Below are 191,849 nucleotides of genomic sequence, written 5' to 3' on the forward strand. Positions count from 1 at the left end.
TTTTAATTTTTTTATATTTTTATTTTTTTTTTTTTTAAATTTTTTATTTTTTTTTTTAAAAAAATATTTTTTTATTTTTTTTTTTTTTTTTTTTTTTTTTTTTTTTTTAATCAATTGACTAATCAAGTGATAAAGAGGAGGAATTTTTATGTATACAATTCCAGGACATCACCACATTTCTATGGTGACTAAAAATGCGAAAATGAATAATAATTTTTATCGAGATGTTTTAGGATTACGCCGAGTGAAAAAGACGGTCAATCAAGATAATCCATTTATGTATCATTTGTTTTATGGCGATTTAACAGGAAGTGCCGGAACTGAATTATCATTTTTTGAAATGCCGAATGTAGGAAGAACAATCCGTGGTACAAATGCAATAACGCAAATAGGTTTGCTCGTACCTTCAATAGAAAGCCTTACATTTTGGAAGAGACGTTTTGAGTCGCTTCAGGTGGCGCATGGGGAAATTACAACTTACGCCGGCCGAGACGCACTGCACTTTGAAGATCCAGATGGCCTACGGTTAGTACTATTAAATAATAACGGTGAAGAGGTGCCTGAATATTGGACTGCATGGGATGAATCTTCTGTAGAGCAGAAGCATCGTATTTTAGGCATGGGAACAGTTGAAATGACAGTGCGCAGTTTAAATAAATTATCAAAAACATTAACAGGCTTGTTTAGTTATAAAGAAGTATCTCGTTCAGACGATGAGGGGATTTATCAATCTATTGCTGGTCAATCTTTTGGGGAAATTTTGGTGAAACAGCAAGAGGGAGAGAGTGAAAGACCTGGAAAAGGAAGTATTCATCATTTAGCTATTCGTGTAAAAAATGATGAAGAACTGATTTATTGGAATGAAGCTGTGAAAAATAAAGGGTTCCAATCAACAGGGATTATCGATCGTTTTTATTTTAAAAGTTTATATTTCCGTGAGTCAAATGGAATTTTATTTGAGATTGCGACGGATGGACCAGGATTTACTGTAGATTCAGCAGTTGCTGATTTAGGAAAAGAGCTGGATTTACCACCATTTTTAGAAGAGAGAAGAAAAGAGATTGAAGAGAAATTAATACCACTTGATTAAAAGGGAGAGGACAACTATGGAACAATACCGTATTGATGTAAGTAAAGGAATTGAATTTGGATTATATTCAATTGGAGATCACATTTTAAATCCGCATAATGGTTCGAAAATAAGTGCAGAAAAAAGAATTCAGGAACTAATTGAAACAGCTAAGTTAGCAGATGAAGCTGGACTTGATGTGTTTGCTGTCGGTGAAAGTCATCAAGCGCATTTTACAACGCAAGCTCATACAGTTATTTTAGGAGCTATTGCACAAGCTACGAAAAATATTAAAATAGCGAGTTCTGCAACAGTATTAAGCACGTCAGATCCGGTTCGTGTATATGAGGATTTTGCTACAATCGATTTAATTTCTAATGGTCGTGCGGAAATCGTTGCTGGTCGTGGATCTCGTATTGGGGGATATAGTTTACTGGGTTACGATGTAAATTATTATGAAGAACTATTTGAAGAGAAGATGGATCTTTTATTAAAAATAAATAAAGAAGAAAGTGTAACATGGAAAGGGCAGTTTAGAACGCCGCTTGAACATGCGACAATTATACCGAGAGCTAAAAATAACAATATGCCAATTTGGCGTGCTGTTGGAGGGCCACCTGCTAGTGCAATTAAGGCAGGACACGCAGGTGTACCAATGATGCTTACGACACTTGGTGGCCCAGCTATTAATTTTAAAGTTTCGGTGGATGCATATCGTGAAGCTGCTCAGCAAAGTGGCTTTGATCCAGCAACATTACCAATTGCAACAACAAGTTTATTTTATACAGCAAAAAATTCACAAGATGCACTTAGTGAATATTATCCCCATATTCATGCTGGTATGCTTGCACTACGTGGTGGTGGGTATCCAAAACAACAATTTACTAATGCAGTAGATTATCGTGACGCGTTAATGATTGGTAGCCCGCAACAAATTATTGAAAAAATGCTGTATCAACATGAGTTATTTGGGCAACAACGTTTTATGGCGCAGATTGATTTTGGCGGTGTACCATTTGATAAGATTGAAAAAAACATCGAATTAATTGCAACTGAAATTATGCCGGCTGTTAGAAAGCACATAGCAAAATAATTGAAAAATACCGGGAGTCTAGCTGACTCTCGGTATTTTTTATGTTAATTCAGTTTGAAAAAATGACGAAAAAATGAATTTTTAGTCTAAAAAAGGAAAGGATTTTTCTATTTGTGAATAACAATATTCTTAATTTGAATTTTAGAAATACATTTTTCTCTTGACAAAAATGTAGCGTATTTCCAGGTTTGATTTGAGGACATTTTTTAAGAGGAAAGTCAAGCGTATGAAGAGAAAAACGTAATATTATTGATATAAGAGTATGTTGTATGTTTGAAAAACACGTTTTTTAAATGTGAGAAATCTAATTCGAAAAAATTACAAAAGACATATTTCAGACAAAATCCTGTCAATAATACGTCAAAAATCACCTGAATTTATTATGTAAGTATATTATACAATTCGATTAACGAATAAAACACTACTGAAATAGTGAAAAGGTAAATCGGATGAAGAAAGTTCTTTTGTAATTATCTAAAAAACTGACAATCTATATTTTCAGAAAGTACATAAACGAATTTATCTTTTTGTATTTCCAAATGATTGAATTGTTCGTTATGAAGTGAATTCAATCAATATTACGATATAAAAAATTATGAAGGAAGTGAATTTAGCATGGAAACGCTCGAATTGGCACGAATACAATTTGCATCTACAACGATTTTTCATTACTTTTTCGTTCCGCTATCTATTGGTTTAGCTTTTATCATTGCGTTAATGCAAACGTTGTATGTGGTAAAGGGACAAGAAGTTTATAAGAAGATGACAAAGTTTTGGACACAAATATTCCTTGTTAACTTTGCAGTAGGTGTTGTAACAGGTATTTTACAAGAATTTCAGTTTGGTATGAACTGGTCAACATATTCACGTTTTGTTGGTGATGTTTTCGGACCGTCACTGGCAATTGAAGGTTTATTAGCATTTTTCATTGAGTCTACATTCCTAGGTTTATGGGTATTCGGTGAGGATAAACTTCCGAAGCGAGTTCACCTTTTATGTATTTGGCTCCTCTCAATAGGAACAATGTTATCAGCATTTTGGATTTTAACTGCAAATGCATTTATGCAAGCTCCAGTAGGATATGAAATGGCAGCAGATGGGCGTGCACAAATGAATGATTTCTTGGCGATTATTCAAAATCCACAATTATGGGTGCAATTCCCGCATACAATTACAGCGGCACTTGCAACAGGCGCATTCTTTATTGCTGGTGTCAGTGCATGGAAAATTGCAAAACAACAAGAGACGGAAGTGTTTAAGAAGTCTTTCCGAGTTTCTATCGTTGTTGGAACAATTTCAACAGCATTGGTATTATTTTTCGGTCATGCACAAGCGCAAAATTTAATTAAGACACATCCGATGAAAATGGCCGCAGCTGAAGCGTTATGGAATACGAGTGAGGACCCAGCGCCATTTACAGTATTTGCGAAAATTGATACAGAGAAGAAAGAAAATTCGTTTGAAATTCAAATTCCTTACATGCTAAGTCTATTGTCATACGATAAATTTAGTGGTCAAGTAGAAGGGATGAATCAAATTCAAAAACAATATGAAGAAAAATATGGACCTGGAGATTATATTCCGCCAGTACATACTATGTTCTGGAGTTTTAGAGCGATGGTAATGAGTGGAACATTTATGCTTCTTCTAGGAGCGTACGGCTGGTTCTTATCAAGAAAAGATCGCTTAACTGAAAAACCTTGGTATTTAAAAATAATGGTATATGCAATTGCACTACCGTTTATCGGTAATACAGTAGGATGGGTTATGACCGAAATGGGACGTCAGCCGTGGGTTGTCTTCGGTGTTATGAAAACAGAAGATGCTGTATCTCCAAACGTTACTTTTGGAGAAGTATTATTCTCTCTTATTTCATTCACATCACTATATTTAATTATCGGAGGAATTTCTATTTACTTATTCGTTCGTATCATTAAAGGTCATGCGAATAAGAAAGCGAAAAAGGATTATCAAAGCCATGATCCATTTGATAAGGAGGAAGAGTATGTTATCTCTTAATGAGTTATGGTTTCTAATTATTTCAACTTTATTCGTTGGATTCTTTGTACTTGAAGGTTTCGATTTTGGTGTAGGAATAGTTTCAAGGTTTTTAGGAAAGAACGATTTAGAAAAGCGTATATATTTAAATACAATTGGACCGTTTTGGCACGCAAATGAAGTATGGCTTGTTTGTGCTGGTGGTGCTATGTTTGCGGCATTTCCGCACTGGTATGCAACTTTATTTAGTGGGTTCTATATTCCGTTTGTGTTTATGCTTCTTGCTTTAATTATAAGAGGCGTTTCCTTTAAGTTCCGTGCGAAAATAGAAAATCATAAGTGGAAAAGTTTCTGGGATTGGGGCATGTTTCTTGGAAGTATGCTCCCTCCTATACTTTGGGGAGTTGCAATTGCAAACTTCATGGTAGGTGTACCAATTGATGAAAGTAAAAATATGGTAGGCGGATTCGTGAAATTACTTCACCCATTTGCGTTACTTGGAGGAGTTATGTTTCTTCTTCTATGTATTGTTCATGGTTTGCAATTTCTTACTATACGTACAACAGGTACATTACGAGAACGCGCACGTATTGCCGCAACAAAGATTGCACCTTTTGCATTAATAACACTTCTTATTTTTGCAGGTGTAGGGTTATGGAAAACAGATATTTTCACAGCACATGGTTCAGAGTGGCTAATGGTGCCGATTGGAGCTTTTGTAGCGCTATTTGTTTCTACTTTATTAAATAAAAGAAGAAGAGATGGTTGGGCTTTCTTTATGACGAGTTTAACAATCATTTTGCTAAGTGCAAGTGTGTTTATCGGTATGTTCCCGCGTGTCATGATTAGCTCATTAGGAGCGGCGAATGATTTGACAATTTATAATGCGGCATCAGGACCTTATGCATTAAAACTGATGAGCTATTTTTCTCTTGCTATTTTACCGTTTGTTATCGGTAGTCAAATATGGAGTTTCTATGTATTTAGACAACCTGTTAAGTCAGACAAAGATTTGGAGTACTAATGAAAAGAAAAAGAGGACTTCCGTCGTATCCTGGTAGCCGAGTTTTATATGTAACTTTAACCTTTATTAGCATTTTAGAGGCGTGTAGTATTATTGCACAGACAGTGTTTTTAGCACGAGCAATCACATTTTTATTTCATGGAGAAACAGTGCAAGCTGTGCTAAATGAAACTGTGTATTTTGGGATTACGTTTGCAGTACGCCAAATGTTGGTGCGAACATCGCAAATATTGGTTGAGCGTTTCGCTGAAAAAACAGGATTGGCATTACGTAAACAACTAATAGAAGCGTATTTTACATTAGGGCCGAGATTTGTCCAAACGAATGGAACTGGTCATTTGGTTACTTTATCGATTGAAGGTATAGAGAAATTCAAAACATATATTGAATTGACAATTCCTAAAATGATTAGAAGTAGTATCGTACCAGGACTAATTGTTCTATATGTTTTTACACTGGACATTAAGTCAGGAATCATTTTAGTTGTAACGATTCCTATTGTGATTATATTTATGATCCTTTTAGGATTAGCAGCGCAGAAAATGGCGGATAGCCAATATGAAACATATCGTGTACTTTCTAATCATTTTGTAGATACATTAAAAGGGTTAGAAACATTAAAGTATTTAGGGAAAAGTAAACAGCACGAAGGAAAGATTGAAAAAGTAAGTAAACGATATAGAAAAGCAACGATGCGTACTTTGCGAGTTGCTTTTCTTTCTTCTTTTGCATTAGATTTCTTTACGAGTTTATCAATTGCATTTGTAGCAGTCGGGTTAGGAATACGGTTAATAGATGGGACGATTATACTGTTACCAGCTCTTACAATTTTAATTTTAGCGCCGGAATATTTTCTGCCGATTAAGCAAGTTGGAGCGAATTATCATGCTACATTAGATGGACAACTTGCGATCGAGCAAATAGAAGAGATTTTACAGAAGCAAAAAGGAATAGAAATGAAAGATTCAAATGTAGATATAGTATGGAACTCCTCTAGTAGCTTGAAATTAAAAGATGTAAAAGTAAATAATGATGAATCTGAAAAGGCTATGTTGGAGGGAATCGATTTTACTTGGCAAGGTAACGGTGCTATAGGCGTTATTGGTGAAAGTGGGGCAGGGAAATCAACGTTAATCGATGTATTAGCAGGATTTTTATCTCCTTCGGCTGGGAAGATGTTAGTAAATGGTGTTGAAATTGACGGATCTACTCGTGAAGATTGGCAAAAGAATATTGCTTATATTCCGCAGCAACCATATATTTTTCCGCTTTCATTAAAAGATAATATTTGTTTCTATGAAACAAATACAACTGATGAAGAAGTTGAGAGAGTTATTAATGAAGTAGGTCTTCGTTCGCTCGTTGCATCATTACCCAATGGGATGTATGAAATAATTGGAGAAGGTGGGCGTATGCTTAGCGGCGGACAAGAACAACGTGTCGCTATGGCACGTGCACTTTTAAGTAAAAAGCCAATCATTTTATTAGATGAACCTACAGCACATCTTGATATTGAAACTGAATTTGAAATAAAGCAATCGATGTTACATCTGTTTGAAGGAAAGTTAGTATTTCTTGCAACACATCGTCTACATTGGATGAAGCAAATGGATCATATTCTTATTTTAAATAAAGGGAAAATTATAGAAAGCGGAACATATGAAGAACTTTTAACGAATGAGACATTACATTTTCATAGCGAAGAGAGGGGAGAGCGATGAGTAACTGGATTAAGCCTTATATACAGCAAAATAAAGGTAGAATGACTTTGACTATTTTCCTTGGACTTCTTGGAGTTAGTTCGAGTGCGATGTTGCTTTTTATTTCAGGTTATTTAATATCTAAATCTGCTCTCAGACCAGAAAATGTAATGGCTGTATATGTTCCTATTGTTGCAACGCGTGCATTTAGTATAGGGCAAGCGGTCTTTCATTATTTAGAGCGTTTAGTTGGGCATGATGTTGTACTACGTATATTAGAAAAAATGAGAACGAAACTATATAGAATTGTAGAACCACAGGCGTTATTCTTCCGCTCACGCTTTCAAACTGGTGATGTACTAGGTGTATTGTCTGAGGATATTGAACATTTACAGAATCTATATTTACGAACAATATTTCCTAGTATATTAGCGCTAGTTGTATATAGCATCTTCGTACTTGTTATCGGTGCATTTGATTTAGTATTCGCACTCATTGCAGGCTGTATGTTAGCTATTATCGTTTTTCTTCTTCCCTTTGTATCACTGCTTTTAATGAAACAAAATCATATCGCTTTGAAGCAAGGAAGAAATCGTTTGTATCAACAATTGACAGATGCAGTATTTGGGTTATCTGATTGGCAGGCGAGTGGTAGAAAAAATGAATTTATTAATGCGTATGTAGAGCAAAATGATCAATTGTTAAAAACAGAGAAGAGAGTGAAACGCTGGTATCATATTCGAGACAGTCTCATTCATTTAGTAGTAGGTATTGTAGTTATTTCAATGATTATATGGACTGGGAATGAAGCGGCAAGGGAACAAATTGCTCCTACAGTTATCGCGGCCTTCGTATTAATGACTTTATCGGTAACGAATGCGCTTATTCCTATTTCAGATGCCATCGATCGAATCCCATTGTATGTAGAATCTGCTCATCGTCTTAATGGTGTAGAAAGTGATAGTGTTTTACATGATGAAATGGATTTGCATGGAGATAAAGATTACGTTGCACCAAAACATGTAGATATTGAACTGAATCATATATCGTATAGTTACCCAGATAGTAACGAGACTGTATTAAAAGACATATCGTTACAAATAAAAGCAGGAAAGAAAATTGCTATTTTAGGTAGAAGTGGGACAGGGAAATCTACTTTACTAAAATTGTTAACAGGGGCGTTAAGTCCGGTAAATGGCCAAGTTTTATTGAATGGTGAACAAGCGCATACGAATCTTTTATCCGAATATATTTCTGTATTAAATCAAAAACCGCATTTGTTCGATACGTCAATTGGAAATAATGTGCGAATCGGTAAACCAGAGGCTAATGATGAAGAGATATGGAAAGCTTTAGAGAAAGCACAGCTAGCTTCACATATTGCATCTCTTCCTGATGGATTACAAACAAAAATGCATGAAATGGGAAAGAGGTTTTCTGGCGGAGAAAGGCAAAGGGTAGCATTTGCAAGAACCCTTATGCAAGAAACACCAATTATTGTACTTGATGAACCGACTATCGGTTTAGATCCTAAAACGGAATTAGCCTTAATAGAAACAATGTTTTCTGCAACAGAAGAAAAGACTGTTCTCTGGATTACACATCACCTTGTAGGAATTGAACATGTAGATGAAGTTATTTTCCTTGATAGTGGTCAAATCGCTATGCAAGGTAGCCATGAACAGTTACTGAAAGAAAATGAGAAATATCGTAGCCTATATGAGCTCGATAAAGTGAAATTATAAAAGGAAGAAAAACACAAATTCTTGACAGTTCAAGGTTTGTGTTTTTTTTATTTGTGGTCAAATCATATAGGGCGTATAAGCTAGTTGAACATTGAATGGTTATATATTGTTAGAAAGGGTGTTTAAAACCTAGTCTTTCAAGGCAATACTGAGCCATAGTGAAAGGAATGTTGGAAGGCGTGATTATATGTTTGAAGAGGATGGCATTGTGTTAATTATGGAGCCTGCTGATGAACGGAATATGAGGAAATTTATTTTTACTGTACCGAAGTCAGTTTATGAAAAAAAGGGGATTATATTACATTATGGAACACCTTTAGGCCAAGGATATACGGACATTATAGAAGATATTATTAGTGTACATATAGAAATAGATATTGTAACGATCATAGGACATGTAAGTGGATAAAGAGAAACTTTAATTAGTGAGAGTTATACGTACCTCGAAAACAGATGTACTTAAAATAAGTATGTCTGTTTTTATATTTAAATGAAGATAGTTTCGAGGTGAAAATGAAAAAATGTATGATAAATTGTTCGAAGTACATGTTGAACAGGATAATAATGATTTTTCTAGAATGTATAAGAGAAAGATTAAAAAATAAGATATGATGCGATAAGGTGTATAAGAAGAAAATAAAGTGTTTATAAATGAATAAAAGTATGATAATTATTTAGGAGGTCAAAATGAAGTTTACAAAAACAATGCTACTTTCAATTGTAGTTTCAATTGGGTTGATGGGATGTTCGCTAGTAGAGGGAGGGAAGAACTCTATAGATTATGCTCAAAAAGCGACAGACTATGTAAATGAAATAAGTGCATTTGCAAATGAAGCACCAGCATTAGCTGAAAAGGCTGTTAATGATGGAGAAGCTCGAAAAGAACTAGAAACGAAACTTACTGAAATTAAACAAGATATACCAGCTTTTAATGAATTAACACCACCGGATGTAGCGAAGGATCTTCACCAGCAAATCGTCGGATATAATGAAAAGTTAAATACATTAATTGATACATCTATGCAAAAGATAGAGGAAGGAAAAATGAATGTAGAGCAGTTTAAAGACTCCGAGCTTATGCAGACGATAGAACAAGTTCGTGATTTGAAAGATAAGGTTCAAAACTTAGGGCAATAGCAAAAGGATCCGTTTATCATAAACGGATCCTTTTGCTATTGTATACAATAGACGATTACACCAATGACAATAATAATATTGCCAATGACTTTTCGTTTCGTTATTTTCTCCCCTAGGAAGTACCAACCGAAAATTAATATAATGATATAACTTAATGATTCTAATGCAGATGCTTGCTTTAATGCCAAGCCTTTTAGAGCGATCACATTCAATCCGGCGTTAATTACAAATAAAAAGTAGCCGATGATAACATAAGGATTCACATATTCTTTTATTCTAGAATCGTATTGTTGTAAAGTAGCCTTTTTTAATAATATTTGTGAGTAATTGGCTAAAATTATCCCGAAAATAAATAATAACATATAACTATTCATCTTTTGTCACCACCACAATCCCGACGATAATAATAGCTGCACCAAGTATGTGATTCCAATGTATCTTATCTCCGAATAGGAATACTGACCATAGCATAGACCACAGTATTATAATTCCGCGGTGTGAATATGCTTTAGAAATTTCAAAATTCTTAATGACTTGTTGCCATAGAATTGCATATCCGAATAAAAGTACAACAAGTCCAAAGTAAGCAATAAAAAATGAAATTGATGCAATAGGGAATTGAGCTGCCCATTTCATGTAAACCATAATGATAGAATATATCAAGAAGGCCACATGTAAAAATACATAGTTTTTAATAGTTGGTTTCATATATTCACTCTCTTTTACATTTATATACACATATGTAAACTCGATGTATATAATCAATAGCTTCTTATTATATATAGAAGGCATATTGAAATGATTTTTGTTTATTCCTTCACATTCCAAAATATATAGTATCATGTCTTTTAATGTAAAACAATAGAAGGTCATACGTAGCTATAGAGTTGAAATAGAGGTAGTAGTGTTAGATTTTCCACTGTTCTATAATTTGTATCGTTTTATTTGTTGCATCCATCTCTACTTGAATACCTATTGGTAAAGTAATCATTGGATGAGTATGACAACAATCAAAATCGGCTAAAAAAGGGATTTTTTGATCTTGTAATACTTCTAATAGTATTTCGTAAGGTTTTCGATTTGTACCACAATCATCGAATTGCTCATGTTTTCCAAGGATGATACCTGAAACTTTATCAAAAACGCCGTTAATTTTAAGTAATGAAAAACTTCTTTCGATAGTAGATGCAAATTTTGAGCTATCTTCAATAAAGAGAATGTCACCTTCTTGAATATGTGGCATATAGGGGCTACCAAAAATACCTTGTATAGTGTTTAAATTCCCACCAATAATACGTCCAGTAGCTTTTCCACCGATCACTGAAATCCAATTGTTAGGTCGAAGTTCTTTTTCTTTCGTTTTTTCTTCCCAATTAATAAATTCATCTGACCAAAATAATGGCTGGTTTATGTTGTAAGGAAGGTGTTGATCAGTTAATACAGTATCCGCAAAATATTTGTACGTGCAATCTACGAAAGGCTCAAATTCACCAAAAGAAGGAACGAGTGCTGGACCGTAAAATGTAGGAATTCCTGTTTTTGCATAAATTCCTAGTAATAGCGCTGTTGCATCTGAATAGCCAATCATTATTTTTGGTTTTTTTTTAAAAGAATCATAATCAATATAAGGTAATAATGAATTTGAATTCATTCCCCCAATTGTTGACATGATACAAGAAACGTTTGGGTTTCTAATCAATTCATTTAGTTCCTCAGTACGATCTTTAATGCTTCCTGAACGATAATAATCATATTGACCTGTTAGTGAGCCTTCTAAAATACGAAATCCTTTCTTTTGTAAGTATAATTTTGCTCGTTCAAATCTTTTTGGAGAAGTATAGGTTACTGGTGAAGAGGGAGAGTAGATGCCGATTGTATCGCCATATTTTAATGCTTTTGGAAGTATCATTTGTATAAATCCTTTCTATTATATAGTGTTTTCGAACTTTTTGTTATTGAATATTCTTATATTTCGTTATTTTTAGTGTAACACATATGAAAAAGAGAAAGGGGTTGAAATAATAATCGCTGTAGATGAATAAATATACTTTTTACCTTGACGATATAAAGTAATTGTTGTTATGGTTAAACATGAGTGTATAAAAGGTTTGCTAAAGGAGTTTTAGAATGAAGTGGTTAAAATGGGGAAGATTAACAATCCTATTAGTAGTAATTCTGGGTATATGTTGGTTCTTTTTCCAGGGAGTTCAAAAGAGTGAAACAAATGTAGATACTCAGCCTTTACAAGTGGCAGAGCTACCTAAAACAGGGCTATCTGAAAAAGTAGTTCCACCAAAATATATACCACCAGAAATTGATGCAAAAGCAGCTATTATTATCGATGCGAGTAATGGAGAAGTTATTTATCAAAATAATGAAAATGAAGCTGTTGCCCCTGCTAGTATGTCGAAAATGATGACGGCATATCTCGTTTTAGAGAGTATACATAATGGGAAAGTCCGCTGGGAAGATCCAGTGAAAATAAGTGAAAAATCGGCACAAACAGAGGGTGCAAAAATCCCAATGCAAGTAAATGATACATTAACTGTTAAGGACTTATATCATGCGTTAATGATTGAATCGGCTAATAATTCGGCTGTCGCTTTAGTAGAACATGTAGCTAAGACAGAAAAAAACTTTGTTCAACTTATGAACGAAAAAGCAAAGCAGTTAGAAATGTCAGATAAAGCTAAATTCGCGAATGCTTCCGGGTTGCAGGAGCCCGACGGAAGTGAAACAAAAATGACAGCAGCTGACGTAGCGAAATTAGCGTATCATCTTATAAAAGACTACCCGGAGATATTAGAAGTGACTCACTTACGTCAAAGTCAGTTAGCATTTAATAATATTAATGTTACAAACACAAATGAGATGTTAAACAAAAATAATAAAGCTTTATATATAGAAGGAATAGACGGTTTAAAAACAGGGTTTACAGATAGCGCAGGGTATTGTTTTACAGGTACTGCAAAGCAAGGCGATAATCGCATTATTACAGTTGTTATGGGGACAAAAAGTAAAACAAAACGTTTTACAGAAACAAATAAATTAATGTCCTATGCATTTCAATTGCTTAATTAGGTGAAGAAAGAAGTAAATTAGATTGTTATAAAATAAAGTAGACAGTTTATCGAACCTTGATGTTGGTGACAATAGACTGTTTTTTTTATTCTTTGACGAATTGGGAGTAAAAACTTAAGTGATATCATTTGAGTTTGTTTTTGTTTGTTGATATTATTAAGTTAAGAACTTATTATTAATAAGTTTAGGGGTATTATATGCTTCATACATATGATATTGCCTCAAATAAAAATTGGAGGGAATTGTGATGGCAAAAGATTTTTACTCAGCAATTGAAGACAGAAGATCTATTTACGCGATTAGTAAAGAGCAAGTAGTTTCTGATGAAAGAATTCAAGAAGTGATTTATCATGCTGTGAAACATACACCTTCGGCTTTTAATTCTCAAAGTGCAAGAGTTGTTGTATTACTAGGTGAACAACACGACAAATTATGGGATGCTACGAAAGAAACGTTACGAAAAATTGTACCTGAAAATAATTTTGCACCTACGGAAGAGAAAATGAATGCATTTAGAAGTGGCTATGGGACAGTTTTGTATTTTGAAGATAGTAAAGTAGTAGAAAGTTTGCAAGAGAACTTTGCACTATACAAAGATAATTTTCCTACATGGTCTCAGCAATCTTCTGGAATGTTGCAATTTGCGATTTGGACAGCGTTAGAGATTGAAGGTTTTGGTGCTACATTGCAGCATTATAATCCGTTGATTGATGAAGAAGTAAGAAAAGAATGGGATGTACCTGAAAACTGGAAGTTAACTGCGCAAATACCGTTTGGTAAACCGGTAGTTTCGGCAGGAGATAAAGAATATCAGCCATTAGAAACTCGTGTGAAAATTTACAAATAGAATAAAAAATAGAAGGTGAACAGAGATATAATCTGTTCACCTTTTTATACATGGTAGGAGTTTGTATGCTGTATTGTTTTTATCTGTTCTTTTAATTCGTTTTTCTTTGTTTCAATAGCGTGTACCTTTTTAAATGTTGCAAAAGATAATAAGTGAGTAAGTGTATAGTAAAGCTCGATATTATTAGTTATGTGATCGTCTATTATTTTTTCCACAAATGCAACTCCTCTTTTTATGTGACTATACATATTCTATCAACAAAACCCTAATAATTCCATATTTAGCAGAGAAACAAAATAATCAATTGTGTTTTTGGAATGGGAGTGCTCTCAAGTCGGATGAAATTTCATGTTTGAAATCTTACAAATCATCACTTTGTTTAAAATCATACATAGTATTGAGAATTCATTTTCTTAAAATATTATACTATTGATAAATAAGAGGTTTTTTGTCATGATAAGAGTGTGCCTCATGAAAAAGACCTTTCTAGAAAAATATATTGTGTTTATGTATTAGATTAATGGAATTTCCATAGTAGATAGAAAGTGTAAAAACTATATCGAAATAACATAAAAAATTTAAAACTTGATGTAATACATAATAAATTTGAAAAAATCGTTGCAAAAACACACTGTTTAATGGTAAAGTTCACATGAAGTTCACACGGAATTCACTTCAATCGTTTAAAATGAACGACGTGTGAAAAATAAAACTCTTGCTAAAAAATGGAACTGGATGAATATTTTACTTTGATAATATTGTAAAGTACTAAGTTTATAGTTTTTCTCAAGAGGATAGTAGGGAAAGGAAGTAAAGACAACTTATGAAAAAAGTAATCGCAGGTTTAGCAGCAGCATCTGTAGTAGGTGTAGCAGTTCCTGGAATGGATTCTGCTCATGCACAAGTTTCAAATGATGCGCTAAAAGAAATTAATGGACAAACTCAAACTCAAACTCAAACGACTGTAACTGAAACAAAAACGGTAGAAACAACTTCTGAATTAAAATACACAGTAACAGCTGATGTATTAAATGTACGTTCAGGTGCTGGTACAGGACATAACGTTATTTCTAAAGTAAAAGCAGGTCAAGTACTTCAAGTAATTGGACAAGAAAACGGTTGGTTCAAAGTTAGTGTAAATGGTCAAACAGGTTATGTAAGTGGGGACTTCGTAACAACTGGTGGCAATAAAGGAACTACTACTACTGTTCAGCAAGGAACAGGTACTTACACAGTAAACGTTTCTTCACTAAACGTACGTACAGGCCCAAGTGCATCTCATACTGTTTTAGGTTCTGTAAATAAAGGAAAAACAGTTCAAGTTGTAGGTGAAGTTCAAGATTGGTTTAAAATTAACTTCAATGGTGGAACTGGATACGTAAGTAAAGACTTCGTAACAAAAGGTGGTTCAGCTGTATCTAACCAAACTCAGCAACCAACTACAAACAACAACAATACTACTACAGTTCAAACTGGTGGATCATATGTTGTTAACACAGGTGCTTTAAAAGTACGTACAGGTCCAGCTACATATAACCCTGTAATTGGTGGGGTAACAAATGGTACAGTATTAAACGTTACTGGTGCTGAAAATGGTTGGTATAAAATTAACCATAACGGCCGCACTGGTTACGTAAGTGCAGACTTTGTTAAGTTTGTAAAAGGCGGAGTGAACAATGTAGTTACTGGTGGTAACCAAGGTACGAACCAAGGACAAAACCAAGTACAAAAACCAACAGCGCCAACAGGTGGAGATACATCTTCAATCGCTGGATTCGCTAGATCTTTAAATGGTTCAAAATATGTATTTGGTGGTCAAACTACTGCTGGTTTCGACTGCAGTGGATTCATTCACTACGTATTAAATCAAACTGGTCATAAAGGCGCTCGTCAAACAGTTGCTGGATACTGGAGCTCTAAAACAAAAACTAGCAATCCACAACCAGGTGATTTAGTATACTTCTCTAACACATATAAATCAGGTCTTTCTCACATGGGTGTTTACTTAGGAAACGGTCAGTTCATTAGTGCAGAGAATGAAAGTGTGGGTGTAAGAATTAGTTCAATTAATAACTCTTACTGGGCTAAACACCTAACAGGTTACACAAAAGCATACTAAGAAAAAGTAGTTTATATACTACTTTTCGTATAAAGAAAAGGCTTTCCGGGGAAACTTGGGAAGCCTTTTTATAGTTAAATAAATTGGAAGTGTAGTAGTTTTTACTTTAACTTCCCATTTAAAAATCGATCGTATAAGTCATGGAAATAGTTAGGACGAAATAAGTTTGCTGCATGTCCTGCTAAAGGTATTTCCTTATATAGAACGTTTGGAAGAATAGATTTTAAATCGAATAGACAAGATTTATAGAGGTGATCATGTTCTCCCATTACCCATAATATAGGATGGGTAAGTGCTTTTAATTTAGATTTCAAGTCGAATTCTAAGCGATGTCGTAATGACTCAGCAATAATGGACGAGTGTAATTGTAATCCGAAACGGTAATAAATATTTCGTGAAATAACAGCGAACGGATTTGCCCTTAGTATTCCACTTGGAAAAATAGTACTAGCATACTGAGAAAGCCAAGATGAATATTCATCACCACGTTTTTCCCAAAAATTCTGAAAAACATTATATAAACGAGAAGGGTTATTATAATGTCCACCAATATGACAAATGCTCAATACTTTTTCTGGATGCATTTGTGCAAATGTCGTAGAGATATAACAGCCATAGCTTAGAGCACAAATATGAGCCTTTTTAATTCCCTCTTTTTCATACAAATTCAATAATTGATCTACGAGGCGCTGTATTGAAAAGTCGATAGCTTCTCCCTTATCATCTCCGTGGCCTAATAAGTCATAAGTTATAATGTTGTAGGATGCAGAAAATCGTTTATGCTCTTTTTTGAAGGCACGGCGATTTCCAACTAATCCATGAATAAAAATGATTGTTTCCTTTTCAGAATGTTTATTTGTTTGCAAAAAGGATACTCCTTTCAGTAACTGGAGATTTATTTAGTATTATAAATTGGCTAATTAAGAAAAACCGTTATATATATTTTATGCGTAGCCTAGCATTTGCATAGAATAATATTAAGTACCAGGTAATAATATCAGATATTTATATCTGTTGTAAAGATGAGTTTATATGTATATTTTGTAAAAATAGAAAAGTGTGTTTACATTCAGTTTACATTTATATCGTATTCTATTTTTAGAAAGCATAGTTTTGTTGAAAACGAGGAGATGAACGACAATGGAAGTTGGGAATACAGAAAAGAAAAAAGGAAATTGGAGGCAGTTTTTACGTCTTATTCAAGATACAAATCCACCGAAAGGCATTCTTATTTTTGCATTATTAATGAGTTTACTTTCTACTGGAGCGAGTTTGTTTATTCCGATGCTAACAAAAGGATTAGTTGATAATTTTTCGCTTTCTTCAATTAGTACAGGACAAATTGTTGGGTTAGTCGCATTCTTTATTATGCAAACAATTGCTGCAGGATTGTCAATTTATTTATTGAATTATATTGGACAAAAAATTGTAGCTGGACTTAGAGAACGATTGTGGAAAAAGGTACTTATTTTACCAGTATCTTATTATGATCAAAATAGAACAGGCGATACGATTAGCCGTATGACAAATGATACAGGTGTTGTGAAAACATTAATTTCTGAGCATTTGTCAAACTTATTAACAGGCGGTATCTCAATTATTGGATCGTTAATTGTATTATTTGTTTTAGATTGGAAAATGACAGCATTACTTTTAACGGTTATTCCATTATCTGTACTAATTTTAGTGCCACTTGGACGAAAAATGTATAAGATTTCAAAAGCACTTCAAGATGAAACAGCTTCTTTTACAAGTGTGTTAACACAGGTGCTATCAGAAATTCGTTTAGTGAAATCTTCAAATACGGAAAAAAGAGAATATGAAACAGGTAATACAGGTATCCAAAAGTTATTGCAATTTGGTTTGAAAGAAGGAAAAGTGCAAGCGTTAATTTCACCAGTTATGTCGTTTGTTTTAATGGCGTTGCTTGTTATTATCGTAGGGTATGGTGGAATGCGAGTTTCTAGTGGCGCATTAACAACAGGGGAACTTGTAGCGTTTATTTTATATTTAGTTCAAATTATAATGCCAATGAGTCAATTATCTATGTTTTTCACACAATTCCAAAAGGCAATTGGTGCAACTGAAAGAATTAATACGATTTTAGAATATGAAGTAGAAGACCATGAAACTGGTGTGGAAGTTACAAATGCAAAGCAGTCAATCGTTATTGAAAATGTGAATTTTGAGTATAACGAAGATGAGAAAGTATTGAAAAATATCGATTTCACGATTGAATCTGGAAAAGTAACAGCGATTGTAGGACCAAGTGGTAGTGGGAAAACAACTTTATTCTCGCTATTAGAACGTTTTTATGAGCCGACTAATGGTGTAATAAAATTAGGAGAAGAACCAATTACGGCCTATTCATTACAGTCATGGCGACGTCAAATTGGTTATGTTTCACAAGATAGTCCGTTAATTGATGGAACGATTCGCGATAATATTTGCTACGGTGTTGAGAATGATGTGACGGATGAAGAAATTGAAAAAGTGGCAGCGATGGCGTATGTTGATGCGTTTATTCATGATTTACCAAGCGGATATGCAACAGAAGTTGGAGAGCGTGGTGTGAAGCTTTCTGGAGGGCAAAGACAACGAATTGCGATCGCTCGAGCGTTACTACGAAATCCGCAAATCCTTATGTTAGATGAAGCGACTTCAAGTCTTGATAGTAAATCCGAATCGGTTGTTCAGAAGGCGTTAAATAACTTAATGAAAGGTAGAACAACTTTAGTTATTGCGCATAGACTTTCTACTGTTGTAGATGCAGATAAAATTATCTTTATTGAAAAAGGGAATCTTACAGGAAGTGGCTCACATGATGAGTTATTACGGACACATGACATGTACCGTGAATTTGCAATGCAACAATTGAAAATTAAAGAAGGAGCATTATAGAATGAAAACAATCAGTGAGGGGGCACTTCACTGATTGTTAATTTTAGAGTGCTAAAAAGTATGTTAAGCAGAAAGGAGATGATTCCTTGATACCCAAAATATTAATTGTAGATGATGATCCGCACATTAGAGAACTTGTTTCTGTATTTTTGGAAAGAGAAGGTTTTCAAACATATGAGGCCGTTGATGGATTAGATGCTCTTCGAAGAATAGAAGAAGTGAAAGTTGATATGGCGATTCTTGATATTATGATGCCAAATATGGATGGATTTGATTTATGTTATGAATTAAGAAAATACTATGATATACCGATTCTTATGTTAACTGCTAAAGGTGAAACATCTCAAAAGATAAAAGGGTTTCACCTCGGAACAGATGATTATCTTGTAAAACCATTTGATCCTTTAGAATTAGTTGTGAGAGTGAAGGCATTGTTGAAACGTTATCAAATTACAGTATCGCAATCTATTCAAGTTGGGAATGTACTGTTAAATCGTAAAACATTTGAAGTTAACGCCGGAGAACAAATGGTGACGTTGCCGTTAAAAGAATTTGAATTGCTCTTTACATTAGGATCTAAAGCGGGAAGAACTTGTTCAAGAGAGCAATTAATAGAAGACGTATGGGGATATGATTTTGAAGGGAATGAACGCACGCTAGACGTTCATATTAATCGGTTGCGTGAAAAGTTTCAAGAAGAGTTATCGAAGTTTAGTATAAGGACGATAAGGGGCTTAGGGTATCGCTTAGAGGTAAGTAAATGAGAAAAAGAGAAAGAATGAGTAAGATGAAGATGTTAAAAGTAGTGGGGGCGATAGTAGCGCTCTTTACTTTTCTTACTATAATTTGGTCTATAGCCTTTTTTGTATCGTCTAGTGTAATGAAAGCTCTGGAAATAAACGTATCGCCTTTTATTACTTTTCTAATTAGTGATATGGTTGGCTTTGTTTTTATTGTTCTTATTTGGACATTAATCGGAATTTTAATGAGACCCAAGCGAGAGGCGATGATTTGGACTATTATTGAACCGATACAAAAAATTGCAAAAGGAGATTTCTCTGTAAAAATACGAAATGAAGAAAAGTATGATGGAGAAATTGGTGTACTCGTAAAGAGTATAAATGATATGACAGATGAACTGAACGCGATGGAGAAAATGCGCCAGGAATTTGTATCGAATGTTTCTCATGAAATACAGTCACCATTAACTTCTATAAAAGGGTTTGCTAGAGCGCTGCAAGATAATAATCTTTCTGAGGAAAAAAGAAAGCATTATCTTACCATTATTGAAACTGAAACAACGAGATTATCTAAACTGAGTCAAAATCTATTAAAGCTAACACTTTTAGAATCAGAAGAGTATACACCAGAAAGAGTGAGTTATCGATTAGATCAACAGTTAAAGCAAGTTGTATTAAATAGTGAACCGCTATGGGCTGAAAAAGAAATTGAGTTAGACCTTGATTTAGAAAAAGTGAAAATTGCTGCGGACCAAGAAAGTATGAGTCAAGTGTGGATTAATTTAATTCATAATAGTATTAAATTTACTCCAAGTGGTGGTACGATTACGATTCAGTTAAAAGAACATAAGGAGTTCGTAGAAATAAGTATTCATGATACGGGAATTGGTATATCAGAAGAACAGAAGCAACATGTTTTTGAGCGTTTTTATAAAGCCGATTCTTCACGAAACCGTGCTTATGGAGGAAGTGGCTTAGGTTTAGCGATTGTAAAAAAAGTACTCGACCTTCATAATGGGGAAATAAAAGTCGAGAGTGAGGAAGGAAATGGTACAAAATTTATTGTGCGTATTCCGAATCATGAAGAAAAATAGTGTTAGGAGGAGAGCCTTCTAACACTATTTTTCTTTAAAAATGTTATGCATAACTACTATAGTTACCTATAGGTAACCTACGCACATGAAAGTGCATCATTGCCTTTTTACATAAACACAGATAAAATTTTAATATAATAAACAACAGAGATGATTAAGGAGTGTTATACTTGGCAGAATTATTACAAGGCAAAAATGCTTTAATTACAGGAGCAGGTAGAGGGATTGGTCGCGCTGTAGCAATCGCATTAGCGAAAGAGGGCGTAAATGTAGGTCTTTTAGCTCGTTCAGAAGAAAACTTAAAAGCAGTTGCGAAAGAAGTGGAAGCAGAAGGCGTAAAAGCTGTTATTGCCACTGCTGACGTATCTTCATATGAAGAAGTAACGACTGCAATTGAAACTTTAAAAAATGGTTTAGGATCTATCGATATTTTAATTAATAACGCTGGTATTTCTAAGTTCGGTAAGTTTTTAGAACTAGAAGTTGCAGATTGGGAAAAAATCATTCAAGTAAACTTAATGGGTGTATACTATGCAACTCGCGCCACTTTACCAAGCATGATTGAACAACAATCTGGTGATATTATTAACATTTCATCTACAGCAGGACAAAAAGGTGCGCCTGTAACAAGTGCATATAGTGCTTCTAAATTTGGGGTTCTTGGTTTAACAGAATCGTTAGCGATGGAAGTTCGTAAACATAATATTCGTGTAACAGCTTTAACTCCAAGCACAGTAGCAACTGATATGGCTGTAGATTTAGGGTTAACTGATGGAAATCCTGATAAAGTAATGCAAGCAGAAGATATTGCAGAGTTTATCGTAGCACAGCTGAAATTAAATAAACGTACATTTATTAAATCAGCAGGACTTTGGTCTACTAATCCGTAAGGTCTAAATTTATCAACAAAGAAGGGACATCTATTCTGTAATGGAGTGGGTGTTCCTTCTTATTTTTTGTATATAAAACGGAATTTTCGGTATAATCAAGTGTGAATGGTAGAAAAGCATTAAAAACTTTAAGGGGATGGTATATACATGAGTACGATTGAGAAATGGACGGCTGTTGATCAATATATGAGTGATGTATTAATACCGAAAGATTCTACATTAGAAGAAGTCCTTCAAGTAAACGCTGCAGCTAATTTGCCAACACATGATGTATCGCCAACGCAAGGGAAGTTTTTGCAACTATTAGTACAAATTCAAGGAGCTCGTAACATTTTAGAGATTGGTACTTTAGGTGGATATAGCACGATATGGCTTGCAAGAGCATTGCCATCTGGAGGGCGAATTGTTACATTAGAAGCAAGTGAAAAGCATGCCGAAATTGCACGTAGCAATATTGAACGTGCCAATTTGAATGATAAAATTGAAATACGAACAGGATTAGCACTACATTCTTTACAGCAAATAGAAAATGAGAAGTATGAACCATTTGATTTTATTTTCATAGATGCAGATAAACAAAATAACCCTGCTTATTTTGAATGGGCACTGAAACTATCACGCCCTGGTACCGTAATTATTGGGGATAACGTAGTACGTGAAGGAGAAGTTATTGACGATACTAGCAGCGATCCTCGTGTACGAGGGATACGTCGTTTCTATGAATTGATAGCTGCAGAGCCACGTGTAAGTGCTACAGCGCTTCAAACTGTCGGAAGTAAAGGGTATGATGGATTTATAATGGCAGTCGTAAAAGAGTGATGTGAGGAGGTAAAAGGGATGAAAAAGAAATCTCAAAAATTATAACATGTATCGTGTGTAACACAGCTAGCTCGTGGACCTCCAACATACATAAAAATATAAGTTTATATAAAAATTGGAGGTTAGGAATAGATGAGAACTGAAAAAGAAATGTTAGACTTAATTATTAATACAGCAAATGAGGATGAAAGAATTCGAGCAGTCATCATGAATGGATCACGTGTAAATCCAAATGTGAAAAGAGATTGTTTTCAAGATTATGATATTATATATGTTGTAAAAGATATCCAATCTTTTACGTCTAATCATAATTGGATTCAAAGATTTGGAGAGATAATGATTGTACAAATGCCGGAAGAAATGTCATTACTTCCAGCAGATGAAGACGGGAAGTTTCCGTATTTAATGCAGTTTATGGATGGGAACCGAATTGATTTAGCGCTAGTTTCGGTTGATTTGATAGATATATTCGTTGGGCAAGATAGTTTAAGTAAGCTGCTTCTAGATAAAGATAATTGTATGGGAGAATTTCCACCAGCAAGCGATAAAGATTACTTAATAAAAAAGCCAACAGAAAAAGAATTTTTAGATTGCTGTAATGAATTTTGGTGGTGCAGTACAAACGTAGGAAAAGGGTTGTGGCGCGAGGAACTTTCTTATGCGAAAGGGGTGCTTGAAGGGCCAGTACGAGATATGTTAATCGTAATGCTAGAATGGCATATTGGTATGAAAACAGACTTTACAGTTAATGCAGGGAAGTCTGGTAAGCATTTCGAGCAATATTTTGAAAAAGATATATGGCAACAATTTAAGAGGACCTTTTCTAATGCTGAATATGAAAACATATGGGAGTCATTCTTTGTAATGGGAGATTTATTTAGGGAAGCTGCGAATGAAATTGCTAGCACTTATGGTTATCAATATCCGCAAGATGATGATGACAAAGTGACGAGCTATTTAAAACATGTGAAAGCTTTGCCGAAAGATAGTACAACGATATATTAATTTTATAAAGTAGTAAGACTGTCCTAATTATGGACAGTCTTATTTTTGTTCATGAATAAGAATTTCTCTAACAAAGTGCAGCTGAATCACATATGAAATTTTAGGGAGGTTTTTATCATGTATTATTTTTATTCACCAGAGATGTTCGTTCCATTTCAATGGGGATTAGAGCGAAATGTTTCGTATGCTTATATGCCATATAACTCATTTTATTATGGAGACTATATAAGCTCATTGCCATACGCTTTACACGTTCCTCAAAATTATGAAGTCCAAATGAAAGAAAAGGATCGTGGGTCATGGACACCGTTTTCGTGGGCTGAAAAATATGCGTATGCATTTTCAGGTCCATATAATAAAGCGGAAGTAGCTCTTACATTTGATGATGGACCAGATTTAGTATTTACGCCGAAAATTTTAGATAAGTTAAAACAACATAATGTAAAAGCTACTTTTTTTCTGCTTGGTGAAAATGCAGAAAGGTATCCGAATGTAGTAAAGCGTATCGCTAATGAAGGGCATGTAATTGGTAATCATACGTATAACCATCCGAATTTAGCGAAAGTAAATGAGGATGAGTACCGTAATCAAATTATAAAAACGGAAGAAATATTAAATCGTTTAGCTGGTTATGCACCTAAATTTATACGTCCGCCGTATGGTGAAATACTTGAAAATCAATTGAAATGGGCAACTGAGAAAAATTTTATGATTGTACAGTGGAGTGTTGATACGGTTGATTGGAAAGGTGTAAGTGCTGATACGATTACAAATAATGTGTTAGGGAATTCATTTCCAGGTAGTGTCATACTTCAGCATTCAACTCCAGGCGGACATTTGCAAGGATCTGTAGATGCACTAGACAAAATCATTCCGCAGTTAAAAATGAAAGGGGCTCGGTTTGTAACACTTCCAAGTATGTTTCAGACATCGAAAGAAAGAAAGTGAATGTGTTATCAATTGGGAAATTTAGGGTTATGTCGTATAATGAAAGTGTAGGTTAGGAGGGGATATAATTGATTGATGCACTAGTAAACATAGGAATGAGCATATTGATTGGTGTTATATTTATACTTGCTGCACTTATACTTCAAAAAAATCCACCGACAGATATTAACGCGGCATATGGTTATCGTACGAAGCGATCTATGAAAAATAAGGAACTATGGGATGCGGGTAATAGGTATAGTGCAGAAGTGATGAAACAAAATGGTTTCATCATGATGTTAATCGGAAGTGTTATTAGTATACTGTTTAGATATCCGCATACAATGATAGCTGTTATGATTGTTATGCTGTTGTTAATTATTCGCTTATTTATACAAGTAGAGAAAAGGTTGAAGCTCCTTGAACAATGATGATAAATAAAATAGGACTCCCCGGATATTATAAGCTAGGGGTCCTATTTTATTTATAAACTATTATTTTTTAGTAATTCTTTTCCTTGTTCTACAACAAATTCATAGTATTCAAGATTATAAGGATAAATATCTTCAAATGTTATTGTTATCGGAGTACTGTTTAAAACAGAATTAGTCGTTAAAGATGAAATATCTCTTTTTAATAGTTGTAGAAAAGAAGTTGCATGTACTTTCATCACATCGTCTACTTCTTCACCTGGTGCAAATGGAAGTGGTTTTATTACATTGTGGAAATACATATGACAAAACTCACGATCAGTAAGGTTTGAAATTTCATAATCTATTTTATAGATTCCTTTGTATGTTAAATCAGTCGTTTGGAAGGAAAGACCCAATTCTTCCTCAATTTCACGTAGACCGCCAATTTGCACATCTTCATCATGCATAATATGTCCGGCGGATGTAATATCCCATATACCTGGAGCTTCTTTTTTATTTTTAGAGCGTAATTGGAAATATAAAAACATATCTTCATCATCTTTTTCTACAAACCAGCAATGGAATGTTTCGTGCCAATCACCGTCACGATGCACTTCATCACGTAATTTCTTTCCAAGTGTATTTTTTTCAGAATCAAATATCGTTAACCACTCTGTCATTTTAATTCCCCTTTCTGCAAATTTTATTATACAATATTTGTATTGAATTTTGGGAAAATAAAGAAAAAGGAGTGGTTATTAGTGAAGGTAGAGAGTAAGGAAATAAAATCAATAATTTCAACTGAGGAAGAATTACGACAAATATTGGGGCCACCAAGTGAACGGGCTTTGAAAAAAGTTATTTCATCACTTGATCATCATTGTGTAGATTTTCTGTCTAAATCTCCTTTTCTAGTATTATCTACTGCAAATAAATTCGGAGAGTGTGATGCTTCGCCGAGGGGAGACGCACCTGGATTTGTATATGTATTAAATGAAAATAAAATTATTATCCCAGAAAGGCCGGGGAATCGTCGTATAGACTCTATTTTAAATATTATTTCGAATCCGCACGTAGGATTAATCTTTTTCATGCCTGGTCTCGGTGAGTCACTCCGAATAAATGGCCGAGCACTAATTACAAACGATGAAGAAATTTTGAAAGAAATGCAGGCAAATGGAAAAAACCCTTTACTTGGAATTGTTGTTGAAATTGAAGAATGCTATATTCATTGTGCAAAAGCTTTTCTTCGTTCAAAAATGTGGAATCCAGAGTCATGGCTAAATAAAAAAGAGCTACCTTCAGCGGCGAAAATGTTACTGGAGCATGCAAAAGTGAATGCTTCAGAAGAGGAAGTTGCACGTTCTTTAGAAGAAAGTTATACAAAAAGATTGTATTGAAAATTATTTTATTAATATAGTTTCAATGAGAACGGGATCTTCTCGTTTTAGAATGAGCTTTTCATATGTGAATTGCAGGCTTGTAAGTTGTTAAGTTATAAGATACGTAATAAGAGGAGTCTTTATGAAATGTTATTGTGAAATATAATGAAAAATTATCTTTAAAATAGTGAGTAAAAATAGGCTTGCTTTTTAAAATTTTCATAACTATAATAAGTTAACAAATAGACATGAACGAAAAAGTAACGATAAGGACATGAGATGATTTTTACGGTTTACAGAGAGGGAAGACAAGGCTGTGAGCTTCCTAACACGAAAAATGGTCTTACCACCTTTGAACTTCAATAGTGAAAGAGTAATCTAGTAATTATTGACGGTATCAGCCGTTATCTGAACTTGAGCAACCTGGAAAGAAATAATCCTGGGTTGGAACAAGGGTGGAACCACGAAAACACATTCGTCCCTTTCCTAGGGATGAGTGTGTTTTTTTTATAGTTTTTAAGATTGAAAATTTAAAATAATTAAAAAATAGTATTGATTTTGTTTTTTATGCGAGTATAATGAGTTAACAAATAAACATGAGCGAAAAAGTAACGATAAGGACATGAGAACATTTTTACGGTTTACAGAGAGGGAGGCCAAAGGCTGCGAGCTTCCTAACACGAGAAATGATCTTACCGCCTTTGAACTTCAATAGTGAACGAGCAATTTAGTAATTATTGACGGTATCAGCCGTTATCTGAACTTGAGCAATCTAGAAGAAAGTAAGTAAGTCTAGGTTGGAACAAGGGTGGAACCACGAAAACACATTCGTCCCTTTCCTAGGGATGAGTGTGGTTTTTTTTTATCACTTTGAAAGGAGGTGCGGTAACATGAAGCGTTTAGTACGTACGGAAATAACCACCACCTGCATGATTAAAAAGCAGAGTAAGGTGATTCATAGGTGTAACAATTAAACTATTTAGGAGGAGATTAGAAGATGAATAACGTTATTAATGTTGGGGTATTAGGATTAGGTACTGTCGGAAGTGGTGTTGTCCATATTTTGAAAGAACATTATAAAAAAATTACTCTTGATACAGGATATGAAGTAAAGGTAAAGACAGTCGTTGTACGTGATTTGGAAAAAGAACGTGATGTTTGTATCGATGGAATCGTAGTAACAAGTAATGTCGATGAAGTTCTAAATGATTCAAATATTGATATTGTAGTAGAGGTAATGGGCGGAATTGAAGAAGCGAAAGAGCATATTGTGAAGGCATTGCAAAGTAAGAAACATGTCGTAACAGCAAATAAAGATTTAATGGCCGTATACGGTGCGGAGCTTTTGCAATTAGCGAATAAAAATGAATGTGACTTATGTTACGAAGCGAGTGTAGCGGGTGGGATTCCGATATTAAGAGGATTATCAGACGGGCTAGCTTCAGATCAAATTGAAAAAATAATGGGAATTGTAAATGGAACAACAAATTACATGTTAACAAAGATGAGTCAAAATGGATGGTCTTACGAAGAGGCTTTACATGAAGCGCAAAAATTAGGGTTTGCAGAATCAGATCCGACAGCGGATGTAGATGGACTAGATGCTGCAAGAAAGGTAGCAATTCTTGCAAACTTAGGTTTTTCGATGAATGTTTCTTTAGATGATGTGCAAGTTAGAGGTATTCGAAAGGTTGAAAAAGAAGATTTAGAGATGGCCGAAAAATTAGGATTTACTATGAAACTAATTGGTAAAGCCGAAAAACAAGGATCATCCATTCACTTAAGTGTAGAACCGACTTTATTACCAAGGCATCATCCGCTATCGAATGTGAATAATGAATTCAATGCGGTATATGTTCACGGTCAAGCAGTAGGAGAAGTGATGTTTTACGGACCGGGAGCTGGGAAGTTACCAACTGGTTCTGCTGTAGTAAGTGACATCATTTCAATCGTTAAAAATATGAATCAAGTTCCGAAAAATAAAAGTGCGTTAAAAGAACCAGAACCGTATGAACTACAAGGAGATGAAGAAGTAGTTTCGAAATATTTCTTACGTATTTCATTACGAGATGAACCTGGAATGTTGCGTAAAATAACGGAATGTTTCGTTAATTATTCTGTGAGTTTAAAAGAGGTAATCCAATTACCATTAAATCATGAGCATGCAGAAGTCGTTGTTGTGACGCATCAAACTTCAAAATATCAATTCGAACAAGTTTTAGGAGCGATAGAAGATGTCGCAAGTGAAATAAACAGTTACTACATTATTGAGGAGGAAAAACAATATGTATAAAGGACTATTAAAACAGTACGCTTCTTATTTACCAGTGAATGAAAACACACCTGATGTCAGCTTAATGGAAGGGAATACACCCCTGATTCCATTATTAAATATATCAAAACAATTAGGGATTCAGTTATACGGAAAATATGAAGGAGCGAACCCAACAGGTTCTTTTAAAGACCGTGGCATGGTAATGGCAGTTGCAAAGGCGAAAGAAGAAGGTTCAGAGGCCATCATTTGTGCATCTACAGGTAATACATCGGCATCAGCTGCCGCATATGCGGCACGCCTCGGAATGAAATGTATTATCGTAATACCAGAAGGAAAGATTGCGCATGGGAAATTAGCGCAAGCAGTTGCTTATGGAGCGGAGATCATTTCAATAGAAGGGAATTTCGATGATGCACTTAAGGCTGTAAGAAATATTGCTGCAGAAGAGCCGATTACATTAGTAAACTCAGTAAATCCTTACCGAATTGAAGGGCAAAAAACAGCAGCATTTGAAATTTGTGACCAGTTGGAAAATGCACCAGATGTTCTAGCTATTCCTGTTGGGAACGCAGGGAACATAACAGCATACTGGAAAGGATTCTGTGAATATGAAAAAGAAAAGGGTTATAAAAAACCAAGAATTCACGGCTTTGAAGCCGAAGGAGCAGCTGCCATTGTAAAAGGACATGTAATTGAAGAACCTGAAACGATTGCAACAGCGATACGTATCGGTAACCCAGCGAGTTGGTCGTATGCAGTAGAGGCTGCTGAGCAGTCTCATGGTGAAATAGATATGGTATCAGATGAAGAAATTTTAAACGCGTATAGATTATTAGCAAAAACTGAAGGGGTTTTCGCTGAGCCAGGATCAAATGCTTCATTAGCAGGCGTAATCAAACATGTTCAATCTGGAAAAATTAAAAAGGGAGAAACAGTTGTTGCGGTATTAACTGGAAATGGTTTGAAAGATCCTGATATCGCAATTTCTTCTAATAAATTAGATATTGCAAGTGTGTCAAATGATATAGAGCAAATTAAAGATCATATTAAAGGGGTGATTATGTCGTGATACCATTGAGAGTACGTGTCCCTGCTAGTACAGCGAATGTCGGACCTGGATTTGATTCAGTAGGAATAGCGTTGTCATTATATTTAGATGTGGTGGTAAAGGCGGAAGCAGATAAATGGCAAGTAATCCATTCCTTTGAAGATTCAATTCCAACGGATGATAAAAATTTAATTGTTAGCACGGCATGTAAAGTGTGTCCTTCTTTATCGCCCTATATAATAGAAGTTACTAGTAATATTCCGCTGACAAGAGGTTTAGGAAGTAGTGCATCAGCAATTGTAGCAGGAATAGAGCTTGCGAATCAGCTTGGAAATTTGAACTTAACAAGTGATCAGAAAGTTCAAATTGCAACAAATTTTGAAGGACATCCAGATAATGTTGCTGCTTCTATATTAGGTGGAACTGTAATCGGAGCACTGGATGGAAAGAATGTTTCCGTTGTAAGGATCGAAAGTAAGGAATTAGGCGTAATTTCTCTTATTCCGAATGAAGAGCTAAATACGGACGAGAGTCGATCTGTATTACCAGAGATGTTTCCATTTCATGAAGCCGTTAAGGCTAGTGCGATAAGTAACGTATTAGTAGCTGCGTTTTGTCAAAAGAAGTGGGAAGTTGTAGGTGAAATGATGGAGAGAGATCATTTTCACGAGCCGTATCGTTTAGAACTTGTACCGTTATTACCGTCAATTCGTAAATGTGCAAAAGAATTCGGAGCATATGGCACAGCGCTTAGCGGTGCGGGACCGTCCATTTTTATATTAACTCCATATGAGAAGCGACAAGAAATTGCGGCGCAATTAGCGAGAGTATTTACAGCTATGAAAGTATGTGAGCTTGAAATCGACCATAAAGGGATTACTGTAAATAAGGAAGAACATATTGGATTATAAAGAAAGCTAGCATCGCTAGCTTTCTTTTTGTTGTAAATATCTGTTAAATTGGCATATAAAAGAAAGATAATAATGTATAATTTAGTAAAGAGTGTATTAATTTTGGAGGTGCTTATATGGATAAAGAGTCACCAGAAGAAAAAAGAGAACGTATGAGACAAAGTGAATTAAAAAGTAATCCGACTGGTTCTTTAAATGACGGACTCAATAGAGTGGAATCAGGTAGTCCTGTTGATATGACAGGGGGGATGAATTGGAAAGGTACAGGGATAATCATCTTAGTACTGCTTTTAGGATACTTTGTATACACTTACTTTTTCAGTTAAAGAATGTTTGTTAAAATTTTGATTTGTTTAGTTTCATAATTAGTGAAAAAGAAAAAAGCAGTTATCGTATTACATATCTTCTAAGCGAGTTAAAGTTGTTCATATCACCTTTTTTAATACTCCAAATAGAGCTAGCAATATGCTAGCTCTATTATTTTTTGCCACATTCCTGTAACAAAGCACCTGTATATTCATTGGTGGAGGTGCAGAGGATGAAAAAAATGATAGCGATATGTCTTCTTACAACTATGTCATTTTCGACTTTAGTCGGTTGTGATGTAAAAGGTAATAATACTGTACAAGAGTCTAAAATAAAGAAAGCGACGTATAAAGATTTTACTTACGATGTAAATCCAGAAACATTCACAATAACTGTAGAACATGAGGGTGTAAAGGAACAGGCATCACAACCCCTACCGAAAATGAAGGTATCGAATGTAAAAAAAGAAAAGGATCGTACATCGTGGGAATATCCAGATGAAAAAGTAAAAGTAAACTTAGAAAAGAAAAAAGACCACTTAAACATTGAAGTGGAATCGACTGGTGCGGAAAGCTTTACGTGGCCGAAAGTAGAGGCTGAAAATTATACACTTCCGTTATGGGAAGGTAAGCAAATTCCGAGCAATGATGAGAATTGGAAGAAGTTTTTAAAGGATGATGCATATTCATTTGCTGAATCATTTTCTATGAAGTTTTTTGCGTTAAATGGTTCGAAGTATTCCATTGTATATATTGCGAACAATATGTTTAATAATGAATTGAAATTTCATTCGGATCCGAAAATAGGATTTGATTTTACACATGAATTCCCGAGCATAAATAAAAATAAAACATATGGATTTCAATTATATGTGACAAATAATGATGCGGTCAGTATTGCTAAACTGTATAAGGATTATATTATTGAAAAAGGTGAATTTAGAACATTACAAGAAAAGGCTAGAAAAAATAAAGAAATCGAAAAGTTATATGGAGCGGCGCATTTTTATTTTTGGAATCAAAATGGTTTATCAGAAAGTAATATAAATTGGCCAAAACTAAGGGGGCAAATAAATAGCCCGCTGTTTAGCCATATAAAAGAACTTATTCAAAAGAATAGTTCAGAGCCTGGGGAACTGAATGTATTAGATCAAGTAAGTAAACAAGATTTCATTGATAAATATCAAAAAAATGTTATTTTACGTTATATAAACGAAGTATTATCCATGAAGGAATTTTATAAAGAGGATATTTTTCCTAAAGTCGATCAGGAAGCTAATGCACTATTAAAGAAAGGCATAGATCACTTATCGAAGATGGAGTTATATAACTTAAATAAGCATTTGTTAAAGTCGATACTTGGTGATGCGGTTGAAGAAGTAAGCAAATGGGGTAACGCAGATGGGACAGATATTATAAAGGAGATGAAAGAAGCAGGAATAGATAAAGCGTGGATTGGTCTACCGAACTGGGAACAAGGATATATGCAGCCTAATTTCGTTACAGAAGCTAAGAAAATGGGGTATTTAGTTGGTCCGTATGATTCTTATCACTCAATTCATGAGAAAGGTGATAAGAATTGGAATACAGCATCTTTTAATGATCCATCGTTATATGAAGAGGCAACTGTAACGAAGAAAAGTGGAGAAAAGGTGCAAGGATTTTTAGGTAGAGGACGAAAACTAAATCCGACATTATCACTTCCTAGTGTAAAAGAAAGAATGAACGATATATTACAAAATGGACCTAAATATAATTCATGGTTTATTGATTGTGATGCAACGGGTGAAATTTACGATGACTATTCAGCGAAACATATAACGACACAAGAGCAAGATTTAAAAGCAAGATTACAACGAATGGACTACATTGCGCAAGAAAAGGGTATGGTCGTTGGTTCTGAAGGTGGAAATGATTTTGCTAGTAATACGATTGCATTTGCACACGGAATTGAAACACCCGTTATTAAATGGGACGATGAAGATATGAGGAAAAATAAAACAAGTCCGTATTATGTCGGCGGATATTGGTCACCAAATCAAAATGTTCCTGAAAAATATGTAAAACAAGTGCCATTGAAAGAAGAATATAAACAAGTATATTTAAATCCAGTATATTCGGTACCATTATATAAATTAGTATACAACGATTCCGTTATTACAACGCATCATTGGGAATGGGGAAGTTTAAAAGTAAAAGATGAAGTTGGAAATCGAATGCTATCCGAATTATTGTATAATGTTCCTCCGTTGTACCATTTAGATGAAGTAGAGTGGAATAAGCATAAAAAAGAAATTACAGAGCATCTAAAAGTTTGGAATGAAGTTCATGAAAAAGCAGTAAAAGAAGAGATGACGAATTTTGCGTATTTGTCAGAAGATAAGCTAGTACAATCTGTTTCTTATGGAAAAGATATTAAAATCATTGTGAACTTCTCAAATGAAGATAGGGAAGTAGAAAAAACGAAAATAAAAGCAAAGTCGGCTTTCATTTATAATCAAGGGAAGAAAAGCATGTATACGCCGTTTGAGAAATAATAATGTGAAATATACTGTATCCATAGAGATTTCATAACTAGCTGGACTCTTTATTTTTATCGTTTGTTAGGGAAAAAACATCCTAATTTAAAATGAATGAGTCAATAAATTTGTAAATTCACATGTTGCGAAGTGTTAAATTTTTGAAATTGGTAAATAGTGACTTGCCAAAAATAAGTACGGGAGTATAATGTGAAATGGAATGCATATCGGGTTTAAGTAGTAACCTTACAAAATTGTAAGGTTACTGAAAGGAAATTCAATATGAAGATAAATAGACTTACATTATACTTGGTAAAGAGAAAGAGAGGCGAATGGGTATGAGCTCTGAATTAGAACAAAATACGAGAAGTAATAAAAAGCGTTCTAAAAGAAAGTCAATGAAATGGTTCATATTAATTCCATTTTTCCTACTTATTTTTGGAGGAGTAGGATATGGTTCGTTTATATATAACAAAGCAAAAGCTGTTGTAAGTGATGCGTATGCAAAAATTGATAAGTCATCAAAGCGTGATAAAGAAGTTGAACCTTTAAAGGATAATATTTCAATATTAATTATGGGTGTAGATGGAAGTGAAATGAGAAAAAGCCAATATGGCGAAGCGGTTCGAACAGATGCACTTTTATTAGCAACAATTAATAAAGATGATAAGTCTGTTAAGCTAGTAAGTATTCCACGTGATTCACGTGTTTATATTCCAACTAGAAAAAAACTAGATAAAATTACTCATGCTCACGTATTTGGTGGCGTGGAAAGTACACGAGATACGGTGGAAAGATTTTTAAATGTTCCTGTTGATTATTATGTGAAGTTTAACTTTGAATCATTTGTACAAATTGTCGATTCAATTGGTGGTATTGATATTGATGTACCAGTTACTTTCACTGAACAAGATAGTAAAGACCAAGCTGGTATGATCCATTTAGAAAAAGGTTACCAACATTTAAATGGTGAACAAGCCCTTGCGCTTGCTAGAACGCGTAAAATTGATAGTGATGCAATGCGTGGTCAAAGACAACAACTTGTAATTGAAGCAATTGCGAAAAAAGCTATGTCTGTTCAATCAATTAGCAAAATGGGCTCGTTACTTGATGCAGTGGATAAAAATATGAAAACAAACTTAACGTTTGATGACATGCTTGCTATTACGAAAAATATGGCTGGATCTGACTTGCAAATGGAAAAAATGCAAATTGAAGGTACTGATAAACGTATTGGTGGTATTTATTATTACATCCCAAACGAAAAAAATGTGAAAGATATTTCGAATAAGTTAAATGAGCATTTAGGTGTAACTCCAAAGCCAGCTCGAAATGAATAATAAAAAAAGATTGGCCTTCGCCAATCTTTTTTTATGGGAATACAATTGTAACTTTTCTGTAACGATTTTTTATTTTAGAAAAATTATACTCATATGTATGAGAATATTGGAGAAGCAAAAAGTATAAAAAAATATTAAAATCTGTAGTAAGGAAAGATATCATATGCCGAAATGGATAAGCATTATGGGAATCGTCTTTATATTGACTGGATGTAAAATATCTGAAGCTCCGACGAGTTTAATGGAAGCTCCTGCAAATGAAAAGTGGATTAATGAATTAAGAGAGCAAATAGATAAAGATTTGCCTGTTAATTATCGGTTGCTTACTCCAATGTCTAATAAAGATAAACAGAAGATTTGGTCAATGGATTTTAAACAAGATAATAAAAAAGAAGCAATTGTATTTTATAAATTACCGAATGAAGATCGGAGTATATATTTAGCTATTTATGCGGAAAGCAGCAAGGGCTGGAAACTAAAGTCCACTCATACATTTGATGGTGAGGATATAGATATCGTTAAGGTCGGTGATTTTACAGGGAACGGGAAGCGGGAGTTATTAATTGGAATCTCTGTAAGTCGTGAATCTTTAGAACATGTAATGTATGCTTTTTCGGAAGAAAATGATGATATGAAGGAGATTTATAATCGGCAATATACGAAGTTATTTATAGAGGATTTAAATAAAAATGGCCTTAATGATATAAGTCTTGTTACTTATAACAAAGATGAGCAATTGAAAGTTGAGTTCATTGAGCAGTTTAATACAATGTCAGAAGTTACATTTGAGCCTTATATAAATAGTATTCAAAGAATACAAATGGGACGTATTTCTAACACGTCAAAGGCAGTTGTAATTGATGCAGGAGTGGGGGCTCATTCAGGTATAACATATGTAGCGAAATTTGATAAGGATCATTATGAGGGACTACCTATAGACGGGAAAGAAGATTTATTTAATGATTATGTTGTGGAAAGTAAAGACGTTAATGAAGACGGCATTATTGAATTTGTTCGTACTGTGCGTCCAAAAGGTTGGGAAGAGGTATCGTATGGAGAGAGCACAATGTTTGAACGTTATATACAGTGGAGTGAAGAGGGAATTAAACCAATAGAAGAAAGATATGTCAATATAGATAAAGGTTATTTTGTCAAAATCCCTCAAGAGCTAATTGGAAAAATAACTGTCCCAGTTCAGCAAGAAGCATTGGATGTTCAAAAATTTATGGATGTAACTACAAATGAAATATGGCTTGAAGTCCATATTTTTAAGCGGAAAGAATGGTTTAAAATAAAAGGATACGAGGCAGCAGTTAAAACGGCTTCTCACGTATATGCAGTACCGAAGCAATCTAAATTTGAAAAAGTAAAAGCATATATAAAGCCGCTAGCGGATTATCAACAACAGTAGGGAGGTGGGAATTATGTCAGCAATTTTAGTTTTAGAAGATGAAATACCAATCCGTAGCTTTATTGTCTTAAATTTGAAACGTGCTGGATTTTATGTATTAGAAGCTAGTACTGGAGAAGAAGCGTTACAAATTTTAAGTGAACAAACTATTAATGTAGCGTTACTTGATGTTATGTTACCGGGGATTGATGGTTTTCAAGTTTGTAAAGCTATCCGGGAAGAAAATAAAAAAATGGGTATTATTATGCTAACCGCACGTGTACAAGATGAAGATAAAGTACAAGGGTTAGGAATTGGTGCAGATGATTATATCGCAAAGCCGTTTAGTCCAGTAGAATTAATTGCACGTATACAATCTTTATTAAGAAGAATAGAAGTACATGAAGAAAAAACGAATACAATCACGTCTGGTCCGTTTTCGTTAAATATCATAGAAGAAAGATTATATAAAGGTGGACAATTAGTTGATTTAACCCCTACAGAGTACATGATACTACAGTATTTAATGAATCAGGCTTCGAAGCCGGTTTCGCGTGATGAAATATTAAATATGATTTGGGGAACTAATTACGTAGGCGAGACGAAGGTAGTCGATGTAAATATGAGACGGTTACGTCAAAAGATAGAATGTAATCCGTCAGAACCAGAGTTTATCCATACTGTGTGGGGAAAAGGATATGTGTGGAAGGAAACTATAAGATGAGACGGAAAGTGACTTTATATTTTATGACGGTCATTACACTAATGCTAGTATTATTTGAAGTAGCATTTTCAGTTTCAATTTATCGATATTATTATAATGGTATTGTGCAATATGTTGAATCTCATGCAAAGACAAGTACACGTTTTTTCTCGGAATACAATTCACTATATTTTATTCGTTTGCAAGAATATAGCGGAGAAATAATTGAGAGTTTCCAATTAGAAGGAACGGAATTACAATTGATTGATCGTCACGGTACGATTATACAGTCGTCAAGTGGACAAAAGGTAGAAGGTAAAGTGGTTATTCCGAATTCTTTACTAGAAGGGGAAATGTATCATCAAGTTACTACTACGAAAGATAACGTGAAACAGTTAGAAGTATTTAGTCCACTTATTCATCAAGGACAAACTATCGGTGTTTTGAAATATATGACTGTTTTAACGGGTGTAAATGCAAAGATTATTGAAATTATTATTTTTACTATTTCAGTTGGACTTGTCATCTCAGGTATCGTATTTTTAATAAGTAGACGATTGGCGAATTCGTTTGTGAAACCTATCGAATCTATTATTCATGCTTCTTCGCAAATTGCAGAAGGTACATTAAAGGAGCAAATTAAAGAAGATTATCCTGGTGAATTAGGTGAGTTAGCACATAGTTTAAATTATATGGCCGATAAAATAGAAAAAGCTGAGCAAATGAAAAATGAATTTATTGCCTCTATTTCGCATGAAATACGAACACCTTTAACAGGAATTAAAGGGTGGAGTGAGACGTTAAAAACAGTAGATCATTTAACAGATGAAGAAATAAAGCAAGGTATGGGAATTATTTCAGGTGAAACAGACAGATTGATACATTTAGTAGAAGAGTTACTAGATTTTTCAAGATTGCAGTCAAATCATTTTAATTTATATAAACAAAAGGTGCAATTGTACGATATACTAGAAGAGACGATTTGGCAATTAACTCCCAAATCAGAAGAGAAACAGATTCAACTAGTTGCTAATTTAGAACGAGTAGAACTAGTAGGAGATCGAAATAGACTAAAACAAGTTTTTCTAAATATTATTCATAATGCTATAAAATATTCAAATGAAAAAGGTACAATTTACATTGAAGCGGCCAAAAGTGAAGGACAAGCCGTGATTAAGGTGACAGATCAAGGTATTGGAATTGCTAAAGAGCATCTACCATTTATAGAGCAGTCATATTATCAGATTAATAACCATATTGAAGGCGCAGGTATTGGATTAGCTATCGTAAAAAAAATGGTGGAGCTTCATGGTGGTACGCTTAGTATTACAAGTAGAGAAAGAGTAGGAACAACAATTTTGATAAAACTCCCACTATAATTTTATATAAAGTATGTTTATATAGTGTAATAAAAATAAATAGATGTATAATTATATTGGGTGATTTACATATGAGATTAATAGGGAGAGGAATTCGATAGAATGGAAAAGGCTTTTAAAATTAAACAAGTAGTAGTCGTTTTAATAGCGATTGCAGCAGTAGCTATTGGGTATTTCATGTTTCAATCTATTACTTCACCAGCAAAAGCTGTAGCGAAACAAGAAAATGTAGTGCAGCTTGCAAGTGAACAATCGAAAGTTGAAATGAATAAAACGGCACCAAGTCGTTTTAACGGAGTGGAAAGAAAAGTTGCTTATCTTACATTTGATGATGGGCCAGGAAAATATACGGCTGAATTATTAAATATGTTAAAACAGCATGATGCGAAGGCGACATTCTTTTTAATCGGAGCGAATGTAAAAGCGTTTCCTGATTTAGTAAAACGTGAAAATGCAGAGGGTCATTATGTTGGAATGCATAGTATGACACACAATTTTGCGAAGTTATATAAAAATGGCGAGTATGTTAATGAAATGAAAGAAGATCAAGGCTTAATCGCAAATATTATTGGGAAAGCCCCTAAATTAACACGTCCTCCATACGGATCGATGCCTGGTTTAAATGAAGGTCTCCGAAATAAAGTAGTTGAGGATGGTTTAAAAGTGTGGGACTGGACAATTGACTCTTTAGACTGGAAATACAATAAAGTACCAGTTGATGCAGCGGCAGCGCAAATCGCTCAAAATGTATTAGCTGGTGCAACAAAACCGCAAGAGGTCATTTTAATGCATGACATTCACCCGCAGTCAGTTGCTGCTGTACCAGCAATTTTAAAGGGTCTAAAAGAAAAAGGTTATGAATTTGAAGCATACCATGAAGAGAATCACTTCCCAGTGAATTTCTGGCACGATAACCGTATGTAATTGGAGGAATTGAAGTTGAAGTATGGAAAAGTAGCAGTAGTTGGAGCATTATCAGTAGGATTATTATCAGGTTGTTTCGGTGAAAAACCAGAAGAAAATTTATATACGGCTTTTGAAACAGCAGCGACACAAGAAAAATCGTTAGCTGATGATACGAAAAAGTTAGAGCAATTAGAAAAGCAAGGGCAAGAACTATATTCTCAAATTTTACAAGAGGGTAAAGAACATAATGAAGCAGTCACGAAGAAGATAGAGGAAGCTACTGCAAATGTCGACGAGCGTGAAAAAGTATTGAAAAACGAGAAGGAACAGTTAGAAAAAGCGCAGAAAGAAACGAAATCCGTTCAAAGCAATATTGAAAAACTCGAAGATAAGAAATTACAAAAACAAGCAAAAACAGTTGAAGAATCGTATGAAAATCGTTATGATGCATTCCAAAAGATGAATGAAAATTATACGAAGGCATTAGCGACTGAAAAAGAACTGTATGAAAAGTTAAAGGTTAAAGAAACAAAATTAAAAGAAATTGGTGAAAAAGTTAAAGCTGTTAATGAATTAAATGTGGAAGCACAAAAGTCGAAAGAGCAATTTAATAAGTATACAAAAGAGTATAATGACAGTAAATTAGTATTTTACAAAGATGCAGAGATTAAGATTAAAGATCAGAAATAACGAAACATCTTAAGCGTAATAACAAGCCGGAGAAACATCGTCACAGGTGTTTTTTCGGTTTTTTGCGTTAAATGAATAGAAAAGACTGGAATTGATATCATAAAAGAGTTATAGTGAATTATTCCAAGGGAAACATTGTAAAGTAAGGAGATTGAAATATGTCATATGAATTTTTATTCAAATTAGGTTTAGCACTCTTTTTAGGATTATTCATCGGAATAGATAGGCAGCTAAAGAATAAACCGCTTGGTGTGAAAACAAGTATGGTTATTTCCGTAGCGAGTTGTTTAATTACAATGGTTTCAATTGAATCAGTGAATGTTTATTCTGTACCGGGTCATACAAATATGGATCCAATGCGTCTAGCTGCTCAAATTGTTAGTGGGATTGGTTTTCTTGGTGCAGGTGTCATTTTACGAAGAAGTAATGACGTTATTTCGGGATTAACGACAGCTTCTATGGTGTGGGCTGCTTCAGCTTTAGGTATTGCAATTGGAGCAGGATTTTATATACAAGCGACGGTTGCTATGGTTTTAATTATTTTAGCGATTAATGTACTTCCTCAAATTGTGAAAATTGCAGGCCCGTATTCATTAAGACAAAAGGACTTATCTATAAAAATTACTGTAAAAGAGCATCAAGAATTAGATGGTATATTTAAGCAAATTAAAAATTTAGGTATGCATGTGAAACGAGTGAAAATTAAAGATATAGATAGTGGAGCGTTTCAGCAATTGGAGATGGTTATTTTAGTTCCAGAAGATTTATATACAACTGAGTTATACAGTTCTCTAAAAGAGATTGATCGTGTTGTCTCAGTTGAAGTTGAAAGTAGATAAAAAAGAGTGAAGTGAATTCACTCTTTTTTATTTGGATTTTTAAGGAAAAAAATTGATATAATGAGGAGTAAACAAGGGGGAGAAAATGATGGAGGTACATATTAGAAGAGCGATAAAAGATGATATATCAGGTATAGCAAAGGTACACGCTGATAGTTGGAAAACAACGTATAAAGGGATATTCGCTAATGAAATTTTAGATAATATAACATATGAACAACGAGAAAAACAGTGGGAAAGCATTTTTCAAAAAGAAGGTAATCATCAATTTAGATTTGTAGCAGAGACATTAAATGGAACTATAATCGGATTCATTGATGGGGGAGTTGAAAGGAGCGGTACATATAATTGTGATGGGGAATTATATGCAATTTACCTTTTACAACAGTATCAAGGACTGAAAATAGGCCAAAAGTTATTTCAAGCATTGCTATCAGAATGTATAAAAAATGATATGCAATCTCTTTTAGTTTGGGTCGTTACTAATAATTCTTGTAAAACGTTTTATGAAAAATTTAACCCTGAAAAAATTGATAAGAAATTTTTAGAGAGAGTACAGGTAGAAGAAACAGCGTATTGCTGGAGAGATTTGAATATTTTATATAAAAAATTACAGGATTCAATATAAAATAATAATATTATGTAAACAAGCAAGCAGGTATACGTTTAGTATACCTGCTTGCTTGTTTTGGATCGATAATAATGAAAAATGCAGAAAATATTAAGTAATTAGTTTGAAAGGAAGATATTTTTAATCATGTTTTTAATGAGATTAAAGATATGTTGAAAAATAATAAAAATTTGGTCAGATGAAAAAATTCTGAAATATACCCTTGAATTGATAATGATATTCAATTAGAATCATAATTGAATATCATTATCAATTATTGTTTATTAAATGAAATTTCGATAGCTTTAATATAAAGAGGAGGACCAGTATGCAGCATGCGAAACAAATCGCAGAACATGCAACAATACAAAGCTTTTTAAACTGTTATTTAAGAGAAACAGGGAGTGGAGAATGGATTACAGAGGATGAAAGAATGGAAAGTATCTTCAGTAATACGTTAAATAGAGATACAGTCCCCACATATTTATGTTGTCGCCTATCAGCACAGAACGTTACTTTGTATGGAGAAGTTTTATATAAATCATCAACAGATCGCCATTTGTTTGGAGGACAGTTTTATTATCAAATTGGAGAGTGCAAAACTGTTATAAAAGCAGATTATGTTACAGTTATTACGTTTTTAATAAAAGAGATGTCTATCAACTATGGAGAAGGTACGAATCCTGCTGAACTTATGCTTCGAGTCATTCGTAGTTGCCAAAATATTGAGGAATTTACAAAAGGTAGAACAGAAGATACATCTGCATTATATGGTTTCCATACAACTTTTATAGAAGCGGAGCAGTCTTTATTATTTGGGCATTTAACTCATCCTACCCCAAAGAGTAGACAGGGTATATTGGATTGGAAAAGTGCAATGTATTCTCCAGAATTAAAAGGAGAATGTCAGCTTCATTATTTTCGGGCACATAAAAGTATAGTAAATGAAAAATCGTTATTATCAGATTCTACAACAACAATTATAAAAGAAGAATTAAGTAATGATGAGATAGTTAGTAAGGAATTTATAGAGAAGTACTGTAAGGAAGATGAGTATTCATTAATTCCTATTCATCCGCTTCAAGCAGAATGGCTATTACACCAACTTTACGTACAGGATTGGATAGATCAAGAATTGCTTGCGTATGTTGGTCCTATAGGCAAGTATTATATGGCAACATCATCACTGAGAACGCTATATCATCCTGATTCGAAGTATATGCTTAAGTTTTCATTTCCAGTGAAAGTAACGAATTCAATGCGTATTAATAAATTGAAAGAACTTGAGAGTGGTCTTGAAGGGAAGGAAATGTTAAATACGGCAATTGGTGAAGTACGAGAAAGGTTTCCAGGTTTTGATTTTATTTGTGACCCAGCCTTTATTACATTAAATTATGGGACACAAGAATCTGGATTTGAAGTGATTATTCGAGAGAATCCTTTTTATAGTGAACATGCAAATGACGCTACATTAATTGCTGGGCTAGTTCAAGACGCTATACCTGGAGAACGTAATCGTTTATCGAATATCATCCATCGCCTAGCAGATTTAGAAAGTAGAAGCTGTGAAGAGGTAAGTTTAGAGTGGTTTAGACGGTATATGAATATTTCTTTAAAGCCGATGGTATGGATGTATTTACAGTATGGAGTTGGATTAGAGGCACATCAGCAAAATAGCGTTGTTCAGCTAAAGGATGGTTATCCAGTAAAATATTATTTCCGTGATAATCAAGGGTTTTATTTCTGTAATTCAATGAAAGAGATACTTAATAATGAGCTAGCTGGTATTGGAGAACGTACTGGAAATTTATATGACGATTATATTGTAGATGAAAGGTTTCGTTACTATTTAATTTTTAATCATATGTTTGGACTTATTAACGGTTTTGGTACAGCAGGGTTAATTAAGGAGGAAATTCTACTTTCTGAATTAAGGTCTGTACTCGAATCATTCCTTCCATATAACCGGGAACCTTCTACATTTTTAAGAGAATTGTTGGACGAGGATAAGTTGGCATGCAAAGCGAATTTGCTAACGAGATTTTTCGATGTCGATGAGTTAAGTAATCCGTTAGAGCAAGCTATTTATGTACAAGTACATAATCCGCTCGTTAGAGAAGTGGCTGTTCGTTCCTAAATAGCGTTAAAATTTCACGTAATACAAATAATGGGATTTCGTAATAAAGTGGAGGGATTTATGAGAGTGGACATGTATCACACGAAAATATTGAGGGCACTCGAATCAGAAGATTACATTTCAGTGCGAAGAAGGGTGTTACGTCAATTAGTAGAATCGTTAATTTATGAGGGGATTATAACGCCAGTTCGTGTTGAGAAGGAAGGACAAATTCTGTTTATTATACAAGGACTTGATGAAGAAGACAAAAGTGTTTCGTACCAATGTTATGGAAGAGAGCGGATGACATTCGGTCGTATTTCTTTAGACTCATTAATAGTAAGAGTCCAAGATGAACAACAAGAAATACAATCTGTGTCGCAATTTTTGGAAGAAATTTTTCGAGTTGTTAACGTGGAACAAGCCAGATTAGATTCTTTTATTCACGAATTAGAACAAACGATATTTAAAGACACGATTGCACAATATGAAAGAAATAATAAGGAAGAATACACTCAAAAATCTTATGATGAGTTTGAAAGTCATTTAATAGATGGTCATCCCTATCATCCTAGTTATAAAGCACGTATTGGTTTTCAATATCGTGACAATTTTCAATACGGATATGAGTTTATGCAGCCAATGAAACTCATATGGATTGCAGCTCATAAAAAATACTCAAGTTTAGGTTATAAAAATGAAGTGACTTATGACAACATTTTAATAGAGGAGATTGGAGAGCGTAAATTAGAAGAGTATTTGGAACGAATTCATAATGTGGGATGTAATCCAAAACAGTACGTGTTTATACCTGTTCATCCATGGCAGTGGGAGAATTTCATTATCCCGAATTATGCTGATCATATACAGGATAAATTTATTATTTATTTAGGAAAATCAGAGGATGAATATTGTGCGCAACAATCTATGAGGACGTTAAGAAATGTTACGAATCCAAAGAAACCATATGTAAAGTTATCGCTGAATATACTCAACACTTCAACGCTCCGTACGTTGAAACCATATTCTGTTGTGAGTGCACCAGCTATATCGAATTGGTTACATGATGTCGTAAGCAATGATTCGTATTTACGAGATGAATCGCGCATAATTTTGTTACATGAGTTTTCGAGTGTAACGTATGATGCGAATAAGAAATCTGTATATGGTTCATTAGGATGTATTTGGCGTGAAAGCGTTCGTAAGTATTTGGATACTCAAGAGGATGCAATTCCCTTTAATGGCTTATATGCAAAAGAGAAAGATGGGACACCAATTATTGATCCATGGTTAAACAAATATGGAATAGAAAATTGGCTGCAATTACTCATTCGAAAAGCGATAATACCTGTTTTACATCTTGTTATAGAGCATGGAATTGCATTAGAATCCCACGGTCAAAATATGATTTTCGTCCATAGAGAAGGGATCCCTGTCCGTATTGCATTAAAGGACTTTCATGAAGGGATTGAGTTTTATCGTCCATTCTTAAAAGAAGTTGAAAAATGTCCTGATTTTATTAAAATGCATAAAACGTATGCGAATGGAAAAATGAATGATTTCTTTGAAATGGATCGTATGGAATGTTTGCAAGAAATGGTATTAGATGCCCTTTTCTTATTTAATTTAGGAGAATTAGCTTTCGTACTTGCGGATGAATATGAATGGAAAGAAGAAAGTTTTTGGATGATGGTTGTTGAAGAAATTGAAAATCATTTAAGCAAATATCCACATTTAAAAGATAGATTTGAAAACATTCAATTATACACTCCTACATTTTATGCCGAGCAATTAACGAAGCGTCGATTATATTTGGATGTGGAATCACTTGTTCATGAAGTTCCAAATCCATTGTATAAAGCAAAGCAACTTACAATACAAAAATCAGTTGTTACAGGGGGAAATTATGCTAATCGTTAATAAACAGGAGTATAGCAAAAATGATTTTGAATCGAGATTACAAGTTTACGAGGAGATGGAACAATTTCAAGAGGAAAAGGGAACTAGATTTGCACTTTGTTTGAAAGACCCATTTGATATTATTACGATTGTATTTTTCTTAAAAGAAAAGAAATCATCTGTACTTCTTATACATGAAGATACGCCAAAAGATACGGCTATTGAAATGGCAAGACGTGCAAAGTGTACGGGACTGTTATATGGGGAATGTAGCGACTTTACAAAATTAGAAGTAGTGAATTCATTACTAGAAGAGCCTTCTTTATTGCAATATAGCTCAGGAACCACGGGAGAACCGAAACTGATTCGTAGAGCATGGGCGGAAGTTGATACAGAAATTACTGCGTATAATGAAGCTTTAAACTGTGAAGTAGATGAAGTGCCGATCGTTATGGCCCCTGTTTCACATTCATACGGTTTAATATGTGGTACGTTATCTGCAATTATGAGGGGAAGTAAACCGATAATCATTACGAATAAAAACCCTAAATTCGCATTAAATATAGTTCGCAATACAGAAAAACATATCATATATGCAGTACCACTTATGTTACATATTATGGGGAGTTTTCCGTTAGGAACGTTTCAGTTTCATAAAATTATGACATCCGGATCCCCTTTGCCAGAAGCATTGTTTTATAAACTAAAAGAAATGACAACGTATATGATGCAGCAATATGGTTGTTCTGAAGCTGGTTGTATTAGTATATGCCATGATATGGAAAGCCATTTGGATTTAGGAAAGCCACTACCTCATGCGAGTATAAGCATAGGTTCAGATGAAAACATGCCTGAAGAAATCGTAGTAAAGATTAACGATAAAGAAATTTTTACGAAAGATTTGGGGTATAAATCCGAGCGTGGCCTTCATTTTATGGGGCGCATGGATGATGTAATTAACGTTTCAGGATTAAAAGTCTTTCCTATAGAGGTAGAAGAAATGATGCTTCGATTAGAAGGTGTTCAAGAGGCGATTGTATATCGAGGAAAACATCCTGTGATGGGCGAAATTGTTAAAGCGAAAGTAATCTCTCATATTGATCCAGTGCAAATAAGGGAATGGTGCATTCAGCACTTACCGTCTTATAAAGTCCCACATGAAATTGAAAGTGTAACTGAAATTCCGAAAAATAAAACTGGAAAAGTAAGTAGAAAGTTACTAGAGATGGGGGAGGTTACAGTATGAGACGTGAAACGTTAAAGGATGCAGTATTGAAAATTATGACAGGAAAAATGGAACTGAAAAATGTAACGCATTTAGAAGAAACGATGCGATTAAATCAAGATTTATATATAGATTCGGTAATGATGTTACAGCTTATCGTATACATAGAGATGGATTTGAAGTTATGTGTCCCAGAGGATGAGGTAGATCCCAAGGCGTTTCTTACTGTAGGATCTTTACTTGATTTTATGGAGGAGTTACAGCCATTACAAGAAGTAAATATGAATAACTAACATTGGAGAAAGTGGGTGAGAGTATGACTTCAATTAAAGTGCACTGTTTAGTGAGTTGTTTTTGTGAAATTATAAAAAGGCGTAGTGATATAGATTTTCGTCCATTTTATTTTGGACTATGGGATGGAGATTTTGATATAACAGAAGGCGGAATTATTTCATATCATTCCGAAAATATTAACCATGATAATTACTTACTTTGGTATGAAAAATTGTACGGTATTAAAGTGAACGAATGGTATGATCATGCAAAAGATAAAAGTAGTAATGTAGAAACATTTTTAGAATTAGTAGAAAATAAGCCTGAACATCGTTTTGTAATTGTAATGGTTGATATGTCCCTATTACCAGAGAGGGAAAATAAATTTCATCAAAAACCGTTTCCGCATTATTTAATGATATCGAAAACAGAGATAGAAGAAGAATGGTTCATGCTAGATCCTGATTTTCGCTGGGAAGGGAATATGGAAAGAGAAAAAGTACTTCACTCTGTTCAAGACAACCCATTTGGTGGAGGATATTTCATTGATGTAGAAGGAATTGGGGAGCCAACACAAGAAATGGTAGCTAGTTATTTCACTGAAACATTTAAAAAGAACGACAATGAACTGACTATGGAGCTGAAAAATTTAATTATAAAAATGGCAAATGAGGAAGATGGGTATGAGCTTTCTAGGCTTGCAGAAGCAGTAAAGCAAATTCCAGTACTTGCGATTCGTAAATATAGTTATGAGCATGCCTTTGCATACTTCCGTGAAACGTTACAATATGCAGAGCAAGAATTTGATTATTGGTGTGATCGAGTGGAAGATATTGTACAAGGATTTACAAATGTACAGTATCGTGCAATTAAAATGGCAATGACGAATAATAAAGGTATGTTAGTATCAATTGTTGAAAAACTGGATGAAATGAATGCAATTGAACTGCAAATTAAGGCTGAATTAGAGAGACAGCTTTTGTTATGGAAAGAAATGAAAACAAACCAGTCTGTCTTAGCGTATTAAAAAGCCAGCTGAATTTAAAATAAGGGAGTTCAAACCTATGAGATATTCGTTATGTACTATTTCCTTTCGTCATCAATTAATTTCATTTACTGATATTGTTCAATTTGCATATGAAAACGGTTTTGAAGGAATTGAATTGTGGGGGACTCATGCACAAAATTTGTATATGCAAGAGTATGAAACGACAGAACGAGAATTGAATTGTTTAAAGGATAAAAACTTGGAAATTACGATGATCAGTGATTATTTAGACATATCATTATCGGCAGATTTTGAAAAAACGATAGAGAAATGTGAACAACTTTCAATACTAGCTAACTGGTTTAAAACGAATAAAATTCGTACGTTTGCTGGACAAAAAGGAAGCGAAGATTTCTCGGAACAGGAAAGGAAAGAGTACGTAAAGCGAATTCGCAACATTTGTGATTTGTTTGCTAAGCATAATATGTATGTACTTTTAGAAACACATCCAAATACATTAACGGATACGTTGCCTTCTACTTTGGAATTATTAGAGGAAGTAAATCATCCGAATTTGAAAATAAACCTTGATTTTCTTCATATATGGGAGTCTGGTGCAGATCCAATAGACAGTTTTCATCGACTAAGGCCGTGGATACAACATTACCATTTTAAGAATATATCGTCAGCGGATTATTTACATGTATTTGAACCTAATAATGTATATGCCGCAGCGGGAAGTCGTATTGGTATGGTTCCATTATTTGAAGGTATTGTAAATTATGATGATATCATCCGGGAAGTGAGAGGTACTGATTATTTTGCTTCGCTAGAATGGTTTGGACACAATGCGAAAGATATATTAAAAGAAGAAATGAAAGTATTAACAGGTAGAACATTAGAGGTAGTAACTTCGTAATATAAAATGATAAAAGAGTCTCTATTTAGAGTCTCTTTTTTTATAGTTGAAAATAACCAAAAATTACCATGTATTTAATTTCGAATTTAACACAATTTATATATAAATAAGGAGGTGATCGGTAATGGCTAGAAATCGTAACGCTAATCAATTGGCATCACATGGAGCACAAGCAGCTCTAGATCAAATGAAATATGAAATTGCACAAGAGTTCGGTGTACAACTTGGAGCTGATACTTCTTCACGTGCAAACGGTTCTGTAGGCGGTGAAATTACAAAGCGCCTTGTAGCGATGGCAGAACAACAGCTTGGTGGCGGATATACTCGCTAAATGTAGAAGGTTATAGGAGAAAGGAAGGATTCTTCCTTTCTTTTTTATTTATTTTCAATTAATTGGTATGGATATATTGTGAACAGGATTCAAAGAATAGGAGTAAAGCTATATTTTATCCAATTTCTTTTGTTGTAAATGGAATGTAGTAAAGATGAAATAGCCCTGGTGGAATGTGAACATAATTTCCAGCAGGGCTATTATATGGTAAGAAATATATGATGAAAGGTTCCGAAATCAGCATGTTAAAAAAAGAAAACTGTTGTTTAATTGCACTTGCATCAGTTCCACTTGTTATGACGTTAGGTAATTCAATGCTTATTCCAATCCTGCCAACCATTGAAAAGAAATTACATATTTCATCTTTCCAAGTATCCATGATTATTACAATTTATTCTATCATTGCAATTATCCTAATACCGATTGCTGGTTATTTATCAGATAGATGGGGTAGAAAGATGGTAATGGTTCCAAGTTTATTAATTGCAGCGATTGGAGGAGCGATAACGGGATGGGTATCATGGAAAGTTGATAACCCTTACGTTTGGATTCTTATCGGAAGAGCAATTCAAGGGATAGGTGCTGCTGGTGCTATGCCAGTCGTCATACCGTGTGTAGGTGATTTATACAAAGATGAAAAACAGGTTAGTGCAGGCTTAGGAATCATTGAGACGTCAAATACATTTGGGAAAGTATTAAGTCCCATATTAGGATCAGCTCTTGCGGCGATTGTATGGTTCTTACCATTTTGGGCAATTCCAGTTTTATGTGTAATATCGATTGTTTTATTATTGGTGCTAGTAAAGGCGAAGAAACAAGAAGAAGCAGTCCCGCCATTGAAAGAATTTATTCAATCTATCATCTCAACGTTTCGAGAAAAGGGGAGATGGTTAATTGCCATTTTTATATTAGGTGCAATTATTATGCTTATTTTATTCGGAATTCTTTTTTATCTGTCAACTATACTGGAGTCGAAGTACGACATTCATGGTATATGGAAAGGGTGTGTACTCGCTATTCCTTTGCTTGTACTATCACTTAGCTCATATATGGCTGGTAAAAAAATTGGAGATAAACAAGATATTATGAAAAAGTGTATTTATATTGGATTTTTACTGGCTGCTATATCTGTCATTTTACCTTTATTTCTAAAAGGAATCTATTTGTTACTTCTTTGCCTCGTTATTATGGGGATAGGGATTGGTATCGCGTTACCATGTTTAGATGCTCTGATTACACAAGGAATTGAAAAAGAGCAGAGAGGGACAGTTACGTCATTTTATAGCTCGATGCGATTTATCGGTGTAGCAGCTGGACCACCCCTTTATTCTTTTTTTATGAAAGGGGCGGATCATGAAATATTTTATTTAACAAGCATCTTCGCCATTATTGGTGCCGTCATAGCGATCATTTGGATTAAACCAGCAAAAGATACAATGATGGTAAAACAGAAATCGGAACCGAATTCATAATTAGAAAGAGAATTGCGTGTTATATGATTAACATGCGGTTCTCTTTGTCTGCTATTGGTGGGCTAATAATCAGTGGGGAAACCCCACTGATTAAAGTTTTATGCTATTTAGTTAGGGGAAATAACTTGTATTAACATATAAAGCCCGACTCCCCATATGATTAGTCCTGAAAATTTATTTAATACCGTAATTGTTTTTCCTGTTGAATCTAATTCTTTTAGGGATTTTCCAGCTAAAGCTAAGCTAATAAACCAAATCCAAGAAACTATAATTGTTGCAAAAGTGAAAGCCCATTTTTCACTTCCTATGTATTGGATAGAGTTTGTTCCAATTACACCAATTGTGTCTAAAATTGCGTGTGGATTTAGTAATGAAACCGATGCTGCGAAAATAATTTGATTCTTTAAAGGCATACTTTTTTCTTGTTTTACATCATTTGCAGGGTCGCTTCTCCAAATAACCCAGCCCATATACATAAGAAAGAAAAATCCAATCAAGTACAAGGTGGTTGTTAACCAAGAAAAAGTTAGGAGCACAAGGGAGACACCCTGTATAGCAATTAAAATTAGCAACGTATCACATACAGATGCAGTTAATACTACAGGGGCTACTCTCCAAATATTTGGTTGGCTAGCACCTTGGTTAAAGACAAAAACATTTTGGACACCTAATGGAATAATAAGACCAAATGCAAGGATGATACCGTGAATAATTGCTTCATTCATCATATTACCTCCTACTTAATGTGATTAATTATGATAGTGTATATTGTATAAAAGAAAAGAAAGTTTGTATCCATCCATATGGTTGGATAGGTTACCAACCAAAAAAATGTGAGGTGATATGATGGAAAGGTTAGTTTGGAAACCTAATATGTTTTCGTCTATTCCATTATATAAACAAATAGAATCTTATATAAAAGAAAGAATTGTTAATGGGGAATGGACAGTTGGAACTAAATTACCTTCACAAAGAGATTTGGCGCATACGTTTGAAGTAAATCGAAGTACAATTGTAATGGCTTTCGATGAATTAGTAGCAAAAGGGTATATTGAGGGGAATGGCCGGAAGGGAACAATTGTTATAAATAATAGTGAGAGTACTGCCACATATGCACCCCCTCCTAACTGGCGGTCTTATGTGGAAACAGGGCTTCATTATCCAAATCTTCCTGCTGTACAAGAGATTAATCAAGCTGAATTTACTCCCAATGTAATTCGATTAGGAACAGGTGAGCTCGCGCCGAGTCTCTTACCTGAGAAAAAGATGAAGGAAATTATTAATAAAATTTTACAATCAAATGTTACACTTGGGTATGAGGAACCGAAAGGAAATCTTTATTTAAGAGAAAAAATTGCGGAATACTTAAAAGGGCATGGGGTATATGTATCTCCTGACTCTATTTTAATTGTTTCAGGGGCAATTCAAGCACTGCAACTTATTTCTATGGGGCTTCTTCCGAAAGGAGCGTCAATTTTATTAGAAAAACCATCATATTTATATTCGCTTAATGTATTTCAATCAGTAGGAATGCGTTTAATTGGAATACCAATGGATGAGAATGGTTTAAATGCATCGTATATTACGAAATATAAGAAGCAATTTAATGCATCTATTTTATATACAATCCCGTCTTTTCATAATCCGACGAACTTTAGTATGAATGCGAAGAAACGCATAGAAGTGATGGAAATCTGTAATGAAATTGGATTGCCTATTATAGAGGACGCAGTGTACCAAGACTTATGGTTTGATGAGCCTGTTTCAAAGCCTTTAAAAGCATATGATAAAAACGGAATTGTACTACATATAGGAAGTATGTCTAAAGTAATTAGTCCAGGATTAAGAATTGGATGGATTGTTGGATCTGAGCCAGTCATTCAAAGATTGGCAGACATAAAAATGCAAACAGATTATGGTTCAAGTTCTATATCCCAGCAAATTGCAGCGGAATGGTTTACAAATGGATTGTATGATGAACATTTACAGTTTGTAAGAATTAAATTGAAAAAGCGCAGAGATTTTATGTTACAAATGTTAGAGAAATATTGTCATGATATAGCAACATGGTATGAACCGACAGGTGGTTTTTATATTTGGTTACATATGAATGTACCCGTTTCAAACCGTAGCTTATTTGACAAAGCTTTGCAAGAAAAGATTTTATTAAATCCAGGTACTTTGTATGATAGAAGTGCAAACCAATTTTTGCGCCTATCATATTCATACGCAACGTTAGAAGAAATTGAAATAGGTATAAAAAAACTTGCACAACTAATGAAAATGTAAGAGGAGAAAATAATGAAACAATATGTAATTTGCCAAATTATCGATGGGGATAAATATTTAGCCGCTTATGCGGAGACGAAGCAGGATGCAATTGAAAAAGCAGAATTGTTAGGATTACGAACGGGAAATCGATACACAGTTATTACTGCTGAGGAAGCTGAAGGGTTAACTTACCCTTAAGCAACGTATAATAATTATACAAGAAGTAAATAAGCCTAGTAATATATGATATTACTAGGCTTATTTTTTGAAAGCGTTAAGTGTTCTCATATGAAAAATAATAGTATTATGAGTCAAGTTGCCGGAAATACCGATTTGTTTTTCGGTCCTGATTTCCGTTTCTATATTCATCAATATATTGTCTGAAGTTCCAAGATTGTACAAACTTATTTGCAGCGTTATAGCCAGAATTGTAAAGCCACTCTTTTTCTTCCTTTGTTAACTCAAAGTTTGTACTTGTAATGGATCCCGTTGGAATTGTAATCGTTCTTGCTTTAGATTCCTTGTCTAAATGACGTAAATCATGGGCTTGCATCATAGTTTTAAATAGTCCTTTGAACATGGAGATAGGTTCGTTATAGTGGGCAGGATCAGCTTGGATCGCATCTTTTACAAAATGAAACCCAAAAGTCGGCCAGCGAGGAGAGGTAGGTGAGTCGAAAATCCAAATTGGGTAATTGCTTAAAATCCCTCCATCAACCATATAACAAGGTTGCTTCCATTTTGGGGTTCTCCATTTCACGGGTTCAAAGAAGAAGGGGATTGTACTACTCATTCTTACAGCTTTAGCAATAGAGAAGCGATAATTTAAAAATCCATAGTTCGGCAAATCATCGGGGAAGACAACCATTTTACCATTACTTATATCAGAAGCGATAATTTTAAGCTTATTTAAATCAGGTAAATCTGTAAATAAGTGAACTCCTTTTTTTCGAAGTAATTCTTCAATCCATTCTTCTATAAAAATATTAGAGTAAATACCAAGAGTAGTCCATGCGCTTAATCCTTTACCGATAAACGGGAGTCTGTCAATAAAGGTTTTCTTCGTAAATTTATTATAATCAATATCAGTTATTATCGTTTTTAACTCTGAACAAGAGTATCCTGCTGCTAGGAGCGCTGCGATAATTGAACCAGCTGATGTTCCAGCTACACGCTCCCATTCATAGCCTTTTTCAGCTAACGCGCAAATTGCCCCTACATGCGCAATTCCGCGTACACCGCCTCCTTCAAAAACACCATCAATCTTCATCAATCATACTTCCTTTCGAATAAAAGATTTGAAAATGGCAAAAAAGCACGTATTGTACGTGCTTTTTTACAATAGTTTTTAAGTTTACTAGCAGCCGAATCCGCCGCCCCAACAGCTAGCTCCGATGATGATTAGAAGGATAAATAAAACGATTAATAAAGCGAAACCTCCATAACCACAACCACCGCAACTACCGCCGTAACCGTAACCACCGCCGTAGCCACCGCAACTATATCCGTAACCCATGTGGAATTCCTCCTTAAATTAAAAATAAAAATGAACGAGGGGAAAATGTACTGGAAGAAATAATGAACTATCGTGTTTGTAGGAACAATGTATACTATGCTTTTTAAAACTTGTTCGCGTATGAAGGATGAGCCCGTTTTTTTGAAGGCTTGTTGATTTTACGATAAATGGAGTATAATCTTTGTGCTATGATACAAATAAGTATGTAAATGTAAGGAGAATTTATGGATAAAAAAATTGAAGTATTAATTGATAAATATGGACTGTCACATTTAAAAGAGGAACTTATTAATACTGTATTTCCTTGTGTAAAAGTTGTGCCAAAGCAACAAGAAATGATTGCGATAGGTAGTTCGAAAATGGGGGGAGTTCCTGATTTACCGGATTCATTTGAATATCCAACATATAAAGGAAATCCGTTACAGTTTATCGCTCAATTTAATTTAAATGATTTACAAAATGTTGGTATGGAGCACAATCTTCCTAAGACAGGAATGTTATATTTCTTTAGTATTGAAAATTATTTTGAAGAAGATGTAAATCCAAACAAGGCCGGGCGTGTACTTTATTATGATATCCCTGTAGAGCATTTACGAAGAGTAGATGAAGTTCAGGGGGAATTTAACCAATGTGCAATTTCATTTGAATTAACGTATAAATTGCCAGAGCTTTTCATTGAAGATGAGGCTGATTCAGATCGTTTCTTGCAATTACTTGAAGAGCTAATTCCAGACAACTACGATAACCATCAAATGTTTGGTGAGCCATTCTCTGTACAAGATGAGGTATTGTACGAGACTGGACAATATATGAACATAGATCCGCAGCAAATGACGCTTTTATTCCAAATTGATTCAGATACTAAAAATTGTAATATGATGTGGGGAGATTTAGGGATGCTTTATTTCTGTATTGGAAATGAAGACTTAAAAAATCGACGTTTTGAAAATGCATGCTGCGTATTGCAAACTTGTTAATGAAAAAGGTTGTTCTTGTAAAAAGAACAACCTTTTTACAATGTTAAATATGCATAATCTCATATGACCTATACGAAAAAGTATTGTATACTCTGAAACTATACGATACTTTTTCGTATAGTTATAGAATGTAAGGAGTGACGAAATGGGAAAGACAAGTAAGTATATGACAGCTGCGCTGCTTTGTTCTACTATAGTAGTGGGAGGCTTACAAGCGTCATCTGTATCATATGCAGCTACGAATTCAACTGTAGCGACAGCACAATCAGATGCAAAGTTGTTAAATGATTTCAGAAAAGAATTAAAAAAACAGATTGATAATCGAGAAGAAAATATTACAATCACATATAAAACAAAAGATAGAAATGCTAGAAATATTATGGATCAATTGTATGGCGAGTTTAATAAAATTGTAGATGCTGATGAGTATGTAAAATATAATGTAGCGTCTACTAAGTATTCTATTAAAGGACTGCCCGGGAACTATACATTTACTCTGCAAGTGAAATACCGTGAATCAAAAGAACAAACACAATATGTAAAATCCCAGGTGAAATCGATTATAAGCTCAATTGTAAAACCGGGGATGGATGCACATGAAAAAGTAAAAGCTATTCATGATTACGTTGTAAAACATGTATCTTATGATACGTCGTATCAAGCGTATACAGCATATGAAGCGTTAGCGAATCGTTCTGCCGTTTGCCAAGGGTATACATTGTTAACATATGAGTTACTAAAAGAAGCTGGTATTCAAAATCATATTGTAACAGGTACAGGGAATGGACAAGCTCACGCATGGAATTTAGTGAACATTGATAACAAGTGGTACCACCTCGATACTACATTCGATGATCCAGTTCCGGATAAAGCTGGGCGTGTGACATATTCATATTTTAATATGTCAGACGAGCAGTTAAGTAAAGATCACGAATGGGATCGTAGCAAATATCCAGCAGCAACTACAAGTTACTTTGGTGAATTAACAAACAAAATAAAAGCTGGTAGTTCAAAAACTGCTGCATATGAACAAATGTTAAAAGAAACAAATTTAAAGTACTTGTCTGCACAATACGGAGCGGAAAATTACAATGAGTTTAAGAAAAAATTACAGCAACAATTTGCTTCCAAGCCAGAAAAAGTAGAAGTACGATATAAGCAGTCAATGGATGGAACAATGCAAGATATAAAGAAAGTACTAGATGAAATAACTTGGCCAAAAGGTGCAAAGCGTGTATCTTATCAAGTTGCGCCATATAGTGCAATGACAGGTTATTCGTTAGCGACAATTACATTTACGTATTAATGAAAAAGAGCATCTTTAAAAGGTGCTCTTTTTGCGTTTTATAATCATTATATTGACTGTTTTGAATTGTGTGATAAAATAATTGGAAATAGAGGATGTGAAAGCTGAATGAATTTGTTCGAAAATAATATATTTACATTGATATATAATTGTTTAGTAATCGGGCTTATCGTTTTGTTTTTCATATCATTTACTTTGTTTATTAGAATATCATTGCAAAACAGCGATAGAAGATGTATGAAAAGGGGAAGAGCATGGCTAATTATATAAAAGAATTACGTGAAAAGGTAGGGCACGACTGCGTTTTCTTAAACTTTGCAGGTGGTTGTGTGTTGAATGAACATGGAGAAGTATTACTGCAAAAAAGAGGTGATTTTAACGCTTGGGGATTTCCGGGCGGTGCAATGGAAATCGGAGAATCTGCCGCAGAAACTGCGATTCGAGAAATAAAAGAAGAAACAGGTTATGATGTAGAAATAAATGAGCTTATCGGGGTGTATACAAAATATTTTCAAACATATCCAAATGGAGACAGAGCCCAGTCAATTGTGATAGTTTTTTCATGCTCAATTACCGGAGGAGAGAAAAAAGTAGACGGTGATGAAACGTTGGATTTGAAGTTTTTCCCGTTAGATAAAATGCCTCCGTTATTTTGTAAACAACATGAAGATTGCTTGCAAGATTTATTGGAGAAAAGAGTAGGAGTATATCGCTAACATAAAAAAAGAAGCTAAAAGAGATTAGCTTCTTTTTTATGTTCTATTTCCACCAATCATCAAACATTGATGCTGGAACTTGTCTCTTATGTTCACTTACTGTGTAACGCTTCTCAATCTTTTCAGCAACGTCAGCTGGAACTGCTTTACCTTCTAAATAGTCATCTAGTTGATCATACGTAATACCTAACTCTGTTTCATCAGCTTGACCTGGTTTTTCATCTAATAAATCAGCTGTTGGCATTTTTAAGTAAAGTCGCTCGTCCGCATTTAGCTCTTGTAATAGAGCGCGTCCTTGGCGTTTCGTTAATCCCGTTAATGGTAATAGGTCTGCACCACCATCTCCGAATTTTGTAAAGAATCCTGTTACAGCTTCTGCAGCGTGATCTGTTCCGATAACAAGTAGTCCTTGTTGTCCGCCGATTGCGTATTGTGTAACCATGCGAATGCGTGCTTTTACGTTTCCTTTATTGAAATCTGTTAATGATTCACCTAATAAGTTTTCATATTGATTTGAGAAGGAATCAACAGTTGAAGCGATATCAAATGCAACAGATTGATCGGCTTGAATAAATTGTAATGCTAATTGTGCATCATCTTCATCTTTTTGCACTTTATAAGGAAGGCGTACAGCGATAAACGTTGCGTTCCCACCTTCATTACGAATTTCCTCAACTGCAAGCTGAGCTAAACGTCCAGCTAATGTAGAGTCTTGTCCACCACTAATTCCAAGTACAAATCCTTTCGCACCTGTTTTTTTCACATAATCTTTTAAGAAATCAACACGTTTACGGATTTCTGCTTTCGGATCAATTACAGGCTGAACATGTAATGCTTTCATAATCTGTTCTTGTAATGTCATTATGTTTCCTCCTATTCGTATTAAAGCGGTAAATAAATTTATATGTATATTGGTACATACTTCTATCCTTTATTATTTCGCAAAACTAACGAATATACAATAGGATGCGTGTATGAATATGAATGAAGTTATTATAAATAAACTGTTTTGTATAAGCAATTTTTTTAAACCTTTCAAAACTGTAAGGTTTTTGTCATTTGAATCGATGGAAGGTATTTCCGAATTTTACTAATATAAAAAAGCAAAGTTAGTAGAAGGGCGGAGAAGTAGTATGAACATTAGAGAACTTGCATTTCGAAATGTAACGCGAAATAGACGAACATATTCAGCATATTTTTTGAGTAGTGCATTTGCTATTATGGCCTTTTTTGTGTATTCATTTTTTGCGTTTCATCCGGCATTAAGTGCTGGACAATTAGGACGGTACGTATTCGTAAGTATGTCTTTTGCACAGTCTATTATTTACTTGTTTACATTTTTCTTCATTTTATATTCTATGGGAATGTTTTTAAAAACGAGAAAACGTGAGCTAGGGATATTAATGATGCTTGGAATGACGAAATATCAATTAAAGCGTCTTATCTTCTTTGAAAATATCATGATTGGAATAGGGGCAATTATTTTCGGGATTCTTTCAGGTATGCTGTTTTCAGGAGTACTAATTTTTGTAGCCCCAATAATATTAAAACTAGATATTTCCTTATCCTATTACATACCGATGAAAGCGATAGTTGTAACGAGTATTATATTTTTCATATTATTTATTATCATTTCCTTATTTAGTGCCGGTATGGTTCGTAAAAATAAAATTATGAAGTTGTTTAGAGGATCAGCAGAGGCGAAGCCAGAACCGAAAGCATCAATTATTTCTTCTATATTAGCAGTAGTATTGCTTAGTGTTGGGTATGTAGGCGCTCTTATGTCACATGGTGCAATGGTATTTATTATGATGATTCCTGTTACAACGGTAGTCACTATCGGTACGTATTTGCTGTACAAGCAGTTGAGCGTCTTTATTATTCGATTATGTAAAAAAAGTAAACGTTTCTATTGGACACAAACAAATATTATTACTTTGTCAGATTTAGCGTACCGTATGAGAGATAACGCAAGAATGTTCTTTATTGTAACGATTATTTCAACAGTAGCATTTTCAGCAATAGGTACATTGGTTGGATTTGCATCAATGACGAAAGAAATTATGGACAGACCAATTGCGTTTCATTACCACTCTAAGAAAGAAAATACTAGCGAAATACAGCATATACAAATGATTGACAAAGGATTAAAGAAATATAATATAGAAGCTTCAAAAATAAATGTTTCTACGAAAAAAACGGAGGAGCAGTCGTTAAGAAGCGCTACTTTTATAAAAGAATCGGATTATAAGGAATATGCAAAATTAATAGGAGAACCATTTAATACTGTATCAAATAAAGAGGCTTTATTTTTGTCAGTTGAAATACCTGGACCACCGATGAAAGAAAGAAAAGAAATCGCTTTACCTAATGTGAATGAACAGTTAAAAGTGAAAAAAGTTACTTCGTCTTCATTGAGTAAAATATTAAGAGGTAATGTTTATGTAATCTCTAATAATCAATATGATTCATTACAAGATGGATTTAAAGAAGAAAAAGATTATATGTATAAAACAAAAGGAACGAAAGATGAAATTGAGGTTGGTAAAGAGCTTACACATCAGATTAAGTCTTATCAAGAACATGCAACGTTTAGTGCAGAAGAGTACGATCAAAATCAAAGTTTACAAATTGCAGGACCCATTTTATTTGTAGGTTTCTTTATAGGTATTGTATTTTTTGTTTGTGCAGGAAGCTTCCTTTACTTCCGCTTATTTTCTGATTTGGAGGACGATACTCGTTTATTTGAAATGATTCGAAAAGTTGGATTGACGAGAGGCGAATTATCGAAAGTAGTCACAATCCGCTTAGCGCTTTTATTCTTCGTTCCAGTTGGAGTTGCAACATTACATGGGGCAGTAGCATTAACTGCGTTAGGACAAATGTTTGAGTACTCACTGTTTAAAGAGAATACGATTGTATTAAGTATTTTTGTAAGTATTCAAGTTTTGTATTTCGTCATTATACGAGCTCGTTATTTAAAACAATTGAAAGAAAGATTGAATATTCGTTAAATGTGTTTTTTTAACTTTTGTACTATATTTTCTAAAAAGAGTAAGGCATTACCAAATATATAGTGATAAAATGAAAATAGCGAGGTGAAAAAAATAATAGAGAGTAAGGGGGGGAGTAACATGAAAGCAACAGGAATTATTCGAAAAGTAGATGAATTGGGACGGATAGTTATTCCTAAAGAATTACGAGATGTATTAGGAATACAAATCAAATCACCACTTGAAATTTTTGTAGAAGAGGACAAAGTTATTTTACAAAAATATCAACCTTACAATGCTTGTCAAATAACAGGTGATGTTTCAGATCAAAATATTTCATTAGCAAATGGAAACATTACTGTTAGTATAGAAGGCGCAAAACATGTAATAAAAGAAATTGAGCAGTTTTTGAAAAAGAGTGAGATTTAGTCTTAATTTATCCCGCTATTTGTGGGCAATAAAACTCCCACCTCAAAACTCGGCTGAAGCAAAGAAGTTAGGTGGAAGCCCTGCTGCCTGTAAACGCCCGATTGGTGAGGGCTAATAATCAGTGGGGGATGAACCCCCCCACTGATTATAGTTTCACTTTATATTATTCTATTGAAAAACTGAAAAAGAAAAGGACCATTTAATGGGTCCTTTTCTTTTGTTTATTGAGAAATATTTGAGAGGAAGGGAAATGGGACGAATAAAACGAATATTAAATTTAAACGTATTCAATGGTGGTCTGAAATGAAAATAATACATTTTCAGGAGGGATTACGATGAATAGTAGTACAGCGAATAAACAAAAAGGTATACAATTAATTCCGTTTACTGTCAATAAGGTGGTTGAACAAGTAAATGAAATTCCACCAGGTGTACAACTGATTCATGCTCCGCAAGTATGGGAAAAGAGCGCGAAAGGGAAAGACATTGTCGTTGCCGTTTTAGATACAGGTTGTGATATAAATCATGTGGATTTAAAAGATCGTATTATTGGTGGTAGAAATTTCACGAAAGATTATGAAGGAGATCCTAAAGTTTATCTTGATAATAATGGGCATGGTACTCATGTAGCGGGGACGATTGTAGCGACTGAAAATGGTGTCGGTGTTTTAGGAGTCGCACCACTTGCTAAAATGTTAGTGTTAAAAGTATTAGCAGGAGACGGTTCTGGAAGTTATGAGCAAATTATTGAGGCCATTCATTATGCTGTAAATTGGAGAGGACCGAATAAAGAGAAAGTGAGAATTATTTCAATGTCACTTGGGGGTCCACAAGATGTACCAGAGTTACATGAAGCTATTCAAAATGCGGTAAAACAAGACGTACTTGTCGTATGTGCTGCTGGAAATGATGGGGATTGTAACGATGATACGGAAGAATTAGATTTTCCAGGTGCTTATTCTGAAGTAATCGAAGTAGGTGCTGTTAATTTAGAGCGGAAAATTTCATGCTTTAGTAATTCAAATCAAGAAATTGATTTAGTAGCGCCGGGTGATGAAATACTGTCTACGTATCCAGAGGGGAAATATGCAGTATTAAGTGGTACTTCAATGGCGACGCCGCATGTTGCTGGGGCGTTAGCACTTCTCATTAAGCAGTGTGAGAGAGAGTACGGTAGAAAATTATCAGAGCCGGAAATATACGCGCAACTTATAAAAAGGACTGTACCTTTAGGATATGAACGTACATCTGAAGGGAATGGATTAATAGATTTATTAAAAGAATAGTAATTACTAAAAAACATCTCATATTTATATGAGATGTTTTTTTAGTATGGTTCTGTCGCATGTATTACAACATCTAATAAACCAGGGAATCTAGTATTTAAATCTTCTTCACGAATTGAAATGAAACGTTGTGTTCCTTCAAGGCGTGTGTACATAACACCTGATTCACGTAAAACCTTGAAATGATGAGATAAAGTTGATTTCGCGATAGGGATGTTTAATGAACCACAAGATTGCTCATTTTTCTCAAGTAACATATTTACAATTTGTAAACGGATTTGATCGCTAAGTGCATATAAGACTGAAGAGAATTGAATTTCCTCTCGGTTCGGATGATAGAGTGTACGCATTTTTTCACCTGCTTGTATAAGTTAAGATATTTGCACTATAACATACAAAGTGGTATATTTCTATCGTTCGATTATATTCGAACAATAGAAATATAGGGGGATAAAAAATGAAGTATACAAAATTGCAAAAGGCAGGAATAAATATTTCTAAGTTGGGGTTAGGAACGAATGCAGTAGGGGGACACAATTTATACGCTGATGTGAATGAGGAAGAAGGAAAGCGATTAATAGAAGAAGCTATTCAGCAAGGTATTACATTTTTTGATACAGCGGATTCATACGGTTTCGGTAGATCAGAGGAATTGGTAGGAGAAGTAATAAAAGAGAAACGCCACGAATTTGTACTTGCTACAAAAGGTGGAATACAGTCGCTATTAAATGGAGAGGTTCATATTAATAATGAACCAAGCTATTTAAGAAATGCTGTGGAAAATAGTTTAAGAAGATTACAGACAGATTATATTGATTTATATTATTTACATTTTACAAACCCTGAAACAAGTTACATAGATTCAATTGGAGGGCTTACCCGTTTAAAAGAAGAAGGGAAAATTCGTTCAATTGGGATTTCAAATGTAAGTGTAGAACAATTAAAAAAAGCAAATCGATATGGAGATATAGATGTTGTACAAGCGCCTTACAATATGTTAGATCGCACTGCTGGGGAAGAATTATTGCCGTATTGTATTGAAGCAGGTATTTCATTTATTCCGTATGGACCACTTGCTTTCGGAATATTAGGTGGTAAATATACAGAAGATTCGAAATTGAATGAAGGCGATTGGCGCCAAAGTGTAAATCTATTTGAAGAAAATACATATAAGAGTAACTTTAAGAAAGTGGAAAAGTTAAAAGACTTAGCTAAAGAAAATAATATTGAAGTATCTCACTTAGCGTTAGCATGGTTATTAAATAAAGAAGGAATTGATACTGTTATTCCTGGCGGGAAGCGAGCAGCGCAAATAAGAGAAAGTGTTAGAGCAGTGGACGTTTTATTGAATGAACAGGATATGAAACAAATTGAATCTATATTAGAAGATTAGTTGAAAAGAGGGATAGTACCCTCTTTTTATATAAAGGAGAAGGTTTAAATGAAAAGAGTGCTAGCTGTATTCTTTACGATAATGTTTATGATCGGTACAGGTACTTTCTTAATTTCACCACTTTTGCCGACATTACAACAGGTGTATCATGTTTCAACTGAGTTGTCAGGGTGGATGGTAAGCTCATATGCTTTAGGATACGCTGGATTTGTACTTATCGCTGGTCCTATATCAGATGGATTAAACAGAAAAAAAGTAATGATACTAGGTATGATTTTTTTCGCAATTAGTACGTTTTTGTGCGGAATTGCACCTAGTTTTTTATGGATGCTGATTTTTCGATTTTTAGCAGGTGTAAGTGCAGCGTTTGTATCTCCGCAAGTGTGGGCATCTATTCCACTACTTATAGAGAAGAAGCAAATTGTGAAAGCAATTGGGATTGCAACAGCGGGATTATCAGTCGCTCAAATTCTTGGACTGCCAATTGGGGCCTATTTAGCAACGATACATTATACAACGCCATTCTTTGTCATTGGCATCCTGTCAGCATTACTTGTTATTTCTATTGGTGTTTTTATACCAGAAATAAAGCCTGTTCAAACAGAGGATAATAAACAATCAATCTTACGGCGTTATAAACAATTACTTAGAGATTCAAAGGTTCCACTCTCTTATTTTGCATATTTTATTTTTCAAACTGGTAATTTCGCAGCATTCTCATTCTTTGGTGTATGGCTTGCAGTTCAATTCGGTTTACAGGTTAATGAAGTAGGAACAGCTATGATTATATTGGGATTAGGAAATTTGACCGGTAATATTTTTGGTCCTAGAATTGTAAACAAAATCGGTTATAACATTTCTTTTTATGGTGGAATTATATTTACAGCAGTGCTATATGTAATACTTCCTCATTTAAATAACATTATATTTGTTGAATTATTCTTCTTTATTTTATTTTTTGTGACAGGAATTTTGTTTGTATTGATGATGGGACGCTTACAAAACATGTCTAGTGTAGCAAGAGGAACAGGAGCTGCTCTTGCTAATGCTTCTATGTACATTGGCCAAATGATTGGAGCGGCAGTAGCTGGAGTATTATTTGCTACGTCTCATAGTTTTGTTTTAGTAGGATGTTTTACAGCGCTACTGTATATTATTGCGTTATTCTTTTTTAGAAAAAGTGAAAAGCTTGCTGAAGAAAATAAAAAAGGACTTGCATCATAAAAGTGTTGCAAACGAAAAGCACTGTTTTAGGGATAAGTCTAAAACAGTGCTTTTCGTTTTGATTGAATAGTTGCTGCATTTTCATCATGTATGCCTGCATCTTTAATAATTCGCTTTTTTACTTTATTTAATAGATGGTCTACTGCTTCACCAAAATGGTTAGCTTCGCTTTTTGTGCGGGCTTCTCGTAAACATTTATAGTTTTCTAGCAGTTCCTCTTTTTCGGAGTTTGTTAAGAAATCTTCTATTTTCTTTTTTGTCATACGAAACACCCTTTCTTCTGACAAACGACGCAATAGAAAATATTTATTTTTCATTATAACAATAATTTTTAAAGAAAGTATAGATTAACGTCGTAATAGTTTGTCAATTTCTTGAATTTTCTCATCAGCTTTCCCAATTTGCGTGTTTTTAGCCTGTTCACCACCTAAGGCTTGATGAAGTAAAAATGTTTGACCTGAAATGGCAGTTACAATAGATACTTTTATAATTTCTTTTATTGTGGTGACATCGAATAAAACGAGTCCAAGAAGTGCAGCTAGGCAACCGGTCAATATATCGGTTAAAAACCCAAAGTGGAAAAACGTTTTTAAACGGCGTGGAAGCAATAACTTGCCTTGGTTATTGATCAGATGGGAAACGAAGCCAGTAATGCCACCAACTAGAACAGCAGTTAGCCATTGATACATTTCCATCGAATCCACTCCTTTTAGTGAATAAGATTCGATTTTTTCATATTGATTCCTTTTAATATTTCATATAAGCATATTGAGAAAGTTTGTTTAGGTATATTCCTTATTCAATTTAATTATAACAGAAAATTTCGATATATTTCAGTCTATTATATGAACAACTTTTACAATAATATGAATGCAGAAAGGGGTGCGTGATATGAATATAGATTATCGAGTAAGAAGTGTAGATGGTTATACAAAAAATATAGGTGAATTAGTAAGTATGCTGGAGCATACGAGGGCGGTAACATTACAGGAAATAGAAAATCTATCAGTTGAGCAATTAGATTTAATTATGCCAAGTGGTGGAAATTCAATTGGAGCTTTATTAAAGCATATAGCAGCTATAGAAAAAGTCCATCAGCTTATTTCATTTCAAAATCGTGACTTCACAAAAGAAGAATTAGAAGTATGGGAAGATGCACTGTATTTAGGAGAAGCGGGGAGAACGATTCGTGGTCATGAAATACAGTATTATGTACAACTTTTGCAAAAAGTGCGAGAAGAAACACTGAAGTGTTTGAGTGAACAGGATGACGAATGGCTAATGTCAGAAAGAAAGTGGCCTAATGGCGTAGCGTATAATCAGCACTACCTTTGGTTTCATGTGCTAGAAGATGAAATTAGTCATCGCGGCCAAATTAAAATGCTAAAAAACAAGTTGTTTGAAAATTACGTTAAATAAGGTAGCTTTTTAATAAGATATTCCATATAATGAGAGTAATTAAAATTAGAACGGGGTGATGTATTATGGCGAAATTAATTTATATGAATAATAAACCAAATACAAAGGTGGACGGAAAGGGCGATACTCTATAAGTGAGCGCACAATCCTTCCACTAAGTTCAAACTAGGGAGGATATCAATTTGGATCAAAATATTTTAGAATCGTTCGGATGGGATTCTTTTTTTGAGGAACAAGCTGTAGAGAACTATGAAGTAGGACGTATTTTACTTGAGCATAAGCATATATATCGGATTATTTGTACTGATGGTGAATATGTAGCGGAACTGTCTGGAAAGTTTCGTCATGAAGCGTTAACGAAAGGGGATTATCCGGCAGTTGGTGATTGGGTGTATATAAAGAAAATAGAAGGAGAGCGAAAGGCAATTATTCATCGTATTTTTCCAAGGAGAAGCTCTTTTTCTAGACAAGAGGCTGGCTACCGAACAGAGGAACAGATTATAGCTACGAATGTGGATTATCTTTTTTTAGTAAATGCTCTTAACCATGATTTCAACGTAAGAAGGATGGAACGTTATTTGCTATTGGCTTATGAGAGTGGTGCAATGCCTATTATTGTTTTAACGAAGAGTAGTTTATGTGAAGATGTGGAACAAAAAATTGCAGAAACTGAAGCAGTAGCAATCGGTGTTCCTGTATTTGTTGTTGATAGCTTAGCGTACGTCGGAATAGAATCATTGCAACAATTTGTTTCACCAGGAAAAACCATTGCCTTAGTTGGATCTTCAGGTGCAGGGAAATCTACTTTGTTAAATGCATTAACAGGAACAGTTGTAGCAAAAACCGGAGATATACGTGAAGAAGATAGTAAAGGGAGACATACGACAACTCACCGTGAATTATTCCAATTACCAAGTGGTGGTTTAGTAATTGATACTCCTGGTATGAGAGAACTTCAGCTTTGGGAAGGAAGCGGGGCAATCCAAACTACATTTTCTGATATTGAAGATCTTGCACATACTTGCCGCTTTCGAGATTGTAAACATGACGGTGAACCAGGATGTGCAGTGCGAAGTGCTATAGATAACGGAAGTATACCTGTAGAGCGCTTGCTAAGCTATAAAAAGCTGCAAAGAGAATTGGCATATGTTATGAGAAAACAAAACATTACTCTGGCAAGAGCGGAACGAGATAGATGGAAAAAGATTTCTAAACAACATAAAAAAATATAAAAAACCAAAAGGCTTGTTCCTTTGGTTTTTTGTATTTGTAAATTTTATATTAATATTATTCATATATATAGACGAATGGAATTAATTTGTTTAAACTTTACAAAGTGTTCATCAAAACAAGTTATAAAAATAGTAACTAAGGAATGGGATATATTCAAAATTAGCTCATTTAATCTTTAGAGCTTAATATTGAAATGCAGGAGGTTTATAATGCGTAAACTAGTAAGTTGGTTTAGAGATATGAAAGTAGCAAAAAAGCTATTAATTTCATTTTTTGTTATATTAATTGCGGCAGTCTCTATTATTGGGGGCATGTCGTATCAAACAGCTAAAAAGAATTTTGAATCACAAATTATGAGTAGTGCTCAGGATAATATAAAAATATTGGATAATTTAATCAATCAAATGATTGAAGCGAAATTCAACGATGTAAATAATTTTGCACGAGTGATTCATACTGATATGTATCAAGGGGATAAACAGGATGAACTAAGAAAAACATTATCTCAATATATTAGCTTGAACAAAGATGTAGAACAAGTGTATGTTGCCGGAAACGATAAAAAATTTGTACAAGAACCAAAAATACAAATGGAAACAGATTATGATCCAACAGCGCGTTCTTGGTATAAAGATGCAGTGAATAAGCAAGGTGGAATTGTTGTCACTGAACCATATAAGGCACAAGGAAATGGGCATACTGTCGTAACAATCGCAAAACAAACTGAAGATAAAAATGGTGTTGTTGCAGTAGATTTAAATTTAGATAATTTATTAAAAACAACAAAGTTAATCAATATTGGTAAAAAAGGCTATGCTTTCATTTTAGATGGGAACAAAAAAATAATTGCTCACCCTCAAGAAAAACCAGGTGACAAGGCAGATGATTCTTGGGCAAAGAAAATATACGAAGATAACCATGGCACTTTTTCATACACTTATAGTGGTAGTGACAAGAAAATGGTATTTGCCACAAACTTAAAAACAGGCTGGAAAATTTCTGGGACGATGTACTCAAATGAAGTAGTTGAGGCTGCTCAACCTGTATTTTATAATATGTTAATTGTAATGTTTATTTCATTAGTTGTAGGTGGAGTGCTTATTTATTTCGTGACACTTTCTATTACCAAACCTTTAAAACAATTAGTTGTCACTTCTAAAGAAATAAGCGAAGGGGACTTAACTCAAATGATTCAAATACATTCAAATGATGAAATTGGACAACTTGCGAAAGGTTTTAATGAGATGACTCATTCACTACGTACATTAATCGGAAGAATTAATACTTCAGCAGGGCATGTTGCAGCTGCATCTGAAGAGTTAACAGCAAGTGTGAGACAAGCGAGTGAAGCGACTGAACAAATTACATCAGCAATGGATGAAATATCAAGTGGTGCAACGACGCAAACAGCAAGCGTAGAAAATGGTGCTATGTTACTGTTTGGTGTAACAGAAGGGATTCAGCATGTAGCAAATAGTTCATCATCTATTAATACTGCTTCTGCTCATGCACGTGAAAAAGCAGAAGATGGCGGAAAACTAGTAGGAAAAACAGTAAATCAAATGCAGTCTATTGCGGCGTCTGTTTCGCAATCAGATGCAGTTATTCAGTTATTAAATAATAAATCAAAGCAAATTGGTGATATTTTAGAAGTAATTCAAAATATTGCAGATCAAACCAACCTGCTAGCATTAAATGCAGCAATTGAGGCTGCAAGAGCTGGCGAGCATGGAAGAGGCTTTGCAATTGTTGCTGATGAAGTACGAAAATTAGCAGAACAATCTAGCGTATCATCGAGTGAAATTAGTAAATTAATTTGTGAAATACAAGATGATATGAGTAAAACAGTAAAATCTATGAATAATGTAAATGAAGAAGTTCAATCTGGACTTGTTATTGCAAATGAAACAAAACAAAATTTCACTGAGATTTTACAATCTACAAATGAAATTGCTGATCAAATTAAAACGATGGTTGAAACGGCTAATGGAATGTCAAAAGGTGCAAATGAAGTATCTATTTCAGTTGGCCAAATTGCAATGACAGCACAAAATAACGCGACGAGTACACAAGGTGTTGCGGCGTCAGCTGAGGAGCAGTTAGCTTCTATGGAAGAAATTAGTTCTGCGGCGGGTACACTATCTCAAATGGCTGAAGAGTTACAAGTATTAATTGAAAGATTTAAAGTGTAAATAGAAAGGGCTGCTTCAAATAGTATTACTGCTATTAGAGGCAGTCCTTTTAGTTAATAGCCTGTGGGGAACGGGGGGATTCAATAATTAAAGCTTTATTTTAATTAATATTTGTCGAAAAATAGAGGGATTTGTTAAGTTTGTGTATAATGAATATTGTATAGATTACATATAAAGGAGATTATTATGGGAGTGTATTGGGGAACGAAAAGGCATTCTTGGCTTAGTTATGTCTCGTTTTGGTTAAGTATTTTATTCTTTGCTGTTTTTGTAATTGAAGTGTTTGTATTTAAAACACTTTCAAATAGTTCATTACAAATCGTTAAATATTTTTATTTTATATTTGTCCCATTAAATATCATTCTTAGTTTGAGATTATTATCAAAGAAGAATGAAAAGAAAATATTACCGATTTTTAGTTTAATTGTCTCGCTATTATTTGCCAGTTTAATTATAGTATTAGCATTAGTAGCCGCAGGAAAAGTCTTTTGAGGAGAGTGATAAAAATCACTCTTCTTTTGTGTGGAATTTTTAGATTTATAAGTAGTGTGAAGGAAATATGGAGAGTGATAAGTTATAAGTAAAGGGACGTACTAGTGAGTAGAAAATGAATCAAAAATACTATATGTTTTGTATGTGTTTATAAAGCAAATGAATGCGGTAAGATTCGTGAAATATGGTACAATATACATGGATAGTGATAGAGATAAAGGGTATATAAAATACTCATCGTTTTTTAGTAAGAGAGGGGTTATCTTATGCTATACGAGGATTTGATGACATTATTCCAAGCTGCTCCGATAGAATTGGATAGAGGCGGCTGGAAATATATAATCCAGGAACAAAATGATAATTATGAAATTGTTGATGAAATGTTAAAAAAGCAAATGAATGTTGAATTGTATTTTAATGAATATGATGAGGTGAAAATCACTTTATATAAAGATGGAAGCCCCATTACTACAATGCAAAGAATTGCTATTTCAAAAGTTGAGTTAGATGAAGAGGAAGAAGGCATTCAATTTGTATTAGAACGTATGCCAAGTCGAATGATTCGTTTGCAATTAAAGCCATATCTTGCAGTAGAAATGGGACCGTATTGGGAAGTATGTGAAGAGTGTGAATGAACATGAAAAAGCATCCGTATAAACGGATGCTTTTTCATGTTTTTTGAAGTTGTTTAAAAGCGATAATCGGTAGTAAAATGATGCTTACCCAACCGATAATTGGATATAGAATATGAAGTAATTGGCTATATCCGATGTAACTAAAGCAATAACTAATTAGTAATATGAAGTAAATAATGTTATGACTTTTCCATCCTGTAATGGATTGCATTTGTTTTGTCATTCCGAAAATATTCCCAACTAATGTTGTGAACACTTCACCAAAAATAATAAGAACAAAGAAAAAGTGGAAAGTGGCATTAAATCTTCTTACAACTTCAGCCATCGGGATGTTGTATTGATAAAATTGTTCAACTGATAATATTGCTAAATGGCTACATAATAAAATGAAGCAAAGCCCTGCGCCTCCTAAAATCCCCCCCCACAAAATAGCTTTTCGGTCTTTTACTTCACTGGCTAATGGGACGAGAACACTTTGGGCGAGTGAAAGATTTAATGCAACATATGTAATCGGGCTAGTAATCCATTTCATATTCCAACTTTCTGTAGGAATGGTGTTAATAAGAGGAGTTGTACCATGAATAAAGGTTGTGATAGCAAGACCGATAATAAAAATCATCATTATAGGTACGACAAGTGTATTTACTTCAAAAACACCTTGTAATCCCCGACTCCCAATAATGAGACAGGCGATGACTGTGATGAAAATACCAAGTTGTCTCGGGAGGCGGAGTTGTTCTTCAAATACTGCCCCGGCCCCTGATAACATAACGCTTGTTACACCAAATAATACGAGTAATAGTAATGTGTTTACGACATTTCCAAATACATCCCCAAATAAATATTTGTTAAATTCTTGAGCTGAAAATGCCCCTATTTGTGATGAAAGCAACATCATCTTTGTGCCGAGCCAAATAAAAAAAAATCCACTTATACATATGCCAATGGTTCCGTAAAATCCGTTCACTGTAAAAAATTCAACAATTTCTCGTCCAGTAGCAAATCCAGCTCCAACGACAGTTCCGATATAAGTAGCAGCGACTTTCTTTGCTACTTGCCATTGTTGATTGTCCATGTTATCCCTCTTTCTTCTATGATGAGCTTGACTTACTATTATGCATATGTGTGAGCTTGGACAATTAGACATATGAAGTAGCTGAAAGAATACATGAATTATATGATATTAGGGAAATATTAAGGTTGTTAAAACTTTGTTACATATAAGCTGTTCATTCAAAAGAGTAGGAAATGTATGGTAAAATGTAATTAGGTTATTAAAAGATAATAATTATAAAAATGCTAAGAGGAGTGGATTGTATGAGTACGAAAACAAATGTTGTTGAAGTATTAAACAAGCAGGTAGCAAACTGGAATGTGTTATATGTGAAATTGCATAATTATCACTGGTATGTGACAGGACCACACTTCTTTACATTACATGAGAAATTTGAAGAGTTTTATAATGAAGCAGGGACTTACATTGATGAGTTAGCGGAACGTATTTTAGCGCTAGAAGGAAAACCGTTAGCGACAATGAAAGAATATCTAGCAACTTCTACTGTGAGTGAAGGGACAAGCAAAGAGTCTGCAGAAGAAATGGTACAAACTTTAGTAAATGATTTTTCTGCACTCATTCAAGAATTGAAAGAAGGTATGGAAGTAGCGGGTGAAGCTGGTGATGAAACATCTGCTGATATGCTATTAGCAATTCATACGACATTAGAACAACATGTGTGGATGTTAAGTGCATTCTTAAAATAAACATAAATGGATTAAAGAAAAACTCTATTGAAAAATTCTTTCAATAGAGTTTTTTATGATTTTTCAGTTTCCTTTTATGCTATAATATAGTAAAAAGGAGGCGATGCGATGTTTCGCTTTTTCAGAACTGGAAAAGAAGAGCGGGAAATTACGAAAGACGAATTAGAACAAGCGATGGCTAAGTTTCTAGAAACGAATGCTAATATCGTTTATACAGTATTAGTAAATGATGATTACACAGTAAATTATGATTTATTAAAGCCCTATTTACCTGCATTTCCAACCAATTTTTTTCTTATTACGAAGGAAACGCTTGAGGTATTTGAGCATACAGAAGAAAATTTAAACCTAGTTAAAGAAATTGATATCGTACAAAAAGCCGTCGATCAATATGTAACAGAAAAAGAAATGTTCCCAATTATTGAAGATAGCGAAGATCGCCTCATATGTGGAATAAAGCTAGGACCATATTTAAATCGTATATTAAAAAGAAATTTATATATTTCAGAAAAGCATTATTTAGTTTCAAGTAAACCAGATAAGAAAAAAAAGAATACCGGGTAGATGTTATGAGAACAACAATAATATATTGTTGTCTTTTTTTTGTTTTAAAATATTGATTTTTCAGTCTATTTAATTTTATACTATAACTAGTGGATAGGAAGGAGTGGTGTATTGTGCGTATACATACATTAGTTATTAAATATCATTCTGAAAATCAGGTATTGTTAAGTTGAATTGTAGAATTTTACTACTTATACCGTGACCCTAGAATGATAGGAAGATTGGAGAAAAAATTTTTATAAAAGGTTACGGGGGATTTCTATATGAAAAATAGTATGACTTATATTCAATTATTAAATGAAACGCTAGATTGTTATGCAAAAAAAGGAAGTTTTGAAGCATATTCTTATATAATGGAGCATGCTAAAGGTGTAGTGGGTAATGAAGCACAAATATATAACTTTAAATATGCGCTAGCAAGTGCAGCAGGACTTGAAGAAGAAGCGTTGCATTTAATGAAGAAAGCAATTATAGAAAATGAGTTTTGGTACGGACGTGAGTATTTAATTTCCGATGATGATTTAAAACCATTACATAAATTTGAAGAGTTTCATAGAATGGTTCAATTATGTAAAGAAAGAGAAGAATTAGCAAAGAAATCGGAACAAGCAGACCTGAAATATAAATACAGCAAACAAAATGAAAATCTACTAATCACACTGCATGGGGATCAAGAAAATATACAAATAATAGAACCATATTGGAACTCTGTAATGGAACAAGGTTTTATGCTGGCATTGCCTCAATCTTCCCAAATTCAATTTTCAGATGGATATGTTTGGGATAGTATCGAAAGAGGAAGAGAAGAGTTAAAAGAACATTACAATAAGATTAAAGCGAATAAAACATTTGGAAATATTATTATTGGTGGCTTTTCTGCTGGGGCAAGAGTAGCGTTACATTCCATGTTACAAGGTGAAATAGAAGTGAACGGTTTTATTTTTGTGGCACCGTGGCTCCCGGAAATGGAAGAATGGGAAGAAATGATTGGAATATTACATGATAAAAGCATAAAAGGATATATAATATGTGGGGATCAAGATGAAGATTGTTTCGAATGTACACAGCAATTTGTAAAGTTATTAAAGGATAAAAATATAGAACATAAGTATAAAGTTGTGCCTAACTTAAATCATGATTATCCTGAGAATTTTGAGGAGTTATTAAAAGAAGCTATTGAATATATAGGAAGCAAAAACAATTGATTGGTAGTAAGAAAGGGAGATGCATCATATGTGATGCATCTCCTTTTCGTTATTATAAATTAAAAGCGTCTGCCAATAGGCGATAAGAGTTTAATTTATCTTCAAATTGATGAGTGATTGTGACAATCATAAACTCTTCAGCATTGTATGCTTTGCTTAAGTTTAATATTTTTTCTTTTACAGAAGACGGATCGCCGACGATCATACGTTGACGATTTTCTTTAATACGAAATAGGTCATAAGCACTATACGAATAATTTTGAGCAGTTTCGATAGAAGGGGTTCCAGTAGTCCGTTTTCCTTGTTCTAATAGTAAAATCGATAAATCAAGGCTTGATGCTATATTCTCCGCTTCTTCGTTTGTTTCTCCGCAAATAACAAAAATAGAGACGATTGATTTTGGTTTATCACCTAAATAGGAAGGTTGGAATTGCTCTTGATAGGCTTTCATTACTTCAGGGCCACCGTATCCGTTAATGAACTGTGCAAATGCAAAAGAAGCGCCTTGCTTTGCGGCAATCATTGCACTTTCCCCGCTAGAACCGAGCATCCACATTTCAGGAGATGTTGTGATAACTGGAGTAGCCTTTAAATTTGCATAATGATGGTTTTCTGGTACTTGATCATGTAAGTACATAGCAACATCTGCAATTTGTTCTGGATATTGATCAAGTGAGACCATTTTACCTTCTTGAAGTGCGCGAGTTGCTATCGGCATACCACCAGGCGCTCTACCAACACCAAGGTCAATACGGTTTGGATAAAGTGCCTCTAACACGCGGAAATTCTCGGCAACTTTATATGGACTATAGTGTGGCAACATAACACCACCCGAACCAACTCTAATACGATTCGTTTTTGCTGCAATATGTGAAATGAGTATTTCTGGACTTGAGCCTGCTAGGCTTACAGAATTATGGTGCTCGGATACCCAAAAACGTGTAAATCCTAGTTTTTCAACTTCTTGTGCAAGTGTTACTGTATGTGAAAAAGCTTCAGTTGCTGTGCTGCCATCAGAAATAGGTGATTGGTCTAATACACTTAATTTGATCATAGAATATACCTCTCAATCTTAATGTACATTCTATTATATATTTACTTACGAAAAATGCGTAATGAAATGCTCACACAAAAAAGAGGATGATAATATAGCCACTTTTAACGAGAAAACCCTCGTTCATAATGATTCATTTCGACTAAGTTTAATATATATTCGTAGTTATCAATCTCAAGTTTTATTTGTTCACGCTCTTTTTCAGATAATTTCATATTACTAAGTTTTTTGCATAGGTGTTGTTTCTTTAATTCTAGATGTTTTTTTGTAGCGTGGTAATCATAAGTCTGTTTCATTTTCAACCACTCCTTCGTTGCAGTTGCTATATTATACGAAGCATAAAGAAATGTGAGATCTGTCTCTTATGTACTTTTAGTGAATATTCAAATTGCAATGGTGTTATGTTTATGGGGATTTATGAATAAAATGCACTAAACCACTAACGCGCATTTTATGAAGTAAGGGGTGGAATTGTGCAGAAAGACTTAATGTATAACACTGAGATGGATGAAACGTTACAAGTTATAAATAAGGGATTGAATAAGACGACACGTCCGAAACAAATTATTGTAGTAGGGGCAGGCATGGCTGGATTAGTTTCGGCATCTTTATTAAAGGCTGCAGGAAATGAAGTGAAGATTTTTGAAGCAAACAATCGTGTAGGCGGCCGCATAGAGACAGTTAGAATGGAAGATACCGGATTATATTTAGATGTTGGAGCGATGAGAATTCCATATTCGCACACGTTAACGATGGCATATATAAGAAAATTTGGGTTACAGGTGAGCCCTTTTATTAATAGGAATGAGACAGATATCATCTACGTAAATGGTCGGAAAACGACATTAAAACAATACGAAAAAGATCCAAGTATTTTAAGATATCCTGTGGAAATGAATGAAGTTGGGAAAACATCTGAGGAACTATTATTGTTAGCGGTACAGCCCATTATAAATTTTATAAAAAAGAACCCAGAGAAAAATTGGGATGTTGTAGTAAAGGATTTTGGAAGATACTCTACAGGACAATTTTTAAAGTACCATCCTTATCAATATAATACGTATTTTTCACCAATAACGATTGAGATGATTGGTGTTTTATTAGATTTAGAAGGTTTTTTAGAAAGATCATTCGTTGAGACGTTACGTTTTTTATACATTATGCAAGAGGAGAGTGGATTTTGTGAAATAATAGGTGGAAACGATAGATTACCAAAATCTTTTTTACCGCAATTAGAAGGGAATATTATTTATAATCAAAAATTAATGAAGCTACATCAACACGATAACGGTGTGACGGCTTTCTATCGAAACGAGGAAACTTTTGAATATAGTAGTATTACAGGGGATTTAGTTATTGTTACAATTCCGTTTTCGACAATGCGTTTTGTGGAAGTAGATCCATTTGACTCTATATCTCATGAAAAGTGGAAAGCAATTCGTGAATTGCATTATATGCCTGCGACGAAAATAGGAATTCAATTTAAAAGTCGATTTTGGGAAGAACAAGGACAATTAGGCGGAAGAATCATAACAGATTTGCCAATTCGTTACGCCTATTATCCAAGCCATGGAATTGGAGAGAAAGGACCTGCTATGATGTTAGGAAGCTATACATGGTCTTATGATGCGTTACTATGGGATGGGCTATCGAAGGGTGATCGTATTTATTACACATTACACAACTTAGCAACAATATTAGGCGGTCAAGTATATGATGAGTTCATGTCTGGAATATCAAAAAGTTGGACATTAGATCCATATGCACTTGGAGGGTTTGCTCTTTTTCAAGCTGGTCAAGAATCTGAATTACAGCCAGTCATTGTAAAACCTGAGGGGAGAATATACTTTGCTGGAGATCATACAACGCTGTATCACGGATGGATTCAAGGTGCGATTGAGTCTGGAGTTCGTGTTGCGGTAGAGGTAAATGAATAAAATGTTTAAAATTCAGAAATTTCTTTACTGTATAACTTGAGATGGATAGTATTATATACAAAAGAATTATAGGGAGTGTTGACAGTGAATCCGTTATTATTTGATTTTCCTTCTGAATTTTATACTGAAAGGCTATTTATTCGAATGCCGAAACCAGGTGATGGTAAAGTTGTATATGATGCAATTCAAGCTTCAATGCAAGAATTAAAACCTTGGATGGCTTTTGCACAAAAAGAGCAAACAGCGGAAGAACTAGAAGAGAGTATTAGAAAATCACATATTCAATTTTTGCAGCGTGAGGATTTGAGATTACTAGTTTTTTCGAAAGAAACAGGTGAATTTATTGCATCTGCCGGATTACATCGTATTAATTGGGATATACCTCAATTTGAAATCGGGTATTGGATTGATTCAAGGTTTAGTGGAAAGGGCTATATGGTAGAGGCTGCGAAAGGTATAACAGATTACGCTTTTTCTGAACTAAAAGCAAACCGCGTAGAAATTCGTTGTGATTCTCTAAATAAGAAGAGTAGAGCGATACCAGAGAAATTAGGCTTTAAATTAGAGGGTATTTTAGAAAGTGCCAGTATTGCGGTAGATGGAAATGGATTAAAAGATATGTGTGTATTTGCAATGACGAGAAATACATATGAAAAAGAAGAGCTGTAAGAAAATAGCTCTTCTTTTTTTATATTATGGTACAGGATGACCGTTAGAGCTCTCGAAAATTGTAAACCATTGTTGGCGGTCTAAATTAACTTTTGTTGCCATTGCAGCCGTTTTTACTCGATCTAATTTGCCAGAGCCAACAATTGGCATCATTTTAGCTGGATGAGCAAGTAACCATGCATACATAACAGTATCGATGCTATCAACACCTAGCACAGTAGCAATTTTTTGTAAAGTTTCACGTACACGTAAGGCGCGTTCTGATTGGCCAGTAAAGATTTCTCCACCAGCAAGAGGTGACCAAATCATTGGATTGATTCGTTTTTCTTGGCATAAATCAATCGTACCTTTTTCAAAATGCTCAAGTTGCAACGCAGATACTTCAATTTGGTTCGTAATAAGCGGGAAATCTAAATACGAACTTAACATATTAAACTGTGAAGGTAAAAAGTTAGATACACCGAAGTGACGAACTTTTCCTTCTTGCTTTAAGCGTGAGAACGCTTCGGCCACTTCATTTGGGTCCATAAATGGATCAGGGCGGTGAATGAGCAATACATCAATATAATCTGTATGTAAGTTTTGTAATGAATCCTCCGCGCTCTTTATGATATGTTCAGCACTCGTGTTGTAGTGAGCAACATATCGCTCTGGAAATTCCGGTGATGGGGGAGCGATTCCACATTTTGTGATAATTTGCATGTTTTCGCGTAAGGAAGGCTTGAGTTGTAACGCTTCTCCAAACAATTCTTCACACGTATATCCACCATAAATATCAGCGTGATCAAAAGTAGTGATCCCCATATCCATACAAGATTCAATAAAAGAAAGTAATTCTTGTTTCGTCATATTCCATTCTGCTAAACGCCAAAATCCTTGAATAATACGAGAAAATTCTAGTGTTTCGGCCATTTGAACTCGTTCCATTTTAAGTACCCCCTTGATGAATGATAATATTTTTGAAAAGGCTTTCTTGCTACATACTATTATATAGTTACCCGGTTGTACATACAATAAATATGTTTTGCTACAAAAACGATTTTCTCTATATGCTATAATGTAGGAACATAGAGCTATAAGGAGATGTAAGGGATGATTCCAGTAACAATATTAACTGGTTTTCTTGGATCAGGGAAAACGACTTTATTAAATCGTATTTTATCAGAAAATCACGGTAAGAAATTGGCGGTGATTGTAAATGAAATAGGACAAATTGGTATTGATAATCAATTGATTATGAATGTTGAAGAAGAAATTATGGAAATGACAAATGGCTGTTTATGCTGTACTGTACGTGAAGATTTACTCGTTGCTTTAAAACAATTACTGGATGTAAAAGCAGAGGGGGAAATGGATTTTGATGGTTTAGTAATTGAAACGACCGGTCTTGCGAACCCAGGTCCGATTATTCAAACATTCTTTTTAGATCCAGTTATTCAATCTGCATACCAAATTAACGGCGTTGTAACAGTAGTAGATAGTTATCATATACATAAACATTTTGAAAAGGGACTAGAAGCGAAGGAACAAATTGCATTTGCTGATGTAGTGCTGGTGAATAAATTAGATTTAATTGAAGAAAGTGAAAAGGAAAATCTCTTGCATGAACTGCAAGGAATTAACCCAACTGCAAAATTAATCGAGACGACTAACTGTGAGGTAGATATACCATCGTTACTACAAATTCAAACGTTTAAAACGAAAGATACGTTACAAATTTACCCTCATAAAGAACATAATCATTTAGAAGGTGTAAAATCGTTTGTACTCCGTGAAGAGCGGCCGTTAGATTTACAAAAACTGAATGAGTGGATGTCAGCTGTCGTTCAAGAGCTAGGAGAGTATTTATATCGTTACAAAGGAATTTTATCGATAGATGGAGTAGATAAACGCATCGTATTCCAAGGTGTACATACATTGTTTGCTGCTTCGTACGATAGAGAGTGGCAAGAGGGCGAAGAGCGAGTAAGTGAAGTAGTTTTCATCGGAAAAGATATTAATAAAGAATGGTTCCAGGAACATTTTGAAGAGTGTGTGAAATAAGTCTGCGTATATTGCAGGCTTTTTTTGTTTACTAAAATTGGAATTTGTATTAAAATAATCTGAAAATACTAAATGTTTAGTATTTTGTTAGGGTAGGGGGAGAAAAGGTGCGTTTAATGATTCTTGGATTGCTTACTAAAAGGGAGTCGCTATCTGGTTATGAAATACAGCAGGCGCTAAATATGGTGCAAAGTAATAAATGGGCGGAAGTTTTCCCAGCTTCTATTTATCACGCATTAAAAAAAATGGAAAATGAAAATTTCATTCAAGTTAAAGCAATTGAAATGACCGGAAAACGGTCGAAAACGATATATTGTATTACAGAAAAGGGAAGTCAAGAATTTAAAAGGTTATTAAAAGAGTCGTTTCAAAAAACTTCAGTTATGTTTCCGAAACATCTATATACAGCGTTAACATTTCTGTCAGAAGAAGAGAGTATGAGAGAGGAGATTTTAGAAGCTTTAGAAGAGCAGAAAAGTGAAATACGATCTACTTATGAAGAGATGAGGAAAGGAGAAAGACTAAAAGATAACGCGCCAGCGTATGTGAAACTAATTTTCGAAAATATGTATGAACAATGTGAGATGCAACTTCGATTTATTCATAGGTTAGAGAAACTATTAAAAAAATAAAAATGTGGTGGGAAGAATATGAAAATCGATCATCTTGTTATAAATGTAAATAAAGAGATGCAAGAAAATAAGGAAACGATTAAAAATGTACATTCTATCGGGCTTCCATATGTTCCAAAATGGGGAAAGGGAACGAAAGGGTTTAAAGTATCTAACATATGGATTGGAAAAGAATATTTAGAATTAGTAAGAGTAAAAACAAAAGATGGGGGTGGTTGGGTACAAGAGTGGGTTCAGAAATATTATGCTGGCCATAGAGGACTCATCGGATTGGCAATTGATGTTGAAAATATAGATAAAGTGTATGAAAAAATGATAGAAGCTGGAATTGAAATTACAAAACCAGAATCATTACAATATAAGTGGTTTTTTAATTTATTTAAGAAAACTATGCCGTGGAAAAATGCATACATACAGCCGATGAAGGGGATGCCGTTTCAATTCTTACTACAACAAATGGACGATCAAAAGAGCAGAGAATATATGGAGAAATATATGTATCCAAATAGTTTGGAACAGGGAATTACAGGAATAAATACGGTGAAATTATATGGAGAAATAACAAATGAAGATAGAGACATTATTAATTGTCTATTTTCAGATGTTACAAATGAGGAAGAAGAAATAGTAATACGTTTAAACAATCAAATGATTCATCTAATTCAATCGAATGAGCATTTTACGGAGATAATACTAGATTGCAAAAGCGAAGCACATAGGAAGAAAAAATTAAATATAGAAAATGTGACATTAATAAATAAATAATAAAAAGCCTGTTTTCACAGGCTTGTATTTTCATCTATTAGTAATTCCATTACAACACCTACAACTGGGCCTTCGTCATCGATATCCCCGTTTAAACGGAAGCCAAATGACTCATAAAGTCCCATTGCGAGTTTGTTGTCAGGATGTAAACTTAAATAAATTATTTTACATTCGAATTTTTGTTGTAAGAATTGAATGAGCAAGCGAAGGAAACGTTTTGCATATCCTTTTCCTTGAAAATGCTGATCAATCATAAAACGATCTAACCATACGCTTTCATGCTTTTGGGAATACCAACCGTACATTGCGTATCCAACGAGTGTTTCTTTGTCATATAAGCCTACTGACGTTCCGTTTTCTTCATATAATGATTCTGCTAAAGAAAACGCATTGCTTTCAATAAATTGCTGCTGGTCTTTTGCTACGTCTAAAGCAGCAACTGAACGCCAATTATTTGCTGTTACTTCACAAATGTGAAGATTCATAGTTCCAACTCACCTTCTAAATTATTATAGCTTAAAAGCTAATATGGATAATTTTACTTGTTATTTCGGTCAAGTCAAGGGTAAATACATAAAAAGGCAGCTGAATGACATATTCAGCTGCCTAGAAAATATAGTTGATTAGTTTGTTGCTTCTTTTAAAGTATTCACGTTTTCTTCCATTAAAGTAAAGTAATCTTTATTGTTCTTAGCATCATCTTCAGAAATAGTAGCAAGGTGATTTAAACGTAAAATTTTTGTGCCAGTTTCTTGTTGAATCACTGATGCTACTTTTGGAGTAGAGAATGTTTCAAATAAAATATATTTTAGGCCGTGCTCTTTTACTGTTTTTGTAATGTCAGCCAGCTGTTTTTGAGATGGTTCATCAGATGCTGAAATTCCAGCGATTGGGATTTGTTTTAAACCGTATCGTTGTTCCCAGTAGCCATAAGCTGCGTGTGAAACTAATATTTCTTTCGTTTTTGCATTTGCAACGACAGCTTTAAATTGATCATCTAAATCAGTAAATTTTGTTTGTAGTGCTGCAAAGTTTTTTTCGAACTCTTTTTTATGTTCAGGCTGTAATTCTACAAGTGCATTTTTAATTTTTTCTGCTTGTTTCATCGCAAGAGTAGGATCGATCCAAACGTGTGGGTCTTTATCATGATGATGTTCATCTTCTTTATGACCGTCTCCATGATCGTGCTGCTCTTCTTCAGATGAAGCACGAAGTTCGATATCTTTAGATGCATTTACAATTTTTACGTTTTCTTTTTTTAATGATTTTTCCATTTTTTCGGCAAAGGGTTCTAATTCTGCGCCGTTATAAACAAATAAATCGGCTTTCGCAACTTGTACAGTCTGCTTTTGACTTGGTTCGAATGTATGAGAATCCGCACCAGGTGGGTAAATTGTTTCTACATTTACATAATCACCACCGATTTTTTTGGCAAAGTCAGCGAGTGGGAAAATGGTTGTATAAACAGAAAGTTTCCCATCTTTTTTCGCTGCACCTTCTTTGTTGTTAGAACATCCAGCAAAGATGAGTGTGAAAATAAGTATAAATGAAAATAGAGCTAATTTTTTAGGCATATAATTCTCCTCTTTTCTTTTTTACAATTATATTTTCTCCAAATATAAGAAGAAAATATCGTTTTAATGCAAAACGGAATAATTACGTTTTAGTTCGCGAACCTAGTATAATACATCTTTATGAAAGTTGCAATAAATAATAATCATTACGATTTGATTTTGTTATAAATTTGTCAAAAAGAAAGGTATTAATTTTTATTATTAGTGCATATGTGACAATGTTACTTTCATATATTGGGAGGGAGCAGAGAAAAGGGGATGAGTGCTTGGGTTACTTCATGGAGGCCATCTTATTAATACTTGCGGTCGTTTTGCCATTATCTTTTGTTTTAATTTTTTTAAGGAGATTAATAAGTAATTTAGGAGATGCTACAACAATAACGAAATTACCAATGGAAGAAAAAGAAAAGAAAAAAGAGTAAGTAAAGCACTATGCGTACGCATAGTGCTTTACTTATGGTAAAATAGGAGAATGGAAACTCCTGTTAGCGACGAATAGCTATAGGGGAGAATAGTAAATAAAGAGGTATACACATATATGAATAAGCGAACAGCGTTAGTACTTGGTGCAAGTGGGTTAGTTGGACAAGAAATAACGCGACTATTACTTGACTCAGATTACTACGATTCGGTTACTATTTTTGTAAGGGAACCATTACAATTACAACATGAGAAATTACAGCAGAAACAGGTGGATTTTTCAGTGTTAGAGGAATATAAAGAATTTTTTGCAGTAGATGATGTATTCAGTTGTTTAGGGACAACGATAAAAAAAGCGAAGTCGAAGGTGAATTTTAAAAAAGTAGATTATGAATATACATTGCGAGCTGCTTGCTTAGCTGAAAAACAAGGCGTGCAAAATTTTCTTGTTATTTCATCAATGGGAGCGAATCCTAAATCATTCTTCTTTTACTCGCAAGTGAAGGGGAGGATGGAAGAGGAGCTGAAAAAGCTAGTTATTGGTGGCATACACATTTTTAGGCCTTCATTATTAGTAGGAAATCGACAAGAATATCGTTTTGGAGAAAGAATGGCCGAGAAATTATCTCGTATTCTCCCGTTTATATTTAAAGGAGCTTTTAAAAAGTACAAACCAATTTCAGCTAAAGATGTGGCGAAAGGAATGTATATAACTGCATTGCGAGAGGAATCGGGTATCCATATTTATAATTCAAATGAAATTACAACGATCGAATAAATAAAACCGAGAAGAATGACTTCTCGGTTTTATTTATTAGTTTTAATGTTTCCAGGTGCTCGCCCGTATTGATATGGTTCTTGTAATTCAAAGCCTAGTTCATTGGCGGCTATTCTTGGGAAGTATGGATTGCGAAGTAACTCACGTCCGATAAAAATTAAATCTGCCTCGTTAGTTTTTAAAATTTGCTCTGCTTGTGATCCAGTTGTAATTAATCCTACTGCGCCTGTTGCAATGTTAATATGTTCCTTAATATGTTTAGCATATTGTACTTGATACCCAGGATACACATCAATATGTGCCGGTACAACAGCACCAGAACTACAATCGATTAAATCTACACCCTGTTCTTTCATCCATCCTGTATACTGTACATAATCTTGAACCGTTAACCCATCAGGATGATAATCATTTGCCGAAATACGAACAAATAACGGTCCGTTCCAAACTTCATTTACAGAGTCAATGATTTCGCGTAAGAAACGATAGCGATTTTCAGGTGAGCCCCCGTATTCATCAGTCCGCTTATTGGAAAGTGGAGAAAGAAATTCGTTAATAAGATAACCGTGAGCACCGTGTAATTCAATAATGTCAAATCCCGCTTGTTTAGAGCGGAAAGCTGCTTTTTGAAAAGCAGAAACAGTTTCTTTAATTTGCTGTTTATTCATTTCTACTGGTATTTTCATTCCGTCGCTAAATGGAACTGCTGAGGGAGCGAAAGCGTCTGTTTCTAATTCAGCCTTTCTTCCGGCATGAGCGAGTTGAATGGCTGCTTTTGCACCGTTATCATGTATAAAAGTTGTCGTTTTATGTAAGCCTTCAATTAAAATGTCATCCCAAATGCCTAGGTCTTTGTTAGAAATTCGTCCTTCAGGTAACACAGCTGTTGCTTCAATCATAACTAGACCTACTTGACCAGCGGCCCTGGTTCCATAATGGACGAGATGAAAATTAGTTACTTGACCATCCGCGTTTTCTGATGAATACATGCACATAGGCGACATAACGATACGGTTTTTTAGTGTAACGTCCTTAATTGTATAGGGTGAAAAAAGTTGGGAATGCATCAAATAGCCTCCTTGATTGAATTTTCTTACATTGTATCATTCTCTTTTTTGTTTCCCTAACAAAACGCTTATACGAAAAATTTTGTCTATTCGTGTTACAATGACTAATATGAAATGAATTGGAGGATGACATATGTATCAGGCTTATTATGAAAGTGAATTAGGTTTGCTGGAAATTACAGCAAATGATAAAGGAATTACGTCTGTTATATTTGTTGATGAACGACAAGAAGAACGTACAAATGAAATGATAGATCAGTGTATAAATGAGCTAGAGGAATATTTTAAGGGGAAAAGAAAAGAGTTCACGGTTCCGTTGTCTGCTGAGGGAACATTATTTCAAAAAAATGTATGGGATGCGCTCTATACTATTCCGTACGGCGTAAGTGCTTCATATTTAGATATTGCGGAGAAGGTCGGCAATACAAAAGCTGTACGAGCGATAGGAGGAGCAAATAGCCGGAATCCAATTTCAATTATCGTTCCATGTCACCGTGTAATAGGAAAGAGTGGAAAGCTTGTTGGGTATGCGGGTGGTTTATGGAGGAAAGAGTGGTTATTGAAGCATGAAGGTATTTTAAAATGAAGTGTGGATGGAAAGAGGGATCGTTTTGAAATGTATAAATTGTGGGCAACCTTGTACTAATGATCAGTTAAATTGTGCAAATTGCCAACGAAATTTGCATAATGAACAAGGGGAAAGTAGCTCGTTAATAGACAAAGAATTAGAAGTATATGTAGGGAGACAATATCCGTATTACAAAAGAAAATGGGAGCTTGAAAACAAGCGAATTGCTAGGTGGAGCTGGAATGGTTTGGCTGCTATTTTCAATGTGGGTTGGCTTGGATATCGTAAGTATTATTTACCTGCTGCTTTATTTATACTGTTATTAGTAGCATGTGATGCGTTTTCTTATTATATGGGGTTCAACGTAGCATTGCCAATCATTAATATGGTGCCTCTTACGTTTTTATTACTCGTTTTTATTCTATTTGGGATGGGGATTTTTGCGAATGGATTATATTATCAATTTGCAGAAAGGCGTATATATCGAATAAAAGCACGGGGAATTAAAGATGAAGCGGTTGAAAATTATCTCATCCGTGATAGTGGTGGAACGAGTAAAATGGGAGCAACAATCGTAACTATTTTAGCAGTTGCTAGCCTTCTTTTAAGCCATTTCTTTTTTCCGACTGATCGAGACGTTATTCAAAAGGTTCGTACAAGTTCGCTTTATGAATATCCTTTCTTTTCAATAGGTGAATCTTTCGAAAATTATTTTCAAAATTCAGGTTGGATATATTATCGTGGAACGGAAGGGTTAGAATTAGTAGAATTCCAAGGATATAACGCCGGAACGCCAAGACAAAAGGTGACGATTCAATTTGTTGTCGATTATAAATTGGGTGAAGTGGAACCATACTCACTTACGGTTAATGGTGAATCTAAAAATGAAGAAGAGTTTTTGAAGATGATGGAAGAAATATTTAAGGTTCAAAATCCATTTGATATAGAGGATGGATTACAAGTAAATGCTATTCAAGAAAGCGGCTGGAAAGAAATTTCCGACCGCTTTTTTCTATGTTTGTTAAAATAAATATTTAAAATAATCAGAATTTTTTGTATAATGAAATATATTATATAGGATTTAACTTATACATATAGATTGGGGGAAGGAAGAATGAAGAGAAAGACAACAACAATTGCTGCACTTGCGTTAACGACGAGTGTATTGGTTGCAGGATGTGGGAATGGTGAGAAGGCTTCGACAACGAAGAAAGAATCGAATAACGGAATGGCAGATAAACAAGTTTTAAATTTGCTAGAAACAGCTGAAATTCCTTCAATGGATACATCTAAATCAACGGATTCTGTATCTTTCCGTGTATTTGTAAATGCAATGGAAGGTTTATATCGTCTAGATAAAGATAATAAACCAACACCAGGCATGGCAAAAGATGTGAAGATTAGTGAAGATAAAAAGACATATACTTTTGAATTACGTGATGCGAAATGGTCAAATGGTGATCCAGTTCGAGCACAAGATTTTGTATATGCATGGCAACGTACATTAGATAAAGCAATAGCGGCAGAATATGCATTCATTTTATTTGATGTGAAAAATGCACAGAAAGTAAATAAAGGAGAATTACCATCAGATCAATTGGGTGTTAAAGCGAAGGATGATAAAACGTTGGTAGTAGAATTAGAGCAACCAGCACCTTATTTTCTTGAGCTTACGTCGTTCCCTACATTTTTCCCATTAAATGAAAAATATGTGAAAGAGCAAGGAGATAAATACGGATTAGAAGCAGATAAATTATTATATAATGGACCATTTACAATGAGTCAATGGAAACATGAACAAAATTATCAGTTGAAGAAAAATCCTAATTATTGGGATAAAGATACTGTAAAGTTGGACGAAATTAATGTAAGTATTGTGAAGGAAACAAGCACGGGAGTAAATTTATATGATAGTGATCAAGCAGATCGAGTTATTTTAACTTCTGAATTTGTTGATAAATATAAAAAGAATAAGCCAGATGAATTTAAAACGAAGTTAGATCCACGCATGTATTTCTTGCGTTTTAACCAAAAAAATGCAACATTTAAAAACCAAAAAGTCCGTGAAGCAATTGATTTGGCATATGATAAAAAAGGAATTGCGAATGTTATTTTAAATGACGGATCATTGCCAGCATATTTCTTAGTACCTGAAAAATTTACGACAGGGCCAGATGGGAAAGATTTCCGTGCTGTTAATAAAAATTTCCGTGACAGTAAAGATAATGCAGCAAAAGCAAAAAAATTATGGGAAGAAGCGAAGAAAGAGCTTGGCCAAGATACAATTACAGTAGAGTTTCTAAATGATGATAACGGTAGCCGTAAAAAAGTGGGCGACTTTATTAAAGAAGAGTTAGAGAAAAATTTACCTGGTATTAAAGTGAATTTGAAACAACAACCATATAAGCAGAAGCTAGAATTAGAAAAGAAATTTGAATATGAATTCTCATTATCGGCATGGAGTCCGGACTATCCAGATCCAATGACTTATATTGATATGTTTGTAACTGGAAGCTCATTTAATGAAATGGACTATTCTAATCCGAAGTATGATGATTTAGTAGCAAAATCAAAAGGAGAATTATTAAAAGATGATGCAGCACGCTGGAAAGCACTTGCGGAAGCTGAAAAAATCTTAATTGGTCAAGACGCTGCAATCTCACCTGCTTATCAGCAAAGTACGGCTTATTTAGAGAAGACATTTGTAAAAGGTATCGCTAACCATACATTTGGTGGGGACTTTAGTTATAAATGGGCATATATTACAAAGAAATAGTATAATAAAAGATGAGTGAATTTTCGCTCATCTTTTATTTGTATAAGGGGGAGCTATAGTTGTTAAGGGGAATCAATCATCTTTGTTTTTCGGTTTCAGATTTAGAGAAATCTATTGTGTTTTACGAAAAGATACTAGAAGGAGAATTATTGGTCAAAGGAAGAAAGCTTGCATATTTTAATATATGCGGAGTGTGGGTAGCACTTAATGAAGAGGTACATATTCCAAGAAATGAGATTCATCAATCTTATACGCACATTTCATTCACTGTAGAACAAGAAGATTTTAATTGTTTGTTAAAGCGATTAGAAGAAAATGAAGTTCATATTTTAAAGGGTAGAGAACGAGATGTGAGGGATTGTGAATCTATATATTTTCAAGATCCAGATGGCCATAAATTTGAGTTTCATTCAGGGACGTTACAAGATCGACTTAATTATTATAGGGAAGAGAAACCTCATATGACATTTTACTAAGGGGGAAAGAAGTTGCATGCACTTGTAATTGGTGGAACAGGAATGTTAAAGAAAGTTTCTATGTGGCTTTGTGATCAAGGATTTCGTGTGTCTGTTATTGGACGAGATGAAGTGAAATTAGAAAATGTTAAGCAAGCGAGTTCGGCACCAGAAAATATAACATGTCTTCCTTTAGATTATCAAAATGACGATGATCTAAAGCGATCTATTACAAATACAATTGAACAGAATGGTCCAATTACATTAGTTGTTGCATGGATACATTCGAGTGCTAAGCATGCATTACGACTCATTTGTAATGAGGTTGAATTGTCATCGGAAAAGTACAGTTTATTTCATATATTAGGTAGTAGTGCATCACGTACGAAGTCACAAAAAATAGGTGGGGTATTATGTAGCTATTATAGAATTATATTAGGGTTTATTTTAGAAGATACATATACAAGATGGCTTACTCATGAAGAGATTGCTGACGGAGTTATAAAAGGAATTGAAAGTAAATGCACAGAATGGATTGTAGGGAGAGTAGAGCCGTGGGAATCGCGGCCAAAATGGTAAGGAGGCATGGGAAATGAAGACAACGGTATATGTAACAAGGCACGGTGAGACAGAATGGAATGTAGCAGGGCGGATGCAAGGACGGAAAAATTCAGCATTAACAGAGAATGGTATGATACAAGCGAAACAATTAGGGGAGCGTATGAAGGATTTACCACTCCATGCCATATATAGTAGTCCAAGCGAAAGAACGCTTCATACTGCAGAATTGATTAAAGGGGAACGCGATATTCCAATTATAGAAGATGAACGTTTCTATGAAATAAATATGGGGATATGGGAAGGGCAAACAATTGCTGATTTGGAAATGCAATATCCAGAAGAAGTACATTTATTTTGGAATGAACCACATCTTTTTCAGTCAACATCAGGGGAAAACTTTGCGGCCGTTTATAAAAGAGTAATTGAAGGGATACACTTTCTTTTAGAAAAGCATAAAGGAGAAAACATTTTAATAGTTACTCATGCTGCAGCAGCGAAACTACTTGTAGGACATTTTGCAGGTCTTGAAATTGAACATGTATGGGGAGAGCCATTTATGCATAGCGCGAGTCTTAGTGTGATTGAATTTGATGAAGATCTTGGTAAAGTAAAACAATTTGCAGATATAAGTCATTTTCAGTAAACGTAAAAAAGGTCGCAGTAGCGGCCTTTTTTGTGGCATAAAAAACTAGCAATTACGTTTTTTAAACCAGAAGTGATCGAATTTTTTCACGCGAGTACATCTTGTTCTTGTACATTTACGCCCTGTTGTAAATTTACACCTTGTTGTACATTTACACCTTGTTGTACATTTACGCCCTGTTGTACATTTACGCCTTGTTGTACATTTATGATGAGAGAATTTATCATCATCGCACTCAAAAGTACTTGGATCTTGGTATAAAAAATCCTCCATCCCAACACTTTTGATTTCTTCAACAGCTTTTCTAATGTCACGTTTCATAGAAATCCTCCTTATCGTGTATTAAATTGAACAAGTATTCTTTTTCCTTAACATGATATGAGATTAGGTTTCTTTCTGAACAAGACAAGAGTGTAATTTTATATAAATAGATGATAGCGGATGTATGGACAAGACAAGGCGCATACATTGAATGAAGAGAACAGAGAAGGGATGAGAATATATGCTACCTTCATATGAATTTTTTATTCATCCAATGTACTTAGTGGAATTGAAAAAAGATATTTGGTCAGATAGTCCAGTACCAGCAAAGTTAACATATGGAAAAAAGAAGTATGATATTGATATCGTTTATCGGGGTGCTCATATTCGTGAGTTTGAGAAAAAGTCATATCATGTTCAGTTTTATAAACCGAAAAAATTTCTAGGGGTGAAGGAATATCATTTAAACTCTGAATTTATGGATCCATCCCTTATTCGTAACAAATTATCATTAGACTTTTTTAATGATATTGGGGTACTTTCACCGAAGTCACAGCATGTAATTATAAAAATAAATGGTCAAATCCAAGGAGTATATTTACAGTTAGAATCGGTTGATGAAAACTTTTTAAAAAGTAGAGGGTTGCCGAGTGGTTCTATTTATTATGCGATAGATGATGACGCGAATTTTTCTTTAATGAGTGAAAGAGATAAAGATGTTAAAACTGAGCTTTTTGCAGGGTATGAGTTTAAATGTTCGAATGAAAATAGTGAAGAGCAACTGAGTGAATTCGTTTTTCAAGCAAATACACTATCGAGGGATGATTATGAAAAAGAGATTGGAAAATACCTTCATGTTGATAAATATTTACGTTGGTTAGCTGGAGTTATTTTGACTCAAAACTTTGATGGTTTTGTTCATAACTATGCACTGTATCATAACGATGAAACAAATTTATTTGAAGTCATTCCGTGGGATTACGATGCGACTTGGGGGCGGGATGTACAAGGGAGACCGCTTAATCATGAGTACATTCGTATTCAAGGATATAATACGTTAAGTGCAAGATTGTTAGATATACCGATTTTTAGAAAGCAATATCGAAATATATTAGAAGAAGTTTTAGAATTACAATTTACAGAATCCTTTATAAAACCGAAAGTAGAAGGTATGTGTGAATCCATTCGTCCACATTTACTTCAGGATCCATATATGAAAGAGAAAATAGCAGTTTTTAATCAAGAGGCTGAGATGATTTTTCAATATATAAATAAAAGAAGGAAATATATACAAGAACATCTTCATGAATTGGGATGATTTTGAAGGAGATTGAAACATTATCAATCTCTTTTTTGTATAATAAAGACGGAGAAATAAAAAAGTGAAATAGTATTTAGTGGAATGAAATTGATTAAGAATGGGGTTGTGTAAATATGACGGTTAAATGGATTGACTGGGTCAAACAAATACAATCAATAGCACAAGCTGGTTTAATGTATTCCAAAGATGTATATGATATAGAGCGTTTCCAACAATTACGGGACATTTCAGTTTCAATGATGTCACATTACACAAACACAGATTGGGAAGTAGTAGTGAATTTATTTGCAAGTGAGACAGGCTATCAAACGCCTAAAGTTGATATACGGGCAGTTATTTTTCAAAATGAAAAACTATTATTTGTGAAAGAAAAAAGTGATAGGAAATGGGCATTGCCAGGTGGATGGGCTGACATTGGTTATACGCCAACAGAAGTCGCGGCGAAAGAAGTATTAGAAGAGACAGGTTATAAAGTAGATCATTTTAGGCTACTAGCAATATTCGATAAAGAAAAACATCAACCATCCCCATCAGCAACCCATATATATAAGGTTTTTATAGGTTGCGAGATTGTTGGCGGAGAAAAGAAGCTAAGTATTGAAACAGAAGATATAGATTTTTTTAGTGAAAATGAAATACCTGATTTATCAATCGCTAGAAATACCGAATGGCAGATTAAAGAAATGTTTGCGTTTATGAAAGATCAAAATAAGGAAAGGATACTTGATTAATTAAATGAATCAAGTATCCTTTTAGGGTATATTGATGAAAGGTTGTACATATTCTTTTAACAAAAAAGAACATTGTGTAGTTATCATTAATGTCTATAGGTTAGGTGAAGAGGTTCACATGATTAGATTGGCAGATGCCAATTTTTATGTGATAATAGGATGGTATGTGAAGAAAAAAGGAGATAGAAAAGAAAATGTTAGCAAACATAATAGATCAGTTATTGCAATTCTTTGCAAGTCTAGGATACTTTGGAGTAGCGCTTGGTTTAATGATTGAAATTATCCCGAGTGAAATTGTTCTTTCATATGCAGGATTTTTAGTTGCAGAAGGAAAAATTAGTTTTGTCGGAGCTGTTATCGCTGGAACAATTGGTGGTACTTTAGCGCAAATCTTTTTATACTGGCTTGGATACTACGGAGGGCGTCCGGTTGTTGAAAAATACGGGAAATATTTACTTATTAATAAGCATCATCTAGATATTGCAGAAAATTGGTTTAAACGATACGGGGCAGGTGTAATATTCTCTGCACGCTTTATCCCAGTTGTACGCCATGCTATCTCTATTCCAGCAGGATTAGCTAAGATGCCGTTAAAGCTCTTTACACTGTATACAGTAGTAGCGATTATTCCATGGTCAATCCTTTTTATATACTTAGGAGAAAAGCTTGGTGGAAATTGGAGACATATTAAAGAGTATGCATCTGATTACACACATTACATAATTATAGGTGCGGTTTTCTTTATTGCTCTTTACTTCGGTTTAAAGCTTTTGAAAAAGAGAAAAACAACTCATTAAAGTCAATGATTTTTCATTGGCTTTTTTTATTGTTTCAGTTCTAAAAAAAAGAAGTTGTCCATAATGTGTAATAATAAAGCGTAGCGGGGGAATGTGATGAAAGGATCACCGTTTTTACGTGGAACGATATTTTTAACGATGGCAACGATGATATCTAAAATGTTAGGGTTCATATATGTTATACCATTTACAGCAATGGTAGGTACGAGTGGGTACGTATTATATACGTATGCATACCGTCCTTATACAATTATGCTTAGCATTGCAACGATGGGATTGCCACTTGCCGTTTCAAAAATGGTATCAAAATATGATCAACTGAATGATTATCATACGGTTAAAAGAGTATTAAAGAGTGGTATCGTTTTTATGTTTATAATGGGAGTTATTTCATGTTTTACACTATATATATTAGCTCCACATTTAGCTAAACTTGTAATCGATGGAAATGATCAAACCGGGAATAGTATAACGGCGGTCACTAATAACATTCAAATTGTAAGTTTTGCGCTAATACTTGTACCAGTAATGAGTTTATTAAGGGGATTCTTTCAAGGGTTTCAATCGATGGGGCCTTCTGCACTAAGTGTAGTTGTTGAGCAATTTTTTCGGGTCTTAACCATTTTAATAGGAAGTTTTGTCGTTTTATATGTTTTAAAAGAGTCTATTTCGCTAGCGGTCGGTATTTCAACGTTTGGTGCATTTATGGGAGCAATAGGTGGATTAACAGTTTTAAGTGCGTATTATGTAAAAAGGAGAAGGCACTTAAAGAAAAAAGAGATGGCAAGTATACAACAAACAACGAAATCTTTTTTCTCGTTATATAGGGAGCTCTTTGCATATTCAATACCGTTTGTTGTAGTCGGTTTAGCAATTCCGTTGTATCAGACGATAGATACATTTACAATTAATAAACTACTCATAGAAATCGGATATATGCAAGGAGAAGCAGAAAAGATTAATGCGATTATCGGCTTAGTTCAAATGGTTGTGCTCATTCCAGTTTCCGTTGCGACCGCTTTTAGTATGTCTCTTGTACCGGAAATGACGAAAGCTTATACAGCAGGAAATACAAAATTGCTGTACAAACATTTTACGAGGACAAATGTATTAGTAGTAGGGATTACAGTACCAGCGGCAATTGGGATGATGGTATTAGCTAAGCCAGTATATACTCTTTTATTTGGTGCCGGAAATGATCCGGAGATGGGGAGAATCATTTTACAGTACTATGCTCCTGCGTGTATATTATTTTCACTCTTCACAGTAACGGCTGCTATGCTACAAGGAATCAATCAACAGCAGAAAACAGTGCTAGGATTAGTAATCGGAATAATTGTAAAGATAGTTTTAAATATTGTATTGCTACCGTATTTTGATTATGTGAGTTTTATCATTTCAACATATGCTGGCTATACGATTTCAGTCGGCTTTAACTTGTGGATGCTTTCTAAATATGTTATAAAGGCAACATAAGCTTTTTTAAAGGCAGAGAACACTCTGTCTTTTTCTATGTTTACAAGATTTTTCTTAAAAAAACGTTTTCAAAATAATTTTTCTATTGAAATTTAATCGTTTGTTCCATATGCTGAAAATAGCGGTTCAAAAACTGTTGTTTAAGTGAGGTAGATTCCTACATGTAAAAAGAATCGGGGTGATAGTATGTTAAATATTTATTTAACAGACCGAAACGGAAAACTACAAGAGATTGAGGAAATGCAAAAGGGCTGCTGGATTAATGTACTTCATCCAACAGAAGAAGAAATTCAGTATCTAGTACAAACTTTAAATGTAGACTTAGATTTCATTAAAGACCCTTTGGATGATGAAGAACGCTCTCGTATTGAAAAGGAAGACAATAATACTTTAATTATCGTGGATATTCCGACAGTCAGACATGATGAAGAAGGAAATTCCATTTATGACACGATTCCAATAGGTATGATTGTAATGCCAGATTGTTTTGTTACTATTTGCTTAGAAGAAAATCCAATTTTTGAAAGATTTATTAATCAACGTATTAAAGAATTTTATACGTTTAAAAAGACGCGCTTCGCACTTCAGCTCTTATATACAATTTCTACTTATTATTTAAGATACTTAAAGCAAATTAATCGAAAAACAATCGATTTAGAGCACCAATTAAATAAGTCGATGAAAAATAAAGAAATTTTCACATTGCTCGGTCTTGAAAAAAGTTTAGTTTACTTTACAACATCATTAAAGGCCAATAAGATTGTAATTCAAAAATTAATGCGAAACAGTACATTTTTGAAAATGTATGAAGATGATCAAGATTTATTAGAAGATGTATTAATTGAAAATAAGCAGGCTATTGAAATGGCAGAAATATATAGTCACATTTTAAGTGGGATGATGAATACATTTAGTTCGGTTATTTCTAACAATTTAAATAGTGTTATGAAACTGTTGACTTCAATTACAATCATTTTATCATTACCAACGATGGTTTCTAGTTTCTTTGGAATGAATGTAAAGGTTCCGTTTGAAGGGGAAGCACATGGTTTTGTAATTGTACTTATTATATGTGTAACATTATCTTTCACTTTAGCATTTGTTTTTTGGAAGAAACGTTACTTTTAATGATAGGAAAGCTGATCTAGCATAGTTATAAAACTGCGCTAGATCAGCTTTTTTTGCTATGAAATCTCAATTTTGGAACAGAATATATATTGTAAAATGTAATGTGTATGAAGGGTGTGAATTCTGTATAACCCTTGTTCAAATAATAAAATGGGGTTAAAATTACATATTGTTAATGAAAAGTTGGAGGAAATACATCATGGAATTGTTTCAATTACCGAAAGCATTCCTGCAAATGAATACAATCTTTATCTCAATATTAATCGAAGCACTTCCGTTTGTGCTAATTGGTGTATTTATTTCAGGATTCATTCAAATGTTTGTGACAGAAGATATGGTGGCAAAATGGATGCCAAAGAACCGATTTCTTTCTGTTTTATTAGCTACTTTTTTAGGCATGATGTTTCCTGGATGTGAATGTGGAATTGTTCCGATTGTAAGACGACTAATCGGAAAAGGCGTTCCACCATACGCAGGGATTGCATTTATGTTAACTGGACCGATTATTAATCCAGTTGTACTATTTGCTACATATGTTGCTTTTGGAAGTAGTATGCACATGGTATGGTATCGTTCTATTGTAGCGATTATCGTAGCAATTATTGTTGGAATTATATTATCATTTATGTTTAAAGAGCATCAATTAAGAGATGATCACTTCCCAGAAGTGAATCATAAGCGTCCATTACGTACAAAAATGTGGGATGTATGTACTCATGCTGTTGAGGAATTTTTCTCAATGGGAAAATATTTAGTGTTAGGAGCGTTAATTGCTGCTGCAGTTCAAACGTTTGTACAAACTTCAACATTGCTTGCTATTGGACAAGGTCCGTTTTCTTCATCAGCTGTAATGATGGGACTTGCTTTTATTTTATCACTTTGTTCAGAGGCAGATGCATTTATTGCTTCTTCGTTTCAAAGTACATTTTCAACAGCGTCACTTGTCGCGTTCCTCGTTTATGGACCGATGGTGGATATTAAAAATATGTTTATGATGCTTGCGACATTTAAAACAAAATTTGTAATTGTCGTGACGGTTACAGTTACACTTGTTGTTTATGCAAGCTCACTACTCATTTATGCGATGGGGTGGTAGGTTATGTTTCGAGCATATATATTATTAGGTTTTACAATATTAATTGGACAGCTTCATATTTCCGGTAATATTACGAAATATATAAATATGAAGTACGCCTATTTATCAAAAACTGCAGCTATTATTTTAGGTTTCTTAACGATTGTACAAATTATTATCGTTTTCCAGAAAGAGCACCAAAAGGAAAAAGAGAAACATGATTGTAGTTGTGATCATAGCCATTGTGGTCATGATCATTCGAAAGATGAAAATACATGGTGGAAACGAACGTTTTCTTATACTCTGTTCTGTTTTCCGATTATTTCAGGATTATTTTTTCCGATTGCAACATTAGATTCGGACATTGTTAAGGCGAAGGGGTTTCACTTTCCTGTTGCACAAGCGGAAAGCAAAGATCCATTTATGACAAGACAATTTTTAAGACCGGATACGAGTATTTATTACGGGAAAGAAGGATATCGTGGTGTAATGGAAAAAGGGAAGAAAGAGTTTGTTACAAAAGACAATATTGCATTAAAAGATGAGGATTTCCTCAAGGGTATGGAGACAATTTATAATTATCCTGGTGAGTTTACTGGTAAAACCCTGTCTTATAAAGGGTTTGTTTTTCGCGATGACTCTTCCAAGAAAGAACAATACTTCTTATTCCGTTTCGGTATTATACATTGCGTAGCGGATTCGGGTGTATATGGTATGTTAGTAAAAAAACCAGAAGGTGTAGAGTGGAAAAATGATGATTGGATTCAGGTGGAAGGAGAAATTTCAACTGAATTTTATCAGCCGTTTCATGCGAATATCCCTGTTCTAGAAGTAACGAAATGGAATAAAGTTGAACAGCCGAAAGAACAATATGTATTTAGAGGAGCCGATTGATAAAATCGGTTCTTTTTTATGGACTAAAAGTTCTAAAAATTGTTAATATTAAACGTGTAGTTCATGAGATGTAGAGTATATTGGGATATTTGGGATAAATAATTAAAGGGGTGATAACAATGACTGAAGTAAAGGGTAAAACAGCTAATGAATCAAGAGTGTTTAAAACGAGCCGAGTATTTCCAACAGATTTAAATGATCATAACACGCTATTTGGTGGAAAGATATTGGCGGAGATGGATATGGTTGCTTCAATTTCAGCAACGAGACACTCGAGAATGGAATGTGTCACAGCGTCTATGGATTGGGTAGATTTCTTACACCCAGTTCGTTCTTCAGATTGTGTTAGTTATGAATCTTTCGTAATTTGGACGGGAAGAACTTCTATGGAGATTTTTGTGAAAGTAGTAGCGGAAGATTTAATTTCAGGTGAAAAACGTGTAGCGGCAACTTCATTCGTTACTTTTGTTGCGCTTAGTAAGGAGAATAATCCAGTTCCTGTACCGCGTGTTATCCCTGAGACAGAAGAGGAGAAAGAATTGCATCGAATTGCTGTGTTACGTGCAGAACAACGCCATATTCGTAAGGCAGAGAGTAAGAAGGTAGCTACACTGTTAACTTTTTGATGAAACATACTTTTCCAGTGGTACTATTATTGAAATAGGCTAGGGGATTTTTGCAATGAAAAGCGGACACCTAAAAATAGGTGTCCGCTTTTATAGTTTTTTCATCCGCATATCGTATTACAATAACTGCTTAGCAGAAGCAAGCAGCACCGACGATAATTAAGAGGATAAATAATACGACTAGTAGCGCAAATCCATTACCATGTGCGAAGCCCATTGTTATTTCCTCCTTTTATTTTAAGATACAACATACAATATGCAGATGAGCTCCGGTTTGATATGGACGTATATCATGCAATGACATATTTTTTGAATGGTAATGTTAAAAAAAGGAAAGATATAGGAATAACAGTGTTTAGAGAAAGGAACATATCCATGAAGCACTTTTTAATTGTAATATTTTGTTTTATAGGTGTATTCATATGGATGAACGTCGATGTGGAAATGGGGAAGAAAATGGCTAGTGGATATGAATTAGAAAAAATTCGATTAGGGGATTTTCAATTATATACGAACGGTGATGAGTTATATAAAAGTTTATTTGAGGATATAAATCGTGCAGAAAAGAATGTGTATATTCATTTTTATATTGTAGGAAAAGATGAAGTCAGCCAAAAGTTCTTACAGTTATTAGAGAAAAAAGCATCTAGTGGAGTAGATGTGAAATTGTCAGTAGACCGTATTGGTGGATATAAACTTAAGAAAAAGATAATTAATCAATTAAAAGAAAAAGGCGTAAAGTTCACATTTAGTAAAAAACCTAAATTGAAAAACTTATTTTATTCTTTGCATCAACGTAATCATAGACGTATTGTTACGATAGACGGGAAAGTATCGTACATCGGTGGCTTTAATATTGGAAAGGAGTATCTTGGACAAGATACTAAATTTGGTCCGTGGCGTGATTATCATGTACGCATCGAAGGGAATGGAGCTGCTGATATGGAACGGAAATTCGCGGAAGATTGGCAAGAGGATACGGGAGAGAAATTCCCTATACATCAAGATTTACCTGAACAAGGAAATGTAAAATATCAATATATATTTTCGAATGGAAGAGGATTATGGCAGAAGTATGGAGCGTTATTAAAGAAGGCAAAACACTCTTTAATTATTGCTACACCATATTTTGTACCGAGTAAAGAGATGGTAAAAGGACTGAAAGATGCATTAAATCGTGGTGTCCGTGTGAAAATTCTCGTCCCATTTAAAAGTGATGCCGTATTGTTAAAACAAGCTGCATATCCTCATTTGAAAGATATGTTAGATGCTGGGGCGGAGATTTATCAATATCGGAATGGATTTTTTCATGGGAAAGTGACAATCATTGATGAGGAAATCGTCGATATTGGAACAGCGAATTTTGATAATAGAAGCTTTTATTTAAATAACGAATCAAATTGTGTCATATATGATAAGGCAGTCGTTGTTGACGTCTGGAATCGACTAAAAGAAGACTTTCATAAGTCAAAACGATTTTCAGAAGAAGATTTTGAAGAAATTAGTCGCTGGGATTGGTTTCTAGCAAGAATAGCGAATGTTATCGCATCATATTTATAGTATATAGGTGAAAAATAGGAAGGGAGGCGCTTTAATGGATTGTATGAAAGAATTGATGACATATAGTTACACACTTATATATAAAGTTGGAGAATACACGAGCAAGGTTCGAGATGAAGAATTAAAGGATATTTTGCAGCATCATTTGCCGTATATGTTACAAGCATATAATGAACAAGTGAATTTTCAAGAAGGAGAAAATATACAACATATAACTTGTAAACAAATGTGGCCGGAATTTACTGAAATGGATAGGGAAACAGATGATGAGTATACAGGGGATATTGGGATTGCTATTTGTTATATTACACATTTGAAACGATTAGCATTAAAGTTTGCTCAAGTGGCAGTAGAAGTTGCGAACCCGGAGTTTCGTTCTTTTCTGGAAAATTGTTTTGTGAAAATGAACCGTTACGCATATAATGTTTGGCAATATGTTATGAAGAAGGAATATAAGATTAAACATGTGTATGAAAATGAAAAATTCGCGTGAAAAGCTAAGGCGGAATGAAAGGCGCCTTAGTTTTTTTATGTTCAATTAGAGGGTGAAGATTAAAGAGTGGGTTTGTTATCGGGATATTTACAAAAATTTACTGTATCTTTACTATTTTTAAATCTTTCCTTTAAAAATAAAGAGTAATATGGGATTGTACATATTCTATCAAAGGGAGGAAACGCAAATGAACAAATGGGTTAAGTCATTAACTGCTATGGCACTTGCAAGTTCTTTATTAATGGTAGGTTGTAGTAAAGGTGAGGATAAAAAGAAAGAGGATGACACAACTTCGCAGCAAGATGAAAAGAAAGATAAAGAAACAAGTGGAACAGAAAAGTCTTCTGATTCAAAAGAAAAGAAATAAAGTGAAGCTTTAATCAGTGGGGGGGTGTCCATCCCCGACTGATTATTAGCCCACACTAATCGGGCTTTTACAGGCAGTTGATCCCGGTCCTACCTAACTCCCTCGTACTCGCCGAATTTTGAGGTGGGAGTCTTATTGACCGCAAATAGCGGGGAAAATGGATAATAGTGCTTCCTCACATATATGGGGAAGCTTTTTTGTTGTATATTTGTAAGTTTTGCGGAAAAATAGAGAGAAAGAATGGAAGAGGGGGATAGTATATGAAAGTATGTATATTAGGAGCGACAGGTAGAGTAGGTTCACACATTTTGAAGTTAGCATTACATGATTCATATGAAGTGACTGCATTAGTTCGTGATTTGAGTAAAGTGGAAATAGAGCATGAAAGGTTACATATTATAGAGGGAAATGTATTAAATGAAAATGAGATAAAAGAAGCAGTGAAAGGGTGCGATTTTGTAATTAGTACTCTTGGGACAGATGGGAATGGAACGTTAGCAAAGAGTTTACCAATTATTATAAAATGTATGGAAAAAGAGGGCATAAAGAAGATAGTTACAATAGGAACTGCTGGCATTTTACAAGCACGAACAAATCCAAGTATATATCGTTTCCAATCAAATGAATCGAAAAGAAAAACAACAACAGCAGCGGAAGATCATTTAGCTGCCTATGTAGCGCTGGAAAATAGTAAACTTTGCTGGACTGTTGTTTGTCCAACGCATTTAATAAATGGTGATGAAACTGGTTTATATCGAACGGAAAAAGATATGTTGCCGGCAGATGGATCCAAAATCACTGTTGGTGATACAGCTCATTTTACATGGGGATTATGTCATAAAAGTAAATGTGAGAAAAGTAGAGTAGGTATTTCATATTAAAAAACCATCCCAAAATAGGGATGGCTAAAAAATGATATAGCATACAAAGAAAATAATCATAATGATTTGGAGAATTGCTTTTGCTACTGTACTACTTAAAAAACCAACTACAGTTGCAATTCCGACTAAAAAGGCGTCTTTTGGCGCCTTTTTATGCATTAATTCTGTTATAAATACCGATAAAAACGGTATTATAATAAGACCAAATGGTGGGAAGAAGAACGAGCCGACAATGATAGAAATCATGCCGACACGTTCACCCCACTTAGAACTTCCGTATTTTTTTAAGAAATATCCATTTGCAATAAAATCAGCACCGAAAATGAAAAGCGTAAAAATGACTTGAATGATCCAAAAAGATGTTGTTAACTCTCCGCCATTTATACCAAAATGATAAATGAAATAGCCAGCCCATACTGCAAGAATGCCAGGAATAATGGGGTAAATAAAGGCAAGAAATGAAACAATGAAACAAGCGGTGATACTAATGGTTAATAATACAGTCACTTTATACCTCCTTAATAGAATCTAATTTATGTACAGCAATCTTTTTAATTTGATGTCCGTCTAGTTCTAATGCCTTAAATTGAAAACCATCATGTTCAACTGAATAGCCAGCTTCAATATTCAAGTCAATAGCTTGTGAGAGAAGCCATCCCCCAATTGTATCTAAATCGTTATCATCAATATGTAAACCAAACATATCATTTACTTCAGAAATAAGTACTTTTCCATCTAATACTGTAAGTTTAGGTGTGCGTTTTTCAATCATTGGTGATTCATCTGCATCAAATTCGTCTTGAATTTCACCAATAATTTCTTCAAGAATATCCTCCATCGTTAAAAGTCCAGCAGTGCCACCATATTCGTCCATTACAATCGCCATTTGAACACGGTTTTTTTGGAGATGTATTAACGTTTTACGAATAGGAACTGTTTCAAAAACAGTTAAAACTGGGTGTATGTACGATTCAAGTGGTTTATAAATTCTTTTTGTTTGATCGTGAAATACTTCTTTCGTATTTATCATCCCAATTATGTCGTCTTTGTCTTTTTCAATAATAGGATAACGTGTATACTTTTCGGTTGCGACGATATCCATATTTTCCTCTAACGTATTTTCAGTAGATAAGCAGATCATCTCAGTACGAGGAACCATGATTTCTTTCGCAACACGATCATCAAATTCAAAAATATTATTTACATACTTATATTCGGTTTGATTAATTTCGCCGCTTTTATAACTTTCCCCTAAAATAAGTCGCAGTTCTTCTTCAGAATGAGCAAGTTCATTTTCTTTCGCAGGCTCTAAACCGAGTAATTTTGTGAAAAATATAGCTGCACTATTGAGAAGCCAAATGAACGGATACATAATTTTATCAAATAAAATAAGTGGTTTTGCAAACTTTAAAGTGATTGCCTCTGCTTTTTGGATTGCAAAAGATTTAGGAACTAACTCTCCTAATACAACATGGAAAAAAGTAATCACACTAAAAGCAATAATAAAGGATAGCGTGTTAGCCATTGTCCCAGTAATATTGATTCTTTCAAATAGTGGTCGTAATAAATGCTCTACAGTTGGTTCACCAAGCCAACCAAGACCTAAAGAAGTGATAGTAATCCCGAGCTGACAAGCGGATAAATAAACATCTAAGTTAGATAGGACGCTTCTTGCAGCTAATGCTTGCTTATTACCTTCATTGGCAAGTTGATCGATTCGACTTTTTCGTACTTTTACAACAGCGAATTCTGATGCAACGAAAAAACCAGAAATAAGGATAAGTATAAAGATGAGAAAAATATTTAATATGTCCAAGTGTGTTCCCTATTCCAAAGTTTGGAATAAAGATGTCACCTCCTGCAATTATGTTATACTTTTATAATAAATCCAAATGAAAAGATTAGTCAAAGGAAATGGGTAAATAATGGTAGGTTTTAATAGTAGTTTTTTAATTTGCTGTTATTTTGTCCTCTATATAATAGGAATAACCGTCTACATTTAATTTAAGTAGACGGTTATTCTATGTTATGGTTTCGAAATACTTCTAGTTAAAGTATACGTATTTTGTTTAGAGTAGTTTGTTGTCCAGAAAGCTTGGAGAAACGATAAGATGCTATATGGAATATAAAGTAGTAATAAACCAATTGTAACAACTATAGGTGCTTTTCCGCCAAATTGAACGACAAATTGTAATAGTCCGTTTGTGTGAAAAATACATTCCATAAAAACGAATGAAAGAATAATGGAACTTAAAATAGATTTATGATTGGAAGTAAGTGCAATAAATAACGTATCAACAAGGAAAGATGAATTTTTTATTTCATATTCATTAGTATTATTTAAGAACGGTAGCCATTTTTTAATTGCTTGCATAACGATAATCATGGAAGCGCTACATACGATGATAATAGAGGAGAAGAAAGGAAACTTTATGAATTTCGCGATATAGAGAAGTGATAATAGGACTGAACATTGTAATATCACAGTGCTAAAAGAATATGGTATCCAACGAAATAAAGAACTGCACTTTTTTAATGAATTGGGTGCTTTTAAAAATAGATGACCAATTCCTAGACTTATAAAGAAACCGATTACAAGAGTGAATGTGAAACGAACTATCGATAAAAAATAAATTTCCCATATGTAGGGGAACAGTGGTGACGAATGATTAGAGGTATGTATTATATTTTGTGCATGTATAAGCTGATTTGCTGAGAAAAGGATAGGTTCATGCATCCAATCAATTGTTGGAATTGAAATGGAAGAAGGATGTGCAAAATTATGAAAAATGCTTACAAATCCAGTTAAATAAGAGTAATTATGTGTAATGAATAATGCTGGAATAGGACTTATGACAAAAATAATCAAAACACCGATTATAAATTTACATATATGTGAGCGCAATAAGGACATACAATCACCTACTCTTTGAATATTCAGAAAATTCTTATTCTTATTTTAGCCTTTTTCGGATGAAGTTACAACATATTTTTCTCGAAGTAGGTTAGAGAGAATGTACTACGCTCAAGATTATCCCGCTTTAACGGGCAGTAGGAATCCACCACAAAATTCGGCGAATGTGAAGAAGTTAGGTGGGAGTCGGGCTGCCCGTAAAGGCCCGATTGGTGAGGGCTAATAATAAGTGGGTGGAAAAATCCCCACTTATTAAAGTTTCACTTGATACAAGTGTATGATTAATGAATAAATTATGACGGAAAAATGAATAATTTTCAGAAAAATAAAATAAATCATTTATTTTTTTCTGAAAATATAATATAGTTATGGCACAGAAAGTATTTTAACATAAGGAGGCTATTTATGAGGATTAAAGGGAATTATGTGCCGAAAAGGGAAGTTTTATTTTGCTCCGGCTCAATTACAGTAGGGGAAGCGCTAGAGCACTTAAATAAAACAGGGTATCGTTGTGTACCAGTTTTAGATGAAAAAAAAGAGAAATTTTTAGGAAATGTATACAAAGTAGATATTTTAGAATATAAAGGTTCGCTTGAAGATAATGTATTACAATTATTGAACGATAAAGATGGGTACGTGAGAGAAGACTCTTCCTTCTTTAAAGTATTTTTTACAATTAAAAAGCTACCTTATTTATCAGTAGTTGATGAAAAAGGGGTCTTCCTTGGTATTTTAACTCATAAAAAAGTTTTTGAACTATTAGAAGATGCATGGGGAGTCCATTCTAGTAAATATTCTGTCATGATTGGAACACAAGATTATAATGGGGCTATTCAAAAATTATCGACAGTGCTAAAGAAATACACTGGTATTCAAAGTTTAATGACTTTTGATAATGATGCTTTATTAGTACGTAGAATTATGTTTACATTGGGAGAAGAGTTTGAAGATAGCGAATTAGAAACATTGCTAAAAGATTTAGAAGATCATGGATTTAGAGTTGTGTATGTTGAAGAGATGAAAAATCCACGTGAAGTTGAAACGATAGACTAACAAGTAAAGCCATCTTATTTTTGATGGCTTTTACTTTCTTTCACATAAAGATATCTAGATATAATAAAGTAAATGAATCTTAAATTTTTAAAAATATTTGTGTAATAGAATAAATAAAGGAAGTATATGTGGATAATTTCGATTTTCAAAAAATTCTATTTAAAAATATGTTTTTATTTTTCAACCAAATATGTTACTATATGTGTGATAAAAACAAAGAAGTCTGACAACCATATTCCAAGCAATACCACTCTAATGAGTTGGATATTCAAAAAAATCAAAAATAATAATTAGAGTAAGAATAAGGGGAATGGAGAAATTATGGAGAAAGACATTGCTTTGTGAGGGGCATATTTTATCAGCTTGAGCAGAGAGGAGGATGCATAGCATATTGTGAAAATAGAGATAAACAATGAAAAAGTGCTATGCAAATGAAAAGCATGAAGGGACGTTTAAGGCCAGGTGATACATTAGCAATTGGTTTAATGTTATTTGCACTATTTTTAGGAGCAGGAAATTTAATTTTCCCACCAGTTTTAGGGCAACAAGCTGGAGAGAATGTTTGGGTTGCTACAATTGGATTCCTTGTAACAGGAGTCGGATTACCCCTATTAGCTGTAACAGCTGTCGCGTTTGTAGAGGGGGACTTGAAAGCGCTATCTTCTAGAGTTCACCCTATATTTGCGTTTATTTTCCCATTAATTAGTTATTTAGCGATTGGACCATTCTTCGCCATTCCGCGTACGGGAGCCGTTTCATTTGAAATGGGTATGAAGCCGTTTCTATCAGAAGCAATGGTTTCAGAATGGTACATGCTATTTCTTTTCACTATAATTTTCTTCGGAATAACTTGGTATTTATCATTAAATCCATCTAAATTAGTGGATTGGTTCGGGAAATTTCTTACACCATTGTTAGTATTGATTGTTGCTGTAATTGTCGGAAAGGCAATTATTGATCCGATTGGAGAACCAGCTGCGCCGCTAGCGGCATACAAAGAGAATGCTTTCTTTGGTGGATTTATTCAAGGATATTTAACGATGGATGCAATTAGTGCGCTTGTATTTGGAATTGTCGTTGTACAAGTTATCCGCTCTAAAGGAATAAAAGAAAGTAGTCAAGTTGCAAAAATAACAGTAGTATCAGGTATTATTGCAGTACTTGGTTTAACGTTAATCTACTTATCACTTGCTTATCTTGGTTCAACAAGTACATCACTTGGGGTATCAGAGAATGGTGGGCTTATTTTAACGAATGTTGTAAATGAGTTATATGGAACAAGTGGTAAAATTTTATTAGGACTTGTTATTATACTTGCTTGTTTAACAACTTCAGTTGGATTAACATCAGCTTGTGCTGGCTTCTTTACAAACTTATTCCCGAAACTTTCGCATAAAACGATTGTAACAATGGTATGTGTGTTTAGTTTAATTGTATCTAACCTAGGTTTAACACAATTAATCGCAGTTACTTTACCAGTGTTAATGATCATTTATCCAGTTGCAATCGTATTAATCGTACTTTCTTACTTCCATAAATGGATTGGAAAGCGTAATACCATTTATATAGGAGCTATTTTAGGCGCATTGTTAATTAGTTTCTTTAACGGTTTAGAAAGTGCGAATATTAAAATTGACGCGATTTCTAACGTATTACAAATGTTACCATTATATAAAGAAGGAATAGGATGGTTAATCCCATCATGTATTGGCGGGATTCTCGGTTTCTTCTTCTATAAATCAAATGAATCAAGTGAGTTACAAAAGAAAGGTGCCTAGGCACCTTTCTTTTTTTGAAGGGGATTTTTATATTTTGTCTAAGTAGGTAAGTGGGAGGTTTGATAAAATGGCTAGTTTTGAAGATTTTTTAAATTTGGATTTGCGTATTGGGACGGTAAGGAAGGCGGAGGAATTTAAAGAAGCAAGGGTTCCTGCAATAAAGTTAGAAATTGATTTTGGAGAGCTAGGGGTTAAGCAGTCCAGTGCTCAAATTACGAAAAGGTACAGCCCAGAAGATTTAATCGGTCAACAAGTGGTTGCTGTTGTGAATTTCCCACCAAAGCGTGTGGCAGGATTTAAATCGGAAGTGCTCGTATTGGGTGGTGTTCCTAAAGCTGGCGATGTTGTTTTACTTCAGCCTAATATGGAACTACCGAATGGAACGAAAATTAGTTAGTGTGAAAGTGGGTGTTAATTTGGATATCGGACGAGAATATTTACAATGTGCAATTTCGAATTTCAAAGCAACACAAAACCAAGGAGAACGAGTACTTTCTCAATTATCTTATGAACATATAATGTGGTCTTCTCATGAGGAGACGAATAGTATTGCGATTATTATTAAGCATTTACATGGTAATATGCGTTCAAGATGGACGGATTTTTTAACGTCTGATGGTGAAAAAACAGATCGTAATCGAGATGATGAATTTGAAGTCGACTACAATTCAAAACAAGAAGCTCTTGCTGCGTGGCAAGAAGGGTGGGAATATGTTTTTGAAGCTTTGGATAATTTAACGCCAGAGCAGGTTTCGCAGAAAGTGTACATTCGCGGAGAAGAACACACTGTAATGCAAGCGATCCAAAGGCAGATTTCTCATTATGCTTTACATATTGGACAGATTATTTACATTGGTAAAATGTTAAAAGAAAATGAATGGGAGTGTTTAAGCATTCCTAGAGGTCAGTCTACTAGTTATTTACAGAAAAAACGTTCAACGTAATAATATGAAAGAAATCGATATAAGATAGGAAGCAAAAAAATAAGCCAAACGATAGATGGCTCCATGAACATTAGAATGCTACCTACAATAAGTCCATATGTAATAAGAAAGAAACCAAAGAGTGTATTTATAGGAATAAAACGTGAGACAAATAATTGCTGATTTTTGAAACAAGTGTTGTGAAATAAATAAAAGCGGAAATACCGTGTAGAGGTAATAAGATCTTTCTTTCTCGTTATTCTTTTTTTACATGTATGACAGATGAATGGTGGCTGCATTTCGTTACACTCCATTTTTGGAATTCATTAGTTTCATAATAATTTGAGACAAAATTAAGTACAACGCGTATATACCTATATATGCTCCTGCGAGTAGAAAAAATGGATTTAGTAAAATTCCATGAATGCTTGTCATGAAAACTAAATTTTGTATTAAAACATCATATATAGTAATAGAAATTATAGTCCCAAGTACATACAATGCTAGGTACGCAGAAATATGGAGCACAATACGAATTTTAGGATGTAAAGCAAGTAAATAAAAAGTAATTGATAGAGCGATTGGTAATGCTCCTATTAATAGCTTCAATTCATTTCACCTCATTAACAATATAGCCGAAATTTAAGCGGTCTATTCTCTAGAGCTTGTACATAACTTGAAATAGAGAGGGTGATAGTATGAATCGAGGCTTTTTTTACGTGAAATTAACAAGTGTACGCAAATTAATTTTATTTGTTATTACTACGGTATTAGCGACTTTTTTTCTTATTAGTGTAATGGTAACTTCCATGAAAGAGACGAAGTCAACGTATTTATATAACTGGTTGAATGAGTTATCAATGAATGGTTACATGTACGTTATTGGGAAAGAGAATCATTATTTTACACAGGAGTACAGGAATTTGAATCAAGACTTTTCTATTTCTTCATTCCTCTTTTCGATGGCTACGAATATTCGTTTTGACGATGTACGTAGTTTTGTCGGGAAAGAACTTCCGGGATTTGGGAAATATGATACAGAAATCGTTATAGCAGGTGAAGGAACAAATTACTCCAACTTACCGATAGAATCGAGTGTTCCGCTTGAAGAAGTAGTGAAGGAACGGACTGGAGAAGTTGGACATGTTCCTAAGCCTGATCCGAATAAAGAGAAGAAACAACCATCTCAAACGACGGGAAAAAGACAAGTTGCATTTATTTATCATTCACATAGCTGGGAATCTTATTTGCCGTTACTTAACTTAACGAATGATCCTAATCCAAATAAAGCAACGAGTTCTGTAACGAATATTTCAATAGTTGGCGATCGATTGCGAGAACAGTTAGAAGGTGAAGGGATCGGTGCTACTAACGATAAAACTGATGTTGGTCAAAAGTTAATAAGTAAAGGGTTAAACAGTAATAGTTCTTATAAACTGTCACGAGAAATTGTACAAGAAGCGATGGCTGGTAATAAAGAACTCCAATATTTTTTCGATCTGCACCGTGATAGTGCACGGAAAAATGTCACGACAAAAATAATTGGAGATAAATCATATGCGAAGCTTGCTTTTGTAATCGGGAAAGGTAACAAAAACTATGAAAAAAACTTACAATTAGCAACGGCTTTACATGAGACGATTAATAAGAAATATCCAGGAGTGAGCCGTGGTGTAATTCAAAAAGGATTCCAAACAGGAAATGGAGTCTATAATCAGGACTTATCAGGACAAGCCATATTAATTGAAGTTGGTGGCGTAGACAATACAGAGGAAGAATTAAATAGATCGATAGATGCTCTTGCTAAAGCATTTGGAGAATATTTTTGGCAAGCTGAAAAAGTGAATGGATAAAGTGAAACTTTAATCAGTGGGAGTCTTACTGCCCGCAAATAGTGAGAAAAACGTAAGCGGAAAGCTTACGTTTTTTGTTTGGACATAAGTTATGGTTAGAAAGAAATGTCACATAATAGACATAATTAACTATTATTATAGTAATATCGAAATTTGTCTATTTATAGTAAGGAATTTAGAAAGGGTTTTTTCAGAATAGTAGAGAAAATCTTTTTATAAGGAAAATTTTTAACTAATGGAATGGGTAGGGTGATCAAGGTGATTCGGGAGATTAGAGTAGAAGATGCAGCATTATTTTTACAATTAAGTAAGCAATTAGACGAAGAAACGAAATTTATGTTATACGAACCAGGAGAACGAAAAACTACAGTAGAGCAACAAGAAAAGATGGTCCACCGTTTTATAGAAAATGAATATGCGACAATATTTGTAGCAGTTGAAGAAGAGAGAATAGTAGGATTTATTTTAGTTAATGGAAATAATATTCAAAGAAAGAGACATGTGGCAGGCATTGTAATTGGTATTTTGCAAGAGTATAGTGGCCGAGGTATTGGAACGAGTTTGTTTAAAGAAGTAGAGAAGTGGGCAAGATTACATGATGTATGGCGTTTAGAATTAACGGTAATGGCCCACAATACAAGAGCTCAGGCACTATATAGCAAAATTGGATTTGAACAAGAAGGTGTCAAAAAATCTGCTCTTATCATCGATGGAAAAGGTGTCGATGAGTATGAAATGGCCAAATTATTAAAATAAGAGGTCGTTATATGAAAAAAAGATGGGTACTACTTGGTATCGTAGCAATGATACTAATTGTTGGAGTAGCAGGAATAAATTATAAGATGTACAAGGATCAAGAGGCGCGGGAAGTAAATGTAAATAATATATTCCCAAAAGCAAAAGAAACGATTGCTAATATGGATGGGGATATCGCAGTCATTAGTAATCCAAATTCGATGCTTGTACTTGTGAATAAAAATAGGCGATTACCAGATGGGTATAGACCGCCAGATTTAGTTATTCCGAAAGTACGTTACTCTAGTGAAGGTGATCAAGAGAAGAAAAAGATGAGGAAAGAGGCAGCGTTGGCACTTGAAGAAATGTTTAAGCAAGCTAATTATGAGCGGATTTTCCTTTTTGCAGTCTCTGGATTTAGATCTTTTGATCGACAAAAAGCATTAAATACGATGTATAAAAGGCAAGATGGAGAAGCAAAGACAGCAATGTCTAGTGCAGTCCCTGGTACGAGTGAACATCAAACAGGACTAGCTATGGATATTACATCTCAATCAGCTAAGTTTCAGTTAGAAACTGTTTTTGGGGAGACGAAAGAAGGTAAGTGGCTTTCTGAAAATGCCCATAAGTTTGGTTTTGTTATTCGATATACGAAAGAGAAAGAAGGGATTACCGGTTATCGTTATGAACCGTGGCATGTACGCTATGTTGGGAATCCGCAAGCTACATATTTATATGAAAACCAACTGACGATTGAAGAAGTAACACAGTAATGAATTGAGGGGAGAGGGCTAAGATGACGATGTTATATAAGAAAAAGGTACATGCATATATTACGAGAGAAAAAGAAGGGGTTATGCAATTACTCGTTTTTAAACATCGTGATATACGAGAGGCTGGTATCCAAGTGCCAGGTGGGACAGTAGATGAAGGGGAAACGTTAGAGGCAGCAATTTTACGTGAAGTGCAAGAAGAGTCAGGACTACGCCATTTTTGTATCGAGCGCTTCCTTTCTGATTACATTATTTATATGAAAGAAAAAAAGGAATATCAAAAACGTCATTTTTTCCACATTTCATTATTAACAGATGTGAAAGATACGTGGGAACATAAAGTAAGTGCTGGTGAGGAAGACAAAGGTTTAGTATTTTGCTACGAATGGATTGATATTGCAAAATGCCCTGAATTAGCAGGAAAACAGGGAGAGTTTTTACATTTGTTAGATGAGGTATATGCACAGTAATAAAAAGAGTTTGAAGCGAAGGATAATTCGTTTCAGACTCTTTTTATTTTTCGGGAAATTAAAGGTGTATTAAAAAGTAAGTTGAAACTTTTAAAGGGATATTAATTTGGAATAGGTTGAGGTGAAAAAATGAAAAAGTAAGAAGTATTCGTAAAAACTAAAAGGGGATATAAAGGAGAATATAAATGGAAATACAGTTTAATACAGTATTAAAAAAAGAATTAACAATTCATGATATACAGACCGCAATGGAAGAAGGAACGTTATCTTCCAAAGAATTAGTTATGTATTATCTTCATAGAATTGCACAATATGATCAAGATGGACCGAAAATTAATTCTATTTTAGAAATAAACCCGGATGCTATTTTTATTGCAGAAGCGTTAGATTATGAAAGAAAGATAAAAGGTGTAAGGGGACGATTGCATGGTATACCTGTTTTGCTAAAGGACAATATTGGAACGAATGATTCCATGCATACAAGTGCAGGTACGATTGCCCTAGAACAAAATATAAGTAGTGAAGATGCATTTCTCGTTACAAAATTGCGAGAAGCAGGAGCGGTGATAATAGGTAAAACGAATATGACAGAGCTAGCAAATGCAATGTCTTTTGAAATGTGGGCCGGATATAGTGCAAGAGGTGGTCAAACAATTAATCCTTACGGTACAGGAGAGGATGATATGTTCGTTGGTGGCTCCAGTACAGGGTCTGCTATAGCAGTTGCCGCTAACTTTACTGTATTATCCGTTGGAACAGAGACAGATGCTTCTATTTTGAGCCCAGCTGTTCAAAACTCGGTTGTAGGTATTAAGCCGACTGTTGGGTTAATTAGTCGTAGTGGAATTATTCCTTTCACTTATTCACAAGATACAGCTGGGCCATTTGCTAGAACAGTAACAGATGCTACTATTTTACTAGGGAGTCTAACTGGGGTGGATGAGAAGGATGTAGCTACTCATAAAAGTGAAGGAATGGCATATCAAGATTATACACCTTACCTCGATGCTAACGGTTTAAAGGGGGCAAAGATTGGTGTATTTAGCAATGCGCCAAAAGATTATTATGAATCTGGAGAATACGATGAAAAGTTGTTTAAGGAAACGATTCAAGTTTTACGTAGTAAGGGAGCGACAATAGTAGAAGATATTGATATTCCATCTTTTCATAGGGAATGGAGCTGGGGAGTTCCGCTTTATGAACTGAAGCATAGCTTAGATAACTATCTTTCTAAATTACCTTCTACCACTCCAGTACATTCTATGTTGGAATTAATAGAGTTTAATGAAAATATAGCAGAAAGAGCTTTGAAATATGGACAAGCTAAATTAGAGAGAAGAATAGATTTTCCTAACACGTTAAGAAATCCTGAATATTTAAATGCAAGATTAGAAGATGTATATTTTTCTCAAGAACAGGGTATTGATTTTGCTTTGGAAAAATATAAACTTGATGCGATTCTGTTTCCATCCTATATAGGATCCACTATATGTGCGAAGGCAGGTTATCCATCTATAGCAATGCCTGCGGGATATATGGAAAGCGGGAGACCTTTTGGAATTACGATTGCAAGTACTGCTTTTAGTGAAGGAATATTAATTAAACTAGCATACGCTTTTGAACAAGCGACAAAACATAGAAAGATACCAAACTTATCATGAATAGAGAATACAAAAGGACAGGTGAACCCTGTCCTTTTTGCTTTATAGATTAAAATGAAATATCTTTCTTCTCTGTCTTCTGATATTTTAATAAGCTAAAAGATAAACAGGCAGAACATAAAATAAGAAAAGAAGCGATCATATAAATCGTACGAACACCGAACACATCAGTAATAATGCCGACGCTAAGCATAGAAAGGCCGGAAGCTGTCGAGAGAAGTGCACCATGGGCTGTATACATCTTTGATAATAATGAAGGAGAGACACTTGATTGAAGAACTGTTGTTTGAGAAATATCTCTAATTTGATAACATGGTCCCATTAGAATGCAAAGAAATATAGCGATAAATGCGTTGCTTGTAACACCATATAGAAACGTAAGGATGCTAAACATAAGAGAGCCTAACGCCATGGAGCGTATTAAATTGTTTTGAATGTATGAACTCATTCTCCACGCTATTAGACCACCAATTAATGTACCGACATAGTAACTTGTATTAATATATCCCCACCATTCTTCACCTTTATGTAGTATAGTCGTTACATATGCCATCGTAATAGCACCAATCCATATTGTTCCTGCGAAAGTTTCAATTAAGTCCATTAGTGTAACTGTGCGCAAAGAAGGGTGATGAAATAATAGTTTCCAGCCTTCTAATAAAGCGGTGCTTTTTGAAGAGGAAGGCTCTGTTACTCGTTCAGTATGTATGGAACGTAATGAAAAGTGTAATGCAACACATCCAAAAATCATCAAAATGTTATTAATCATGAGTGTAGAAGTAGCGCCAATGAGAAGAACTATAATACTTGTAAATGAATAAGCTGTCGCTTGTGCAATTTGTGTTGAAAAGGAAAAGATACTATTTACTTTTACCAATTTTTCTTTTGGTGTTAGGCGTGGAAGGATGCTGTATAGTAATGGAGCACTCCACCCACTACATAATGAAATGAAAAAAATGAAAGTTAATAGAGCTAAAATGTTTGTGGATAAGACCGGGAATAAAATCATTAATAATAGCAAAAGAGCTGTTTTCAGCCATTGCAGAGTATATAGCAACGTATAAGATGGAAGCCAATTCATTATAAGTGGTGCAGATATGTTAGCGATAAGATTTGTAATAACTTGTAATAATGGAAAGAGAGCGGTAATTGTAGCTGATTTAGTTGTGATATAGATGTGAGTTGTAATAATCATTACGTATACAATGTCAGCAAGGATAATACATATTTTGGAGCCTAAATAGTAAACCAGTGAACAATTCCCCAATAAAAATACCACCTTTCAAATCAATAATGCTTTTTAATTATAATTATTATAATCTGCTGGTTATATTTTTGAAAGAATTAAATTTTTTGTCACTTTTTGAAAGGGATTTTCATGTATAATGAAGAATATATTAATATAGTATTTTATTAATGCTTGTTGTAACAGCGAATATATATAATAGCTTGTAGCAAACGCCCCTCTATGAGAAAGGGCGGATAAACCATTCTTTTCTTCATATACATATAGAAAATGAGAAAGAAAGTGAGGGTTGCATATGGCCGGATGGGTGATTTGGTTCATAATAGCAGGTATTTTATTTATCGCAGAAATGTTGTCGATTACGTTTTACATGCTTTGGCTTGGGATTGGGGCTGTTGTCGGAGGTCTTATTGCTTTGTTTGCTCCTGATGCACTATTTTTACAAGTTGTTGCTGGTGCGATTGTCAGTTTAACATTGACCTTCTTTACGAAAAGAATTTCAAAAAACTTTCGAGAAGCAAAAGGTTTTATTGATACAGTAGATAAACTTGTTGGTAAAAAGGGAATTGTTATGCAAGCGATTACAAGTGAAGTGAACGGTATTGTGAAAGTGGATGGAGATACTTGGACAGCTATTTCGGATACTCCTATTGATGCTGGAGAAAAAGTCTTTGTTATAAAGAGGCATAGTACTATTTTACAAGTAAAAAAGGAGAGTGAATAAATATGGTAGTAGCAGTAACGTTAACGATTATTTTCGCATTGATTGTCGTTGTATTTGTTGCATTGACGATTAAAATTATCCCACAGCAAAAAGTTGGGGTTATTGAAAGGTTTGGTAAATTTCAACGCATTATGCACCCAGGATTAAATATTTTAATCCCGATTGTAGATCGCGTTCGTGTATATCATGATTTACGTATTCAACAAACGAATGTACCACCGCAAAAGGTAATAACGAAAGATAATGTACAAGTAGAAATTGATACAATTATTTTCTATCAAATTGTTGAACCAGAACTTGCGACATACGGTATTTCTAATTATGAATATGGTGTTCGCAATATTACTTCTGCAACTATGCGTCAAATTATTGGTAAAATGGAACTTGATGAAACATTATCAGGTCGTGAGAAAATTTCAACAGAAATCCGCTTAGCGCTTGATGAAGCAACAGAAAAATGGGGCGTTCGTATTGAACGTGTTGAAGTAGTAGATATTAATCCGCCAAAAGATGTGCAAGCATCGATGGAAAAACAAATGAAAGCAGAACGTAATAAACGTGCAATCATTTTAGAAGCGGAAGCTGCAAAACAAGATAAAGTTCTTCGTGCTGAAGGTGAAAAACAAAGTAAAATCTTGATGGCTGAAGGGGATAAAGAAGCACGTATTCGTGAAGCTGAAGGTATAAAAGAAGCAAAAGAATTAGAAGCGCAAGGGGAAGCAAGAGCGATTGATGAAATTGCAAAAGCAGAACAAAATCGAATTGAGTTACTTCGTGCAGCAGATTTAGATGAGCGCGTACTTGCTTATAAATCATTTGAATCATTGATTGAGGTTGCGAAAGGGCCAGCAAATAAAGTCTTTATTCCATCTAATGCAATTGAAACACTTGGTACACTTGGGGCAATCGGAGAAATCTTTAAAGAAAAACAAGCGAAGAAACTACCTTCAAATGATACAGGTAAAGAACAATAAGAATGAGAAAGAGAAATGGGATGCCATTTCTCTTTTTTTGTGCGTATATTACATAAAGCTTGTACATATTCATGTATAAAGAAGGTGATACAGTGAAAAAGTATGCAAATCGTATACATGGAAAGAAACTAATTTCATTACTCTTTTTATATGCACTAGTAGTAATTATTATTGCGTCGATTGTGACGTCACTTTTACATACAATGAAATCTTATTATGCGAATCAGTGGTTTGGAAAAGTATCGATGCAAGGTTTTGTTCAAATGATAGAAAGTGAGAATCATTACTATGGATATGATTATTTTAAAAAATATAAACGGGACTCAGTTGGAAGTTTACTATTCTCTATCGCGACGGATTTAAAAATTAAAGATTTAAGAACGTTTGTTGGTAAAGAAGTACCCGGTATGTCAAAATATTATTCTAACATTATCGTAGCTGGTGAAGGGACGAACTATACGAATATTCCTAATGAATCTAGTGTACCAATTGAAGAAGTAACGAAAGAACGAGAAGTAGCAAAAGACAAAGTTACAGAAGCGGAAAAGAAAAATCCAGTGCAAAAAAAGAACGGGACAAAAAAGGGAGAAAGCGCGGTATATATTTACCATACACATAGCTGGGAATCCTTCTTTCCGTTATTACCAGGGGCTACCGATCCATCGAGTCCAGATGTAAATGTGTCCTTATTAGGGAACCGTTTTAAGGAGCAACTTGAAGGACAAGGAATTCCAGTAATTCATGATAAAACGAATATGGGTGATTTACTAGCAAGTAAAAAATGGAAATGGTATCAGTCGTATACAGCATCTCATGAATATGTAAAAGAAGCATTAGCACAAAATAATAAAATTGCGTTTCCGATTGATATACATCGTGATGATCAGCGAAAGAAAGTAACAACAAAAGTCATTAACGGGAAATCGTATGCAAGATTATATTTTATTATTGGGATGGAAAACGAAGGGCGTGCTGAAAATGAAAAAATCGCAAGGGCGATCAATAGCTATTTAGATGAAAACTATTACGGATTAAGTAGAGGGATTTTTCCGAAGTATAAAAAAGATGGAAATGGGATTTATAACCAAGATTTATCTAAAAACGCAATATTAATTGAAGTTGGTGGTGTGGATAATACGTTAGATGAACTATATAATACCATTGATGTGTTAACGGAAGCGTTTAGTAAGTATTATTGGAACAATGCGGAGAAAGTGAATGGGTGAGGAACGGGAAACTGTTCCTTTTTTGTGTTACTTAAAAAATTATTAGGATTTCATAATGTGAAATAAGAGAGGGATTGTACCTATTAAAATTGATATAATAATCGAAAATTCAGTCATCTAATAGAGTTTCTAAACTTTTTAGTATATTATTATGGGAAATTGGAGGGGAAAGAATGGCAATTAGAACAGGGGAACAGTATATTGAAGGATTGCGAAAAAGAAATCCTGAAATTTGGATTGGTGGAAGAAAAGTAACGGATGTAGTAAATGAAGATGTTTTTCGCGAACCTATTTTACAAATTGCTAACTTATATGATATGCAGCACAATCCAGAATATCAAGATAAGATTACTCATATATGCGAAGAGACAGGCGAAAGGGTCTCAAATGCCTTTTTAGTGCCAAAAAATTATGAGGATTTAAAAGCACGTCGTGAATTATTTGAAGTATGGGCAAAAGCTACCTTCGGTTTAATGGGAAGAACACCAGATTTTTTAAATGTAACAGTGACTTCAATGGCAAGTAATTCTTGGTTTTTTGAGAAGTTCAATCCAGAATGGGGAACGAATATAAAGAATTATTATAAACATATACGGGATAATGATTTATTTTTAACACATGCGATTATTAATCCGCAAAATGATCGTAGTAAGGCTTCTCATCAACAAGAAGATGAAACGATGCATTTAGGTGTAGTAAGTGAAACAGCAGAAGGGATGTATGTTAGTGGTGCTAAAATGTTAGCGACACTTGCTCCAATTACAGACGAGGTAATTATATATTCCTATCCAAGTTTTAAGCCAGGTGATGAACGTCATGCAATCTCTTTTGCAGTACCAATTGATGCACCAGGACTAAGAATTCTTTGTCGTGAGCCAATGCAAGATGGAAAACGTTCTTTATTTGATCATCCTCTTGCATCAAGGTTTGAGGAAATGGATGCATTACTAGTATTTCATAATGTGTTTATCCCATGGGATAAAGTATTTATTTATCAAAATATAGAAGCTGGGAATCAATTGTATCCTAAAACGGGAATTGGTCATCAACCAGCGCATCAATCTGGAGTAAGAGGATTAGTAAAGCTTTCTTTCGCTGCTGAAGTAGCTATGAAATTAGCAGATTCGATAGGAGTAGATGGATTTTTGAATGTACAAAACCAGTTAGCAGAGCTTATGCAAGATGTAGAAACGATACGTGCGCTCTTACAAGTAGCTGAGTATGAATATGAAACGAATCCATATGGAGAAGTTATTCCTGCAAGGTTGCCACTTGATACGATACGCAGTTTATTACCTAAAATGTATCCACGTGCAATTGAGATTATTCAAACTATTGGTGCTGGTGGATTATTAATGTCACCGACAGGTGCAGATTTTATGAATCCAGAAATTCAAGACGATATGGAAAAATACTATATCGGGCGTGAAGGAGTATCTTCTGAGGAACGAGTTCGTTTATTTAAATTAGCATGGGATTTATGTGGAGAAGCTTTTGGACAACGGTTATTACAATATGAGCGTTATTATTCTGGAGATCCGGTGCGTAAAATGGGAATGTTTTATAATGCGTACAAAAAACAACAAACGTTTTCCCTAGTAAACAATGCTTTGCAATCAAGTTCATCTGAAGGTGCTTTAAGTTAAACAAAAATGTTTGCGCTTACATTTTTATTTGGAAAAGGAAGGAGCAACAGATGATAACAAGAATTTTACTGTTAGGATGTAAATCTTCTTATATTTTTAACAACATCTAAAACTAGAGAACTGTAACTGGAATAGGGGAGGTAAATGATTTGATCGCTTCTATCGGTAAAATTTGTAAAATTCTAAATTGTTTTACGAGTGATGAGCCTGTACTAGGTAATTCTGAAATAGCGGAAAAACTAAATATGAATGCAAGTACGGTTCATCACCTTGTTCGTACGTTGTGTGCAGAAGGAATGCTCATTCAAGATGAGCAAAGAAAATATAGATTAGGCTGGAAATTGTTAGAGTGGGGAAACCAGGTTATGTTTCAGCAAGAGATTTATAGCGGAGCAATTCCACTTGTAGAAGAGCTGGTTAGAAATTTTAATGGGACTGTGCATATTGGTATGTATGATCGTGGTGATGTCGTATTTATTTTGAAAGTGTCATCAAGGGAATCAGTTCAAATTTCAACACATGTTGGATCAAGAGAGCCTGCATATTGTACAAGTACAGGGAAAGTGTTGCTTTCGTTTCATTCATCTTCATTAGAATGTACGTCAGAAAAAGAACTTTTACGACGAGCCCCTAATACAATTACTTGCGTGAAACAATTTCAAGTGGAGTTACAGAAGATTCGTAAACAAGGATATTCAATTAGTGATAATGAAAATGAACATGGACTATATGGAATTGCTGCTCCAATTCGATCTTATACTGGCAGAACTATTGCGGCGCTTAATATTGTTGGTCCCATATCATATATGCAGGGAAGTAAACGTGAAATCATAATTCAAAGTGTGATGAATACAGCAAATTTGATTTCAAAGGAATTTGGTTATTTAGAAATCTAACTCTAGAAGAAGAGAGATGAGAATCATTTATATACATGAGCAGTGTATACCTGAATTAACGAAATCAATTGTTTCAATTGGTGCTTTTGATGGTGTACATAAAGGCCATCAAACTGTTATTAAAAATGCTGTTGAGAAGGCAAAGGAATTAAAGATAACAAATGTTGTGTATACATTTGATCCACCACCACGTTCTTATTTTCAAGGGGCGCAAATATTAACAGCCATTGAAGAGAAGGTGAAACGTCTTCAAAATCTCGGTGTTGAACATGTGATTGTAATTCGGTTTGATGAGTCATATATAACAAAAAGTGCGAGCTGTTTTGTTCAAGATTTAAAAAGGCTAAATCCTGTAGACATTTATATTGGTCAAGATTTTAGGTTCGGAAAAAATCGAGAAGGTAATATAGAGCTGCTAAGAGAACACTTCAATATTTCTATAGTGAAAGATGTTTGCTGTGAAGAAGGTGAGCGAATATCTTCAACAAGAATTAGAAATTATGTATGTCATGGAGAGTTGCAAAAGTCTAGCTCTTTACTCGGTTAGTCTTTTAAAACGATATAAATAGAAGGAATAAAGAGGAGGAAATAATATGTCTAAAACACTGCAATCTTTTAATTTACTAAAATGGATTGATGAGAATAAGGAGTTATTGAAGCCGCCAGTAAATAATAAAGTTATTTGGCAAGATTCGGAATTTATCGCCATGATATTAGGTGGTCCAAATAGAAGACGTGATTTCCACGTAGATCCTTCAGATGAATTTTTCTATCAAATTAAAGGTGAATGTTATGTGGAGTGTATTACAGAGGAAGGTAAGCGGGAAGTCGTCACAGTAAAAGAAGGGGATGTATTTATGCTGCCAGCAATGGTACCACATTCACCACATCGTGTTGCTAATACATTTGGGCTAGTAATTGAAAGAAAACGTAGCCAAGGGGAACTTGAGGATTTCGTTTGGTTCTGTGACGAGTGTAATCATGAAATGCATCGTGTACGTGTTCAATTAAATGATATCGAAAAACAAGTAAAAGAAGCAATTCATAGTTTTAATTCAAATAAGGAAATTCGAGCGTGTAAGAACTGCGGTCACATTATGCCAGAAGAAGTGGAGGAATGGAAGTGCGAATAGATTTTCATACACATATTATTCCTGAAACTTTTCCGGATTTTGAAGAGAAGTTTGGTGGCGGTCGTTGGCCGATATTAAATCGGACTTGTACATGTGGTGCAAGTATTATGGTTGGAGGTAAAAACTTTCGTGACGTTACAGACCAAGTCTGGTGCCCTAAGAAAAGAATTGAAGATATGGACCGTGAAGGTGTAGATATTCAAGTTTTATCGCCAATCCCTGTTACATTTTCGTATTGGGCAAAACCAGAGGAAGCCGAAAGTATGGCACGTATTCAAAATGATTTTATTGCAGAAACAGTTTCAGCACATCCAGATCGTTTTGTAGGGTTAGGAACAGTTCCGATGCAAGATGGAGAAACTGCAATTCGTGAAATGGAGCGTTGTATAACGGAATTAAATTTACATGGTATTGAAATTGGCACAAACGTAAATGGTAAAAATTTAGATGATCCATCGTTTATTGAATTCTTTCGAATGGCTGAAAAATGGCAAGTTCCGATTTTTATTCATCCATGGGAAACATTAGGGCGCGATAGAATGCCACATCATAATTTTATGTATACAGTTGGGATGCCAAGTGAAACAGCACTTGCGGCAGCTACACTAATATGTAGTGGGATAATGGAGAAATTTCCACGGTTAAAGGTTTGTTTTGCACATGGGGGAGGGTCTTTCCCATATATTTTGCCAAGATTAGATCAAGGATGGAAAGTATGGCCACATTTACGGTTGACTACATACCCTCCTAGTTATTATGCAAAGAAATTTTATTTTGATTCTTTAAATTATGATCCTATTAATTTGAAATATATGATTGAAAGATTTGGACATGAAAAGATTTTCATGGGTTCAGATTATCCATTTTTATTGCGAGAAGTTGATCCGGGAAAAGTGATTGATGAAACAGTCGGTTTATCGGAGGAACAAAAAGCAGCGATGCTTGGGGGGAATGCTGCGGGATTTTTAAATATTGATATAAAGAAACGAGGTGTAGCATATGCAGAGATTACAAACACCTGAGGGCAAATTAAGTGAGTTAGGAATCACACTACCAGCTATCCGCCCAGCAGTTGGAAATTATGTGAGTTGTGTAAAAGTAGGTAACTTATTGTTTACTGCTGGACAAGGGGTAGATGAGTATCATGGGAAATTAGGAAAGGATATTTCAATTGATGAAGGATATAAAGCAGCAAGACAATCAATGTTGAATTTATTGAGTGTTGTGAGAAACGAACTAGGAGATTTAAATAAGGTGAAACGAGTTGTAAAGCTGCTTGGTTTTGTAAATAGTACGGAAGATTTTATTAATCAGCCAAAAGTAATGAACGGGGCATCTGATGTATTAGTAGATATTTTTGGGGAAAAGGGAAAACACGCCCGATCTGCAGTCGGTATGGCTCAATTACCTAATAACACAACAATTGAAATTGAGATGGTTTTAGAAATTGAGGAGTAGGAGGTAAGGAAGGTGAACAAAGAATTATTAGCTGACAAAATGAAAGTAAAAGATGCGAAATTGTTTATTGATGGACAATATGTGGATTCCATATCTGGCGAAACATTTGATACGTTCAATCCAGCGACGAATAGAAAGCTTGCTTCCATTGCAAAGGCAAATGAAGAGGATACAAAAAGAGCAATTGATGTGGCAGAACGTACATTTAAAAGCGGCATTTGGAGTAAAATGCCTGTGGAAGAGCGGTCGAATATTTTATGTAAAATGTCAGATTTGATTATGGAAAGAGTGGATGAACTAGCGTATATAGAAACTCTTGATGTTGGGAAACCGATTAAAGAAAGTAAAGGATTCGATATACCACGTTCGGCGCATAATTTTCGCTTCTTTGCTGAAATGGCTAAATATATGGTGCATGAGCATTATGACAAACATAACTTTATGTCATATGCAAAGTATGCTCCCGCGGGAGTGACCAGTTTAATCATTCCTTGGAATTTGCCATTTATGCAAATGACGTGGAAAGCATCAGCTGCACTTGCTTCTGGTAATACTGTTGTTGTCAAACCAGCCTCCTATACTCCATTAAGTGCAGTTATGCTCGGTGAAATTGCAAATGATGCAGGACTACCTCCAGGTGTACTTAATATTATTACAGGTCCAGGGAATACTGTCGGGACAAAAATGACAACACATCCAGCTGTAAGAAGAATTTCATTTGTTGGAGAAAGTAATACAGGAAAAACAATTATGCGTAATGCATCAGAAAACTTAATACCTGTTTCGTTAGAATTAGGGGGTAAATCAGCAAATATCGTATTTGAAGATGCAGATTTAGATGAAGCGGTACAAGGATCGATTGAAGCTATTTATCGGAACCAAGGAGAAATTTGTTTAGCTGGTTCAAGATTACTTGTGCAAGAAAGTGTATATGAACAGTTTTTAGAGAAATTTGTAGCGGCTGTAAAAAGAATAAAAGTGGGAGATCCTCTTTCTGAAGATACAGATATGGGAGCGCTTGTATCAAAATCTCATTTAGAAACAGTTGATCGTTATGTAGAAATAGGAATTTCAGAAGGGGCAAAATTAGCCTATGGTGGAAAAAGAGTGGAGAGTCTAGTAGAAGGAAACTTTTATGAACCTACTATTCTATATGATGTCGATAATAGTATGCGTGTAGCGCAAGAAGAGATATTTGGCCCAGTTCTAGTTGTTATTCCATTTAAAACGGAAGAGGATGCAATTCGCATTGCGAATGATTCCATTTATGGACTAGCTGGAGTTGTTTGGACAAATAATCTTAGACGAGCGCAACGAGTGGTTTCACAAATCGATTCAGGCTTACTTTGGATTAATTGTTGGTATGTTCGAGATTTACGTACTCCATTTGGCGGTTCGAAGGCGAGTGGGATTGGTAGAGAAGGTGGACGTCATAGTTTCGAATTTTATACGGAAGCTAAGACGGTTACGATGAAATTATAAAGGTGATGTTTTAACTTAAAGTTCAAAGCTCCCATCTGACATTTATGGAAATAAAATAGTTAGGTGGGGGCTAGTTATCATGTCATTGATTGGGGATATATAAATTTAAAAAATGAGGTGAAAGCAATTGTTAATTAAAGAATTAGCTGATGAACTATTACAAGCTGAAAATTCACGAGTAGGGATACCTCCTTTTACTGAGAGATATGCTAATTTATCTGTTGAGGATGCTTATAATATTCAGCTTGAAGTAGTAGAAAGAAAGTTGGAGAATGGGCGTTGTGTAATTGGAAAGAAAGTTGGACTTACGAGTGTTGCGATGCAGCAGATACTTGGGGTAAATGAACCGGATTATGGACATTTACTAGATGATATGAAGATAGAAAATGGTAGTGAAATTTCAATAAGTTCCTTTGTATCTCCCAAAATAGAGGCAGAAATAGGGTTTGTTTTAGCAGAAGACTTAAATGGGCCTAATATTACATATGTTGACGTACTAATGGCGACGAAATATGTAGTGCCTACACTTGAAATTATTGATAGTCGAATTGCTGATTGGAAAATTCGGCTTGCTGATACAGTGGCGGATAATGGATCGTCGGCAAAAGTTGTAATTGGTGATACATTCTCTAGCATTGATAAAGTAGATTTACGTACAACCGGAATGACACTTTATAAAAATAATAGTTTAATTGCAACGGGTGCTGGTGCGGCTGCATTAGGGCATCCTGCGCAAGCTGTTGCTTGGCTAGCTAATAAACTTCATGAGTTTAATATTGGATTAAAAGCAGGGGAGTTAATTTTACCAGGTGCGTTATCTGGTGCAGTCTCAGTAAATAGTAAAGATAGTATTCAAGCTGATTTCGGTTCACTCGGATCGGTTTCTGTTACCTTCATATAGATTAGAGGATTGAAAAAGGAGGGATAGATGTGGAGAAAGTAAAGGTAGCTATTATTGGATCAGGTAATATTGGCACGGATTTAATGTACAAATTAAGAAAAAGTGAAGTCATAGAGCTGAATACCATGATCGGAATAGATTCGGAATCGGATGGTTTAAAGCGAGCAAAAGAAGCGGGATACGAGGTTTTTGATAATGGAATACAAGCAATTATTGATAATCCAAGTTTAGCTGATATTGTATTTGATGCAACTTCAGCTAAAGCACATAGTTATCATGCAAAAGTATTAGGAGAACTTGGAAAAATAGTAATTGACTTAACACCTGCTGCATGTGGACCGTTCGTTTGCCCTGCTATACAAAATAATAATTTTGTAGATAAGCAAAACGTTAATATGATTACGTGCGGGGGACAAGCAACGATTCCGATTGTTTATGCTATTAACGATTCCGATTGTTTATGCTATTAATGAGGTAGCAAATGTTACATATGCAGAGATAGTTGCTACAATTTCAAGTTTAAGTGCTGGTCCAGGTACACGGGCAAATATTGATGAGTTTACTATTACCACAAAGCGTGGAATTGAAGAAGTTGGTGGAGCAGACAGCGGGAAAGCACTTATTATATTAAATCCTGCAGACCCGCCTATTTTAATGAGAGATACAGTATATTGTGAAGTTGAAAATATGGATGAATTTTCTATCCAAGAAGCTATTTATAAGATGGTTGAAGTAGTGAAGCGATATGTTCCGGGTTATTCTTTAAAACAAGAGCCGATGTTTGATGGGAATCGAGTAACTGTATTTTTAGAGGTTGAAGGAGCTGGAGATTATTTTCCCCCTTATGCCGGTAATTTAGATATTATGACAGCGGCGGCATTAAAAGTAGGTGAAGAATTTGCCGTGCAAATCATTTCGGAGAAGAAAAGAGGTGTAATGAATGAGGCGAAATAGTGAAATGCCAGTGAAAATAACGGAAGTTTGTTTACGTGATGGAAGCCATGTAATGAAACATCAATTTACAGAAGAACAAGTTCGATCTGTAACTAGAGCATTAGATGAGGCCGGTATGCATTATATTGAAGTGAGTCATGGAGATGGTTTAGGAGGCTCCACATTACAATATGGAAAGTCATTAGTTAATGAAATGAAGTTGATTGAAGCAGCGGTAGATGAGTGTAAGCAAGCTAAAGTAGCTGTTTTGTTAATTCCTGGTATTGGAACGATCCATGAGTTAAAGCAAGCTGCAAATATTGGTGCGAAACTTGTTCGTGTAGCGACGCATGTAACAGAAGCAGATGTTTCAGCACAGCATATTCAATTTGCGCGTGAGTTAGGTATGGAAGCGTGTGGCTTTTTAATGATGGCACACGCTGCACCGGTTGAAAAGTTAGTAGAACAAGCAAAGCTTATGGAGGATTATGGTGCTGAGGCGATTTATGTAACAGATTCAGCGGGTGCTTTATTGCCTCACGAAGTACGTGAACGTATTCGAGCATTACGTCAATCTTTAAATGTCGAAATTGGTTTCCATGGTCATAATAATCTTTCTGTTGCAGTAGCGAATACAGTGGTGGCAATCGAAGAAGGTGCGACACGTATTGATGGAAGCGTGCGGTGCCTTGGCGCAGGAGCTGGAAATGCCCAAACAGAGGTATTACTCGCTGTTTTAGATCGTATGGGATATAAGCTAGATATAGATTTATATAAGATGATGGACTTAGCTGAGGATGTTGTTGCACCTTTATTGCCAGCACCGCAAGAAATTCAAAAAGGAAGTCTTGTAATGGGATATGCTGGTGTATATTCTAGCTTTTTATTACATGCTGAAAGAGCGGCAAAGCGTTTTGGTGTAGACGCCCGTGATATTTTAATAGAACTTGGGAAAAGAAAAGTAGTTGGTGGACAAGAGGATATGATTTTAGATGTCGCGGCAGAATTAGCAAAGATAAAAATGGGGGTGTAAAAGATGGCTTTAATAAAAGGGGCAGATATAGAAATTGTTGACTATTTACTTCAGGCTGAAAAAGATAGAAAAGAAGTAGTGAAAGTAACGGATAAGCATCCGGATTTAACAGTGGATGACGCATATAGATTGCAAAAATGTTTAATTGAACAAAAAATGAACGAAGGTTCAAAAAGAGTTGGGGTAAAACTTGGATTAACAAGTAAGGCAAAACAACAAATGATGGGTATTGATGAAGCGATATACGGATATTTGTTGGAAGATATGTTAGCGTTCGAATGGGAGCCATTACAATATGAAACATTGATTCATCCAAAAGTAGAACCAGAGATTGCCTTTCTAATGGGTGAGGATTTACAAGGAACGAATGTGACAGCTGAGGATGTATTAAAGGCAACAAAATATGTTGCGCCAGCTTTAGAGATTATTGATAGTAGGTATTTAAATTTCAAATTTACATTACCTGACGTAATAGCAGATAATTGTTCATCTTCAAAATTTTTATTAGGAAGTAGATGGATGGATGCTAAAGAAATAGACTTAGCTAGTGTAGGGATGGTTATGTCGAAGAATGGTAAGATTGCTACAACTGGAACGGGGGCAGCAGTGCTGGGACATCCAGCAGAGGCAATTGCTTGGGCGGTAAATAAACTTGGTTTACAAAATGAAGGATTTAAAAAAGGTGATATTGTATTAAGTGGAGCATTATCTGAAGCGATTGCATTTAAAGCAGGAGATTCCATAATTGCACAATTTGATGATTTAGGAAGTGTAGCGATGTTTTGTGAATAAATAGTAAAGCGAGAGATAAAAATGCCAATTATACAAATTCAAATAATAGAAGGTAGAAAGCAGGAGCAAATTCAAAATCTAATATTTGATGTTACAGAGGCAGTTGCGAAAAACTTAGATGTAGATGTTGGACGAGTGCGTGTTTTAGTGAATGAAATCCCGAGTTCACATTGGGGAGTAGGAGGAAGGTCTAAAGCTAGTTTAGATGAAAAATAGGTGTTAACAAAAGCAATTTTCATTCATTTTAGAATGGGGATTGCTTTTGTTATTTTGAAAATTTTTAATAATATGTTAAAATCTAATCTTGGTTTTAAGTTGATAAGGAGGAATAAGCATGCAAATACTACTAATACGCCACGGAGAATCAGAAGCCGACATTTTAAATGTACATGAAGGACGAGCTGACTTTGAATTAACAGAAAAGGGAAGACAGCAAGTACAAAGACTTGTACAGAAAGTGAAAGCGGATTTCCCGCCAGATTTCATTTGGGCAAGCACATTAAAACGTGCTCGAGAAACGGCTGAAACATTAGCGGAAGAAATCGGATGCCCAATTCAACTAGAAGAAGAATTAATGGAGTTTAATAATGGAGTACAAGCCGGTTTATCCTTTGAAGAAGCGAAAAAATATCCAGAGCCAAAATTTCTCCATGATCGTTTTGAAAACGGGGAATCATTTATCGAATTTAGAATGAGAATAGAAGGAATCTTTTCTAAAATCGTGACAGAGAATACATATGACCGAATTGCAATTGTTGCACACGGTGGTGTAATAAATAGTATTTTACGAGCGTTTTTCCAAATGCCAATTAGCATGGACTATTATTTTAAAATGGGAGATACGGGAATTAGTTTGATTGAACTTACGAATAAACAGAAAACTATTCATTGTATAAATGATACAAATCATTTAGATGGAATGTAAGAGGATATGTACAAAGTTGTATTTTTTGATGTTGACGGTACTCTTTTAAGCGAGATTGATAGAAGTATGCATGAAAGCACAAAAGAAGCGATACAAAGGTTAATAGATAAAGGAATTCACGTAGTTGTTACAACAGGGAGACCATATAGTTTATGCTCACAATTTAAAGAGCTGGGCATAAATACGTTTATTTCTGCAAATGGTGCACATATAAAATGTGCTGATGAAGTTGTACATAAATCGGTACTTTCAAGTGAAATTGTTCATGATATTTCAAGTTTTGCTGAATTACATGGTCATAGTGTTTCTTATTTTACAGAAGAATTTGTAATGAATGGTATTGCCTCAAAAGACGAACGTGTAATACGAGCATTAAATGAAACGTTAAATTTAGAGCATTATCCTGACAAAGTTAGAAACTTATCAGAAGAGATTTATTGTGTATGTCTGTATGCTGATGAAACAGAAGCTCAAAAATTCTTTGAAAGATATCCAGCACTTACGTTTGAACGTTTTCATGGTTACGTTATGAATGTGTTGGAAGATAATAAAGTATCGAAGCTCACTGCAATTCAAAAGGTATTGGAACATCTAAAAATTTGTAAGTCAGAAGCAATTGCATTCGGAGATGGTGGGAATGATATTGAGATGTTACAGTATGTAGGATTAGGAATTGCGATGGGGAATGGCGGAGAAGAGTTAAAAACAAGAGCAGATTTCGTTACAAAGAAATCAAGTGAAGGTGGCATTTCTTTTGCTTTAAAAGAGTTTGGGATTATTTAGAGATATTAGTTAGTCAGTATGAAAAATCCTGTTTTAAAAACAGGATTTTTTTGTCTAACAATATTCTTGCAATAAAAGGAAGAATATGAGTATAATAAAAAGTAGTTAGGTAAGCTAATTAAATGAAAGAAAGGAGAGTGAAAATGAATGGATTCAAAAAAAGATGCTCTTCCTTTAGGGATTGAGCCTTATGCAGAGTTAATAAAAAAGACAGCATCAGCGGATACGGATCCAATCGCAGCAAAACTTGGTTTGTTAATGTTATGGACGTCTGATAATGTTCTAGATGCTGTTGATGTAGATTTAGCTCCGCTTGGTATTTCAGAAAGTAAATTAGATTTTTTACTGTTGTTTATTTTGCGTGAAATGGAATCGAATGGGGGAGAAGTGAACATGAGTCCTTCGGATATTGCGAGCCGCTTAGGGATTACACGTGCTTCTGTCACTGGCTTATTAGATTGGATGGAGAAACGAGAGTTAATCGTAAGATTCAATCATTCTGAAGATCGAAGAAGATTAAAGGTGAAAATTACTCCGAAAGGAAAAGAACTAGTTACGCATTCTTTACCGACTTTTTGGTCATCTTGCGCTTCGTTAATTGATGACTTTAGTCAAGAAGAGCGTCAAGCTTTAGAGAAGCTATTAAATAAAATGCAAGTAACTATGCAAAAGAAATTAGGAGAAGGCAGATAAAGAAGTTGATTGTGCAAGTCAACTTTTTTATTTAAATATATAATTAGGTTACCTTATTATATGTTTAGCTAATTTAATGAGGGGTGGTGATATGTCTTTTAACGTAAACAAATTAAGTAAGTGTTGAAGGAATGTCGTTTTGAGTAGTTTACTTTAGATGTTTTAAACTGATGGGGAAAATCATTGTAAGGGGGAGATTTTAGGATGGAAATATCAAAAGAAGTAAATAGTGAAAGGAATTACACAATAATGACAGCGGTGTTATCTTGGGCAGGCATGGTAGTTATGTCCAGCCTATATGTGACGATTCCTTTAACCTCTCTATTTTCAGACCATTTTAAGGTATCATTAGCGCAATCTGCGGCTACAGGCAGTATATTTTCTGTAGGCTTTGCTATAGGTTGTTTGTTATTTGGGGCAATCTCTGATAAATATGGGCGAAAAAAAGTGATCTTTATTGGATTGCTTGCACTCTCGATTGTTTCTTTTTTCTTAGGGTTCGTGGATAGCTTATTCTGGCTTGTTATTCTTCGAGGATTACAGGGTATAGCAGCAGCTACATTTTCTCCAGTAGCGTTGGCTTACGTTGTAGAAATATTTCCAGTAGAGAAAAAGGTTACAACAATTGGGTTTGTCAGTACTGGTTTTTTAGTAGCTGGAATTGTAGGGCAAGTAATAAGTACGGCTGTTAGTCAGCATTTTGGATGGCATATGGTGTTCTTTCTTCTTAGTATTGTCTATATCATTACTGCTGTATGGGTTCATTATTCTCTTCCAAAAGGGGAAACGTCTCAATACTATACTGATATTTTTGGACCAATTAAACAGATGGGTAAAGTTTTTACACATAAAAGCTTAGTATTGAGCTATATGATTGCATTTGTTTTATTAATGGCTTTTGTTAATATGTATACTGTTTTAGGAAATTATTTGAGCTCTCCTACTTACAATTTAACTCCAGAACAAATTATTTATTTTCGCTTAGCAGGGCTATTTGGTATGTTGCTGTCACCACTTGCGGGTCGTTTAACAAAGAGGTTCGGAGTAAGGCGAGTTCTTCAGGGAGGATTGTTTGTGGCTATTTTTGGTCTAAGTTCAATGGGCTTTATTTCGAACCTGCCGCTACTTGTAATGATGAGCATCTGCTTTGTAATAGGTATTGCTATATCTGTTCCGTCTTTAGTTTCTCTTGTTGGCCAATTAGGAGGGGGAGCAAGGGGAATAGCAGTTTCTATTTATACTTTTATTTTATTTTTAGGAACTAGTATAGGACCTATTATTTCTATTTATCTTATGAAAATAGGAGACTACGCTCAGACGTTTGTTTTATTAGGATTGATACTCTTTATTGGTTTTGTTTCCACTCTTTTTATTCGAATAAAGGAATGCAAGGATCTTTAATATGTTCAACTAATAAAATATGAATTTGTCCGCGATGATGATAAAAGTGTGCAACGATTTCAAGCAACCATTCGAATCGAGAATAAGAAATTCCCCAATAAGCAGTCATAATTTCCGCTAACCCTTCATTGGAATAGGATAAGAAAGTTTTAGAAAGTAGTTCGTACCCTTTTATCATCATTTGTTGCATTTGAGTAATTGTTTTTGGTGTTTGTTCTATATAAAAGGTATGTAAATTTTTTTCCGTAATACCATTTAATATGAGTAAATCCGCATGGCAAATAAGTGAAAGATGTGTATACATTTCAAATAGGGAACGTTTAGCTTGAATCGGTCTTATGTTCAATTCGTTTTCAGTATAGTGGTTAAGCGTATGAATAGAACTATCAATAGCAACTTTAAGTTGGTGCAACGCAGATTGTACAAACATTGTAATTCTCCTCATCTCCGTATATAATAGTTTCTTAAGGGTATTATATCATACTAAAAATTCCGAAAATTCTAGTAGTTTGACTAGCATATTGAAAAGTATTATATTGTAAAAGGTCATATGAAACGTGAAATAGAATGGAATGTAATTATTGAGTTAGGAGTTAGACCAATGAGCTTGAAATATGGAAGAGATACAATTGTTGAAGTTGACTTAAATGCTGTAAAACATAATGTAAAAGAATTTAAAAAACGTGTGAATGATGAAAATATTGCAATGATGGCTGCTGTAAAAGCGAATGGGTATGGCCACGGAGCAGTTGAAGTTGCCAAATCTGCTATCGAAGCAGGAATAAACCAACTTGCAGTTGCATTTGTAGATGAAGCAATAGAATTAAGAGAAGCTGGAATCACTGTACCGATTTTAATTTTAGGCTATACATCAGTAGCAGCTGTGGAAGAGGCAATTCAATATGACGTTATGATGACTGTTTATAGAATTGAAGATTTACAAAGTATAAATGAAATTGCAAACCGTCTTCAAAAGAAAGCACAAATTCAAGTGAAAATTGATACAGGAATGAGTCGTATCGGTTTACAAGAAGAAGAAGTGAAACCATTTTTAGAAGAATTAAACCGTATGGAGTATGTGGAAGTGGTAGGAATGTTTACACATTACTCTACCGCTGATGAAACTGATAAAGCATATACGAATATGCAAACAAGTTTATTCGAAAAAGCTGTAAATACAGCAAAAGAATTGGGAATTCATTTTCCATATATTCATAGTTCAAACAGTGCAGGATCAATGGAACTTAGCAACACATTTCAAAATATGGTTCGTGTCGGTATTGGAATCTATGGAATGTATCCTTCGAAAGAAGTTGATCATACTGTTGTAGCGTTAAAACCAGCGTTGTCTTTAAAATCAAAAGTAGCTCATGTTAAACATGCGAAGAAAAATCGTGGTGTTAGTTATGGAAATACGTATGTAACAACGGGCGAAGAATGGATTGCAACTGTACCGATTGGTTATGCTGATGGATATAATCGCCAGTTATCTAATAAAGGGCATGCAATAATAAATGGAGTTCGAGTACCTGTTATTGGCCGTGTTTGTATGGATCAGCTTATGCTAGATGTTACGAAAGCAATGCCAGTACAAGTTGGAGATGAAGTTGTATTCTATGGCAAACAAGGCGAAGAAGAAATTGCGGTAGAAGAAATAGCAGATATGTTAGGGACAATTAACTATGAAGTTACATGTATGTTAGACAGAAGAATTCCACGTGTTTATAAAGAAAATAATGAAATGATTGCTGTTGTAAATATATTAAGAAAAACTGAATCGTTATGATTCAGTTTTTTTATTTTTGACAAATGAAAAATGTTCTATTTGTACCGTGTAGTTGTATATTGTTAAATCCTACAGATTGTAAAGAATTAATAATTTCGTCTTTAGAGTAACATGCTTCTTTAAAAGAAAAGTCACTTCTTTTCCAATTATCATTTATGTCATGCTTAAATAGTATAAAGTTCATTTCTGCTTTTTTTCTTTCAATGTCATAAGTAGAGTTTATCGTACAGACATATTTTTGTTCTGAAATGTGAAAGGACGCACTCCAATTTTCAAGAAAACCTTTCTCCATATTCATATCAAATGCAAATGTACCTCCATCATATAATGCTAAATAAACATGATGAAAAGTGTGTTTTAGCTCATCTAATTTCATTATATGATTTAAGCTATCACCGGCTGAAATGACATAGTGGAATTGCTCATCCACTTTGAATGAGCGTGCATCATCGACGATGAAGGATGCATCTGGCGCGTTTTGACGTGCGTGTTCAATCATTTGAGCAGAACCATCTATACCAGTTACTATAAAATTATTATCAATTAGTTTCCTAGTAAGGTGCCCAGTCCCGCAGTAAAGGTCTAATATACGGGAGTGGGAAGCGGCATCTTGTAAAACAAATTTATGATAGGCAGGATAGGAGTGTTCTGCAAAATGTCCCCAATGTTTATTATAAATGTCTGCAAAAACATCATAATCAGAATAAATTAGTTCTTTAGACATATGTATTCTCTTCAAGATTCATTAAATTATAATAGTCATGCTTCGTTTTAATTTCAAAACCACATTGTGTATATAGTTTTAAAGCATTGTTATTTTTCGTTTCGACGTCTAATTCAATTGTTGAAACTCCATCTGTAATAAGTGTATGTACCATATAACTAAGAATATCTTTACCATACCCTTTACCTTGATAAGAAGGATGAACTGCGAATCCTGATAGTGTAGTAGATTGCTCTTGCTCAGTAACGGTAATCGTTCCAATTGCTTTTTCATTAATAAGAGCAATGTGAACTTGATGAGAAGGTGACTTCATCATTTTTTGTAGCCATGTGGACGTATTTGCTGCTGAATCTCCAAAAGCTTCACTAGCGATTTCTATAAGATCAGGAAGTAATTCAGAAGATGCAACGGTAAGGTTAATATTATTTTTCATTGTTTTTTGTGCTTCGTTTGTTTTGAACTCCATACCATACTCACTATATAAATAAGGCAAGTTCATTTGTTTTGCAAATGATTTCCCTGAAATAGAGTCACCATTAATTATAAGAAGGGCTTCATCCGCTTCTCTTTCTTGTATTTCTTTCATTGCGGTTTGTAAAAGAGTAGTGCCTATATGTCGTTTCCTATAGTTCGGATGAACAAACCCTATTAACTCCAGTTTTTTCGGTCTTTCAAAGTCATACATACTCAATGCACCGATTAATTGAGTATCATAATAAAATAGAAAATCATTTATCACATCTTTATTACGAGCAGTTAAAAAGTTGACATGCAACTCTGACGAGTAATCAATTTTATCTTGTTGCCCGCAAATATGAGCTAAATCTTTCATTTGCTGAATTTCGTTTGTTGTTAAAGATTTCTTTTTTTCAATATTCATTTCATAATCCCTCGCAATCGTTATTAAAAATAGGATGGATGACGTAACCACTTTTCTAACTCCACATTACCCTGAACAGATAATAAGCGATATAAATATCGATAGGGTTGTCTACATTCTTTAAGACTAGGAATGGGCATAATGGTTTCATAACCTTTTTTAAAAGTATGAGCCTCTTTTTCTGTAAATACATATTCTAAGCCGATAAAATCAAACTCTCGTGGAGCAATTGCAAAAGCCTCTGTATCTACTAAGCCGGTAATAGTTGTACCATCTGATAAAAACTGAGTAGGATCCATATCAATTAAAACGAGTGTAGCTTCCTTCGGTGCTGGCAAGAAAGAGAGTTGTGACTCAAAAGTATGAAATGCGTTATGGATGCTAACATTATCGGAATAGAACCTATTTACAAGATCTTTACTGACTTTTAATATGTGAGACTTAAATTCTTCTAGTGGAATGTGGAAAGTACTTGATGGGTTTCCTATAAACTCTGCTTGAAACGAATGAATTTCTGCTAGTCCTTTTCCAAGGCCGAATAAAATAGAATCAGGTTGTCCGATAAATGATTGCAGCGTACTTCCGGTTAGTTTTTCGACGATTACATACTCTCGCCCATTTAAAACATGTTTTTGCAAAATAGTAGGGATGGGTAAGGTAGTATGCTTTTTCAATAATGCGTGTATTGTTTCTAAATGATGTACGTTCCTTGGATCAATTCCAAAAAGGTTTTTACATCCCCACCAAAAATCATTGTTGGGCTCTTCAGTCATTTTTGAGGAACGAACAATAACTTCTTCAGCTTCTGTTTTAACAAGAAACACGTCGCTTGCATGGTCTACATAGCCTGGATGCAAAGTTTGAACAGATAAAATAGGTGAAGTGAACAATTGTTGTAGCATGAAAGAGCTCCTTTTTCTGTAAATTCTCTAAATTGATTATATAACATAATGTTATTAAGAGGTAAAAATTAGGGGGATATTATTTTTGTATAAAGTGTATTAAATTTTGAGATTCTACATAAGAATCACCAAAAAGGTGAAAAATGTGTGTATATAAAGCAATTTCTTTGTATTTGCGAAAAAAATTAGTTATGATAATACTAAGAAAATATATAAGTTTTGGGGGTAATGAATGAAAAAATTATTTGAATACGTATTATTAACAATTGGCTCCATTATTGTAGCGGGTTCACTAGAGCTTATTTTAGCGCCTAATGGTTTAGTAGACGGTGGGGTAACCGCGATTGCTATTATGGCAAATAAAGTTGCTGGATTACCGCTTTACGGAGTGTTTTTAGGACTTAATATCCCGATTTTGCTATTTACTGCAAAAGTAATGGGGAAGAAGTTTTTCATCCGTACATCCTACGCAAATGTTGTTACAACACTCGGATTGATTTATTTAAAACCATTTCCAGCAATTACGACTTCTGAATTATTAATTGTACTTTATGGAGGGGTTCTATTTGGTGTTGGTGTTGGAATCGTTGTAAAAATGGGCGGGGCAATTGATGGATCAGAAATGTTAGCTGTTTGGATGAACAAGCATTTTAAAGTACCGATCAGTACATTTTTACTTGCTGTAAATGCGGTTATTTTTGTATTTGTTGCTATTTTATTTTCAATTGAGCAAGCGATGTTCTCATTAGCAATTTTCTATATTGTTACGAAAATGATAGATTTCATATTAGACGGTATTAATCAAGGGAAGAGCGTCATGATTATTTCGAATAAAAATAAAGAAATTGGCGAACTGCTTATGAAAGAATTACAACTGTCTGTTACGTATCTACATGGAGAAGGTGGTTTTTTAGGAGAGCACCAGAGAATTATTTATTGTATTACAAACCGTTTCATTTATCCGAAAATGAAAGATCTCGTTCTCTCTGTAGATCCAAGTGCTATAATTGAAGCTTCTTATTCAACAGAAACAACTGGTGTAAAGCGTCCAGGAAGGACAGCGAAATCAGGGCAAGTATCAGAAAAATAGTAACTAAAAAAACTCCACGTAAGTATAACTTACGTGGAGTTTTTTTAGTTAGGGAACCAGACTATTTTCAGTAATTTGACAACCGTTTCGATACTATCTTCGGGAATACTGCCGAACCCGAGTAATACATACGATGCCTTCCTTAAATTATGAACAGAATCGTATGTGGAGAGAGGGTACAACTTAATACGTTGTTTCGCAGCTGCATGAATAAGTTCTTGTTCGTTCATCCCGTTATGAACGTGAAGTACGATATGCAGCCCGGACTGTTGACCAAGTATTTGAACACGAGATTCCATTTCATTTTTGATAGATTTAACTAGTAATGTATGCTTTCTTTTATATAACGTACGACTACGGTTTAAATGACGCTCCCAATCACCATTGTGAATAAAGGTGGCAAAAGCAAGTTGCTGTATTGTGGAAACAGTTTGTTTAAATTTACCTTCAAGCTCTTTATAGGTTTTTAAAAGATGAGGTGGTAAAACGATATATCCCATTCGTAAAGAAGGTAAAAAGGATTTTGAAAAGGTTCCCATATAAATAACACGTTCATTTGAATCCAGTCCTTGTAAAGAAGGAATAGGTTTCCCTATATAGCGGAATTCCCCGTCGTAATCATCTTCAATAATATATCCCCCGCAATCATTCGCCCATTTTAATAGTTCGAGTCTTCTAGATAAAGGCATAATTATTCCAAGTGGAAATTGGTGAGATGGAGTGACATATGCTACATTAGCACCTGATTCACGTAAAGCTGAAATATGAATCCCTTTATCATCTAGAGGTATAGGGTGAACAGGAAGAACAGAACTTTGAATCATAGCAGTTATACGATGAAATCCAGGGTTTTCGATTCCGTATTCTTTTTTTGAACCAAGCAGTTGAAGTAGTAACCAAAGAAGAGGTTGCGTACCGGCTCCGATAATAATTTGATCAGGTGTAGAATGTACCCCGCGAGCATGATATAAATACTTTGAAATATGTTCTCGTAGAACGAATTCACCTTGTAGATCTTCTTTGGCAAATAATTCATTTTCATATTGGAATAAAGTTTCGTGTAATGCTCTTTTCCAGTTTGTAATTGGAAAAGCTTTTTGATCAATAAGCCCTTGGCTACAATCATAGTCATATTGTTCTTTTTTTATATCGTTAGCGCTGTTTGGCACAAATTTTTGTTTATTTTGAATGACATCAATATCAACTTCTGCAACAAAAATCCCACGTTTCGGTTTACTTTCTACATAACCCTCAGCTAGTAATTGTTGATAAGCAGATTCAACAGTAATACGGCTAACATTAAGTTGCATAGCTAAATTTCTGTGAGAAGGAAGGCGTGTACCGGCAGGCAGTGATCCCTGAGAGATTTCTCGTTTCATATATTCGTAAATTTGTAAGTAAATTGGTGTTTTACTTTCTAATTGCAATGGGATAGTAAGATCCATTTTATAAATTCTCCTTTAAAAACTGTCCATATAAAAAATAATCGAACTGTCACTTAAGTTAGGGGCAGTTACTTTTTATAATGATGATATAACATTTAGAAAACTTTTGAAATAGTAAGGAGAGAATCATAATGAATATTAGAGAAGTAGTAACAGAAGCTGATTTACATGATGTATTCCCTGTATTACAGCAATTACGAACGAAACTTTCAAGAGAAGAAGCAAGTTCTTTATTTCAAAAAATGAAAGACGAAAATTATAAACTACTCTCGTTACAGAATGAAGATGACGAAGTTGTTAGTCTAGCTGGTGTAGCAATTTGTATGAATTTCTATAATGAGAAACATGTTTTCGTATATGATCTTGTAACTGCAGAAGCTCACAGATCAAAAGGATATGGTAAGGTTCTGCTGTCATATGTAGAAAAATGGGGGGAAGAAAAAGGGTGCAGTTCTATCGTTCTGACATCAGCGTTTCCAAGGATTGATGCACATCGTTTTTATGAAAGAGAAGGCTATGATAAGGTAAGCTATTCTTTTTATAAAGAATTATAATATTAAGGGGGTTCTATGTGTGAGAACATATGGAACCCCTTTTAATTTAGAATTGAAGAATGAGGAGGGTTAATTACTTATTTTGTCGAAGAGTCTCTTTATAATTGAGACGATAATATTGAATTAGAAGAAGGTTAGGGGAGTTTATACTTGGAAAAAATTCAGAAACTATTAATCCCAAAAGGTGTAAGAGTTATCGTAATATCTGATATTCATGGCGAATTAAATCTTTTAAAGGAATTATTACATAAAGTTAATTTTAAAGATGATGATTATTTAATTATAAATGGAGACCTTTGTGAGAAGGGGAACGATAGCATTGGCGTCGTAAACTATGTGATGGATTTAGTAGTTAACAAGCCAAATGTTTATGTAACTGAAGGGAATTGTGAAGTTGTAGTTGAAGCGCTTGTAAATGAAAATCCTGCGTTAATTAATTATTTATGTACGCGAAAAAATACAATTTTTAACGAATGGCTAGGGAAATTGGGCGATACAGTTCATGAAGAAAGTGATATTCGTGAAGTGAAAAATATATTGATGAGCCATTTCTTAAAAGAAATAAAGTGGCTAACAGAATTGCCAACTGCTATTGAAACTGAGGATTATATCTTTGTACATGCTGGCCTTGAAGATAGAGAAGATTGGAAAGAAACAGAACGAAAAAATGCGATAGTAATGCCGGAATTTTATAATAAATCACATAAAGCAAATAAGTATGTAATAGTTGGGCATTGGCCTGTTGTGAACTATTCTGATGAAGCCCCGTCCAACAATCCAGTTATTGATAAGGAGAAAAAGATTATTGCGATTGATGGTGGTAATGCGATTAAAGAAGCAGGGCAATTAAATGCATTTATTATTCATCGAGATATTTTAAATGATACATTTTCCTATACATATGTAGATCATTTTTCACAGTATGAAGTATTGGCCGATTTTAATGCGAATTCGGTAATGCAGGGCGGGGTTACATATCCGCATTATTACATAGAGCCTGTGGAGAGAATGAAAGAATTTACCCTATGTAAACAACTCGGAACAAATGAACTACTTCATGTGAAAAACGAGTATATAAAGCAACTTGAATCAGGTGAGTATACAGTGAAAACGGATATTTCTTGTGCGCAATTAAGCGTTAGAAACGGGGATATTGTTTCTCTCATTGATGGTAGTTGTGTAGGGTATGATTTAATTAAAAAAGATGGTGTAGAAGGCTGGATAGAGAAAGGGATTCTTTTTGAAAAAAATGAAAAGGAGTTAAACATATATAGCTGAAAATAGGAGGGATTTATCCTCCTATTTTTTATTGCGGTAGGCGTTGAAATCGTATTTCTTCTAATTTGTTATATAGTTTATCTTCGGAAACGCCATTTTGCTTTAGTTTTATAAAAGTATGAATGAAATTCCTCGGCGTAATAGTATTATTAAATGATTGAAGGTTTATGTTTTGATTTTTCTGAAAAAATATTATAATAATATATAGTAAATAGTGGTGGATGTAGGAGGGAATTATGCAAAACGTTATATTAAAGGGAAACAAAGTTACAATTCGTACAATTGAAGAATCAGATATAAAAACATTATGGAATCTCATATTTAAAGAAGAAAATCCAGAATGGAAAAAATGGGATGCGCCGTATTTTCCGTTTTCAATGCAAGGATACTCGTCCTATAAAGAGAAGATGCAAACTCGTTTACGAGAAGAACCGCTGTCAAATTTAATTATAGAAAATAACGATCAAATTATAGGGACAGTCGGATTTTATTGGGAGCATAAACCGACGCGTTGGTTGGAGATGGGAATTGTTATTTATGATCCAACATACTGGAATGGTGGCTACGGTACAGAAGCATTAACATTATATAGGGACTTACTATTTGAAAATATGGAGATTGGTAGAGTGGGGCTTACAACTTGGTCTGGCAATGAAAGAATGATGAAAGTAGCAGAGAAAATAGGAATGAGCTTAGAAGGTAGAATGCGAAAATGCCGATACTATAACGGAACATACTATGATTCTATTCGAATGGGAATGATTCGTGAAGAGTGGGAAGTGTTATGTGCAACGAAGGAGTGAGGAAGCGTGTATGCTATTATTGCTACATTTGATGGTGTGTTTATTAATAAAGTTAGAGAATTGCAAAATGAATTAACGAATATAATTGGAACAAATGAACTAGCCGGAGTAGAACCGCATATAACATTGGCTGATTATAAGGAGTTAGATTTTAATTTATATACGAAGAAATTAGAGGAGTTTGTAGCTTTTCAAGAGAACATTGCTGCTGTAACTTTTTCTTCTGTTGGAACTTTTCCTACTAACGGAACGATCTTTCTAGCACCAAGCATTAATGATGAATTATTAAGACTTCATCATTCTTATCATGATAATTTCAAAACTTTTCATGGTAATCCACAGTCCTATTACGTTCCGGGAAAATGGATTCCGCATTGCACGATTGCAAATGGGTTAAATTCAAATCAATTTGTAAATGTAATGGAATATATATATGAAAAATTTGATGTTACAATAGCTTCGATTGAGAAGTTAAAATTAATTAAGGTAAATTATGAAGATGGTTTTGCCATTTCTTCTAGTATATTAGCAGAATATAATTTAAAGAGAATGGAGACATCGAGATGACATATGTAATTAGAGAAATGGAGCAAGAAGATATTCATGCTGTACAAAACGTAGCAAAAATAGCTTGGCATGATACTTACGAAGGAATTATTCCGAGAGAGATTCAAGATAGTTTTTTAGATGAAGCCTATTCTGATGAAAAAATGAAATATCGTCTTAAAAATACACATTTATTCGTTGCAGAAGAAGAGGGAGAAGTAATTGGATTTGCGAATTTTTCACCTGTTAGACTGCAAAACGAAGCAGAATTAGGTGCGATTTATTTGTTGCCAGATCAGCAAGGAAAAGGGATAGGGAGTGCTTTATTACAAAGAGGGGTTAAGGCATTAAAAGGGATCCGAAAACTGTACATACATGTAGAAGCAGCAAATGAAAAAGGAAAGCGCTTTTATGAAGCGAAAGGTTTTGCGGAATTAGAGCAATTTGAAGAGGATTTTGAAGGACATATGATGCAGACAGTAAGGATGGTTTTATACATATAGGGGGGAGCTGAAATGAAAATATTTGACTTTAGCGAAAAAGTGGGAAAGCACATATCAGTATTTCAATCTAATTTCATAATGTCGAAAATATTAAACCATCAAGGGAATATACATATCGGTGCTATGCATTTACAAGATAATGGAATTATCGGATATCATGAAGCAGTTGTATCTCAACTGCTTCTTATTGTGGACGGCGAAGGATATGTATGCGGGGCAGATAAAGAAAAAGTGAAGGTGGAAGCTGGACAAGCTGTGTTTTGGGAGAAGGGTGAGTTTCATGAGACGAGTACGGAAAAGGGCTTGATGGCAATTGTAATTGAGTCGGAGGAACTTGACAAAGGAGTTTTAATGAAAGAAGTGGGAAATTTTGATGATTAAGGTGTGTAAGGAGGAGATTACTATGCGCAAAGTTACGCAAATAGTAATATGTGCAGCGGCAGCGCTATTAATCACACTCGCTATGATAAATGGAGAAACGTGGAAAGAAAAAATTGTTATTTCACTAGCCGTTCTTATATTTACTGGATTTTCTCTAGTATGGAACTCATTTGTTATAAATCTTATAGAGAAATTTAATAGAAAAAGGAGTAAATAAATGCGACATTTCAAGCAAATGAGAACTATATATTTAATAACAGTACTATTATTGCATTACTTTCATTATTTTTTCCGCAGTCATTAGGAGATCGTATACTTACTTTCTTTTTTGTACTTGTTTTTGGCGGATTAGCAATTGGATTTACCTATTTAATGGACTTTATTGGAAAACAAAAGATAAAAGGGAATGACAATGAAGCTTTTACAAGTGGGAACAGTAGTAAAGCTTAAGAGTGTAGATTTGTAAAATTTGAGAAGACGGATAAGGAGAAATAGGATGATGAAAATTGCAAGAATCGTAATGATAATAGCAATTGTAATAGTAATAGTAATCATTGCAGGACTAATAGCTCCATTTTCGTTAAAAGAAAAAATCGTACATACATTAGGTATGTTTGTTTATGGTGCAATTGGGCTAGGTGGAATTACTTTATTAGATAACATTATTAAAAAACAAAGAAAAGAGGAATAAAAGAAAATTTAACCAATTGGAAAAGTAATTGGTGGTCTATTTGTAAAGTTAAAAAACAAGGGGAATAAGAAAATGTTAAAATCGTCAAAAATCATTAAAATTATTGGGTTTATAGCAATGGCTATTGCTAGTTTGTTTTTTCCTTTCGATTTAAAAGGGAAAATAATTACTTTCACTTTTATACTTGTATTGGGTGTAATGTCTCTTGGGACTACAAGCTTAGTAGAATATATAACTAATAAATTTAGAGAGAGATAGAAATAATTAGTTTGTTTAAAAAAGGAAGGATCTAATTTATTAATAGGTATATTCTGCTAATAATTAATATTGGTGAATGAAATCTTTTCATAAATTAGATTGCATTCTAGTTGTAGGAGACCATGATCTGATAGCAAAAGGAGAAGTTTGACTAGGTACATCTGGCTTAAGAGTGTAATTAGATGCTGAGACAGGCAAGGTACTTTGGAGAGATTTATAAAAGTTGAAAAAACAAAGGAAGGAAGCTGAGATGGATCCAATTAAAATGGGGAAATATATTACATATGTTGCAGTCGCGATACTTCTTATATTTTCTATGTTATTGCCATATAGCCTACCTAAAAAGATTGCTCTTATTATTTTTGTTTTAATTTTAGGAGCTATTTCATTGGGAGCGAATAAAGTGGTAGGACGAATCCATAACAAATTTAAACAATAATAAAGTTTGAAAAAGGATAGGGATAATCCGATATTAATTAGGAAAAGAAACGGGAGTATACGTTAGAGATGGTTATGGGAAAGGTAGTACCTTAAGAGAGGAACATATTAATATGCAATCATTTAAGGCTGGAAAATATATTACATATGTTGCAATTGCTATATTACTTGTAGTTGCTATTACGTCTCCTTATGAATTACCTAAAAAGATTGGCTTTATTATAGGTGTTCTTATTTTAGGAGCTTGTGCACTTGGTGCTAATAAGCTTTACGAACGGATGTATAGTAAATTTAATAATAAATCAGACTAATACAATAGAGGAAAATTATCACGATAATTTCTCCCATTAAGAGCGATTTCAGGAAGAGTAGCCCACACAGGACCGACTAAAACGAGATATTGATATGATTTCTAGTAATTGGTTGGGCTCAACCTATATGAAATTTAATACGGATTTCCGTGATTCATCATTTAAAACGGCACAATTTATAACCATATTAGAGCCACTTGAGAAGTTTCTTCTTGATTCTGCTAACAAGTTTGAACAGGTAGATAATATGGATGTTGCTATTGCGATGGCTTCTGGTATTCTTAATAAAAATAATGATAAAGTCGAATATCTTACAGGTTCGTCTGAAGTGGTCAAAGGGAATCGAGTTGGAGGGAAATTAGAAGGTTACACTACTAAACACAACTACTGACATCGGAAAAGGGACAACAATAAACAATAAATTGATGACTGCAAATTTAGAAGCTAACTTTAGTTTGGATACAAAGACTATAAAGGAGGATATCACCACAGGTGGTCTGTTTGGTTTTAAAGCAGAAGCTTCAAATTTAGAAAGTAATATTGAAAAAAAAGATTTTATTGGAGAGAACACTAGATTAACATCAAAATATCAAAATTTTAATTTGGCATTGGGGATTGATGAATACACTTTTAAAGCGGAAGCTGGATATACAGCACATAAATATGAAGCGTTATTTAAAAAAGTTGATATACCTGACATTATCCCGTATTTCCGTGACAATGACTTTACTATGCGTTTTGAACTTGGAGCTGGCAATTTCGGTTTCAAGGTTCACGCCGGTGCTGAGAATGGGTTTTATACTCCTGTATATAAAGACTTTGCTGTTGGATTTTTTGTGAAACGAGATGAAAAGGAGTAGACATATGAGACCGATCAAACAAATGAGAACACTATATTTTATAGGAGTACCTATCGTTGCTACTTTTTCTTTACTTATTCCACAGTCATTAGGGGCCCGTATTCTTACGTTTTTCTTAATACTTCTTTTTGGTGGAATAGGAGTGGGTTTTACATACCTAATAGAATTTATCGGAAAAAAAGTAGGAGATTATTGGGGGGGAACTAAAAAATAAATGAAAGTTGCTGATGGAGAGAATAGGCTAATAATTCTATTTCCATCCAAAGAATAAACACATTAGTGTAGTTGCTTATGGTGCAATTGGACTAGGTGGAATTACTCTAATTGATTATCTTATTAAAAAGAAAAGGAGCAAAAATAAATGAAACTATTACCTATCGGCTCAGTTGTTAAACTAGAAGATTTAGAACAAGTCATTATGATCATTGGAAGAATGGTTGTATCAGCAGATAAACGTGATTTTGATTATGCGGGTGTTCCTTATCCAGTTGGTTATCTAGGTGATGAAAAAGTATTATGCTTTAATCACGATAAGGTTGTAGAGGAAATGCATAGAGGGTATATGACTGAGAGTGAATTAGTTTTACGTGAGAAATTATTAGCATTGTAGATTAGTTAAAAAATACATATAGATTTAAAAAACACGATAGGGGAAACAAAATGGGAAAGATAATGAGAACTCTTGTAATCATAGGTATACTTATTCCTCCGGTACTACTGTGGAGTGCGCCTGATATTCCTCTAAATGATAAATTGCTGTTTACAGGTTTACAACTAACTGTAGGATTCACCACAGTAGTAGTGTTAGAGGTTATATTTAGAAATCGAAAAAAGAAGAGGGCAAAATAGAAATAGATTGTATGGAATAACAGTTGAAAATATGTAACATGTATGACTAATAGTTTTACTTGGGAGGTGACCTACTGGTTGCCTCTTTTAACGTTATAGTTATAGTTTTATCTGAAAAAGAAAAAAAGAGCAAAGATATGCTTAAACAAGGCAGATTTATGATTATTATTGGCACAATGGTACTTGTTATTGCAGGGTGGTTTTTCCCATTTAATTTATGGCAGAAACTATTTTTCAGTATTGGTATGATTGGTATTGGGATGTTGGCATATGGACGTTCAGTATTATTTAATCGTTTAGCTAAAAAAATTACAAATAGAGGTGAATAAACACCTAGGAATTTTTTATTGATTGGGAAATGATAATAATAAATTTTCCATAAGAGTTGGAGAGAGCTTTACTTTAATTAGTAAGTAGCGAACATCATCTTATGGTTTTGAAATTGAAGGATATTTTTTGAAAGTGAAGTGTACTATATTACGGTTAATGATACGAATGTGAATGTGTGTTAATTTAATGAAAAAAGCCGCCTATTACAGGCGATCTTTTGTACTATATGTAACATTATTTAATTATTATTTTTTTCGCTTATTAATTTTGTATGCTCATTTAACCAAATATCTATTAGTTTTCGTAATGTAATAGTTTCTATTTCAAGAGGGATTCCATCTTCATCATACTTATTAAATATAAAAGTTTTATCTTTTCGAACATCTGCTCCGAAAATATTCGCACTTATTTTTTCATGATCACTTTTTTCGTTTAAAACTTTATCTACAGTTTCTGCTATCCAATCACCGAATGGGGATACCTCCACATTTAAAAAAGCTTCTAAAATATCGAATTCTTTTTGTAATCTAATAACTAAGCTACCTGTACTAAGTAATTCGAATTTGTAATCCATATTATTTTCTCCTTCCAAAAATTAATTTATCGACCTTGTCTTGGAAATGCAGAAATAATTTTACCATTAATAAGATGTAGGGTGAAATATGGATAACGATAAACATCATTAAGAGTGAAAGGTATCAACGAACGGATTGAACAAAAACATTTCTCATTATACGTCTCAAACCTCTAAAGTATCGTAATTAAGCGAACAAAGCTTTTTATTATCGATACATCTTCCGCATCCTAATATCTTTAAATCCTAATCGTTTATAAATTCGTCCAGCAGCTGGGCTGTTATAAAATAAGTAAAGCGTACGGCTTTCATTCGTAAAGTCTTGAATCATTTTCTATAATATGAGCGAAGCATATCCTCTTCCTCGATAATTTTGGTGTGTACATACGCCAACGACCATAGCGGATAATGAATTTTCAGCAGAAGTGGAGGCGGAGGTTAAGCCTGATGAGGTGTTATCAATGAGTGACCGCTCTTTTAGATATTCATTTAGGAAAATTATAGAGTTTACAAGCTTGTGAGTCAATAACTATCCAGTTAGAACTTGTGAGGTAGAGCTCTCTGGTTTAATGCTATCTAGTAAACTGAGTAGGTTACCTTGGTTAATATTTATACGAGAAGGAGATATCGTTTATTGAGTTATGGCCTGTTATAGTATAATAGTGGGATATTTTGATGAAAGGGGGAATTAAAGATAGATAATAGACTAATAGATGCTGGTTTTAAAGCAGGAGATTTTACGATTCATGAACAAGGACTTAAAGCTTAATTTGATGGAGACATAGATGGGGAGGCTAAATTTCTATTGAAAAATGAATTAAGTGTTGGTCTTGGTATTGGTTTGGGAATAAAGTTTGGTGTAGAGAAAGGTTAAATTGTTGTATTTATCAAGGAGGAATAGTTTTTGCTTTCATTACAGGTATAAATGTATTTTTTAATCATAACCAGATTGTTCATTTATTATTTAAGGGTTTTGAGACAGAGGATGATGAATTAGAATTAAGAAAAAATTATCTGAACTTTAATGAGAATGGAGAATATATTACATGATTTTAGGGATTTCATATTTTGATATTTTTTGTATTGTAGTGATTGTCTCGTTTTTCTTCATTTTTTGGAGATTGAATGTATGGTATAACAAAAAACACAATGTTCCTAAGGTTTTTCAATGGTTTCCTAGAAAATGGGGTAAAAGAAAAGTTTCAGAGCATTTATCACAATTAAATGAAAAGCTAGCGGCTGAAGGTAAAGGTATTTGGGTTACAATCTATGCTATAGATTTATACATTGTAACTATTCCTTGTACAGTTAAAAAATATAAATCTTAATACATATAGTAAAAAAAGACCTTAAAAATAACTAAAAAAGTCGATTTTTTGAGATGGAAATTGGCTTTTTTACTAAGTGACATTTCCTTAGCATTGTAAATTTGCATTTTGCTTACGCTTATACATGGCCGGTGAACATAACGTCCTATTATTGTTGGCAAGGACAAGGGGAAATCCTACCCTCAAAAGGATTCTGCCTTTTTCTTTTTATATAATTCTATGCAACTTTATATGTATTCCTATCCTAGCGTAGGTTTTAGTGTTCCCGTTTGTTACTGAATTAGCCAAAAAACTGTATGAAATCTTGCATGCTCTTAACGTGGCTTTTTCAAAAATACTGGCGATTCCCTAATAGTGTGTGCTCCTCATCAGTTTAATCTTGTAGGAAATTCAACGATGTTACTCCGCAATTGCATAATTCGCTCTACATCATCTAGTGTGGCAAGTTTAATTGTTTCTTGGACAGGCGTACTAGGTAAGTTGGTATCATTTAGACATTCGCAAAAATACATTTCATTTTTGTCACCTAGTTGTATACGTGGAGCGGTTTCAAATCGTTCTACAATAGTTGACTTACCAGAGAGTTTCAGTGGCTTATATGAGGAAAGAAGTGCCTCATAGTCAGCGACCATAAACTCTCCTTTACTATACGGTATAAATGCATCATGGAAGCGGAATAAAATCGATTTTAATGCTCCACGCTCATTAAATACTCCCCATAATTCTTGAAAGTCTGTTTCATAACCGAAAGCTTCTATATCTCCAATAATAAACAAGTTAAGGACTGCTTCTTCTTTTAGAAATGTGAGTACTTGTTCATGATCTTTCTTTGTTAATTTTCGCATCATAACGAATTGACCTCTTTTTATTTTTTTGAATATTACAACTTAAGTTTTTTGAAATCAATATAAAAATTTATGTTTAGTTCACAAAGTTTCGGAAAAACTAGGAAAGATATGACAAAGGAGGTTATGAACGGTGGATCATCCAATTCAAGGATTAATGAAAGCAGCAATGGAAAATTTGAAGGAAATGGTCGATGTAAATACGATTGTTGGAGAGCCTGTTCAAACGGCTGACGGTGGTGTAGTGTTAACGGTTTCTAAAGTAGCGTTCGGTTTTGGAGCAGGAGGTTCTGATTTCCAGACGAATGATGGACAAAGAGCGAATGGTAACCCTGCATTTGGTGGCGGTAGCGCGGGTGGAGTTTCAATTACACCGGTAGCATTTCTAGTTGTGAATAAAGACGGGGTAAATATTCTTCATTTACAAAATGCGACACATTTAGCGGAAAAAATGATTGAATTAGCTCCACAAACAATTGATAAAATCCAATCGATGTTCCCAAAAGAAGAAAAGAAAGAGGAAAATCATCACCCTCAAAACCCAGATGATATCCTTTAAAAACGCCTGCTTATGAGCAGGCGTTTTTTCTTGTAATCAGTATGTAATAAAACACATGAAATTGTAAATAGTTTTTGAAGTTTTTTCTATGTTTCTAAAATTTTTCATGTTAAAATATGCTATAGAATTGAAACATATAAAACGAAGGTGGCTGGGTGCTTTGTCTGGAGGATCTGACCAAGTAAACAATATGATATATATTAATGGTAATCGTCGGGGTCATTGTTTTATTACATCTGGAATTACGTTTAAAGAGTTTGCAAGTAACATCCCTTCACCGCTTCATCAAGTATTACTTTTAAAGCATAATTTTGAGTGGACAGATTTTCATTATCATACTTTATTTGAATATGTCGAGGAAGAAAACATACATAAACTCATTCAAGCAGAGATTGATGAATTTGATGAATTTTGTTGGGTAGATTTTGATGATGCAAGCGATTTAGATGAGTTAGAGCCAAAAGAAATTGCAGAATTATTATATTTGGCTCACAAAAAAGAACCACTTGGAAGAACGTTCTTCCCGTTACTGAAAAATAGATTCGTTTATTTTTCACATGATGACGGTTGGTACAACAAAGTGTACTACCGTAGAATCGGTGATTTTGTAGGAATGCTAAGTAAAGTAATTCCATATAAACTCGGTTCGTTTGGAAAGAAACGTTTTACTTTCTTCCAAAAATCAAAAATTTTCCCAGCAATTTCAAAGGAAGTTATCCTTGGGCTTGTTCCGTTAATGGAAGATGGATTATACATTGATTTAGCGGGGAAAATTGAGTCAAGAAGAGGTCTTGAAATTCCAGTATATGTAGTAGGATCATTCGAAAGTACGGATGAGGTACTAGATAATATCGATGAATTGAAAGCGGACGCAACAGAAACAGGTTGGCTCATTTTTGATAAGAAAGAACAAGAGTGGCAATGGGTAGTAGACTAAGAAAACTTGGCGCATGAAGTCAAGTTTTCTTGTCTTTTGAAAGGAGAACAAATGCAGAAATATTATACAATTGTGGGTATGGTAAGTATTATTCTCGTGGCGATATTACTTATAACTTGTCCGAAAGAATCAGATTTCAAGTTGTATTTAGAGGATAAGTATGCATTGAAATGTGACGAGAGTAGCTTTGAATGCACGCAAAATGTAGATGGAAAAAAAGAGAAATTACAGTTTGAAAGTATTGATGCACGAAATGGTGTTTTCTTTATGACTGTAAAGCAAACGTATAAAACAGAAGCTGGTGTTACAAAAGAATATAGCGGAGTAGGGATGTTTGGTACATTTCTTTTTGTTTCAGAGAAGACTTTCTAGTAATAGAAGGTCTTTTTTTTATGCTTATGTTCATATAGATGAAGTAAGACAAGCATAGGAGGGGTATTAATGAAGAAGGAATGTATCGTTTGTGGTGGTGAGGAGTTTTTTTCTTCAACGTTATATGCACGTACGAAACAAGATTGGGCATATGCACCTAACATGTATCGATTTGAAAAAGTGTTTATTGAGCATCGGGATGAAGAAAATTATCCAGTCTTTCAAGAAATTACAGCGAAGCATTGTTGTGGATGCGGTCATATTATGTTGTATCATGAATGAACACACCAAGTATAACTTGGTGTGTTTTTTTTAAAACGCTGACAAAGCAAGCGGATAAAGTAAAGTAAATAAAACAGAAAAACTACCAAAGCCAATTGCTGTATACCCGAGTGTTCTCGCTCCGAAATTGACAGCTAATAAGCCAATTAAAATCGCAAGTGAGCCGAGTGTAACAGGATAAAAAGCGATGGAGAATAACGAAAGAAATAAAGCGACATAGCCAACCATTGCACCGGTATTTGTACCTTCTATTTCATTTGCAATTTCTTTACGCTTATGTCTAATTGGAATGCCAGCTGGTGATATTTCAGCTGCATACTCTTCGTTTTTTTCACCACTTTTAAAATGATGATTTCTCTTTCTTCGCATGTACATCCCTCTCTTTCAATTGGGTGTACCTATAGTATCTTTCATAAAGAGAAGAACATGAGTATGAGTTAAACCCAAGTAAAGAAAAAATTGGAGAATAAAGATTCCATCGCTAGCTTGTACATCTCCTTATGAAGATAAACAGGAATTTTGGAAAATGATGTAGAATGAAATGAATGATAATACGTGAAGGTAGGGGAATGTATGACGAAATTTAATTGGCACGAATCAGCAGAGAAGAAATGGGATAGTAGTGCAGAATTTTGGAATCAAAATAGTCAAGAGATGTGGGACAGTGGTAGCAGAAGTACAATTATTCCATTTTTTGAGCAGTACGTGGAGCAAGAAGCTCAAGTGCTCGATGTTGGTTGTGGTGATGGATACGGTACATATAAATTAAGTCGCGCGAACTATAAAGCAGTTGGAGTAGATTTATCGGAAGTTATGATTCAAAAAGGTAAAGAACGCGGAGAAGGGCCAAATTTATCTTTTGTGAAGGGGGATCTTTCTTCCTTACCTTTTGAAAATGAACAATTTGAAGCGATTGTGGCAATTAATTCATTAGAATGGACCGAGAATCCATTATTAGCATTAAATGAAATAAAGCGTGTTTTAAAGAAAGATGGTCATGCATGTATTGCGATTTTAGGACCGACAGCAAAGCCTCGTGAGAACAGTTATCCCCGTTTATACGGCAAAGACGTTGTTTGTAATACGATGATGCCTTGGGAATTTGAACAGTTAGCGAAAGAACAAGGTTTTGAAATTGTAGATGGCATCGGTGTGTATAAGCGCGGAGTAAATGAGAAGATGTTAGGTCAACTACCTACAGAGTTACAACAATCATTAACATTCTTATGGGTATTTATGTTAAAAAACGTATAAAGAAAAGAAAGAATTTTTAGGAGGTAAATAAGTGCAGAAAATACAAAAAACTGATACAATATCATCAGAACCAATTAAAGGGGGACTAGGGTATATGACAACTACTACAACAGTTAAATCCGATATTGAAATCGCACAAGAAGCGAGTATGAAGAAGATTCAAGAAATTGCAGCTGATTTAAATATTTTAGAAGATGAATTAGAGCCATACGGGCATTATAAAGGTAAGTTATCTCTTGATATTTTTAAGCGCTTACAGGATGAAAAAGACGGTAAAGTTGTTTTAGTAACAGCGATTAACCCAACTCCAGCTGGAGAAGGTAAATCAACAGTAACAGTTGGTTTAGGTCAAGCTTTTAATAAAATTGGTAAGAAAACAGTAATTGCACTTCGCGAACCATCTCTTGGACCAACGATGGGACTAAAAGGCGGAGCCGCAGGTGGTGGTTTTTCACAGGTTGTACCAATGGAAGACATTAACCTTCACTTTACTGGAGATATCCATGCGATCACAACTGCCAATAACGCGTTAGCGGCGTTTATTGATAATCATATCCAACAAGGAAACACACTTGGAATTGATACGCGTAAAATCGTTTGGAAACGCTGTGTTGACTTAAATGATCGTGCTCTTCGTAATGTAGTAATTGGCCTTGGTGGACCGGTTCAAGGTGTACCACGTGAAGATGGTTTTGATATTACAGTAGCATCTGAAATTATGGCCGTATTCTGCCTTGCAACAGATATTCAAGATTTGAAAGCGCGTCTATCTCGCATTGTTGTCGCTTATAATTTTGCAAATCAACCTGTAACGGTTAAAGATTTAGGTGTAGAAGGTGCGTTAACATTATTATTAAAAGACGCATTAAAACCGAACTTAGTACAAACATTAGAAAATACACCAGCTATCATTCATGGCGGACCATTTGCGAATATCGCTCACGGTTGTAACAGTGTTATTGCTACGACAATGGCAGCAAAATTAGGTGATTATGTTATTACAGAAGCTGGATTCGGTGCAGATTTAGGCGCAGAGAAGTTTTTAGATATTAAAGCTCGTGCAGCTGGTATTAAACCAGAAGCAGTTGTTATTGTTGCGACTATTCGTGCGCTTAAAATGCATGGTGGCGTAGCGAAAGATCAATTAAAAGAAGAAAATGTAGATGCATTAGCAAAAGGTATGGAAAACTTACAGAAGCATGTTGAAACAATTCAAAGCTTCGGTGTTCCTTTCGTAATTGCTATTAACAAATTCATTACTGATACAGATGCGGAAGTTACATACTTACAAGAATGGTGCAATGAGCGTGGCTATGCAGTATCCTTAACAGAAGTTTGGGAGAAGGGTGGCCAAGGCGGAGTTGATCTTGCTGAAAAAGTACTAAAAGAAATCGAAAAAGGTGAGAACAACTACGCACCACTTTACGAATTAGAATTACCATTGGAAGAAAAAATTCGTACAATTGCTCAAAAAGTTTATGGTGCAAAAGATATCGAATTTGCTCCGAAAGCACGTAAGCAATTAGCTCAATATGAAGGAGAAGGTTGGAGTAACCTACCAGTTTGTATGGCGAAAACACAATACTCTCTTTCTGATGATGCAACGAAATTAGGTCGCCCATCTGACTTTATCGTTACAATTCGTGAATTAAAACCATCTATCGGTGCAGGGTTTATTGTTGCGTTAACAGGAACAATGTTAACAATGCCAGGTCTTCCGAAACAGCCAGCTGCGCTGCAAATGGATGTAAATGAAGATGGAAAAGCAGTAGGTTTATTCTAAAAGGTTGTAATTCATCTCGTTTATCTGTAAACTATATATACATCAAGTGGCGCCTTTCCATCGAAAGGCGCCTGTTTTTTGGAGGAAATTATGTTTGATCCAACTGCTTTTGAAAATTTAAAGGTAATTGTGGAAGGAGCTGTCTATGATTTCGATTTACACGGTGATATTCTCGTAACAGATCGAAAAGATGTGATGGACCTTGCTTCATTAAGTCGTATGTATAGTATTTCATTTCAACTAACAGAACCATTTAAAACAATGGTAGAGGCGACATTTTCACTATCTGTTGATGCAAAGAATTTATCAGGTGAAATATTAGAAGTACCTCAGTTTATACCAGGTTGTGAAATGAAGCTGGAATTCTCGTTCGAAATGGAACAACCAGAGGTAGGATGCGAAGAAATTGAAACTTTATTGTATTCTATATGGGGAAAAGAGCGAATGATTACGCAGAAAATTTCATACGAATATAATAAGCAAGCGATTTCATATCATAATAAGGTAGAGGTTCTATTTCAAAAAGCAATTACAGAAGACCATGTTGATGATTTAATAGCTGTTATTTCACACATGATAGAAACGGTGCGAACAATACAACATTTTCTTCAAAAATAGAGATAAAGGAGAAAAACAAATGATAAAAGATATGCAACCATTTTTACAACAAGCTTGGGAGAAGGCTGGTTTTAAAGAATTAACTGAAATTCAAAAACAAGCGATTCCAACTATTTTAGAAGGACAAGACGTTATTGCTGAATCTCCAACTGGAACAGGAAAAACATTAGCGTACTTATTACCACTTCTACATAAAATTAATCCTGAAATTAAACAACCTCAAGTTGTAATTTTAGCGCCAACTCGTGAACTTGTAATGCAAATTCATGAAGAGGTTCAAAAATTTACAGCAGGAACTGATATTTCAGGTGCATCTTTAATTGGTGGTGCAGATATTAAGCGCCAAGTTGAAAAATTAAAGAAACACCCGAGAGTAATTGTCGGTTCACCAGGCCGTATTTTAGAACTAATTCGTATGAAAAAGCTAAAAATGCATGAAGTGAAAACAATTGTATTTGATGAGTTTGATCAAATTGTAAAGCAAAAAATGATGGGTGCTGCACAGGATGTAATTAAATCAACGATGCGTGATCGTCAATTAGTATTCTTCTCAGCGACAATGACAAAAGCGGCAGAAGATGCAGCACGTGATTTAGCAGTTGAACCACAATTAGTACGTGTAACACGTGCAGAGTCAAAAAGCTTAGTTGAGCATACGTATATCGTTTGTGAGCGACGCGAAAAAAATGATTACGTAAGAAGAATTATGCATATGGGCGATGTAAAAGCAGTTGCTTTCTTAAATGACCCATTCCGTTTAGATGAAATTACTCAGAAATTGAAATTCCGTAAAATGAAAGCAGCAGCTCTTCATGCAGAGGCAAGTAAGCAAGAGCGTGAAGCAACGATGCGTGCATTCCGCGGTGGGAAATTAGAAATTCTACTTGCTACTGATATTGCAGCACGTGGAATAGATATTGATGATTTAACACATGTAATTCACTTAGAGTTACCTGACACTGTAGACCAATACATTCACCGCTCAGGACGTACTGGACGTATGGGTAAAGAAGGAACAGTAGTTTCTCTTGTAACACAACAAGAAGAACGTAAATTACTGCAATTTGCGAAAAAATTAGGTATCGTGTTTACGAAACAAGAAATGTTCAAAGGAACATTTGTAGAATCGAAACCACAAGAACCAAAGAAAAAGAAACCAGCATTTACTGGGAAGAAAAAGCCTAGATAAATAATGAAGAAGGCGTAACTATTTGTAGTTACGCTTTTTTGTTTGAGTTAATATGCTCATTTTAGGTAACTAAATATTTCCTCTTAAAAATATATAAAAAGATTATTTACTAACTTGAATTTTTTTAAGTCAATTCAAGGATTTATTAGTATAATTAATGGTGTATTCCATTTTATGGATTAACTTATTGATATAGGGTCTATGTTTTGGGGTATTTGCTTTTCTTAGCTTGATGGGCATGTGAAGGGACCCCTTATTGAACTAACGGGTGTTTTAGTTGAACAACATTTAAACAACTTTATTATCACTTTACATTCTGATGGATATTCTTGAAAAGGGAGTAATGTTGTATGAAATCAATAAATGTAAATGGGACTATATATCATATTGAATCTGTTCCTTTTGAAGATAAGAGTGAGCAGGATGAAGAGGGATACTACGAATATTTTTACAAAGGAGTCAATTTATCGTTTCACTCTGACAAAGAAGTAATTAAAGCCCGAATTTATGACGAGGAAGAAATAATATATTTCTTAAAAAATCCAATTCTTGCTTTTGGTAAAGATTTTGAAGCGATAAAGGTATATATAATTAAAGAATATGATGTAAATAAATTTAAGATTCCAGGTGGAGAAAAAGCCTATATAGAGTTATAGCCATAATTGATCTTTATCTTTACCATAATATATTAAATGCAAAAGGTAGATAGTTATATGATTCGTGAAGCTGAACCAAAGGACGGTAATATAATTGAAAATCTATTTTTAAAAATTGGTTGTTCCCCAAAACGACAAAAATGAACTGAATGATCATAAATAATTGTAAAGAGATAAAAATTTTGTTTAGGGGGGACTTCATAACCGTAGCTTGATAGCGGTGGGATACAGGCACATTATTGCTACTAAGCAATGGTTCTTAAGTTCCCCATAGCAAAAAGATAACTTTTTAATGACTAGCGATTTATAAGCATTCAACTGAATGAAAAAGGAATAATAATAGTACCTGTAGAAAGCTACATAGAATATAAAAACCATTAGGGGGAAAACAAATGATTCATAAAGTTGGACAAATTATGTTATACGTAAATAATCAAGATGAGGCAGTAAATTTTTGGACTGAAAAAGTAGGATTTCATGTAGTTGCAGAGGAAGATAACAAGCAAGGGATGAGATGGATTGAAATTGCTCCAACAAACGATGCGGAAACAGGTATTATACTACATAATAAAGAAGTTATTTCTAAAATGAGTCCAGAATTGAATCTTGGTACACCGTCTTTAATGTTCTTCTCGGAAAATCTTGACCAACTATATAAAGATTTAACAAATAAAAATGTTACAGTTGGCGAAATGGTAACTATGCCTTCTGGTAAAGTATTTAACTTTGCTGATAGTGAAGGGAATTATTTTGCAGTAATGGAAAAGAAAAAATAATTATATTGTTATGTGAAAATCCCCCTCGTAAATAATGAGGGGGATTAAATATTTGAAGTGAATTTTTTATTAGCGAGTTGTTCTATAAAAAATGTTCCTTTTTCAATTGCAGTCTCAATATAACCAACGATTTGATCAAATGAAAACACTTGTAACTCTTCATGCAAATGTTGCTCAGGATATAGCATATCTTCAAAAATATATTGCCGAAAAGCTAAAACATTCTCTCTAGAAACCTCATCGATATTCACAATGGTAGTCTCTTGATTAAGAAGGGAGAAGAGTTGTTGTTCTTTATCGTAATGATGCAACAACTTTGCGTTCAATAATTTAAAATCGTTATAGTACATAGGTGCAATAGTTTCGTCGTTTTCCATTCTGTTTTTAAGCCAAGGTAGAAAAAAGCCGCTTAGCCAATTATCATCGGCAATGAGGTGGGTATAATAACCTAAAATATAAGGGGAATCCATATGATTTTCGTATTTATGAATAAATGAATCAAAATCTATTCTTCTCGTATAGTTCTTCGTGGTACCAGCGTAAAAATGTGAAGTTCCTTTTTTTTCTTTTGAATGAACAGCATCAGGAGCTACACCACCAAGTAAGAAAGAAGTTTTGTCTGGAATAGATAGTTTTTCGGCAATCCCGCTCGCGATAATGATATGCATAATTCGTGATCCCATGAATAACACCTCTATTTCATGTATTCATTTTAGGGAGCTGTCTGAACGTTTAGTATTACTTTCCCTGTACTTTGTCTACTTTCGACCCATTCATGTGCTTTCCCTGCGTCTTGAAGAGGAAAAGATTTCGTAGTATTAATTTGTAAACTTCCATCGCGTAAATAACGGAAAACTTGCTTCGCAGTTTCTTGGAGTGATTCAGGACGTTTTTTTCGTGTAGTGCCAAAGCTAAAACCGAGTATAGAACGGCAACTTGCGTGTAAATCTTTTGTTTGAAAATGACCAACTTCTCCGCTAGCATTGCCGAAATGGACGAGACGACCGTAATAAGCAAGGCATTTTAAACTTCTTTCTGACATAGTACCAGAAATAGAGTCTAAAATTACATTAACTCCTTCTCCGTTTGTCAGCTTATTAACTTTCTCTACAAAATCTTCATCTTGATGACAAATAACATAATCAGCACCAGCATCTAAAGCAATTTTTCTTTTTGCTTCACTTCCGACAGTCCCGATTACTTTTTTAGCCCCTAATAATTTTGCGAGTTGAATCGCGGTAGTACCAATTCCTCCAGCAGCTGCATGAATTAGAACAGATTCACCTTGTTGAAGTCTTGCAACATTTACAAGTAAATTGTAGCTTGTAAAAGATACGATAGGGCAAGCGGCTGCAGTCTGGAAATCAACTTCATCCGGTAATACGAAAGTAAGATTTTCATTTGCAACAACATATTCAGAGTAAGAACCATTTTGAGGAAAAGCTATGACTCGTTGGCCAGGATAAATGTTTTTCACATGAGAACCTACGTGTTCTACAATACCAGCTGCATCTATCCCTGGGATAAAAGGTAAGGCTTTGTTTCCTTTTTTGCCATAACGTGATTTAATATCGGCGAAATTAACACTAGTAGCAACAACGTGAATTAAAACTTGGTTATCTGAAAGTGTAGGAATATCCATGTCTGTATATTTCAACACTTCAGGACCACCGAATGAAGTTACAACGATAGCTTTCATATACATCCTCCTAAATTTGACTATATATATTATTTTAAATCTTCATTAGGAATTGGAAAATTATATAATTGTTATGCAAGGTTATAAGTGAAGCCTATGAAGTCATTAGATCATTATATTAATGTATATAAAAAACTTTTTTGAAAAATCGAACGAAATATCGTTTTCTTGCCAATATATAGTGTAAGACAAAGGAGGGATGGTACATGAAGGATGAAACAGTGTATACAGATTTAATCCAATTAACTTTATCAGGCAATAAAGAAGCGTATAGCGAATTGTATGATAAAACGATTCAAGAAATATATAAGACAGCACATTTTTTAATAGAAGACAAAGCAGATGTAGATGATGTCGTTCAAGAAATATACATACAGCTATATGAATCGCTTCGTAAATATGATAGCAAGAAGCCATTTAGACCTTGGCTCATTGGACTTGCGATTAAACAAATTCATTCTTATAGAAGAAAGAGGTGGATGCGACTGCGAATTGTAAAAAAAGCAGAAGAGCAAAGAAAGCCAGTGCAAATTGATTTTTCTAGCGATGTTGTAAGTAAAATATCAAATCAAAAATTAATCGAACTCATTCATAAGTTACCGTATAAATTGAAACAAGTTATTATCTTAAGATACTTACACGATTACTCTCAAGAAGAAGTAGCACAAATATTACATATTCCAATCGGTACAGTGAAGTCTAGAATTCATGCGGCATTAAAGAAACTACGCCAAAAAGAACAAGTAGAAGAAATCTTTTTAGGAGAGGTAGGGAATGTGAAATGAGCTTAGATTGTAGAGTTAGAGAATCTATACAAGAAGAAGCGAAGGGGATTGTAGCACCGCCGGAGTTAAAAGAAAAAGTAATCATTCAAATAAAAATGAAGCGCAGTGGAAGTAAAAGGAAGAAGCGCCTTATCGCAGAAGTGCTTGCAGCAGCATTTTTAATTCCGACAACGGGTTTTGCTTATCAATCTATTATGGCAGATGGTATATACGGGTCTTTTGAAAATTTAAAGAAGCATGCCGGAGCTATAACATTAGAAGGATACATGCGTTTTAATGCAAAGTTATCACAAGCGAAAGATGAAATGGGTGCGGAGGAATATGAAGAGTTTACAAAAGAACTAAAGAAATTAACAAATGCAAAGCTTGAGTACGGGGATTCGAACGGTAATATTGATTATGATCAATTATCACCAGCTAAAAAAGAAGAAATGAAAAAGGTAGAAATGGAACTTCAGCCGTATTTTGATAAATTAAATGGCCATAAATCTAGTAAAGAAGTATTAACTTCAGAAGAGTATGAACAATATATGGAAGCGTTAATGTCATATCAAACTGTATTAGTAAAAGCGAAATCGAGTGGTGGGATAACAGTAGAAGAAGTACCTGAAGCGTATAAAGAAAGGTTTATTAAAGCAGAACAGTTTATGGAGTATGTAGATGAAAAGGTGAGATAAGTAAAAAAGCTCATAGCTTAAGCTGTGAGCTTTTCTTATTGAAACGTAAATATATTAACCACCTATTCCTTTTGCTAGCAATAGGAAATATACAAATACTAATATTACGCCATTTAATGCAGTACCAACTATTCCGAATAACCAATTTTTTGATGCTATCGCAAAAATAATACCGAGTAATGAAAGTATGCCTAGAATCGCAATAATCAAAGTTAAATTTGCATTAGGTCCTCTTAAAATAAAGAAAGAACATATACTTGCGAGAAACATTAGACACGAAAATCCAAAAAATCTATACATAATAATTCTCCCTTGATTGAAATGTATTTTGACTTATTGCACGATTTTCTATAGTTTAACATAAATTTCCTAGTACATATTGAATATATAAACAATAAAAAACGAGTATAAAATCTACGTGATTTCATACTCGTTTTATTATTACTTAAATTTCCTTACCGCATGAATAGCTACTCTTACAAGGAGTATTGCACTTATAAATAAACCACCATAACCAACGACACTTGAAAATTGAACATTAGGTTCTTTTGCATACAAGTCAGGGGCAGAATTATCTTGATTTGCTTAATAAAGTGAAAGTGGGAAATTACTTAGTTATATTCCTTACTATTCCCCTTGTCTTTTTGTATCAAACAATCTAAAAGTGAGTAACCAGCTATTAAACTAATAATGGTAACGAAAGTCGTATTCACAAGAATAATATTAGCTAAATAAGGTAGGTATGAACCAACTGGTGAAAAGAGTAGAGCTGGGGAAAAGGAAATGAATAGCGTAGGCAATGTAATAGCGATAAATTTATCCGGCTGAAAGCTCCAGTTTTGTTTACTCGTTTCACGATTAATGGATTGAAGGAATCGTAATAAAATGCCAACTACAAGAGGGAAGAGTGTAAAGTAAAATAATCTTGGATAAACGTTAAAATTCACCTGCGCGTCTGTATCTAAATAAAATTGAATTTTCACTCCGACAAATAATAATAAGACGATAAATAATGTAAAGCAGAGGTATAGCATCACTTTTTGCATTGCATTCCACCATCCTTTACTCAAAATATATTCAAAAAAAGAAGAGATATACAATAACTACTGTTGTATATCTCTTCTTTTACTGTTAGTTAATAGTGGATTTGGATTTCTCTTGTTTCGTGAAATAATCAATAATGCCCATCGCGCTAATTTCTATATCCAGATGTAAAATATTATAAACGGAATGATCTGATGGGACGTTTAACTTTGTAAGATGAGAAGAGATTTTATCCATTAATACAGTTTGTAAAGCCTTAGTCGCTTCATCGAAGTCATTATACTGTTCAAAGACCTCTTTACCAGTATGGACGAAAATAGGTAACCAATGTTCAAGCTGGTTATATACTTCTGTAACATTTGATGAAGCGCCGTAATGACCGAAATAAATAGTGTCTACATTCATACTTTGAATGTGATTTTTAGAAGCAATCATCGCATCTGGCTGAAATTGTGAAGGAGACGTTGACGGTAGATATAACTCTACATTAAGATCTGCAAGTTCTCTATAATAAATTCCAATTGTATCGCCAGTAAAAATGCCGTTTGTTAATGAATCGTGAATGCTAATATGGTGTTTTGCATGTCCCGGTGTATCATAAAATGTAAGGATGCGGTCTTCTGCAATTTTTAATGTATTACCATGCTGTACAATACGAACACGTTCTTCTTTTATAGGAAGAATTGGATCAAAAAGTTTATCGAAATCTTCTTTGTACACAGCTTTTGCACCTAAAATAAGTTTTGTTGGATCAATCATATGACGAGCGCCGCGCGAATGTACATATAAAGTAGCGTTTGGGCACTTTTCCATCATTAGCCCTGCTGCGCCTGCATGATCTAAATGAACATGTGTAACAATGATATTTTTTACATCTTTTAAATCAATATGTAGTTGTTGTAAGCCGTCTAAAATATACGGAAGAGAAGGGGCTGCACAAGTTTCAATTAAAGTAATTTCGTCACCTAATAAAACGTACGTACCTGTTCGTTCAATATGTTGTAAGTCGTAATCATCAATAAGATATAGGTGAGAAGATAATTGTTCTACTTTTTTCATATTTACCACTCCTTATATACGGTATGTATCTATTATACGCTAACAATAGAAAAAGGCAGAAAACGAAAGCTCGTCTTCTGCCTTTTTCTATCGTTGTTATTTCGTTTGTTCTTTATTAATAGACATAACGAACAGTCCAACAATACCTCCAACTATTGGAAGCATAATTTCTCCTGCTAAATTAAAGTAGGAGCTTAAGAATAAACCATTTACATCGATTACCCAACCAGTAACATACAATAACATCATATATAGTACGAAATAAAACTCGCGATTTGAAATCGTTTCATGTTGTGCAGTTTTCATAATGAACACCATCCTTTTCTTTTATAATGGAAATACAAACTGTCACATTTTGTTCACAATTCAATTGTAAAACTTTCCATCATAAAAGTCTAGTATATTGTGTCGAATTTTCGAACGAAAATAAAGCGCTATCATTTTGGTGTATAAGTACGTAATAAGAGCTGTATATTCACGAATGTAGTATAGTATAAACATAGAATGATAGTGAAGAGAGGGGTAGGAACAATGACAGTTTATGATTTTTCAGCTAAAACAATAACAGGAGAAGATAAATCGTTAAAAGATTACGAAGGAAAAGCACTTCTTATTGTAAATGTAGCTAGCAAATGTGGTTTTACACCGCAATATAAAGGATTACAAGAAGTATATGATAAATATAAAGATCAAGGATTAGAAATACTAGGTTTCCCTTGTAATCAATTTGGAGGACAAGAACCGGGAACAGAAGCTGATATTACTAGTTTTTGTGAATTAAACTATGGTATAAACTTTCCTATGTTTGCAAAGGTTGATGTAAAAGGTGATAAAGCTCACCCTCTATATACATACATGACAGAACAAGCACCAGGTTTACTCGGTATGAAAGCAGTAAAATGGAACTTTACTAAGTTTCTAATTGGAAGAGATGGGAAAGTAGTAGGGCGTTTCGCACCGCAGACGAAGCCGGTGGATTTAGAGGTTGAGATTGAGAAGATACTTGGAGAATAACTAGGAGTTTCACTTTATTAAAAACGCCTCAAAGAACAATGCAGTTCTTTGAGGCGTTTTCTTTAAACCCACATTATCAAGATTAAATCACTCCATCGAAGTCATTTGATTTAGGCAGAGAAGCTGCTTTTTTCATAAGCACTTCCCATAAGTGTACGGATTTTTTCCATTCGGCTGCGGCCTGTTCCTTTTGATACATAGCGTTCTCATAACTGAAAGTAAGTTGTTGCATATCAGCCGAGTTGTAAAGTGTATCGATGTGGAGAGCGTATTCTCGGAATGTTTGACATTCACTCCGTGGTATGCCGATTCTCGCAAATTGTTTTAAAAGTGCGCCGTAAGCTTTTTGATAAACAGCATCATCTTTTCGATATTTATAGAAAAGAATAATAAAAAATGTAATCCACTTCATTCTAGTGGTGAAGAGAATGTATCCTATAATACTAAGCGGTATCATAGAGAGGAACACGTACCACCAAGAAAATCCATTTTTGGAATTTGTGATCTTTTTAGTAGAGGATTCATCTGTATTTTCTATTAAACTTTTGAGCTTTGCTTCATTGTTCCGCTCTTGCATTTGCGCGTTTTGAGAATTATTTTCTTCGTTATTTTGTGAAGTAGAAGCAGAAGGATTATTTATAAAGTTATAGGGATTGGTAAACCCTTTTGTTGGTTCGAATGGAATCCATCCGTATCCTGGAAAATATACTTCAACCCAAGAGTGTGCGTTATTGTTTTCGATTTTATAAACATTCTCACCTTCTGCATCAGCAATTGTAGTCTCAAGAGTTCCTTCTGTAAAGCCTTTTACCCAGCGAGCAGGAATCCCGGCAGAACGAAGTAACACGATCATAGAAGTCGAAAAATTATTACAGTAGCCGCTTTTTGTATCGAAAAGGAATTGATCTACATAATCTTGGTTTTTTGCAGGGAATAAGACATTCATTGTTTCGTATACAAAAGAATGGTCTGTGAAGTAATTTTCAATAGCCAATACTTTATCATATCGGTTGTCTTTATCATTTGTAAGATTGACAGCCAAGTCTTTTACTCGCTGCGGTAATGATTCGGGAAGTTGTGTGTACTTTGTCATGAAATAAGAACTTGTTTCATGACCTTCATTCGTTTTTACAGCTTTCAAATTTTCTATGGAAAACTCCGGGATTTCATATGTTACTTTATACGAATTTAAAGTAGTAGAAGAATCTCCGTGCATCGTATAGATTTTTTCTGAAAATGGGTCAACGCTGTATGATACATCGGGAGAAGCCTCAACCGATACTAATCCTGCTGGATAGGTAAGGTGAGGATAACTTTTTTGCATGGTGATTGTTGCTTCGGTTGTCTCCGTTTTTGTATTTTGTTCGTACCAACTCACGACGTCGTTTTTATTTTTAAAAGAAACCTTTTTCGGATTTTCAGAAACCTCCCAGCCTTTTCCTGTATAAAAATCTTTTGTTTCTACTCTCCAATATTGTTTGTTTTGCGTTTTTGCTGTAAAAACAATTGTATTATCCGCCTTAAAAGGACCACCTAATTGCGAGTCATCTAAACCATACCCAATTTTAGAAATTTCTTGTTCTTTACTTGCTTCGGATGTGTTGAATTTAAAAAAATTCATTGGGTTTGGCCATTGAGGGCCAAATTTTGGAGCGAAGTATGCGATGGTTGCTGACAATACAATAAATATTGTAAGAGGTCTAAGTAATTTTGAGATTGCTCTAGCATAATTTTGTAAGTGTTCAATCTCTTTTATTCGTTCTATTTGAAGAAGACTAAGCATAAAAAAGCCAATGACAACAGTACGAATAATAGCGTAGTTTGCATTGTATAAATGTAAGTTATGAAAAGTTGTGATATAAATAATAGTCAATACAAGAAATAACAACCCACGTTTTTTATGAATCATCCAAAAAGAGATGAAAGAACTCAAAAACCAAAATGATAAAAAAAATAATAGTGTTGGAAAAACTGGAGAAATATCTAGCAAATTCCCTTGGAAAAACAGGGAGGAATTTCGAGAAATATCAGAAAAAAATTTCGTTAGCCAAGATGGATTTATAAAAGCATTTTTATAATACAGGAAATGAATGATGAATAAGATCGTGACGATTTTTATAGGAATCTGCCATCTTGTTTGAAAAAAAGAGAGAGTGAAGCAAATTCCTATAAATATTACAAAAATATCTAATCTACCTACATTTGTAATACCTATAAGGGGTCTTAGCCATTCTAGTAAAAGTAGAAGTGCACATACATGCATGAAGAATCTATTCATATCCCACTGTTTTTTTGTTTGTAATGTTATCATTTGCTCACCTCAAAAAACACGTTTGTATACCGGTTTTCATAAACCGCATTTACAAATATTTTTCGTTTTTGTAGAGTTTCTAGTATACTTAGTTCTCGCTGTGAAAGTTGATTTGCTTTTTCTTTCACGACAAAAACCATTAATTTTCTATTTTTAATAGCTGCAAAGTCAGCCGCCTTTTGAATATCGGGAGAAAGAACGCTTGTCACGAGTATAATCGTTACGGGCTCATAAATTTTTCTTAATTCCATTTCTACGCTCTGGGAGAGCGGGAATACACTGTCTGCTTGTACTTTCGCTAAATGACAAAAGATTTGTTGTAACTGCGTATCTCCATTGTCTAAAGGGAAAAAAGTTCGTTCTTTTCCGACAGACACGAATGACGCTGGTGAATTTTGCTTCAAGACAGCCCTAACAATAGAGGCAGTAAACGTTACGACTGATTCGAATAAAGGAGATGGGGTTCTGTCCATGAATATCATAATATTATGGCTGCGCTGTTGTTCAAACTCTTTCGTCATAATATTGTTTGTTCGTGCAGTTGCTTTCCAATCAATCCATGAAAAGCGGTCACCAGGTTTATATTCTCTGACACCGACAGAGACTGTAGAGTCTTTTGCTAAATTTATATTTGCTGAAAGTGCCCCTTGTTCGAAATGATTTTCCAATTGTCGATACGTTATATCTACATACTGGGGATAGACTAAAAATGTATCTGGAACTGAAAAAGTTACTTCTTTCTCTATCACACCGAATAGATCGCCAGTTTTGACACGTACGTTTGAAAAAGTGTGCTCTCCTCTAGGGATTGTGTCAATAACATATTGAAACGAAATATTTCGTTTTAGTCCTGGAAAGAGTATTACTTTATTCATCTTCGTTTGTTTACAATTTGTAAATTGTGATGGCAGTTCATCTTCTATAACTAAATAAAGTAAGGGAAAAGGAAATTTTCTTTCTATTGTAAGAGTGCTTAAAAATTGTTCTCCTGCTGCATATTCGTTTTGGTTTGTTATTCGTTTTACTTCAGCGTCCCGTAAAGCGTAGAAGGGAAGTAGTAGTGAATAAAGGCAAATAGGAATCGTACTGTAAAACAAAAACCAACTTACAAATCCTCCTTGAAGCATAGCGTATACAAATGTTAAGACTAGGCATAAAGGTATTAGCAATAACTTCGTAACGTGATATAGCGCCCGTAGTAGTCGTTTCATCAAAGGTTCATCTTCCTTTGAGTTGGAACGGTAGTTCGTGCAACGATTTTGGCGATAACTTGTTCTCCTGTTATTCCTTCAAATCTTGCTTCCATTTTTAGAATGAGTCTGTGAGCTAACACGTAAGGAGCTAAAAATTTAACATCGTCTGGAATAACATAATTTCTGCCATGGATGAATGCATAAGCTTGTGAAGCTTTCATTAAAGCAATTGAGCCGCGTGGACTTGCACCTAGCTGTATAGAACTATAAGAACGAGTCTGACTAACAAGCTTTACAATGTAATGCTTGATTGCTTTGTCCATGTTTATATCCCGTACGCTTTGTTGTAAATAAAGTAATTCTTTTATTGTAGTAATAGCTTGTAAATGAGAGAGTGGATTTGTTTTTTCCATCCGGTTTAAAATTTCAAATTCTTCTTCTGGTGTAGGATATCCCATTCTTAGCTTCAGCAAGAAACGATCGAGCTGAGCTTCTGGTAAAGGGTATGTTCCCTCATATTCGACCGGATTTTGTGTAGCCATTACAAAGAACGGTTTTGGTAACGGTCTTGTAATGCCATCTATTGTGATATTGCCTTCTTCCATACTTTCAAGTAAGGCAGATTGTGTCTTTGGAGATGTACGATTAATTTCATCAGCAAGTATAAAATTCCCCATAATTGGTCCAGGCTTGAACTCAAATTGGAGCTCTTTTGGATTATAAATAGAAACACCTGTTACATCTGACGGCAGTAAATCAGGTGTGAATTGAATTCGCTTGTAATCGGCATCAATTGATTTAGAAAGAGTGCGTACTAACATTGTTTTCCCGACACCGGGAACATCTTCTAATAGTACATGACCTTCAGCTAAGAGAGCTGTTAAGGCTAAGATCGTTTCTTTTCGTTTCCCGACCATTAATTTTTCAATATTGTTGATTATTTTTTCTACAATAGGATGTAATGAATCAAGCTGGGGCATTGTAATCCTCCTAATTTTATTATCGTTTTCTAATCTATTTAGTGGACAATAGAATTTATCCCTCTATTTGCGGGTAGTAAAACTCTCATCTTAAATTCCGAGAATATTCAGATTATTTATTTCGATTACAACTAGTATAATTGTTTCCATAACTAAGGGCAATACAGTAAATAATGATTTGTAGTTTTATATAAAATATGTCTTGATATAAAATAGTAGCGTTGAAGAAAAATAAATTCCTTACGTACAATAAAACAATAGGATAATCGGTGTCAGAAGGTGACAAATATTTATTATTTATATATAATCATGGGTTATCGAGAGTATTGTCGGTAAAGAAGGGGAGGGAGGGAAGGAAAGGATGACCTTGGTAACCAAAATAAATAGCGTAGAAATCCCTACGCGTAAAGGTTAGATACATATATCATATGTCTTGTGATTAAAATTTATATGAAATAATAAATAAAGCCGACTGCATGTAGAGGCCAGCCACTTAAATTATTACAATTCTTTATTTTTCTCTTTTTTTAATTCTTTTCGTTTAGCTAACCAAATATGAATTAATTCTACCAATTCCATTGTTTCTATCTCACAATATTCACCTTTACCATCTTCGGCTAAATTGTCTAGCACAGTAGTTGTGTCGTTCCGAATTTCTAAACCGCAAATGTTGCCATTTACTACTCCGTAATTTTTTTCTCCGTTTAAAACACTATGTATTTCTTCTAAAATCCAATCTCCAAAAGCAGAAACTTCAACTCCTAAAAAAGTTTCAACAAGTTTAATTTCTTGAGGAAGTCTCATAACTAAATCTCTATTGTTAAGTACTTCAAAACTATATGGATATTTCATTACTATTCTACTCCTTTATACTAGCATCACTCTTGTCCTATTTAAATTATAGAAAAAGTAGATTATTATGAAACTCATCTACCCAATAATTCTCTGATTCAGGTATTAATGCAGTGAAATCTTCATATTTACCTATCCAATCTTTTGGTACATATTCTTCGTATGATGCTGGTTCCGGAAACATCGAATATAGTATTGTATCATCAAAGTTAATTAATAACACTGGACTGAAATCTAATAGATCTTCTCCTGCATTTTTACTTTTAATATTTTCAAGTAATAAATAATTTAATTCCTCTTTAGTTACGTTATATTTATTAATCCTTTGTAAAAACACCTCTATATTTTCATTATCTAATACTTTTATTCCATTTCTTTCTTCCGTTTCGTAATTATCTTCAGTGCTTACACCTAAATTTTTATATGCATTATCTAATTTATTATAATCTAAAAACCATAGTTCTTTATCTGTTACATACCATCTAAATTCATTATTATATATGACGGCTACTACAATGTTTTCTGCATAAAGTGGTTCTAATATCATAATATCCTCCTTTTATTATAACTTTATAATCCTGCCATTCCTGGCGTTGTTGGGTCAACTATTTTCAGGACAGTTGCCCTTGGTTTAGTGGATATAAAGTATTGCATTTTCATTTATAAACTGATCTAACGATTTAAGTATATCAAATTTAACAGTCAGTGAAGGATGTGAACCCCACAATGATTAGATTTTCATTTTTTTATATTTTCACTGGAATTTATGACAATCTCTTGAACTGTGCGAAATGTCACATCTGTATTTTACAACCTCTCTTATAGTAAGGGTATGAAAGAGAGACGTATTAAAGGAGTGAACATGATGAAGAAGAAACCTTCAGCACTAATGAGACGTTTAAAATATTTTTCACCAATAGATCGTTATAACGATAATCATACACAAGAAACATATGAAGATCGCGAATGGGAGAATGTGTACAGAAAGCGTTGGCAGCATGATAAAGTAATTCGTTCTACACACGGCGTGAACTGCACTGGTTCATGTAGTTGGAACATTTATGTGAAAGATGGAATTGTAACTTGGGAAGGACAAGAGCTTAATTATCCAACGACAGGTCCTGATATGCCTGATTTTGAACCACGAGGATGTCCGCGTGGAGCGAGTTTTTCTTGGTACATTTATAGTCCACTTCGTGTGAAATATCCTTATGTACGTGGTGTTCTTTGGAGTATGTGGCAAGAGGAATTACAAAATAATGATTCACCACTAGATGCTTGGAAAAGCATTGTGGAAAACCCTGAAAAAGCACGTAAGTATAAGCAGGCGCGTGGTAAAGGTGGATTTATTCGTGCGAATTGGGATGAAGTATTACAACTCGTTTCTGCTTCGTTACTTTACACAATAATTAAATACGGCCCAGACCGAAATGTTGGTTTTTCACCAATTCCAGCTATGTCGATGTTAAGTCATGCAGCTGGTAGCCGCTTTATGCAACTTATGGGTGGACCGATGCTTAGTTTCTATGATTGGTACGCGGATTTACCACCAGCTTCTCCGCAAATTTGGGGTGATCAAACAGATGTACCAGAAAGTAGTGACTGGTATAACTCTGGTTACATTATGACGTGGGGTTCAAATGTACCGATGACGAGAACGCCAGATGCACACTTTTTAGCCGAAGTTCGATATAAGGGAACGAAAGTTGTTTCTGTAAGTCCTGACTTCGCCGAGTCTACTAAGTTTGCGGATGATTGGATTAGTGTGAAACAAGGTACAGACGGTGCACTTGCGATGGCAATGGGGCATGTGATCTTACAAGAATTTTACGTAGATAATCAAGTGGAATACTTCACAAAGTATGCGAAGCAATATACTGATTTTCCTTTCTTTGTCACATTGAAACAAAAAGGAGATCAATTCGTCGCTGATCGTTTCTTAAATGCTACTGATATTGGACGTGAAACAAAGTTAGGAGAATGGAAGCCTGTTCTTTGGAACGAGAACACGAAAGATTTTGCAACACCTCACGGCACAATGGGATCACGTTGGGATAATGAAAAGAAATGGAACTTACGTTTAGAAGATGAACAAACAGGTGAAAAGATTGATCCACGTCTTTCTTTACTTGGAATGGAAGATGCGGTTGGAACGGTACAAATTCCGTACTTCTCTGATGATGGAAACAAAGTATTGGAACGTACAATTCCAGTGAAAAAAGTTATGACAGAAGAAGGCGAAGTGTTCGTTACAACTGTGTATGACTTAACGTTAGCAAATTACGGCGTGAACCGAGGGCTCGGCGGACAAGAACCGAAAGACTTCAATGATGATGTACCGTTTACACCTGCATGGCAAGAGAAAATGACAGGAGTGAAACGAGAGCTTATTATTCAAATCGCTCGTGAGTTCGCACAAAATGCTGTTGATACGAATGGTCGCTCGATGATTATTGTAGGGGCCGGTATTAACCATTGGTTTAACTCTGATACGATTTATCGCGCTGTTTTAAATCTTGTTCTTCTCGTTGGCGCACAAGGTATAAACGGCGGTGGTTGGGCACATTATGTTGGGCAAGAAAAGTTACGACCAGCAGAAGGATGGCAAACAATCGCGATGGCAAAAGATTGGCAAGGGCCACCAAAATTACAAAACGGAACATCTTTCTTCTATTTCGTAACAGATCAATGGCGTTATGAAGATACACCGGTTGGACATTTAGCATCACCAATTGAGGGTAACTCTCGTTATCAACATCACGGTGATTACAATGTATTAGCAGCACGACTTGGCTGGTTACCTTCCTATCCAACATTCGAGAAAAATGGAATTGAATTATATAAAGAAGCTGTTGCTGCTGGGGCAACAACACAAGAAGAAATTGGAAAATACGTTGCGAAAAAATTAAAAGAAAAAGAACTGAAATTTGCGATTGAAGATCCAGATAATAAAAATAACTTCCCGCGCAACTTATTCGTATGGCGTGCCAACTTAATTTCAAGTTCTGGTAAAGGACACGAATATTTCTTAAAACATTTATTAGGTACAACAAATGGATTAATGAATGACGATAGTGATTCGTTGCGACCAGAAGAAATTAAGTGGCATGAAGAAGCGCCAGAAGGGAAGCTTGATTTACTCATTAATTTAGATTTCCGTATGGCTGGAACAGCGCTTTATTCTGATATCGTCTTACCTGCTTCAACTTGGTATGAAAAACATGATTTGAGTAGTACAGATATGCATCCATTTGTGCATCCATTTAATCCAGCAATCGGTTCACCGTGGGAAGCACGCTCTGACTGGGATATTTTCACCACTCTTTCTAAAGCTGTGTCAGATTTAGCGAAGAAAATCGATCTTGAGCCAATGAAAGAAGTCGTTGCAACACCACTTCTTCACGATACACCGCAAGAATTAGCACAACCACTTGGCAAGATTAAAGATTGGAGCAAAGGCGAGTGTGAACCAATCCCAGGTAAAACAATGCCGCAAATTCATGTTGTCGAAAGGGATTATAAAACGATTTATGACAAAATGACAGCCCTTGGGCCAAATGCCGGGAAACAACCGATTGGTACGAAAGGGATTTCTTGGTCAGCAGAAAAAGAATATGAGCAATTAAAGAGTCGATTAGGCATTATTCGAACGGATTCTATTGCGAAAGGATGCCCAGATATAAAAGAAGCAATCAATGCTGCTGAGGCAGTATTAACACTTTCTTCTACAACAAATGGTCATATGGCTGTAAAAGCATGGGAAGCACTTGAAAAACAAACGGATTTAAAACTACGTGATTTAGCAGAAGAACGTGAAGAAGAATGCTTCACATTCGAACAAATTACAGCACAGCCTAAAACAGTAATTACTTCTCCAGCCTTTACAGGTTCTGAAAAAGGTGGACGCCGTTACTCACCATTTACAACAAATGTGGAACGTCTTATCCCTTGGAGAACGATAACTGGTCGACAATCTTTCTACTTAGATCATGACATGATGAAAGAATTTGGTGAAACGATGGCAACATTCAAACCAATTCTGCAACATAAACCGTTTCGTAAATCACGCCCTGAAGTAGAGGGGAAAGAAATTACACTAAACTATTTAACACCGCATAATAAATGGTCAATTCATAGTATGTACTTCGATTCATTGCCGATGTTAACGCTGTTTAGAGGCGGCCCAACGGTTTGGATGAATAAAGATGATGCGAATGAAGCTGGTGTTGCTGATAATGATTGGATCGAGTGCTTTAACCGTAACGGTGTTGTTGTAGCACGTGCTGTTGTAACGCACCGTATACCGAGAGGAATGGCGTTTATGCATCATGCGCAAGATCGCCACATTAACGTGCCTGGTACGAAATTAACAAGCACCCGCGGGGGAACGCATAATAGTCCAACACGTATTCATGTTAAACCAACACATATGATTGGTGGATATGGCCAATTAAGCTATGGATTTAACTACTATGGTCCGACTGGGAACCAGCGTGACTTAAATGTCGTAATCCGTAAACTGAAGGAGGTAGATTGGCTTGAAGATTAAAGCACAAGTCGGAATGGTAATGAACCTAGATAAATGCATCGGCTGCCATACTTGTAGTGTAACGTGCAAAAACACCTGGACAAATCGTCCAGGTGCTGAATATATGTATTTCAATAACGTAGAAACGAAACCTGGAATTGGTTATCCAAAACAATGGGAAGATCAGGAGAAATACAAAGGCGGCTGGGAATTGAAAAATGGTGAAATTCAGCTGAAATCCGGTTCGAAAATGAAGCGTCTTATGAATATTTTCCACAATCCAGATCAACCAACAATTGATGATTACTTTGAACCTTGGAACTATGATTATGAAACATTAACAAATAGCCCGCAGCGTAAGCATCAACCAGTTGCTCGTCCGAAATCAGCAATTACAGGCGAATTTATCGACAAAATTGAATGGGGTCCAAACTGGGAAGATGATTTAGCGGGCGGACATATAACAGGATTACAAGATCCGAACGTAAAGAAAATGGAAGAAGAAATTAAAACGGATTTTGAGAATGTCTTTATGATGTATTTACCACGCATATGCGAACATTGTATGAATCCATCTTGCGTATCATCTTGTCCATCTGGTGCGATGTATAAACGTGAAGAAGATGGGATTGTTCTTGTGGATCAAAATGCATGTCGTGCTTGGAGATTCTGCGTATCATCTTGTCCATATAAAAAAGTGTATTTTAACTGGCAAACGAATAAAGCAGAAAAATGTACAATGTGTTTCCCACGTATTGAAGCTGGTATGCCAACGATTTGTTCGGAAACATGTGTAGGACGTATTCGATATATTGGGGTAATGCTATATGACGCTGATAAAGTGAAAGAAGCAGCTTCTGTTGAAGATGAAAAAGATTTATATGAATCTCAGCTTACAGTTTTCCTAGATCCAAATGATCCAGAAGTAGCAGCTGAAGCGAAAAAACAAGGTATTCCTGAAGAGTGGATTAAAGCGGCACAAGAGTCGCCAATCTATAAAATGATTATCGATTGGAAAATCGCTCTACCTCTTCATCCAGAGTACCGCACAATGCCAATGGTTTGGTATATCCCGCCGCTTAGCCCAATTATGAATATGGTGGAAGGGAAAGGAAGTAACTGGCAAGCAGAAGAGATTTTCCCTGCTATCGATAATATGCGTATTCCAATTCAATATTTAGCGAATTTACTCACTGCAGGAGATGAATCACATATTCGTCTTACATTGAAAAAAATGGCTGTCATGCGAACGCATATGAGAGCACTGCAAATTAATAAAGAACCAAATGAAGCCGTATTAAAAGAACTTGGTTTAACGAAACAGGATGTAGAAGATATGTATCGTCTTCTTGCTATCGCAAAATATAAAGATCGCTTCGTCATCCCGACTTCACACCGCGAACAAGTTGCAGATTTATATAGCGAACAAGGAAGCTGTGGCCTTTCCTTCACAGGTGGCCCAGGCTCTTGTATGACAATTTCTTAAATAAAGGGGGCAGAAAATCATGAAACAAAGTTTACAAACTGCTTTTTCTTGTTCTTCTTTTCTTCTCTCCTATCCGGAACTTGGGTGGGGAGAAGCTTTAACTGAATTACAAGAAGAGATTGAAGCGATTGAACAGAAAGACGTTAAAGTAGCACTTACAGCATTTATTAAACAAGCACTAGATAAAACGAATGATCAATTAATTGATTGTTACGTATATACATTCGATTTTGGTAAAAAGACAAATATGTATTTAACTTATATGAACACCGGTGAACAAAGAGAAAGAGGTATTGAATTATTAGAGTTAAAACAGCATTATAAAAAATCTGGTTTTGAAGTAACAGATAAAGAACTACCTGATTATTTACCGCTATTACTTGAGTTTTTTGCAAATGCAAATGAGCAAGATAGTGAGCCAATTATGAGTAAATACAAGGAAAATATACAAGCATTGCACGTTCAATTAAAAGAAGCTGATAGTATGTATGAACCAATTCTTGCAGCTATACTCCTCGCTATCGATACATGGGGTGTACAGACAAATTAGAAAGGAGAGTTGTCAAAATGATGGATCAATTTCTATGGGTGTTGTTTCCCTATATAATTTTTGCAATCTTTATCGGTGGACATATTTTCAGATACAACTATGATCAATTTGGATGGACATCAAAATCTAGTGAACTATTAGAGAAGAAAATGCTCCGGGTCGGAAGTCTATTATTCCACTTTGGGATCATGTTCGTAATTGGCGGTCATATTATGGGGATTTTAATTCCAGAGTCCGTATACCGTTCAATAGGTATTTCTGAACATATGTATCATGTAGTAGCAATTAGTTTCGGACTTCCAGCAGGTGTTGCTTCTATCATCGGTTTAATTATATTAACGTATCGCCGTGTAACCGTAAAACGCATCATTGCAACGAGTACAACGGGAGATTATATTGCGCTTATATTACTACTTATCGTTATGCTAGCAGGACTTTCCTCAACATTTTTAAATATCGACTCAAAAGGGTTTGATTATCGCACAACGATCGGTCCATGGTTCCGAAGTCTCTTCATTTTCCAACCGAAAGTTGAATATATGATGGAAGTACCTGTTTGGTTTAAATTTCATATTATTGCAGCGATGGGGCTTTTCGCAGTATGGCCATTTACAAGACTTGTACATGTATTTAGTGCCCCAATTAAATATTTAAGTCGTAGTGATGTAATTTACAGAAGACGTATTCCTAATGAATTGAAAAAATAATACCGCTGTAAACGGATAGGAGCTGACAGCTAACATGAAACGAGGTCTAATGGGAGGCCTCGTCTTTTTATATAGGAGATAATTGTGTATGAAAAAAGAGTAGCATCTATATTAGATGCTACTCAATGCTACAAACAGAGGCAGAGCAATCTTCACAAGCAATTGCACACTTTAAAAATTGTAAATCATGAATTGTAATCTTTCCTTTATAAATAGAAATTGTACCTTGTTTTTTTAAATCATTTAACATTCGATTTACACTTTCACGTGAAGTTGCACAGAAATTAGCAAGTTCTTGATTCGTTAATGGTAAATCGATGAGAATCCCGTTTTCCTTTAACACACCATAACTATTCGTCATTCGGATGAGAGTAGAATACAGGGCACCTTTTTTGCCGTGTAATACTAAATCTCGGAACTTCGTTTGCATTCTTCTTAAATGTTCACTAATCCATTTCATAAATTCAAATACAAGTGCAGGCTTTTGGAGTAATGCTTTTTCTAAGGTTTCACGCTTTATTACTCCTACTTCAACATCTTCAAGGCATTTAGAATTTAATAAATACTTCGCATTGTCCGTGAACAATGTTAATTCTCCAATAATGTCGTATGCCGAACAAATACGAAGTGTTAATTCTTGCCCATCAGCACTTAGTTTACTAATTTGTACTTTTCCTGAGTGGATGATATAGAGTTCTGTTGCTTCCATACCTTCTTGAAAAATAAAACTTCCTTTTTTAATCTGCATTTTATATTCAACAGATGCAAGTAATTCCTTTAAATCTTGAGATAATGTCATACTGTTTGCCACAGCGATCACCTTTCTTCTCATAAACAATATATTTCTTATTTTGAATGTAAGTATGATGAAAATGCAAGAGATATTTTTGAAAAAAAGTGAAATTTCAATGACCGTAAGGGAAAACAAATTAATATTTTTTAAGAGTTAATGGAAGTAAAGGGGGAAATGATTATAAGTGTTTAGTTGAAAAAGATAACCAACAAAAAAATCGATATGTAAAGTAGATGAGACTAAAGATGTGAACAAAATTCGAACGGATTTGTGAAGAATTTTTGAATGGGGAAAGTAATGTGAGAAAAGTCACATTGAATATGTAGCTTCTTTTTTATAATGAAGGCAAATAAAAAAATTGAAAACTTACTAAGGATTTGAGTAGAAAAGAAGGGATATAGATGCACGAGAAGATGAGAGATTCTTTAAAGCGGCCACTTCAAGATTTACGTATTTCAGTTATTGACCGTTGTAATTTTAGGTGCACATACTGTATGCCAGCTGAAGTGTTCGGACCAGATTACGCTTTTTTACAGGAAGAGTTTTTATTAACGTTCGATGAAATAGAAAGATTGGCGAGATTATTTATAAGTATGGGAGTGGAAAAAATTAGGCTTACTGGCGGTGAACCTTTGTTGCGTAAAGATTTACCGAAGTTAATTGCAAGGCTTGCAAAGCTAGAAGGCTTAAAGGATATTGGACTCACAACAAACGGTATTCATTTAGCAAAACAAGCAAAGCTATTAAAAGAAGCTGGATTAAAACGTGTAAATATTAGTTTAGATGCGATAGAAGATTATGTCTTCCAAAAAATTAATGGACGAAACGTAAGTACAAAACCTGTCTTGAAAGGAATTGAAGCAGCAAAGGCAGCTGGATTAGAAGTAAAGGTAAATATGGTTGTAAAAAAAGGAATGAATGATAACCAAATTCTTCTTATGGCTCGTTATTTTAAAGAACAAGAAATTCAGCTCCGTTTTATCGAGTTTATGGATGTGGGGAGTACGAATGGCTGGAACTTTGAACAAGTCATTACGAAGGAACAAGTAATAGAGAAAATTAATCGTGTATATCCGCTTGAGCCTGTTACACCTCGTTACTTTGGAGAAGTTGCAAAATTATATCGATATGTAGGGAGCAACGCAGAAGTTGGATTTATTACTTCAGTCTCCGAATCTTTTTGTTCTTCTTGTACGAGGGCTCGTATTTCGGCAGACGGCAAGTTTTTTACATGCTTATTTGGAACGAAAGGAACAGACTTGCGAACGCTTCTTCAAGAGAATATTTCTGATGCCTCGCTACTAAAAATTTTAAAACATACATGGGAATTTAGAAAAGATCGGTATTCAGATGAAAGAACAGCTGAAAGTACAAAAAAACGTCCAAAAATTGAAATGTCCTACATTGGTGGATAATGAAAGGAGGATTCCGTATGCAGGAGCGTTATTCAAGGCAAGTATTATTTTCTGGAATTGGTGAAATGGGACAAAAGAAAATAAGAGAAAAGCATGTGCTTCTAATCGGTGCGGGTGCACTAGGGGCTGCAAATGCGGAAGCGCTCGTTAGGATGGGAATTGGGAAATTGACAATTGCTGACCGTGACTACGTTGAATGGAGTAATTTACAAAGGCAACAGTTATATACAGAAGAAGATGCACAGCAGTGTAAACCGAAAGCAATTGCAGCGGCAGAACATTTAAGAAGGATTAATTCTGAAGTGGAAATTGTACCAATTGTAACGGATGTCACAATGCAGGAGATGGAAGAGTTAACAAAAGAAGTGGAGCTTATTTTAGATGCGGCTGATAATTTCGATACGCGCCTACTTATCAATGACATTTCACAAAAAGAAAATATACCTTGGATATATGGTGGGTGCATCGGAAGTTACGGTGTAACGTATACAATTCTTCCAGGGGAAACACCATGTTTTCGCTGCCTAATGGATCATCCAATGGGCGGAGCAACGTGCGATACAGCAGGAATCATTCAACCAGCTGTACAAATGGTTGTTGCTCACCAAGTAACAGAAGCGATGAAAATATTGGTGGACGATTATAAGGCGCTAAGGGGAACAATGTTATCATTTGATATTTGGAACAATCAATATCTCTCATTAAAGGTAAATAGACAGAAGAAAAGCACATGTCCATCTTGTGGCAATGTACGCAAGTATCCAAGTTTAACATTTGAAGCACAGTTGAAAACTGAAGTGTTATGCGGGCGGAATACAGTTCAAATCCGTCCAGGGATAAAGCGAGTTCTTCATTTAGAAGAAATTCAAAAGCGCTTACAAAAAAGTGTGAATGTCAAAAAAACACCATATTTACTATCGTTTCTTGTTGATGAATATCGTTTTGTTTTATTTACAGACGGTAGGGCATTTATTCATGGGACTAATGATGTGAAAATGGCAAAACGTTTATACGCAAAATATATAGGGTGAATAGAAAGAGCGTTTCTCCTTATCAAAACGAGGTGAAAAAGGAATGTTAGAAAAACGTATACCGATTCCAGTGGCAGAAGCAGTTGCACGTGTAATGGAGTACGCCTATCTAAGTGAAACGGAAAAAGTTTCTCTTATAGACAGTTACGGCAGAATTCTTGGAGAAGATGTTGTTGCAGATCATGATGTTCCGCATTTTGATCGCTCTCCATACGACGGGTTTGCAATTCGAGCGGAAGATACGAAAGAAGCAAGTAGCAGTAACCCCATTCAGTTTGAAGTGATTGGTGAAATTGGAGCAGGTTATGTTTTTACAGGAGAAGTAAAGGCATTTCAAGCTGTACGTATTATGACAGGAGCCGCAATTCCAGCGGGGTGTAATACCGTTATTATGTTAGAGCTAACGGAATCGTTTGAAGAAAACGAGAAGACTTATATGAAATTAAAACGCTCTTTTGCGTCTGGTGATAACATTTCTTTTAAAGGAGAAGACGTAAAGAAAAATGCCATACTTGTGAAAAAAGGAACTTCTATTAATCCTGGAGTAGCGGCGCTTCTTGCTACGTTTGGTTATAGTTCCGTATATGTTGTAAGACAGCCGGTTATTGGAATTATAACGACGGGGAGTGAACTGCTCGAAGTACATGAACAACTGAAACCAGGGAAGATTCGAAATAGTAACTCCTATATGATAGCTGCTCAAATTGAACGAGCGGGCGGAGTTGTACAGTATTATGGACAATTCGCCGACAATTTAGAGACGTGTTATAACACTGTGAAAAAGGCGATGAAAGAAGTCGATATTTTAATTACAACTGGTGGTGTTTCAGTAGGAGACTACGATTATTTACCTGCTATTTATGAAAGGTTACAGGCTAATGTACTTTTCAATAAAATAGCGATGCGACCAGGAAGCGTGACAACTGTAGCTGAGGTAGAAGGAAAACTATTATTTGGTCTATCTGGTAACCCCTCTGCTTGTTATGTTGGTTGTGAATTATTTGTTCGACCGGTCATTGGGACATATTTGCATAGGGAAGATCCGCACGTACATCGTGTAGAAGCGATTTTACAGAAAGATTTTCCGAAAGCAAACCCATTTACTCGTTTTGTAAGAGGAAGAGTGGAAATTGAAGATGGTCAATTACAAGTTACACCAGTTGGTTTAGATAAATCTAGTGCAATTTCTTCACTTGCAGAGGCGAATGCATGTATCATCCTGCCGGGAGGAACGAGAGGATTTGAAGCGGGAGTAACTGTTTCGGTACTGTTATTAGAATCAAACGTCGGAAGTGAGTGGCCATGGAAAGAGCCACTTCGATCATACAAGTAAAAGAGAAATAGGTTGCTAACTTATACAAAGATAAGAGGTGCAAGATGACACATACGTATTATGAAGTAATTGATACACCTATTTCAATTGAAAGTGTTACAAGTAAAGTAATTCGTCGTGAGTGCGGTGCTGTTACTACTTTTATTGGAACTGTCAGAGAATTTACGAAAGGACGTCGTACATTATATTTAGAGTATGTAGCTTATAAGACAATGGCGGAAAAACAACTTGAGAAAATTGGTACCGAAGTAGGAGAGAAGTGGCCTGGGACATATGTGGCAATTACACATCGCATTGGTACATTGCAAATTTCTGATCTTGCGGTTGTTGTCGCTGTTTCTACACCACATCGGAATGCAGCTTATGAGGCGAATGAATATATTATGGAGCGTATAAAACAAATTGTTCCGATTTGGAAGAAAGAGTTTTGGGAAGATGGTGAGTCATGGATAGGGGATCAGTTAGAGAAAATAGCATATGTAAATGGTGAGCCTGGAAAGGAGACGAGAACATGATTGAAGTACTATTATTTGCACATTTGCAAGAAGAAGCAAGTAAGCCGGTCTTGCAAATAGATTGTGAAAATATTTCAGTTTCTGAACTAAAGGAAGTTCTGATTAAGAAATACAACGTAGCAATTTCAAACGAGATAATGGTCGCCGTAAATGAAGAATACGCAAATGAGGATGACATCATTCAAACTGGCGATGTCGTAGCAATGATTCCGCCAGTAAGTGGTGGTTGATTCTTTTCAGCCTAATCATGTTAGGACGTGATTAGGCTGGAGAGAATGAATATAACTATGCATACATAGGAGGGAACAGGATGAAAAGTCCTAATTTTCAATTAAGCTTACAAACTTCTAATCTAGTTATCGGTTTTATGGTATGGGTCATTTTATCATCATTAATGCCTTATATTAAAGCAGATATTCCATTAACTGCGGGACAAATTTCTATGGTAACAGCAGTACCGGTTATTTTAGGTTCTGTTCTTCGCATTCCAATTGGTTATTGGACAAATCGTTTTGGAGCAAGAAAATTATTCTTTATTAGTTTTATTCTATTATTATTTCCTGTCTTTTATATTAGTGTTGCCAATTCTATGATGGATTTAATTATTGGTGGATTGTTCGTCGGAATCGGTGGGGCGGTATTCTCCGTAGGTGTAACTTCTTTACCGAAATACTTTCCGAAAGAGAGTCACGGTTTTGTAAATGGTATTTATGGTGTGGGTAACGCCGGAACAGCAATTACCTCATTCTTAGCACCTGTCATTGCAACTTCGGTTGGCTGGAGAACGACGGTACAGTGTTATTTAGTTTTACTTGCAGCATTTGCACTTATGAACTTTTTATTAGGTGATCGTAAAGAGAAAAAGGTGAATACACCATTAATGGAACAAATAAAAGGTGTATATAAAAATGAAAAACTTTGGTTTTTATGTATCTTTTACTTTTTAACTTTCGGATCATTTGTCGCATTTACAGTATATTTACCAAACTTTTTAGTATCTCACTTCGGATTAGAGAAAGTCGATGCAGGTATGCGGACAGCTGGATTCATCATACTCGCAACAATTATGCGCCCGATTGGCGGTTGGCTAGGTGATAAATTTAATCCATTTAAAATATTAATCTTCGTATTTATCGGTTTAACACTTTCAGGTATTATTCTATCATTTATGCCAAGCATGAACGTGTATACATTTGGTTGTCTACTAGTTGCATTTTGTGCAGGTATTGGAAATGGTACAATCTTCAAACTCGTTCCAATGTACTTCTGTGAACAGGCTGGGATTGTAAATGGACTCGTTTCAGCTTTAGGCGGATTGGGAGGGTTCTTCCCACCATTAATTTTAACAGTACTATTCCAACTGACAGGTCATTATGCAATTGGATTTATGGCGTTATCAGAAGTCGCACTTGCTTGTTTAATCATTACAGTGTGGATGTATAGTCAAGAGAAGCTGTTAGTGATGTTAAAGAATCATTAATAAGGAAAAAGAACCATCCCAAAGTATTTTGGGATGGTTCTTTTAGTAATAGGCTTCGATATGTTTTTTATTGCTATCTTAATAAACGCTTGTTTTCTAAAAGAATGTGGTTTTAAATGAAAAACAGAAGACTTATGGGATTTTATGTTAAAATATAGATGTCAAAAGTTATTCAATTAAAGGGCAGGTTAGTTAAAGGAATCTTAAATTTCTTCCAAAGATCGAACTAATTATTAGAATGCAAATATTTAATTGAATCGGGGTGTATAGATGAAAAAATTATATAAGTCCACTCAAGATAAACAAGTATCAGGTGGCTTAAGCGATAAGTATGGAATTGATGTAAGTATCCTTCGCATAGTAACTGCATTATCCGCCTTTTTTACTAGCGGATTAACAGTGTTAATTTATATAATAGCTGCAATTGTTTTGCCTACGGATAAAGAAATTAAGGGATAAATGTATGAACTTAAATCTAATTCCACAATCGAGAACTTTAAGGGAACGAGTAGATAAAGGCACTCCGCCTCTTACACGTCTAGCGTACCAGAAAGGGACTTCGAATGTGGTAGTAAGAATCCGACTGGCGTTAGTCATTTTGCATCGTTAGGAGTGGGAGTGTCAAGTGAGAATTTTATCCTTATTGATTTTATGAGATTGCTATGCATAATTGTAACTAAGGGAGATGATTCTAAGTTGAGTAAACCGAATATCAGCACAACAGTTTCAGGAGATATAATTGTTACCCATCTAATTGGCCAGATTAAAACAGATGATGTGTATGAATGGTTTAATCGCTTTGAGCAGGTTTGTCAGCAATTTATTTCCGAGGGTCGGAAATACAAATTGTTGGTGGATAGAAAAGGGTACACGCCAAATCATTTTTCTGTTCAAAAAGTATGGAAAGATAAGTTCTTCAATGAAACTATTTTGAATCATAGTAAGGCAATTGCATTTCTCCTTGAAGTAGGGGAGATACTGAATTATTTACAACAATCCAATACGAAAGAATCTGTAAAATTTTTTGATGATTATGAACAAGCGCTAATTTGGTTGAATGAATATCCAATATAAAAACTGAATTGAACCAGTTGCTCGTAATATTGCATTTGTCATAAAAATCACTTGTTTACAAGTTGCCCACATCATTAATTTTCTTCGCAGATTGCCTGTGCAATTTTAAAAAACGAAACCAAAACAAAAAGAACAAACGCTTCTAAAAAACGTTTGTCCAAATATAATTGCTATTTTAGCTAAGAAATAGACTACAATTTGTGAGTACGAGAAAGTCTTTTTATAAGATTAGGAAGGGCAGAAGTTAATTCTTGTTTCATACGCTTTGTAAACGATGGATCTTTACCTGAAGTTGAAATAGTGAAAACATATTCATCATTTCGGATGACACCAGGTGTGTGAAACGATGATTCTGTACCATCACTTACAACGTTAACCCATTGGAAATCATGAGCAGCTTGTTTGACCATCATATTGACAGCATGTTGATTTGTTGCTGCATAAATAAGATGAGCATCTTTAATATCATCATTCGCAAAAGTTTTTTGCTTCCATGTAATATAAGGAAGTTCCTTCATTTCCTCGCAAATCTCTGGGCTGATAACGGTGACAAAAGCGCCTGTATCTTTTAATCCAGACGCTTTTCGATATGCAATTTTACCTCCGCCAATTATAACGACCACTTTATTATGTAGATTAAACATAAGAGGGTACATGCTATACATACACACATTCCTCCATTCGTTCTAATAAAGATGCCTTCATATATGTATCAAATTGAAGACAGTTACAAGTCGTAACGTGATCATATTTTTTTGTATGCAATTTAATTTTCTGAAGCAATAATCCGGTAAAGAGAAGGTACGGCATGACATATACATGGGACGCGGCCGATGTTATAGTCTTGAGTTCATCAGTAAAAGAGGGAGCTCCTTTCGTTAAAAAGGAACAACATACTGGCATACCGAGTTTTTGCTCGACAGACTTTCCGATTTGTTGTAACTCATATATAGGCTGAGGATCACTGCTACCTCGTCCTACGAGTAAAACACTACTACCTTGCATTGGCATAGTTTCACGTATTCGTTTCACTACAAGTTCAACCATATGTGGATGTGTACTAAAAGGTGGCGCAACTGAAAATGTTATGTTTGGATATTTCATTTGCATTTGCTCTATCTCAAAAGGGATATCACGTTTATAGTGAGCTGCCGCAAATAATAAAACAGGTACAATCATTATTTCAGTTGCTCCTTCTAGTATTGTTTCAGTAACAGCATCTGAAATGGTAGGTGTTGTTAGTTCAAGAAAAGCAATTTTTTGAATCCGTTCTTTACGTTCTTTCATAACAGATTGAATAAAGTGAATGAATTGCTCATTACCTTCTTGTAGTCGGCTCCCATGTCCAACATATACGATTCCTTTCATTGTCTCACCATGTCCTTCTTCATAAGAGTTTCTTGTAATTGATGATCTACGTTATGAAACCCGACTTTATTTGCATAGTGTAAAGTTGGAACATCGGTATACGAGAATGGGAGAGTAAGAATATCGATAAAGCCAAGGCGTTTTATTTCTGCTAGAAACGTATCAATAGAAGCACGTCCTTCAAATACAATGCTATCCCATGAGAATTCAGAAAGCATACGGGAATGAATTTCATCGAAGCGGTGATCAATTGTATATTCATGAGTCATCATATAAGAACCAGCACCAATTTTTTCTTGAATGAAAGCAATGCGATTAATATTTCGGCCTAAATAAACAGTTGTATCGAAAGAGAACGTTGCTTGTTGGCTTAATAGTCCATATTGCATCAGTTTTTCTTGAGTGGTACCGTTCATATGCTGCAGTTCTGCCTGTAAGGAACGAATATCTTTATGATATTTACTACATGATCGCATCAAGATTTCTACACTTTCAGCTGAACAAAATACAAGGCGATCAACGCTAAAAATCTCATTGATTTGTTCAGAGGTTAATGTGTATTCTTCCTTTTTGAAAGTTGGAATTTGATATATTTCTGCACCGTATTCTTGTAACATTTGTTTTATTGCACTTTCTTTATTTGTAGCAGCTGAAAATAATACTTTTTTACCGTGCAATGGTTTACGTTCTTTCCAAGCGATTTGCTTCCGCAAAGTAACGACATCACCAACAATCGTCATGGAAGGATTAGAAATATTTTCGTTTTTGACGATAGGAACGATGGTTGAAAGTGTCCCTGTGACAACGCGCTGTTTGCCAGTTGTCCCCCATTCAATGACTGCTACTGGCGTATCTTCTTTCTTTCCGGATTGTAGTAAGCTTTCACAAATTGTAGGTAAGTTTTTTATACCCATGTAGTAGGCGATTGTGTCACTATTGTGGGATGAATTATATTTTCCATGATCGGCTAAAGGACCTTTTGCATGTCCAGTTAGTAAAGTGACGCTATTACTGTAGTCACGGTGGGTGAGGGGGATACCTGCATAGCTACTAGCGGCAATGCTAGATGTAATACCTGGTACAATTTCATATGGAATGTTCGCAGATGCTAAAGTTTCTGCTTCTTCACCAACACGGCCAAAAATAGATGGATCTCCGCCTTTTAAACGGACAACGATTTTCCCTTCTTTCGCAAATTGAAGAAGGTGTGCGTTAATCATTTCTTGTCGCATAGTATGATTTTTGGGCATTTTGCCGCAATAAATAAGTTCACATGTTTCTTTTGTGTAACTAAGAAAGGTAGGATTTAATAAGCGGTCATATAAGACGATATCTGCACGCTTTAAGCAATCTATCGCTTTTTTTGTAATAAGCCCTTCATCACCTGGTCCTGCACCAACTAAATATACATATCCGTTCATATTCGCACCTCATCTATTTTTATTTAAAAGGAAGCCAGGGGGAGACTTCCTTTTGTAAATTACATGTATATATAAATATCCCCATCAATAACGTCTACTTCGTATGTTTGAATACAACCGTCATCAGGTTTTTGAACTTCACCTGTTAGTAATGAAATTTTCCAATCATGTAGTGGACAAAAGACGAATTCACCAGATACAATACCTTCCGCTAATGGTCCGTTTTTATGAGGACAACGATTTTCTACAGCTCGAATATCACCATTTGAAAGACGAAATAGGGCGATAGACATACCTTTCATTTGCACCTCTTTACCAATTTGAAAAGGAAGATCTTCCACACGCATAATTTTTATTTTCTCTTTCGTTTGTAACATACAGTGCACGCCCCTTATTTTACAGTTTCTACTTCATACATCGCTTTTAATGATTTCGTTTCTAGTGCTTGTTCCCATGCTTCCGTATATGTGCTACGAGCTTTTTGGAAATGTTCATTTAGCGTAGTGACCATATTTGCATCTTGCAGTATTTCTTTTATGTGATCGAAGCCTAATCGTTCTGTCCAGTAGGCAGTTCGTTCGCCGTAAATACCAGTTTCACGATAATATTGCATGTAAGCTGTTGCGATGCGAAGGACATCGTCTTCAGTAGGGACAATCATTACAAAATCAGCTTCCCGTACTTCCGTACCACCATTTCCGCCGATATATAGTTGATATCCATTTTCGACACAGACAACGCCAAAATCTTTCGTAAGTACTTCCGCGCAGTTACGTGGACAACCCGTTACACCCATTTTCATTTTATGAGGTGTATCTACCATTTCTAATGATTGTTCAAGTAACATACCAAGTCCTAATGAATCTTTCGTACCGAAACGACAGAAGCGAGAACCAACACATGATTTTACATTACGAAGGGATTTTGAATACGCATATCCAGAAGTCATATTTAAATCAGCCCATACGTTAGGTAAATCTTGTTTCTTAACACCATATAAGCCGATTCGACTCGCACCTGTAATTTTCACGAGAGGAACGTCATATTTTTTTGCAACTTCAGCAATTTTCATTAAATCAGCTGCTGTTGTAACGCCTCCGTACATACGTGGAATAACAGAAAATGTACCATCATGCTGGATGTTACCATTCATTCTTTCATTAACGTAACGGGATGATTTATCATCTGCATATTCTTCTGGAATCGCCATACGTAAATAGTAATTTAAAGCAGGACGGCATTTCGAACATCCGTCTTCATGTGCAAAACCAAGAACATTTCGTACTTCTTTTGGGGATTTTAAACCTTTCTCATGAATCGCCGTTACGACTTCATCACGTGATAAAGTTGTACATCCACACATACCGGCAGATTGTGCAGTTGCATCAAATGCATCTCCAAGTGTATGAGATAAAATTTGTTCAACAAGCGGACGACATTTACCACAAGACCCTGCGGCTTTTGTGCATCCTTTTACTTCTTCAAAAGTAGTTAACTCTTGTTCTAAAATGGCATGTACGATTGTGCCTTTCGTAACACCATTACATCCACAAACAGTGTCATCGGCACTCATAGTAGCAACGTTAAGTTCACTTTCTTCACCAGCTTTGTGAAGAAGGGAAACTGCTGTATATTCTTGTATATCTTCTTCTTTCTTTAACATGCTAAAGAGGCGTGTACCATCAGCTGCATCACCATATAAAACGATACCAACGACTTTATTGTCACGAATTAATACTTTTTTATAGGAACGTTTACATTCATCAAAGATTGATATTGCTTTCGTTTGATCATCTTCATAAATTTGGCCAGCAGAGAATAAATCACAACCTGCAACTTTTAATTGCGTACCGACGATGCTGCCTGTATATCCATCAGTTTGTAAATTCGTTATATGTTTTGCTAATATTGCACCTTGTTCATATAGAGGAGCAACAAGGCCATAGGCGATACCGTCATGTTCCGCACATTCTCCAACTGCATAAATAGATTCATCATTTGTTTGCATAAAGTCATTGACTACAATACCGCGATTTACAATTAAACTAGCATCTTTTGCTATTTGAGTATTCGGGCGTATGCCGACAGCCATTACAATTAAATCACAATCTACAAATTCACCATCTTCAAATTGAATGCCCTCAACGTGGTCTGTACCAAGAATTTTTACCGTTTTCTTTTCCATGAGAAATTTCATGCCTTGTGCTTCTAAATCTTCACGAAGGAGAGAAGCTGCTTTGATATCTAGTTGTTGCTCCATTAAGCTCGGCATTAAATGAACGACATGTACGTCCATTCCTAAGTCAATGAGGCCTCTTGCGGCTTCTAAACCAAGTAATCCACCACCGATGACAACGGCTTTTTTCTTATCTTTAGCAGTATTTATCATAAATTGTGTATCTTCAATTGTTCGAAATCCTGTCACACCAGGAAGGGTAGAACCTTCAACAGGCAAAATAAAAGCACTAGAACCTGTTGCGATAATGAGTTTGTCGTATGTAAGAGTACGATTCTTTTCTGTAATAATGATTTTTTCTTCTCGGTTAATACTTTGAACGCTTTCGTTTGTATATAAAGTTATTTCATTATCCTCATACCAACTATATTCATTTATAATGATATCTTGCATATTTGTTTTGCCTTGTAGAACATGAGAGAGCATAATGCGATTGTAATTTGGATGTGGTTCATGTCCAAAAATATTAATCTCATATGAATCACTATCATGTTTTAATATTTCTTCCATACAGCGTATTCCAGCCATACCATTTCCGATCATAACTAAACGTTTTTTCATATTCATTTCCCCTTTTATGTGAAATGCTGAACAAAGTATTATATTCTCATTATAGAAAATCAAAAAAGGGGAAGATGTGATATTTATCACACTTTTATAATGATTCACAAATTGTTAAAATTCGGATTTATGTGAAGGGAGAAGCGAAAGAGAATTTGGTGATATGGGTAGAGGGGGAGGGGAAGTATAAATATTTTTCACACAATGAAAAAGCAGGACATGAGCATTTATACTCATGTCCTGCACTTTATTTATGCTTTTGTAATTGCACGCGGAAATAAAATATTATTTTCTAAATGAATATGCTCAAATAAATCAGATTCAATGGCTTCAAGGCGCTGGTAAACAAGGCGATAAGTGCCGCAAGCCCCTTCTGGTGGAGTAAAGTCATTTGTCACCTTACGAAGTTCTTTAATAATATTGCCAGCGTGGTTATGTTCATTCTCCAACTCATCTACTACTTTACGTAACTTTGCATAGTTTTCATCAGTTGGATTTTGTTCGAATTCTAAAATTAACGGGAAATCTTCCGTTTCTTCTTTAATTAAATGTTGTTCTAATTCCATTTTAAGTTCATGAAATAGTTTATGAATTTGAGCTAAATGAGGCTGATTTGCTCCATGAACGCGTAATACTTTCGTTACATATGGACTTAGCTGTGGCAACTCTTCATTTAAATAGCGATGATGCTTATTAATTACATAATCAATCAATACGAGATAAGAAGCATTTTTCCAATCAATTTCAGATTCATTTAATAGTTTCGTATTATGATAAAGCGTATTTAACTCTGTAATTACTTCAGAAGCTGATAAATTTCTTTCATTAATTGCATCAATCAGTGGTCTATTACCACCACAGCAAAAATCTATTCTATATGACTTAAAAAGGTCGCTAGCTTTCGGGAATTGCGTAACAATCTCACCAACAATTGAAGTTTCAGTAAATGTATGTTCCATATGAATGCCTCCATAAAGTTTAAATGTAATATCTAAATTAAGAATAGCGATAAATGAAAAACAATGTGGTGATTGAAATCACTTATTATGTGTCAGTTTTGAGAATTCTAAAATGAGTTTTATAAAAGTGAGAGGGAGGGTAATTGGTCGCAATAGTTTCTGATAATAAAAAAAGAAGCTTACTAGAAGCTTCTTTTTTTATTACTATTTTTCGCATGCGACTCCATCGCCATCACGATCAAGATGTGAGTCATAACCTGGTTGTCCTTTATATAGAGGAGCTTTCCCAGCAGCTCTAACTGCGGCACAATTTTTGTAATATGCACTACTAGTATTTCCTGAAGCAGGTTGTGTTTGAGTTTGCTGTGCTTTTTTCTGTTCCTCTTGTTGTTTGCGAGCTTGCTCATCAGCTTGGAGTTGTTGCTCTTCTTGTTGTTTACGGGCTTGCTCAGCGGCTAGACGTTGTTGCTCTTCTTGTTGTTTACGAGCTTGCTCAGCAGCTTGGCGTTGTTGTTCTTCTTGTTGTTTACGGGCCTGTTCTTCAGCTTGACGCTGTTGCTCTTCTTGTTGTTTACGGGCTTGTTCTTCAGCTTGGCGTTTCTCATCCTCTTGCTTACGAGCTAGTTCCTCAGCTTGACGTTTCTCATCTTGTTGCTTACGAGCTAGTTCCTCAGCTTGACGTTTCTCAGCTTCTTGCTTACGAGTTTTTTCGTCCGCTTCTTTCTTTTCGTTATCTTTTTTCTCTTCACTATTAGAAGCAACTTGTTTATTCGTTGCTGTCATTTTTTCAGAAGAAGGACCTGAAGTACCTAATAGCGCAACAAAAATGACAAATAAAATAGCTGTAATAATAAATTGTTTTTTTGCTACACCTGTTCTCTTAATAACAGATAATACTGCAAGAACAAGGAAGAATATAAATAGAATGAAACTTAAAATAGCAAAAAACTCGACGACGGGGTGTTCCGATTTTGTTGTGCCGGTCACCGTTAAAACAATTGAAATCATAAAAAGAATAACGGTAGAACGACCATATTGTTTTGCTTTTCCATTTTTTTTAAAGAGTGAAATGATGCATAAGATTAACAGAATGATAGCAATCAAAAATAAAGCTGCACCAATATTACTCAAAACTGCCATTTTAAAACCTCCATTTGTAAGATTTTCTCTATTGATTATATAGGAACTTATTGGATATTACACGTTTTATATAAATTTAGAAAATTAATATTTTTACTAGACTCATAAACCTGTCTCTTATACACATCTCCGAGCCCACGAGAC

209 protein-coding genes, 6 pseudogenes and 2 other annotated features are annotated in these 191,849 nt (G+C 34.6%); of the genes and pseudogenes, 159 read left to right on the plus strand and 56 right to left on the minus strand.

The features are described from left to right. Window positions 1-148: 148 nt before the first annotated feature. The 8 genes from JDS80_RS13945 (at window position 149) to JDS80_RS13980 (ending at window position 9,766) form a co-directional block, all read left to right on the plus strand. Window positions 149-1,090, plus strand: coding sequence for a ring-cleaving dioxygenase (locus tag JDS80_RS13945; RefSeq protein WP_098889890.1), 942 nt, complete (start codon window positions 149-151; stop codon window positions 1,088-1,090). 16 nt (window positions 1,091-1,106) lie between these two features. Continuing rightward, window positions 1,107-2,162 (plus strand): LLM class flavin-dependent oxidoreductase, encoded by a 1,056-nt coding sequence (locus JDS80_RS13950; RefSeq protein ID WP_098889891.1) that lies wholly within the window; start codon window positions 1,107-1,109, stop codon window positions 2,160-2,162. Window positions 2,163-2,777: 615 nt separating this feature from the next. After that, window positions 2,778-4,181 carry a cytochrome ubiquinol oxidase subunit I gene (gene cydA, locus JDS80_RS13955; RefSeq protein WP_071745683.1) on the plus strand — a complete coding sequence of 468 codons (1,404 nt, stop codon included), beginning with the start codon at window positions 2,778-2,780 and terminating at the stop codon, window positions 4,179-4,181. Beyond that, window positions 4,168-5,184: a cytochrome d ubiquinol oxidase subunit II gene (cydB, locus tag JDS80_RS13960; RefSeq protein ID WP_071745682.1), complete on the plus strand. Its 1,017-nt coding sequence runs from the start codon at window positions 4,168-4,170 to the stop codon at window positions 5,182-5,184. Before cydA ends, cydB begins: the two co-directional genes overlap by 14 nt. Further along, window positions 5,184-6,905, plus strand: coding sequence for a thiol reductant ABC exporter subunit CydD (gene cydD / locus JDS80_RS13965; RefSeq protein WP_071769975.1), 1,722 nt, complete (start codon window positions 5,184-5,186; stop codon window positions 6,903-6,905). Before cydB ends, cydD begins: the two co-directional genes overlap by 1 nt. Next, window positions 6,902-8,629: a thiol reductant ABC exporter subunit CydC gene (cydC, locus tag JDS80_RS13970; protein ID WP_199638941.1), complete on the plus strand. Its 1,728-nt coding sequence runs from the start codon at window positions 6,902-6,904 to the stop codon at window positions 8,627-8,629. Before cydD ends, cydC begins: the two co-directional genes overlap by 4 nt. Before the next feature lie 187 nt (window positions 8,630-8,816). Then, window positions 8,817-9,038 (plus strand): hypothetical protein, encoded by a 222-nt coding sequence (locus tag JDS80_RS13975; RefSeq protein ID WP_071745679.1) that lies wholly within the window; start codon window positions 8,817-8,819, stop codon window positions 9,036-9,038. A gap of 278 nt (window positions 9,039-9,316) precedes the next feature. Then, window positions 9,317-9,766 (plus strand): DUF6376 family protein, encoded by a 450-nt coding sequence (locus JDS80_RS13980; protein WP_071745678.1) that lies wholly within the window; start codon window positions 9,317-9,319, stop codon window positions 9,764-9,766. A 35-nt stretch (window positions 9,767-9,801) separates the two neighbouring features. Here JDS80_RS13980 and JDS80_RS13985 read toward each other — a convergent pair whose 3' ends face one another. From JDS80_RS13985 to JDS80_RS13995, 3 genes are all read right to left on the minus strand, one after another. After that, complete coding sequence (locus tag JDS80_RS13985; RefSeq protein WP_001089866.1) at window positions 9,802-10,140, minus strand: EamA family transporter; 339 nt, start codon at window positions 10,138-10,140, stop codon at window positions 9,802-9,804. Then, the gene (locus JDS80_RS13990; RefSeq protein WP_000805129.1) at window positions 10,133-10,474 is read right to left on the minus strand and encodes an EamA family transporter; all 342 of its coding nucleotides are present in this window, start codon (window positions 10,472-10,474) and stop codon (window positions 10,133-10,135) included. The genes JDS80_RS13985 and JDS80_RS13990 overlap by 8 nt, the downstream gene beginning before the upstream one ends. A gap of 199 nt (window positions 10,475-10,673) precedes the next feature. Continuing rightward, entirely contained in the window at window positions 10,674-11,675 is a 1,002-nt protein-coding gene (locus JDS80_RS13995; protein ID WP_071745677.1) for a S66 family peptidase, read from the minus strand. Window positions 11,676-11,893: 218 nt separating this feature from the next. On the opposite strand from JDS80_RS13995, the gene JDS80_RS14000 reads away from it, so the two are divergent. Next, window positions 11,894-12,847, plus strand: a complete 954-nt coding sequence (locus tag JDS80_RS14000) for a D-alanyl-D-alanine carboxypeptidase family protein (protein ID WP_199638943.1) — start codon at window positions 11,894-11,896, stop codon at window positions 12,845-12,847. Window positions 12,848-13,094: 247 nt separating this feature from the next. Beyond that, complete coding sequence (locus JDS80_RS14005; RefSeq protein WP_199638945.1) at window positions 13,095-13,694, plus strand: nitroreductase family protein; 600 nt, start codon at window positions 13,095-13,097, stop codon at window positions 13,692-13,694. Between the two features lie 44 nt (window positions 13,695-13,738). Here the strand turns inward: JDS80_RS14005 and JDS80_RS14010 are convergent, their stop codons facing one another. After that, the gene (locus tag JDS80_RS14010) at window positions 13,739-13,909 is read right to left on the minus strand and encodes a hypothetical protein (RefSeq protein ID WP_084667417.1); all 171 of its coding nucleotides are present in this window, start codon (window positions 13,907-13,909) and stop codon (window positions 13,739-13,741) included. Window positions 13,910-14,517: 608 nt separating this feature from the next. Between JDS80_RS14010 and entFM the strand changes: the two genes are divergently transcribed. After that, window positions 14,518-15,813: an enterotoxin EntFM gene (entFM, locus tag JDS80_RS14015; RefSeq protein WP_071745674.1), complete on the plus strand. Its 1,296-nt coding sequence runs from the start codon at window positions 14,518-14,520 to the stop codon at window positions 15,811-15,813. A gap of 101 nt (window positions 15,814-15,914) precedes the next feature. Here entFM and JDS80_RS14020 read toward each other — a convergent pair whose 3' ends face one another. Next, window positions 15,915-16,679 carry an alpha/beta fold hydrolase gene (locus JDS80_RS14020; RefSeq protein ID WP_071745673.1) on the minus strand — a complete coding sequence of 255 codons (765 nt, stop codon included), beginning with the start codon at window positions 16,677-16,679 and terminating at the stop codon, window positions 15,915-15,917. A 274-nt stretch (window positions 16,680-16,953) separates the two neighbouring features. On the opposite strand from JDS80_RS14020, the gene JDS80_RS14025 reads away from it, so the two are divergent. From JDS80_RS14025 to JDS80_RS14060, 8 genes are all read left to right on the plus strand, one after another. Beyond that, window positions 16,954-18,714: an ABC transporter ATP-binding protein gene (locus tag JDS80_RS14025; protein ID WP_098888973.1), complete on the plus strand. Its 1,761-nt coding sequence runs from the start codon at window positions 16,954-16,956 to the stop codon at window positions 18,712-18,714. A gap of 86 nt (window positions 18,715-18,800) precedes the next feature. Next, window positions 18,801-19,478: an envelope stress response regulator transcription factor HitR gene (hitR, locus tag JDS80_RS14030; RefSeq protein ID WP_071745671.1), complete on the plus strand. Its 678-nt coding sequence runs from the start codon at window positions 18,801-18,803 to the stop codon at window positions 19,476-19,478. Then, window positions 19,475-20,548: an envelope stress sensor histidine kinase HitS gene (hitS, locus tag JDS80_RS14035; RefSeq protein WP_199638947.1), complete on the plus strand. Its 1,074-nt coding sequence runs from the start codon at window positions 19,475-19,477 to the stop codon at window positions 20,546-20,548. Before hitR ends, hitS begins: the two co-directional genes overlap by 4 nt. A gap of 170 nt (window positions 20,549-20,718) precedes the next feature. Continuing rightward, the gene (locus tag JDS80_RS14040) at window positions 20,719-21,438 is read left to right on the plus strand and encodes a 3-ketoacyl-ACP reductase (RefSeq protein ID WP_199638949.1); all 720 of its coding nucleotides are present in this window, start codon (window positions 20,719-20,721) and stop codon (window positions 21,436-21,438) included. A gap of 147 nt (window positions 21,439-21,585) precedes the next feature. Then, window positions 21,586-22,257 carry an O-methyltransferase gene (locus JDS80_RS14045; protein WP_071745668.1) on the plus strand — a complete coding sequence of 224 codons (672 nt, stop codon included), beginning with the start codon at window positions 21,586-21,588 and terminating at the stop codon, window positions 22,255-22,257. Between the two features lie 132 nt (window positions 22,258-22,389). After that, window positions 22,390-23,262, plus strand: coding sequence for an aminoglycoside 6-adenylyltransferase (locus JDS80_RS14050; RefSeq protein WP_098888972.1), 873 nt, complete (start codon window positions 22,390-22,392; stop codon window positions 23,260-23,262). 117 nt (window positions 23,263-23,379) lie between these two features. Next, a complete protein-coding gene (locus JDS80_RS14055) occupies window positions 23,380-24,210 on the plus strand; it encodes a peptidoglycan-N-acetylglucosamine deacetylase (RefSeq protein WP_098888971.1) in 831 nt (276 codons plus the stop codon). A 71-nt stretch (window positions 24,211-24,281) separates the two neighbouring features. Then, entirely contained in the window at window positions 24,282-24,620 is a 339-nt protein-coding gene (locus JDS80_RS14060) for an SdpI family protein (protein ID WP_142347467.1), read from the plus strand. A gap of 53 nt (window positions 24,621-24,673) precedes the next feature. On the opposite strand, the gene JDS80_RS14065 is transcribed toward JDS80_RS14060, so the two are convergent. Further along, a complete protein-coding gene (locus JDS80_RS14065; RefSeq protein WP_098888969.1) occupies window positions 24,674-25,282 on the minus strand; it encodes an NUDIX hydrolase in 609 nt (202 codons plus the stop codon). A gap of 81 nt (window positions 25,283-25,363) precedes the next feature. Between JDS80_RS14065 and JDS80_RS14070 the strand changes: the two genes are divergently transcribed. The 22 genes from JDS80_RS14070 to JDS80_RS14175 all read left to right on the plus strand — a co-directional run bounded on the left by JDS80_RS14070 (window position 25,364) and on the right by JDS80_RS14175 (window position 50,122). Then, window positions 25,364-26,002: a pyridoxamine 5'-phosphate oxidase family protein gene (locus tag JDS80_RS14070; protein ID WP_098888968.1), complete on the plus strand. Its 639-nt coding sequence runs from the start codon at window positions 25,364-25,366 to the stop codon at window positions 26,000-26,002. A gap of 236 nt (window positions 26,003-26,238) precedes the next feature. Beyond that, window positions 26,239-26,470 (plus strand) — a binding site (T-box leader). Window positions 26,471-26,586: 116 nt separating this feature from the next. Beyond that, window positions 26,587-26,823, plus strand: a binding site (T-box leader). Between the two features lie 158 nt (window positions 26,824-26,981). After that, window positions 26,982-28,277 (plus strand): homoserine dehydrogenase, encoded by a 1,296-nt coding sequence (locus tag JDS80_RS14075; RefSeq protein ID WP_071745662.1) that lies wholly within the window; start codon window positions 26,982-26,984, stop codon window positions 28,275-28,277. Continuing rightward, the gene (gene thrC, locus JDS80_RS14080) at window positions 28,270-29,328 is read left to right on the plus strand and encodes a threonine synthase (protein ID WP_071745661.1); all 1,059 of its coding nucleotides are present in this window, start codon (window positions 28,270-28,272) and stop codon (window positions 29,326-29,328) included. Before JDS80_RS14075 ends, thrC begins: the two co-directional genes overlap by 8 nt. Continuing rightward, complete coding sequence (gene thrB / locus JDS80_RS14085) at window positions 29,325-30,218, plus strand: homoserine kinase (RefSeq protein WP_071745660.1); 894 nt, start codon at window positions 29,325-29,327, stop codon at window positions 30,216-30,218. Before thrC ends, thrB begins: the two co-directional genes overlap by 4 nt. A gap of 116 nt (window positions 30,219-30,334) precedes the next feature. Beyond that, entirely contained in the window at window positions 30,335-30,544 is a 210-nt protein-coding gene (locus JDS80_RS14090; RefSeq protein WP_071745659.1) for a DUF6366 family protein, read from the plus strand. Window positions 30,545-30,756: 212 nt separating this feature from the next. Beyond that, on the plus strand, window positions 30,757-33,060 hold the full coding sequence (locus JDS80_RS14095; protein ID WP_199638951.1) for a glycoside hydrolase: 2,304 nt from the start codon (window positions 30,757-30,759) through the stop codon (window positions 33,058-33,060). Window positions 33,061-33,380: 320 nt separating this feature from the next. Next, window positions 33,381-34,382: an LCP family protein gene (locus JDS80_RS14100; RefSeq protein WP_098888980.1), complete on the plus strand. Its 1,002-nt coding sequence runs from the start codon at window positions 33,381-33,383 to the stop codon at window positions 34,380-34,382. A gap of 163 nt (window positions 34,383-34,545) precedes the next feature. Continuing rightward, complete coding sequence (locus JDS80_RS14105; protein WP_199638953.1) at window positions 34,546-35,793, plus strand: hypothetical protein; 1,248 nt, start codon at window positions 34,546-34,548, stop codon at window positions 35,791-35,793. A gap of 13 nt (window positions 35,794-35,806) precedes the next feature. Beyond that, window positions 35,807-36,496 (plus strand): response regulator transcription factor, encoded by a 690-nt coding sequence (locus JDS80_RS14110; RefSeq protein ID WP_098888965.1) that lies wholly within the window; start codon window positions 35,807-35,809, stop codon window positions 36,494-36,496. Beyond that, window positions 36,493-37,854, plus strand: a complete 1,362-nt coding sequence (locus tag JDS80_RS14115) for a sensor histidine kinase (protein WP_098888964.1) — start codon at window positions 36,493-36,495, stop codon at window positions 37,852-37,854. Before JDS80_RS14110 ends, JDS80_RS14115 begins: the two co-directional genes overlap by 4 nt. 102 nt (window positions 37,855-37,956) lie before the next feature. Continuing rightward, window positions 37,957-38,778 carry a peptidoglycan-N-acetylglucosamine deacetylase gene (locus JDS80_RS14120; protein WP_098888963.1) on the plus strand — a complete coding sequence of 274 codons (822 nt, stop codon included), beginning with the start codon at window positions 37,957-37,959 and terminating at the stop codon, window positions 38,776-38,778. Window positions 38,779-38,793: 15 nt separating this feature from the next. Further along, window positions 38,794-39,450, plus strand: a complete 657-nt coding sequence (locus JDS80_RS14125) for a YkyA family protein (RefSeq protein ID WP_098888962.1) — start codon at window positions 38,794-38,796, stop codon at window positions 39,448-39,450. 158 nt (window positions 39,451-39,608) lie between these two features. Beyond that, window positions 39,609-40,289: an MgtC/SapB family protein gene (locus tag JDS80_RS14130; RefSeq protein WP_071745652.1), complete on the plus strand. Its 681-nt coding sequence runs from the start codon at window positions 39,609-39,611 to the stop codon at window positions 40,287-40,289. Between the two features lie 85 nt (window positions 40,290-40,374). Then, window positions 40,375-40,917, plus strand: coding sequence for a GNAT family N-acetyltransferase (locus JDS80_RS14135; RefSeq protein ID WP_097829790.1), 543 nt, complete (start codon window positions 40,375-40,377; stop codon window positions 40,915-40,917). Between the two features lie 310 nt (window positions 40,918-41,227). Beyond that, entirely contained in the window at window positions 41,228-43,036 is a 1,809-nt protein-coding gene (locus JDS80_RS14140) for an IucA/IucC family protein (RefSeq protein ID WP_199638955.1), read from the plus strand. Window positions 43,037-43,096: 60 nt separating this feature from the next. Further along, window positions 43,097-44,935 carry an IucA/IucC family protein gene (locus tag JDS80_RS14145; protein WP_199638957.1) on the plus strand — a complete coding sequence of 613 codons (1,839 nt, stop codon included), beginning with the start codon at window positions 43,097-43,099 and terminating at the stop codon, window positions 44,933-44,935. After that, window positions 44,922-46,160 (plus strand): AMP-binding protein, encoded by a 1,239-nt coding sequence (locus tag JDS80_RS14150; protein WP_098888960.1) that lies wholly within the window; start codon window positions 44,922-44,924, stop codon window positions 46,158-46,160. Before JDS80_RS14145 ends, JDS80_RS14150 begins: the two co-directional genes overlap by 14 nt. Beyond that, window positions 46,157-46,432 (plus strand): petrobactin biosynthesis protein AsbD, encoded by a 276-nt coding sequence (asbD, locus tag JDS80_RS14155; protein ID WP_071745647.1) that lies wholly within the window; start codon window positions 46,157-46,159, stop codon window positions 46,430-46,432. Before JDS80_RS14150 ends, asbD begins: the two co-directional genes overlap by 4 nt. Before the next feature lie 23 nt (window positions 46,433-46,455). Beyond that, window positions 46,456-47,439, plus strand: a complete 984-nt coding sequence (locus tag JDS80_RS14160; RefSeq protein WP_199638959.1) for a DUF6005 family protein — start codon at window positions 46,456-46,458, stop codon at window positions 47,437-47,439. A 37-nt stretch (window positions 47,440-47,476) separates the two neighbouring features. After that, window positions 47,477-48,319 carry a sugar phosphate isomerase/epimerase family protein gene (locus tag JDS80_RS14165; protein ID WP_071745645.1) on the plus strand — a complete coding sequence of 281 codons (843 nt, stop codon included), beginning with the start codon at window positions 47,477-47,479 and terminating at the stop codon, window positions 48,317-48,319. Window positions 48,320-48,443: 124 nt separating this feature from the next. Further along, window positions 48,444-48,650, plus strand: a complete 207-nt coding sequence (locus JDS80_RS14170; protein WP_000113539.1) for an alpha/beta-type small acid-soluble spore protein — start codon at window positions 48,444-48,446, stop codon at window positions 48,648-48,650. A 218-nt stretch (window positions 48,651-48,868) separates the two neighbouring features. Continuing rightward, window positions 48,869-50,122, plus strand: a complete 1,254-nt coding sequence (locus JDS80_RS14175; RefSeq protein ID WP_142347463.1) for a bacillibactin exporter BcbE — start codon at window positions 48,869-48,871, stop codon at window positions 50,120-50,122. A 107-nt stretch (window positions 50,123-50,229) separates the two neighbouring features. Here the strand turns inward: JDS80_RS14175 and JDS80_RS14180 are convergent, their stop codons facing one another. Next, window positions 50,230-50,847: a LysE/ArgO family amino acid transporter gene (locus JDS80_RS14180; RefSeq protein ID WP_199638961.1), complete on the minus strand. Its 618-nt coding sequence runs from the start codon at window positions 50,845-50,847 to the stop codon at window positions 50,230-50,232. Window positions 50,848-50,965: 118 nt separating this feature from the next. Between JDS80_RS14180 and JDS80_RS14185 the strand changes: the two genes are divergently transcribed. Together JDS80_RS14185 and JDS80_RS14190 are read left to right on the plus strand one after the other, a co-directional pair. After that, window positions 50,966-52,411 carry an aminotransferase-like domain-containing protein gene (locus JDS80_RS14185; protein WP_199638963.1) on the plus strand — a complete coding sequence of 482 codons (1,446 nt, stop codon included), beginning with the start codon at window positions 50,966-50,968 and terminating at the stop codon, window positions 52,409-52,411. A 12-nt stretch (window positions 52,412-52,423) separates the two neighbouring features. Beyond that, the gene (locus JDS80_RS14190; RefSeq protein WP_000816371.1) at window positions 52,424-52,591 is read left to right on the plus strand and encodes a DUF3933 family protein; all 168 of its coding nucleotides are present in this window, start codon (window positions 52,424-52,426) and stop codon (window positions 52,589-52,591) included. 106 nt (window positions 52,592-52,697) lie between these two features. On the opposite strand, the gene JDS80_RS14195 is transcribed toward JDS80_RS14190, so the two are convergent. Together JDS80_RS14195 and JDS80_RS14200 are read right to left on the minus strand one after the other, a co-directional pair. Continuing rightward, complete coding sequence (locus tag JDS80_RS14195) at window positions 52,698-53,663, minus strand: patatin-like phospholipase family protein (protein ID WP_071745642.1); 966 nt, start codon at window positions 53,661-53,663, stop codon at window positions 52,698-52,700. Between the two features lie 87 nt (window positions 53,664-53,750). Continuing rightward, window positions 53,751-53,909 (minus strand): YjcZ family sporulation protein, encoded by a 159-nt coding sequence (locus tag JDS80_RS14200; protein ID WP_002118476.1) that lies wholly within the window; start codon window positions 53,907-53,909, stop codon window positions 53,751-53,753. 224 nt (window positions 53,910-54,133) lie between these two features. On the opposite strand from JDS80_RS14200, the gene JDS80_RS14205 reads away from it, so the two are divergent. The 4 genes and pseudogenes from JDS80_RS14205 (at window position 54,134) to JDS80_RS14220 (ending at window position 56,908) form a co-directional block, all read left to right on the plus strand. Continuing rightward, window positions 54,134-54,886 (plus strand): YwqG family protein, encoded by a 753-nt coding sequence (locus tag JDS80_RS14205; protein ID WP_098888955.1) that lies wholly within the window; start codon window positions 54,134-54,136, stop codon window positions 54,884-54,886. Between the two features lie 145 nt (window positions 54,887-55,031). After that, window positions 55,032-56,192, plus strand: a complete 1,161-nt coding sequence (locus JDS80_RS14210; protein ID WP_098888954.1) for a transglutaminase domain-containing protein — start codon at window positions 55,032-55,034, stop codon at window positions 56,190-56,192. Window positions 56,193-56,300: 108 nt separating this feature from the next. Continuing rightward, window positions 56,301-56,417 (plus strand): annotated as a pseudogene (locus tag JDS80_RS14215) (DUF4083 family protein); the annotation flags it as partial. A gap of 29 nt (window positions 56,418-56,446) precedes the next feature. After that, window positions 56,447-56,908: an NUDIX hydrolase gene (locus JDS80_RS14220; RefSeq protein ID WP_071745638.1), complete on the plus strand. Its 462-nt coding sequence runs from the start codon at window positions 56,447-56,449 to the stop codon at window positions 56,906-56,908. A 43-nt stretch (window positions 56,909-56,951) separates the two neighbouring features. On the opposite strand, the gene nadE is transcribed toward JDS80_RS14220, so the two are convergent. Beyond that, window positions 56,952-57,770, minus strand: a complete 819-nt coding sequence (gene nadE / locus JDS80_RS14225) for an ammonia-dependent NAD(+) synthetase (RefSeq protein WP_071745637.1) — start codon at window positions 57,768-57,770, stop codon at window positions 56,952-56,954. Between the two features lie 271 nt (window positions 57,771-58,041). On the opposite strand from nadE, the gene JDS80_RS14230 reads away from it, so the two are divergent. The 3 genes from JDS80_RS14230 to JDS80_RS14240 all read left to right on the plus strand — a co-directional run bounded on the left by JDS80_RS14230 (window position 58,042) and on the right by JDS80_RS14240 (window position 61,616). After that, window positions 58,042-59,922, plus strand: a complete 1,881-nt coding sequence (locus tag JDS80_RS14230; RefSeq protein WP_098888952.1) for an FtsX-like permease family protein — start codon at window positions 58,042-58,044, stop codon at window positions 59,920-59,922. Window positions 59,923-60,042: 120 nt separating this feature from the next. After that, on the plus strand, window positions 60,043-60,330 hold the full coding sequence (locus JDS80_RS14235) for an AbrB/MazE/SpoVT family DNA-binding domain-containing protein (protein ID WP_000648281.1): 288 nt from the start codon (window positions 60,043-60,045) through the stop codon (window positions 60,328-60,330). Window positions 60,331-60,665: 335 nt separating this feature from the next. Then, window positions 60,666-61,616: a serine protease gene (locus tag JDS80_RS14240; protein ID WP_071769952.1), complete on the plus strand. Its 951-nt coding sequence runs from the start codon at window positions 60,666-60,668 to the stop codon at window positions 61,614-61,616. Between the two features lie 41 nt (window positions 61,617-61,657). Here the strand turns inward: JDS80_RS14240 and JDS80_RS14245 are convergent, their stop codons facing one another. Next, window positions 61,658-61,966, minus strand: coding sequence for an ArsR/SmtB family transcription factor (locus JDS80_RS14245; protein ID WP_071769951.1), 309 nt, complete (start codon window positions 61,964-61,966; stop codon window positions 61,658-61,660). A gap of 107 nt (window positions 61,967-62,073) precedes the next feature. Here JDS80_RS14245 and JDS80_RS14250 point away from each other — a divergent pair, with 107 nt between their 5' ends. Further along, window positions 62,074-63,009 carry an aldo/keto reductase gene (locus JDS80_RS14250; protein ID WP_199638965.1) on the plus strand — a complete coding sequence of 312 codons (936 nt, stop codon included), beginning with the start codon at window positions 62,074-62,076 and terminating at the stop codon, window positions 63,007-63,009. A 48-nt stretch (window positions 63,010-63,057) separates the two neighbouring features. After that, a complete protein-coding gene (locus tag JDS80_RS14255) occupies window positions 63,058-64,233 on the plus strand; it encodes an MFS transporter (protein WP_199638967.1) in 1,176 nt (391 codons plus the stop codon). Between the two features lie 38 nt (window positions 64,234-64,271). Here the strand turns inward: JDS80_RS14255 and JDS80_RS14260 are convergent, their stop codons facing one another. Both JDS80_RS14260 and JDS80_RS14265 read right to left on the minus strand, forming a co-directional pair. Continuing rightward, window positions 64,272-64,496: a hypothetical protein gene (locus JDS80_RS14260; protein WP_071745631.1), complete on the minus strand. Its 225-nt coding sequence runs from the start codon at window positions 64,494-64,496 to the stop codon at window positions 64,272-64,274. Between the two features lie 84 nt (window positions 64,497-64,580). Beyond that, the gene (locus JDS80_RS14265) at window positions 64,581-64,928 is read right to left on the minus strand and encodes a DUF4257 domain-containing protein (protein WP_070141977.1); all 348 of its coding nucleotides are present in this window, start codon (window positions 64,926-64,928) and stop codon (window positions 64,581-64,583) included. Window positions 64,929-65,124: 196 nt separating this feature from the next. Here JDS80_RS14265 and JDS80_RS14270 point away from each other — a divergent pair, with 196 nt between their 5' ends. The 5 genes from JDS80_RS14270 to JDS80_RS14290 all read left to right on the plus strand — a co-directional run bounded on the left by JDS80_RS14270 (window position 65,125) and on the right by JDS80_RS14290 (window position 70,204). Beyond that, complete coding sequence (locus tag JDS80_RS14270; RefSeq protein WP_071769949.1) at window positions 65,125-65,652, plus strand: DinB family protein; 528 nt, start codon at window positions 65,125-65,127, stop codon at window positions 65,650-65,652. 182 nt (window positions 65,653-65,834) lie between these two features. Then, on the plus strand, window positions 65,835-66,884 hold the full coding sequence (gene rsgA / locus JDS80_RS14275) for a ribosome small subunit-dependent GTPase A (RefSeq protein ID WP_071745629.1): 1,050 nt from the start codon (window positions 65,835-65,837) through the stop codon (window positions 66,882-66,884). A 210-nt stretch (window positions 66,885-67,094) separates the two neighbouring features. Further along, window positions 67,095-69,077 carry a methyl-accepting chemotaxis protein gene (locus tag JDS80_RS14280; protein ID WP_098888947.1) on the plus strand — a complete coding sequence of 661 codons (1,983 nt, stop codon included), beginning with the start codon at window positions 67,095-67,097 and terminating at the stop codon, window positions 69,075-69,077. A 186-nt stretch (window positions 69,078-69,263) separates the two neighbouring features. Then, window positions 69,264-69,569: a hypothetical protein gene (locus JDS80_RS14285; protein WP_071745627.1), complete on the plus strand. Its 306-nt coding sequence runs from the start codon at window positions 69,264-69,266 to the stop codon at window positions 69,567-69,569. Window positions 69,570-69,835: 266 nt separating this feature from the next. Continuing rightward, entirely contained in the window at window positions 69,836-70,204 is a 369-nt protein-coding gene (locus JDS80_RS14290) for a DUF3979 family protein (protein WP_016129214.1), read from the plus strand. 34 nt (window positions 70,205-70,238) lie between these two features. On the opposite strand, the gene JDS80_RS14295 is transcribed toward JDS80_RS14290, so the two are convergent. Next, window positions 70,239-71,279 carry a YkvI family membrane protein gene (locus tag JDS80_RS14295; RefSeq protein ID WP_098888946.1) on the minus strand — a complete coding sequence of 347 codons (1,041 nt, stop codon included), beginning with the start codon at window positions 71,277-71,279 and terminating at the stop codon, window positions 70,239-70,241. 242 nt (window positions 71,280-71,521) lie between these two features. Here JDS80_RS14295 and JDS80_RS14300 point away from each other — a divergent pair, with 242 nt between their 5' ends. The 3 genes from JDS80_RS14300 (at window position 71,522) to JDS80_RS14310 (ending at window position 73,734) form a co-directional block, all read left to right on the plus strand. Then, on the plus strand, window positions 71,522-71,965 hold the full coding sequence (locus tag JDS80_RS14300; RefSeq protein ID WP_000105200.1) for a Dps family protein: 444 nt from the start codon (window positions 71,522-71,524) through the stop codon (window positions 71,963-71,965). Between the two features lie 108 nt (window positions 71,966-72,073). Further along, window positions 72,074-72,529, plus strand: coding sequence for a DUF3939 domain-containing protein (locus JDS80_RS14305; protein WP_098888945.1), 456 nt, complete (start codon window positions 72,074-72,076; stop codon window positions 72,527-72,529). Between the two features lie 263 nt (window positions 72,530-72,792). Then, on the plus strand, window positions 72,793-73,734 hold the full coding sequence (locus JDS80_RS14310) for an alpha/beta hydrolase (protein ID WP_098888944.1): 942 nt from the start codon (window positions 72,793-72,795) through the stop codon (window positions 73,732-73,734). Between the two features lie 52 nt (window positions 73,735-73,786). Here JDS80_RS14310 and JDS80_RS14315 read toward each other — a convergent pair whose 3' ends face one another. Next, window positions 73,787-74,788 (minus strand): LLM class flavin-dependent oxidoreductase, encoded by a 1,002-nt coding sequence (locus JDS80_RS14315; RefSeq protein WP_071745624.1) that lies wholly within the window; start codon window positions 74,786-74,788, stop codon window positions 73,787-73,789. A 104-nt stretch (window positions 74,789-74,892) separates the two neighbouring features. Then, window positions 74,893-75,084, minus strand: a complete 192-nt coding sequence (locus JDS80_RS14320) for a DUF3896 family protein (RefSeq protein WP_071769946.1) — start codon at window positions 75,082-75,084, stop codon at window positions 74,893-74,895. A gap of 177 nt (window positions 75,085-75,261) precedes the next feature. On the opposite strand from JDS80_RS14320, the gene JDS80_RS14325 reads away from it, so the two are divergent. Beyond that, on the plus strand, window positions 75,262-76,725 hold the full coding sequence (locus JDS80_RS14325) for an FAD-dependent oxidoreductase (protein WP_142347460.1): 1,464 nt from the start codon (window positions 75,262-75,264) through the stop codon (window positions 76,723-76,725). Window positions 76,726-76,809: 84 nt separating this feature from the next. After that, window positions 76,810-77,394 (plus strand): GNAT family N-acetyltransferase, encoded by a 585-nt coding sequence (locus JDS80_RS14330; protein WP_071745621.1) that lies wholly within the window; start codon window positions 76,810-76,812, stop codon window positions 77,392-77,394. A gap of 24 nt (window positions 77,395-77,418) precedes the next feature. On the opposite strand, the gene JDS80_RS14335 is transcribed toward JDS80_RS14330, so the two are convergent. Beyond that, the gene (locus JDS80_RS14335) at window positions 77,419-78,321 is read right to left on the minus strand and encodes an aldo/keto reductase (RefSeq protein ID WP_098888943.1); all 903 of its coding nucleotides are present in this window, start codon (window positions 78,319-78,321) and stop codon (window positions 77,419-77,421) included. Between the two features lie 165 nt (window positions 78,322-78,486). Between JDS80_RS14335 and JDS80_RS14340 the strand changes: the two genes are divergently transcribed. The 3 genes from JDS80_RS14340 (at window position 78,487) to JDS80_RS14350 (ending at window position 80,834) form a co-directional block, all read left to right on the plus strand. Further along, window positions 78,487-79,437 (plus strand): CobW family GTP-binding protein, encoded by a 951-nt coding sequence (locus tag JDS80_RS14340; RefSeq protein WP_071745619.1) that lies wholly within the window; start codon window positions 78,487-78,489, stop codon window positions 79,435-79,437. A gap of 107 nt (window positions 79,438-79,544) precedes the next feature. Beyond that, the gene (locus tag JDS80_RS14345; protein WP_071745618.1) at window positions 79,545-80,069 is read left to right on the plus strand and encodes a PadR family transcriptional regulator; all 525 of its coding nucleotides are present in this window, start codon (window positions 79,545-79,547) and stop codon (window positions 80,067-80,069) included. An 18-nt stretch (window positions 80,070-80,087) separates the two neighbouring features. After that, window positions 80,088-80,834: a VOC family protein gene (locus JDS80_RS14350; RefSeq protein ID WP_071745617.1), complete on the plus strand. Its 747-nt coding sequence runs from the start codon at window positions 80,088-80,090 to the stop codon at window positions 80,832-80,834. Between the two features lie 14 nt (window positions 80,835-80,848). Here JDS80_RS14350 and JDS80_RS14355 read toward each other — a convergent pair whose 3' ends face one another. Both JDS80_RS14355 and JDS80_RS14360 read right to left on the minus strand, forming a co-directional pair. After that, a complete protein-coding gene (locus JDS80_RS14355; RefSeq protein ID WP_071745616.1) occupies window positions 80,849-81,319 on the minus strand; it encodes a GNAT family N-acetyltransferase in 471 nt (156 codons plus the stop codon). A gap of 138 nt (window positions 81,320-81,457) precedes the next feature. Next, window positions 81,458-82,408, minus strand: coding sequence for a metal ABC transporter substrate-binding protein (locus JDS80_RS14360; protein ID WP_016094218.1), 951 nt, complete (start codon window positions 82,406-82,408; stop codon window positions 81,458-81,460). 266 nt (window positions 82,409-82,674) lie between these two features. Between JDS80_RS14360 and JDS80_RS14365 the strand changes: the two genes are divergently transcribed. Next, on the plus strand, window positions 82,675-82,830 hold the full coding sequence (locus JDS80_RS14365) for a hypothetical protein (RefSeq protein WP_000540342.1): 156 nt from the start codon (window positions 82,675-82,677) through the stop codon (window positions 82,828-82,830). A 116-nt stretch (window positions 82,831-82,946) separates the two neighbouring features. Further along, window positions 82,947-83,606, plus strand: a complete 660-nt coding sequence (locus JDS80_RS14370; protein ID WP_199638969.1) for an oxidoreductase — start codon at window positions 82,947-82,949, stop codon at window positions 83,604-83,606. Between the two features lie 29 nt (window positions 83,607-83,635). Here JDS80_RS14370 and namA read toward each other — a convergent pair whose 3' ends face one another. Further along, window positions 83,636-84,673 carry an NADPH dehydrogenase NamA gene (namA, locus tag JDS80_RS14375; RefSeq protein WP_071769941.1) on the minus strand — a complete coding sequence of 346 codons (1,038 nt, stop codon included), beginning with the start codon at window positions 84,671-84,673 and terminating at the stop codon, window positions 83,636-83,638. A gap of 133 nt (window positions 84,674-84,806) precedes the next feature. Between namA and JDS80_RS14380 the strand changes: the two genes are divergently transcribed. From JDS80_RS14380 to JDS80_RS14405, 6 genes are all read left to right on the plus strand, one after another. Beyond that, the gene (locus JDS80_RS14380) at window positions 84,807-85,259 is read left to right on the plus strand and encodes a methylated-DNA--[protein]-cysteine S-methyltransferase (RefSeq protein ID WP_000283898.1); all 453 of its coding nucleotides are present in this window, start codon (window positions 84,807-84,809) and stop codon (window positions 85,257-85,259) included. Between the two features lie 25 nt (window positions 85,260-85,284). Further along, complete coding sequence (locus tag JDS80_RS14385; protein ID WP_199638971.1) at window positions 85,285-86,271, plus strand: DUF2628 domain-containing protein; 987 nt, start codon at window positions 85,285-85,287, stop codon at window positions 86,269-86,271. Between the two features lie 84 nt (window positions 86,272-86,355). Beyond that, complete coding sequence (locus tag JDS80_RS14390; protein ID WP_071745611.1) at window positions 86,356-88,017, plus strand: peptide ABC transporter substrate-binding protein; 1,662 nt, start codon at window positions 86,356-86,358, stop codon at window positions 88,015-88,017. Window positions 88,018-88,076: 59 nt separating this feature from the next. Next, window positions 88,077-88,493 (plus strand): FosBx1 family fosfomycin resistance bacillithiol transferase, encoded by a 417-nt coding sequence (fosB, locus tag JDS80_RS14395; protein WP_000943777.1) that lies wholly within the window; start codon window positions 88,077-88,079, stop codon window positions 88,491-88,493. Between the two features lie 12 nt (window positions 88,494-88,505). Next, window positions 88,506-89,051, plus strand: coding sequence for a short-chain dehydrogenase (locus JDS80_RS14400; protein WP_098888941.1), 546 nt, complete (start codon window positions 88,506-88,508; stop codon window positions 89,049-89,051). Window positions 89,052-89,064: 13 nt separating this feature from the next. Continuing rightward, on the plus strand, window positions 89,065-89,676 hold the full coding sequence (locus JDS80_RS14405; RefSeq protein ID WP_098888940.1) for a phosphoserine phosphatase 1: 612 nt from the start codon (window positions 89,065-89,067) through the stop codon (window positions 89,674-89,676). An 84-nt stretch (window positions 89,677-89,760) separates the two neighbouring features. On the opposite strand, the pseudogene JDS80_RS14410 reads toward JDS80_RS14405, so the two are convergent. After that, window positions 89,761-89,997: pseudogene (locus JDS80_RS14410) on the minus strand (CotG/ExsB N-terminal domain-containing protein); the annotation flags it as partial. Window positions 89,998-90,178: 181 nt separating this feature from the next. Between JDS80_RS14410 and cotH the strand changes: the two are divergent. From cotH to JDS80_RS14450, 8 genes are all read left to right on the plus strand, one after another. Further along, window positions 90,179-91,255 (plus strand): spore coat protein CotH, encoded by a 1,077-nt coding sequence (cotH, locus tag JDS80_RS14415; protein WP_071745518.1) that lies wholly within the window; start codon window positions 90,179-90,181, stop codon window positions 91,253-91,255. A 116-nt stretch (window positions 91,256-91,371) separates the two neighbouring features. Further along, entirely contained in the window at window positions 91,372-91,989 is a 618-nt protein-coding gene (locus JDS80_RS14420; protein WP_098888938.1) for an NUDIX hydrolase, read from the plus strand. 194 nt (window positions 91,990-92,183) lie between these two features. Continuing rightward, complete coding sequence (uptA, locus tag JDS80_RS14425) at window positions 92,184-92,786, plus strand: undecaprenyl phosphate transporter UptA (protein WP_000880692.1); 603 nt, start codon at window positions 92,184-92,186, stop codon at window positions 92,784-92,786. A gap of 96 nt (window positions 92,787-92,882) precedes the next feature. After that, window positions 92,883-94,262: a putative polysaccharide biosynthesis protein gene (locus JDS80_RS14430; protein WP_071745516.1), complete on the plus strand. Its 1,380-nt coding sequence runs from the start codon at window positions 92,883-92,885 to the stop codon at window positions 94,260-94,262. 186 nt (window positions 94,263-94,448) lie between these two features. After that, window positions 94,449-95,390, plus strand: a complete 942-nt coding sequence (locus JDS80_RS14435; RefSeq protein ID WP_000932386.1) for a magnesium transporter CorA family protein — start codon at window positions 94,449-94,451, stop codon at window positions 95,388-95,390. 199 nt (window positions 95,391-95,589) lie between these two features. After that, on the plus strand, window positions 95,590-96,486 hold the full coding sequence (locus JDS80_RS14440; RefSeq protein WP_000418719.1) for a permease: 897 nt from the start codon (window positions 95,590-95,592) through the stop codon (window positions 96,484-96,486). A 3-nt stretch (window positions 96,487-96,489) separates the two neighbouring features. Continuing rightward, complete coding sequence (locus tag JDS80_RS14445; protein ID WP_071745515.1) at window positions 96,490-97,359, plus strand: TIGR03943 family putative permease subunit; 870 nt, start codon at window positions 96,490-96,492, stop codon at window positions 97,357-97,359. 119 nt (window positions 97,360-97,478) lie between these two features. Then, a complete protein-coding gene (locus JDS80_RS14450; protein ID WP_000141174.1) occupies window positions 97,479-97,985 on the plus strand; it encodes an acyl-CoA thioesterase in 507 nt (168 codons plus the stop codon). Window positions 97,986-98,115: 130 nt separating this feature from the next. On the opposite strand, the gene JDS80_RS14455 is transcribed toward JDS80_RS14450, so the two are convergent. After that, window positions 98,116-98,202, minus strand: coding sequence for a YjcZ family sporulation protein (locus tag JDS80_RS14455; protein WP_000505094.1), 87 nt, complete (start codon window positions 98,200-98,202; stop codon window positions 98,116-98,118). Between the two features lie 158 nt (window positions 98,203-98,360). On the opposite strand from JDS80_RS14455, the gene cls reads away from it, so the two are divergent. The 4 genes from cls (at window position 98,361) to JDS80_RS14475 (ending at window position 101,286) form a co-directional block, all read left to right on the plus strand. Then, window positions 98,361-99,545, plus strand: coding sequence for a cardiolipin synthase (cls, locus tag JDS80_RS14460; protein ID WP_142347458.1), 1,185 nt, complete (start codon window positions 98,361-98,363; stop codon window positions 99,543-99,545). Between the two features lie 34 nt (window positions 99,546-99,579). After that, window positions 99,580-100,038: a spore coat protein gene (locus tag JDS80_RS14465; RefSeq protein WP_071745513.1), complete on the plus strand. Its 459-nt coding sequence runs from the start codon at window positions 99,580-99,582 to the stop codon at window positions 100,036-100,038. A gap of 187 nt (window positions 100,039-100,225) precedes the next feature. After that, entirely contained in the window at window positions 100,226-100,405 is a 180-nt protein-coding gene (locus JDS80_RS14470) for a hypothetical protein (protein WP_001045959.1), read from the plus strand. Between the two features lie 260 nt (window positions 100,406-100,665). Next, window positions 100,666-101,286, plus strand: coding sequence for an NAD(P)-dependent oxidoreductase (locus JDS80_RS14475; protein WP_199638973.1), 621 nt, complete (start codon window positions 100,666-100,668; stop codon window positions 101,284-101,286). 24 nt (window positions 101,287-101,310) lie between these two features. On the opposite strand, the gene JDS80_RS14480 is transcribed toward JDS80_RS14475, so the two are convergent. From JDS80_RS14480 to JDS80_RS14490, 3 genes are all read right to left on the minus strand, one after another. Continuing rightward, window positions 101,311-101,793 carry a DUF456 domain-containing protein gene (locus JDS80_RS14480; RefSeq protein WP_098888936.1) on the minus strand — a complete coding sequence of 161 codons (483 nt, stop codon included), beginning with the start codon at window positions 101,791-101,793 and terminating at the stop codon, window positions 101,311-101,313. Between the two features lies 1 nt (window position 101,794). Next, on the minus strand, window positions 101,795-103,102 hold the full coding sequence (locus JDS80_RS14485) for a hemolysin family protein (protein ID WP_071745510.1): 1,308 nt from the start codon (window positions 103,100-103,102) through the stop codon (window positions 101,795-101,797). A gap of 210 nt (window positions 103,103-103,312) precedes the next feature. After that, window positions 103,313-104,200 carry a hypothetical protein gene (locus tag JDS80_RS14490; protein ID WP_098888935.1) on the minus strand — a complete coding sequence of 296 codons (888 nt, stop codon included), beginning with the start codon at window positions 104,198-104,200 and terminating at the stop codon, window positions 103,313-103,315. Window positions 104,201-104,605: 405 nt separating this feature from the next. Between JDS80_RS14490 and cbpA the strand changes: the two genes are divergently transcribed. From cbpA to JDS80_RS14510, 4 genes are all read left to right on the plus strand, one after another. Next, on the plus strand, window positions 104,606-105,253 hold the full coding sequence (gene cbpA / locus JDS80_RS14495) for a cyclic di-AMP binding protein CbpA (protein WP_071745508.1): 648 nt from the start codon (window positions 104,606-104,608) through the stop codon (window positions 105,251-105,253). 440 nt (window positions 105,254-105,693) lie between these two features. Then, window positions 105,694-107,031 carry a branched-chain amino acid transport system II carrier protein BrnQ4 gene (gene brnQ4, locus JDS80_RS14500; protein WP_414645833.1) on the plus strand — a complete coding sequence of 446 codons (1,338 nt, stop codon included), beginning with the start codon at window positions 105,694-105,696 and terminating at the stop codon, window positions 107,029-107,031. A 67-nt stretch (window positions 107,032-107,098) separates the two neighbouring features. Continuing rightward, entirely contained in the window at window positions 107,099-107,428 is a 330-nt protein-coding gene (csaA, locus tag JDS80_RS14505) for a chaperone CsaA (protein ID WP_071745506.1), read from the plus strand. Further along, a complete protein-coding gene (locus JDS80_RS14510) occupies window positions 107,409-107,975 on the plus strand; it encodes a DUF1572 domain-containing protein (protein WP_142347568.1) in 567 nt (188 codons plus the stop codon). The genes csaA and JDS80_RS14510 overlap by 20 nt, the downstream gene beginning before the upstream one ends. Here the strand turns inward: JDS80_RS14510 and JDS80_RS14515 are convergent. Both JDS80_RS14515 and JDS80_RS14520 read right to left on the minus strand, forming a co-directional pair. Further along, the gene (locus tag JDS80_RS14515) at window positions 107,948-108,253 is read right to left on the minus strand and encodes a permease (protein WP_142347569.1); all 306 of its coding nucleotides are present in this window, start codon (window positions 108,251-108,253) and stop codon (window positions 107,948-107,950) included. The genes JDS80_RS14510 and JDS80_RS14515 overlap by 28 nt on opposite strands. Window positions 108,254-108,257: 4 nt before the next feature. Beyond that, window positions 108,258-108,563 (minus strand): hypothetical protein, encoded by a 306-nt coding sequence (locus JDS80_RS14520; protein WP_071745503.1) that lies wholly within the window; start codon window positions 108,561-108,563, stop codon window positions 108,258-108,260. An 89-nt stretch (window positions 108,564-108,652) separates the two neighbouring features. Here JDS80_RS14520 and spoIIP (JDS80_RS14525) point away from each other — a divergent pair, with 89 nt between their 5' ends. The 5 genes from spoIIP (JDS80_RS14525) to JDS80_RS14545 all read left to right on the plus strand — a co-directional run bounded on the left by spoIIP (JDS80_RS14525) (window position 108,653) and on the right by JDS80_RS14545 (window position 113,446). Continuing rightward, window positions 108,653-109,807, plus strand: a complete 1,155-nt coding sequence (gene spoIIP, locus JDS80_RS14525; RefSeq protein WP_071769924.1) for a stage II sporulation protein SpoIIP — start codon at window positions 108,653-108,655, stop codon at window positions 109,805-109,807. Between the two features lie 258 nt (window positions 109,808-110,065). After that, window positions 110,066-110,563, plus strand: a complete 498-nt coding sequence (locus JDS80_RS14530; protein WP_098890108.1) for a GNAT family N-acetyltransferase — start codon at window positions 110,066-110,068, stop codon at window positions 110,561-110,563. An 11-nt stretch (window positions 110,564-110,574) separates the two neighbouring features. Further along, window positions 110,575-111,315, plus strand: a complete 741-nt coding sequence (locus JDS80_RS14535) for a M15 family metallopeptidase (protein WP_098890037.1) — start codon at window positions 110,575-110,577, stop codon at window positions 111,313-111,315. A 23-nt stretch (window positions 111,316-111,338) separates the two neighbouring features. Beyond that, entirely contained in the window at window positions 111,339-111,785 is a 447-nt protein-coding gene (locus JDS80_RS14540; protein WP_071745499.1) for an NUDIX hydrolase, read from the plus strand. Between the two features lie 185 nt (window positions 111,786-111,970). Then, on the plus strand, window positions 111,971-113,446 hold the full coding sequence (locus tag JDS80_RS14545) for an amidase family protein (RefSeq protein ID WP_098890038.1): 1,476 nt from the start codon (window positions 111,971-111,973) through the stop codon (window positions 113,444-113,446). Window positions 113,447-113,495: 49 nt separating this feature from the next. On the opposite strand, the gene JDS80_RS14550 is transcribed toward JDS80_RS14545, so the two are convergent. Continuing rightward, window positions 113,496-114,713 carry an MFS transporter gene (locus JDS80_RS14550; RefSeq protein ID WP_199638975.1) on the minus strand — a complete coding sequence of 406 codons (1,218 nt, stop codon included), beginning with the start codon at window positions 114,711-114,713 and terminating at the stop codon, window positions 113,496-113,498. 274 nt (window positions 114,714-114,987) lie between these two features. Between JDS80_RS14550 and JDS80_RS14555 the strand changes: the two genes are divergently transcribed. From JDS80_RS14555 to JDS80_RS14645, 19 genes and pseudogenes are all read left to right on the plus strand, one after another. Then, the gene (locus tag JDS80_RS14555) at window positions 114,988-115,416 is read left to right on the plus strand and encodes an NfeD family protein (protein ID WP_199638976.1); all 429 of its coding nucleotides are present in this window, start codon (window positions 114,988-114,990) and stop codon (window positions 115,414-115,416) included. 2 nt (window positions 115,417-115,418) lie between these two features. Continuing rightward, a complete protein-coding gene (locus tag JDS80_RS14560; protein ID WP_071745496.1) occupies window positions 115,419-116,390 on the plus strand; it encodes an SPFH domain-containing protein in 972 nt (323 codons plus the stop codon). A 71-nt stretch (window positions 116,391-116,461) separates the two neighbouring features. Beyond that, entirely contained in the window at window positions 116,462-117,616 is a 1,155-nt protein-coding gene (spoIIP, locus tag JDS80_RS14565; protein ID WP_142347571.1) for a stage II sporulation protein P, read from the plus strand. Window positions 117,617-117,789: 173 nt separating this feature from the next. After that, window positions 117,790-119,262 carry a 4-hydroxyphenylacetate 3-hydroxylase family protein gene (locus JDS80_RS14570; protein WP_098890040.1) on the plus strand — a complete coding sequence of 491 codons (1,473 nt, stop codon included), beginning with the start codon at window positions 117,790-117,792 and terminating at the stop codon, window positions 119,260-119,262. A 149-nt stretch (window positions 119,263-119,411) separates the two neighbouring features. After that, entirely contained in the window at window positions 119,412-120,158 is a 747-nt protein-coding gene (locus JDS80_RS14575) for an IclR family transcriptional regulator (protein WP_097829707.1), read from the plus strand. Window positions 120,159-120,174: 16 nt separating this feature from the next. Continuing rightward, window positions 120,175-120,705: an FAD synthetase family protein gene (locus tag JDS80_RS14580; RefSeq protein ID WP_098890041.1), complete on the plus strand. Its 531-nt coding sequence runs from the start codon at window positions 120,175-120,177 to the stop codon at window positions 120,703-120,705. 46 nt (window positions 120,706-120,751) lie between these two features. Beyond that, a complete protein-coding gene (gene nbaC / locus JDS80_RS14585) occupies window positions 120,752-121,291 on the plus strand; it encodes a 3-hydroxyanthranilate 3,4-dioxygenase (RefSeq protein WP_088058417.1) in 540 nt (179 codons plus the stop codon). Then, window positions 121,276-122,313 (plus strand): amidohydrolase family protein, encoded by a 1,038-nt coding sequence (locus tag JDS80_RS14590; RefSeq protein WP_097829706.1) that lies wholly within the window; start codon window positions 121,276-121,278, stop codon window positions 122,311-122,313. The genes nbaC and JDS80_RS14590 overlap by 16 nt, the downstream gene beginning before the upstream one ends. Continuing rightward, complete coding sequence (locus tag JDS80_RS14595) at window positions 122,291-122,749, plus strand: RidA family protein (protein WP_199638977.1); 459 nt, start codon at window positions 122,291-122,293, stop codon at window positions 122,747-122,749. The genes JDS80_RS14590 and JDS80_RS14595 overlap by 23 nt, the downstream gene beginning before the upstream one ends. A 12-nt stretch (window positions 122,750-122,761) precedes the next feature. Further along, window positions 122,762-124,231: an aldehyde dehydrogenase gene (locus tag JDS80_RS14600; RefSeq protein ID WP_098890042.1), complete on the plus strand. Its 1,470-nt coding sequence runs from the start codon at window positions 122,762-122,764 to the stop codon at window positions 124,229-124,231. A 127-nt stretch (window positions 124,232-124,358) separates the two neighbouring features. After that, on the plus strand, window positions 124,359-125,132 hold the full coding sequence (locus JDS80_RS14605; RefSeq protein ID WP_199638978.1) for a 2-keto-4-pentenoate hydratase: 774 nt from the start codon (window positions 124,359-124,361) through the stop codon (window positions 125,130-125,132). A 29-nt stretch (window positions 125,133-125,161) separates the two neighbouring features. After that, window positions 125,162-126,086: pseudogene (locus tag JDS80_RS14610) on the plus strand (acetaldehyde dehydrogenase (acetylating)). Next, complete coding sequence (gene dmpG / locus JDS80_RS14615) at window positions 126,073-127,098, plus strand: 4-hydroxy-2-oxovalerate aldolase (RefSeq protein WP_199638979.1); 1,026 nt, start codon at window positions 126,073-126,075, stop codon at window positions 127,096-127,098. Before JDS80_RS14610 ends, dmpG begins: the two are co-directional and overlap by 14 nt. 3 nt (window positions 127,099-127,101) lie before the next feature. Next, window positions 127,102-127,890: a 2-keto-4-pentenoate hydratase gene (locus JDS80_RS14620; protein WP_098890046.1), complete on the plus strand. Its 789-nt coding sequence runs from the start codon at window positions 127,102-127,104 to the stop codon at window positions 127,888-127,890. A gap of 15 nt (window positions 127,891-127,905) precedes the next feature. Then, window positions 127,906-128,106 carry a 4-oxalocrotonate tautomerase gene (locus JDS80_RS14625; protein WP_256869815.1) on the plus strand — a complete coding sequence of 67 codons (201 nt, stop codon included), beginning with the start codon at window positions 127,906-127,908 and terminating at the stop codon, window positions 128,104-128,106. A 118-nt stretch (window positions 128,107-128,224) separates the two neighbouring features. Continuing rightward, on the plus strand, window positions 128,225-128,815 hold the full coding sequence (locus JDS80_RS14630; protein WP_098890047.1) for a histidine phosphatase family protein: 591 nt from the start codon (window positions 128,225-128,227) through the stop codon (window positions 128,813-128,815). 6 nt (window positions 128,816-128,821) lie between these two features. After that, window positions 128,822-129,598 carry a Cof-type HAD-IIB family hydrolase gene (locus JDS80_RS14635; RefSeq protein WP_098890048.1) on the plus strand — a complete coding sequence of 259 codons (777 nt, stop codon included), beginning with the start codon at window positions 128,822-128,824 and terminating at the stop codon, window positions 129,596-129,598. 147 nt (window positions 129,599-129,745) lie between these two features. Then, window positions 129,746-130,291 (plus strand): MarR family winged helix-turn-helix transcriptional regulator, encoded by a 546-nt coding sequence (locus JDS80_RS14640; RefSeq protein ID WP_098890049.1) that lies wholly within the window; start codon window positions 129,746-129,748, stop codon window positions 130,289-130,291. Window positions 130,292-130,495: 204 nt separating this feature from the next. Further along, window positions 130,496-131,692 (plus strand): MFS transporter, encoded by a 1,197-nt coding sequence (locus tag JDS80_RS14645; RefSeq protein ID WP_199638980.1) that lies wholly within the window; start codon window positions 130,496-130,498, stop codon window positions 131,690-131,692. On the opposite strand, the gene JDS80_RS14650 is transcribed toward JDS80_RS14645, so the two are convergent. Next, window positions 131,661-132,122, minus strand: coding sequence for a DinB family protein (locus JDS80_RS14650; RefSeq protein WP_199638982.1), 462 nt, complete (start codon window positions 132,120-132,122; stop codon window positions 131,661-131,663). The genes JDS80_RS14645 and JDS80_RS14650 overlap by 32 nt on opposite strands. 171 nt (window positions 132,123-132,293) lie before the next feature. On the opposite strand from JDS80_RS14650, the gene alr reads away from it, so the two are divergent. Next, window positions 132,294-133,478 (plus strand): alanine racemase, encoded by a 1,185-nt coding sequence (gene alr / locus JDS80_RS14655; protein ID WP_098890051.1) that lies wholly within the window; start codon window positions 132,294-132,296, stop codon window positions 133,476-133,478. Between the two features lie 10 nt (window positions 133,479-133,488). On the opposite strand, the gene JDS80_RS14660 is transcribed toward alr, so the two are convergent. The 3 genes from JDS80_RS14660 to JDS80_RS14670 are packed head-to-tail and all read right to left on the minus strand — an operon-like array spanning window position 133,489 to window position 135,984. Next, window positions 133,489-134,202: a class I SAM-dependent methyltransferase gene (locus JDS80_RS14660; RefSeq protein WP_199638984.1), complete on the minus strand. Its 714-nt coding sequence runs from the start codon at window positions 134,200-134,202 to the stop codon at window positions 133,489-133,491. Further along, window positions 134,195-135,082, minus strand: coding sequence for a GNAT family N-acetyltransferase (locus JDS80_RS14665; RefSeq protein WP_199638986.1), 888 nt, complete (start codon window positions 135,080-135,082; stop codon window positions 134,195-134,197). The genes JDS80_RS14660 and JDS80_RS14665 overlap by 8 nt, the downstream gene beginning before the upstream one ends. 23 nt (window positions 135,083-135,105) lie before the next feature. Beyond that, window positions 135,106-135,984 carry an aminoglycoside phosphotransferase family protein gene (locus JDS80_RS14670; RefSeq protein ID WP_098890052.1) on the minus strand — a complete coding sequence of 293 codons (879 nt, stop codon included), beginning with the start codon at window positions 135,982-135,984 and terminating at the stop codon, window positions 135,106-135,108. A 232-nt stretch (window positions 135,985-136,216) separates the two neighbouring features. On the opposite strand from JDS80_RS14670, the gene JDS80_RS14675 reads away from it, so the two are divergent. Continuing rightward, on the plus strand, window positions 136,217-137,074 hold the full coding sequence (locus tag JDS80_RS14675) for a YitT family protein (protein ID WP_070139185.1): 858 nt from the start codon (window positions 136,217-136,219) through the stop codon (window positions 137,072-137,074). Between the two features lie 44 nt (window positions 137,075-137,118). Here the strand turns inward: JDS80_RS14675 and pdxR are convergent, their stop codons facing one another. Next, window positions 137,119-138,519, minus strand: a complete 1,401-nt coding sequence (gene pdxR / locus JDS80_RS14680) for a MocR-like pyridoxine biosynthesis transcription factor PdxR (RefSeq protein WP_199638988.1) — start codon at window positions 138,517-138,519, stop codon at window positions 137,119-137,121. A 131-nt stretch (window positions 138,520-138,650) separates the two neighbouring features. Between pdxR and JDS80_RS14685 the strand changes: the two genes are divergently transcribed. From JDS80_RS14685 to JDS80_RS14760, 18 genes and pseudogenes are all read left to right on the plus strand, one after another. Continuing rightward, entirely contained in the window at window positions 138,651-139,073 is a 423-nt protein-coding gene (locus JDS80_RS14685; RefSeq protein WP_098890054.1) for a GNAT family N-acetyltransferase, read from the plus strand. Window positions 139,074-139,223: 150 nt separating this feature from the next. Continuing rightward, window positions 139,224-140,351, plus strand: coding sequence for a metallophosphoesterase (locus JDS80_RS14690; RefSeq protein ID WP_098890055.1), 1,128 nt, complete (start codon window positions 139,224-139,226; stop codon window positions 140,349-140,351). Between the two features lie 236 nt (window positions 140,352-140,587). Further along, window positions 140,588-141,154, plus strand: a complete 567-nt coding sequence (locus JDS80_RS14695) for a GNAT family N-acetyltransferase (protein WP_199638990.1) — start codon at window positions 140,588-140,590, stop codon at window positions 141,152-141,154. A 6-nt stretch (window positions 141,155-141,160) separates the two neighbouring features. After that, window positions 141,161-141,721: a 2'-5' RNA ligase family protein gene (locus tag JDS80_RS14700; RefSeq protein WP_098890057.1), complete on the plus strand. Its 561-nt coding sequence runs from the start codon at window positions 141,161-141,163 to the stop codon at window positions 141,719-141,721. Further along, window positions 141,718-142,203, plus strand: a complete 486-nt coding sequence (locus JDS80_RS14705) for a GNAT family N-acetyltransferase (RefSeq protein WP_199638992.1) — start codon at window positions 141,718-141,720, stop codon at window positions 142,201-142,203. Before JDS80_RS14700 ends, JDS80_RS14705 begins: the two co-directional genes overlap by 4 nt. A gap of 12 nt (window positions 142,204-142,215) precedes the next feature. Beyond that, window positions 142,216-142,584, plus strand: coding sequence for a cupin domain-containing protein (locus JDS80_RS14710; protein ID WP_098890059.1), 369 nt, complete (start codon window positions 142,216-142,218; stop codon window positions 142,582-142,584). A gap of 22 nt (window positions 142,585-142,606) precedes the next feature. Beyond that, complete coding sequence (locus JDS80_RS14715) at window positions 142,607-142,801, plus strand: hypothetical protein (protein ID WP_071769907.1); 195 nt, start codon at window positions 142,607-142,609, stop codon at window positions 142,799-142,801. Further along, window positions 142,802-143,034: pseudogene (locus JDS80_RS31450) on the plus strand (hypothetical protein). 46 nt (window positions 143,035-143,080) lie between these two features. Next, the gene (locus JDS80_RS14720; protein ID WP_098890061.1) at window positions 143,081-143,275 is read left to right on the plus strand and encodes a hypothetical protein; all 195 of its coding nucleotides are present in this window, start codon (window positions 143,081-143,083) and stop codon (window positions 143,273-143,275) included. Between the two features lie 72 nt (window positions 143,276-143,347). Next, on the plus strand, window positions 143,348-143,533 hold the full coding sequence (locus JDS80_RS14725; protein WP_088007900.1) for a hypothetical protein: 186 nt from the start codon (window positions 143,348-143,350) through the stop codon (window positions 143,531-143,533). Window positions 143,534-143,783: 250 nt separating this feature from the next. Beyond that, window positions 143,784-143,972 carry a hypothetical protein gene (locus JDS80_RS14730; RefSeq protein ID WP_071745521.1) on the plus strand — a complete coding sequence of 63 codons (189 nt, stop codon included), beginning with the start codon at window positions 143,784-143,786 and terminating at the stop codon, window positions 143,970-143,972. 112 nt (window positions 143,973-144,084) lie between these two features. Continuing rightward, window positions 144,085-144,282 (plus strand): hypothetical protein, encoded by a 198-nt coding sequence (locus JDS80_RS14735; protein WP_098890062.1) that lies wholly within the window; start codon window positions 144,085-144,087, stop codon window positions 144,280-144,282. A gap of 94 nt (window positions 144,283-144,376) precedes the next feature. Continuing rightward, on the plus strand, window positions 144,377-144,673 hold the full coding sequence (locus JDS80_RS31455; RefSeq protein WP_098890063.1) for a WXG100 family type VII secretion target: 297 nt from the start codon (window positions 144,377-144,379) through the stop codon (window positions 144,671-144,673). Between the two features lie 64 nt (window positions 144,674-144,737). Beyond that, window positions 144,738-145,142 (plus strand): hypothetical protein, encoded by a 405-nt coding sequence (locus tag JDS80_RS31460; protein ID WP_242477361.1) that lies wholly within the window; start codon window positions 144,738-144,740, stop codon window positions 145,140-145,142. Between the two features lie 4 nt (window positions 145,143-145,146). Further along, a complete protein-coding gene (locus JDS80_RS14745; protein WP_098890064.1) occupies window positions 145,147-145,356 on the plus strand; it encodes a hypothetical protein in 210 nt (69 codons plus the stop codon). Window positions 145,357-145,503: 147 nt separating this feature from the next. After that, window positions 145,504-145,752 (plus strand): DUF4176 domain-containing protein, encoded by a 249-nt coding sequence (locus JDS80_RS14750; protein ID WP_098890065.1) that lies wholly within the window; start codon window positions 145,504-145,506, stop codon window positions 145,750-145,752. Between the two features lie 50 nt (window positions 145,753-145,802). After that, entirely contained in the window at window positions 145,803-145,991 is a 189-nt protein-coding gene (locus JDS80_RS14755; RefSeq protein ID WP_000516419.1) for a hypothetical protein, read from the plus strand. Window positions 145,992-146,128: 137 nt separating this feature from the next. Then, on the plus strand, window positions 146,129-146,320 hold the full coding sequence (locus JDS80_RS14760) for a hypothetical protein (RefSeq protein WP_098890066.1): 192 nt from the start codon (window positions 146,129-146,131) through the stop codon (window positions 146,318-146,320). A 239-nt stretch (window positions 146,321-146,559) separates the two neighbouring features. On the opposite strand, the gene JDS80_RS14765 is transcribed toward JDS80_RS14760, so the two are convergent. Both JDS80_RS14765 and JDS80_RS14770 read right to left on the minus strand, forming a co-directional pair. After that, window positions 146,560-146,895, minus strand: coding sequence for a hypothetical protein (locus JDS80_RS14765; protein ID WP_098890067.1), 336 nt, complete (start codon window positions 146,893-146,895; stop codon window positions 146,560-146,562). Window positions 146,896-147,103: 208 nt separating this feature from the next. Next, a pseudogene (locus JDS80_RS14770) lies at window positions 147,104-147,337 on the minus strand (GNAT family N-acetyltransferase); the annotation flags it as partial. Window positions 147,338-147,941: 604 nt separating this feature from the next. Here JDS80_RS14770 and JDS80_RS14775 point away from each other — a divergent pair. Further along, entirely contained in the window at window positions 147,942-148,223 is a 282-nt protein-coding gene (locus JDS80_RS14775; protein ID WP_000600374.1) for a hypothetical protein, read from the plus strand. Window positions 148,224-148,603: 380 nt separating this feature from the next. Here the strand turns inward: JDS80_RS14775 and JDS80_RS14780 are convergent. Then, window positions 148,604-149,071: pseudogene (locus JDS80_RS14780) on the minus strand (GNAT family N-acetyltransferase); the annotation flags it as partial. Between the two features lie 130 nt (window positions 149,072-149,201). On the opposite strand from JDS80_RS14780, the gene ytfJ reads away from it, so the two are divergent. The 4 genes from ytfJ to JDS80_RS14800 all read left to right on the plus strand — a co-directional run bounded on the left by ytfJ (window position 149,202) and on the right by JDS80_RS14800 (window position 151,218). After that, window positions 149,202-149,627, plus strand: coding sequence for a GerW family sporulation protein (gene ytfJ / locus JDS80_RS14785; protein ID WP_098890068.1), 426 nt, complete (start codon window positions 149,202-149,204; stop codon window positions 149,625-149,627). Window positions 149,628-149,787: 160 nt separating this feature from the next. Continuing rightward, complete coding sequence (locus JDS80_RS14790) at window positions 149,788-150,564, plus strand: hypothetical protein (RefSeq protein WP_000014098.1); 777 nt, start codon at window positions 149,788-149,790, stop codon at window positions 150,562-150,564. Between the two features lie 51 nt (window positions 150,565-150,615). Beyond that, on the plus strand, window positions 150,616-150,936 hold the full coding sequence (locus JDS80_RS14795; RefSeq protein WP_098890069.1) for a hypothetical protein: 321 nt from the start codon (window positions 150,616-150,618) through the stop codon (window positions 150,934-150,936). A gap of 69 nt (window positions 150,937-151,005) precedes the next feature. Continuing rightward, window positions 151,006-151,218 carry a hypothetical protein gene (locus JDS80_RS14800; protein WP_000711202.1) on the plus strand — a complete coding sequence of 71 codons (213 nt, stop codon included), beginning with the start codon at window positions 151,006-151,008 and terminating at the stop codon, window positions 151,216-151,218. Window positions 151,219-151,248: 30 nt separating this feature from the next. On the opposite strand, the gene JDS80_RS14805 is transcribed toward JDS80_RS14800, so the two are convergent. Then, on the minus strand, window positions 151,249-151,587 hold the full coding sequence (locus JDS80_RS14805; RefSeq protein WP_097903244.1) for a permease: 339 nt from the start codon (window positions 151,585-151,587) through the stop codon (window positions 151,249-151,251). A 204-nt stretch (window positions 151,588-151,791) separates the two neighbouring features. Here JDS80_RS14805 and JDS80_RS14810 point away from each other — a divergent pair, with 204 nt between their 5' ends. The 6 genes from JDS80_RS14810 (at window position 151,792) to JDS80_RS14835 (ending at window position 157,494) form a co-directional block, all read left to right on the plus strand. Continuing rightward, on the plus strand, window positions 151,792-152,472 hold the full coding sequence (locus JDS80_RS14810) for a class I SAM-dependent methyltransferase (RefSeq protein ID WP_098890070.1): 681 nt from the start codon (window positions 151,792-151,794) through the stop codon (window positions 152,470-152,472). 94 nt (window positions 152,473-152,566) lie between these two features. Further along, window positions 152,567-154,255, plus strand: a complete 1,689-nt coding sequence (locus tag JDS80_RS14815) for a formate--tetrahydrofolate ligase (protein WP_014482011.1) — start codon at window positions 152,567-152,569, stop codon at window positions 154,253-154,255. A 90-nt stretch (window positions 154,256-154,345) separates the two neighbouring features. Then, window positions 154,346-154,873 (plus strand): hypothetical protein, encoded by a 528-nt coding sequence (locus JDS80_RS14820; RefSeq protein ID WP_071745458.1) that lies wholly within the window; start codon window positions 154,346-154,348, stop codon window positions 154,871-154,873. A gap of 19 nt (window positions 154,874-154,892) precedes the next feature. Further along, window positions 154,893-156,062 (plus strand): DEAD/DEAH box helicase, encoded by a 1,170-nt coding sequence (locus JDS80_RS14825; RefSeq protein ID WP_098890071.1) that lies wholly within the window; start codon window positions 154,893-154,895, stop codon window positions 156,060-156,062. 350 nt (window positions 156,063-156,412) lie between these two features. Beyond that, entirely contained in the window at window positions 156,413-156,718 is a 306-nt protein-coding gene (locus JDS80_RS14830; protein WP_098890072.1) for a hypothetical protein, read from the plus strand. 392 nt (window positions 156,719-157,110) lie between these two features. Beyond that, window positions 157,111-157,494 carry a VOC family protein gene (locus JDS80_RS14835; RefSeq protein ID WP_071745456.1) on the plus strand — a complete coding sequence of 128 codons (384 nt, stop codon included), beginning with the start codon at window positions 157,111-157,113 and terminating at the stop codon, window positions 157,492-157,494. A gap of 44 nt (window positions 157,495-157,538) precedes the next feature. Here JDS80_RS14835 and JDS80_RS14840 read toward each other — a convergent pair whose 3' ends face one another. Beyond that, window positions 157,539-158,177: a zinc dependent phospholipase C family protein gene (locus JDS80_RS14840; RefSeq protein WP_098890073.1), complete on the minus strand. Its 639-nt coding sequence runs from the start codon at window positions 158,175-158,177 to the stop codon at window positions 157,539-157,541. 29 nt (window positions 158,178-158,206) lie between these two features. Further along, window positions 158,207-159,193 carry a quinone oxidoreductase family protein gene (locus JDS80_RS14845; RefSeq protein WP_199638994.1) on the minus strand — a complete coding sequence of 329 codons (987 nt, stop codon included), beginning with the start codon at window positions 159,191-159,193 and terminating at the stop codon, window positions 158,207-158,209. 206 nt (window positions 159,194-159,399) lie between these two features. Here JDS80_RS14845 and JDS80_RS14850 point away from each other — a divergent pair, with 206 nt between their 5' ends. Both JDS80_RS14850 and JDS80_RS14855 read left to right on the plus strand, forming a co-directional pair. After that, the gene (locus JDS80_RS14850; RefSeq protein ID WP_098890075.1) at window positions 159,400-159,978 is read left to right on the plus strand and encodes a sigma-70 family RNA polymerase sigma factor; all 579 of its coding nucleotides are present in this window, start codon (window positions 159,400-159,402) and stop codon (window positions 159,976-159,978) included. Then, window positions 159,975-160,655 carry a DUF3600 domain-containing protein gene (locus JDS80_RS14855; RefSeq protein WP_199638996.1) on the plus strand — a complete coding sequence of 227 codons (681 nt, stop codon included), beginning with the start codon at window positions 159,975-159,977 and terminating at the stop codon, window positions 160,653-160,655. Before JDS80_RS14850 ends, JDS80_RS14855 begins: the two co-directional genes overlap by 4 nt. Before the next feature lie 54 nt (window positions 160,656-160,709). On the opposite strand, the gene JDS80_RS14860 is transcribed toward JDS80_RS14855, so the two are convergent. The 4 genes from JDS80_RS14860 to JDS80_RS14880 form a co-directional block, all read right to left on the minus strand. After that, complete coding sequence (locus JDS80_RS14860) at window positions 160,710-160,955, minus strand: hypothetical protein (RefSeq protein ID WP_002118769.1); 246 nt, start codon at window positions 160,953-160,955, stop codon at window positions 160,710-160,712. A gap of 311 nt (window positions 160,956-161,266) precedes the next feature. Continuing rightward, window positions 161,267-161,701 carry a hypothetical protein gene (locus tag JDS80_RS14870; protein ID WP_098890077.1) on the minus strand — a complete coding sequence of 145 codons (435 nt, stop codon included), beginning with the start codon at window positions 161,699-161,701 and terminating at the stop codon, window positions 161,267-161,269. 85 nt (window positions 161,702-161,786) lie between these two features. Further along, window positions 161,787-162,758, minus strand: coding sequence for an MBL fold metallo-hydrolase (locus JDS80_RS14875; RefSeq protein ID WP_142347573.1), 972 nt, complete (start codon window positions 162,756-162,758; stop codon window positions 161,787-161,789). A gap of 96 nt (window positions 162,759-162,854) precedes the next feature. Further along, window positions 162,855-163,064 carry a DUF3925 domain-containing protein gene (locus tag JDS80_RS14880; protein WP_000844980.1) on the minus strand — a complete coding sequence of 70 codons (210 nt, stop codon included), beginning with the start codon at window positions 163,062-163,064 and terminating at the stop codon, window positions 162,855-162,857. 225 nt (window positions 163,065-163,289) lie between these two features. On the opposite strand from JDS80_RS14880, the gene bsaA reads away from it, so the two are divergent. Next, window positions 163,290-163,772, plus strand: a complete 483-nt coding sequence (bsaA, locus tag JDS80_RS14885) for a glutathione peroxidase (RefSeq protein ID WP_098890079.1) — start codon at window positions 163,290-163,292, stop codon at window positions 163,770-163,772. Window positions 163,773-163,854: 82 nt separating this feature from the next. Here the strand turns inward: bsaA and JDS80_RS14890 are convergent, their stop codons facing one another. The 5 genes from JDS80_RS14890 to JDS80_RS14910 form a co-directional block, all read right to left on the minus strand. Beyond that, window positions 163,855-166,083, minus strand: coding sequence for a transglutaminase TgpA family protein (locus JDS80_RS14890; RefSeq protein WP_199638998.1), 2,229 nt, complete (start codon window positions 166,081-166,083; stop codon window positions 163,855-163,857). After that, complete coding sequence (locus JDS80_RS14895; RefSeq protein WP_098890081.1) at window positions 166,080-167,294, minus strand: DUF58 domain-containing protein; 1,215 nt, start codon at window positions 167,292-167,294, stop codon at window positions 166,080-166,082. The genes JDS80_RS14890 and JDS80_RS14895 overlap by 4 nt, the downstream gene beginning before the upstream one ends. Continuing rightward, complete coding sequence (locus tag JDS80_RS14900) at window positions 167,294-168,256, minus strand: AAA family ATPase (RefSeq protein ID WP_098890082.1); 963 nt, start codon at window positions 168,254-168,256, stop codon at window positions 167,294-167,296. The genes JDS80_RS14895 and JDS80_RS14900 overlap by 1 nt, the downstream gene beginning before the upstream one ends. 501 nt (window positions 168,257-168,757) lie before the next feature. Continuing rightward, window positions 168,758-169,108 carry a hypothetical protein gene (locus JDS80_RS14905; protein WP_002118790.1) on the minus strand — a complete coding sequence of 117 codons (351 nt, stop codon included), beginning with the start codon at window positions 169,106-169,108 and terminating at the stop codon, window positions 168,758-168,760. A 46-nt stretch (window positions 169,109-169,154) separates the two neighbouring features. Continuing rightward, complete coding sequence (locus tag JDS80_RS14910; protein ID WP_199639000.1) at window positions 169,155-169,655, minus strand: hypothetical protein; 501 nt, start codon at window positions 169,653-169,655, stop codon at window positions 169,155-169,157. Between the two features lie 315 nt (window positions 169,656-169,970). Here JDS80_RS14910 and JDS80_RS14915 point away from each other — a divergent pair, with 315 nt between their 5' ends. The 4 genes from JDS80_RS14915 to narI are packed head-to-tail and all read left to right on the plus strand — an operon-like array spanning window position 169,971 to window position 176,379. Then, window positions 169,971-173,657 carry a nitrate reductase subunit alpha gene (locus JDS80_RS14915; RefSeq protein WP_180237392.1) on the plus strand — a complete coding sequence of 1,229 codons (3,687 nt, stop codon included), beginning with the start codon at window positions 169,971-169,973 and terminating at the stop codon, window positions 173,655-173,657. Next, on the plus strand, window positions 173,647-175,122 hold the full coding sequence (gene narH / locus JDS80_RS14920; protein ID WP_193410915.1) for a nitrate reductase subunit beta: 1,476 nt from the start codon (window positions 173,647-173,649) through the stop codon (window positions 175,120-175,122). The genes JDS80_RS14915 and narH overlap by 11 nt, the downstream gene beginning before the upstream one ends. A 19-nt stretch (window positions 175,123-175,141) precedes the next feature. Beyond that, window positions 175,142-175,672, plus strand: a complete 531-nt coding sequence (gene narJ / locus JDS80_RS14925) for a nitrate reductase molybdenum cofactor assembly chaperone (RefSeq protein WP_199639002.1) — start codon at window positions 175,142-175,144, stop codon at window positions 175,670-175,672. Between the two features lie 17 nt (window positions 175,673-175,689). Next, window positions 175,690-176,379, plus strand: a complete 690-nt coding sequence (gene narI / locus JDS80_RS14930) for a respiratory nitrate reductase subunit gamma (protein ID WP_199639004.1) — start codon at window positions 175,690-175,692, stop codon at window positions 176,377-176,379. 118 nt (window positions 176,380-176,497) lie between these two features. On the opposite strand, the gene JDS80_RS14935 is transcribed toward narI, so the two are convergent. Further along, window positions 176,498-177,190, minus strand: coding sequence for a Crp/Fnr family transcriptional regulator (locus JDS80_RS14935; RefSeq protein ID WP_098890087.1), 693 nt, complete (start codon window positions 177,188-177,190; stop codon window positions 176,498-176,500). 383 nt (window positions 177,191-177,573) lie between these two features. On the opposite strand from JDS80_RS14935, the gene moaA reads away from it, so the two are divergent. From moaA to JDS80_RS14975, 8 genes are all read left to right on the plus strand, one after another. Beyond that, a complete protein-coding gene (gene moaA / locus JDS80_RS14940; protein ID WP_199639006.1) occupies window positions 177,574-178,587 on the plus strand; it encodes a GTP 3',8-cyclase MoaA in 1,014 nt (337 codons plus the stop codon). Window positions 178,588-178,604: 17 nt separating this feature from the next. Beyond that, window positions 178,605-179,618 carry a molybdopterin-synthase adenylyltransferase MoeB gene (locus JDS80_RS14945; protein ID WP_199639008.1) on the plus strand — a complete coding sequence of 338 codons (1,014 nt, stop codon included), beginning with the start codon at window positions 178,605-178,607 and terminating at the stop codon, window positions 179,616-179,618. Window positions 179,619-179,661: 43 nt separating this feature from the next. After that, window positions 179,662-180,951: a molybdopterin molybdotransferase MoeA gene (locus JDS80_RS14950; protein ID WP_199639010.1), complete on the plus strand. Its 1,290-nt coding sequence runs from the start codon at window positions 179,662-179,664 to the stop codon at window positions 180,949-180,951. Window positions 180,952-180,995: 44 nt separating this feature from the next. Further along, window positions 180,996-181,466, plus strand: a complete 471-nt coding sequence (locus JDS80_RS14955; protein ID WP_098890091.1) for a molybdenum cofactor biosynthesis protein MoaE — start codon at window positions 180,996-180,998, stop codon at window positions 181,464-181,466. Then, window positions 181,463-181,696 carry a molybdopterin converting factor subunit 1 gene (moaD, locus tag JDS80_RS14960; protein ID WP_098890092.1) on the plus strand — a complete coding sequence of 78 codons (234 nt, stop codon included), beginning with the start codon at window positions 181,463-181,465 and terminating at the stop codon, window positions 181,694-181,696. Before JDS80_RS14955 ends, moaD begins: the two co-directional genes overlap by 4 nt. An 80-nt stretch (window positions 181,697-181,776) precedes the next feature. Further along, window positions 181,777-182,946, plus strand: a complete 1,170-nt coding sequence (gene narK, locus JDS80_RS14965; protein ID WP_199639012.1) for a nitrate transporter NarK — start codon at window positions 181,777-181,779, stop codon at window positions 182,944-182,946. 270 nt (window positions 182,947-183,216) lie between these two features. After that, window positions 183,217-183,405 carry a PspC domain-containing protein gene (locus JDS80_RS14970; protein WP_098890094.1) on the plus strand — a complete coding sequence of 63 codons (189 nt, stop codon included), beginning with the start codon at window positions 183,217-183,219 and terminating at the stop codon, window positions 183,403-183,405. Between the two features lie 192 nt (window positions 183,406-183,597). Beyond that, on the plus strand, window positions 183,598-184,020 hold the full coding sequence (locus JDS80_RS14975) for an STAS/SEC14 domain-containing protein (protein ID WP_206774590.1): 423 nt from the start codon (window positions 183,598-183,600) through the stop codon (window positions 184,018-184,020). A 191-nt stretch (window positions 184,021-184,211) separates the two neighbouring features. Here JDS80_RS14975 and JDS80_RS14980 read toward each other — a convergent pair whose 3' ends face one another. The 7 genes from JDS80_RS14980 to JDS80_RS15010 all read right to left on the minus strand — a co-directional run bounded on the left by JDS80_RS14980 (window position 184,212) and on the right by JDS80_RS15010 (window position 191,705). Further along, window positions 184,212-184,685, minus strand: coding sequence for a precorrin-2 dehydrogenase (locus JDS80_RS14980; RefSeq protein WP_098890096.1), 474 nt, complete (start codon window positions 184,683-184,685; stop codon window positions 184,212-184,214). Beyond that, window positions 184,678-185,388: a sirohydrochlorin chelatase gene (locus JDS80_RS14985; RefSeq protein WP_098890097.1), complete on the minus strand. Its 711-nt coding sequence runs from the start codon at window positions 185,386-185,388 to the stop codon at window positions 184,678-184,680. Before JDS80_RS14985 ends, JDS80_RS14980 begins: the two co-directional genes overlap by 8 nt. Then, window positions 185,385-186,809, minus strand: coding sequence for a uroporphyrin-III C-methyltransferase (locus JDS80_RS14990; protein WP_098890098.1), 1,425 nt, complete (start codon window positions 186,807-186,809; stop codon window positions 185,385-185,387). The genes JDS80_RS14985 and JDS80_RS14990 overlap by 4 nt, the downstream gene beginning before the upstream one ends. 59 nt (window positions 186,810-186,868) lie before the next feature. Next, the gene (gene nirD / locus JDS80_RS14995; protein WP_098890099.1) at window positions 186,869-187,186 is read right to left on the minus strand and encodes a nitrite reductase small subunit NirD; all 318 of its coding nucleotides are present in this window, start codon (window positions 187,184-187,186) and stop codon (window positions 186,869-186,871) included. A gap of 14 nt (window positions 187,187-187,200) precedes the next feature. Beyond that, window positions 187,201-189,606 carry an NADPH-nitrite reductase large subunit gene (nirB, locus tag JDS80_RS15000; RefSeq protein WP_199639016.1) on the minus strand — a complete coding sequence of 802 codons (2,406 nt, stop codon included), beginning with the start codon at window positions 189,604-189,606 and terminating at the stop codon, window positions 187,201-187,203. Window positions 189,607-189,857: 251 nt separating this feature from the next. Next, window positions 189,858-190,565 carry an iron-sulfur cluster repair di-iron protein gene (gene ric / locus JDS80_RS15005; protein ID WP_098890101.1) on the minus strand — a complete coding sequence of 236 codons (708 nt, stop codon included), beginning with the start codon at window positions 190,563-190,565 and terminating at the stop codon, window positions 189,858-189,860. A gap of 204 nt (window positions 190,566-190,769) precedes the next feature. Further along, entirely contained in the window at window positions 190,770-191,705 is a 936-nt protein-coding gene (locus tag JDS80_RS15010; protein WP_098890102.1) for an excalibur calcium-binding domain-containing protein, read from the minus strand. Between the last annotated feature and the right edge of the window lie 144 nt (window positions 191,706-191,849).

The sequence above is a fragment of the Bacillus cereus group sp. N8 genome (assembly GCF_016483685.1).
GTDB classification, from domain to species: Bacteria; Bacillota; Bacilli; order Bacillales; family Bacillaceae_G; genus Bacillus_A; species Bacillus_A proteolyticus.

Excerpts from the sequence above, each read along its gene's own strand:
- JDS80_RS14875 (WP_142347573.1), bottom strand. The coding sequence starts at position 162,758 with ATGAAAAAAGTAGAACAATTATCTTCTCACCTATATCTTATTGATGAT.
- JDS80_RS13950 (WP_098889891.1), top strand. The coding sequence starts at position 1,107 with ATGGAACAATACCGTATTGATGTAAGTAAAGGAATTGAATTTGGATTA.
- narK (WP_199639012.1), top strand. The coding sequence starts at position 181,777 with ATGAAAAGTCCTAATTTTCAATTAAGCTTACAAACTTCTAATCTAGTT.
- JDS80_RS14190 (WP_000816371.1), top strand. The coding sequence starts at position 52,424 with ATGAAACAATATGTAATTTGCCAAATTATCGATGGGGATAAATATTTA.
- JDS80_RS13985 (WP_001089866.1), bottom strand. The coding sequence starts at position 10,140 with ATGAATAGTTATATGTTATTATTTATTTTCGGGATAATTTTAGCCAAT.
- nadE (WP_071745637.1), bottom strand. The coding sequence starts at position 57,770 with ATGACATTACAAGAACAGATTATGAAAGCATTACATGTTCAGCCTGTA.
- JDS80_RS14370 (WP_199638969.1), top strand. The coding sequence starts at position 82,947 with ATGAATAAGCGAACAGCGTTAGTACTTGGTGCAAGTGGGTTAGTTGGA.
- JDS80_RS14710 (WP_098890059.1), top strand. The coding sequence starts at position 142,216 with ATGAAAATATTTGACTTTAGCGAAAAAGTGGGAAAGCACATATCAGTA.
- JDS80_RS14755 (WP_000516419.1), top strand. The coding sequence starts at position 145,803 with ATGGGAAAGATAATGAGAACTCTTGTAATCATAGGTATACTTATTCCT.
- JDS80_RS14170 (WP_000113539.1), top strand. The coding sequence starts at position 48,444 with ATGGCTAGAAATCGTAACGCTAATCAATTGGCATCACATGGAGCACAA.
- JDS80_RS14545 (WP_098890038.1), top strand. The coding sequence starts at position 111,971 with ATGGAAATACAGTTTAATACAGTATTAAAAAAAGAATTAACAATTCAT.
- JDS80_RS14105 (WP_199638953.1), top strand. The coding sequence starts at position 34,546 with ATGCCGAAATGGATAAGCATTATGGGAATCGTCTTTATATTGACTGGA.
- JDS80_RS14560 (WP_071745496.1), top strand. The coding sequence starts at position 115,419 with ATGGTAGTAGCAGTAACGTTAACGATTATTTTCGCATTGATTGTCGTT.
- JDS80_RS14735 (WP_098890062.1), top strand. The coding sequence starts at position 144,085 with ATGCAATCATTTAAGGCTGGAAAATATATTACATATGTTGCAATTGCT.
- JDS80_RS14265 (WP_070141977.1), bottom strand. The coding sequence starts at position 64,928 with ATGGAAATGTATCAATGGCTAACTGCTGTTCTAGTTGGTGGCATTACT.
- JDS80_RS14465 (WP_071745513.1), top strand. The coding sequence starts at position 99,580 with ATGGATTGTATGAAAGAATTGATGACATATAGTTACACACTTATATAT.
- JDS80_RS14120 (WP_098888963.1), top strand. The coding sequence starts at position 37,957 with ATGGAAAAGGCTTTTAAAATTAAACAAGTAGTAGTCGTTTTAATAGCG.
- JDS80_RS14665 (WP_199638986.1), bottom strand. The coding sequence starts at position 135,082 with ATGAATATTGAAAAAAAGAAATCTTTAACAACAAACGAAATTCAGCAA.
- JDS80_RS14880 (WP_000844980.1), bottom strand. The coding sequence starts at position 163,064 with ATGAAAACTGCACAACATGAAACGATTTCAAATCGCGAGTTTTATTTC.
- JDS80_RS31455 (WP_098890063.1), top strand. The coding sequence starts at position 144,377 with ATGATTTCTAGTAATTGGTTGGGCTCAACCTATATGAAATTTAATACG.
- JDS80_RS14720 (WP_098890061.1), top strand. The coding sequence starts at position 143,081 with ATGATGAAAATTGCAAGAATCGTAATGATAATAGCAATTGTAATAGTA.
- JDS80_RS14000 (WP_199638943.1), top strand. The coding sequence starts at position 11,894 with ATGAAGTGGTTAAAATGGGGAAGATTAACAATCCTATTAGTAGTAATT.
- JDS80_RS14220 (WP_071745638.1), top strand. The coding sequence starts at position 56,447 with ATGGCTAATTATATAAAAGAATTACGTGAAAAGGTAGGGCACGACTGC.
- JDS80_RS14620 (WP_098890046.1), top strand. The coding sequence starts at position 127,102 with ATGGCTTTAATAAAAGGGGCAGATATAGAAATTGTTGACTATTTACTT.
- narJ (WP_199639002.1), top strand. The coding sequence starts at position 175,142 with ATGAAACAAAGTTTACAAACTGCTTTTTCTTGTTCTTCTTTTCTTCTC.
- JDS80_RS14455 (WP_000505094.1), bottom strand. The coding sequence starts at position 98,202 with ATGGGCTTCGCACATGGTAATGGATTTGCGCTACTAGTCGTATTATTT.
- JDS80_RS14475 (WP_199638973.1), top strand. The coding sequence starts at position 100,666 with ATGAAAGTATGTATATTAGGAGCGACAGGTAGAGTAGGTTCACACATT.
- JDS80_RS14305 (WP_098888945.1), top strand. The coding sequence starts at position 72,074 with ATGTTTCGCTTTTTCAGAACTGGAAAAGAAGAGCGGGAAATTACGAAA.
- JDS80_RS14290 (WP_016129214.1), top strand. The coding sequence starts at position 69,836 with ATGCTATACGAGGATTTGATGACATTATTCCAAGCTGCTCCGATAGAA.
- JDS80_RS14760 (WP_098890066.1), top strand. The coding sequence starts at position 146,129 with ATGCTTAAACAAGGCAGATTTATGATTATTATTGGCACAATGGTACTT.
- JDS80_RS14580 (WP_098890041.1), top strand. The coding sequence starts at position 120,175 with ATGAGAATCATTTATATACATGAGCAGTGTATACCTGAATTAACGAAA.
- JDS80_RS14025 (WP_098888973.1), top strand. The coding sequence starts at position 16,954 with ATGGAAGTTGGGAATACAGAAAAGAAAAAAGGAAATTGGAGGCAGTTT.
- JDS80_RS14195 (WP_071745642.1), bottom strand. The coding sequence starts at position 53,663 with ATGAAGATTGATGGTGTTTTTGAAGGAGGCGGTGTACGCGGAATTGCG.
- nbaC (WP_088058417.1), top strand. The coding sequence starts at position 120,752 with ATGTCTAAAACACTGCAATCTTTTAATTTACTAAAATGGATTGATGAG.
- cbpA (WP_071745508.1), top strand. The coding sequence starts at position 104,606 with ATGAGGATTAAAGGGAATTATGTGCCGAAAAGGGAAGTTTTATTTTGC.
- JDS80_RS14340 (WP_071745619.1), top strand. The coding sequence starts at position 78,487 with ATGATTCCAGTAACAATATTAACTGGTTTTCTTGGATCAGGGAAAACG.
- JDS80_RS14115 (WP_098888964.1), top strand. The coding sequence starts at position 36,493 with ATGAGACGGAAAGTGACTTTATATTTTATGACGGTCATTACACTAATG.
- JDS80_RS14595 (WP_199638977.1), top strand. The coding sequence starts at position 122,291 with ATGCAGAGATTACAAACACCTGAGGGCAAATTAAGTGAGTTAGGAATC.
- JDS80_RS14570 (WP_098890040.1), top strand. The coding sequence starts at position 117,790 with ATGGCAATTAGAACAGGGGAACAGTATATTGAAGGATTGCGAAAAAGA.
- JDS80_RS14285 (WP_071745627.1), top strand. The coding sequence starts at position 69,264 with ATGGGAGTGTATTGGGGAACGAAAAGGCATTCTTGGCTTAGTTATGTC.
- spoIIP (WP_071769924.1), top strand. The coding sequence starts at position 108,653 with ATGAATCGAGGCTTTTTTTACGTGAAATTAACAAGTGTACGCAAATTA.
- csaA (WP_071745506.1), top strand. The coding sequence starts at position 107,099 with ATGGCTAGTTTTGAAGATTTTTTAAATTTGGATTTGCGTATTGGGACG.
- JDS80_RS14975 (WP_206774590.1), top strand. The coding sequence starts at position 183,598 with ATGAGATTGCTATGCATAATTGTAACTAAGGGAGATGATTCTAAGTTG.
- JDS80_RS14830 (WP_098890072.1), top strand. The coding sequence starts at position 156,413 with ATGAAATCAATAAATGTAAATGGGACTATATATCATATTGAATCTGTT.
- JDS80_RS14380 (WP_000283898.1), top strand. The coding sequence starts at position 84,807 with ATGTATCAGGCTTATTATGAAAGTGAATTAGGTTTGCTGGAAATTACA.
- JDS80_RS14730 (WP_071745521.1), top strand. The coding sequence starts at position 143,784 with ATGGATCCAATTAAAATGGGGAAATATATTACATATGTTGCAGTCGCG.
- JDS80_RS13990 (WP_000805129.1), bottom strand. The coding sequence starts at position 10,474 with ATGAAACCAACTATTAAAAACTATGTATTTTTACATGTGGCCTTCTTG.
- cls (WP_142347458.1), top strand. The coding sequence starts at position 98,361 with ATGAAGCACTTTTTAATTGTAATATTTTGTTTTATAGGTGTATTCATA.
- JDS80_RS14280 (WP_098888947.1), top strand. The coding sequence starts at position 67,095 with ATGCGTAAACTAGTAAGTTGGTTTAGAGATATGAAAGTAGCAAAAAAG.
- JDS80_RS14430 (WP_071745516.1), top strand. The coding sequence starts at position 92,883 with ATGAAAGGATCACCGTTTTTACGTGGAACGATATTTTTAACGATGGCA.
- JDS80_RS14310 (WP_098888944.1), top strand. The coding sequence starts at position 72,793 with ATGAAAAATAGTATGACTTATATTCAATTATTAAATGAAACGCTAGAT.
- JDS80_RS14090 (WP_071745659.1), top strand. The coding sequence starts at position 30,335 with ATGGATAAAGAGTCACCAGAAGAAAAAAGAGAACGTATGAGACAAAGT.
- JDS80_RS14100 (WP_098888980.1), top strand. The coding sequence starts at position 33,381 with ATGAGCTCTGAATTAGAACAAAATACGAGAAGTAATAAAAAGCGTTCT.
- JDS80_RS14895 (WP_098890081.1), bottom strand. The coding sequence starts at position 167,294 with ATGAAACGACTACTACGGGCGCTATATCACGTTACGAAGTTATTGCTA.
- JDS80_RS14005 (WP_199638945.1), top strand. The coding sequence starts at position 13,095 with ATGGCAAAAGATTTTTACTCAGCAATTGAAGACAGAAGATCTATTTAC.
- JDS80_RS14320 (WP_071769946.1), bottom strand. The coding sequence starts at position 75,084 with ATGAAACAGACTTATGATTACCACGCTACAAAAAAACATCTAGAATTA.
- JDS80_RS14360 (WP_016094218.1), bottom strand. The coding sequence starts at position 82,408 with ATGCCTAAAAAATTAGCTCTATTTTCATTTATACTTATTTTCACACTC.
- JDS80_RS14515 (WP_142347569.1), bottom strand. The coding sequence starts at position 108,253 with ATGCAGCCACCATTCATCTGTCATACATGTAAAAAAAGAATAACGAGA.
- JDS80_RS14840 (WP_098890073.1), bottom strand. The coding sequence starts at position 158,177 with ATGGGATCACGAATTATGCATATCATTATCGCGAGCGGGATTGCCGAA.
- JDS80_RS14490 (WP_098888935.1), bottom strand. The coding sequence starts at position 104,200 with ATGTCCTTATTGCGCTCACATATATGTAAATTTATAATCGGTGTTTTG.
- JDS80_RS14855 (WP_199638996.1), top strand. The coding sequence starts at position 159,975 with ATGAGCTTAGATTGTAGAGTTAGAGAATCTATACAAGAAGAAGCGAAG.
- JDS80_RS14820 (WP_071745458.1), top strand. The coding sequence starts at position 154,346 with ATGTTTGATCCAACTGCTTTTGAAAATTTAAAGGTAATTGTGGAAGGA.
- JDS80_RS14270 (WP_071769949.1), top strand. The coding sequence starts at position 65,125 with ATGAATATAGATTATCGAGTAAGAAGTGTAGATGGTTATACAAAAAAT.
- cydA (WP_071745683.1), top strand. The coding sequence starts at position 2,778 with ATGGAAACGCTCGAATTGGCACGAATACAATTTGCATCTACAACGATT.
- JDS80_RS14945 (WP_199639008.1), top strand. The coding sequence starts at position 178,605 with ATGCAGGAGCGTTATTCAAGGCAAGTATTATTTTCTGGAATTGGTGAA.
- JDS80_RS14295 (WP_098888946.1), bottom strand. The coding sequence starts at position 71,279 with ATGGACAATCAACAATGGCAAGTAGCAAAGAAAGTCGCTGCTACTTAT.
- JDS80_RS14440 (WP_000418719.1), top strand. The coding sequence starts at position 95,590 with ATGGAATTGTTTCAATTACCGAAAGCATTCCTGCAAATGAATACAATC.
- cydD (WP_071769975.1), top strand. The coding sequence starts at position 5,184 with ATGAAAAGAAAAAGAGGACTTCCGTCGTATCCTGGTAGCCGAGTTTTA.
- dmpG (WP_199638979.1), top strand. The coding sequence starts at position 126,073 with ATGAGGCGAAATAGTGAAATGCCAGTGAAAATAACGGAAGTTTGTTTA.
- JDS80_RS14420 (WP_098888938.1), top strand. The coding sequence starts at position 91,372 with ATGACGGTTAAATGGATTGACTGGGTCAAACAAATACAATCAATAGCA.
- JDS80_RS14590 (WP_097829706.1), top strand. The coding sequence starts at position 121,276 with ATGGAAGTGCGAATAGATTTTCATACACATATTATTCCTGAAACTTTT.
- alr (WP_098890051.1), top strand. The coding sequence starts at position 132,294 with ATGAGCTTGAAATATGGAAGAGATACAATTGTTGAAGTTGACTTAAAT.
- JDS80_RS14825 (WP_098890071.1), top strand. The coding sequence starts at position 154,893 with ATGATAAAAGATATGCAACCATTTTTACAACAAGCTTGGGAGAAGGCT.
- JDS80_RS14145 (WP_199638957.1), top strand. The coding sequence starts at position 43,097 with ATGAGAGTGGACATGTATCACACGAAAATATTGAGGGCACTCGAATCA.
- JDS80_RS14055 (WP_098888971.1), top strand. The coding sequence starts at position 23,380 with ATGTATTATTTTTATTCACCAGAGATGTTCGTTCCATTTCAATGGGGA.
- JDS80_RS14715 (WP_071769907.1), top strand. The coding sequence starts at position 142,607 with ATGCGCAAAGTTACGCAAATAGTAATATGTGCAGCGGCAGCGCTATTA.
- JDS80_RS14140 (WP_199638955.1), top strand. The coding sequence starts at position 41,228 with ATGCAGCATGCGAAACAAATCGCAGAACATGCAACAATACAAAGCTTT.
- JDS80_RS14860 (WP_002118769.1), bottom strand. The coding sequence starts at position 160,955 with ATGTATAGATTTTTTGGATTTTCGTGTCTAATGTTTCTCGCAAGTATA.
- JDS80_RS14985 (WP_098890097.1), bottom strand. The coding sequence starts at position 185,388 with ATGAAAGGAATCGTATATGTTGGACATGGGAGCCGACTACAAGAAGGT.
- JDS80_RS14300 (WP_000105200.1), top strand. The coding sequence starts at position 71,522 with ATGAGTACGAAAACAAATGTTGTTGAAGTATTAAACAAGCAGGTAGCA.
- JDS80_RS14435 (WP_000932386.1), top strand. The coding sequence starts at position 94,449 with ATGTTAAATATTTATTTAACAGACCGAAACGGAAAACTACAAGAGATT.
- JDS80_RS14640 (WP_098890049.1), top strand. The coding sequence starts at position 129,746 with ATGGATTCAAAAAAAGATGCTCTTCCTTTAGGGATTGAGCCTTATGCA.
- asbD (WP_071745647.1), top strand. The coding sequence starts at position 46,157 with ATGAGACGTGAAACGTTAAAGGATGCAGTATTGAAAATTATGACAGGA.
- JDS80_RS14200 (WP_002118476.1), bottom strand. The coding sequence starts at position 53,909 with ATGGGTTACGGATATAGTTGCGGTGGCTACGGCGGTGGTTACGGTTAC.
- cotH (WP_071745518.1), top strand. The coding sequence starts at position 90,179 with ATGCTACCTTCATATGAATTTTTTATTCATCCAATGTACTTAGTGGAA.
- JDS80_RS14775 (WP_000600374.1), top strand. The coding sequence starts at position 147,942 with ATGATTTTAGGGATTTCATATTTTGATATTTTTTGTATTGTAGTGATT.
- JDS80_RS14890 (WP_199638998.1), bottom strand. The coding sequence starts at position 166,083 with ATGATAACATTACAAACAAAAAAACAGTGGGATATGAATAGATTCTTC.
- JDS80_RS14450 (WP_000141174.1), top strand. The coding sequence starts at position 97,479 with ATGACTGAAGTAAAGGGTAAAACAGCTAATGAATCAAGAGTGTTTAAA.
- JDS80_RS14315 (WP_071745624.1), bottom strand. The coding sequence starts at position 74,788 with ATGATCAAATTAAGTGTATTAGACCAATCACCTATTTCTGATGGCAGC.
- moaA (WP_199639006.1), top strand. The coding sequence starts at position 177,574 with ATGCACGAGAAGATGAGAGATTCTTTAAAGCGGCCACTTCAAGATTTA.
- JDS80_RS14835 (WP_071745456.1), top strand. The coding sequence starts at position 157,111 with ATGATTCATAAAGTTGGACAAATTATGTTATACGTAAATAATCAAGAT.
- JDS80_RS14685 (WP_098890054.1), top strand. The coding sequence starts at position 138,651 with ATGAATATTAGAGAAGTAGTAACAGAAGCTGATTTACATGATGTATTC.
- JDS80_RS14765 (WP_098890067.1), bottom strand. The coding sequence starts at position 146,895 with ATGGATTACAAATTCGAATTACTTAGTACAGGTAGCTTAGTTATTAGA.
- narI (WP_199639004.1), top strand. The coding sequence starts at position 175,690 with ATGATGGATCAATTTCTATGGGTGTTGTTTCCCTATATAATTTTTGCA.
- JDS80_RS14795 (WP_098890069.1), top strand. The coding sequence starts at position 150,616 with ATGCAGAAATATTATACAATTGTGGGTATGGTAAGTATTATTCTCGTG.
- JDS80_RS14850 (WP_098890075.1), top strand. The coding sequence starts at position 159,400 with ATGAAGGATGAAACAGTGTATACAGATTTAATCCAATTAACTTTATCA.
- JDS80_RS14635 (WP_098890048.1), top strand. The coding sequence starts at position 128,822 with ATGTACAAAGTTGTATTTTTTGATGTTGACGGTACTCTTTTAAGCGAG.
- nirD (WP_098890099.1), bottom strand. The coding sequence starts at position 187,186 with ATGTTACAAACGAAAGAGAAAATAAAAATTATGCGTGTGGAAGATCTT.
- JDS80_RS14800 (WP_000711202.1), top strand. The coding sequence starts at position 151,006 with ATGAAGAAGGAATGTATCGTTTGTGGTGGTGAGGAGTTTTTTTCTTCA.
- JDS80_RS14870 (WP_098890077.1), bottom strand. The coding sequence starts at position 161,701 with ATGCAAAAAGTGATGCTATACCTCTGCTTTACATTATTTATCGTCTTA.
- JDS80_RS14205 (WP_098888955.1), top strand. The coding sequence starts at position 54,134 with ATGGATAAAAAAATTGAAGTATTAATTGATAAATATGGACTGTCACAT.
- JDS80_RS14910 (WP_199639000.1), bottom strand. The coding sequence starts at position 169,655 with ATGATATTAGAACCACTTTATGCAGAAAACATTGTAGTAGCCGTCATA.
- JDS80_RS14065 (WP_098888969.1), bottom strand. The coding sequence starts at position 25,282 with ATGACAGAGTGGTTAACGATATTTGATTCTGAAAAAAATACACTTGGA.
- JDS80_RS14650 (WP_199638982.1), bottom strand. The coding sequence starts at position 132,122 with ATGTTTGTACAATCTGCGTTGCACCAACTTAAAGTTGCTATTGATAGT.
- JDS80_RS14075 (WP_071745662.1), top strand. The coding sequence starts at position 26,982 with ATGAATAACGTTATTAATGTTGGGGTATTAGGATTAGGTACTGTCGGA.
- JDS80_RS14955 (WP_098890091.1), top strand. The coding sequence starts at position 180,996 with ATGACACATACGTATTATGAAGTAATTGATACACCTATTTCAATTGAA.
- JDS80_RS14670 (WP_098890052.1), bottom strand. The coding sequence starts at position 135,984 with ATGCTACAACAATTGTTCACTTCACCTATTTTATCTGTTCAAACTTTG.
- JDS80_RS14185 (WP_199638963.1), top strand. The coding sequence starts at position 50,966 with ATGATGGAAAGGTTAGTTTGGAAACCTAATATGTTTTCGTCTATTCCA.
- JDS80_RS14745 (WP_098890064.1), top strand. The coding sequence starts at position 145,147 with ATGAGACCGATCAAACAAATGAGAACACTATATTTTATAGGAGTACCT.
- JDS80_RS14235 (WP_000648281.1), top strand. The coding sequence starts at position 60,043 with ATGAAAGCAACAGGAATTATTCGAAAAGTAGATGAATTGGGACGGATA.
- JDS80_RS14180 (WP_199638961.1), bottom strand. The coding sequence starts at position 50,847 with ATGAATGAAGCAATTATTCACGGTATCATCCTTGCATTTGGTCTTATT.
- JDS80_RS14725 (WP_088007900.1), top strand. The coding sequence starts at position 143,348 with ATGTTAAAATCGTCAAAAATCATTAAAATTATTGGGTTTATAGCAATG.
- moaD (WP_098890092.1), top strand. The coding sequence starts at position 181,463 with ATGATTGAAGTACTATTATTTGCACATTTGCAAGAAGAAGCAAGTAAG.
- JDS80_RS13980 (WP_071745678.1), top strand. The coding sequence starts at position 9,317 with ATGAAGTTTACAAAAACAATGCTACTTTCAATTGTAGTTTCAATTGGG.
- JDS80_RS14445 (WP_071745515.1), top strand. The coding sequence starts at position 96,490 with ATGTTTCGAGCATATATATTATTAGGTTTTACAATATTAATTGGACAG.
- JDS80_RS14630 (WP_098890047.1), top strand. The coding sequence starts at position 128,225 with ATGCAAATACTACTAATACGCCACGGAGAATCAGAAGCCGACATTTTA.
- JDS80_RS13945 (WP_098889890.1), top strand. The coding sequence starts at position 149 with ATGTATACAATTCCAGGACATCACCACATTTCTATGGTGACTAAAAAT.
- JDS80_RS14130 (WP_071745652.1), top strand. The coding sequence starts at position 39,609 with ATGTCATATGAATTTTTATTCAAATTAGGTTTAGCACTCTTTTTAGGA.
- JDS80_RS14390 (WP_071745611.1), top strand. The coding sequence starts at position 86,356 with ATGAAGAGAAAGACAACAACAATTGCTGCACTTGCGTTAACGACGAGT.
- uptA (WP_000880692.1), top strand. The coding sequence starts at position 92,184 with ATGTTAGCAAACATAATAGATCAGTTATTGCAATTCTTTGCAAGTCTA.
- JDS80_RS14335 (WP_098888943.1), bottom strand. The coding sequence starts at position 78,321 with ATGGAACGAGTTCAAATGGCCGAAACACTAGAATTTTCTCGTATTATT.
- ric (WP_098890101.1), bottom strand. The coding sequence starts at position 190,565 with ATGGAACATACATTTACTGAAACTTCAATTGTTGGTGAGATTGTTACG.
- bsaA (WP_098890079.1), top strand. The coding sequence starts at position 163,290 with ATGACAGTTTATGATTTTTCAGCTAAAACAATAACAGGAGAAGATAAA.
- JDS80_RS14260 (WP_071745631.1), bottom strand. The coding sequence starts at position 64,496 with ATGACAAAAAAGAAAATAGAAGATTTCTTAACAAACTCCGAAAAAGAG.
- JDS80_RS14150 (WP_098888960.1), top strand. The coding sequence starts at position 44,922 with ATGCTAATCGTTAATAAACAGGAGTATAGCAAAAATGATTTTGAATCG.
- cydB (WP_071745682.1), top strand. The coding sequence starts at position 4,168 with ATGTTATCTCTTAATGAGTTATGGTTTCTAATTATTTCAACTTTATTC.
- JDS80_RS14245 (WP_071769951.1), bottom strand. The coding sequence starts at position 61,966 with ATGCGTACACTCTATCATCCGAACCGAGAGGAAATTCAATTCTCTTCA.
- hitS (WP_199638947.1), top strand. The coding sequence starts at position 19,475 with ATGAGAAAAAGAGAAAGAATGAGTAAGATGAAGATGTTAAAAGTAGTG.
- spoIIP (WP_142347571.1), top strand. The coding sequence starts at position 116,462 with ATGTATAAAGAAGGTGATACAGTGAAAAAGTATGCAAATCGTATACAT.
- JDS80_RS14805 (WP_097903244.1), bottom strand. The coding sequence starts at position 151,587 with ATGCGAAGAAAGAGAAATCATCATTTTAAAAGTGGTGAAAAAAACGAA.
- JDS80_RS14510 (WP_142347568.1), top strand. The coding sequence starts at position 107,409 with ATGGAACGAAAATTAGTTAGTGTGAAAGTGGGTGTTAATTTGGATATC.
- JDS80_RS14645 (WP_199638980.1), top strand. The coding sequence starts at position 130,496 with ATGGAAATATCAAAAGAAGTAAATAGTGAAAGGAATTACACAATAATG.
- JDS80_RS14750 (WP_098890065.1), top strand. The coding sequence starts at position 145,504 with ATGAAACTATTACCTATCGGCTCAGTTGTTAAACTAGAAGATTTAGAA.
- thrC (WP_071745661.1), top strand. The coding sequence starts at position 28,270 with ATGTATAAAGGACTATTAAAACAGTACGCTTCTTATTTACCAGTGAAT.
- JDS80_RS14135 (WP_097829790.1), top strand. The coding sequence starts at position 40,375 with ATGATGGAGGTACATATTAGAAGAGCGATAAAAGATGATATATCAGGT.
- JDS80_RS14165 (WP_071745645.1), top strand. The coding sequence starts at position 47,477 with ATGAGATATTCGTTATGTACTATTTCCTTTCGTCATCAATTAATTTCA.
- brnQ4 (WP_414645833.1), top strand. The coding sequence starts at position 105,694 with ATGAAGGGACGTTTAAGGCCAGGTGATACATTAGCAATTGGTTTAATG.
- JDS80_RS13995 (WP_071745677.1), bottom strand. The coding sequence starts at position 11,675 with ATGATACTTCCAAAAGCATTAAAATATGGCGATACAATCGGCATCTAC.
- JDS80_RS14240 (WP_071769952.1), top strand. The coding sequence starts at position 60,666 with ATGAATAGTAGTACAGCGAATAAACAAAAAGGTATACAATTAATTCCG.
- JDS80_RS14230 (WP_098888952.1), top strand. The coding sequence starts at position 58,042 with ATGAACATTAGAGAACTTGCATTTCGAAATGTAACGCGAAATAGACGA.
- namA (WP_071769941.1), bottom strand. The coding sequence starts at position 84,673 with ATGCATTCCCAACTTTTTTCACCCTATACAATTAAGGACGTTACACTA.
- JDS80_RS15010 (WP_098890102.1), bottom strand. The coding sequence starts at position 191,705 with ATGGCAGTTTTGAGTAATATTGGTGCAGCTTTATTTTTGATTGCTATC.
- JDS80_RS14815 (WP_014482011.1), top strand. The coding sequence starts at position 152,567 with ATGACAACTACTACAACAGTTAAATCCGATATTGAAATCGCACAAGAA.
- JDS80_RS14970 (WP_098890094.1), top strand. The coding sequence starts at position 183,217 with ATGAAAAAATTATATAAGTCCACTCAAGATAAACAAGTATCAGGTGGC.
- JDS80_RS14555 (WP_199638976.1), top strand. The coding sequence starts at position 114,988 with ATGGCCGGATGGGTGATTTGGTTCATAATAGCAGGTATTTTATTTATC.
- JDS80_RS14810 (WP_098890070.1), top strand. The coding sequence starts at position 151,792 with ATGACGAAATTTAATTGGCACGAATCAGCAGAGAAGAAATGGGATAGT.
- JDS80_RS14950 (WP_199639010.1), top strand. The coding sequence starts at position 179,662 with ATGTTAGAAAAACGTATACCGATTCCAGTGGCAGAAGCAGTTGCACGT.
- JDS80_RS14535 (WP_098890037.1), top strand. The coding sequence starts at position 110,575 with ATGAAAAAAAGATGGGTACTACTTGGTATCGTAGCAATGATACTAATT.
- JDS80_RS14900 (WP_098890082.1), bottom strand. The coding sequence starts at position 168,256 with ATGCCCCAGCTTGATTCATTACATCCTATTGTAGAAAAAATAATCAAC.
- JDS80_RS14210 (WP_098888954.1), top strand. The coding sequence starts at position 55,032 with ATGGGAAAGACAAGTAAGTATATGACAGCTGCGCTGCTTTGTTCTACT.
- JDS80_RS14695 (WP_199638990.1), top strand. The coding sequence starts at position 140,588 with ATGCAAAACGTTATATTAAAGGGAAACAAAGTTACAATTCGTACAATT.
- JDS80_RS14255 (WP_199638967.1), top strand. The coding sequence starts at position 63,058 with ATGAAAAGAGTGCTAGCTGTATTCTTTACGATAATGTTTATGATCGGT.
- JDS80_RS14110 (WP_098888965.1), top strand. The coding sequence starts at position 35,807 with ATGTCAGCAATTTTAGTTTTAGAAGATGAAATACCAATCCGTAGCTTT.
- JDS80_RS14355 (WP_071745616.1), bottom strand. The coding sequence starts at position 81,319 with ATGAATCTTCACATTTGTGAAGTAACAGCAAATAATTGGCGTTCAGTT.
- JDS80_RS14050 (WP_098888972.1), top strand. The coding sequence starts at position 22,390 with ATGAGAACTGAAAAAGAAATGTTAGACTTAATTATTAATACAGCAAAT.
- entFM (WP_071745674.1), top strand. The coding sequence starts at position 14,518 with ATGAAAAAAGTAATCGCAGGTTTAGCAGCAGCATCTGTAGTAGGTGTA.
- JDS80_RS14160 (WP_199638959.1), top strand. The coding sequence starts at position 46,456 with ATGACTTCAATTAAAGTGCACTGTTTAGTGAGTTGTTTTTGTGAAATT.
- JDS80_RS14175 (WP_142347463.1), top strand. The coding sequence starts at position 48,869 with ATGATGAAAGGTTCCGAAATCAGCATGTTAAAAAAAGAAAACTGTTGT.
- JDS80_RS14915 (WP_180237392.1), top strand. The coding sequence starts at position 169,971 with ATGATGAAGAAGAAACCTTCAGCACTAATGAGACGTTTAAAATATTTT.
- JDS80_RS14045 (WP_071745668.1), top strand. The coding sequence starts at position 21,586 with ATGAGTACGATTGAGAAATGGACGGCTGTTGATCAATATATGAGTGAT.
- JDS80_RS13975 (WP_071745679.1), top strand. The coding sequence starts at position 8,817 with ATGTTTGAAGAGGATGGCATTGTGTTAATTATGGAGCCTGCTGATGAA.
- JDS80_RS14660 (WP_199638984.1), bottom strand. The coding sequence starts at position 134,202 with ATGTCTAAAGAACTAATTTATTCTGATTATGATGTTTTTGCAGACATT.
- cydC (WP_199638941.1), top strand. The coding sequence starts at position 6,902 with ATGAGTAACTGGATTAAGCCTTATATACAGCAAAATAAAGGTAGAATG.
- JDS80_RS14990 (WP_098890098.1), bottom strand. The coding sequence starts at position 186,809 with ATGAACGGATATGTATATTTAGTTGGTGCAGGACCAGGTGATGAAGGG.
- JDS80_RS14350 (WP_071745617.1), top strand. The coding sequence starts at position 80,088 with ATGAAAATCGATCATCTTGTTATAAATGTAAATAAAGAGATGCAAGAA.
- JDS80_RS14905 (WP_002118790.1), bottom strand. The coding sequence starts at position 169,108 with ATGAAATATCCATATAGTTTTGAAGTACTTAACAATAGAGATTTAGTT.
- JDS80_RS14845 (WP_199638994.1), bottom strand. The coding sequence starts at position 159,193 with ATGAAAGCTATCGTTGTAACTTCATTCGGTGGTCCTGAAGTGTTGAAA.
- JDS80_RS14250 (WP_199638965.1), top strand. The coding sequence starts at position 62,074 with ATGAAGTATACAAAATTGCAAAAGGCAGGAATAAATATTTCTAAGTTG.
- JDS80_RS14675 (WP_070139185.1), top strand. The coding sequence starts at position 136,217 with ATGAAAAAATTATTTGAATACGTATTATTAACAATTGGCTCCATTATT.
- JDS80_RS14470 (WP_001045959.1), top strand. The coding sequence starts at position 100,226 with ATGAACAAATGGGTTAAGTCATTAACTGCTATGGCACTTGCAAGTTCT.
- JDS80_RS14405 (WP_098888940.1), top strand. The coding sequence starts at position 89,065 with ATGAAGACAACGGTATATGTAACAAGGCACGGTGAGACAGAATGGAAT.
- JDS80_RS14540 (WP_071745499.1), top strand. The coding sequence starts at position 111,339 with ATGACGATGTTATATAAGAAAAAGGTACATGCATATATTACGAGAGAA.
- JDS80_RS14705 (WP_199638992.1), top strand. The coding sequence starts at position 141,718 with ATGACATATGTAATTAGAGAAATGGAGCAAGAAGATATTCATGCTGTA.
- nirB (WP_199639016.1), bottom strand. The coding sequence starts at position 189,606 with ATGAAAAAACGTTTAGTTATGATCGGAAATGGTATGGCTGGAATACGC.
- pdxR (WP_199638988.1), bottom strand. The coding sequence starts at position 138,519 with ATGGATCTTACTATCCCATTGCAATTAGAAAGTAAAACACCAATTTAC.
- JDS80_RS14095 (WP_199638951.1), top strand. The coding sequence starts at position 30,757 with ATGAAAAAAATGATAGCGATATGTCTTCTTACAACTATGTCATTTTCG.
- JDS80_RS14980 (WP_098890096.1), bottom strand. The coding sequence starts at position 184,685 with ATGTATAGCATGTACCCTCTTATGTTTAATCTACATAATAAAGTGGTC.